The organism is Microbacterium sp. NPDC089188, assembly GCF_040685155.1.
GTDB classification, from domain to species: Bacteria; Actinomycetota; Actinomycetes; order Actinomycetales; family Microbacteriaceae; genus Microbacterium; species Microbacterium galbum.
The window spans coordinates 171,101-398,700 of the sequence record NZ_JBFBHH010000004.1; the positions used below are offsets into that span (position 1 = coordinate 171,101).

At 69.8% G+C, this 227,600-nt stretch carries 214 protein-coding genes, 9 tRNA genes and 1 other RNA gene (2 of these 224 running past the window's edge); 86 read left to right on the forward strand and 138 right to left on the reverse strand.

All coding sequences use genetic code 11. The annotated features are described in order from the left end of the window. From aroB to AB0N80_RS13935, 10 genes are all read right to left on the reverse strand, one after another. On the reverse strand, positions 1-1,024 hold the 5' portion of the coding sequence (aroB, locus tag AB0N80_RS13890; protein ID WP_315995751.1) for a 3-dehydroquinate synthase. 53 nt of this gene lie to the left of the window's left edge; only the first 1,024 of its 1,077 coding nucleotides appear in the window; the start codon lies at positions 1,022-1,024; its stop codon lies beyond the left edge, outside the window. Further along, complete coding sequence (locus AB0N80_RS13895; RefSeq protein ID WP_315995904.1) at positions 1,021-1,509, reverse strand: shikimate kinase; 489 nt, start codon at positions 1,507-1,509, stop codon at positions 1,021-1,023. Before AB0N80_RS13895 ends, aroB begins: the two co-directional genes overlap by 4 nt. A gap of 73 nt (positions 1,510-1,582) precedes the next feature. Continuing rightward, positions 1,583-2,809: a chorismate synthase gene (gene aroC / locus AB0N80_RS13900; protein ID WP_363579024.1), complete on the reverse strand. Its 1,227-nt coding sequence runs from the start codon at positions 2,807-2,809 to the stop codon at positions 1,583-1,585. A 4-nt stretch (positions 2,810-2,813) separates the two neighbouring features. Further along, on the reverse strand, positions 2,814-3,650 hold the full coding sequence (locus tag AB0N80_RS13905; RefSeq protein ID WP_363579025.1) for a shikimate dehydrogenase: 837 nt from the start codon (positions 3,648-3,650) through the stop codon (positions 2,814-2,816). Beyond that, complete coding sequence (gene mltG / locus AB0N80_RS13910; protein WP_363579026.1) at positions 3,644-5,380, reverse strand: endolytic transglycosylase MltG; 1,737 nt, start codon at positions 5,378-5,380, stop codon at positions 3,644-3,646. The genes AB0N80_RS13905 and mltG overlap by 7 nt, the downstream gene beginning before the upstream one ends. Position 5,381: 1 nt before the next feature. Continuing rightward, positions 5,382-5,855: a Holliday junction resolvase RuvX gene (gene ruvX / locus AB0N80_RS13915; protein ID WP_363579027.1), complete on the reverse strand. Its 474-nt coding sequence runs from the start codon at positions 5,853-5,855 to the stop codon at positions 5,382-5,384. Then, a complete protein-coding gene (alaS, locus tag AB0N80_RS13920) occupies positions 5,852-8,521 on the reverse strand; it encodes an alanine--tRNA ligase (RefSeq protein WP_363579028.1) in 2,670 nt (889 codons plus the stop codon). The genes ruvX and alaS overlap by 4 nt, the downstream gene beginning before the upstream one ends. A gap of 65 nt (positions 8,522-8,586) precedes the next feature. Continuing rightward, positions 8,587-8,874 carry an ATPase gene (locus AB0N80_RS13925; protein WP_315995745.1) on the reverse strand — a complete coding sequence of 96 codons (288 nt, stop codon included), beginning with the start codon at positions 8,872-8,874 and terminating at the stop codon, positions 8,587-8,589. A 693-nt stretch (positions 8,875-9,567) separates the two neighbouring features. After that, the gene (rpsD, locus tag AB0N80_RS13930; protein ID WP_076675537.1) at positions 9,568-10,197 is read right to left on the reverse strand and encodes a 30S ribosomal protein S4; all 630 of its coding nucleotides are present in this window, start codon (positions 10,195-10,197) and stop codon (positions 9,568-9,570) included. Between the two features lie 185 nt (positions 10,198-10,382). Further along, positions 10,383-11,792 carry a replication-associated recombination protein A gene (locus AB0N80_RS13935; protein ID WP_363579029.1) on the reverse strand — a complete coding sequence of 470 codons (1,410 nt, stop codon included), beginning with the start codon at positions 11,790-11,792 and terminating at the stop codon, positions 10,383-10,385. A gap of 114 nt (positions 11,793-11,906) precedes the next feature. Here AB0N80_RS13935 and AB0N80_RS13940 point away from each other — a divergent pair, with 114 nt between their 5' ends. From AB0N80_RS13940 to AB0N80_RS13950, 3 genes are all read left to right on the forward strand, one after another. Beyond that, positions 11,907-12,185 (forward strand): dioxygenase, encoded by a 279-nt coding sequence (locus tag AB0N80_RS13940; protein ID WP_363579030.1) that lies wholly within the window; start codon positions 11,907-11,909, stop codon positions 12,183-12,185. A gap of 135 nt (positions 12,186-12,320) precedes the next feature. Continuing rightward, positions 12,321-13,958, forward strand: coding sequence for a DUF349 domain-containing protein (locus tag AB0N80_RS13945; protein WP_363579031.1), 1,638 nt, complete (start codon positions 12,321-12,323; stop codon positions 13,956-13,958). A 63-nt stretch (positions 13,959-14,021) separates the two neighbouring features. Further along, positions 14,022-14,603 carry a type IV toxin-antitoxin system AbiEi family antitoxin gene (locus AB0N80_RS13950; RefSeq protein WP_315995741.1) on the forward strand — a complete coding sequence of 194 codons (582 nt, stop codon included), beginning with the start codon at positions 14,022-14,024 and terminating at the stop codon, positions 14,601-14,603. Positions 14,604-14,633: 30 nt separating this feature from the next. Here AB0N80_RS13950 and AB0N80_RS13955 read toward each other — a convergent pair whose 3' ends face one another. The 10 genes from AB0N80_RS13955 to pdxS form a co-directional block, all read right to left on the reverse strand. Further along, positions 14,634-16,883, reverse strand: coding sequence for a bifunctional (p)ppGpp synthetase/guanosine-3',5'-bis(diphosphate) 3'-pyrophosphohydrolase (locus tag AB0N80_RS13955; protein WP_315995740.1), 2,250 nt, complete (start codon positions 16,881-16,883; stop codon positions 14,634-14,636). A gap of 116 nt (positions 16,884-16,999) precedes the next feature. Then, positions 17,000-17,986, reverse strand: coding sequence for a protein translocase subunit SecF (gene secF, locus AB0N80_RS13960; RefSeq protein ID WP_315995739.1), 987 nt, complete (start codon positions 17,984-17,986; stop codon positions 17,000-17,002). Then, positions 17,986-19,695 carry a protein translocase subunit SecD gene (secD, locus tag AB0N80_RS13965; RefSeq protein ID WP_363579032.1) on the reverse strand — a complete coding sequence of 570 codons (1,710 nt, stop codon included), beginning with the start codon at positions 19,693-19,695 and terminating at the stop codon, positions 17,986-17,988. The genes secF and secD overlap by 1 nt, the downstream gene beginning before the upstream one ends. A gap of 44 nt (positions 19,696-19,739) precedes the next feature. Beyond that, entirely contained in the window at positions 19,740-20,198 is a 459-nt protein-coding gene (locus AB0N80_RS13970; RefSeq protein ID WP_298872885.1) for a preprotein translocase subunit YajC, read from the reverse strand. Between the two features lie 91 nt (positions 20,199-20,289). Next, on the reverse strand, positions 20,290-21,336 hold the full coding sequence (ruvB, locus tag AB0N80_RS13975; protein ID WP_315995737.1) for a Holliday junction branch migration DNA helicase RuvB: 1,047 nt from the start codon (positions 21,334-21,336) through the stop codon (positions 20,290-20,292). Beyond that, complete coding sequence (gene ruvA / locus AB0N80_RS13980; protein ID WP_363579033.1) at positions 21,329-21,949, reverse strand: Holliday junction branch migration protein RuvA; 621 nt, start codon at positions 21,947-21,949, stop codon at positions 21,329-21,331. The genes ruvB and ruvA overlap by 8 nt, the downstream gene beginning before the upstream one ends. Before the next feature lie 4 nt (positions 21,950-21,953). Then, positions 21,954-22,562 carry a crossover junction endodeoxyribonuclease RuvC gene (gene ruvC / locus AB0N80_RS13985; RefSeq protein ID WP_363579034.1) on the reverse strand — a complete coding sequence of 203 codons (609 nt, stop codon included), beginning with the start codon at positions 22,560-22,562 and terminating at the stop codon, positions 21,954-21,956. Between the two features lie 48 nt (positions 22,563-22,610). Beyond that, on the reverse strand, positions 22,611-23,369 hold the full coding sequence (locus AB0N80_RS13990) for a YebC/PmpR family DNA-binding transcriptional regulator (protein WP_315995734.1): 759 nt from the start codon (positions 23,367-23,369) through the stop codon (positions 22,611-22,613). A 9-nt stretch (positions 23,370-23,378) separates the two neighbouring features. Beyond that, positions 23,379-23,999: a pyridoxal 5'-phosphate synthase glutaminase subunit PdxT gene (gene pdxT, locus AB0N80_RS13995; protein WP_315995733.1), complete on the reverse strand. Its 621-nt coding sequence runs from the start codon at positions 23,997-23,999 to the stop codon at positions 23,379-23,381. Further along, positions 23,989-24,873: a pyridoxal 5'-phosphate synthase lyase subunit PdxS gene (pdxS, locus tag AB0N80_RS14000; RefSeq protein ID WP_174799665.1), complete on the reverse strand. Its 885-nt coding sequence runs from the start codon at positions 24,871-24,873 to the stop codon at positions 23,989-23,991. Before pdxS ends, pdxT begins: the two co-directional genes overlap by 11 nt. Positions 24,874-24,970: 97 nt before the next feature. Between pdxS and AB0N80_RS14005 the strand changes: the two genes are divergently transcribed. Beyond that, entirely contained in the window at positions 24,971-26,311 is a 1,341-nt protein-coding gene (locus AB0N80_RS14005; RefSeq protein WP_315995731.1) for an aminotransferase class I/II-fold pyridoxal phosphate-dependent enzyme, read from the forward strand. Beyond that, positions 26,308-27,159 carry a pyridoxal kinase PdxY gene (pdxY, locus tag AB0N80_RS14010; RefSeq protein WP_363391577.1) on the forward strand — a complete coding sequence of 284 codons (852 nt, stop codon included), beginning with the start codon at positions 26,308-26,310 and terminating at the stop codon, positions 27,157-27,159. The genes AB0N80_RS14005 and pdxY overlap by 4 nt, the downstream gene beginning before the upstream one ends. A 233-nt stretch (positions 27,160-27,392) precedes the next feature. On the opposite strand, the gene AB0N80_RS14015 is transcribed toward pdxY, so the two are convergent. From AB0N80_RS14015 to thrS, 3 genes are all read right to left on the reverse strand, one after another. Continuing rightward, a complete protein-coding gene (locus AB0N80_RS14015) occupies positions 27,393-27,998 on the reverse strand; it encodes a hypothetical protein (RefSeq protein ID WP_363579035.1) in 606 nt (201 codons plus the stop codon). Positions 27,999-28,055: 57 nt separating this feature from the next. Further along, positions 28,056-28,568, reverse strand: a complete 513-nt coding sequence (locus AB0N80_RS14020) for an HIT domain-containing protein (protein ID WP_363579394.1) — start codon at positions 28,566-28,568, stop codon at positions 28,056-28,058. 107 nt (positions 28,569-28,675) lie between these two features. After that, entirely contained in the window at positions 28,676-30,661 is a 1,986-nt protein-coding gene (gene thrS / locus AB0N80_RS14025) for a threonine--tRNA ligase (RefSeq protein WP_363579036.1), read from the reverse strand. An 82-nt stretch (positions 30,662-30,743) separates the two neighbouring features. Between thrS and AB0N80_RS14030 the strand changes: the two genes are divergently transcribed. Then, positions 30,744-31,895: an SLC13 family permease gene (locus tag AB0N80_RS14030; RefSeq protein ID WP_363579037.1), complete on the forward strand. Its 1,152-nt coding sequence runs from the start codon at positions 30,744-30,746 to the stop codon at positions 31,893-31,895. 3 nt (positions 31,896-31,898) lie between these two features. On the opposite strand, the gene AB0N80_RS14035 is transcribed toward AB0N80_RS14030, so the two are convergent. From AB0N80_RS14035 to AB0N80_RS14045, 3 genes are all read right to left on the reverse strand, one after another. Next, a complete protein-coding gene (locus AB0N80_RS14035) occupies positions 31,899-32,291 on the reverse strand; it encodes a TIGR03618 family F420-dependent PPOX class oxidoreductase (protein ID WP_363579038.1) in 393 nt (130 codons plus the stop codon). A gap of 41 nt (positions 32,292-32,332) precedes the next feature. Beyond that, complete coding sequence (locus AB0N80_RS14040) at positions 32,333-32,716, reverse strand: ATP-dependent DNA ligase (protein ID WP_315995725.1); 384 nt, start codon at positions 32,714-32,716, stop codon at positions 32,333-32,335. A gap of 193 nt (positions 32,717-32,909) precedes the next feature. Then, the gene (locus tag AB0N80_RS14045; RefSeq protein WP_363579039.1) at positions 32,910-33,323 is read right to left on the reverse strand and encodes a PPOX class F420-dependent oxidoreductase; all 414 of its coding nucleotides are present in this window, start codon (positions 33,321-33,323) and stop codon (positions 32,910-32,912) included. A gap of 129 nt (positions 33,324-33,452) precedes the next feature. Here AB0N80_RS14045 and AB0N80_RS14050 point away from each other — a divergent pair, with 129 nt between their 5' ends. Together AB0N80_RS14050 and AB0N80_RS14055 are read left to right on the forward strand one after the other, a co-directional pair. Further along, a complete protein-coding gene (locus AB0N80_RS14050; protein WP_315995723.1) occupies positions 33,453-33,635 on the forward strand; it encodes a hypothetical protein in 183 nt (60 codons plus the stop codon). A 780-nt stretch (positions 33,636-34,415) separates the two neighbouring features. After that, entirely contained in the window at positions 34,416-34,775 is a 360-nt protein-coding gene (locus AB0N80_RS14055) for a MarR family transcriptional regulator (RefSeq protein ID WP_363579040.1), read from the forward strand. A gap of 96 nt (positions 34,776-34,871) precedes the next feature. Here AB0N80_RS14055 and AB0N80_RS14060 read toward each other — a convergent pair whose 3' ends face one another. Beyond that, positions 34,872-36,113, reverse strand: a complete 1,242-nt coding sequence (locus AB0N80_RS14060; RefSeq protein WP_363579041.1) for a hypothetical protein — start codon at positions 36,111-36,113, stop codon at positions 34,872-34,874. Between the two features lie 287 nt (positions 36,114-36,400). Between AB0N80_RS14060 and AB0N80_RS14065 the strand changes: the two genes are divergently transcribed. Both AB0N80_RS14065 and AB0N80_RS14070 read left to right on the forward strand, forming a co-directional pair. Further along, positions 36,401-37,132 carry a hypothetical protein gene (locus AB0N80_RS14065; RefSeq protein ID WP_363579042.1) on the forward strand — a complete coding sequence of 244 codons (732 nt, stop codon included), beginning with the start codon at positions 36,401-36,403 and terminating at the stop codon, positions 37,130-37,132. Positions 37,133-37,195: 63 nt separating this feature from the next. Further along, positions 37,196-37,456 carry a hypothetical protein gene (locus tag AB0N80_RS14070; protein ID WP_363579043.1) on the forward strand — a complete coding sequence of 87 codons (261 nt, stop codon included), beginning with the start codon at positions 37,196-37,198 and terminating at the stop codon, positions 37,454-37,456. A 338-nt stretch (positions 37,457-37,794) separates the two neighbouring features. On the opposite strand, the gene AB0N80_RS14075 is transcribed toward AB0N80_RS14070, so the two are convergent. The 8 genes from AB0N80_RS14075 to AB0N80_RS14110 form a co-directional block, all read right to left on the reverse strand. After that, positions 37,795-38,652 carry a GIY-YIG nuclease family protein gene (locus AB0N80_RS14075; RefSeq protein WP_363579044.1) on the reverse strand — a complete coding sequence of 286 codons (858 nt, stop codon included), beginning with the start codon at positions 38,650-38,652 and terminating at the stop codon, positions 37,795-37,797. 34 nt (positions 38,653-38,686) lie between these two features. After that, a complete protein-coding gene (locus AB0N80_RS14080; protein WP_363579045.1) occupies positions 38,687-39,703 on the reverse strand; it encodes a DUF2971 domain-containing protein in 1,017 nt (338 codons plus the stop codon). A 49-nt stretch (positions 39,704-39,752) separates the two neighbouring features. Beyond that, positions 39,753-40,886 (reverse strand): XRE family transcriptional regulator, encoded by a 1,134-nt coding sequence (locus AB0N80_RS14085; RefSeq protein ID WP_363579046.1) that lies wholly within the window; start codon positions 40,884-40,886, stop codon positions 39,753-39,755. Continuing rightward, positions 40,879-41,562, reverse strand: coding sequence for a hypothetical protein (locus AB0N80_RS14090; protein WP_363579047.1), 684 nt, complete (start codon positions 41,560-41,562; stop codon positions 40,879-40,881). The genes AB0N80_RS14085 and AB0N80_RS14090 overlap by 8 nt, the downstream gene beginning before the upstream one ends. A gap of 252 nt (positions 41,563-41,814) precedes the next feature. Continuing rightward, on the reverse strand, positions 41,815-42,228 hold the full coding sequence (locus AB0N80_RS14095; RefSeq protein ID WP_363579048.1) for a hypothetical protein: 414 nt from the start codon (positions 42,226-42,228) through the stop codon (positions 41,815-41,817). 473 nt (positions 42,229-42,701) lie between these two features. Beyond that, on the reverse strand, positions 42,702-43,538 hold the full coding sequence (locus AB0N80_RS14100) for a hypothetical protein (protein ID WP_363579049.1): 837 nt from the start codon (positions 43,536-43,538) through the stop codon (positions 42,702-42,704). Next, complete coding sequence (locus tag AB0N80_RS14105; protein WP_363579407.1) at positions 43,535-44,092, reverse strand: hypothetical protein; 558 nt, start codon at positions 44,090-44,092, stop codon at positions 43,535-43,537. The genes AB0N80_RS14100 and AB0N80_RS14105 overlap by 4 nt, the downstream gene beginning before the upstream one ends. Further along, a complete protein-coding gene (locus AB0N80_RS14110) occupies positions 44,064-44,915 on the reverse strand; it encodes a PIN domain-containing protein (protein ID WP_363579050.1) in 852 nt (283 codons plus the stop codon). Before AB0N80_RS14110 ends, AB0N80_RS14105 begins: the two co-directional genes overlap by 29 nt. Before the next feature lie 178 nt (positions 44,916-45,093). Here AB0N80_RS14110 and AB0N80_RS14115 point away from each other — a divergent pair, with 178 nt between their 5' ends. Together AB0N80_RS14115 and AB0N80_RS14120 are read left to right on the forward strand one after the other, a co-directional pair. Next, positions 45,094-45,474, forward strand: a complete 381-nt coding sequence (locus AB0N80_RS14115) for a hypothetical protein (protein WP_363579051.1) — start codon at positions 45,094-45,096, stop codon at positions 45,472-45,474. Next, positions 45,464-46,288: a DUF6036 family nucleotidyltransferase gene (locus AB0N80_RS14120; protein WP_363579052.1), complete on the forward strand. Its 825-nt coding sequence runs from the start codon at positions 45,464-45,466 to the stop codon at positions 46,286-46,288. The genes AB0N80_RS14115 and AB0N80_RS14120 overlap by 11 nt, the downstream gene beginning before the upstream one ends. Positions 46,289-46,438: 150 nt before the next feature. Here the strand turns inward: AB0N80_RS14120 and AB0N80_RS14125 are convergent, their stop codons facing one another. Next, positions 46,439-46,765, reverse strand: coding sequence for a hypothetical protein (locus AB0N80_RS14125; protein ID WP_363579053.1), 327 nt, complete (start codon positions 46,763-46,765; stop codon positions 46,439-46,441). 368 nt (positions 46,766-47,133) lie between these two features. Between AB0N80_RS14125 and AB0N80_RS14130 the strand changes: the two genes are divergently transcribed. From AB0N80_RS14130 to AB0N80_RS14165, 8 genes are all read left to right on the forward strand, one after another. Then, positions 47,134-48,288: a tyrosine-type recombinase/integrase gene (locus tag AB0N80_RS14130; RefSeq protein ID WP_363579054.1), complete on the forward strand. Its 1,155-nt coding sequence runs from the start codon at positions 47,134-47,136 to the stop codon at positions 48,286-48,288. A 166-nt stretch (positions 48,289-48,454) separates the two neighbouring features. Beyond that, on the forward strand, positions 48,455-48,775 hold the full coding sequence (locus AB0N80_RS14135) for a hypothetical protein (protein WP_363579055.1): 321 nt from the start codon (positions 48,455-48,457) through the stop codon (positions 48,773-48,775). Then, complete coding sequence (locus tag AB0N80_RS14140; protein WP_363579056.1) at positions 48,772-49,164, forward strand: hypothetical protein; 393 nt, start codon at positions 48,772-48,774, stop codon at positions 49,162-49,164. Before AB0N80_RS14135 ends, AB0N80_RS14140 begins: the two co-directional genes overlap by 4 nt. A 45-nt stretch (positions 49,165-49,209) precedes the next feature. Beyond that, positions 49,210-49,281: transfer RNA gene (locus AB0N80_RS14145), tRNA-Arg, on the forward strand. 1,366 nt (positions 49,282-50,647) lie between these two features. Beyond that, positions 50,648-50,920, forward strand: a complete 273-nt coding sequence (locus AB0N80_RS14150) for a hypothetical protein (RefSeq protein ID WP_363579057.1) — start codon at positions 50,648-50,650, stop codon at positions 50,918-50,920. Further along, positions 50,917-51,288, forward strand: coding sequence for a helix-turn-helix domain-containing protein (locus tag AB0N80_RS14155; RefSeq protein ID WP_363390694.1), 372 nt, complete (start codon positions 50,917-50,919; stop codon positions 51,286-51,288). Before AB0N80_RS14150 ends, AB0N80_RS14155 begins: the two co-directional genes overlap by 4 nt. A 12-nt stretch (positions 51,289-51,300) precedes the next feature. Continuing rightward, positions 51,301-51,843 carry a hypothetical protein gene (locus AB0N80_RS14160; protein ID WP_363579058.1) on the forward strand — a complete coding sequence of 181 codons (543 nt, stop codon included), beginning with the start codon at positions 51,301-51,303 and terminating at the stop codon, positions 51,841-51,843. Then, complete coding sequence (locus AB0N80_RS14165; protein WP_363579059.1) at positions 51,840-52,145, forward strand: hypothetical protein; 306 nt, start codon at positions 51,840-51,842, stop codon at positions 52,143-52,145. The genes AB0N80_RS14160 and AB0N80_RS14165 overlap by 4 nt, the downstream gene beginning before the upstream one ends. 379 nt (positions 52,146-52,524) lie before the next feature. On the opposite strand, the gene AB0N80_RS14170 is transcribed toward AB0N80_RS14165, so the two are convergent. Then, a complete protein-coding gene (locus AB0N80_RS14170) occupies positions 52,525-53,370 on the reverse strand; it encodes a hypothetical protein (RefSeq protein WP_363579060.1) in 846 nt (281 codons plus the stop codon). Between the two features lie 176 nt (positions 53,371-53,546). Between AB0N80_RS14170 and AB0N80_RS14175 the strand changes: the two genes are divergently transcribed. The 8 genes from AB0N80_RS14175 (at position 53,547) to AB0N80_RS14210 (ending at position 60,855) form a co-directional block, all read left to right on the forward strand. Continuing rightward, a complete protein-coding gene (locus AB0N80_RS14175; protein ID WP_363579061.1) occupies positions 53,547-54,404 on the forward strand; it encodes a hypothetical protein in 858 nt (285 codons plus the stop codon). Between the two features lie 86 nt (positions 54,405-54,490). Beyond that, positions 54,491-55,174, forward strand: a complete 684-nt coding sequence (locus AB0N80_RS14180; RefSeq protein WP_363579062.1) for a DUF4145 domain-containing protein — start codon at positions 54,491-54,493, stop codon at positions 55,172-55,174. Between the two features lie 106 nt (positions 55,175-55,280). Beyond that, positions 55,281-55,721, forward strand: a complete 441-nt coding sequence (locus AB0N80_RS14185; protein ID WP_363579063.1) for a hypothetical protein — start codon at positions 55,281-55,283, stop codon at positions 55,719-55,721. Between the two features lie 250 nt (positions 55,722-55,971). Continuing rightward, positions 55,972-58,521 carry a phage tail tape measure protein gene (locus tag AB0N80_RS14190; protein WP_363579064.1) on the forward strand — a complete coding sequence of 850 codons (2,550 nt, stop codon included), beginning with the start codon at positions 55,972-55,974 and terminating at the stop codon, positions 58,519-58,521. Further along, positions 58,518-59,156: a hypothetical protein gene (locus AB0N80_RS14195; RefSeq protein ID WP_363579065.1), complete on the forward strand. Its 639-nt coding sequence runs from the start codon at positions 58,518-58,520 to the stop codon at positions 59,154-59,156. The genes AB0N80_RS14190 and AB0N80_RS14195 overlap by 4 nt, the downstream gene beginning before the upstream one ends. Further along, positions 59,153-59,650, forward strand: coding sequence for a hypothetical protein (locus tag AB0N80_RS14200; protein ID WP_363579066.1), 498 nt, complete (start codon positions 59,153-59,155; stop codon positions 59,648-59,650). The genes AB0N80_RS14195 and AB0N80_RS14200 overlap by 4 nt, the downstream gene beginning before the upstream one ends. A gap of 510 nt (positions 59,651-60,160) precedes the next feature. Beyond that, positions 60,161-60,325, forward strand: a complete 165-nt coding sequence (locus AB0N80_RS14205; protein WP_363579067.1) for a hypothetical protein — start codon at positions 60,161-60,163, stop codon at positions 60,323-60,325. A gap of 53 nt (positions 60,326-60,378) precedes the next feature. Further along, positions 60,379-60,855: a hypothetical protein gene (locus tag AB0N80_RS14210; protein ID WP_363579068.1), complete on the forward strand. Its 477-nt coding sequence runs from the start codon at positions 60,379-60,381 to the stop codon at positions 60,853-60,855. 113 nt (positions 60,856-60,968) lie between these two features. Here the strand turns inward: AB0N80_RS14210 and AB0N80_RS14215 are convergent, their stop codons facing one another. Then, the gene (locus tag AB0N80_RS14215) at positions 60,969-61,232 is read right to left on the reverse strand and encodes a hypothetical protein (RefSeq protein ID WP_363579069.1); all 264 of its coding nucleotides are present in this window, start codon (positions 61,230-61,232) and stop codon (positions 60,969-60,971) included. Between the two features lie 103 nt (positions 61,233-61,335). Between AB0N80_RS14215 and AB0N80_RS14220 the strand changes: the two genes are divergently transcribed. Further along, complete coding sequence (locus tag AB0N80_RS14220) at positions 61,336-62,355, forward strand: hypothetical protein (protein ID WP_363579070.1); 1,020 nt, start codon at positions 61,336-61,338, stop codon at positions 62,353-62,355. An 82-nt stretch (positions 62,356-62,437) separates the two neighbouring features. Here the strand turns inward: AB0N80_RS14220 and AB0N80_RS14225 are convergent, their stop codons facing one another. The 4 genes from AB0N80_RS14225 to AB0N80_RS14240 all read right to left on the reverse strand — a co-directional run bounded on the left by AB0N80_RS14225 (position 62,438) and on the right by AB0N80_RS14240 (position 63,792). Beyond that, entirely contained in the window at positions 62,438-63,355 is a 918-nt protein-coding gene (locus tag AB0N80_RS14225; RefSeq protein ID WP_363579071.1) for a hypothetical protein, read from the reverse strand. A 123-nt stretch (positions 63,356-63,478) separates the two neighbouring features. Continuing rightward, a tRNA-Val gene (locus tag AB0N80_RS14230) sits at positions 63,479-63,553 on the reverse strand. A gap of 27 nt (positions 63,554-63,580) precedes the next feature. Then, positions 63,581-63,651: transfer RNA gene (locus AB0N80_RS14235), tRNA-Cys, on the reverse strand. 68 nt (positions 63,652-63,719) lie between these two features. Then, positions 63,720-63,792, reverse strand: a tRNA-Gly gene (locus AB0N80_RS14240). 151 nt (positions 63,793-63,943) lie between these two features. Here AB0N80_RS14240 and AB0N80_RS14245 point away from each other — a divergent pair. Beyond that, positions 63,944-64,016, forward strand: a tRNA-Val gene (locus tag AB0N80_RS14245). 16 nt (positions 64,017-64,032) lie between these two features. Here the strand turns inward: AB0N80_RS14245 and AB0N80_RS14250 are convergent. The 4 genes from AB0N80_RS14250 to zapE all read right to left on the reverse strand — a co-directional run bounded on the left by AB0N80_RS14250 (position 64,033) and on the right by zapE (position 68,208). Continuing rightward, entirely contained in the window at positions 64,033-65,100 is a 1,068-nt protein-coding gene (locus AB0N80_RS14250; RefSeq protein WP_363579072.1) for a hypothetical protein, read from the reverse strand. Then, positions 65,097-65,657 carry a type II toxin-antitoxin system PemK/MazF family toxin gene (locus AB0N80_RS14255; protein WP_363579073.1) on the reverse strand — a complete coding sequence of 187 codons (561 nt, stop codon included), beginning with the start codon at positions 65,655-65,657 and terminating at the stop codon, positions 65,097-65,099. Before AB0N80_RS14255 ends, AB0N80_RS14250 begins: the two co-directional genes overlap by 4 nt. A 72-nt stretch (positions 65,658-65,729) precedes the next feature. Next, complete coding sequence (locus AB0N80_RS14260) at positions 65,730-67,004, reverse strand: ammonium transporter (RefSeq protein WP_315995720.1); 1,275 nt, start codon at positions 67,002-67,004, stop codon at positions 65,730-65,732. A 166-nt stretch (positions 67,005-67,170) separates the two neighbouring features. Beyond that, positions 67,171-68,208 (reverse strand): cell division protein ZapE, encoded by a 1,038-nt coding sequence (zapE, locus tag AB0N80_RS14265; protein ID WP_363391601.1) that lies wholly within the window; start codon positions 68,206-68,208, stop codon positions 67,171-67,173. A 120-nt stretch (positions 68,209-68,328) separates the two neighbouring features. Here zapE and AB0N80_RS14270 point away from each other — a divergent pair, with 120 nt between their 5' ends. Continuing rightward, positions 68,329-69,231, forward strand: a complete 903-nt coding sequence (locus tag AB0N80_RS14270; RefSeq protein WP_315995718.1) for a sulfurtransferase — start codon at positions 68,329-68,331, stop codon at positions 69,229-69,231. A 34-nt stretch (positions 69,232-69,265) separates the two neighbouring features. After that, complete coding sequence (locus tag AB0N80_RS14275; protein ID WP_315995717.1) at positions 69,266-69,706, forward strand: SufE family protein; 441 nt, start codon at positions 69,266-69,268, stop codon at positions 69,704-69,706. 61 nt (positions 69,707-69,767) lie between these two features. On the opposite strand, the gene AB0N80_RS14280 is transcribed toward AB0N80_RS14275, so the two are convergent. Then, positions 69,768-70,976, reverse strand: a complete 1,209-nt coding sequence (locus AB0N80_RS14280) for an alpha/beta fold hydrolase (protein WP_363579074.1) — start codon at positions 70,974-70,976, stop codon at positions 69,768-69,770. A 25-nt stretch (positions 70,977-71,001) separates the two neighbouring features. Between AB0N80_RS14280 and AB0N80_RS14285 the strand changes: the two genes are divergently transcribed. From AB0N80_RS14285 to AB0N80_RS14300, 4 genes are all read left to right on the forward strand, one after another. Continuing rightward, complete coding sequence (locus tag AB0N80_RS14285) at positions 71,002-71,592, forward strand: DUF3000 domain-containing protein (RefSeq protein WP_315995715.1); 591 nt, start codon at positions 71,002-71,004, stop codon at positions 71,590-71,592. Then, entirely contained in the window at positions 71,585-72,781 is a 1,197-nt protein-coding gene (locus tag AB0N80_RS14290; RefSeq protein ID WP_363579075.1) for an HRDC domain-containing protein, read from the forward strand. Before AB0N80_RS14285 ends, AB0N80_RS14290 begins: the two co-directional genes overlap by 8 nt. Positions 72,782-72,852: 71 nt before the next feature. Beyond that, a complete protein-coding gene (locus AB0N80_RS14295; protein ID WP_363579076.1) occupies positions 72,853-74,061 on the forward strand; it encodes a thiolase family protein in 1,209 nt (402 codons plus the stop codon). Beyond that, entirely contained in the window at positions 74,058-76,196 is a 2,139-nt protein-coding gene (locus AB0N80_RS14300; protein WP_363579077.1) for a 3-hydroxyacyl-CoA dehydrogenase NAD-binding domain-containing protein, read from the forward strand. Before AB0N80_RS14295 ends, AB0N80_RS14300 begins: the two co-directional genes overlap by 4 nt. 340 nt (positions 76,197-76,536) lie before the next feature. On the opposite strand, the gene dxs is transcribed toward AB0N80_RS14300, so the two are convergent. The 6 genes from dxs to dut all read right to left on the reverse strand — a co-directional run bounded on the left by dxs (position 76,537) and on the right by dut (position 83,785). After that, positions 76,537-78,486, reverse strand: coding sequence for a 1-deoxy-D-xylulose-5-phosphate synthase (gene dxs, locus AB0N80_RS14305; RefSeq protein WP_363579078.1), 1,950 nt, complete (start codon positions 78,484-78,486; stop codon positions 76,537-76,539). Positions 78,487-78,648: 162 nt separating this feature from the next. Further along, positions 78,649-78,828, reverse strand: a complete 180-nt coding sequence (locus AB0N80_RS14310) for a hypothetical protein (RefSeq protein WP_315995710.1) — start codon at positions 78,826-78,828, stop codon at positions 78,649-78,651. A 134-nt stretch (positions 78,829-78,962) separates the two neighbouring features. Further along, positions 78,963-81,803 carry an aconitate hydratase AcnA gene (gene acnA / locus AB0N80_RS14315; protein ID WP_363391619.1) on the reverse strand — a complete coding sequence of 947 codons (2,841 nt, stop codon included), beginning with the start codon at positions 81,801-81,803 and terminating at the stop codon, positions 78,963-78,965. Positions 81,804-81,936: 133 nt separating this feature from the next. Next, on the reverse strand, positions 81,937-82,692 hold the full coding sequence (locus AB0N80_RS14320) for a DUF3159 domain-containing protein (RefSeq protein WP_315995708.1): 756 nt from the start codon (positions 82,690-82,692) through the stop codon (positions 81,937-81,939). Further along, positions 82,689-83,333 (reverse strand): DUF3710 domain-containing protein, encoded by a 645-nt coding sequence (locus AB0N80_RS14325; RefSeq protein ID WP_315995707.1) that lies wholly within the window; start codon positions 83,331-83,333, stop codon positions 82,689-82,691. Before AB0N80_RS14325 ends, AB0N80_RS14320 begins: the two co-directional genes overlap by 4 nt. Continuing rightward, positions 83,330-83,785, reverse strand: a complete 456-nt coding sequence (gene dut / locus AB0N80_RS14330; RefSeq protein WP_363579079.1) for a dUTP diphosphatase — start codon at positions 83,783-83,785, stop codon at positions 83,330-83,332. Before dut ends, AB0N80_RS14325 begins: the two co-directional genes overlap by 4 nt. Positions 83,786-83,797: 12 nt before the next feature. On the opposite strand from dut, the gene AB0N80_RS14335 reads away from it, so the two are divergent. After that, complete coding sequence (locus AB0N80_RS14335) at positions 83,798-84,289, forward strand: DUF3093 domain-containing protein (RefSeq protein ID WP_363579080.1); 492 nt, start codon at positions 83,798-83,800, stop codon at positions 84,287-84,289. On the opposite strand, the gene AB0N80_RS14340 is transcribed toward AB0N80_RS14335, so the two are convergent. Continuing rightward, positions 84,264-84,557 carry a DUF4193 domain-containing protein gene (locus AB0N80_RS14340; protein ID WP_056231545.1) on the reverse strand — a complete coding sequence of 98 codons (294 nt, stop codon included), beginning with the start codon at positions 84,555-84,557 and terminating at the stop codon, positions 84,264-84,266. The genes AB0N80_RS14335 and AB0N80_RS14340 overlap by 26 nt on opposite strands. 221 nt (positions 84,558-84,778) lie before the next feature. Here AB0N80_RS14340 and sepH point away from each other — a divergent pair, with 221 nt between their 5' ends. After that, a complete protein-coding gene (gene sepH, locus AB0N80_RS14345) occupies positions 84,779-85,804 on the forward strand; it encodes a septation protein SepH (RefSeq protein WP_315995704.1) in 1,026 nt (341 codons plus the stop codon). Positions 85,805-85,816: 12 nt separating this feature from the next. Here sepH and AB0N80_RS14350 read toward each other — a convergent pair whose 3' ends face one another. Further along, positions 85,817-86,944: a nucleotide pyrophosphatase/phosphodiesterase family protein gene (locus AB0N80_RS14350; RefSeq protein ID WP_363579081.1), complete on the reverse strand. Its 1,128-nt coding sequence runs from the start codon at positions 86,942-86,944 to the stop codon at positions 85,817-85,819. A 70-nt stretch (positions 86,945-87,014) separates the two neighbouring features. Between AB0N80_RS14350 and AB0N80_RS14355 the strand changes: the two genes are divergently transcribed. Further along, on the forward strand, positions 87,015-89,483 hold the full coding sequence (locus AB0N80_RS14355; RefSeq protein ID WP_363579082.1) for a DNA topoisomerase IV subunit A: 2,469 nt from the start codon (positions 87,015-87,017) through the stop codon (positions 89,481-89,483). 285 nt (positions 89,484-89,768) lie between these two features. On the opposite strand, the gene AB0N80_RS14360 is transcribed toward AB0N80_RS14355, so the two are convergent. Continuing rightward, positions 89,769-91,868 carry a DNA topoisomerase IV subunit B gene (locus AB0N80_RS14360; RefSeq protein ID WP_363391637.1) on the reverse strand — a complete coding sequence of 700 codons (2,100 nt, stop codon included), beginning with the start codon at positions 91,866-91,868 and terminating at the stop codon, positions 89,769-89,771. 134 nt (positions 91,869-92,002) lie between these two features. Here AB0N80_RS14360 and AB0N80_RS14365 point away from each other — a divergent pair, with 134 nt between their 5' ends. Beyond that, positions 92,003-92,221: a hypothetical protein gene (locus AB0N80_RS14365; RefSeq protein ID WP_076675603.1), complete on the forward strand. Its 219-nt coding sequence runs from the start codon at positions 92,003-92,005 to the stop codon at positions 92,219-92,221. 156 nt (positions 92,222-92,377) lie between these two features. On the opposite strand, the gene AB0N80_RS14370 is transcribed toward AB0N80_RS14365, so the two are convergent. Both AB0N80_RS14370 and AB0N80_RS14375 read right to left on the reverse strand, forming a co-directional pair. Next, entirely contained in the window at positions 92,378-93,415 is a 1,038-nt protein-coding gene (locus AB0N80_RS14370; RefSeq protein WP_363579083.1) for an alanine racemase, read from the reverse strand. After that, the gene (locus AB0N80_RS14375; protein WP_315995699.1) at positions 93,412-94,050 is read right to left on the reverse strand and encodes an alanine racemase C-terminal domain-containing protein; all 639 of its coding nucleotides are present in this window, start codon (positions 94,048-94,050) and stop codon (positions 93,412-93,414) included. The genes AB0N80_RS14370 and AB0N80_RS14375 overlap by 4 nt, the downstream gene beginning before the upstream one ends. A gap of 45 nt (positions 94,051-94,095) precedes the next feature. Between AB0N80_RS14375 and AB0N80_RS14380 the strand changes: the two genes are divergently transcribed. Further along, positions 94,096-95,118 carry a sugar-transfer associated ATP-grasp domain-containing protein gene (locus AB0N80_RS14380; RefSeq protein WP_315995698.1) on the forward strand — a complete coding sequence of 341 codons (1,023 nt, stop codon included), beginning with the start codon at positions 94,096-94,098 and terminating at the stop codon, positions 95,116-95,118. A gap of 233 nt (positions 95,119-95,351) precedes the next feature. Here the strand turns inward: AB0N80_RS14380 and AB0N80_RS14385 are convergent, their stop codons facing one another. The 3 genes from AB0N80_RS14385 to AB0N80_RS14395 all read right to left on the reverse strand — a co-directional run bounded on the left by AB0N80_RS14385 (position 95,352) and on the right by AB0N80_RS14395 (position 98,598). Then, positions 95,352-96,050, reverse strand: coding sequence for a coenzyme F420-0:L-glutamate ligase (locus AB0N80_RS14385; protein ID WP_363579084.1), 699 nt, complete (start codon positions 96,048-96,050; stop codon positions 95,352-95,354). Continuing rightward, entirely contained in the window at positions 96,047-97,375 is a 1,329-nt protein-coding gene (locus tag AB0N80_RS14390) for an RNA polymerase sigma factor (RefSeq protein WP_315995696.1), read from the reverse strand. Before AB0N80_RS14390 ends, AB0N80_RS14385 begins: the two co-directional genes overlap by 4 nt. Before the next feature lie 296 nt (positions 97,376-97,671). After that, positions 97,672-98,598: a PAC2 family protein gene (locus tag AB0N80_RS14395; protein WP_363579085.1), complete on the reverse strand. Its 927-nt coding sequence runs from the start codon at positions 98,596-98,598 to the stop codon at positions 97,672-97,674. A gap of 84 nt (positions 98,599-98,682) precedes the next feature. On the opposite strand from AB0N80_RS14395, the gene AB0N80_RS14400 reads away from it, so the two are divergent. From AB0N80_RS14400 to sucB, 3 genes are read left to right on the forward strand one after another with little or no spacing between them, the layout of a single operon-like run. After that, positions 98,683-100,149, forward strand: a complete 1,467-nt coding sequence (locus tag AB0N80_RS14400; protein ID WP_363579086.1) for a leucyl aminopeptidase — start codon at positions 98,683-98,685, stop codon at positions 100,147-100,149. Beyond that, complete coding sequence (lpdA, locus tag AB0N80_RS14405; RefSeq protein WP_363391654.1) at positions 100,146-101,519, forward strand: dihydrolipoyl dehydrogenase; 1,374 nt, start codon at positions 100,146-100,148, stop codon at positions 101,517-101,519. The genes AB0N80_RS14400 and lpdA overlap by 4 nt, the downstream gene beginning before the upstream one ends. Before the next feature lie 54 nt (positions 101,520-101,573). After that, positions 101,574-103,325 (forward strand): 2-oxoglutarate dehydrogenase, E2 component, dihydrolipoamide succinyltransferase, encoded by a 1,752-nt coding sequence (sucB, locus tag AB0N80_RS14410; protein ID WP_363579087.1) that lies wholly within the window; start codon positions 101,574-101,576, stop codon positions 103,323-103,325. Positions 103,326-103,342: 17 nt separating this feature from the next. On the opposite strand, the gene AB0N80_RS14415 is transcribed toward sucB, so the two are convergent. Beyond that, entirely contained in the window at positions 103,343-104,368 is a 1,026-nt protein-coding gene (locus AB0N80_RS14415; protein ID WP_363579088.1) for a hypothetical protein, read from the reverse strand. 118 nt (positions 104,369-104,486) lie between these two features. Here AB0N80_RS14415 and AB0N80_RS14420 point away from each other — a divergent pair, with 118 nt between their 5' ends. Further along, the gene (locus tag AB0N80_RS14420) at positions 104,487-105,197 is read left to right on the forward strand and encodes a DUF4191 domain-containing protein (RefSeq protein ID WP_315995690.1); all 711 of its coding nucleotides are present in this window, start codon (positions 104,487-104,489) and stop codon (positions 105,195-105,197) included. A gap of 56 nt (positions 105,198-105,253) precedes the next feature. On the opposite strand, the gene AB0N80_RS14425 is transcribed toward AB0N80_RS14420, so the two are convergent. Beyond that, positions 105,254-105,682 carry an RDD family protein gene (locus AB0N80_RS14425; protein ID WP_315995689.1) on the reverse strand — a complete coding sequence of 143 codons (429 nt, stop codon included), beginning with the start codon at positions 105,680-105,682 and terminating at the stop codon, positions 105,254-105,256. Positions 105,683-105,815: 133 nt separating this feature from the next. Here AB0N80_RS14425 and glnA (AB0N80_RS14430) point away from each other — a divergent pair, with 133 nt between their 5' ends. Beyond that, positions 105,816-107,240, forward strand: a complete 1,425-nt coding sequence (glnA, locus tag AB0N80_RS14430) for a type I glutamate--ammonia ligase (protein WP_094734498.1) — start codon at positions 105,816-105,818, stop codon at positions 107,238-107,240. Between the two features lie 98 nt (positions 107,241-107,338). Here the strand turns inward: glnA (AB0N80_RS14430) and AB0N80_RS14435 are convergent, their stop codons facing one another. Beyond that, positions 107,339-107,653 (reverse strand): DUF2277 domain-containing protein, encoded by a 315-nt coding sequence (locus AB0N80_RS14435; RefSeq protein WP_363579089.1) that lies wholly within the window; start codon positions 107,651-107,653, stop codon positions 107,339-107,341. A gap of 38 nt (positions 107,654-107,691) precedes the next feature. Then, complete coding sequence (locus tag AB0N80_RS14440; RefSeq protein WP_363579090.1) at positions 107,692-108,015, reverse strand: hypothetical protein; 324 nt, start codon at positions 108,013-108,015, stop codon at positions 107,692-107,694. A gap of 223 nt (positions 108,016-108,238) precedes the next feature. Here AB0N80_RS14440 and AB0N80_RS14445 point away from each other — a divergent pair, with 223 nt between their 5' ends. Beyond that, positions 108,239-109,933: a long-chain-fatty-acid--CoA ligase gene (locus AB0N80_RS14445; protein ID WP_363579091.1), complete on the forward strand. Its 1,695-nt coding sequence runs from the start codon at positions 108,239-108,241 to the stop codon at positions 109,931-109,933. Between the two features lie 148 nt (positions 109,934-110,081). Here the strand turns inward: AB0N80_RS14445 and AB0N80_RS14450 are convergent, their stop codons facing one another. Genes AB0N80_RS14450 through AB0N80_RS14460 form a run of 3 tightly spaced genes read right to left on the reverse strand, consistent with a single transcriptional unit; the run spans position 110,082 to position 114,651 of the window. Further along, positions 110,082-113,072 carry a bifunctional [glutamine synthetase] adenylyltransferase/[glutamine synthetase]-adenylyl-L-tyrosine phosphorylase gene (locus tag AB0N80_RS14450; RefSeq protein ID WP_363579092.1) on the reverse strand — a complete coding sequence of 997 codons (2,991 nt, stop codon included), beginning with the start codon at positions 113,070-113,072 and terminating at the stop codon, positions 110,082-110,084. Between the two features lie 10 nt (positions 113,073-113,082). Next, positions 113,083-114,423 (reverse strand): type I glutamate--ammonia ligase, encoded by a 1,341-nt coding sequence (gene glnA / locus AB0N80_RS14455; RefSeq protein WP_076675636.1) that lies wholly within the window; start codon positions 114,421-114,423, stop codon positions 113,083-113,085. Positions 114,424-114,468: 45 nt separating this feature from the next. Further along, positions 114,469-114,651, reverse strand: coding sequence for an SPOR domain-containing protein (locus AB0N80_RS14460; protein WP_315995684.1), 183 nt, complete (start codon positions 114,649-114,651; stop codon positions 114,469-114,471). Positions 114,652-114,748: 97 nt separating this feature from the next. Here AB0N80_RS14460 and ppgK point away from each other — a divergent pair, with 97 nt between their 5' ends. The 3 genes from ppgK to AB0N80_RS14475 all read left to right on the forward strand — a co-directional run bounded on the left by ppgK (position 114,749) and on the right by AB0N80_RS14475 (position 116,446). Then, positions 114,749-115,534: a polyphosphate--glucose phosphotransferase gene (ppgK, locus tag AB0N80_RS14465; RefSeq protein ID WP_315995683.1), complete on the forward strand. Its 786-nt coding sequence runs from the start codon at positions 114,749-114,751 to the stop codon at positions 115,532-115,534. A gap of 103 nt (positions 115,535-115,637) precedes the next feature. Further along, entirely contained in the window at positions 115,638-115,946 is a 309-nt protein-coding gene (locus AB0N80_RS14470; RefSeq protein ID WP_363579093.1) for a hypothetical protein, read from the forward strand. Positions 115,947-116,104: 158 nt separating this feature from the next. Further along, a complete protein-coding gene (locus tag AB0N80_RS14475) occupies positions 116,105-116,446 on the forward strand; it encodes a hypothetical protein (RefSeq protein ID WP_363579094.1) in 342 nt (113 codons plus the stop codon). Positions 116,447-116,452: 6 nt separating this feature from the next. Here AB0N80_RS14475 and AB0N80_RS14480 read toward each other — a convergent pair whose 3' ends face one another. From AB0N80_RS14480 to AB0N80_RS14500, 5 genes are all read right to left on the reverse strand, one after another. Continuing rightward, positions 116,453-116,740 carry a hypothetical protein gene (locus AB0N80_RS14480; protein ID WP_315995680.1) on the reverse strand — a complete coding sequence of 96 codons (288 nt, stop codon included), beginning with the start codon at positions 116,738-116,740 and terminating at the stop codon, positions 116,453-116,455. 78 nt (positions 116,741-116,818) lie between these two features. Then, the gene (locus AB0N80_RS14485) at positions 116,819-117,133 is read right to left on the reverse strand and encodes a hypothetical protein (protein ID WP_315995679.1); all 315 of its coding nucleotides are present in this window, start codon (positions 117,131-117,133) and stop codon (positions 116,819-116,821) included. Between the two features lie 119 nt (positions 117,134-117,252). Then, an RNA gene (gene rnpB / locus AB0N80_RS14490) (RNase P RNA component class A) lies at positions 117,253-117,623 on the reverse strand. A gap of 28 nt (positions 117,624-117,651) precedes the next feature. Continuing rightward, the gene (locus AB0N80_RS14495; protein WP_363579095.1) at positions 117,652-119,349 is read right to left on the reverse strand and encodes a bifunctional 3'-5' exonuclease/DNA polymerase; all 1,698 of its coding nucleotides are present in this window, start codon (positions 119,347-119,349) and stop codon (positions 117,652-117,654) included. Positions 119,350-119,364: 15 nt separating this feature from the next. Next, entirely contained in the window at positions 119,365-120,093 is a 729-nt protein-coding gene (locus tag AB0N80_RS14500) for a C4-type zinc ribbon domain-containing protein (protein WP_363579096.1), read from the reverse strand. A gap of 223 nt (positions 120,094-120,316) precedes the next feature. On the opposite strand from AB0N80_RS14500, the gene AB0N80_RS14505 reads away from it, so the two are divergent. Continuing rightward, positions 120,317-120,392: transfer RNA gene (locus AB0N80_RS14505), tRNA-Val, on the forward strand. A 48-nt stretch (positions 120,393-120,440) separates the two neighbouring features. Continuing rightward, positions 120,441-121,115 (forward strand): CatA-like O-acetyltransferase, encoded by a 675-nt coding sequence (locus AB0N80_RS14510; protein ID WP_363579097.1) that lies wholly within the window; start codon positions 120,441-120,443, stop codon positions 121,113-121,115. Here AB0N80_RS14510 and AB0N80_RS14515 read toward each other — a convergent pair. Next, complete coding sequence (locus tag AB0N80_RS14515; protein WP_315995676.1) at positions 121,112-121,807, reverse strand: DUF1345 domain-containing protein; 696 nt, start codon at positions 121,805-121,807, stop codon at positions 121,112-121,114. The two genes, AB0N80_RS14510 and AB0N80_RS14515, sit on opposite strands and share 4 nt — an antisense overlap. 251 nt (positions 121,808-122,058) lie before the next feature. On the opposite strand from AB0N80_RS14515, the gene aceE reads away from it, so the two are divergent. The 6 genes from aceE (at position 122,059) to AB0N80_RS14545 (ending at position 129,814) form a co-directional block, all read left to right on the forward strand. Then, positions 122,059-124,785, forward strand: a complete 2,727-nt coding sequence (gene aceE, locus AB0N80_RS14520; protein ID WP_315995675.1) for a pyruvate dehydrogenase (acetyl-transferring), homodimeric type — start codon at positions 122,059-122,061, stop codon at positions 124,783-124,785. Between the two features lie 116 nt (positions 124,786-124,901). After that, positions 124,902-126,083: a helix-turn-helix domain-containing protein gene (locus AB0N80_RS14525; RefSeq protein WP_363579396.1), complete on the forward strand. Its 1,182-nt coding sequence runs from the start codon at positions 124,902-124,904 to the stop codon at positions 126,081-126,083. 186 nt (positions 126,084-126,269) lie between these two features. Further along, entirely contained in the window at positions 126,270-127,190 is a 921-nt protein-coding gene (locus AB0N80_RS14530; protein WP_363579098.1) for an ACP S-malonyltransferase, read from the forward strand. Next, complete coding sequence (locus AB0N80_RS14535) at positions 127,187-128,191, forward strand: beta-ketoacyl-ACP synthase III (protein ID WP_315995673.1); 1,005 nt, start codon at positions 127,187-127,189, stop codon at positions 128,189-128,191. Before AB0N80_RS14530 ends, AB0N80_RS14535 begins: the two co-directional genes overlap by 4 nt. A 67-nt stretch (positions 128,192-128,258) precedes the next feature. Continuing rightward, positions 128,259-128,507, forward strand: a complete 249-nt coding sequence (locus AB0N80_RS14540) for an acyl carrier protein (RefSeq protein WP_363579099.1) — start codon at positions 128,259-128,261, stop codon at positions 128,505-128,507. 68 nt (positions 128,508-128,575) lie between these two features. Continuing rightward, positions 128,576-129,814: a beta-ketoacyl-[acyl-carrier-protein] synthase family protein gene (locus AB0N80_RS14545; protein WP_315995672.1), complete on the forward strand. Its 1,239-nt coding sequence runs from the start codon at positions 128,576-128,578 to the stop codon at positions 129,812-129,814. Between the two features lie 144 nt (positions 129,815-129,958). Here the strand turns inward: AB0N80_RS14545 and AB0N80_RS14550 are convergent, their stop codons facing one another. The 3 genes from AB0N80_RS14550 to AB0N80_RS14560 all read right to left on the reverse strand — a co-directional run bounded on the left by AB0N80_RS14550 (position 129,959) and on the right by AB0N80_RS14560 (position 132,157). Next, entirely contained in the window at positions 129,959-130,462 is a 504-nt protein-coding gene (locus AB0N80_RS14550) for a DUF3145 domain-containing protein (protein WP_363579100.1), read from the reverse strand. A 137-nt stretch (positions 130,463-130,599) separates the two neighbouring features. Beyond that, positions 130,600-131,481 (reverse strand): hypothetical protein, encoded by an 882-nt coding sequence (locus tag AB0N80_RS14555; RefSeq protein ID WP_363579101.1) that lies wholly within the window; start codon positions 131,479-131,481, stop codon positions 130,600-130,602. Positions 131,482-131,578: 97 nt separating this feature from the next. After that, complete coding sequence (locus tag AB0N80_RS14560; RefSeq protein WP_363579102.1) at positions 131,579-132,157, reverse strand: hypothetical protein; 579 nt, start codon at positions 132,155-132,157, stop codon at positions 131,579-131,581. A 145-nt stretch (positions 132,158-132,302) separates the two neighbouring features. On the opposite strand from AB0N80_RS14560, the gene AB0N80_RS14565 reads away from it, so the two are divergent. Then, a complete protein-coding gene (locus AB0N80_RS14565; protein ID WP_363579103.1) occupies positions 132,303-132,977 on the forward strand; it encodes a response regulator transcription factor in 675 nt (224 codons plus the stop codon). Further along, complete coding sequence (locus AB0N80_RS14570; RefSeq protein ID WP_363579104.1) at positions 132,974-134,401, forward strand: HAMP domain-containing sensor histidine kinase; 1,428 nt, start codon at positions 132,974-132,976, stop codon at positions 134,399-134,401. The genes AB0N80_RS14565 and AB0N80_RS14570 overlap by 4 nt, the downstream gene beginning before the upstream one ends. A gap of 124 nt (positions 134,402-134,525) precedes the next feature. On the opposite strand, the gene AB0N80_RS14575 is transcribed toward AB0N80_RS14570, so the two are convergent. Continuing rightward, a complete protein-coding gene (locus tag AB0N80_RS14575; RefSeq protein WP_298872682.1) occupies positions 134,526-134,864 on the reverse strand; it encodes an ATP-dependent DNA ligase in 339 nt (112 codons plus the stop codon). 334 nt (positions 134,865-135,198) lie between these two features. On the opposite strand from AB0N80_RS14575, the gene AB0N80_RS14580 reads away from it, so the two are divergent. The 3 genes from AB0N80_RS14580 to AB0N80_RS14590 all read left to right on the forward strand — a co-directional run bounded on the left by AB0N80_RS14580 (position 135,199) and on the right by AB0N80_RS14590 (position 138,627). Then, entirely contained in the window at positions 135,199-136,599 is a 1,401-nt protein-coding gene (locus AB0N80_RS14580; protein ID WP_315995667.1) for a hemolysin family protein, read from the forward strand. Continuing rightward, the gene (locus AB0N80_RS14585; RefSeq protein ID WP_315995666.1) at positions 136,596-137,621 is read left to right on the forward strand and encodes a CNNM domain-containing protein; all 1,026 of its coding nucleotides are present in this window, start codon (positions 136,596-136,598) and stop codon (positions 137,619-137,621) included. The genes AB0N80_RS14580 and AB0N80_RS14585 overlap by 4 nt, the downstream gene beginning before the upstream one ends. Positions 137,622-137,808: 187 nt before the next feature. Then, positions 137,809-138,627 (forward strand): SDR family oxidoreductase, encoded by an 819-nt coding sequence (locus tag AB0N80_RS14590; RefSeq protein WP_315995665.1) that lies wholly within the window; start codon positions 137,809-137,811, stop codon positions 138,625-138,627. Between the two features lie 140 nt (positions 138,628-138,767). Here AB0N80_RS14590 and AB0N80_RS14595 read toward each other — a convergent pair whose 3' ends face one another. Then, positions 138,768-144,128 carry a chitinase N-terminal domain-containing protein gene (locus AB0N80_RS14595; protein ID WP_363579106.1) on the reverse strand — a complete coding sequence of 1,787 codons (5,361 nt, stop codon included), beginning with the start codon at positions 144,126-144,128 and terminating at the stop codon, positions 138,768-138,770. Between the two features lie 254 nt (positions 144,129-144,382). Between AB0N80_RS14595 and AB0N80_RS14600 the strand changes: the two genes are divergently transcribed. Continuing rightward, a complete protein-coding gene (locus AB0N80_RS14600; RefSeq protein ID WP_315995663.1) occupies positions 144,383-145,471 on the forward strand; it encodes a substrate-binding domain-containing protein in 1,089 nt (362 codons plus the stop codon). Between the two features lie 71 nt (positions 145,472-145,542). On the opposite strand, the gene AB0N80_RS14605 is transcribed toward AB0N80_RS14600, so the two are convergent. Then, positions 145,543-146,409: a zinc-ribbon domain-containing protein gene (locus AB0N80_RS14605; RefSeq protein ID WP_363391719.1), complete on the reverse strand. Its 867-nt coding sequence runs from the start codon at positions 146,407-146,409 to the stop codon at positions 145,543-145,545. A 119-nt stretch (positions 146,410-146,528) separates the two neighbouring features. Here AB0N80_RS14605 and AB0N80_RS14610 point away from each other — a divergent pair, with 119 nt between their 5' ends. After that, positions 146,529-146,759 (forward strand): hypothetical protein, encoded by a 231-nt coding sequence (locus AB0N80_RS14610; RefSeq protein ID WP_363579108.1) that lies wholly within the window; start codon positions 146,529-146,531, stop codon positions 146,757-146,759. On the opposite strand, the gene AB0N80_RS14615 is transcribed toward AB0N80_RS14610, so the two are convergent. The 3 genes from AB0N80_RS14615 to AB0N80_RS14625 form a co-directional block, all read right to left on the reverse strand. Further along, a tRNA-Ile gene (locus AB0N80_RS14615) sits at positions 146,757-146,830 on the reverse strand. The genes AB0N80_RS14610 and AB0N80_RS14615 overlap by 3 nt on opposite strands. A gap of 78 nt (positions 146,831-146,908) precedes the next feature. Beyond that, on the reverse strand, positions 146,909-147,853 hold the full coding sequence (locus AB0N80_RS14620) for a methyltransferase (RefSeq protein ID WP_363579110.1): 945 nt from the start codon (positions 147,851-147,853) through the stop codon (positions 146,909-146,911). Between the two features lie 20 nt (positions 147,854-147,873). Next, positions 147,874-148,836 carry a DMT family transporter gene (locus AB0N80_RS14625; protein WP_363391754.1) on the reverse strand — a complete coding sequence of 321 codons (963 nt, stop codon included), beginning with the start codon at positions 148,834-148,836 and terminating at the stop codon, positions 147,874-147,876. 41 nt (positions 148,837-148,877) lie between these two features. On the opposite strand from AB0N80_RS14625, the gene def reads away from it, so the two are divergent. Continuing rightward, positions 148,878-149,444, forward strand: a complete 567-nt coding sequence (gene def / locus AB0N80_RS14630) for a peptide deformylase (RefSeq protein WP_363579112.1) — start codon at positions 148,878-148,880, stop codon at positions 149,442-149,444. 105 nt (positions 149,445-149,549) lie between these two features. On the opposite strand, the gene glsA is transcribed toward def, so the two are convergent. Both glsA and AB0N80_RS14640 read right to left on the reverse strand, forming a co-directional pair. Next, complete coding sequence (gene glsA, locus AB0N80_RS14635; RefSeq protein ID WP_315995657.1) at positions 149,550-150,494, reverse strand: glutaminase A; 945 nt, start codon at positions 150,492-150,494, stop codon at positions 149,550-149,552. A gap of 57 nt (positions 150,495-150,551) precedes the next feature. Beyond that, the gene (locus AB0N80_RS14640) at positions 150,552-153,023 is read right to left on the reverse strand and encodes an acyltransferase family protein (protein WP_363579114.1); all 2,472 of its coding nucleotides are present in this window, start codon (positions 153,021-153,023) and stop codon (positions 150,552-150,554) included. A gap of 105 nt (positions 153,024-153,128) precedes the next feature. Between AB0N80_RS14640 and AB0N80_RS14645 the strand changes: the two genes are divergently transcribed. From AB0N80_RS14645 to AB0N80_RS14660, 4 genes are all read left to right on the forward strand, one after another. Beyond that, positions 153,129-153,665 carry a DUF2231 domain-containing protein gene (locus AB0N80_RS14645; RefSeq protein WP_363579116.1) on the forward strand — a complete coding sequence of 179 codons (537 nt, stop codon included), beginning with the start codon at positions 153,129-153,131 and terminating at the stop codon, positions 153,663-153,665. Positions 153,666-153,750: 85 nt separating this feature from the next. After that, the gene (locus AB0N80_RS14650; protein ID WP_363579118.1) at positions 153,751-155,436 is read left to right on the forward strand and encodes a protein kinase; all 1,686 of its coding nucleotides are present in this window, start codon (positions 153,751-153,753) and stop codon (positions 155,434-155,436) included. An 83-nt stretch (positions 155,437-155,519) separates the two neighbouring features. Continuing rightward, positions 155,520-155,663, forward strand: coding sequence for a hypothetical protein (locus AB0N80_RS14655; protein ID WP_363391761.1), 144 nt, complete (start codon positions 155,520-155,522; stop codon positions 155,661-155,663). 143 nt (positions 155,664-155,806) lie between these two features. Then, entirely contained in the window at positions 155,807-156,859 is a 1,053-nt protein-coding gene (locus AB0N80_RS14660) for a hypothetical protein (protein ID WP_363579120.1), read from the forward strand. Between the two features lie 39 nt (positions 156,860-156,898). Here AB0N80_RS14660 and AB0N80_RS14665 read toward each other — a convergent pair. From AB0N80_RS14665 to AB0N80_RS14715, 11 genes are all read right to left on the reverse strand, one after another. After that, positions 156,899-156,971 (reverse strand) — tRNA-Asn (locus tag AB0N80_RS14665). A gap of 62 nt (positions 156,972-157,033) precedes the next feature. Beyond that, the gene (locus AB0N80_RS14670; protein WP_363579122.1) at positions 157,034-157,807 is read right to left on the reverse strand and encodes an ATP-binding cassette domain-containing protein; all 774 of its coding nucleotides are present in this window, start codon (positions 157,805-157,807) and stop codon (positions 157,034-157,036) included. An 80-nt stretch (positions 157,808-157,887) separates the two neighbouring features. Further along, a complete protein-coding gene (gene dnaG / locus AB0N80_RS14675; RefSeq protein ID WP_363579124.1) occupies positions 157,888-159,729 on the reverse strand; it encodes a DNA primase in 1,842 nt (613 codons plus the stop codon). Further along, positions 159,729-161,081 carry a deoxyguanosinetriphosphate triphosphohydrolase gene (locus AB0N80_RS14680; protein WP_363579126.1) on the reverse strand — a complete coding sequence of 451 codons (1,353 nt, stop codon included), beginning with the start codon at positions 161,079-161,081 and terminating at the stop codon, positions 159,729-159,731. The genes dnaG and AB0N80_RS14680 overlap by 1 nt, the downstream gene beginning before the upstream one ends. Then, entirely contained in the window at positions 161,053-162,222 is a 1,170-nt protein-coding gene (dusB, locus tag AB0N80_RS14685; protein WP_363579128.1) for a tRNA dihydrouridine synthase DusB, read from the reverse strand. Before dusB ends, AB0N80_RS14680 begins: the two co-directional genes overlap by 29 nt. Before the next feature lie 78 nt (positions 162,223-162,300). Next, on the reverse strand, positions 162,301-162,984 hold the full coding sequence (locus tag AB0N80_RS14690; RefSeq protein ID WP_363391769.1) for a DsbA family oxidoreductase: 684 nt from the start codon (positions 162,982-162,984) through the stop codon (positions 162,301-162,303). Between the two features lie 83 nt (positions 162,985-163,067). Next, positions 163,068-163,874 carry a citryl-CoA lyase gene (locus tag AB0N80_RS14695; protein ID WP_363579130.1) on the reverse strand — a complete coding sequence of 269 codons (807 nt, stop codon included), beginning with the start codon at positions 163,872-163,874 and terminating at the stop codon, positions 163,068-163,070. Then, positions 163,871-165,094, reverse strand: coding sequence for a CoA transferase (locus AB0N80_RS14700; RefSeq protein WP_315995645.1), 1,224 nt, complete (start codon positions 165,092-165,094; stop codon positions 163,871-163,873). The genes AB0N80_RS14695 and AB0N80_RS14700 overlap by 4 nt, the downstream gene beginning before the upstream one ends. Next, positions 165,091-166,602, reverse strand: a complete 1,512-nt coding sequence (locus AB0N80_RS14705) for a tripartite tricarboxylate transporter permease (RefSeq protein ID WP_363579132.1) — start codon at positions 166,600-166,602, stop codon at positions 165,091-165,093. The genes AB0N80_RS14700 and AB0N80_RS14705 overlap by 4 nt, the downstream gene beginning before the upstream one ends. Then, positions 166,602-167,213, reverse strand: coding sequence for a tripartite tricarboxylate transporter TctB family protein (locus AB0N80_RS14710; protein WP_363579134.1), 612 nt, complete (start codon positions 167,211-167,213; stop codon positions 166,602-166,604). The genes AB0N80_RS14705 and AB0N80_RS14710 overlap by 1 nt, the downstream gene beginning before the upstream one ends. After that, entirely contained in the window at positions 167,210-168,196 is a 987-nt protein-coding gene (locus AB0N80_RS14715; protein ID WP_315995642.1) for a tripartite tricarboxylate transporter substrate-binding protein, read from the reverse strand. The genes AB0N80_RS14710 and AB0N80_RS14715 overlap by 4 nt, the downstream gene beginning before the upstream one ends. A 114-nt stretch (positions 168,197-168,310) precedes the next feature. Between AB0N80_RS14715 and AB0N80_RS14720 the strand changes: the two genes are divergently transcribed. Genes AB0N80_RS14720 through AB0N80_RS14730 form a run of 3 tightly spaced genes read left to right on the forward strand, consistent with a single transcriptional unit; the run spans position 168,311 to position 170,655 of the window. Further along, positions 168,311-169,108: an IclR family transcriptional regulator gene (locus tag AB0N80_RS14720; RefSeq protein WP_363579136.1), complete on the forward strand. Its 798-nt coding sequence runs from the start codon at positions 168,311-168,313 to the stop codon at positions 169,106-169,108. A 28-nt stretch (positions 169,109-169,136) separates the two neighbouring features. Continuing rightward, the gene (locus AB0N80_RS14725; protein WP_363391776.1) at positions 169,137-169,739 is read left to right on the forward strand and encodes a methyltransferase; all 603 of its coding nucleotides are present in this window, start codon (positions 169,137-169,139) and stop codon (positions 169,737-169,739) included. Then, positions 169,732-170,655 carry an NAD(P)-dependent oxidoreductase gene (locus tag AB0N80_RS14730; protein WP_363579138.1) on the forward strand — a complete coding sequence of 308 codons (924 nt, stop codon included), beginning with the start codon at positions 169,732-169,734 and terminating at the stop codon, positions 170,653-170,655. The genes AB0N80_RS14725 and AB0N80_RS14730 overlap by 8 nt, the downstream gene beginning before the upstream one ends. Positions 170,656-170,659: 4 nt before the next feature. Here AB0N80_RS14730 and AB0N80_RS14735 read toward each other — a convergent pair whose 3' ends face one another. Together AB0N80_RS14735 and recO are read right to left on the reverse strand one after the other, a co-directional pair. Continuing rightward, a complete protein-coding gene (locus AB0N80_RS14735) occupies positions 170,660-171,463 on the reverse strand; it encodes an isoprenyl transferase (protein ID WP_315995638.1) in 804 nt (267 codons plus the stop codon). Next, entirely contained in the window at positions 171,460-172,188 is a 729-nt protein-coding gene (gene recO, locus AB0N80_RS14740) for a DNA repair protein RecO (RefSeq protein ID WP_315995637.1), read from the reverse strand. The genes AB0N80_RS14735 and recO overlap by 4 nt, the downstream gene beginning before the upstream one ends. Positions 172,189-172,274: 86 nt before the next feature. On the opposite strand from recO, the gene AB0N80_RS14745 reads away from it, so the two are divergent. Then, positions 172,275-172,967: a TRIC cation channel family protein gene (locus AB0N80_RS14745; RefSeq protein ID WP_363391780.1), complete on the forward strand. Its 693-nt coding sequence runs from the start codon at positions 172,275-172,277 to the stop codon at positions 172,965-172,967. Positions 172,968-173,025: 58 nt separating this feature from the next. On the opposite strand, the gene AB0N80_RS14750 is transcribed toward AB0N80_RS14745, so the two are convergent. The 16 genes from AB0N80_RS14750 to lepA all read right to left on the reverse strand — a co-directional run bounded on the left by AB0N80_RS14750 (position 173,026) and on the right by lepA (position 189,440). Further along, entirely contained in the window at positions 173,026-173,817 is a 792-nt protein-coding gene (locus tag AB0N80_RS14750) for an MOSC domain-containing protein (RefSeq protein WP_315995635.1), read from the reverse strand. A gap of 26 nt (positions 173,818-173,843) precedes the next feature. After that, complete coding sequence (locus tag AB0N80_RS14755; protein ID WP_363391784.1) at positions 173,844-174,632, reverse strand: methyltransferase domain-containing protein; 789 nt, start codon at positions 174,630-174,632, stop codon at positions 173,844-173,846. Positions 174,633-174,652: 20 nt separating this feature from the next. Further along, entirely contained in the window at positions 174,653-176,413 is a 1,761-nt protein-coding gene (gene leuA, locus AB0N80_RS14760; RefSeq protein WP_363579140.1) for a 2-isopropylmalate synthase, read from the reverse strand. Between the two features lie 180 nt (positions 176,414-176,593). Continuing rightward, positions 176,594-177,178: a GNAT family protein gene (locus AB0N80_RS14765; RefSeq protein ID WP_315995632.1), complete on the reverse strand. Its 585-nt coding sequence runs from the start codon at positions 177,176-177,178 to the stop codon at positions 176,594-176,596. Next, positions 177,175-178,122 (reverse strand): NADP-dependent oxidoreductase, encoded by a 948-nt coding sequence (locus AB0N80_RS14770; protein ID WP_363579143.1) that lies wholly within the window; start codon positions 178,120-178,122, stop codon positions 177,175-177,177. Before AB0N80_RS14770 ends, AB0N80_RS14765 begins: the two co-directional genes overlap by 4 nt. 87 nt (positions 178,123-178,209) lie before the next feature. Then, entirely contained in the window at positions 178,210-179,103 is an 894-nt protein-coding gene (era, locus tag AB0N80_RS14775) for a GTPase Era (RefSeq protein WP_315995630.1), read from the reverse strand. Next, positions 179,100-180,410 (reverse strand): hemolysin family protein, encoded by a 1,311-nt coding sequence (locus AB0N80_RS14780; RefSeq protein WP_315995629.1) that lies wholly within the window; start codon positions 180,408-180,410, stop codon positions 179,100-179,102. The genes era and AB0N80_RS14780 overlap by 4 nt, the downstream gene beginning before the upstream one ends. Continuing rightward, positions 180,407-180,874, reverse strand: coding sequence for an rRNA maturation RNase YbeY (ybeY, locus tag AB0N80_RS14785; RefSeq protein ID WP_076675771.1), 468 nt, complete (start codon positions 180,872-180,874; stop codon positions 180,407-180,409). Before ybeY ends, AB0N80_RS14780 begins: the two co-directional genes overlap by 4 nt. Next, positions 180,871-181,896, reverse strand: a complete 1,026-nt coding sequence (locus AB0N80_RS14790) for a PhoH family protein (RefSeq protein ID WP_315995901.1) — start codon at positions 181,894-181,896, stop codon at positions 180,871-180,873. The genes ybeY and AB0N80_RS14790 overlap by 4 nt, the downstream gene beginning before the upstream one ends. Before the next feature lie 49 nt (positions 181,897-181,945). Continuing rightward, complete coding sequence (locus AB0N80_RS14795; RefSeq protein ID WP_363391793.1) at positions 181,946-182,293, reverse strand: HIT domain-containing protein; 348 nt, start codon at positions 182,291-182,293, stop codon at positions 181,946-181,948. Between the two features lie 170 nt (positions 182,294-182,463). Next, positions 182,464-183,198 (reverse strand): 16S rRNA (uracil(1498)-N(3))-methyltransferase, encoded by a 735-nt coding sequence (locus AB0N80_RS14800; RefSeq protein ID WP_363579145.1) that lies wholly within the window; start codon positions 183,196-183,198, stop codon positions 182,464-182,466. 2 nt (positions 183,199-183,200) lie between these two features. Next, positions 183,201-184,325: a molecular chaperone DnaJ gene (gene dnaJ, locus AB0N80_RS14805; RefSeq protein ID WP_363579147.1), complete on the reverse strand. Its 1,125-nt coding sequence runs from the start codon at positions 184,323-184,325 to the stop codon at positions 183,201-183,203. A 62-nt stretch (positions 184,326-184,387) separates the two neighbouring features. Beyond that, positions 184,388-185,428 (reverse strand): heat-inducible transcriptional repressor HrcA, encoded by a 1,041-nt coding sequence (hrcA, locus tag AB0N80_RS14810; protein WP_363391799.1) that lies wholly within the window; start codon positions 185,426-185,428, stop codon positions 184,388-184,390. A 278-nt stretch (positions 185,429-185,706) separates the two neighbouring features. Further along, the gene (gene hemW, locus AB0N80_RS14815) at positions 185,707-186,924 is read right to left on the reverse strand and encodes a radical SAM family heme chaperone HemW (RefSeq protein ID WP_363579149.1); all 1,218 of its coding nucleotides are present in this window, start codon (positions 186,922-186,924) and stop codon (positions 185,707-185,709) included. Further along, positions 186,924-187,568 (reverse strand): DUF1990 family protein, encoded by a 645-nt coding sequence (locus AB0N80_RS14820; protein ID WP_315995623.1) that lies wholly within the window; start codon positions 187,566-187,568, stop codon positions 186,924-186,926. The genes hemW and AB0N80_RS14820 overlap by 1 nt, the downstream gene beginning before the upstream one ends. Before the next feature lie 27 nt (positions 187,569-187,595). Then, entirely contained in the window at positions 187,596-189,440 is a 1,845-nt protein-coding gene (gene lepA, locus AB0N80_RS14825) for a translation elongation factor 4 (RefSeq protein ID WP_315995622.1), read from the reverse strand. A gap of 86 nt (positions 189,441-189,526) precedes the next feature. Here lepA and AB0N80_RS14830 point away from each other — a divergent pair, with 86 nt between their 5' ends. The 3 genes from AB0N80_RS14830 (at position 189,527) to AB0N80_RS14840 (ending at position 191,079) form a co-directional block, all read left to right on the forward strand. After that, positions 189,527-190,252 carry an alpha/beta hydrolase gene (locus AB0N80_RS14830; RefSeq protein ID WP_315995621.1) on the forward strand — a complete coding sequence of 242 codons (726 nt, stop codon included), beginning with the start codon at positions 189,527-189,529 and terminating at the stop codon, positions 190,250-190,252. A gap of 115 nt (positions 190,253-190,367) precedes the next feature. Then, positions 190,368-190,628 carry a 30S ribosomal protein S20 gene (gene rpsT, locus AB0N80_RS14835; RefSeq protein WP_136585549.1) on the forward strand — a complete coding sequence of 87 codons (261 nt, stop codon included), beginning with the start codon at positions 190,368-190,370 and terminating at the stop codon, positions 190,626-190,628. A gap of 205 nt (positions 190,629-190,833) precedes the next feature. Continuing rightward, complete coding sequence (locus AB0N80_RS14840) at positions 190,834-191,079, forward strand: hypothetical protein (RefSeq protein WP_363543288.1); 246 nt, start codon at positions 190,834-190,836, stop codon at positions 191,077-191,079. Between the two features lie 149 nt (positions 191,080-191,228). Here AB0N80_RS14840 and holA read toward each other — a convergent pair whose 3' ends face one another. The 5 genes from holA to AB0N80_RS14865 all read right to left on the reverse strand — a co-directional run bounded on the left by holA (position 191,229) and on the right by AB0N80_RS14865 (position 199,416). Continuing rightward, positions 191,229-192,266, reverse strand: a complete 1,038-nt coding sequence (holA, locus tag AB0N80_RS14845) for a DNA polymerase III subunit delta (protein WP_363391806.1) — start codon at positions 192,264-192,266, stop codon at positions 191,229-191,231. A 93-nt stretch (positions 192,267-192,359) separates the two neighbouring features. After that, on the reverse strand, positions 192,360-194,660 hold the full coding sequence (locus tag AB0N80_RS14850) for a ComEC/Rec2 family competence protein (RefSeq protein WP_363579152.1): 2,301 nt from the start codon (positions 194,658-194,660) through the stop codon (positions 192,360-192,362). A 2-nt stretch (positions 194,661-194,662) separates the two neighbouring features. Then, positions 194,663-195,283 carry a ComEA family DNA-binding protein gene (locus tag AB0N80_RS14855; protein ID WP_363579154.1) on the reverse strand — a complete coding sequence of 207 codons (621 nt, stop codon included), beginning with the start codon at positions 195,281-195,283 and terminating at the stop codon, positions 194,663-194,665. Between the two features lie 252 nt (positions 195,284-195,535). Beyond that, positions 195,536-198,109 carry a leucine--tRNA ligase gene (gene leuS, locus AB0N80_RS14860; protein WP_363391810.1) on the reverse strand — a complete coding sequence of 858 codons (2,574 nt, stop codon included), beginning with the start codon at positions 198,107-198,109 and terminating at the stop codon, positions 195,536-195,538. A gap of 65 nt (positions 198,110-198,174) precedes the next feature. Continuing rightward, positions 198,175-199,416: an anthranilate synthase component I family protein gene (locus tag AB0N80_RS14865; protein ID WP_363579156.1), complete on the reverse strand. Its 1,242-nt coding sequence runs from the start codon at positions 199,414-199,416 to the stop codon at positions 198,175-198,177. Between the two features lie 42 nt (positions 199,417-199,458). Here AB0N80_RS14865 and AB0N80_RS14870 point away from each other — a divergent pair, with 42 nt between their 5' ends. From AB0N80_RS14870 to AB0N80_RS14890, 5 genes are all read left to right on the forward strand, one after another. After that, a complete protein-coding gene (locus AB0N80_RS14870) occupies positions 199,459-200,139 on the forward strand; it encodes a DedA family protein (protein WP_315995615.1) in 681 nt (226 codons plus the stop codon). A 5-nt stretch (positions 200,140-200,144) separates the two neighbouring features. Next, entirely contained in the window at positions 200,145-201,176 is a 1,032-nt protein-coding gene (locus AB0N80_RS14875) for a phosphatase domain-containing protein (RefSeq protein ID WP_363391814.1), read from the forward strand. Between the two features lie 206 nt (positions 201,177-201,382). Beyond that, positions 201,383-202,093, forward strand: a complete 711-nt coding sequence (locus AB0N80_RS14880) for an SOS response-associated peptidase (protein WP_315995613.1) — start codon at positions 201,383-201,385, stop codon at positions 202,091-202,093. A gap of 83 nt (positions 202,094-202,176) precedes the next feature. Then, positions 202,177-203,001, forward strand: a complete 825-nt coding sequence (locus tag AB0N80_RS14885; RefSeq protein WP_363579398.1) for a 3-methyladenine DNA glycosylase — start codon at positions 202,177-202,179, stop codon at positions 202,999-203,001. Positions 203,002-203,042: 41 nt separating this feature from the next. Continuing rightward, positions 203,043-203,115, forward strand: a tRNA-Ala gene (locus tag AB0N80_RS14890). Between the two features lie 250 nt (positions 203,116-203,365). Here AB0N80_RS14890 and rsfS read toward each other — a convergent pair. The 9 genes from rsfS to rplU form a co-directional block, all read right to left on the reverse strand. After that, a complete protein-coding gene (gene rsfS / locus AB0N80_RS14895; RefSeq protein WP_315995612.1) occupies positions 203,366-203,746 on the reverse strand; it encodes a ribosome silencing factor in 381 nt (126 codons plus the stop codon). Further along, positions 203,743-204,876 carry a hypothetical protein gene (locus tag AB0N80_RS14900; protein ID WP_363579159.1) on the reverse strand — a complete coding sequence of 378 codons (1,134 nt, stop codon included), beginning with the start codon at positions 204,874-204,876 and terminating at the stop codon, positions 203,743-203,745. Before AB0N80_RS14900 ends, rsfS begins: the two co-directional genes overlap by 4 nt. Further along, positions 204,873-205,469 carry a nicotinate-nucleotide adenylyltransferase gene (nadD, locus tag AB0N80_RS14905; RefSeq protein ID WP_136585537.1) on the reverse strand — a complete coding sequence of 199 codons (597 nt, stop codon included), beginning with the start codon at positions 205,467-205,469 and terminating at the stop codon, positions 204,873-204,875. Before nadD ends, AB0N80_RS14900 begins: the two co-directional genes overlap by 4 nt. A 10-nt stretch (positions 205,470-205,479) precedes the next feature. After that, the gene (locus AB0N80_RS14910) at positions 205,480-205,704 is read right to left on the reverse strand and encodes a hypothetical protein (protein WP_315995610.1); all 225 of its coding nucleotides are present in this window, start codon (positions 205,702-205,704) and stop codon (positions 205,480-205,482) included. Between the two features lie 55 nt (positions 205,705-205,759). Further along, positions 205,760-207,019 (reverse strand): glutamate-5-semialdehyde dehydrogenase, encoded by a 1,260-nt coding sequence (locus AB0N80_RS14915; protein WP_315995609.1) that lies wholly within the window; start codon positions 207,017-207,019, stop codon positions 205,760-205,762. Between the two features lie 4 nt (positions 207,020-207,023). Continuing rightward, the gene (gene proB, locus AB0N80_RS14920; RefSeq protein ID WP_315995608.1) at positions 207,024-207,860 is read right to left on the reverse strand and encodes a glutamate 5-kinase; all 837 of its coding nucleotides are present in this window, start codon (positions 207,858-207,860) and stop codon (positions 207,024-207,026) included. Continuing rightward, entirely contained in the window at positions 207,857-209,401 is a 1,545-nt protein-coding gene (obgE, locus tag AB0N80_RS14925; RefSeq protein ID WP_363579161.1) for a GTPase ObgE, read from the reverse strand. Before obgE ends, proB begins: the two co-directional genes overlap by 4 nt. Positions 209,402-209,552: 151 nt before the next feature. Beyond that, positions 209,553-209,810, reverse strand: a complete 258-nt coding sequence (gene rpmA / locus AB0N80_RS14930; protein ID WP_058596273.1) for a 50S ribosomal protein L27 — start codon at positions 209,808-209,810, stop codon at positions 209,553-209,555. Between the two features lie 18 nt (positions 209,811-209,828). Continuing rightward, positions 209,829-210,137 carry a 50S ribosomal protein L21 gene (gene rplU / locus AB0N80_RS14935; RefSeq protein ID WP_076675829.1) on the reverse strand — a complete coding sequence of 103 codons (309 nt, stop codon included), beginning with the start codon at positions 210,135-210,137 and terminating at the stop codon, positions 209,829-209,831. 213 nt (positions 210,138-210,350) lie between these two features. On the opposite strand from rplU, the gene AB0N80_RS14940 reads away from it, so the two are divergent. Beyond that, positions 210,351-210,629 (forward strand): DUF4031 domain-containing protein, encoded by a 279-nt coding sequence (locus tag AB0N80_RS14940; RefSeq protein WP_315995606.1) that lies wholly within the window; start codon positions 210,351-210,353, stop codon positions 210,627-210,629. Positions 210,630-210,700: 71 nt separating this feature from the next. Here AB0N80_RS14940 and AB0N80_RS14945 read toward each other — a convergent pair whose 3' ends face one another. Then, positions 210,701-213,406, reverse strand: coding sequence for an Rne/Rng family ribonuclease (locus AB0N80_RS14945; protein ID WP_363579163.1), 2,706 nt, complete (start codon positions 213,404-213,406; stop codon positions 210,701-210,703). A gap of 360 nt (positions 213,407-213,766) precedes the next feature. On the opposite strand from AB0N80_RS14945, the gene AB0N80_RS14950 reads away from it, so the two are divergent. Together AB0N80_RS14950 and AB0N80_RS14955 are read left to right on the forward strand one after the other, a co-directional pair. After that, positions 213,767-214,366, forward strand: coding sequence for a vitamin K epoxide reductase family protein (locus AB0N80_RS14950; protein WP_363579165.1), 600 nt, complete (start codon positions 213,767-213,769; stop codon positions 214,364-214,366). 24 nt (positions 214,367-214,390) lie between these two features. Continuing rightward, positions 214,391-214,627: a PLDc N-terminal domain-containing protein gene (locus AB0N80_RS14955; RefSeq protein ID WP_363579167.1), complete on the forward strand. Its 237-nt coding sequence runs from the start codon at positions 214,391-214,393 to the stop codon at positions 214,625-214,627. Between the two features lie 247 nt (positions 214,628-214,874). Here AB0N80_RS14955 and ndk read toward each other — a convergent pair whose 3' ends face one another. The 9 genes from ndk to AB0N80_RS15000 all read right to left on the reverse strand — a co-directional run bounded on the left by ndk (position 214,875) and on the right by AB0N80_RS15000 (position 227,091). Further along, complete coding sequence (ndk, locus tag AB0N80_RS14960; RefSeq protein WP_103209139.1) at positions 214,875-215,291, reverse strand: nucleoside-diphosphate kinase; 417 nt, start codon at positions 215,289-215,291, stop codon at positions 214,875-214,877. A 3-nt stretch (positions 215,292-215,294) separates the two neighbouring features. Beyond that, positions 215,295-215,708, reverse strand: a complete 414-nt coding sequence (locus tag AB0N80_RS14965; protein WP_315995602.1) for a DUF4233 domain-containing protein — start codon at positions 215,706-215,708, stop codon at positions 215,295-215,297. Further along, positions 215,705-217,057 (reverse strand): folylpolyglutamate synthase/dihydrofolate synthase family protein, encoded by a 1,353-nt coding sequence (locus AB0N80_RS14970; protein ID WP_363579170.1) that lies wholly within the window; start codon positions 217,055-217,057, stop codon positions 215,705-215,707. The genes AB0N80_RS14965 and AB0N80_RS14970 overlap by 4 nt, the downstream gene beginning before the upstream one ends. Beyond that, positions 217,054-220,449, reverse strand: a complete 3,396-nt coding sequence (gene ileS, locus AB0N80_RS14975; RefSeq protein WP_363579172.1) for an isoleucine--tRNA ligase — start codon at positions 220,447-220,449, stop codon at positions 217,054-217,056. Before ileS ends, AB0N80_RS14970 begins: the two co-directional genes overlap by 4 nt. 428 nt (positions 220,450-220,877) lie before the next feature. Then, positions 220,878-222,425 (reverse strand): ABC transporter ATP-binding protein, encoded by a 1,548-nt coding sequence (locus AB0N80_RS14980; protein ID WP_363579174.1) that lies wholly within the window; start codon positions 222,423-222,425, stop codon positions 220,878-220,880. Then, on the reverse strand, positions 222,422-223,252 hold the full coding sequence (locus tag AB0N80_RS14985; RefSeq protein WP_363579176.1) for an ABC transporter permease: 831 nt from the start codon (positions 223,250-223,252) through the stop codon (positions 222,422-222,424). Before AB0N80_RS14985 ends, AB0N80_RS14980 begins: the two co-directional genes overlap by 4 nt. Then, positions 223,249-224,226, reverse strand: coding sequence for an ABC transporter permease (locus AB0N80_RS14990; protein WP_363579178.1), 978 nt, complete (start codon positions 224,224-224,226; stop codon positions 223,249-223,251). The genes AB0N80_RS14985 and AB0N80_RS14990 overlap by 4 nt, the downstream gene beginning before the upstream one ends. A 25-nt stretch (positions 224,227-224,251) precedes the next feature. Further along, positions 224,252-225,865 (reverse strand): ABC transporter substrate-binding protein, encoded by a 1,614-nt coding sequence (locus AB0N80_RS14995; protein WP_363579180.1) that lies wholly within the window; start codon positions 225,863-225,865, stop codon positions 224,252-224,254. A 386-nt stretch (positions 225,866-226,251) separates the two neighbouring features. After that, complete coding sequence (locus AB0N80_RS15000; protein ID WP_363579182.1) at positions 226,252-227,091, reverse strand: DUF559 domain-containing protein; 840 nt, start codon at positions 227,089-227,091, stop codon at positions 226,252-226,254. 390 nt (positions 227,092-227,481) lie between these two features. Between AB0N80_RS15000 and valS the strand changes: the two genes are divergently transcribed. Continuing rightward, positions 227,482-227,600 carry the beginning of a valine--tRNA ligase gene (gene valS / locus AB0N80_RS15005; protein WP_363579184.1) on the forward strand. It continues 2,452 nt past the right edge of the window, so the window shows 119 of its 2,571 coding nt (coding positions 1-119); its start codon is at positions 227,482-227,484; its stop codon lies off the right edge, out of view.

Consider the following 227,600-nt stretch of genomic DNA (forward strand, 5'->3'; position numbering starts at 1 on the left):
GCAGCACGGTGGGCCGCGCCAGGTCGTCGAGCACGATGAAGCGCAGCATGCTCCCGCGGCTCTTCTTGTCGCGCTGCATCGTCGCCTTCAGCGTCTGGAACGCCCCGGCGCGGTAGGTCGTCGGCAGCCCCAGCGACTCGAGCACGGTGCGGTGCCGCTGCGCGACGTCGTCCGACAGGCGCCCGGCGAGGCGCGACAGCTCGGCGGCGAACACCATGCCCACCGAGATCGCCGCCCCGTGACGCCAGCGGTAGCGCTCGGCATGCTCGATGGCGTGGCCGAGGGTGTGCCCGTAGTTCAACACCTCGCGAAGGCCCGCCTCGCGCAGGTCTTCACCGACGACGCGCGCCTTCATGTCGATCGCGAGCTCGACGCAGCGGCGGAACGCGTCGCCCTTCGGATCGACGATGCCCGTCGGGTCGGCCTCGATGAGATCGAGGATCTCGGGATGCCAGATGAAGCCCGCCTTGACCACTTCGGCGAAGCCGGCGGTCGCCTCGTTCTTCGAGAGGGTGTCGAGCAGGTCGAGGTCGCAGACCACGGCCACGGGCGGCCAGAACGCACCGACCAGGTTCTTGCCTTCGGCGGTGTTGATGCCGGTCTTCCCGCCCACGGCGGCGTCGACCATGCCCAGAACGGTGGTCGGGACCTGCACGAGGGCGACCCCGCGCAACCAGGTCGCCGCGACGAAGCCCGCGAGGTCGGTCACGGCTCCCCCGCCGAAACCGACCACGACGTCGGTGCGCGTGAAGTCGGCTTGGCCCATGACCTGCCAGCAGAACGCGGCGACCTCGACGCGCTTGCCCTGCTCGGCATCGGGGATCTCGGCCAGCAGTACCTGGCGATCGCCCACCAGCTGCGCGCGCAGAGCCTCGGCCTGCGCAGCAAGGGTGGGTGGGTGCACCACGAGCACCTTCCGGGCGGCGGCGGGCAGCTTCTCGCCCAGCGCGGCCAACAGGCCCCGGCCGATCGTGATGTCGTAGCCGGGGTCGCCGGCGACGCTGATCGTGGTGGTGTCGCTCATGATGTCTCCTGGGCCGGGACGCTCTGCGCCCAGGCCACGATGTCGTCGACGACGCGGGACAGGGGCCCCGACGACGTGTCGATGGTGATGTCGGCCGTGGCCTCGTAGACGGGGCGCCGCTCGTCGTAGATGCGCCGCCAGCGTTCGACGGGGTCTTCGCCCCCGAGGAGGGGCCGATCGTCGCCGTGGATACGGGATGCCACCACGTGCGGCGCCACGGTGAGCAGGACGACGCGATGCGCGGTGAGGCGTTCCCGCGTCGCGGGGTCGAGCACCGCTCCCCCGCCGAGCGCGACGACGCCCCCGCGGCCCAGCGCCTCGACGACCGCGTCGCGTTCGAGCGCGCGGAAGTGCGCTTCGCCGTGGACGAGGAACAGGTCTCGGATCGGCCCGTGCTCGCGCACGACGAGCTTGTCGGTGTCGGTGAAGGGGGTGCCCAGGGCGCGGGCGACGCGGCGCCCCACGCTGGTTTTCCCGGCGCCCATCGGACCGATGAGCACGACGGCCGAACCGGTCCCGGTCACCGGCGTACGGTCGTCGGCTCCGGCGGGAGCCTGCTCAGGCGAGGTCATGCGCGAGAAGCGCGGCGTCCGACGCGTCGGTCGTGCGCAGGGTCTCGGGCAGGTTCGCGAGGTACAACTCGAGGTTGCGGCGGGTCTCGGCGACGTTGTCGCCCCCGAACTTCTCGAGGACGGCATCCGCGAGGGTCACCGCGACCATGGCTTCCGCGACGACGCCCGACGCGGGCACCGCGCAGACGTCTGAGCGCTGGTGGTGCGCGGCGGCGGTGTCGCCGGTGGCGACGTCGACCGTACGCAGGGCCTTGGGGATCGTCGCGATCGGCTTCATGCCGGCGCGTACGCGCAGCACGGTGCCGGTCGACATGCCGCCCTCGGTGCCGCCGGCACGGTCGGACGATCGGGTGATGCCGTCTTCGGTGGCGAACAGCTCGTCGTGCGCCTGAGAACCGCGGCGCGTCGTGGTGAGGAAGCCGTCGCCGACCTCGACGCCCTTGATGGCCTGGATGCTCATGAGCGCCTGGGCGAGGCGGGCGTCCAGACGGCGGTCCCACTGCACGTGCGAGCCGAGCCCCGGGGGCAGGCCGTACGCGAGCACCTCGACGATGCCGCCGAGCGTGTCGCCCGCCTTCTTCGCGTCGTCGACCTCGGCGACCATCGCCGCACTGGTGTCGGCGTGGAAGCACCGCAACGGATCGGCGTCGAGCCGGTCGACGTCGTCGGGCGTGGGCAGTGCGGCGTCGTCGGGCACGCGCACGGGACCGATTGAGAGCGTGTGGCTGACCAGGCGGATGCCGAGCTCGCTGAGGAACGAACGGGCCACGGCGCCCAGGGCGACGCGTGCTGCGGTCTCGCGGGCGGAAGCGCGCTCGAGGATGGGGCGGGCCTCGTCGAAGCCGTACTTCTGCATACCGACGAGGTCGGCGTGGCCGGGGCGGGGGCGCGTGAGCGCGGCTCCGCGTCCGCGGGAGCGGTCGGACAGCTCGACGGGCTCGGGGCTCATGACCTCGGTCCACTTCGGCCACTCGGTGTTGCCGATGCGCAGGGCGATCGGGCTGCCGATCGTGAAGCCGTGCACGATGCCCGTCGACAGCGTCAGCTCGTCTTCTTCGAACTTCATGCGCGAGCCGCGACCGTACCCGAGTCGACGGCGCGCCAGTTCGGCGCGGATCTGGGCCGAGGAGACCGGGACACCGGCCGGCATCCCCTCCATGAGGGCGATCAGTTCGGGGCCGTGGGACTCGCCGGCGGTGAAGACGCGAAGCATTCGTCTAGTCTCCCACGAGCGCGATGCGCATTGCGGCCAGCACCTCGTCCTCGTGGACGAGTGGCTGCGCAGGGTCACCGGCGACGAAGACGCGCACCTGCAGCAGTGCCTGGTGCAGCAGCATCGTGAGCCCGTCGTGCGCGGCCACCCCGGCGCTCTCCCAGGCCCGCGCCAGAGGTGTGGGCCAGCCGCCGTAGACGACGTCGACGAGGGGCCCGGACGTGGACGCCAGCGCCCCCGCGAGGGCGCCGAGGTCGGTGCCGCCGGGCAGGGCGGCGATGGTGGTGTCGACCTGGACGTGATCCGGCGCGTCGAGAGGCGCGGTCCGCACCGCGACGCCCAGGAGCGCCCCCAGTTCGGCGAGGACCGCTGCCGCTTCGGGGCGTCGAGCCCGTACCTCCACCTCGACCGCTCCGGCGCGGGCCGCCGAGACGAGGGCCGAGGTCGCCGTCGCTCCCGCGCCCAGCACGCGCACGCGCTCGGGTCGGCGCACGCCGACCTCGTCGAGGGCGCGGGCGAGTCCGCCCACGTCCGTGTTGAAGCCGTGGGCTCCCCCGTCGGTCAGCAGGTAGGTGTTGACGGCGCCGGTTAATCGCGCGTCATCGTCGAGGGTGGTGGCCCGGGCGGCCGCGACGTGCTTCAACGGCATCGTCAACGACAGGCCGCGCCAGGTGGCGTCCAACCCGTCGACCTCCGTGGCGAAGGTCGCCTCGTCGACGCGTCGCCGTCCATACTCCCAGTCGAGTCCGAGCACGCCGTACGCGGCGGCGTGCAGCCGGGGCGACCGCGAATGCGCGATCGGGTCGCCCCAGACGGCCAACCGGGTGGCGTCGGTCAGCATCCGCCGTCGGGGTTCTCGCGACACCACGCACGGAACTGGTCCACGGCCTTCAACTGGTCGGCGTAGGTCGTCGAGAACACCGTCTCGCCGGTGGCGAGGTTGACGGTGGTGAAGTAGTACCACGAGCCGTCCACCGGCTTCATCGCCGCGTCGATCGCGAGATCGCCGGGGTTGGCGATGGGCCCGATCGGCAGACCCGGGCGCACGTAGGTGTTCCACGGGTTGTCGCTGGTGAGCGCGTTCTCGGACGACGACGACGACCCGGCATCCAGTTCTCCCGCGCCGTACTGGGCGGTCGAGTCCATCTGCAGCAGGCCGTGGGTCTCGGTGTTGTCGGGCTGGAGGCGGTTCTCGATCACTCGCGAGACCTTGTAGAAGTCCTCGCTGCTGCGCGCCTCGCGTTCGATGATCGACGCGACGATGAGGATGCGCTCCCGGTCGGACTCCGGGACCCCCGCGGCGTCGAGCGACTGGATGGTGCGCTGCACCATGCGTTCGATGACCTGCTGGGCGGTGACGCCCTCGTCGAAGTCGTAGGTCGCCGGGAAGATCCACCCCTCGAGCGTCGAGGCGGGCACGCCGTACACCGACGGGTCGGCGGCGGCGGCGTCGAGATCGGCGCGCGGGATGCTCAGCTGCTCGGAGATGACGTCGAGCGACTGCGTCAGGGTGAGCCCCTCGCGCAGCTGCACGGAGTAGTCCAGACGGCTCGCGGGGTCGCGGAGAGCGGCGAGGACCGCCTCCGACGTCATCTGCTGCTGCAGCTTGTAGACGCCCGGCTGGAAGGTGAAGGCGACGGAGTTGTCGACCATGTACTTGTAGAGCGAATTCGAGGCCTTCGTGATGCCGGCCTCGAACAGCTTCGGTGAGACGGACTCCCCCGTGTCGCCCGAGACGATGGTGACGCGGGCCTCGCCCGTGGCCTGCCCCGCCTCGTAGTCGAGGGGCTCGCCGTTGCCCAAGAACGCCTGGATGCGATCGCCGTAGGTGTTCCAGACGACCATGCCGCCCGCGGCGATGCCGCCGAGCAGCACCAGGACCACGGCGAGGGCGATCCAGCCGCCGACGCGACGGCGCTTCTTGGGGGCGCGGGGCGCGGCGTGGCCGATCTCGTGGGTCGTGGTCTGGCCGGTGAAGAGGTCTTCGAGCGACCCGGAGGCCATGCCGGCGGCACCCGGAGCGGGGCGTCCGGCCGTCGCGGAACCGATCAGCGCCGGCTGCGCCTCGCGGGAGACGTCATCGATCGTCGCCGGCGCGCTCGTCCGGCGGGGTCCGGGCGCGGATGCTCCGCCGTCACGTGCGACGTCCGAGGATGAGGCGGATGCCGTGGCTGCGGCCGCGTCGGTGGCTCGCGGCGCGGACGCGGGCTCGGTGGCGCGGGGCGCCGGGGTGGGTGCGGCGGTGCGCGGCGCGGGCTCGGCGGCACGCGGCGCGGGCATGCGCTCCGCGGCGCGGGTGGGCTCCGGCGCGGAGGTCTCCTCCGGCGCGCGTCGCGCCGCGTCGAACCGGGGCGCCGGGGCGGCGGCACCGTCCGGGGCGGGGGCCGCGGCGACGGCGGGTGTCGTGTCGGTCGGGCCGGTCTGCGCGCGGCGCGCCTCACGAGCAGCGCGACGCGAGGGCGGAGCGGCGTCGGCCGAATCGTCGGCCGCGCGCGCGCCGCTGCGCGGGTCGGGCAGGCGACCGTACAGGTCGGCGAACGGATCGCTCTCGGGGGGCTGGTTCTCGGGCATGTCAGGCGGGCTCCTGTCCCGGTGATACGGCGGGTCCGGCCGGCTCGCCGGACTGTCGCTCCACGTCGAGCGCCTGCTGCAGCAGCACCACAGCGGCGACTTGATCCACAATGCTACGAGAGTCGCGCTGGGAACGACCTGCCTCCCGCAGCACGCCGTGCGCCGACACGGTGCTCAGTCGCTCGTCGACCAGCCGCACCGGTATGGGCACAGCGGATGCGAGCTGCTCGGCGAATCTCCGTGCATCGGTGGTCGACGGGGTGTCCTCCCCGCGGAGGTTGAGCGGCAGACCCACCAGCACCTCGAACGCCTCGTACTCGGCCGCCAGTGCGGCGATCCGGCGCACCGGCTCGCCTTTGCGCGGCACCGTCTCGACGGGCACGGCCAGCACGCCGTCCGGGTCCGAGCGGGCGACGCCCACGCGGGCGCGCCCGACGTCGATCCCCAGACGGATGCCGCGTCGGAACTCCGTCACGCGGTCGTCGCCCGCACGTCGGCGACGATGCCGTCGAGCGCCTGCGGCAGGGCCGCGGCATCCGTTCCGCCTCCCTGCGCGACGTCGGGACGACCGCCGCCGCCGCCGCCGAGCACGGCGGCTGCGGCCTTCGCGAGGGCACCGGCGGCGAGACCGCGCTCGCGTGCCGCGTCGTTCGTGACGACGACGACCGTCGCGCGGCCGCCGGCGACCGAACCGAGGGCGACGACCGCGGGGTCGCTGCCGAGGCGGTCGCGCACCTGCAGGGCCAGGGAGCGCACGTCGTCGGCCGAGGCGCCCTCGCCGAGACTCTGCGCCACGACCTTGACGGTGCCGACGGCCACCGCCGACTCCACCAGCTGCGGCAGGCGGCCGGTGAGGGCCTGTGCCTCGAAGGCGGCGATCTTCTTCTCGGCGGCCTTGAGGCTCGCGGCGAGCTCGGCGATGCGGTTGGTCAACTGCTCGCGCGGTGTCTTGAGCGACGTCGACAGCTGCGAGACGATCGCGCGCTCCGCGGCGAGGTCACGGAAGGCGTCGAGGCCGACGAGCGCCTCCACGCGTCGGTTCGAGGCGCCGACCGACTGCTCGCCCACGAGGTTCACGAGGCCGATCTCGGCGCTGCGCGCGACGTGCGTCCCGCCGCAGAGCTCGCGCGACCACGGGCCGCCGATGTCGACCATGCGCACGGTGTCGCCGTACTTCTCGCCGAACAGGGCCATGGCGCCCGCGGCCTTCGCCTCGTCGAGCGACATCACGCGCGTGGTGACCTCGAGGTTGTCGCGGACGGCGTTGTTGGCGATGTCCTCGATCTCGGTGCGGGTCTCGGCAGAGAGCGCCGAGCCCCAGCTGAAGTCGAAGCGCATGTAGCCGGCACGGTTGAGCGACCCGGTCTGCGTCGCGGTCTTGCCGAGAGTGTCGCGAATCGCCGCGTGCACGAGGTGCGTGGCGGTGTGCGCCTGCTGCGCCGCGTGGCGGTTGAGTCCGTCGACGACGGTGGTGGCGGGTGCGCCCACGGCGACCTCACCGGTGGTCACCTCGACCGTGTGGCTGACCAGACCCGGCACGGGACGCTGCACGTCGAGCACCTCGAGCTCGTAACCCGGGCCCACGATGACGCCCTTGTCGGCGACCTGGCCGCCGGATTCTGCGTAGAGGGCGGTCTCGGCCAGGATGACCTCGGCGATCTGACCCTCCGAGGCGCGGTCGGTCCCCTGCCCCTGGACCAGGATGCCGAGGACTTTCGACTCGGTCTGCAGCTCGGTGTATCCGGTGAACACGGTCTCGCCGAGCGCGCGGAACTCGCGGTACGCGCTCTGGTCGGCGATGGCACCCTTGCGGGCACGCGCATCGGCCTTGGCACGCGTGCGCTGCTCCAGCATGAGCTGGTCGAACGCGCCGCGGTCGACCGACAGCCCGGCCTCTTCGGCGATCTCGAGCGTGAGGTCGATCGGGAAGCCGTACGTGTCGTGCAGCAGGAACGCCTCGGAGCCCGACAGCGTCGTGCCGCCGCCGGTCTTGGCCTCGGCGACCGACTGGTCGAGGATCGCGGAGCCGGCCGCGAGGGTGCGGAGGAACGTCTGCTCCTCGGCGATCGCGTAGGCCGAGAGACGGGCGTAGTCGGTCTCGACCTCGGGGTACGACTCCTTCATCGCGTCGCGCGAGGCCGCGAACAGCTCGGGGAAGGTCGCGCCCTCGACGCCGAGCAGGCGCATCGAGCGGATCGCCCGACGCATGATGCGCCGCAGGATGTAGCCGCGGCCCTCGTTCGAGGGGGTCACTCCGTCGGCGAGCAGCATGAGCGACGAACGCACGTGGTCGGCGACGATGCGCAGGCGCACGTCGTCCTCGTGCGACTCGGCGCCGTACGCCTTGCCGGCCAGCTTCGCCGCCAGGTCGAGCACGGGGCGCACCTGGTCGGTCTCGTACATGTTGTCGACGCCCTGCTTGATGAACGCGATGCGTTCGAGGCCCATGCCGGTGTCGATGTTCTTCGCGGGGAGCTCTCCGACGATGTCGAAGTCGTACTTCGAGCGCACGTTCGTGATCTCGTACTGCATGAACACGAGGTTCCAGATCTCCACGTACCGGTCGTCGTCGGTCGCGGGACCGCCGTCGATGCCGTAGTCCGGACCGCGGTCGAAGAAGATCTCCGAGCAGGGGCCCGCGGGGCCGGGAAGGCCCGTCGACCAGTAGTTCGTGTCCTTCCCGAGGCGCTGGATGCGCTCGTCGGGCAGGGTGCTGAGCTTCAGCCAGAGGTCGCGAGCCTCGTCGTCCTCCTCGTAGACGGTGACCCAGAGGTCCTTCGGGTCGAAGGCCAGGCCGCCCTCGGACTCGGGCGCGGTCAACAGTTCCCAGGCGAAGCGGATCGCGTCTTCCTTGAAGTAGTCGCCGAACGACCAGTTGCCGAGCATCTGGAAGAACGTGCCGTGCCGCGGGGTCTTGCCGACCTCTTCGATGTCGTTGGTGCGGATGCACTTCTGCACGTCCGCCGCACGCGGGTAGGGCGGCGGCACGACGCCGCTGAGATACGGGATGAAGGGCACCATGCCCGCCACGGTGAACAGCAGGGCCGGGTCGTCGGTGACGAGCGAGGCCGAGGGGACGATCGTGTGGTTCTTCTTCTCGAAGAAGTCGAGGAAGCGCTGGGCGATCTCGGCGGTTTTCATGGCGGGTCTTTCCGTGCGCGTGCGGTGGCCGACCCCGGGTCATCGGGGGCCGGATGCCGGGGAGGTCAGTCGGTCGAGGATGCCGCGGTCTTCGCGGAGGCGGCGGCGTCGCCGATCGCCTCGGAGGCCCGGTCGACCGCGGAGGCGGCGACGCCCTTGGCGTCGTCGATGATCTCCGACAGGCGGGTCTCCTGCTGGTGGTAGGCGTCGCTCATGTGGTCGGTGAACTCCCCGATCCGCGAATCGAGCTGGGCGAGCAACTCCTGACCGCGGGGGTCCTTGTTGACGAGATGCGCGGCGACGAATCCGCCGGCGATCCCCAGCGCGAACCAGAAGAGGCTTTTCACGATCACGACTTCTTCCTCGAGGCGACGCCGCGGTCGCGGCATCCTTCATCGTAGGCGACGGCCCCCGTGCCTCGTGCAAGAGACCTGTGGATGCCGACTCCCCGGAGTCCACCGCGTACCGGACGCGACCGCACACTCGCGTGGGTGCCGACCGGGGCAGCAGGACCGGCACCTCTGCGTGCGATTGCCGCGGGTGGTCGGTGGCTCGGTGAGGGGCGGCATTCTGGGGCGAGCTAGCGCGTGGCGTCTTCGTTCGTTTGGCGCGGGTGGTCGGTGGCTCAGCGGGAGCCGGCGATCCGGGGCGAACGAGCGCGCGGCGTCTTCGTTCGGGTTGCCGCGGGTGGTCGGTGGCTCGGTGAGGGGCGGCGTTCTGGGGCGGTCGAGCGCGCGGCGTCTTCGTTCGTTTGCCGCAGATGGGCGGTGGGGCCGGGCATGATCCGCCCTCGGGCAATCGAACGGCGGCGATCGATGTTCGCCGCACACTGCAGCGTCAGCTCCGCAGGCCGCCAACGGCCCCAGAAGCGACAAGGGGCCGCGCGTGAGCGCGACCCGGACGGCAGAGAGTCGCGCGAGAGCGCATCCCAGACGACAGAGGGCCGCGCGAGAGCGCGACCCGGACGACGGAGGGCAGCGCGAGAGCGCGTCCTGAAACCGCGAAGGGCGCCGGGAGAACCCGACGCCCTTCTCTGCTCGCTGGGATCAGCGGGCGGCGTAGTACTCGACGACGAGCTGCACGTCACACGTGACGGGCACCTCGGCGCGCTTGGGGCGACGCACGAGCTTCGCCTGCAGCGTCGAGAGGTCGACCTCGAGGTAGCCCGGGACGGGGGGCAGCACTTCGGCGTGCCCGCCGGCGGCGGCGACCTGGAAGGGCTCGAGACCCTCGCTCTTGGGCTTGACGTGGATCTGCTGACCCGGCTTCACGCGGAACGACGGGCGGTCCACGAGCTGGCCGTCGACCATGATGTGGCGGTGCACGACGAGCTGACGGGCCTGCGCGGTGGTGCGGGCGAAGCCCGAACGCACGACGAGGGCGTCCAGACGCATCTCGAGCAGCTCGACCAGGTTCTCACCGGTCAGGCCGTCGGTGCGGCGGGCCTCGTTGAACGCGATGCGCAGCTGCTTCTCGCGGATGCCGTACTGCTCGCGCAGACGCTGCTTCTCGCGCAGACGGACGGCGTAGTCGCTGTCGGCCTTGCGCTTGGTGCGACCGTGCTCGCCGGGAGCGTAGGGACGCTTCTCGAGGTAGCGGGCGGCCTTGGGGGTGAGTGCGACGCCGAGGGCGCGCGACAGACGCACCTTGCGGCGGTCCTGAGACTTCGTGGTCACGAAGTTCTCCTTCCGGTGACGTGGCCGCGCCTTTCACGGCTCACGGGCGTATCGCCCCCTTCCGCCCGATCCGACGCGCACGCCGGGGCGCGTCGGAAGGTGATCACAGAAAGGAGGGGATGCCCGAAAACCCTGTTTCGAGCCGGTTCATGCTATCAGAGCGCCCCGGGGAACCCCTGCACGCGTCACTTCCCCTCGAGGATGCGTCTGATCTTCTCCAACCGCGCCGATACGTCGCGTTCGGTGCCGTGGGTGGTCGGCTCGTAATACCGGCGCCCGCGGAGTTCGTCGGGAAGGTACTGCTGGGCGACGATGCCGATCTCGCTGTCGTGGGCGTACTTGTATCCCTTGCCGTGTCCGAGCCGCTTGGCGCCCGGGTAGTGGGCGTCGCGCAGGTGCATCGGCACGCGCCCGAACCCGCCGGCTCGCACATCGGCGATCGCGGCGTTGATGGCGTTGTACGCGGCGTTCGACTTGGCCGTGGTCGCGAGGTAGATCGTCGCCTCGGCGAGCGGGATGCGCCCTTCGGGCATACCGATGAAGGCGACGGCGTCTGCGGCGGCCACGGCGATCTGCAACGCCTGCGGGTCGGCCATGCCGATGTCCTCCGCGGCGGAGATGATCAGTCGGCGCGCGATGAACCGGGGGTCTTCGCCTGCCTCGATCATTCGCGCGAGGTAGTGGATCGCGGCATCCGGGTCGGAGCCGCGCACCGACTTGATGAAGGCGCTGATGACGTCGTAGTGCTCGTCGCCCTGGCGGTCGTAACGGAGCAGAGCGCGATCGACGGCCTGCGCGATGTGGTCGGCCGTGATGACGGGTGGCTCCGTCTCCGTCAGCTCGAACGGGGCCCCGTCGTCGTCCTCGTCGTCCTCGTCCCCTCCCGAGCGGGTGACGTCGCTCGGGGATCCCCCGTCGTCGCCCGCGACCGACGCAGCGGCCTCGAGCGCGGTGAGCGCGCGGCGCGCGTCGCCGGATGCCAGTCGCACGAGTGCGGCTCGGGCGTCGTCGTCGAGCACGACGCGTCCGGCGAGACCGCGCGGGTCGGTGACCGCGCGATCGACGAGCGCGCCCAGGTCGTCGTCGCCGAGCGGGCGCAGGGTCAGCAGCAGCGACCGCGACAGCAGGGGCGAGATGACCGAGAACGACGGGTTCTCGGTGGTCGCCGCGATCAGCACCACCCACCCGTTCTCGACGCCGGGGAGGAGGGCGTCCTGCTGCGCCTTGGTGAAGCGGTGGATCTCGTCGAGGAACAGGATGGTGGACTGTCCGTACAGATCGCGCTGCGTCAGCGCCTCCTGCATGACCTCCCGCACGTCTTTCACCCCTGCGGTGATGGCCGAGAGCTCCACGAACCGTCGCCCCGACGAGCGCGCGATGGCCTGAGCCAGGGTCGTCTTGCCGGTGCCGGGCGGACCCCAGAGGATGACGGACACCGCAGCCCCGGATGCCGAGGAATCGGTGGTGGCGAGGGTGACGAGCGGCGACCCGGGGCGCAGCAGATGCCCCTGACCCGCCACCTCGTCGAGGCTCACCGGGCGCATCCGGACCGCGAGCGGCGTCTGGCCCTGGAACAGCGCGGAGGAGGGTGTCACCCCTCCAGGCTAACCGCGGCCTCCGACACCGGTCCCGAGCGCGGCGGCCCCGCGGACGCCTGCTCGCGGGCTTTGTAGGATCGAGGAGCCCGGTGGCGGGCGGAGGAGGTCGATGTGGCGACGCGCGGGAAAGACCGGCAGACGCGGGAACAACGCGAGCGAGCCCGCGCCTATCAGGTCCGCGTCGCCCTTCACGAGCGTCAGCGCCGCCGTCGCACCCGCGACGACGTGCTCGGCGTCGTGATCGGTCTCGTCGTCATCGCCGGGGCGGTCGGTGCGCAGACGGCGTACTTCGTCGCCGGCCCGGGCGCGCCCGCACCGGCGCAGAGCCCGTCTGCACCCGTGACCGAGTCGCCCGCGTCGCCGACCACAGCTCCGACGACGGCTCCCTGACCCGCCGCCTCGTCGGCGGCGAGAAGGTCGACGCCTATCCCCCGCGGTCCACGCACCTGTGGCGGCGCGGCCGCTCGTACTAGGCTCGGAGGGTCCTTCTCCCCCAGGCGGTTCTGCCGCGATGAGGTGCTACCCGTGACTTCCGTTCCCTCCCCCGAGACCTCCGACCCGCGCGACGACGCGAGCACCCCCGAGGTCGATCCCGCCGCGACCGAGATCGCGGCCGACATCACGGATGCCGAGGCGCCCGCGCCTTCGGCCTCCTCCGCGACCGACGAGTCGGCGGATGCCGCGACCCCCGCCGACGAGTCGACGGACGCCGTCGACGCGGCCGAGGCTGCGCCCGAGCCGACTGATGACGCGGCGGGCTCCTCCTCGGATGAGCCCGGCACCGCCGAGGCCGAGACCGCCGACGCCGAGTCCGCCGAACCGGCAGCCGATGCGCCCGAGGCTGCGGACACCCCCGCCGCGCCGCAGCCCGCCGCGCGCCCCGTACCGGGCGCACGCATCCCCGGTCCCCCGCCCGGCGCCACGGCGTCGAAGACGGCGAGCCAGCCCTGGGGTCGCGTCGACGACGAGGGCACGGTCTCGGTCCGAGAGGGCGACGGCTGGCGCGTCGTGGGTCAGTACCCCGACGGCACCCCCGCGGAGGCCCTCGCCTACTTCCAGCGCAAGTTCGCCGACCTGGCCGGCGAGGTGACGCTGCTCGAGACCCGTCATCGTCGCGGCGGAGCCTCGGCATCCGATCTCCGATCGACCGCGAAGACGCTGCGTGCGAAGCTCGACGGGGCCGCCGCGGTCGGCGACCTCGGCGCCCTCCTCGGCCGCGTCGACGCCCTCACGGCCGAGCTCGCCGAGGCGAGCGAGACCGAGGCCGTCGCCAACAAGCAGGCATCCGAGGAGGCGGTGCGCGAGCGCACCGCGATCGTCGAAGAGGCCGAGGCCCTGGCCGCCCGCGATCCGCAGTCGGTGCAGTGGAAGCAGATGACCGCCGACATGGCGGCCCTGTTCGACCGGTGGCAGGCCCATCAGCAGAACGGCCCGCGTCTGTCGAAGTCCACGGCGCAGCAGCTGTGGCGTCGTTTCCGCGACGCCCGTGCGACGGTCGACCGCCACCGGCGGGAGTTCTTCTCGTCGCTCGATGAGACGCACAAGGCCGCCCGCGAGGCGAAGACCCGCCTCGTCGAGCGCGCTGAGGCGCTCGCTCCCCGCGGGGAGGACGGCATCGGGGCGTACCGCGATCTGCTCGATGCCTGGAAGGCTTCGGGCCGCGCGGGCCGCAAGGTCGACGACGCCCTGTGGGCGCGGTTCAAGGCGGCCGGTGACGCGCTGTACGGTGCTCGCATCGAGCGCGAGACGGCTGACGCCGAAGCGTCCAAGGAGAAGATCGAGCAGAAGCGCGCCCTGCTCGAGCAGGCGGCGCCCATCGTCGACGAGAAGAACCTCGCGACGGCCCGTCAGAAGCTCACGGCGATCCAGCGGCAGTGGGACGAGATCGGTCGTATCTTCCCGCGCGACAAGGAACGTACCCTCGACGACGAGCTCCGCAAGATCGAGCAGTCCGTGCGCACGCGCGAAGACGCTGACTGGAAGCGCAACGATCCGGAGCAGAAGGCGCGTGCGAACGACATGACGCGTCAGCTCACCGACGCGATCGACAAGCTCGAGGCCGAGGTCGCCGAGGCCGAGGCACGCGGCGACAAGCGTGCCGCCGCGCAGGCCTCGGAGGCGCTCGAGGCGCGTCGTACCTGGCTGCGCGCCCTGGGCGGCTGACCAGCTCTCCACAGATCCGACGGTTCGCCGTCAGGGGCGACACCGCTCCGCCACACTGGCGGGATGGTGTCGCCCTTTCTCTTCTTCGCCGACGAAAGACTCTCGCTCGCCGAGCTCACGGCGGCGTGCCTCGACGGGGCGCTCGTTCCTCTGGGCGAGGGCTACATGCCCGCTGACGCGGCGGAGACGAAGTGGATGCGCGCGCGCAGTGTGGCGCCCCTGCTCGGCGATCGGTGGGCAGCCATCCGTCTGACCGCGGCATGGGTGCACGGTGGCATCGCCCAGGAGCCGGCGATCCATCACCTGCAACGCGTCCGCGCCGCCCGTGTCCGCGCGGGATGCGACCTTCGCGCCGTGTTCCACGACGTGCGCCTCCCGGCCGACGACATCATGTCGGTCGCCGGGGTTCCCGTCAGCACCCCCGCGCGGACGCTCGTCGATCTGGCCCGATCCGACGCCCGCGAGGAGATCGCCGCGGCGCGGGCATGGGCGTACCGCGACCCGCTGCTTCGAAGGGATGCCGAGGTCTGGTTCGAGCGGCATCCGCGGTTTCCGCATGTCCACCGCGCCACACGTCTGCTCCGTGCCGTCGCTGACGCGGGTGCCGTCCCTGCGGAAGGGGTCGGGGCGGATGCCGACGACTGACGCGAGGTCGTCGGGTGGCGGATCCCCGGCCTACGACGAAGTGACGCGGTACACGTCGTACACGGCGTCGATGCGCCGCACGGCATTGAGCACGCGGTCGAGGTGGACGGTGTCGCCCATCTCGAAGACGAACTTGCTCAGCGCGAGTCGATCGTTCGTCGTGGACACCGTCGCGGACAGGATGTTGACGTGATGCTCGCTGAGCACGCGCGTCACATCGCTCAGCAGGCCGGAGCGGTCGAGAGCCTCGACCTGGATCTGCACCAGGAACACGCTCTTCGTCGTGGGGGCCCACTCGACATCGATGAGACGGTCGGGCTCCTCCTTCAGCGACCGCACGTTGGTGCAGTCGCCCCGGTGCACCGAGACGCCGCTGCCCCGTGTCACGAAGCCGACGATCTCGTCGCCCGGAACCGGCGTGCAGCACTTGGCGAGCTTGACCAGGATGTCGGGCGCTCCACGGACGAGCACACCCGAATCGCCACCGCGCGGTGCGCGGCTGCGGCCCACCGGGATGTCGATCGGTCCGGTGTTGGTCTCCTCGGCGCTGACCAGCGCGGTGACCTTCTCGATCACCGACTGGGTGGAGACGTGCCCCTCGCCCACGGCCGCGTACAGCGCCGAGACGTCCTCGTAGTGGAAACCGCGGGCGACCTCGGTGAAGGAATCCTGGTTCATCAGGCGCTGGAGCGGCAGGTTCTGCCGCCGCATCGCGCGGGCGATGGAGTCCTTACCCTGCTCGATCGCCTCTTCGCGGCGTTCCTTCGTGAACCAGCCGCGGATCTTGTTGCGCGCGCGGGTGCTCTTGACGAATCCGAGCCAGTCCTGGCTGGGGCCGGCGTCGGGGTTCTTCGAGGTGAACACCTCGACGACGTCGCCGCTCTGCAGGGTCGACTCGAGCGGCACGAGGCGGCCGTTGACCTTGGCGCCCATCGTGCGGTGACCGATCTCGGTGTGCACGGCGTAGGCGAAGTCGACCGGAGTCGCCCCGGTCGGAAGGCCGACCACCCGGCCCTTCGGCGTGAAGACGTAGACCTCTTTCGCGCCGATCTCGAAGCGCAGCGAGTCGAGGAACTCCCCCGGGTCGGCGGTTTCGGCCTGCCAGTCGGAGATGTGCGCGATCCACGCCATGTCGGCGTCGACGGCCTTGGCATCCGCCTTGCCGCCCGCCATGCGCTCTTTGTACTTCCAGTGCGCGGCGACACCGAACTCGGCCTGCTGGTGCATCTCGTTCGTGCGGATCTGGATCTCGACGGTACGACCGCCGGGACCGATCACCGTCGTGTGCAGCGACTGATAGAGATTGAATTTGGGCGTGGCGATGTAGTCCTTGAACCGCCCGGGAAGGGGCGTCCATCGCGCGTGGATGGCGCCGAGCACGGCGTAGCAGTCGCGAACCGTGCCGACCAGGATGCGGATGCCGATGAGGTCGTAGATGTCGTCGAACTCGCGGCCGCGTACGACCATCTTCTGGTACACGGAGTACAACTGCTTCGGGCGGCCCATGACCCGACCGCGCACGCGGAGTTCGCGCAGATCGGCGTCGACCGCGTCGATCACGTTCTGCACGTACTGCTCGCGCTGCGGGGTGCGCTGCTTCACCAGGCTGTCGATCTCGGCGTACAGCTTGGGATGCATGACCGCGAACGAGAGGTCCTCGAGCTCGCTCTTGATGGCCTGGATGCCGAGACGGTGCGCCAGGGGCGCATAGATCTCCAGCGTCTCGGTGGCCTTCTTCGCGGCCTTGTGCGGGGGCACGAAGCCCCACGTGCGCGCGTTGTGAAGACGGTCGGCGAGTTTGATGAGCAGGACGCGGATGTCTTTCGACATCGCCACGATCATCTTGCGCACCGTCTCGGCCTGAGCGCTGTCGCCGTACTTGACCTTGTCGAGCTTGGTGACCCCGTCGACGAGCATGGCGACCTCGTCGCCGAAGTCGGCCGCGAGCTCATCGAGCGGGTAGCCCGTGTCCTCTACCGTGTCGTGCAGGAGGGCGGCGGCGATCGCCTTCGGTCCGAGCCCCAGCTCGGCGAGGATCTGCGCGACCGCGAGCGGGTGCGTGATGTAGGGCTCGCCGCTCTGGCGCTTCTGACCGTCGTGCGCCTTGTCGGCAACGGCGTATGCGCGCTCGATGATCGCGAGGTCGCCCTTGGGGTGATGCGTACGGACAGTTCGCAGCAGTTTGTCGACGTCGTCGCGGCGGGCGGCGCGCGAGAAGATGCGCGGAACCAGGCGTCGCAGCGATGACGGCGGCGGCGCAGAAGAGGCGGTCTCTGTCATCGTCACCCCTTCCTCACGGCCAGTCGATCAAGTCTACGCTCCCCCGACGTGCCGAAGAGGGCACGTCGGGGGAGCTCACGCGCGCACGATGGGCGTACGCGGGGGTGCTGCGGTGATCAGGCCGGAATGCCGGCTTTCTCCCGGGCGGCGCGCACGCGCTGATCGCGCTGGGCGATCGGCTTCTCGCCTTCGCGCAGCAGGGCGTACATCGGGACGGCGACGAACAGGGTCGAGTAGGCCGCGACGATGGTGCCGACGAAGATCGACAGCGAGATGTCGCTGAGCGTCCGCGCTCCCAGCGGTACACCGATGAACAGGATCGCGCCGACGGGCAGGATCGCGACCACGGTCGTGTTGATGGAGCGGATCAGCGTCTGGTTCGCCGCGAGGTTGACCGACTCGGCGAACGTGCGGCCGGAGATCTCCCCGTCTTCTCTCGTGTTCTCCCGCACCTTGTCGAAGACGACGGTGGTGTCGTAGAGCGCGTAGGAGAGGATCGTGAGGAAGCCGATCACGGCAGCGGGCGAGATCTCGAAACCGAAGACCGCGTAGACGCCGATCGTGATGACGAGAACATCGACGAGGCCGATGATCGCGGCGACCGACATCTTCCACGTGCGGAAGTACAGGGCGAGGATGAGGAATGTCAGCGCGAGGAAGATCGACAGACCCCACAACGACTGACGCGTGACGTCGGCACCCCAGGTGGGACCGATGAAGGAGTCGGTGACCTCCGACGCAGGAACGTCGTACGCGCTGGCCAGGGCGGCCGAGACGGCCTGCGTCTCGTCGCTGCCGAGCTGGTCGGTCTGCACGCGAACGGCCTGGTCGCTGATCGTCGTGACGCGGGTCGTCGCTCCCGGAACGACCGAGGTGACCGCGTCGGTTGCGAGGGCCTGATCGAAGGAGGTCGGGTTCGACACGGTGAACTGCGACCCGCCGGTGAACTCGATCGAGAACTGCACGGGCCGGAACAGCGGCACGAGAGCGGCGCCGATCACGAGGACCGCCGCGATGATGAACCACAGGCGACGACGCTGCACGAACGGGAAGGAGGTCTTCCCGGAGTAGAGGTCGTTACCGAGCTGCGACATGGAGCGCATCAGTCGCTTCCCTCCTTCGTGGAGCCGCTATCGCCGCGCGCGGCGGCCGCGAGTTCCGCCTGCTTGCGCTCAGCGATCGTCTGGCGGCGCTGAGCTTCGCCGCGCGACCGCTTGGCGCGACCGGCATCGGCCACTGGGGCGCGGAACTGCGCACGGCCCCGGTACACCGCGCCGAGCGCGTTCGGGTCCATACCCGAGAGCGGGTGGCCGGAGCCGAAGAAACGCGTGCGCGCGAGCAGCTGCATGACCGGGTGCGTGAAGAGGATGAAGATGAGGACGTCGATCGCGGTCGTGAGTCCGAGCGTGAACGCGAAGCCCTTCACCGTGGCATCCGCCAGGATGTACAGCACGACGGCGGCGAGGACGTTGATCGACTTCGAGATGTAGATCGTGCGCTTGGCGCGCGACCATCCGTCTTCGACGGCCGCGGTGATCGACTTGCCGTCGCGCAGCTCGTCGCGGATGCGTTCGAAGTAGACGATGAACGAGTCTGCCGTGAAGCCGATCGTCACGATCAGGCCCGCGACGCCGGCGAGGGACAGTCGGAAGCCCGCGCGCCAGGCCAGGATGCACAGGGCGAGATACGTCAACACCGCCATCACGGCGAGAGACGCGATGATCACGGTGCCCAGGGCGCGGTACACGATCAGCGAGTAGATCGCCACGAGACCGAGGCCGATGAGCCCGGCGATGAAGCCGACCTGGAGCTGCTGGGAGCCGAGGGTGGCCGAGACGGTGTCGGAGCTGACGACGGTGAAGCTCAACGGCAGGGCACCGTACTTCAGCTGGTCGGCGAGGGCCTTCGACGACTCCTGCGTGAAGCTTCCGGTGATGCTGGGTCGACCGTCGACGATGATGCCGTTCATCGACGGGGCCGACAGCACGCTGCCGTCGAGGACGAAGGCGAACTGGTTGAACGGGGCCTGCGCTCCGTACAGACGCTGGCTCACGTCGGCGAACTTCTGGGTGCCCTGGTCGTTGAAGACGAGGTTGACGGCCCACTGGCCCGTGTTCTGCTCCTGGCCGTTGGTGGCGTCGGAGATGTCGTTTCCGTCGAGCTCGACCGGGCCGAGGATGTACTTCGCCTGCCCGTTGACGTCGCAGGTGATCATCGGCTGATCGGCCGGGGCCTGCGCGGGGTTGGACGGCGGGTTGGCGCATTCGTAGGAGAGGAACTCGGCCTGGAGGGCGGGAGTGATGTACGCGGGGTCGCTCGCGTTGGTCGGCGACGCGGTGGGCGTCGCCGGCAGGCTCGGGTCGGGCGTCGGGTACGGAGTGTTGTTGCCGTCCTCGCCCACGAACGACGTCGCCGGCGAACCCGTGAACAGCACGGGCCGCAGCTGGAGCTGTGCGGAGCTCTGGATGCGCTGACGCGTGGCGTCGTCGGCCTGACCGGGGATCTGCACGACGATGTTGCGCCCGCCCTCGGTGGCGACGTCGGCCTCACCGACGCCCGAGGCGTCGACGCGCTGACGGATGATCGTGACGGCCTGGGCCAGCTGTTCGCTGTCGGGGGCCGCCCCGTCGGTCGTCTGGGCCTGCAGGATGATCTGCGTCCCGCCCTGGAGGTCGAGCGCGAGCTCGGGCGTCCAGGAACTTGCGTTGAAGACGTACACGCCCAGCGCGTTGATGCCGAAGAGCACGCCGACGATGGCGAGCAATCCGGTCAGTACGCGCCAGGCATGACGGACAGGGGTCGAGGGCGCCACGGAGTCGGCTTTCTGTGCGGCGGGCGGGAACGGCGGAGCGGGCGTCAGGCCTGCGGGCGGTCCTTGTCGGTCTGGTCGGGGTCGGCCGCGTGCTGGCGGGCGGCGCGCTGGTCGTCGCTGATCGAGGTGATGTCACCGTCGGCGACCCCGGCGACGTACTCGGCCTCGGTCTCCTCCGCCTCGATGAACTCGTCTTCGGTGACGGCGCCCTGAGCGGGGTCGACGATGCGCAGCACGGCCTGGCTGTGCACCTTGATGACCACACCGGGGGCGATCTCGACCAGGGCGGGCTTGTCGAGGTCGACGCCGTCGTACTCGACGACGGTGCCGTAGAGGCCGCCCTGCAGGAGCACCTCAGCGCCGGGAACGGTCTCGCGCGACTTCTTCTCGAGCTCCGCCTTCTGCTTCTGCATGCGGCGCCGCGAGCTGTAGAACATGAAGATCAGCAGGGCGATGAGCAGGATGACGATGCCGTAATCAGCGAAGAACCGGGCGATATCCATCGAGGCGGTGCACCTTTCGAGTCAGGCGCGCCGTGCGGCACTGCCTAGCGTGAGTCAAGCGGGGGTCGGGGAATCCCTCGCCGAGTATAGGTCATGACCCCTGGCTGAACCGGAGCAGGCCGTCGGGGTGAGGGGCGCCGAGGTGGTCGTATGCCTCGGGGGTGGCGACGCGTCCGCGCGGCGTGCGTCCCATGAAACCGATACGGACGAGGTAGGGCTCCACGACCGACTCGATGGTCTCGGGTTCTTCGCCGACGGCCACCGCGAGCGTGCTGAGACCCACCGGTCCGCCGCGGAATCGACGCACGACGGCGTCGAGGACCGCTCGGTCGAGGCGATCGAGCCCGATGGCATCCACGTCGTAGAGATCGAGGGCGGCGCCGACCGTGCGCACGTCCGCATCGCCGTCCTCGGCGCCCGCCGAGGGGCCGTGGACCACCAGGTAGTCGCGCACGCGCCGGAGCAGGCGGTTGGCGATGCGCGGCGTGCCCCGCGAACGTCGGGCGATCTCGGAGCGCGCGGTACCCGGCAGGCCGACGTCGAGCATGGCCGCTGACCGCGAGACCACCTGCTCGAGTTCTTCGGGTTCGTAGTACTCCAGGTGCGCGGTGAAGCCGAAACGGTCCCGCAGGGGGTTGGGGAGCAGGCCCGCGCGCGTGGTCGCTCCGACCAGGGTGAACGGAGACAGGTCGAGGGGAATGCTCGTGGCACCCGCCCCCTTGCCGACCATGATGTCGATGCGGAAATCCTCCATCGCCAGGTACAGCATCTCTTCGGCGGAGCGCGCCATCCGGTGGATCTCGTCGATGAACAGCACTTCTCCCGGCGTGAGCGACGACAGCAGCGCCGCGAGGTCACCCGCGTGCTGGATCGCCGGCCCGCTGGAGAGGCGCAGAGGACGTCCGCTCTCATGCGCCACGATCATGGCCAGGGTGGTCTTGCCGAGCCCAGGAGGGCCGGACAGCAAGATGTGGTCGGGCGAGCGCTGCTGGATGCGCGCGGCATCGAGCAGGAGTTGCAGCTGCCCGCGCACCTTCTGCTGACCGACGAACTCTGCGAGCGAGGTGGGGCGGAGGGCTCCTTCGATCGCGAGTTCGGTCTCGTCGTCGGGGGTGCCGGCGTCGCGGACGTCAGCCACCCACGCTCTCCTTCCGTGCCGGACCGAGCAGCGCCAGCGTCAGGCGCAGCAGGGCCTGGACGGAGGCGCGGTCGGCCTCGGAGGCGTTCTCGGCGACGGATGCCACGGCCTCGGCCGCGGTGCGCTCGGTCCACCCGAGGCCGATGAGCGCCTGGGTGACCTGGACGGGGATCTGGCCGTGCGGCGCGACGGCGGCGGGCGCGGACGCGGGCGTGACGGCGAGCTTCCCGGCGAGTTGCACGACGATGAGCTTGGCGGTCTTGGGGCCGATCCCCGACACGCGACGGAAGGGAGCGTCGTCGTCGTCGGCGACGGCCTGCGCGATCTGCGGCACGGTCAGGGAGGACAACACCCCGAGGGCCGATTTCGGTCCGACGCCGGTCACGCTGATGAGCTGGGTGAAGACCGTGAGCTCTTCCCGCGTCTCGAAGCCGTAGAGGGACAGGGCGTCTTCTCGCACGATGAGGTTCGTGTGCAGGTGCACATCGTCGCCGAGGTGAACCGTCCGCGCGAACTGCGCGGTCACGGCGACCGAGAAGCCCACGCCTCCGACGACGACCACGAGCGAATCGTCGGCGACGTGCGCCGCCGACCCATGCAGCGAAGAGATCATGCGATCAGCCTACGCCGGGCGTTCGTACATGTGTTCGAGCGACACGGGGCTGTGGAGAACGTCGCTTCTCGGCATCCCGCCAGGCCCGCTGAGCAGGCGTGAGGGCGGCCTCCGCCGAGGGGGTCGCCGGGCCGCCGCGCCAGGCGTGGCAGAGGGCGATCGCGAGCGCGTCGGCGGCGTCGGCCGGCTGGGGCAGCGTGTCGAGGCGCAGCACGCGCGCGACCATGGTCTGCACCTGCACCTTGTCGGCGGCGCCGTACCCCGTGATCGCCGCCTTCACCTCGCTGGGGGTGTGCGTCGCCGCGGTCAGTCCGTGCTCGGCGGCCAGGAGCAGCGCGATGCCGCTCGCCTGGGCGGTTCCCATCACCGAGTGCCGGTTGTTCTGTGCGAAGACGCGCTCGACGGCGACCACGTGCGGCTGGTGGGCGACGAGCACCTCCCGGATGCCGACGGCGATGGCCGCGAGACGTTTCTCGATCGGGTCGCCGGGCGCCGACCGCGCGACGCCGACATGCACGAGCGACGCGGTGCGGTTCGGCGAGACGTCCACGATCCCGATACCGCAGCGCGTGAGGCCGGGATCGATGCCGAGGACGCGCAGAGAACGGGACACGGCCCCCACGCTAAGCGCAGGGGCCGTGTCGCGGAGAAGGGCGCGCCCTTACTCGTCGTTCTCGAGCTCGGCCTGCACCTCGGGCGTCATGTCGAAGTTCGTGTAGACGTTCTGCACGTCGTCGCTGTCTTCGAGCGCGTCGATGAGGCGGAACACCTTGCGGGCGGTGTCGGCGTCGACCTCCACCTTGAGCGAGGGGACGAACTCGACGTCGGCGGAGTCGTACTCGATCCCGGCGTCCTGCAGGGCGCTGCGCACGGACACGAGGTCGCTCGCCTCGGTGATCACGCCGAAGCCCTCGCCGTGGGGCTCGACCTCCTCGGCGCCGGCCTCGAGGACCGCGAGCATGACGTCGTCCTCGCTGGTGCCCTCGGCGGGGACCACGATGACGCCCTTACGGCTGAAGTTGTACGCGACGCTGCCCGGATCGGCGAGGGTGCCGCCGTTGCGGCTGAGAGCTGTGCGCACCTCGGCGGCCGCACGGTTCTTGTTGTCGGTCAGACACTCGATGAGGAACGCGACGCCGTTGGGACCGTAGCCCTCGTACATGATGGAGGCGTACTCGACGGCCTCGCCGCCGATGCCCGCGCCGCGCTTGATCGCGCGATCGATGTTGTCTTTGGGGACCGAGGTCTTCTTGGCCTTCAGAACGGCGTCGAAGAGGGTCGGGTTGCCCTGCAGGTCGGCACCGCCGAGCTTGGCCGCGACCTCGATGTTCTTGATGAGCTTGGCCCACGACTTCGCGCGGCGGGCGTCGACGACCGCCTTCTTGTGCTTGGTCGTGGCCCATTTGGAATGTCCGGACATTGCTCCAGTTTACGGTGCGACACGGCCTGCGCCGCGTCGGTTGCGCACGCGGTGCAGGAACCGTTCGTGGAAGCGGGTCTCCCCCGTCGACTCCGGATGGAAAGCCGTTCCGAGCAGCGCTCCCTGCTCGATCGCCACGACGCGCCCATCGGGGAGGGATGCCAGGGGCTCGGCATCCGGGCCCCACTCCACGACCGCGGGCGCGCGGATGAACACCGCGTGCACCGGCGGACTGCCGAGCGCGGGCACCTCCAGGTCGGTCTCGAAGGACTGCGTCTGGGAGCCGAAGGCGTTGCGGGTCACCCGCGCGTCGATTCCGCCGAAGGTGCGCTGGCCGGCGATGGCGCCGTCGATGCGATCGGCGAGGAGGATGAGCCCGGCGCAGGTGCCGTACATCGGCATCCCGTCGGTGATCGCCTGGCGGATCGGGTCGAACAGGCCGAAGGCGCGCGCGAGCTTGTCGATGACGCTCGACTCGCCGCCGGGGAGCACGAGGCCCTCCACGGCGGCGAGCTCCTCGGGCCGACGCACGGGCTGCGCGTCGGCTCCGAGGGTGGTCAGCACGGCGAGGTGCTCGCGCACATCGCCCTGCAGGGCGAGGACGCCGACGCGGGGACCGTTACCAGCCACGCTCGGCCAGGCGGTGGGGGGCGGGGAGGTCGGCGACGTTGATGCCGACCATCGCCTCGCCGAGTCCCCGCGACGCCTCCGCCACGATCTTCGGGTCGTCGTGGAACGTGGTCGCCTTGACGATCGCCGCGGCGCGCTGGGCGGGGTTGCCCGACTTGAAGATGCCCGAGCCCACGAACACGCCGTCGGCGCCGAGCTGCATCATCATGGCGGCGTCGGCGGGAGTCGCCACTCCCCCGGCGGTGAAGAGCACGACGGGCAGCTCGCCGGTCTCCGCGATCTCGGCGACGAGGTCGTACGGGGCCTGCAGCTCCTTCGCCGCGACGTAGAGCTCGTCCTTGGTCTTCGCGCGCAGGGCGTTGATCTCCGAGCGGATCGTGCGGATGTGCTTCGTCGCCTCCGACACGTCTCCCGTGCCGGCCTCGCCCTTGGACCGGATCATCGCCGCGCCCTCGGTGATGCGCCGGAGCGCCTCGCCGAGGTTGGTCGCGCCGCACACGAACGGCACGGTGAAGTTCCACTTGTCGATGTGGTTGACGTAGTCGGCGGGCGAGAGCACCTCGGACTCGTCGATGTAGTCGACGCCGAGCTCCTGCAGGATCTGCGCCTCGACGAAGTGGCCGATGCGCGCCTTGGCCATGACGGGGATCGACACCGAAGCGATGATGTCGTCGATCAGGTCGGGGTCGCTCATGCGCGCCACGCCGCCCTGGGCGCGGATGTCGGCGGGCACGCGCTCGAGCGCCATCACGGCGACCGCGCCCGCGTCTTCGGCGATGCGGGCCTGCTCGGCGGTGACGACGTCCATGATGACGCCGCCCTTGAGCATCTCGGCGAGTCCCCGCTTGACGCGGGAGGTTCCGGTGTCGGTCATGACTGCTCCGTTCCGCGCTTCGGGGCGCGATCTATTGGCTTAGGCCAAACCGTAGCATGGCTCAGGACATAGGCTGGACGTCGACTCCGGGGGGCACATGACCATCGACATCACCGGGCGCTCGGCATCCGAGATCGCCGCCGGGCTCCGCACGCGCATCGAACGCGGCGAGCTGCCCCCGGGCACCCTTTTGCCTCCCGTCCGCACGCTCGCGGCCGAGCTGGGCGTGAACCGCAACACCGTCGTGGCGGCGTATCGCCAGCTCGCGCAGGCGGGGCTCGTCGAGGCGCGCGGTCGAGGCGGCACCCGGGTGGCCGACCGCGCCGCCGTGGCCCAGGAGGGCTACGCGCCCGACACCGTGCTGCGCGACGTCGGCACGGGCAATCCCGATCCCGCCCTCATCCCCGACCCGACCGCGGCCCTCGCCCGCTCCGCGCGTCCCGTGCTCTACGGCGAGCCGGTCATCGACCCCGGACTCGAGGCGTGGGCGCGTCAGTGGATGACCGATCAGCTCCCCCACGACGACACGCGCATCACCGTCACCAGCGGCGCGAGTGATGCGATCGAGCGGCTGCTCGCGCAGGCGCTGCAACGCGACGACGCGGTGGCGCTCGAGGACCCGTGCTTCCTCTCGGCGCTGCACACCGTGCGCACCGGCGGTTATCGCGCGGTACCCGTCCCGGTGGATGCCGAGGGCATGACCGTCGAGGGACTCCGCGCGGCGCTGGCCGCCGGCATCCGCGCGGTCGTCGTCACCCCGCGCGCGCACAACCCCACCGGGGCGAGCCTGACCGCCGACCGGGCCGCGGCGCTGCGTGCGGTGCTCGCCGAGCATCCGTACGTGCTCGTCATCGAAGACGACCACTTCTCCCTGCTGTCGCGCGCGCCGCTGCACACGGTGATCGGCCCCGCGCAGCGGCGGTGGGCGCGCATCCGCTCGATGTCGAAGTTCCTCGGACCCGACACGTGCCTGGCCGTCACGGCATCCGATGCCGACACCGCCGACGGCCTCGCGGTGCGGCTCACCCCCGGCACGACGTGGGTGAGCCACATCCTCCAGCGACTGACCCTGGCGCTCGTCACCGATGAGGGGGTGCGCGCCGGGATCGAACGTGCCGCCGTGCACTATGCCGAGCGCAACGCCGCTTTCGCCCGCGCGCTCACCGAGAGAGGGGTCCCCGTCTCCCCCGGCGACGGTCTCAACCTGTGGGTGCCGCTCCCGGTCGCCGCTGCCCGCGTCCGCGAGGACCTCATGCGCCGCGGGTGGCTGGTGCGCGAGGGCGACCCGTTCTTCCTCGGCGACGGCGACCACGGCGCGTTCCTGCGGTTGACCGTGCACGACCTCGACGAGGCCTCGGCGCGCACCCTGGCCGACGATCTCGCGCGTGCGTGCCGGGTGCTCCGCGCGGACGCGGGAAGTGGAAGGATCGAGGCATGAAGGTTCTCTCGATCCAGTCCGCCGTCGCGTACGGGCACGTCGGCAACTCCGCCGCCGTCTTCCCTCTCCAGCGCATCGGCGTCGAGGTGCTGCCCGTGTACACGGTGAACTTCTCGAACCACACCGGTTACGGCGCGTGGCGCGGACCGCTCATCTCGCCCGACGACGTCGCCGCCGTGATCGCCGGCATCGAGGACCGCGGTGTCTTCCCCGAGATCGACGTGGTGCTCTCGGGCTACCAGGGCGGAGAGGGCATCGGAGACGTCATCATCGACGCCGTCTCGCGCGTGAAGAAGGCCAACCCGGATGCCGTCTACGCCTGCGACCCCGTGATGGGCAACGCCAAGTCGGGGTGCTTCGTCGCTCCGGCCATCCCCGAGCTGCTGCGCGAGCGCGTGGTGCCCGTGGCCGACATCATCACGCCCAATCAGTTCGAGCTCGGCTTCCTCACCGGCACCGAGCCCGGGAGCATCGATTCGACCCTGGCATCCGCCGATCTCGTGCGCGAGCGCGGCCCGCGCACGGTCCTGGTCACGAGCGTCGAGCGCCCCGACCGGGAGGCCGACACCATCGAGATGATGGTGATCGACGATGCCGGCGCCTGGATCGTGCAGACCCCCCTCATCCCCATGAAGGCGAACGGCTCGGGCGACGTGACCGCGGCGCTCTTCACCGCGCACTACCGCCGCTCCGGCGATGCGGCCGACGCGTTGGCCCGCACCGCGTCGAGCGTCTTCGACCTGCTGTCGAACACGTACGAGTCGGGCTCGCGCGAGCTGCGTCTCGTCGAGTCGCAAGAGGCCTACGCCCACCCGCGCCTGCAGTTCGCCGTGCGCCAGGTGCGCTAGCACCCCGGCGACGGCCCTGCCGCTTCGACGGGCTCGGCCACCGGTTCTGCTCTCGTCGGCCCGTCGAGTCCTCTGAGCCCGTCGAAGGCGCCGACCCGCGTGCGCGACCCGCGCGAGCGGAGCCCCTGAGCCTGTCGAAGGCGCCGACCCGCGTGCGTGACCTGCGCAAGCGGATGCCGCTGAGCCTGTCGAAGGGACCGAGCCCGACCTGCGAGCCGCGGGGCGGCGAGGCCTCAGCCCCCGTACACCTCGCGGTACGCGGCCACCCACTGCGTACCGTCGTCGGGACAGAGGAACGTCGTCCCGAAGACCATCACGCTCGCGATCGGGGCCTCCGCCTGCGTGCGGGCGTCGCCGTCGAGCTCGGCGGGGATGAGCTGAGCGAACAGCGGCGACGTGGTCACGTGGGCGATGAGCGTCGACGAGTCCACCTGATGACGGCTCAGGATCGCGGTTTCGCACGCGTCGCCCGCGAGGGCGAGGGCGAGATTCTCATCGGATGCCGTCCACTCGAGCCCCTGCTGTTCGACGTACGCGCGCTGCTGCGCGATGAAGTCTTGCTGAGCCGGTGTCACCGCGACCAGCGGCGTGCCATCCATCGGCAGCTGCTGCGCGCGGAAGAACTCGTCCCGTTCGGCGAAGACGTCGGCGAAGTCGTCAGGATCGGCGGTCGCTTCGTCGCCGGGCGTGGACGGCTGCGCCGCGGTGGGGGTCGCCGCGGACACCTCACCGGCTTCTCCGCGGTCGAGCGGGCTCGGAAGCGGAAGACACGCGGTTGTCGCCACGACGACGGCGGTCAGTGTCAGCGTGAGCACGAAGGGGCGATTCCGAGCGTTCATCGGAACACCATAACCAGGCGGCCGCCCGCGCCGAGCGGGGTTGTGGATGACGCCGGTTCAGGCGTTCCAGGCCTCCGACACCGTCCGACGCACGTCGCCGAGCAACTGCGGCAGCGCCTTCGTCTTGGCGATGATGGGGAAGAAATTGGCATCCGACGCCCACCGCGGAACGATGTGCTGGTGCAGGTGAGCGTCCACCCCGGCCCCCGCGATCGCGCCCTGATTCATCCCCAGGTTGAAACCGTCGCAGTTCGACACCGCCCGCAGGACCCGCATTCCGCGCTGGGTGAGGGCACCGATCTCGGCCACCTCTTCGTCGGTCGCCTGATCGTACGTGGCGATGTGACGGTACGGGCACACGAGCAGATGCCCCGAGTTGTAGGGGAAGAGGTTCAGAAGCACGTACGCGGTCTTCCCGCGCGCGACGATCAGCCCGTCTTCATCGCTCTTGTCCGGCGCCGCGCAGAACGGACAGTTCCGCTCCATCGGTTCCCGCCCCGCGGAGATGTACGCCATGCGGTGCGGAGTCCACAGGCGCTGGAACTCGTCGGGAACGCCGGGCAGGGTCATCGCGTCGACGAGCTCAGCGTCGGTCGTCGGAGATCCGGACCCGCCGACGGGGGCCGTCGCGCCGGTCACCGGCGACGGGCCCGCCGCGGCGGCATCCGGATCGTCCGTCATGCCAGGTCCTCGGCGGTGTTGACGAGCGTGCGGTCGGAGATCGCGCCGGTGATCCGCGCCACGGCCTCGTCGACCGGGATGCCGTTGAGCTGCGTGCCGTCACGGAACCGGAACGACACCGTGCCGTTGGAGCGGTCCTGCTCGCCGGCGATCAGCATGAGCGGCACCTTCTGCGTGGTGTGGGTGCGGATCTTCTTCTGCATGCGGTCGTCGCTGTGGTCGGCCTCGGCGCGCACGCCCTTGGTCTTGAGGTCGGCGACGATGCCCTGCAGGTAGTCGCCGTACTCGGCGGCGACGGGCACGGCCACGACCTGCACCGGCGCGAGCCACACGGGGAAGGCCCCGGCGTAGTGCTCGAGCAGGATGGCGAAGAAGCGCTCGACCGACCCGAACAGCGCGCGGTGGATCATGACAGGACGGTGCTTCTCGCCGTCGGGGCCCGTGTACTCGAGCTCGAAGCGCTCCGGCTGGTTGAAGTCGAGCTGGATCGTCGACATCTGCCACGTGCGGCCGATCGCGTCTCGAGCCTGCACCGAGATCTTCGGTCCGTAGAACGCCGCCCCGCCCGGGTCGGGAACGAGCTCGAGTCCGGAGGCCTCGGCGACCTCGCGGAGGGTCTCGGTCGCCTCGGTCCAGAGGGCGTCGTCGCCGATGAACTTCGGGTTGCCGTCCTCCTTGGTCGACAGCTCGAGGTAGAAGTCGTTGAGACCGTAGTCGCGGAGCGTCTGCAGCACGAAGTCGAGGCTGTGGGTCAGCTCGTCCTTCACCTGATCGGCCGTGACGTAAATGTGCGTGTCGTCCTGGGTCATGCCGCGCACACGCGTGAGGCCCGACAGGGTCCCGCTCTTCTCGTAGCGGTAGACCGACCCGAACTCGCTGAGGCGCAGGGGGAGCTCGCGGTAGCTGCGTCCGCGCGAGCGGAAGATCAGATTGTGGAACGGGCAGTTCATGGGCTTGAGGTAGTACTCCTGGCCCTCCCGCGAGACGTGCCCGTCGGCATCCACGACCTCGTCGAGGACCATCGGGGGGTACATGCCGTCCGCGTACCACTGCAGGTGCCCGCTCGTCATGAACAGGTCGCCCTTGGTGATGTGCGGGGTGTTGACGACCTCGTACCCGCTCGCGAGCAGGCGCTCGCGCATGTAGCGCTCGATCTCGTAGCGGATGATGCCGCCCTTGGGGTGGAACACCGAGAGTCCCGGACCGATCTCGTCGGGGAACGAGAAGAGGTCGAGCTCCTTGCCGAGCTTGCGGTGGTCGCGCTTCGCGGCTTCCTCGAGGCGATGCTGGTACGCGCGCAGCTCGTCTTTCGTGGGCCACGCGGTGCCGTAGATGCGCTGCAGCTGGGGGTTCTTCTCACTACCGCGCCAGTAGGCGCCGGCGATACGCGTGAGGTCCCAGCCGTTGCCGATCAGACGGGTGCCGGGCACGTGGGGTCCGCGGCACAGGTCTTTCCACGCGGTCTCGCCGTCGCGTGTGACGTTGTCGTAGATCGTCAGTTCGCCGGCGCCGACCTCGACGGACGCGCCCTCGGCGGCCTCGGCGGACCCGCCCTTCAGCCCGATCAGCTCGAGCTTGAACGGCTCGTCGGCGAGCTCGGCGCGAGCCTCGTCGTCGGAGACGACGCGGCGCACGAACCGCTGGTTCTCGCGGACGATGCGCTCCATCTCCTTCTTGATGACCTTCAGGTCCTCGGGGGTGAAGGGCTCGTCGACCTGGAAGTCGTAGTAGAAGCCGTCGGTGACCGGCGGCCCGATGCCGAGGTTGGCCTGGGGCTTGACACGCTGGACGGCCTGCGCGAGCACGTGCGCCGTCGAGTGGCGCAGGATCGAGAGACCGTCGGCGCTGTCGATGGTGACCGGCTCGACCTGATCGTCGGCCGTCACGGTCGTGGCCAGGTCTTTCAGCTCCCCGTTCACGCGCAGGGCGACGACCGAACGGTCGGGGAAGAGGGCGAAGCCATCGGCGGGGAAATCAGTCACAGAACATCTCCTGAAGGGGTCTGTTCCAGGCTACCGGGCGGGCGTGGCCTCGATCGCACCGGACGTGCCCCATAGTGGAGCGGTGACTCTGGCCATCATCGGCGGCGTGCTCTGGATCCTCGGGATCATCGCGCTGCTCACCGGCGCCTTCCCCGCCGCCGACGCCCTCGCCGTCGCCGATCGCGTGTGGCCGATCCTGCTCTTCGTCGTCGCCGTGACGATCGTGGCGGAACTGGCGTCCAAAGCGGGGCTCTTCGACGTGGTCGCGGCGCGTCTGGCGAAGATCGCGCGAGGACGTACCGCCCTGTTGTGGGCTCTCGTCGTGCTGCTCGCGACCGTGGCGACCGCCTTCCTCTCCCTCGACACGACCGCGGTGCTGCTGACACCCGTCGTGGTGGCCATGGCGGTCGCACGCAGGATGGATCCTCTGCCGTTCGCCTTCGTGACCGTGGTACTCGCGAACACCGCTTCGCTCGTGCTGCCCGTGTCGAACCTCACCAACCTGTTGGCATCCGAGGCCCTCGGCGGGGGACACGATCCGGTGGCGTTCCTGGCCCTGCTCGGTCCCTCCGCGGTCATCGCGATCGCGGTGTCGGTGGTGGTTCTGACGGTCGTCTTCCTCCGTCGTCTCCCCCGGACCTACCCGGATGCCGCCGCCCCCACCATCTCGGACCCCGTTCTCCTGCGCGTGGCGGGTATCGTCACGCTCGCGCTGCTGCCGTTGCTCGTGGTCGGTCTCGAACCGTGGATGCCGGCGGTCGCCGCTGCCGTCGTGCTGGTCGTCGCGTTCGCCCTGCGCGCGCCGAAGAGCCTCGGCATCCGGCTGGTGCCCTGGTCGTTGCTCGTGTTCGCCGGCGGGCTGTTCCTCGCGGTCGGAGCCCTCGAGGCCCTCGGCATCGGACGGGTCACCTCGGTGCTCGCGGGCACGGGCGACGACCTGGGGTCGCTCTGGCAGCTCGCCGGAGTCGGGGCGCTCGTGGCCAACGGCATCAACAACCTGCCCGCGTACCTCGCGCTGGAATTCGTCGCGGGCTCCCCCGTGCGTCTGGCGGCGCTGCTGATCGGCGTCAACGCCGGGCCGATCGTCACGCCATGGGCGTCGCTCGCGACGCTGCTGTGGCACGACCGGCTCGTGGCGGCGGGTGTCGAGGTGCGCTGGAGTCGCTTCATCGTGCTCGGCGCCGTGATCGCCCCCCTGATCCTGCTGCTCGGGGTCCTGCCGCTCGCGCTCTGAGGGTCAGTCCTCGTAAATGCGCGACCACGCCTTGCGCGGCTCGATGAACCACACGGCGAGGCCGTCGCGAAGGCCGTACGGTTCACCCGTATAAAGGGTCGAGATGCGGTCGACGTACGGCAGTGTGTCCTCGCCCTCGATGCGTTCGACCGCCTCGCCGCGCACGAACGCCATGGCGTAGGGGTTGTCCGCGCCGGTCACCGAGATGGCGACGCGGGGATCACGCCGGATGTTGCGGTCTTTGAGCGTGTCCACCTCGGTGAAGATCATGAGACGCTCCCCGTCGACACCCACCCACAGCGGGATCCCGTGAGGAGAGCCGTCCGCCATGAGAGTGGACAGGTGGGCGACGGCGTTCGTCTCGAAGAAGGGCTTCGCATCGGTCCAGGAGGTCATGCGAGTCGTAACCGCCGCGCGACCGCCGAGCATTCCCGTTCTCAGGACTGCGCGGGGGCGGGGGCCTGCTCGTTCGGCACCTCGCGGAAGACCATCTCCTCCCGCTGCAGGCTCTCGCGCGGCGAGAACTCGTCGGGTTCGGGGATGACGTAGAGGCCCCGCCCGGAGTTGGCGTTGTAGGTGAGCGCGTGCAGCCATGCCGGGCTCAGCTGCGGCGTCCGGCTGCCGTGGTACTTGAACACCAGGGAGACGTTGGGGTGGATGTACACCGTCGTCCGTCCTCCGCCCGTGCTGATGTCGTCCTTCCAGGTGAAGGGGAAGGACTCCCCGCGACGCACCTTGGCCATGATCACCGCCTGGAGGTGCGCAAGGAGACGGTCCTCGAAATCGACTTTGACGTCGCCGTCGTAGATGAACTTGCCCATGATGACCCCCCGGCGATCGTCGCCCCGGAGTGCGCATCTCTCGGCGAGAAGTCGAACGCTGATGGCCGGGGTTCCATCGCCGTCTCTTCGTGCACTGTCCCCCATCCAGCCCCCTGGCGTAAACCCCTTGTTCCTCCGTCGCTACGGGGGTAGTGGTTCGCGCGATGCGTCCATCCCGGACGGATGCCGAACGTCAGCCGGCGCGCGAGATGCGCAGGATCACCCGATCACCGGGCTTGCGCTGGATGCGCCGGACCAGCGCCTCGACGCCGAGGATGATGCGGAACTGCAGGCCGTACTTCCGGCGTAGGGCGCGATCGGCCCGGTCATCGTCGGTCGCGGGCGCCGCGATGCGCGCGTGCGCCTCGACGGTGATGGCATCCGGGTCGATGGACCCCATGCGGCTGCAGGGGCGCAGAACGACCCGCGGATCGTTGCGCAGGCGCTTGACCTTCCCCGTGGAACGCTCGCTGGTGACGACGAGTTCGTCGCCGTCGCGGGCGATCCACACCGGAACCGCGACGAGTGCGCCGTTCTTGCGAAAGGTGCCGAGCGAAACGAAGGGCGACGAGGCGATCTCACGCCAGTGGGTGTCGGGGACCGTCATGGTTCCACGCTAGCGAGGTACGAACAGCCCACTCGGGGGTTGCGCGAGACGCCGGAGGGCGGCCGGATTGCGAAGACTGTTCATGGGAGCGCTTCCATGTGGTGTTCCCGCGCCCCTACGCTCGCGGTCATGGGGAGCTATGACGTCCCGCAGGTGGGGCCTGTGGTCGTGTCACTGAAGACGTACCGGTTCGGATTGACGAACGAGTCGATGACGACCTTGGCATCCGTCCGCCGGGTGAACGGCCAGCCGCTGGACGTCGTCGACGAGGAGCGAGTGGCGCAGTATCTCGAGAGCCTCGACGTGATCTGATCGACCCGCCTGTGCGGCGACTATGCCGAACCTCAACGCCGGCGCAAGGAATGCGCAACGGTGCCGCAAGACCGGTGGATTCGTGTCCCCCTTTCGGTGGACATGGGTTAGCGTCGTCTCGTTCCCGCCGCCAGGCACTCCGCAGCCCCCCTTACTGGCGGCGGGAACGACCACTCCCCCGGTCGGTCGACTCCCGGCGGCGATCAGTCGGCGAGGCGCCGTCGAAGCCCCGCGGTCGTCATGTCGAAACCGGTCGGCGGCAAGGATCCCACCCGGCCGGTGAAAGCCACGGTGCGTCTCTGCCCCGCGGTTCGCCGCCCGGCGGGTGAAAGCCACGGTGCGTCTCTGCCCCGCGGTTCGCGACCGGCGATCACGACAGGACGCCCCCGTCGACCGCACGACTGCACGTGCGGCCCTCGTCGGTCCGACCGGTGGGTACGACGTGAACGACCGTCGCCGGACGGCCGCCCGCTGGTGGGTCGACTCATCTGCGCCCTCGGCTATCGATGCCGCGGTGAGCGCTGTGCGGCCGCCTCCCCGGCTCGGGGTGCCAGTACGGCGAGATGCTGGTGGCCGGATCGCCCGCGCGCGAGGAGCGCTGCGGACGACCTGGCCGCGGATCGCGAGTGGAACCGAAGCGCTTCGCCCCAGTGCTGTTGGCAGTCCTGTTCGAGTCAACTGTTCGCTCGTAACATTCACCCCATGGGCGTCACACGCGATGTAGCTAGGGCCGATCGGACTCGCCGCGTGCGCACACTTCTTGCGCGACTCTCGAAAGACTTGACCGATCAGATCCGGGTGGCGGTGAGTGACATCGACCTCACGGAGACGCAGGCAGCCGTTCTGCGCGAGCTCGAAACCCCGCTGACGCAGCGGCAGATCGCGGATGCGCTCTCGTGCGAGCCGTCGAACGTCACCTTCGTCATCAACAAGCTGGAGAACCACGACCTCGTCGTACGGACGCCGCACCCGCGCGATCGGCGCGTCAACGTCGTTGCGCTCACCGACGCCGGGCGCAAGGCTCGAACGGAGACGATCGATCGCGTCGAGAACAGCTCACCGCTGGCCGGTCTCCGCGACAGCGAACTCGACCAGCTCGAGGCTCTGTTGGCGAAGGCAACCGGACCAGAGAGAGCATGAGCCCGCGATGATCCCCGACTGAACCTAGGACAGAGAACCCCGTTGCCACTGCTGGCAACGGGGTCCTCTATTTGAATCACGGTCGGCGGAAAGGCCTCACGCAGCAGCCGGCGCGGCGACAGGGCGGACCCGCCACTGCCTGACGGCGAGATCGGGCACGAATTCCCACGCACCGTCGCACTTCCCGCAGACGATCCGCACATCGTGCTCACGGAACCCCGGGATGTTCTCGTGCTCCTCGTCGATGGTTCCGGCACCGCACGGGCAACGGAACTCGTAGTGCTCGATCGTGCCACCCCCGGCGCCCCAGCCCGGATGTCCGCGGCGCTTGCCGGCGATCAGCTCGGTGCGGATGCCCGTGGAGAGGGGTGAAGTCATCGCCCAATCCAGCACGGCCTCGCGAGCCGCGTCGACGAAGTTCTCGTCGGCGCCCAGGGCGCGCATGAGCGTGACGAGCTGTTCCGGCTGCAGGACAACTCCGTGCTCGCTGATGCGCACACCCTCGGCGTAGTCCCCAGCGAGGGCCTCTCGTGTGCCGGGAACACCGCGGTCTCCGGGAAGCGCCTGCGCCAGGAGCCATTCGTGGAACGGGCTCGTCTTCGGCTCCGCCTGCTCGTCGACGCCGTTCCAGCGGCCGGGTGCGGCGCCGGTGTCGCGATACTCCTGCAGCGCCCGTATCAGAAAGAGATACCCCGGCGGACGGTGATGGTGAGCGCGGATCGTGTCACGGTCAGGCTCCGAGCTCCGACGCATCGAGCGTGCGTATTCGACCTGCTCCGTGACGAGACCGAGATCAGCGTTCAGGCCCCACTTCCCCGGTGACGACTCCGCGATCGGGATGCCGAGCGCCGCGGCGGCCCAAATCACGTCGCCGTTGGCGATGTCGGAGAACTGCCCGAGGTGCTCACTGAGGAACTCTTCGGCGGTGTGTTTCAGGTTGTAGCCGTAGGTGTCCTCGTTGGGCTCGCCCGCTAGGTCGAATGATCGCAGCACCTCAGCGGTCAACACGAGCCGGAGGTAATCGTCCTCGTGCGCGACGGAGAACGGATGCTCTTCGCCGGAATAGAGCCCGTTGCGGCCCAGGTGGGTGACGCGTTCGCCTGTGTCGACGAGCTCACCGTCGGTGGACTCTTCCCAGACGGGCTCGGTCAGCACCGGGTGCTCGCCCAGCGCCCGGATCACGTCGCGTGCACAGATGCGCTCCCCCAGGATGCCCTGAGCGAGCGGATGCTCCATGAGGCGGAGCGCACGGGTGTACTTCATCCCGGAGAACGTGCTCCAGGCGCGGGCGTCTTGTTGGATGGCCCGCAGGCGAGCAGGAACAACGCTGTCGTTCATCTCGATCTTCTTCCTTGCCGTCGCTCGCGCCCCACGTCCGCAGAGCTGGCATCGGTGAAGAGAGGTCTCGACAAGATGGGCACTGCATGTCCTGCATCTGGATCCGCACCGGTTACCTTCGCGGCCGGGATCACGTGGGGATCCCGACTCGGAAATGAGCAGTCCAGACTGCTCGTGACGGAGAATCTACACCCGCCCGAGGGAGAGCAGCCCGGCACTCACGTCCGAAGTCCACTCGGTCAGCTGTTTCACGCGGGTGCTCTACGGTGACTCGTGAGGGGAGCGGAATGGTGGTCAAGCGGGGACACATGGTGTCCGGGGGGTACATCAGCGCGTGGGGCGATGAACGAAACCGCGTCGATGTGATCGACGTTCAGCACAAGCGGGGGTTCACGACGTCATATCTGAACGCCACGGTCGTCAGCTACGTCTACGACCCGAAGGTTCTCACCCACGATCTGGAACGCGCCTACTGGGCGATCGAGGACGCCGGTACGCCCGTTATCGTCAAGCTCCGCGAGGGCGCGAAAGCGCTCAGCGACGCGGAGCGTGACGCGATGATCGCGTTTCTCGACATGCACCTCGCGCGAGGGCGCTACGCCGATCAGGCGAACCTGCGCGTGCCCGCCGTACTGGTCATGACGGATGGCACCACGAAGGATACCGAGCTTGCGCTCGGCGACGTGCTGACGCTGTCCCAATCGCGGCAAGACGTATTCCGCCTATCCAGCCTGCCGCTCGAAGAGTGGGACTGGAAAGTGCTCGACGCAGTGGGTCTCGCTACCGGAGATGGGGCGGTGCTGTTGTGGCGTCCGACGAAGAACGACGAAGTCTGCACCATCTCGTTTCCACTATCGCCGACGAAGCTGCTCGTCATCGGCGAGGATTTGCCCGACGGGATCCCGTTGAATGTGCGCATCGCGGAGAACAGCAGGCGGTGGATCGTCGGGGTGAAGGGATCACTCAATCTCGCGTGGGGTAAGCAGCCCACGACCCAGGAGTCGGGCCCGCGCGGTTGACGCCGAACGGGGGCTCTGGGGCACGAAGCTGCTCCGGCAGTACGCATATTCGATACTTGCGTGATGCGAGACGATGTCGGCCCCCGCTGGCATCCTCAGTTGCTCGCGCATGAGTCCCCTCCGGGACACTGGGCGATGCTGGATTCTCGGCACGCCGTCGCAGGTGAGATCGAACTGCGCCGAACAGAAGACGGGCTGCGCTATCGAGTCGAGCATCGCGGGGAAGTGATCGGCTGGGCGGTGTCCCTCAGAATCGCCACCGAGCGTCTGCATCGGCGCATCATCTCCGAGGGGGTCCCCGGCGGCGGGATCAACGGTCGATGAACGCGCCCGAGGACTAGCCACGCCCACCACGAGACTTCACCCTGTGGACAAGCGTGCGTGACTCATCTCCTCCGCTAGACAGGCCTACATGACGAATTTCGCCACCTCGACCGCCGTTCAGTTCCCGAGCGTCATTCTGGCAAAAGGAGAGCCCAGCGTTGCAACCTTGGTTTCTCGAAGTCGTGCGGGAACGCTCCGAATATTGGGCGGCAGTGGTCCCTGCTGAATCAGGGGAGGGTCCCTCGCTCACGCTGGACGTCGCGTCCATGCGTCGTCTAGTCGCCGCGTGGCAAAGCATCGACCGCTGATCGGGCAGAGCAGGACGAGCCCACGACCGCTTAGTTCGCATTCAGGCCGTGCGGGCGCCGCGTATGGAGAGCCTGCTTCCAGAAGCTCTCGCGAGCGAGGATTGTCTCAGCCTTGGTCTTCGGGTCGAAGATCTCGAGGATCGAATACTGGAAGTTCCCGACAATGTGCGCGTCGCCCAGCTCGCGGCGGATGCTCTCCAGCTCACGATTGCCGCCGGTGAGGTTGCTGAGCTGGGCGTAGCCTGACCAGCGCTGCCAGAGACCGTTCGCTTCCCCGGATGCCGAGCCGACATACAGCCGGCCGTCGCTCAGATCGGTGATCACGTAGACGCCCTTCACGCTCGAGAGGGCGTCTTTCCAGGAGGGTTCGTCGTTCGCGACGATCCGCTGCAGCTCGTGATGTCGGAGCCGGGTGTTCTGATAACCGGGGAACGTGCCGAGCTTGGTGTCGGGCGCGAGCTCGTACACCTCGGGAGCGAGCTGCTCCTGCACGGTCTCATACCTTCGCAGGTAGACCTGCCGGCCGAGAGGTTTGTCGAGCTTGATGATCAAACGCTTGATGTACTCGGCGTGGAGATTCTGCAGCTTCAAGTCGTAGCCAAGACCGTCGATGACCGCCGGCATCACCGGTGTCACCCGGAAGAACCCGCCGAAGATGAAGTAGTTCGGCCCGTACGGGTAGTACTGCGCCCACGCCAGCAGATACCGGGCGTCGCCCATGTTGTTGTTCGCGTTGACCGCGCGCCAGCGGCTCATGTTTAGCCACTCGGGATCGTCGTCGACGAGAAGGTCCCACGCCTCGCCGCCGCCGTTGCCGGCACGCATATGGAACTTCAGCTTCGTTGAGCTGGGCTCAGGAACAGGCAGGAAGTCCGTGAGCCGGATCACCGGAGAACCTGGCACTCAGGCGTGACGCGACTGCTCATCGCGACCGGTAGGGGTGCTCAGAGCGATCGAAGATGATCGTGTTCTCCCACGTCTGCTGCATATGTGGTGGACGGGTGCCGTCATCGATGTAGCCGGGGTCGATCTCGTAGTCGTTCGCGATGAGCAGCCACTGCACGGCCGCTGTCGCACTCTGTGGCGCGTCGGGACCTAACCGGACCGCGCGGATCGGCAGCTTCGGTGCCGCCACAGCGCTATCGACCGCGGCACCCCATTTACCTGTCGGGCTAGTCACGAGCCGGACGTGAGGTCGTGGCCCCATGCTGCTGGGAGTCGTGAGTAGAGCCTTTCGGGAGAACATCTCCACGGTCACGCGTTGTTCGTGCTCGTCCGAAAACGCAGGGTCTTTGGCTCTGGACCGCACATCGGCACGGGCATCCGCGAGATCCGCGACGATCAACCCGAATGCCTCGCTGCGGCCTTCTTCGGCGGCTGTGTCGCGCGCGTGTGCGGCGTTCCACCGATCGCCGAGCCGCTTCAGCGGGCGCTCCGCAGCTTGCCGCACCCTTCCGGGCTGGTACACGACCGGACGCCAGTGTCGGATCGAACGTGGCGAAGGATTGCTGTCCTGGTCGACGACACCCAGCGCTACCTTCGGGTCCAGTCCGATGGCACAGCCGATGCCCCCGCTTGAGTAGGTGCGCCATGCATAAAGCGAATCAGGGTCGTCCGACGCGCAGAGGATGAAACGGGCGTCGTGCACGAGCTGTCTGGACGGCAGGTCAGACCACGGATCCCAATGGGGCTCCTCTCCGAGGAATCGCAGTGCTTGGCGAGCAAAGAGTTCGTAGGTGGGGTCTGCCTGCAACGCTTCCAGCGCCTCTGTGAAGGCAGCGTCCGCAGTGAGCGTCTCGCGAATGTCGTTCTGGAAGCTCACCTCGGTCGCGAGAAACGAGTTTCCCTGAAGGATCAGAGCGAGAGTGTCCAGCGTCGTGTAGTGCCAGACGAGCTCGCCTCCGGTGCGGGCGCGCTCGACCGCTGCGGCGTAGTCCATCTGCTTATACAAGCGGCTGTGTGCAGTGCGCGCCAGTCACACGGTGGGCCTAGCCTGCTTCGCTGAGGCCGCCGTCGAGCAGTCGCAGGACCGGCCGTGTGTCCGTCTCCCCCAGCAGATCCCTGACCTGCGCCGTCGGAAGTCTGAGCAGCTCAGCAAGAGCGGGCACGTTCGTCCCGTGCGAAGCAGCCAGCTCAGCTGCTTTGCGAAGCAGAGTCGGCACCTCCCCCGGATACGAACCCGCGGGGTCCGCGTCCGGGTCATAGCTTGCTGCGAGCCGCTGGTAGGCCCGACGAGCAGAGGACTCCGTCACTCTGTTTCGTTCGACCATGCGGCGAACTAACGAGTGCGGTGAAACTCCCCACGTTCGCCCCACGCGGTCCAGCGCGGCGAGATCCAGCCGCTGCGGCAGCACGGCGTCCATCGCCGCGGCCGGCGTGAGAAACGCCGCGGCGAACTCGTCGGCTTCTCGCTCGATCGCGGCGCTCTGCTCGTCGGAATCCGCGTGCAGGAGCAGATGCCCAATCTCGTGGGCGATGGAGAACCTGTGTCGGAAGACGTTGTCGGTCCGACGCGGCGTTGTGACCACGATGGGTCGCTCGACGATCACCGCTGAGAACGCGTCCACGCGCTCGACTTCGCTGAGAGGTCTCACCGCAACGACGATGCCGTGAGACTCGGCCGTTGCGACGAGGTGCTTCACCGGACCGTCCGGGAGATCCCAGTGCGTGCGCAGAATCTGCGCGGCATCCACGGGGGACGTCCTCGCAGGCAGCTTCGGCAGATCCGCGTCGGGGAGCTTGATGTAGCGCTCAAGCGCAAAGGTGAGCTCCCAGATCAGAGTCGTCGTCGCCAGAGCGCGCTGGCGATCACTGACCCGGGTAGAACGCAGACTCCGGAAGTGTGCGTTCAGGGTCTCGATTCGAGCCATCGGTCGGCCGACGTTGAAGAAGTCGGGCTGCACCTTGAGGACACGGGCGAGCCGTTCGACGACCTCGGGCCGCGGCGCGTTCACATCGGCTTCGTACTGACCGATGGCCGCCGAGGAGACCTCGATCGCAGCGGCTAGTTCCGACTTGCTGAGTCCCTGTCGAACGCGGGCCTGTGTGAGCCGCGCCGGCTCGAACCTGCCGGAAGACCTCGTGCTCGGGAGGTCGAACAAGGTTGGCGGAAGTTCACTCATCAGGAGTCACGTCCCGAGTCTGCAGCGCGACGACGGGAGCCGCGGGCACGCCACTGTCGAACGACTCGACCTCGACGTCCAGACCCTCGCCGGCGAAGTCGTCGGACCAAATTGGCTCTTCGCCGAGCAGGTGCACCTGGCCCGAACGGTATTCCGCGACCGCCCAGGTGATGGATGAGAGCTGACGCGGCGTGGAGTGCACCATGACAAGCACCACAGGCATTACCGCGCCGGCCGCCTCGACCAGCCTCTCGAATCGCTCGAGCTCGTCGGCGTCCCGCGCCTCCTCTCCACCGTCCATCAAGCTGTTGCCAAAAAGCTCCGGTTCGCGCCGAGCGAAGAAGCTGCTCATACGCGTCCTGCTCGAGGCGAACTCCCGAACGACATCGACGCCCTCGGGAATCCGCGTGACAAACAGCAGCGCGTCGTTGACGATCGGCACGCGATAGCCGGCCGGAGTGAGCTTGTGGGAGCCGAAACCGCGCTCCTTGAACGCGTCGCGGGCATCGCACAGCAGGTCGCGCCACTGGCTGCCGAAGAAGTTCAGGAACCGCGTCTTCGCGGCATCGTGACCGTCGACGGTGCTTTCGTGGCGAGTCCGGACGACGTCGACCATGAGCTCACGAGCCATATCCGCGTGCTCGCCGAGGGCGTCGGCAGGTGAGTTGTAGGCCATGAGCGTGTCCCGTCTAGGAGCTTGTGGCCCTCGCAACGATGGCCGAGACTTCAATATAGCGCACGATTCGCGCGTCTACGCTTCATTCCCTGCTGCGTGTCACGGGGCGGGCTGTCGGTGAGCACTGAGACGAGAATCTCACAGCGCGGACGGGTGGTGAGCGGGGACGTGCCTGCAGGGTCGGAGGTGGGCATGGGTCTGCACTACCGCTCTCAGCCGAACAGCGATCGGACCAAGGCGGACGGGCGGGGATCACCCGAATTCACTGTGCATGTGCTCCGGCAGTTTCCCCGTAGCAACCTCGATCTGTTTGGCCGCAGCCTCCACGACCATCGACTGCTCGAGATCTCTGATCCTCAAGAAGAACCTCTCCACCAAGGAGGAGGGGTCTTCATCCGAGCCCGCATCATCTGCAATGGCGACTGGCTCCTGGAGCGCGCCCAAGCTGACGGAGTAGGTGAACGCATGGACGACAGCGAGTCGCAGGTCGATGGCGGCGCCGAACAGTGTCTGTAGCGCCAGGGCCGTCTGGGTGGGTGGCTGGCTAGTAATCGCGTGACGTGCCCCTTCTAGGGAGCCCAGCGCACGGGCCATCTCCTCGTCGAAGGTGTCACCCGCGGAGAGAAGCCGGACCCGCTCGACGCCGATTTTCAGGAGCGTGCTCACCCGAGTGCCCGCCGTGACAGCCGCGTCTAGATCGCTGATCGCTCGTGTCAGAGAAATGAAGACAAGGGTACGAGAGGACGACCGCTTGGACATCGTGAGTACGCGCTCTAGCCGAACAAGCGCCAGGACCTGTAATCCAAGGATCGCGACTATCGGGGCAGCCAGCCAAACTTCCGCTCGCCGATGTTAGTGCGAGACGCGACCCGGCACGGCTGAGACGTGCCCGAAGCGATCACCGCGAGCCGCGCCGTGTCGAACGCGAGCGGCTGATTCGCCTCCCGTGTGCGTACGCGTAGTCCGCTCTATCCCCCGCCGGCGTCAGTTCGTCAGGTCGCGGTTCGCCCGTGCGGGCGCCTCTCGCTCGCTATCGTCAGTGCAGATGAGGCGAGATATCTCTCCCGTCTTCCGTTGTCGGACAGGACCCGTCACTCGCGCAGCGGACGCATGTCAACGATCCCGGGTGGAAGATAGATCTACTCCTCACCGCCGACATCGTCTGTCGACGCATTCACCACCGACCACACCTCGCCGTTCCACAGCCAGCCTCGCATCGACCGCGCATGGACCACCCAGAGGTGCGTGATCGCAGGACCCAGGTCCGGCACCACGTCGGGCAGTCGCCATCCGTCACTCTGACCCGGGAGTGCTGCGCCACGCACCGGGCGGGCGATACTCCACTCAGTGTCGTCGTTGACCCACACGAAGAGATGCCGGCTCCCAGCGCCACTGTCCCGGAGCTTCTTCGGATTGTCGACTTTGGGTCGCAGCTCGTCCATCAACTGCGACACGGCTTCGTTGCTGGAGGTGGCGACACCACCGCTTCCGGCCATGATGAAGACCTGGTGCTTGTGGTCGGGGTCGTCTGCTCGCGCGGCGTGCGGCGCGTTACCAGCGACCTCTACGCCGGCCCCCAACAGCCTCCTGTACACAGCGGAGAGGGGTCCGCCCATCAGGACGTGCACAGCGGCTTCCTGGTCTGAAAAGCGGGACTCCCCCGCGGCCTCGAGCTCCGCGATCACGGGCGAGACGCGCTGTACGAAGGTGCGCAGCGTCGACTGGTCGAGCGACGTCGACACGATCCAGCAGTTCCGCAGAGACACATCGGGGGTGCCCTTGCGCTCTGATCTCCTCAGGGCGTCACTAGCGCCCCTCTTCCAGCCGTCGGTGACCGCGGTCACCTCCAGCGCAACGGTCCCGTCCGCGCTGAGGTAGTCGACGCCTCCGTGAGTGTCATGGTGCTCGAGCTGAATGCCCAGCGAATGCTCGACGATCTCTTTCGCCGCGCGCTCGTTCGGACGCTCCGCGTTCACGACCCGGCTCCTGGGTCTGTGTCCAAGAGCCGATACGCCTCGCGCATCTCGTCGGTGACGTCGGCGCCCCGGGTGAGCACCTTCGCGCCCGTGAGCGTCGTCGCGTTGACCCATTCGCTGCGGGCGCCGGCACTCGTGACCTCGCCTGCCGTCAGCTCTCGCGCGAACAGAAGATCGACCGTGACCGGCGCGAACACCAGGAACACGGCCGTGTCGAAGCCGAACGAGCGGAACTGCGAGAACATTCCGGACGGGGTCTTCATGATGCGGGCCTTGACCTGAATCTTCTGGCCCGCTTCGGTCGTGACGTCGTGGGACTTCATGGACTGCGGCTCCAGCGTCCCTCCTCGCGCGATCCAGACGAGGCGCTCGGAGACGTCAGCCAGAGGAGCGTTTCTGCTGCGCACGATGCCGCGTCGCCGGAGTTCTTCGAGGGAGAGCTCCATCCGGGTCAGCAGCTCACGCGCGCTGAGACCACGGAGTTCATGCGCGATGCGGGCGTCCTCGGTCTGCTGCTCCACGGCGTCAGGGCTTCCGATCTGGGATCTGATCATGCGTGAGTCGGACCGCCTCCAGCCCGAGAGCTCGCGCCCGAAAGGTCATGGCGGAGTCCATCGTGACAAGAATGACTCTGTCTGTGTAGGGCTTCAGCTGTAGCGCCCGGTCGATGATGTCGCGGTCCCCGTCGACCAGCGCGACGCGGGACAGGTCATCGACGAGAACGCGGATCTTCGCCTCGCCGGCGGGTGTGTCTCGTTCGGAGTCGGACGTCTCGATCTCGGGAGGGAACGGCACCGGCTCTGCGCGCCCACGCAGGGTGTCGTTCAGCCACTTCAGGGCGTGCCGCGCGTTGCTCTTCTGATCGGCGCTACCGCGGTCCTTCAGACTGTCGAGTTCCTCGACGACACGGATCGGAACTACGAACGAGGCTCGACGTGTGATCTTGTTCACGACGTCGTCCCATTCGATCGCGGCGACGCGCGGCCCTGCGTTCATCATGACGCTCGTATCGATCACGATGATGACATCGCTCAGGGATCCCTGGAGCCTCTCGATCTCGGAGATGGTCGCGTTCAGCGTATCGATGCGCAGCTGCAGCTCAGCGTCGATCAGTGAAGCGATCGTTGGGGCCTGATCCCGCAATGAGAGCAGGTGCAGCAGCTCGAACCGATCGCCGAGCAGGACGCGCGATGCGCTCGCTCCCGTCAGGATGCTCGCGCCCTGCAGGAGCGCCTGAGCGCTCCATTCCCGCCATCGGTTGAGCAGCTCCTGCGGAGAGGCTTCGGAACCGCGGATGCCCTCGAGCATGCTCCTGAGGTCACGAAGCTGTGCGAGCGCCGCCGACGCCTTCGCATCCGGATGGAGCTCGATCATCATCGGCGGTGGCTCCCTCTTTCTGTCTCGACGTACGGCGGCGTTCATTTGGACTCATACTCACACCGTGGTGACGCGATCATCTTGATGGCCGCGACAAGAACAAGATTCCACACCCACAGAGCAGACCGTTGCTGTGACAATAGACACGACGACCCCATGTCGAACGAGCTCCGGAGAGGTGAACACCATGGCAGTCATGGCACGTGCTGCACGCGCTCTGCCTATCGATACCGACTCACGTCCCGTCGATCGGACCGTCGTGCTCAGCCGCGCTCTTCACCGTGCCGTCGAGCCGTTCATCCTTCAGGACTGGGAACGTGCGTGCGAGGTCATGATCAAGAACATCGCCATGCAGCGGGCCCGGGCTCGAAGCGCGTACGTCAACAGCTGGATCGACACCTGGGAGTCTGCGCTCAACGCCGGCGCGGAAGCAGTGATCGTGCTGTCGCGTACCCCGGGTGAACGCGGAGATGATCTGCGGCAGATGACGCCTCTGGCCGGAATTCTCCCGTTCGAGATCCAGCAGCGGATCGCCCGGGAGCTCCCGCGTGTTCCGTAGCGACCTCGAGCACATCATTCGAGCGTCGTGCGAGGTGGTCCAGCAAGACCGGGTCATCATTCTCGGATCCCAAGCGATCCTGGGCACCTACGGCGAGTACGAGCTACCCGACTACAGCACGCGGTCGATGGAGGCCGACGTCCGTCCGGTCGAAGACAGCCCTGACGAACACCTTGCCAACGTCATCGACGGCGCGATCGGTGAGTTCTCGCTGTTCCACAGCTCGTACGGCATCTACGCCCAGGGGGTCGGCGAGCGGACCGCGATTCTCCCCGAAGGCTGGGTCGACCGACTCGTTCCGGTGAACAACGAGAACACCGGCTACTTCACCGGGTGGTGCCTCGACGCGCATGACCTGTGTGCCTCGAAGCTCATGGCCAACAGACCGAAGGACCGTCAGTTCGTCAGAGAACTCGTCGACAGCTCCCTCATCAACACCGAGACCTTGCTCGAGCGGGTGCAGTCCACTCACACCGATCCGGAGCGCATCGCCGCGGCGACCAGCTTCATCCGAGGCTTCTCGTCGACGGCGTCGCGCTACGTGGCGCCGGAGCTTCCGCTGGTAGATCTCGACGACCCGCGCCATCCTCGCCACACATCAGCATCCTCAAGTGGCACCGATTCTCCGAATGGCGCGACGTCGCCGGATGTCGCGGCGCGCGAACCTAACCCCGACAGCGCTGCGGAGATCTACCAGCGGCACCCGGAAACTGGACCCGAAGAACCGTCCGGATACTCCCGACCAGGCCCCGCTCGGGAACAGCGAGCTGCAACGGTAGGTCCTCAGAAAAGGACACGAAACCCCGGTCGGTAAGCCGAAGCTACGGCCGAGCGGGCGCTGCGAGCGAACTTGGGTGCACCATTCTTGCCCCGACGAGGCTCGCAGTCGAGTGCACGGGGACCGAATACATCAGGCACACAGGGCCGTCGACCAGCAACCGTCGATGAGCTACAGGTCTAGGTTTCAGCGCGCGCGCACGTTCAAAAGAATCGAGCCCTCGGGAACAGCCGTACGCAGAGCGCTGATATCGGCCGCTTTGATCTCGGTGAGGCCGTCGCGACGCGCAAACCGGCCGACGGCACTGAGCTCCGTCGTCCCGTTGGACATCCTCACGCCTGCCTGGACGAGGTCGAAGCCGTCGGGTCGTTCGGCCTCGAAAGCCTTGTACGCCTCCGCCAGAGAATGGACGGTCACCTCGGCGGCGAGGACTTCGCGAGGTCGAACGGTTGCGATGAGCCCCCTCCCAGTCTCCTTCATCTCGACGCAGAGGCCGTGCGCGGTTCTCTGCATAACGGGCCCGGGGGCTCCCGCAGCAGAGCTGCGGACGGGTGCGTGGGCGGATCGCAACATTCAGTCGACGCAGGTCCGTGTTCGCCCCGCCGCTAAACCCACCCGAGACAATGCCCCGCACGCAACGGATGAAGTCCGCTGGAAACCAGAAAGCCCCCGGAATTCCGGGGGCTTTCTGGTGGTGCGCGATACTGGGATCGAAACTGTATCTGTGAAACTGGGAGATAGCCCCCCAGTGGCCTGTACTCCCGCCCTTTTGGCCCGCAATCTTGCGGGTGGAAGAGATCCAGTGTTAAGGTCACTGGAACCCGTGAGTGGACAGGACAACCCACGAGATATTGCACGGTATTGCACGAAGTGGGGCCGGGATGGCGAAGCGCAAGCGGCGCGAAGCGTTCGGTTCCGTGCGCAAGCTCCCGAGCGGCCGCGTACAGGCGTCGTACGTCGGCCCCGACGGCGTGCGCCACAACGCACCCCAAACCTTCGACGGCCTCACGGATGCCCGAGGGTGGCTCGTCACTCAACAAGCGCAGATTCTCTCGGGAGAGTGGTCACGCACTGCGACCGACCTCGCGGAGTCAGCCAAGCGCGGCAAGACCGCCACCTTTGCTGATTACGCGTCGCAATGGATCAATACGCGGACAAATCGCCACGGTGAGCACCTGCGCCCTCGAACAGCGACGGAGTACCGCCGACTAGTGAGCGGACCACTGAACCCCTTCGGTGAACTGCGACTGTCGGCAATTTCTCCCGAGGCGGTTCGCACTTGGTATTCGGGGCTACTCGTGGCCGGCACGAAGACGCAGGCCGCGCGGGCCTACGAGCTCCTCAAGTCCATCCTTGCGACGGCTGTTGCTGACGGCCGCATTAAGGCCAACCCTTGCCAGATTCGCGGTGCGGCCGCGGCGTCTACGGGCAGGAAGGTCACTCCCCCGACCGCGGCCGAGTTGCAGCGCATCGTTGACCACATCATGCCGCGATTCAAAGCTGCCGTCATTCTTGCCGCCTGGACGGGTGTGCGGTACGGAGAACTCACCGAGCTGCGTCGTAAAGACATCGACGTCGTCGAGTCTGACAACGGGACCGCGATCGTCGTCAACGTGTCACGCGGTGTCACCCACGTCACGGGACAAGGGTTCGTCGTGGGCCCGACAAAGTCTGAGGCCGGTGTGCGAAGTATCGTGCTTCCGCCGCACGTGAACGACGTTGTGCTGTCGCATATGAGAGAGCATGTGGGTCAGTTCCCCGACTCGCTCCTGTTCCCGGGCGCGGACGGCGCGGGGCACCTGGGGCAGTCGGCTTTCTATCGGCACTGGAACCCGGCAAGGGTGGCGGCGAAGCGTCCTGACCTCCCCTGGCACGGGCTACGCCACTACGGTGCCACGCGTGCTGCGGTGGCCGGCGCAACGCTCAAAGAGCTTCAGGCACGTCTCGGACACTCGACGGTGGCTGCTGCGATGCGCTACCAGCACACCGCTGGACGTGACGAAGAACTTGCGAGGCGGATGTCCGATCTCGCATGACGTGGCGGCACCCGCCGTCACGAAGATGCCCCCGCTCGAGGTGCAACTCGAACAGGGGCGAGGTCAAGAACTGGAGAGTCCTGATGACCATCACCAATGATACCGCCGCGATTCGGAAAACCGACTCCGGGGCGCTCGACCTCTCGACGCTCGAGGAGGTCGGATCATGAGCACGCTGAGTATCAAACGGGCCGCGAAGTTGGTCGCCGCCCCGACGTGGGCCGATCGCCCCGACTACGAGCGAGAAGCTGAGGAGCGCGAGGGCGGGGTGTTCATCATGGACACCGCGACAATCATCGAAGACCCGATGGTGACCGTCGCCGTGGAGTGGCAGACGGACGTGCGGCCAGATGGCACTGTTGGTCCCACACTCGAATCCATCAAGCTCACGACCGGTGACGACTCGACCTTCATTGAGAGCGCGCAGCTCGCGCATGTCGTGTTTAGCCTCTGCCACGCGGCGGTTCTCGCGGGGGTGATCCGATGAGCACCGAGGCCGAGATCCGCCGCGGCCCCTATGCCGGCCACACTGTGAAGATTGACACTCGCGAGTCGACGACAAGCGTGCATTACGACACCGCGACGAATGGTGCTCTCGCGAGATTTACCTACCGACTGTTCCGGATCCCCTCGGAACGCCTCCTCATCGTTCGGTATTTCCACGACGCCACGATGGAGGATCGGCAGCACGCCGAGCAGGCGCTACACATCCAGGGCGCGCTGTTCTACCAGAACCGCTCCGAAGCCCAGCGTCGCAAAAGGCCGGACGGGACATTCGTGTTTCGCATAATCGGGGGGCGCATCGTCGACGACCCCCTGGTTCAGCTCGAGCTCGAGATGATGATCGAACTGTCGTCCGGTGTGAGCCCGTCGTAGAACTGGCCGGTAGCCCAGGGGTGCTCACTTTGTGAGCACCCTCCCCCCTCTGTAGCTCAATGGAAAGAGCGGGCGCCCTCTAAGCGCCGTGTGCAGGTTCGAGTCCTGCCAGGGGGACGCTGAGGTGCGGTGCGTTGGCTGAGTTCGGGTTCGCGACACGCCGAAGACCCAGCGCCATGCTGCTAGATGTATTAGCTGCCAGTATGCTTAGCAACACTCCATGCGGAGGGGATCGCCGTCAAGGCGAACCGGCGGAAAAAGTGTCTGGACGCCACGGACGAATACCTCAAAGGGGTAATCGCCGTGGCGTCTTTGATTTTCGCCTCCCGAGGCCGTGTGGCCGCTTACTCGCGCTCTCGAAACGAGAACGACCCTGAACTGATTCAGGCGCGCCGTTCTCTCGCTGTAGCCAAGCTGCATCAATACATCGATCAAACGCTGAAAGAAGCTCCGCCGCTCCTGCCTGAGCAGCGTGACGCGTTGATCTCCGTCATCGCAAACTCTCACGAAGGGCATCAGCGATGACCCGCAGGTGGGGCTCGATCGACCAAGCCGCGGGGGAAAGTGGAGTCAGCGGCAAGACCATAAGGCGAATGATTTCGCGCGGCGATGTTTACGCTGAGCGAATCGGACCGCGGCGCATACGGGTCGACCTAAACAGCATCCAGGGGACACCTTTGCAGTACGTCGGAGGTGACGCCGAGTGAGCGCAAACGAAAGCCGCCCGGAGGCGGCTGTCGAAGATCTGGCTGGCAGGCTGATCGGTTCCAATTCTACCGTCGGGCTCACCCGCAACACTGCCGCGCCGAACGGCGGGTCGCGATGACCTGGACTCGGCTCAGTGACGACTTCTACGACAATGACGCCATCAACGACCTCAGCCATGAGGCGTTCCGTCTGCACATATATGGACTCAGTTGGTGCAACAAGCAGCTCACGGACGGACGCATCACACGCTCTCGAGCGCGGCGACTGTTACCAGACATCGACACCGACCAAGTGGTGAGCGAACTCGTCCTTTCTGGCCTGTGGTCAGCATCCGACTCCCCCGATGATCTCTTCCTCGACTGGTCGGGCCAGGAGACCGCCGAACAGGTGAAGCGCCGGCAGAAGCGTAACGCTGAGTCTCAAGCGGCGTATCGCGATCGTGGGGATCGCCATGCCGCGGGCGACCACAGCGCCTGCACCTCGAGGTGCCCCCAGGTCGAAAGTAAGCAATCGCGTAAGCCGCTTACTGAGCCACTCAGTAAGAGTGCCCCGTCCCGTCCCGTCCTCTCCCTAAGAGAGGAAGAAGGACAGGGCAGAGCCGGCAGACCGGAGGCCGCCTCTGCCGGTGATGCGGGGACCGGTAAGTGCGGTCACAAGATGATCACCGATCGTCACTGCGTCATGGGCTGTGAGCCGGAGGTTGTCAAGTGAACACATACGCCCCCAGGCCCGACAACTCCAATGAACTCAGTGACGTCGATCGACGGTAACAGTCATGACCGAACCTCAAACCGTAGAAGCACTCATCAGCTACGCCGGCCACGCGTTCTACAACGCAGGGATCCCATACCGAGGCGGACGCATGGCCCGCCTCATCCGCAGCATCGGCAGCACCCAACGAGCCCGCCACATCATCGACACCTACCTAGCCGACCAGATCGAAGCGAAAAGCTGGCAGGGATTCGAGCTCTACGCACACAGCGGCTACGCAGACCCCACCGGAGCAACAGCCGCGCGAAACGTCGACCTCAGGAGGAACAACCGATGAGCGCATTCGTCAAATCCGGGATCTTCCTCAGCGTCGAAGAAGCACAGATCCTCTATCAAGGTGCGCAATTTCGGAACCTCATGTCGAATCGCCGCGACGACACAGCGCTTTATCGGATCCTCCACGCCGTAGCCCTCACCGCTTTCAGCAAACCTGCCGCTGACGGCAGCGAACGGCGGCAATTGACGGCATCCGACGAGTATGGATATACGACGGTTGGACAAGTCGCACGAAGAGCCGGAATCTCCGAACGCACCGTGCGACTGCACATCGCCCAACAATCCCTCCCCGCCACAAAGAACGGCCGCGAATGGGTGATCGCAACCAGCGAAGCCGAGACCTATATTGCCGCGCACAGAAAGAACTAGGAGAAATACCTCATGGGACTCAACACCCTCCACGAGACCATCAGCAGCATTCGCGACGCAGCCGGGCGCGAGCACGACGGCTACAGCCGAGCCACCCGCGACATTGACAACGACACCTCGCTCAGCGACGCCGGCAAGACCGACTACAAGAACGCCGAACGCACACAGGCCAAGGAGCGTCTCCGCGCCCTCCGCGCCAAGGAGGAAGCAGCGATCGACACCGAAATGCGCCGCCTCGAAGCACGCATCGAAGCGGCGGGACGTGGCGTCGGCGCAAACGACATCATTGCGTTCCGCGACGCGCACGACCGGGCCGACAACCTCAAGGACGCGGAGGAGGCAATCCCCGTGCTCAAGCGCGCCTTCCGCAACAACGACACCTCCCTTGCTCACGCCGTCTTCCGACGCGCGATCGACGCCGGCTGGACCACCGTTATCAACGCGTTCATCGCGGAGAAGCCCGAGCTGAGCGACGTCGTCCGCGACCTCCACAACCTCAAGGAGATCAAGGAGAACTCACTCGGCCGCACGATGACGTACGGCCTCCTGGGATGACCGACACCACACCGGTCGAAGTCGCACGCGTCGCCTACGCAGGGGGCGACGTGGCAGCACAGATCGCCCACCTCGAGCGCGAGCTAGCCGCAGCACGACACGACGCCCTCATCGCAAGAGTCATGGCCGACTACGGACTCACCAGCGACGACGCTCTCCTCCTCACCGGGGACGACGAAGCCACCCTCACCGCACAGGCACAACGCCTCAAGGAGCGAACAGGTGACAGCGAACGCCGCGCACCCACAGCCCGACAGATCGAGCGCATGACGTACGAAGACGACACAGACGGTTGGCCGTGACCGCAGACACCACACTCACCATCGGGCCGCACACACTCACCGTCGAGTACGAAACAGCGCGACGCATCGTGCAAACCTGCGCCGCAACAGGACGACGCGGCGGACTCGTACCTGTCACCGCAGACCTCATCGTATGGGTCACACAGGCAACACCCCTGAGCGTCCACCGAACAGGTCAGTACGCGAATGAGTACACGGACATGCTCAACAGCGAACCGCCACGACGCGAATCACAGCGCGGGTTCGTCGTCGACTGACCCATTCGAACATTTGTTCGAGGGGTGGGGAGGGGCCCCCGAGGCCCTCTCAGCGAAGGTCTCCGGGTAATGCCGAGCCCCCTCCCCGGTCTTTTTTTCCACAGGGGCGTCGCGAGGCAGGGCTAGGGCGTCACCCATCCGAGGTACACACCGGAGTCGACTTTGGTCGCGTCCACAACGTTCGCGTGTCGGTTGGATTTAGGTCCGGGCGTGCGCTTCCCCTGCGCGATGAAGACTTTTCCGCCGCCGACGCTAATCCCGACGAGTCCTTGGTTTCCGTTTCCCTGGGCGGCGCTCCAGAACATGAGTGCACCAATGGGTGCGGTACCCGAAGTGCTGGCCGCGGAGGAGTAGTTTTGGTTGAAGATGTCGATCGGCTTACCTGACCCCGGGATGTCTTTGCCGATTGCGCGGTAGCCCCAGTACGTGAGTTTCGCACTGTTGCCGGAAAGTTGTCCTACGAGCGACCGAGTGCCGTCGTATCCCCACTCCTCCGCGGGGAATAACGAGAGCGCGAAGGTCTTCGGCATCTTCCCTCTGTCAATGAATTGCATCGCGTAGTTGGGGGCCAGGATGTCCGCCCGCGTAGCTCTACAACTTGAAAGTTCCTCCGGGCCGCCGCTGACTTGCACGTGCAGCCCACTGTTTGCAACCCAAGATGAGTGCACCCAACCCTTCACCATCCCGTAGGCGACAAAGATCCAGTGGTTTGTCTTGTACGCCCCCGTGACATTGGCGCCTTTGGTCCAGCAGACCGCATTGACGGTCGTGCCGGTTGGGACTACAGCATCCAGGCGGGGGTAGCAGCGCCCTCCGCTTCCCCATGTGCACCACCTGAGCGCAACGTCTGCGGTCATTGTTGGCCCGGAGGCCGGAGTCGGGTTGGTCGACGCGACCGCTGCCGGCGCGGCGATTGTTGTGACCATGAGAACGACCGCCAGTGCGATCGCGGACATCGTTTTGCGCATTTGGCCCCCACCTAGCGAAACATCCCAGCGACGTAATTTTGCGTCAGCTTAGCGGCTGCGGTGAACGCGTTCAGTTCATACAACGAGAACGATAGGACTAATCGATGGCAACTACCTCAGTCGGCACTGGCTACAAGGCGACGGCAGCGACTCTCCCATCGGGTCAGGTGGTGTGGGTGGGCGCACCCATCGACGGCGCAGACAAGTTCGTCTTATACACACACGGTGCGGACGGAGCCGCCAACCAGTTCACAGACAACGCCGGTCCCTGGCCGCTCTCGTTCCGCGAGTGGCTCATCGACAACGGGTTCGGGTGGGTAGAGGGCACGGGCGGCGGCCTGCAGTCGTGGGGCAACCGCGCATCGGAAACGGCTTATAACGAGCTCATCGACTACGTCGACAAGCGATACACCGTCGATCAATGGCTCGTGCTCGGACGATCGATGGGCGGCGTCGTCGCAACCCGCATCTACCAGGCGCGCCGAAACGCCGAGGCACGGAACGGCACCCCCTACCGCAACCCGTCACGCGAAAACACGCGATGGATCGGCCTCATCATCAACAGCGGCACTCAGAACCTTCTAGGCCAGTACGACTACCAGAACGGCGCACGTCGCCCCCAGATGAACGCTGCGTGGGGAGTAGACAACCGAGACGCGTTCGTCGCCGCGATCGCCGGCCTAAACCCGATCGACGGTCCCCCGTCAGCGTGGCAGGCGTCCCGCGTACTCCAAATGTGGGGAACCGCAGACGACGTCGTGGTACCAGCAACGAACGGCGAAGCGATGCGCGCCATGTACGCAGGAGTTCCTGAGCTCGACCTCGTCGACATCCGTGTGGGCGGCGATCACTCGAGCGCAAACGGCTCCTACGCACGGGTGGGCGTGATGACTAGTTTCATCGCAAATGTCAGTGCCCGGAAGTACATGTACAGGACGCAGCTATTCCAGGACGGGGAGCTTCGAGAAACGACCCCAAACCGCGACCCACGACTGCGGCTACTTGCACCATTCCCAGGACAGATCGTCACTTAGCGGAGGAAAACGGGGCCCCGATGCCAGGTTTGATCTCAGAGCTTGCCGCAGTTTATGCACGCGTAGGGCGCGTGTACCGTCGAGTCATGGTGGAAGGACTGCGGCGCTGCCCGTATTGCAACCTGCAAGCGCACATGATCTACGTGGACGGCAGCGTTCGTTGGATAGACGACCGGGCGCATCGGGTCGAAGCAGCGTTCCAGTGCGCGGCTTGCGGGCGCTTCGTCATCGGCGGCTCGGATCGGATGGGCTTCCAGGATGGGATCGATGGCTTCGAGTCGCGTCTGGCGTTCGTAAGTCACTCAATGCCTCAGGCGGAGATGGCGAAGATCCTGCAGCGAGGTATCCAGTATTGGATACCGACTGAACCTGTCGGAAAGGACTATCCAGACCTCCCCTCGCACATCTCGGGACCGGCGGACGAGGCACACCGATGTCAAAGCATTGGGGCCCACCGCGCGTCAATCTTGATGGCTCGCGGAGTCATCGAAGCTGCAGCCAAGGATCAGGGTGTCACGAAGGGCCGGCTTTACGAGAAGATCGAGGCACTGGTGGCCAAGAACGTGCTGAGACCTCTCGTGGGTGAGGCGGCTCATGCGGTTCGACATATTGCTAATGATCAGGCCCACGGTGACTTTTCGGTGAGCATCGTCGATAACGAGGATTCTGCGGGCGCACTCGCACTTATGGACGAGGTGATCGACGAGGTGTACGGCCGCTCAGCAAGACTCTCGCGCTTTTTGAATCGGGAAGCCGCATCGAGCGACTGAGTTCAGTCTCGCAACACCCGAGCCTCATCAGGCCCTTGCTCTTTTTGAGCAGGGGCCTGTTGTGTTCGCAAATGAAAGACATCGGCAGCGGCGTGAAGGGATGGAAATGGCAAGCGAGTTGTACCGGTTCGAGTTTGGAGGCGCTCCCTTCTCCACGCAGATGGACGAAGACGTATCCAGCTACAGCACGACGACAGACCCACCCAACGTGCGGACGGTCGAGGGGAAGTGGAAGACGTGGCACCTCAGCATCCCGGATCCCAAAGTGGGTGGGCTGGCCGGTGTTCGCCTGGTCCGATCCGTTGGCTCAGACGGCGGCCCACATCCGCGCGGCAACCTGACGGCTGAGGAGAGCGAAGCTCACGGCTCGATGCTCATGGTCGCCGGCCCAACCGGGAATCCAGTTCATGTCCCCGGAATCGGTGACGTCGACGGAGGCGAGACCTACGGCGTGCCCGGAGGCTGGGGCATCATCTCCCGCTTCTACACCGACGAGGAATGGGATGAGATCAGGGCAACGTGGGAGGCATGGGTTCGATCGCAGTGAATCGGCCCGTGACTCCTGGCACCCCCTCCCCTCGCATCGACTAGGACCGCCGGGGATAGCAACTCGGATTCTGCGTGCGGCTCGACCTCGTTTTTTCCGGTTGCGCCCTCGCTCTGCATATTGATCAAGCCATCGGCCCTCACCTCACCTTCGAGGCGGGGGCCTTCGCCATCTACGGAAGGGGCTTACTGTGCCCGACAGAGTTGTAAAGGTCGTCTTGTCCGCTGCGGTGGCGGACTACAAAACGAAAATGCTCGAGGCCGCTCAGGCGACCCGCACGGTCGGAACTGAAGGCGAGAAGCTTCGGCAGACCCGGGAGGCGTTCGAAGCTGTCGGAAAGACCGCGATGGTCGCAGGCGGTCTCATTGCCGCCGGCCTGACTGTCGCGGTTACGAAATTCGCTGAGTTTGACGCTCAGATGAGCAACGTGCAGGCGGCGACCGGCGAAACCCGGGAGAACATGGGGCTCCTCCGCGACGCCGCGATCGACGCGGGAGCGTCTACCGTGTTCTCCGCCACCGAGGCCGCGCAGGCTATCGAGGAACTAGCGAAAGCCGGTGTATCAACGGCTGACATTCTCGGGGGCGCGCTGAATGGCTCCCTGGATCTTGCCGCCGCGGGGCAGCTCAGCGTCGCCCGAGCCGCGGAGATCACGTCGACCGCGCTCAACCAGTTCGGACTGCAGGGGCAGGATGCGGCGCACGTCGCGGACGTTCTCGCAGCGGGCGCGGGTAAGGCAATGGGATCCGTCGATGATCTGGCGCAGGGCCTCAAGTTTGTTGGCCCGGTCGCAGCGTCGATGGGTGTATCTCTCGAGGAGACGACAGGGGCGCTTGCACTGTTTGCTCAGCAGGGCATCATCGGCGAGCAGGCGGGCACGTCCCTGCGCGGCGTGCTGTCGTCGCTTACGTCGCCGTCGTCCCAGGCTCGCGCCGAGATCGAACGCCTCGGAGTCACCCTCTACGACAGCCAGGGCAATTTCTTGGGGCTCGAGAACGCCGCAGGGCAGCTCGCGAAGGCGTACGGGACCATGGATGGCGCTTCCCGTGACGCGTCGCTAGGCATCATTTTCGGTCGTGAGACGGTTACCGCCGCCACAGCGCTGTACCAGGCCGGCGCAGAGGGCGTCGATGAATGGACGAAAGCGGTAGACGATTCCGGGTACGCGGCGGAACAGGCTCGCACCCGACTCGACAACCTCAAGGGCGACCTGGAAGCACTGAGCGGCGCGATGGACTCCGCGCTCATCGAAACCGGCAGCGCCGCGAACGACACTCTCCGGGCAATGGTGCAGGCCCTTACCGGTCTCGTGGACATGTACAACGGCCTTCCTGAGCCGGTGAAGGACGCAACCCTGTTGATTGGTGGGGCGACGGCGGCCGTCGCTCTCTCAAGCGGCACGGCCCTTCTCGCTGTTCCGAAGTTCCTAGAGATGTCGGCCACGGTCCGCGCTGCAGGCCTGAGCATGGGTGGCCTGTCACTCGCCGCGGGCGGTGTTGGCCTTGCTCTGGGCGGTCTGCTCGCCGTAATCGGCGAGGTAGCTCGCGTGCAGGCTGAGGCCCGATCGAATGCCCGTGCCTACGCAGAAACGCTCGAAGATGGCACGAACCAGATCACGGCAGCGAGCCGGAAGCTGGCACAGGAAAACCTCGCCACTGAGAAGTCCTTCCTCTGGATGCAACGAGGGTCCGTCTACGACGCCGCAGAGAAGCTGGGCCTTTCGCTCGATACCGTCACTGACGCCGCGACAGGCAACATTGATGCCCTCCGCCAGCTCGAAGACGTCATCCGGGCTGGTGGAGGCGAAATGGACGCCGCCCAGCGAGTCGCCGATGACCTCGGCGTCTCGCTGACGGATGTATCGGCCGCGTCCACGCTGGTGCGGGAAGGAGTTCTCGGGGAGAACCAGTCCATCGAAGAGGCGATCAAGGTCAACCAGCAGAAAGCTGACGCGTCCCGCGGGATGGGAGACGCCACGGAGAAAGCCGGTAACCAGGCTCAGACCGCGGCGGGTCAGTACCTCGACGAGGTGAGCGCAGTCTCCTCGATGAACGATGAGCTCTCGCAGCTCATCGGGACCATCAATGAGGCTAATGGCGTCGGTCAGGATGCGGTTTCCGCGAACGTCGATTATCAGAACGCGCTCGCGAAGGTCGACGAGTACCTTCAGGAGGCCCGTGACGGGGCGGATGGGTACGTCGCCACACTGGACACGAGCACGCAGGCTGGGCGCGACAACACGGACATGCTGAATGAGCTCGCCAAACAGGCTCAGGACGCCGCTGACAAGCAATTCGCGCTGGACGGGAACACGGACGCCTACCGAGCCACTCTCGAGAACGGCCGCCAGGCCCTCATTGACCGTGCCGAGCAGCTCGGCATGAACGCCGACCAGGCGGGTGCTCTTGCCGACCAGATTTTCCGCATCCCATCGGAGACGGAGTGGAAGGTCATCGCGGAGACGCAGCGAGCAAGAACTCAAATTGATGGCTTCATTCGGGACTACTCTGGCCGCACCATTCCCGTGTACGTGCAGCAGATGAAAACCGAATCGGGTCGGCCGGTGAACGTCGGTCAGTTCGCGGGAGGTGGGCCAATCTTCGGCCCTGGTGGACCCCGCGATGACAAAGTGCCGGCCTTGCTCTCGAACGGTGAGCACGTTCTCACCGCCGAAGAGGTGGCCGCGGCCGGTGGTCACACCGGTGTGATGCGGCTACGACAGCAGCTTCTCCACTCGCGCACGGCCGAGAACAGCAAGCCCGAGCACTTCATCAGCATCTACACCAAGGAGGACGCATGAGCTACTTCATGTTCGACCAGTCCGACACCGAGGCACTCATCGTCACAGATACGCTCGCAACGGATGCAGTCGATCGTCCCGCGATGTTCGCTCACAAAGTGTGGGCGCTTCCGACGATGAATCTCGCCATCGCTCTCACCGGGACCTCCACTGTTGGGGACGAGCTCTATCGGTATCTCTCGACCATCCACGGCCCCCGGGACGTCACCGAGCTTGACGAGATCGCCCCCGACCTCCTGCGCACCATCCATGCCTACGTTCGGGCGGCGCATGGAGAAATCGGAAGCTCTACCGTCTACGTCTTCGGGTTCCCCACCGGCTCGACACAAATCACCCGCTACACCTACCGATCCGTCCTGGACTACGCCTCAACGTCCGACACCGGGCCGGCAGTCGCAGTCCGCCCAGCACCGGAGACATTCGAGCCCGAATATCCCAACACGCGTGATGAGTTCATTCAGCTTGCCGTCCGCGTGCGTGAAGAGAACGACTCGGGAGCGTCACCTGAGCCGGTGAAGATCGGCGGCGACCTCTTCCTGACGACCGTCCAGGACGGGCTCATCGGCACGGAACACCTCTACCGATTCCCCGATTACGAAGAACACCTCGCCGCGATGAACGGCGGCAACGCATGACCGGCATTCATGAGCTCATCGACCGGCAACGGCAGTTCGACGCGCCCCCCGCGGAACCAGAACCGCCCGCAGCCACAACCCCCGTCAACGAGGGCCTTGAGTTCTTGATCGCCGAAGCAAGACGGATGAGAGACGCCAACTGGGTAGACCTCGAAATCATCCTCGGCGGCGAGATCGTCGCCGTCGCATTCGGCGAGACCAGCGGCGACACGTGGATGCACCTGTGCGGCTCGAACCCCCCTAAGCGCGACTCTGACCGCCCGTACGGGTACGACTGCGCCGCCGTATCCCGAGCATTTCCCGCCGAGCGGATCAAGCTCCAGGGCAAGCCCACTGACGCCAGCACGTGGGCCTCGGTGTGGGACCTTCTCGCCGAGGAGGACTGCGCCAACGTGCAGGCCGTGCTGTGGGGCATCCACATCGGAGACCACCTAGAAGCACGCAAGCGCCTCATGGCGCAGAGAGATGCGCCGAGTGAGGCGGCTGCCGACTAGGCGGTCACTGCTAGTCGCCTACGGACGGGCGCGGGTTGACCATTGTGGCGAGGTGGCCGCGCGGAGCGTAAGGCTCGGCGTGACGTAGAAGTGGATCGGGAGCAGAGGGAGTAGGCGCGAACCTACTGTTAGTCAAGTCCCGACCCGGTTCGCAGCGATGGAGAATAGATTCATGCGCGAAGGTCCCCGCCGCCAGTAAGAGGGGCATCAAAGGTTGCCTGACGACGGGGACTTTCGCACGCTATCGGCCCTGTCCCCCAAATGGGGGGGCGTATCTTTCGCTGCGGTATTACTGGTAGACACTTCGACGTGCGTTGTTTCCCGCCGATCGAGGGGCGGCAGGCGACGAGTTCACGTTCGAGAGCCGATCGATCCGGCGCGGGCCAGTAGGCCACCAGCGGAGGGCCTTGACGAGACACTGCGAAAGTGCAATCAACCGAAATGCGGCCACTTTCTCGCTGCAAATAGTGCCCCCTATCTATTCGACGAGAACAGCGTATGGTCACGAATATGTGGATAACTCTTCTCGTCTTACTGGTCGCTTGGGCGGTGCTGACGATCGTGGGTTTCACGTTCCAGGGGCTGCTGTGGCTCGCCATCATCGGCATCATCCTTTTCGTCGCCACCATCATCTTCGGCATCATCCGCACACGCGCGGGCCGTCAAACCTCCTAATCGGTACACCCGCAGCACGCTCTACGCGCTGACCCTGAAAGGGTTCCAAACCCATGTCCACTCCGAACCACGCAACGCACGGGGCTCCGACCCCGACCGCTTACCCCAACCCCCTCGGGCTGACTTCCGTTCTTCCCGGCTCGCTGCCGCCCAGTCTTGGGACGCTCAACGCCCCCGAGACCTACCAAGTGGACGCTGTGTTCAGCCGACGCCCAGAGCCCCAGGAAGTCTCCGCGATCCATTCGCCGGACAGCCTCACAGCGCTCAGCGCGGCCGGGTACCCCGAGGTCACGCTGCGCGTGTCGGACAGGCGTCTCGAAATCAAGAACACGAACCTCGACCAACTTCAGGACGGTCTGGCAACCTTCATCGCCGACCACCTTGCCGCGATCACAGCGAGCCTGCAGAAGGAACGTCTCGCTCAGCAGTCACGGCTGGCAGCAGCGGCAGAAGCCGAAGGATCCCGAGCCGAAGCCATCGGCGCGAAAGCCGCCCGGATTGCCTTCATTCGCACGCCCGCGACGCCCTAGCCGCAGGTCCACCACCACGGCCCCGGCCTTCAACGAAGCAGGCAGGGGCCGTGCTTGTCGTCTTCGGCGAAGGTGTCGCAGATGAGACATTTGGAGTCGCGCCGACGGGAGCACTACCGTTGGCGTCCGTTTCCCGTCTTCTCGCCCCAGTCAGCGGCCGGCGGACCGGGGTTGCCCATCGTGGCGAGGTAGGCGACATGCACCTTATGGCAGGCGAGACGGAGCGTGTGCGCCCAGCCGATGACCTCACCGCGCATGATGACCCTGTAAGCGACCTGTTCACCGTTCATCACGCGCCGTATCTCGATCACCCCGTACTCGCGGTCCTGCGGGTCGATCATCCGCCAAGTGCCGGTGGGGCCCTCGACGGCCGCCATGATGGGATGCCACTCACTCACGGGTGCGCCGGATCCTTCCTCCGGCCGAGAGAACACCAGGCTAAGACGAACCACCGACGTTTGTAATGGATAGGTTCGGACGGTGGACATCAGCGAACGAGTGAGCGCAGCCCTAGATGGCGGCCTGGCGGCCGCTTCCGGCGATGCCCCGGCTAGCGCGATAGTGAGAGCTGCTCTCCGCGTGGCGACTCTCCGACAAGACGCGCTCGGTGAGTTTTGGCTACGCATCGAGGCAGAAGGTCTCGACGTGGGGACGGACAAGACGCAGGGTGTGATGCTGCTAAATCGGTTGGTGGCTCTTGTGGGACGCACTGAGGCGGACAAACAGCGTGAGGCGGCGTTCGAGCGTCTGATGGCCCGCCGGAAAGTCGAGCGGGACGGCAAAGACTCTGTCATGAGCGGCGGAGTTGCGTCGGTCGAGGCGCACTTACAGGAACTCACGAAGGCCCATGACGAACCCGTGACGCCCGGCATGACACAGATCGATACAGGCCTGGCTTCGATCGACAGGAACAAGGTCCGCCTTGTGCTGGCCCCCGTTATTGCCCAGGAACGTTTCGTCTTGGAACGCATTCGGGACGCCGCTTATGGTTACCTCATCGACGCCGAATCACAGATCCTCGCGGGCCAGATTGCTCCAGACGTCGTTGCGAGGGGGCACGCATTTGTCGAGCTCGAACTAGCCAGGCGAGCGCCCGATGCACTCACTGCTCTAACGTCAGCGCAGGAGCGGGTAGCGCAGGGCGATGACGAGGCCTTGAGCCATGCGACAGCGTCGTGTCGCCGTGCGATCAAAGCCCTCGCGGACGCGCTGTTTCCCCCGACCGCGCCGGTTATTGACGAGGACGGCGCGAGAAGAGTGCTGGATGACGAGCGTTACCGGAACCGTCTGGTCGAATACGTACGTCAGCACCGAGGGCGTTCTACGCACGCCGACCTAGTGATCTCGAATTTGAGTTCCTTTACGACTCGGCTCAAGTCGCTCGACGATCTTGCGAGCAAGGGGGTTCATGCTCGCATTACCCTTTCCGAGGCGGAATCCTGCATCTCATGGACGTACATGCTCGCCGCCGACCTGCTTCGGGTGGACAGGGAAGAATGAGGCGGCTCGACGAGCTAGAGACCATCGTGATTCTTCCCCTTCGTCGGTCCTGCACAACTCAGCCGGTGCGGGTTCTCACACGTCACCTCGGAGTCGGGACGGGCGTGAAACCGGCCTGCGGCGAACCAACCTGGAGCTTGATGAGTGATTCGTCGCTTCGGTACGCGTTCCAGGTGCGGAACAGATAGAAAAGTGCTTGGCCAGGCAGGATGCGACGTGAGGCACCTGCCTGCAGATCGTTGACAACACGCCGCGCGAGCGTCAGGAACGGGTCGCCGGGGCCGTTCTGGATGCCGTCGCGGATGCGGTTGAAAAACTCGGCGGTGTCGTCGACGTCGAGCGCGGAGAACTCGAGGAACGCGACACCGAGCGCGCTAACCGGCAGGCGCAGGTAGCGGTACATCAGGCGTGCGTGACGGGCGGCGAACTCGATGTTTGCGATGCCCATCACTGCCTCCGCCATTTCTGTCTTCGTGAGCTGCGAGCTTCCGCCGAGGTTCGACGCTGCGTGCCTCACGTCGCCGCTCTTCCATGCAACCCACAGACGCGCGATCGCGCCTACATCTTTGGCGTCTGCCTTCTCGGCAAGTCCGGTGACGATGAGCATGTCTCCCGTGTTTCGGGCAGACCCGGAGTCCAGCACCACCAGCGCCTCTTCGCTGATCCCCCGGACGACGAGCGCCCAGGCTCCCTTGCCGGCGCCTACGATCGCGTGGCAGCGGTTCTGGCCGTCGATGAGGCGCCCGTTGACGTCGAACTTGATGGCCTCCCCCGTGAGAATCCAGTTGTCAGTCTGTATGTCGCGTACGTACCCGCTGATGCGACTCTTTTTGATGTTCCGGTTGCGGTCGATGTTCACTGAGAGGAACTCGGCAGCCATGTCGGGCGTCACGAAGACGTACTGAGCGGTCTCCCCACCCGGCCCGAATGCGATCGAGTTGACGGAACCGGCCGGATTCTGTGTTGTTGCGCCGGACTCGGCGTCTTTATCCCTGGTCATAGGGCTTTAGTACTGGGACAGCGGAGCGCATGCACTATTGCACGGCGTCTCAGAGCGGTATCGCACGGGTGTTGCACGCACGTCCAGGAACAACAAAAAACCCCCGGAAATCCGGGGGTTTCATGGTGCGCGATACTGGGATCGAACCAGTGACCTCTTCCGTGTCAGGGAAGCGCGCTACCGCTGCGCCAATCGCGCCTATACAGGCTGTTCTCTTGTGAGTTGAGGTGGCGACGGGATTCGAACCCGTGTAAACGGCTTTGCAGGCCGGTGCCTAGCCGCTCGGCCACGCCACCGTGATGTGGTTCGACCCACGTGTCGTGATCTGTTCATCAGCCGTGCTGATGACAGTTCCCTCCACTCGAGCGGATGACGAGACTCGAACTCGCGACCCCAACCTTGGCAAGGTTGTGCGCTACCAACTGCGCTACATCCGCATTTTGTTCCCGGGGCTTGCCCCGAGCACTCGTAAGACATTACCCGATCTGAGCGCGCGCGCAAAACGAGGTGCGCCCCGCGCGTGTCTCCCGGAATGGTCGGGAGCACCTCTCGGCATCCGGTACGATCGATGAGTCCCGTTCGGGATGCGGGCGATTGGCGCAGTTGGTAGCGCGCTTCCTTCACACGGAAGAGGTCATCAGTTCGAGTCTGGTATCGCCCACCGAAAAGGCCCCCGGTCATCCGGGGGCCTTCGTTGTTCCCGGGGTGTCGACTCGCGCGACCCGCCTCCACGCGGCATCCGGATGATCGCGTCTCCACTCCTGTCGATCACCGCTCTCGACCACCGCATCAGCGAGCCAGATCGTCGAATCCGGTTCCCATCCCGCGATGACGCTCGCGTACTCGTCGTCGACGGTGATGACTCGTGTGGCGCCGGCGAGGTAGCCGAGGGTGGTCAGGTGCACGGCCTCCCACTCGTGGGCGACGCGGCCCCAGTCGGGTACAAGCCAGCGCCCGTCGCGCCCCGTCGTGCGGAACCAGTCGTGCCGGCGCGAGGCCGTCACCTCGACGGGGTACCGCCGGCAGAGCGCCGCCCAGTCCGCGGCGCCGCGGATCTCGAGCGTGCGCCCCGATCCCACGACCGGGACGACCGTCGCGACCTCCTCGCCGAGGGAGTCCTCGACGAGGTCGAGCGCCGCGTCGACGCTCCCTCGCGTCGACAGCAGCCGCACGGGCACCGACCACCACTCGCCCGACAGGCGGGCCGTCGGATCGCTCGGCCACTCCTCACGCGCGCTCTCCTCCAGAGCGCGCATCTCGGCGTCCCACGCCGCGAGCGCGCCGGCGGCGTCGTGGGCGAGAGGCCCGGTCGCCTCGGGCCGCCGCCACTGCACGGCCCATTGCTCTTCGTTCCGCTCGCGGTTCCACCGGCCCCCCGCGTGGCGGAGGAGGTCGCGGGCGAGCGGGCTCAGCGCTCCGATGACGCGTGGATCGGAGCAGAGCTCGTCGAGGGTGTCGGGCTCCTGCCAGTACCGCGCGACATCGACCGTCGCGCGCAGCGCGGCCGCGAGGGCGACGTCGTCGAGCGGAGCCGCGGATGCCGCGGCCAGCACGTCGGCGATGTCGCCCACGCCGGGGTCGGGGATCGGTGCCGGCTCCCCATCGTCGAACGCGATGACCGTGGACCGCTCGTCCCGATGGTGGAAGGCGTAGGAGCTCACGAGGTCGGCGAGCCGCGGATCGCGACACGCGTACTCGAGACACAGCCGTCGTCCCCTCGGTCCATCGAGGAGCATCTCGCTCACGCCCGCGACCACCCGTACCGCTTCTGCAGGGCTGCCGCGACGGCGTCGAAGCGCTTCCGGTCGAGGGCGGCCGCCTCGCGGCGCATGCCCGCGTCGTGTACGAGGTACACCTGCTCCACGTCGACCCACGACGGTCGGCGCTGCGGGTCCCACTCCCCCGTGCCGAGCGACAGGTACTGGCGGTCGCCGTCGTGCGGCTTGCTCGTCAGGCGCACGGCGTAGGACCGGGTGGCATCCGCTCTGCCGAGGACGAGCACGGGGCGGTCTTTTCCGCGGCCGTCCCGCTCCTCGTAGGGCACCCACGTCCAGATGATCTCTCCCCCGTCGGGTGCGTCGTCGCGCTCGGGGGCGTACGACAGCGTCAGGCGCCGCGGAGGATCGATCTCGACGGTCTCGGTGCCTGCGGGCGCGGTCGAGGCGGTGGCGGGCCGTGAGGGGCTCGCTGGGCGCCGTGTAGGGGCCGTGGCGGGGCGCGGGGGGCGGGCGGGGGTGGCGGGCGCGGATCCGGACCGGAAGAGGCCGAGCAGCGCCGACAGCACGCGAGAAGTCGTTCCCATGGGCCCACCCTAGACACGCGGAACGGGGCGCCGCCGACGAATCGGTGGCGCCCCGCTCGGGGTGAAGCGGACTCAGCCGCGCACGTCGGAGAGCACGTAGCCCTCTTCTCCGTGGACGACGGTGTCGATACCGGCGATCTCGTCCTCGTTCTTCACGCGGAAGCCGATCGTCTTCTCGATCGCGAAGCCGATGACGAAGGCGAGCACGAACGAGTACACGAGCACCGCGAGGGCCGCGATCGCCTGGACGATCAGCTGGTTGAACGAACCGCTGTTGATGAGGCCCGTGCCCGTGGCGAAGATGCCCAGGTACAGGGTTCCGATCAGACCGCCGACGAGGTGGATGCCGACCACGTCGAGCGAGTCGTCGAAGCCGAGCTTGAACTTCAGCTCGATGGCCAGGGCGCAGACCGCACCGGCGAGCAGACCCAGGACGATGGCCCAGAACGGCGTGAGGGCGGCGCAGGCGGGCGTGATGGCGACCAGACCCGCAACGGCACCGGAGGCGGCGCCGACCGAGGTGGGCTTGCCGTCCTTGATCTTCTCGACGATCAGCCAGGCCAGCAGCGCGGCGGCCGGTGCGGCGATGGTGTTGACGAAGGCCAGCGCGGCGGTGCCGTCGGCGGCGAGCTCGGAGCCGGCGTTGAAGCCGAACCAACCGAACCACAGCAGACCGGCGCCCAGCAGCACGAACGGCGGGTTGTGGGGGACGTGGGCGCCCTTCTGGAAGCCGACGCGCTTGCCGAGCACCAGAGCGAGGGCCAGGGCGGCGGCACCGGCGTTGATGTGCACAGCGGTTCCACCGGCGAAGTCGATCGCGCCGACGCCGAAGACGTCCTGCAGACCGTGCGTGATCCAGCCGCCGTACGAGAACGACGCGTCGTCGGCGAGGCCGAAGTTGAACACCCAGCTGGCGACCGGGAAGTACACCACGGTGGCCCAGATGCCGGCGAAGATCATCCACGCGCCGAACTTGGCGCGGTCGGCGATGGCACCCGAGACCAGGGCGACGGTGATGATGGCGAAGGTGGCCTGGAACGCGACGAAGGCGAGCGGCGGGTAGGCCGCGCCCTCGGGCGTCTCGAGGACGCCGGCGAGGCTGAAGTTGCTGGGGTCGATCGCCCACGGGAACTGGGTGGTGCCCTCAGCCGTGGTCGGGAACGCGATCGAGTAGCCGTAGAGCACCCAGAGGACCCCCATGAGGCCCATGGCGCCGAAGCTCATCATCATCATGCTGATGACGCTCTTGGCCTTGACCAGGCCGCCGTAGAAGAACGCGAGTCCTGGCGTCATGAGCAGCACGAGTGCCGCTGCTATCAGGATGAATGCGGTGTTGCCTTGATCCATCTCGGAGGAAACCTCTCTGCAGGGACGCAGGTAAAGCGTCGGGTCCCCTCAGTGTTCCCAGTCGCGGTTACCACCGCCGTCCGCCCCGTGTTTCGCGAAGGTTACAGGCGCGGCCCTCCGGTAAACATCGCGTTTCGCGCCGATGGGAGGCACTGATGAACCGGGTTCAGGAGTGCGTCAGCGCGACCAGGCGCGACACCGCGCGGAGGTACTTCTTCCGGTATCCCCCGGCGAGCATCTCGTCGCCGAACACCGAGTTGAGCGCGACCCCCGTGGCGCGGATCGGGATCTGGGCGTCGTAGGCGCGGTCGACGAAGGCCACCAGGCGAAGGGCGGCCGACTGGTCGTGCAGCACCTCGACATCGCGCAGACCGATGACGTCGACGCCGTCGATCAGGCGGATGAAGCGCGACGGGTGCACCCGAGCCAGATGCCCGACGAGGTCGGTGAACGCGTCGTCGGAGGCCACCGAGCCGGAGGCCGCGGCATCCAGCGCTGTCCGGTACTCGTCGCCGGAGAGCGCTTTCGCCTCACCGTCGATGGCGCGCTGGCGGAAGTCGGTGCCGTCGATGCGGATCGTGCGGAAGCTGTCGGACATCGACTGGATCTCGCGCAGGAAGTCCTGCGCCGCGAAGCGACCTTCGCCCAACGCGTTCGGCGGGGTGTTCGAGGTCGCGGCGAGTCGGGTTCCGGATGCGACCAGCTCGCCGAGGAGCCGCGTCATGACCATCGTGTCGCCCGGGTCATCGAGCTCGAACTCGTCGATGCACAGCAGGTCGGAACCGCGGAACAGCTCCACCGCCTTCGCGTAGCCGAGCACGCCCACGAGGGCGGTGTACTCGATGAAGGAGCCGAAGTACTTCCGGCGGGCGGGCATCGCGTGGTAGATCGACGCGAGGAGGTGCGTCTTGCCGACGCCGAACCCGCCGTCGAGGTAGACCCCGGGCTTGATGGGCGGCGTCTTCTCGGCGCGGCGGAAGAACCCGCCCTTCTTGGCCGGGGCCGACTGCTTGCCCGCGAAGGCCTGAAGCAGCTCCTTGGCCTCCTGCTGCGAGGGGTACGCGTCGTCCGCTCGGTACGACTCGAACGTCGCCCCGTCGAACTGCGGCGGCGGCACCAGTGCACTCACCATCTCGGCGCCCGTGACCGCGGGCTCGCGATCGGTGAGGTGGATGAGGCCGGTCGTCGCGGGCGTAGAGGTCATGGCCGTCCTGTGTCGCAGTCTTACGGGAGGGGTGCGTGCCCCCTGCCGCGGATCTAGGGTCGATGGTGCGGTGTCCACCCTATGCCGCCGTTCCTGCCGCCCCGACAAGAGGAGTTCTCCGTGACCGTCGAGATCGACACCACCTCCCCCAAATTCGCCGAGTACTCCGAGCCCGGCCGACTCGTCACCGGTGAATGGCTGCAGGAGCGTCTCGGGGCGCCGGGGCTCGTCGTGGTGGAGTCCGACGAGGACGTGCTGCTGTACGAGACGGGTCACATCCCCGGGGCGGTGAAGGTCGACTGGCACACCGAGCTCAACGACCCCGTCGTGCGCGACTACGTCGACGGCGAGGGCTTCGCGAAGCTGCTGAGCGGCAAGGGCATCTCCCGCGACGACACCGTCGTGATCTACGGCGACAAGAACAACTGGTGGGCCGCGTACGCCCTCTGGGTGTTCTCGCTGTTCGGCCACGAGGACGTGCGGCTGCTGGACGGCGGCCGCGACAAGTGGATCGCCGAGGGACGCCCCCTCACCACCGAAAAGACCGTCGTCGAGCCCACCGACTACCCGGTCGTCGAGCGCGACGACTCCCTGCTGCGTGCCTACAAGGACGACGTGCTCGCCCACCTCGGCAACCCCCTCATCGATGTGCGCTCCCCCGAGGAGTACTCCGGCGAGCGCACCACGGCCCCCGCCTACCCCGAGGAGGGCGCGCTGCGCGCCGGTCACATCCCGAGCGCGCAGAGCGTGCCGTGGGGCAAGGCGGTCGCCGAGGACGGCGGCTTCAAGTCGCGTGCCGAACTGGATGCCATCTACCGCGACGGTGCGGGCCTGGCCGACGGCGACAAGATCGTGGCGTACTGCCGCATCGGCGAGCGCTCGAGCCACACCTGGTTCGTACTCAAGCACCTGCTCGGCTTCGACGACGTGCGCAACTACGACGGCTCGTGGACCGAGTGGGGCAGCGCCGTGCGCGTGCCGATCGTCGCCGGCGCCGAGCCGGGTGAGGTCCCGGGTCGCTGAGCCCGGCCGCGGTGGGCGTGGGAGGATGACGGTGATGTCCGAAATCGCCCTCCCCGCCCGCCTCGCCGAGATCCGCGAGGAGTTCCTCGAGCTCGACGAGCCCGACCGCCTGCAGCTGCTGCTGGAGTTCTCCCAGGAGCTGCCCGAGGTGCCCGCGGAGTACGCGGATCACCCGGAGCTCGCTGAACGGGTGGCGGAATGCCAGTCGCCGGTGTTCATCATCGTCACCGTCGACGATGACGACCGCGTCGCGATGCACGCGACGGCGCCCGCCGAGGCGCCGACCACGCGCGGGTTCGCCAGCATCCTCGCGCAGGGGCTGACCGGGTTGAGCGCCGACGAGATGCTCGCCGTGCCCGATGACTTCCCGCAGAGCATCGGTCTCACCCGCGCCGTGAGCCCGCTCCGCATCGCCGGCATGACCGGCATGCTCATGCGTGCCAAGCGCCAGGTGCGCGCCAAGCGCGCCGCCTGAAGCGCTCCGCCCTCGGGGGCGAGCCGATCTCGGTGATCCCGCCGGGTTCCGGCATCCGGGATCAGCTCTCTCGGGAAAGACCCCGTTCGCGCAGCCATCGCGCGATGGCGTCGGACCAGCGCGTCTCGTCGAAGTTCCACAGTTTGGTGTGGCGGGCGGTCGTGAACGTCTCCATCGTGACGAGGTCGGGCCGGGCCGTCGCGAGCGCGTGCGAGGCGTCCGACGGGACGAAGCCGTCGTCGTCGCTGTGGAGGATGAGCAGGGGATGCCGAAGGCTCCGCGCGCGGGCGACCACGTCGAGCCGATCGAGGGGAATGGGTTCGTCAGCGCCCAGCATCGCCGCGCCCCAGCCGGAGCGGATCGTGGTCTGGGCCAGCGCGATGACCGGCGCGGGCAGACGCATCATGCGTCCCTGGAACGCGAGGACCGTGCGCCAGTCCACGACGGGCGAGTCGAGCACGAGACCGGCGATCACGTCGCCGTGCGGCGACTCGAGGGCCGCCTGCAGGGCGAGCGCACCGCCCATCGACCATCCCATGAGGATGACGCGGCGCGCCCCCTGCCGTCGGGCGTACCCGATCGCGGCATCCAGGTCGCGCCACTCGGTCGCGCCGAGGCCGTAGGTGCCCGAGGGGCTCGTCGGGGCGTCGCCGTCGTTGCGATACGACACGACGAGGCTCGTGATGCCGAGCGCGTGGAAGACCGGGACGGCGCGGAGGGTCTCGGCGCGGGTGGTGCCGCGACCGTGCACCTGGATCACCCAGACGTCGGTGGGGTCGGAGGCGGGGAACTCCCACGCGGGGCACGGGCCCACTCCGGTCTCGATGTCGACATCATGGAACGGCAGATGCAGCTGACCGGGTTGGTCGTAGTACCAGCCGCTGAATGCGGCCTCGGCAGCGAGATCACCGCCGGCGGCGACGTGGGTGAGCAGCTTGCGGGTGACGCTCGTCTCTTCGCTGCCGACGATGGCGCCGAGGCGCAGGTACTCGGCCGAACCGACGGTGAAGAGTCCGTATCGGCCGGGAAGCGCGGTGTCGGGCGTTCGCGCCAGGGTGATGGTCTGCGCGGCGGCGTCCAGGCGCAGGATGCGGGTGTCGGGGCGACGGCCGGCCGGGCGCACGACGGTGCGGGCGACGCGCAGCGAGACGGCGCTGAGTGCGCCCGCCGAGGCGGCCAGGGCGAGACCCAGGGAGGAGAGGGCGATGCGGAAACCGGTGATGCGGCGCCGCGATGCGCGGGGACCCGCGGCGCGCCTGGGAGCGTTCATCGAGGCCTCACTCTAGTCTGCTGCCGTGAGTGACCATCGCCCGGCGGAGGCCGCCGGACCGTTCGCGCGTGCCGCCGAGGAGGTGCGTGCCACGACGTTCCGTGACGACCTCGTCGTGCGGGAGATCCCCTCCCCGGCGGGTCTGGCGCCCTTCTCGCTCGCCCTCGCCGGTGATGTGCGCCCCGAGGAGCACGCCACCGACTCGCCCTTCGGCACCGGTCGCTTCATCCTCCTGCACGACCCCGAAGAGCCCGAGCCCTGGGGAGGGGCGTGGCGCATCGTCTGCTTCGCCCAGGCGCCGCTCGAGCCGGAGATCGGGGTCGACCCTCTGTTGGCCGACGTCGCCTGGTCGTGGCTCATCGACGCGCTGGACTCGCGCGGAGCCGACCGTCATTCCGAGTCGGGCACCGCCACCAAGACCCTCTCGACCGGGTTCGGCGCTCTCGCCGCCCAGGGTGAGGGGTCGCAGATCGAACTTCGCGCGTCATGGTCGCCGCGCGGTCCCTTCCGCCCGCACCTCGAGGCGTGGGCGGAGCTCGTGTGCATGCTCGCCGGCCTCCCCCCGGGGTCGGAGGGCGTTGCCGTGTTCGGAGCCCGGAGGCCCACGCGTGGTTGAGTACATCGTCATCGAGGATGCTGCGGGCTTCCTTGCCGCGTGCGAGGCGCTGGCCGCCGGAACGGGGCCGGTCGCGGTCGACGTCGAGCGGGCCTCGGGCTTCCGCTATTCGCAGCGCGCCTATCTCATCCAGGTGTTCCGCCGGGATGCCGGCGTGTTCCTCTTCGATCCCACGACGATCGACGACTTCTCCCCCCTGCAGGACGCGATCGGCGAGGCGGAGTGGGTCTTCCACGCGGCCAGCCAGGATCTGCCGTCGCTGCGCGAGCGCGGTCTCGAGCCGCCGGTGATCTTCGACACCGAGCTCGGTTCGCGCCTGCTCGGCCACGAGCGGGTGGGTCTCGGCGCCGTCGTCGAGCAGACCCTCGGCATCACGCTCGCCAAGGCGCACTCTGCCGCGGACTGGTCGACGCGCCCCTTGCCGGCATCCTGGCTCGAGTACGCCGGTCTCGACGTCGAGCACCTCATCGACGTGCGGGACGTGCTCGTCGCCGAGCTGGCGGAGCAGGGGAAGACGGAATTCGCGCGGCAGGAGTTCCAGGCCGTGCTCGATCGCGAGCCCAAGCCTCCGCGCGATGACCCGTGGCGCCGGTTGAGCGGCCTGCACACCGTGCGGGGGCGCCGCTCCCTCGCGATCGCCCGGGCACTGTGGCAGGCGCGCGAGGATTACGCCCGCGAGCAGGACGTCGCTCCCGGTCGGCTCGTGCCCGATCGCGCCCTGGTGGCGGCCGTCCTGGCGGATCCCTCGAGCAAGCAGGCGCTCGCGGCGGTCAAGGAGTTCAACGGTCGGGCGAGCCGTACGCAGCTGGACCGCTGGTGGAACGCCATCGTGGCGGGACGCGAGACCACGGACCTCCCCGCCGACCGGGTACCCAGCGACACCCTTCCGCCGCCGCGCGCGTGGGCCGACCGCAACCCCGAGGCCGACCGTCGCCTCAAGGCCGCGCGTCCCGCGGTCGAGGCGCGGGCGGAGGAGCTGCGGATGCCGACCGAGAACCTGCTCACCCCCGAGTCGCTGCGCCGTCTGGCATGGGCGCCCCCGGCCGACCTCACGGTCGAGAACGTCGGGGCCGCTCTCGCGGAACTCGGCGCACGCCCGTGGCAGATTGACCAGACTGCACAGGTGATCGTCGATAGCTTTGTAGCTTCCCTCAAACCGGCCGACGAGGCCCCTGGCACGGATTCGTAGGTTCGGACAACCGATTCGGCGCGGTCGAGTGCTCTTCCTAGGCTGGGGTCATCCCAAACTATGGAGGCAGAGTGGCCGAGATGACGGACGTCTTCTTCGTCGACGGAATGCGCACCCCTTTCGGGCGCGCCGGCGAGAAGGGCATGTACTGGAACACCCGCGCCGACGACCTGGTCGTCAAAGCGATCATCGGGTTGATGGAGCGCAACGGCGACGTGCCGAAGGACCGGATCGACGACGTGGCGATCGCCGCGACGTCGCAGACCGGTGACCAGGGGCTGACCCTCGGGCGCACGGCGGCGATCCTCGCGGGTCTGCCCATGACCGTGCCGGGGCTGGCGATCGAGCGCATGTGCGCCGGCGCCATGACGAGCGTGACGACCATGGGCGCCTCGATCGGCGTCGGCATGTACGACCTCGCCCTCGCGGGCGGTGTCGAGCACATGGGACGCCACCCCATCGGCGGCAACGTCGACCCCAACCCCCGCTTCGTGACCGAGAAGCTCGTCGACCCGGGCGCCCTCAACATGGGCGTAACGGCCGAGCGCATCCACGACCGCTTCCCGCACCTGACCAAGGAGCGTGCCGACCGCTTCGGCGCCGCGAGTCAGCACAAGGTCCAGGCGGCATACGAGGCCGGGAAGATCCAGCCCGATCTCGTGCCGGTGGCGGTGAAGGATGCCGACGGTGCCTGGGGCCTCGCGACCGAGGACGAGGGGCGGCGTCCCGAGACCACGGTCGAGGGTCTCGCGACGCTGAAGACACCGTTCCGCCCCCACGGTCGGGTGACCGCCGGCACGTCGTCGCCCCTGACCGACGGGGCGACCATCAGCCTCCTCGCCGGCGCCGACGCGGTGAAGGAGTTCGGTCTCGCGCCCAAGATGCGCATGGTGTCGTTCGCGTTCGCGGGCGTCGAGCCCGAGATCATGGGCATCGGTCCGATCCCCTCGACCGAGAAGGCGCTGAAGAAGGCCGGACTCACGATCGACGACATCGGGCTCTTCGAGCTGAACGAGGCGTTCGCGATCCAGGTGATCTCGCTGCTCGATCACTTCGGCATCGCCGACGACGACCCGCGCGTGAACCCGTGGGGCGGCGCGATCGCCGTCGGGCACCCGCTCGCGGCATCCGGAGTCCGCCTCATGATCCAGCTCGCGGCGCAGTTCGCCGAGCGACCCGACGTGCGCTACGGCCTCACCGCGATGTGCGTGGGTCTGGGCCAGGGCGGCTCGGTCATCTGGGAGAACCCGTTCTTCGACGGAAAGAAGAAGCGCAAGTGACCGATTACACCTCGATCGACTTCTCGCCTCTCGACGCCTTGACCGGGGACGAGGTCGTGACCCACTCCCCCGTCCGCGACGTGCGTCTGCCCTCGGGCAACGTGCTGGCGCTGATCACGCTCGACAACGGGCGCGACCACACCCGGCCCAACACCCTGGGGCCCGCGACCCTGGCCGAACTCGGGCAGACGCTCGAGACGCTCAAGAGGCGCGCCGCCGCGGGCGAGATCCACGCCGTCGCGATCACCGGCAAGCAGTACATCCTCGCCGCCGGTGCCGACCTGTCCGATGTCGCGAAGCTGCCCTCCACGGAGGTCGCCCGCCTCATCGCGCAGCGCGGACACCAGGTGATCGGCTCGCTGTCGGAGCTGGGCGTGCCCTCGTTCGCGTTCGTCAACGGCCTCGCCCTCGGCGGCGGCCTCGAGATCGCGCTGAACTCGACCTACCGCACGGTCGACTCCTCGGCGGCGGCGATCGCGCTGCCCGAGGTGTTCCTCGGGATCATCCCCGGCTGGGGCGGCGCCTACCTGCTGCCGAACCTCATCGGCATCGAGAACGCGCTCGAGGTCGTCATCTCGAACCCGCTCAAGCAGAACCGGATGCTGAAGCCCCAGCAGGCCTTCGACCTCGGGATCATGGATGCCATCTTCCCGGCGGCCAGCTACCTCGAGGACTCGCTGCGATGGGCCGACGGCGTGCTCACCGGGCGTGTGAAGGTCGAGCGCAAGAACGAGCCGGGCAAGCTCGAGCGCCTCACCAAATGGCCCATCGCGATCAAGATGGCCCGCGGAATGCTCGAGTCGAAGATCGGCACCGTGCCCCGCTCCCCCTACGTCGCGCTCGACCTGCTCGACAAGGCGAAGAGCGGTACGAAGGCCGAGGGCTTCGCGCGCGAGGACGAGGCGCTGGCCGAGCTCATCACGGGCGACCAGTTCGCGGCATCCATGTATGCCTTCGACCTCGTCCAGAAGCGCGCGAAGCGTCCGGTCGGGGCCCCCGACAAGGCGCTGGCGAAGAAGGTCACGAAGGTCGGCGTCATCGGCGCGGGTCTCATGGCCTCGCAGTTCGCGCTGCTGTTCGTGCGCAAGCTCCGGGTTCCGGTGATCATCACCGACCTCGACCAGGGACGCGTCGACAAGGGCGTGGCATCCATTCGAGACGAGATCGGCAAGCTCGAGGCCAAGGGGCGCCTCGACGGCGACACCGCCAACCAGCTGCGCGCGCTCGTGCACGGCACGACCGACCGCAGCGAGTTCGCGGACTGCGACTTCGTGATCGAGGCCGTCTTCGAAGAGGTCGGCGTGAAGCAGGAGGTGTTCTCTGCGATCGAGAAGATCGTCGCCGACGACGCCATCCTGGCCACGAACACCTCGTCGCTCTCCGTGGCTGAAATCGGCTCGGTGCTGCAGAACCCGGAGCGTCTCGTGGGCTTCCACTTCTTCAATCCCGTCGCGGTCATGCCGCTCATCGAGGTCGTGAAGACGGATGCCACCTCCGACGCCGCTCTGTCGACGGCGTTCGTCGTCGCAAAGGGCCTGGGCAAGAACGCGGTGCTCACCGCCGACGCCCCGGGCTTCGTCGTGAACCGTCTGCTGGCCAAGGTCATGGGCGAGGCGGCCCGGGCGGTCTACGAGGGAACGCCGATCACGGTCGTCGAGAAGGCGTTCGCGCCGCTCGGCCTGCCGATGGGTCCGTTCCAGCTGATCGACCTCGTCGGCTGGAAGGTCGCCGCGCACGTGCAGGACACCATGGCGCACGCGTTCCCCGACCGATTCTTCTCGTCGGAGAACTTCCACGAGCTCGCCGCTCTCCCCGAGGTCGTCGAGAAGGACAAGGGCGGCCGTGTCACCGGCTGGACCAAGGCCGCGCAGAAGGTGCTCGTCGCCGGCAAGACGCCCGTCGCGCCCGAGACGATCCTCGCCCGCGTGCAGGACGGCCTCGCGCAGGAGATCAAGATCATGCTCGACGAGGGCGTGGTCCCCGAGGTGCAGGACATCGACCTGTGCCTCATCCTCGGCGCCGGCTGGCCCTTCATCGACGGTGGGGCCTCGCCCTACCTCGACCGCGAGGGGGCGTCGGAGCGCGCCTTCGGCGACACGTTCCACCACCCGCCCATCCGCGGCATCGGAGGCTGAGACTCTCCCTCGCGACGGCGTCGTCCCCTCGGGGGCGGCGCCGTCGTCGTTCGCGCAAGTCGAGCGCCGTCACCAGAACAGGGTGCGCGACGAGGACAGGGCGATTCCGGCCGTTTCGGCCTGTTCTCGGTGCAGCGCCCTGTTTTCGTGACGGCGAGGGTGCGCGAGGCGCGCCCGCGGCATGATCACGAGAACAGGCTGTGCGACGAGGACAGGCCGTTTGCTGCGATCTCAGCCTGTTCTCGTCGCCTCCCCTGTACTGGTGACGGCGGATCGGCGCCGAACATGCAGAACGGGCCGGGATATCGGCATCCCGGCCCGTTCGCGCTTGCTCACGCGCCTACGGGCGCGACTTCTCCCACTCCTCGATCGTCGGGATCGAGCCGGTGGGCGTCTGGCGGGCCATGGGGATGCGGGTGCCGAGCACCTGGGCCACCACGTCGTGGGCGATCTTCGACGCCGTGAGACCGGCATCCTCGAGGATCTGCTCACGCGTGGCGTGATCGATGAATTCATCGGGGATGCCGAGCTCGTCGACCGCCGTGTCGACTCCGGCCTCGCGCAGCACCTGACGGACCCGCGTGCCGACACCGCCCACGCGAATGCCGTCCTCGATGGTGATGACCAGACGGTGCTCCCGCGCCAGGTCGACGATCGAGGGCTGCACGGGGATGGCCCAGCGCGGGTCGATCACGGTGGCGCCGATGCCCTGCGCCTTGAGCCGTTCCGCGACCTCGAGGGCCAGGTGCACCATCGGGCCGATGCCGACCAGGAGGACGTCCTCACCCGAACCGCGACTGAGGACGTCGACTCCGTCATGCAGGCGCTCGATCGCCTCGACGTCGTCGTTGACCTTGCCCTTGGGGTAACGCACGACAGTGGGGGCATCCTCGACCGCGGTGGCCTCGCGGAACACCTCGCGCAGACGGGCGGCGTCGCGCGGGGCCGCGATCCGGATACCGGGAACCAGCTGCAGCATCGCCAGGTCCCAGATGCCGTGATGGCTGGGGCCGTCGGGGCCGGTCACACCGGCGCGGTCCAGGACGAAGGTGACGCCGGCCTTGTGCAGCGCGACATCCATCATCACCTGGTCGAACGCGCGGTTCATGAAGGTGGCGTAGATGGCGACGACGGGGTGCAGCCCGCCGAAGGCGAGGCCGGCGGCGGATGCCACGGCGTGCTGTTCGGCGATGCCGACGTCGTACACCCGCTCGGGGAAGCGCTCGGCGAACTTCTGCAGGCCGGTGGGGCGCAGCATCGCCGCCGTCATCGCGATCACGTCATCGCGTTCGGCGCCGACCGTGACGAGCTCCTCCGCGAAGACATCGGTCCACTGCACCCCGCCACCGGAACCGAGTGCTTCGCCCGTGATCGGATCGATCTTGCCCACCGCGTGGAACTGGTCGGCCTCGTCGCTCATAGCCGGCGCGTAGCCGCTGCCCTTGTCGGTGATGGCGTGGACGATGACGGGGGCACCGTACGACTTCGCCAGTTCGAGCGTCTCGATGAGCGACTCGAAGTCGTGCCCGTCGATCGGGCCGAGGTATTTGATGTCGAGGTTGCTGTAGAGCGCTTCGTTGTTGGTGAAGCGCGAGAGGAAGCCGTGGGTGCCTCCACGGACGCCGCGATAGACGGCGCGGGCCGCCGGACCCAGTCGGCGGAAGAGCGTGTCGGAGCCGCGGTGCAGGGTGCGGTACGCCTCGTTCGTGCGGACACGGTTGAGGTAGCGCGCCATGCCGCCGATGGTGGGGGCGTACGAGCGTCCGTTGTCATTGACGACGATGACGAGGTTGCGGTCGTTGTCGTCGCTGATGTTGTTCAGCGCCTCCCACGTCATGCCGCCGGTGAGGGCACCGTCGCCCACGACGGCGATGACGTGGCGATCGCGGCGGCCGGTGCGGCTGAACGCCCGGGAGACGCCGTCAGCCCAGCTGAGCGAACTGGAGGCGTGCGATGACTCCACCACGTCGTGCACGCTCTCGGAGCGCTGGGGGTAGCCGGCGAGTCCACCGCGCGAGCGGAGGTTCTCGAAGTCCTGGCGCCCGGTGAGGATCTTGTGCACATAGGACTGGTGTCCGGTGTCGAAGATGATGGGATCCGCGGGCGAGTCGAACACCTTGTGCAGGGCGATCGTGAGCTCGACGACGCCGAGGTTCGGACCCAGGTGCCCGCCGGTGCGGGCGACGTTCTCGACGAGGAAGGATCGGACCTCGGCGGCGAGCTGACGCAGCTCGTCGGGGTTCAGGCTGTCGAGGTCACGGGGGCCGTGGATGCCGGGTAGGAGAGCCATGTGACTCCTCTCGTGCGGGGCGCGCAGGGGTCTGCGCGTCTGTCGATTCTAGTCTCGGGGGGTGCGGAGGGCCCGGCAACGGCTTGCCGATCGCGCTCCGGTAGTGTCCGCCTTCGCGGGCGCAGGGACGACACCGCGAGAGCCGCGGTGTCGCCCCGCTGGTCAGTCCATCCACCCCCGCAGCGTGGTCTGAAGGCGCCAGATCACGTTGTAGAGATTCAGCGGGGCTTCGTCGATGGGCCGCCAGGGCTGACCGACGTGGGCGGCCCACTCCGGGATGCGGCCGCAGCAGAGACGGTGACCCGTCAGGCGGAAGACGGCATTGGCGAATGATCTGCGCACAGAGGTGTCCCCTCGTTCGTCGCCGGCCTTGGGCGGGGCTGGCGTGGGCAGATCGTCATCCGTCGAATCTACCCGAGGGGAAAACGAAGGTGCCCCGGGAGCGCGAGGCTCCCGGGGCACCTGACGGGTGTCGCTCAGACGAGCGAGCGCAGCACGTACTGCAGGATGCCGCCGTTGCGGTAGTAGTCGGCCTCACCGGGGGTGTCGATGCGGACCACGGCGTCGAACGTGACGGTCTGCTTGCCCTCGGGCGAGAACTCGCTCGGTTCGGCGGTGACCTTCACCGTCTTGGGCGTGACGCCCTCGTTGAGCTGCTCGATGCCCTCGATCGAGACGATCTCGGTGCCGTCGAGGCCCAGCGACTTCCAGCTCTCGCCCGCGGGGAACTGCAGCGGCACGACGCCCATGCCGATGAGGTTCGAACGGTGGATCCGCTCGAAGCTCTCGGTGATGACGGCCTTGACGCCGAGCAGGTTCGTGCCCTTGGCCGCCCAGTCGCGCGACGAGCCCGAGCCGTACTCCTTGCCGCCGAAGATCACCAGCGGGGTGCCCTGCGCCTGGTAGTTCTGGCTCGCGTCGTAGATGAACGACTGCGGGCCGCCGGGCTGCGTGAAGTCACGGGTGTAGCCGCCCTCGACGACCGCGCCGTCGTTGACCGCCGCCGTCAGCTCGTTCTTCAAGCGGATGTTCGCGAACGTGCCGCGGATCATGACCTCGTGGTTCCCGCGGCGCGAGCCGTAGGAGTTGAAGTCCTTCTGCGCGACGCCGTGCTCGGTCAGGTACTGCGCGGCGGGCGTGCCCGCCTTGATGTTGCCGGCCGGGCTGATGTGGTCGGTCGTCACCGAGTCACCGAGGGTCGCCATGACCCGCGCACCGGTGATGTCGGCGACCGGCGAGGGCTCCATCGACATGCCGTCGAAGTACGGGGCCTTGCGGACGTAGGTGGAGTCGGCATCCCATTCGAAGACGGGGCCGGTGGGCGTGGGCAGGTTCTTCCAGCGCTCGTCGCCCTCGAAGACGGTGGCGTACTGCTGGATGAACTGTTCGCGCGAGATCGACGCGTCGATGATGGTCTGCACCTGGTCGGGCGCGGGCCAGATGTCCTTCAGGAAGACGTCGTCGCCGTTCTGGTCCTTGCCGAGGGCGTCGGTCTCGAAGTCGAAGTTCATCGAGCCGGCGAGGGCGTAGGCCACGACCAGAGGCGGAGAGGCCAGGTAGTTCATCTTCACGTCGGGGCTGATGCGACCCTCGAAGTTGCGGTTACCCGAGAGGACGGCCGTGACGGCGAGGTCGTTCTCGTTGATCGCCTCGGAGACCTCCTCGATGAGGGGGCCCGAGTTGCCGATGCAGATCGTGCAGCCGTAGCCGACGGTGTAGAAGTCGAGACCCTCGAGCGCCTTGTCGAGACCGGACTTCTCGTAGTAGTCGGTGACGACCTTCGAGCCGGGGCCGAGCGTCGTCTTGACCCACGGCTTGCGCTTCAGACCCTTGTCGACGGCGTTCTTGGCGAGCAGACCCGCCGCGATCATGACCGAGGGGTTCGAGGTGTTCGTGCACGAGGTGATGGCCGCGAGTGTGACGGCACCGTTGTCGAGCAGGTACGACTGTCCGTCGGGCGTGGTGACCTTGACGGGGTTCGACGCGTTCGCGGGGTGACCCGACGAGATGAGCACCTCGCTCTCGGTGACCTCCTCGTGCTCCTCACCGGGGACCGAGCCCGGGTCGGATGCCGGGAACGTGCCGTCGACCTCGAGGTCGACGATCGAGTCGGAGACCGACGTGCCGGCGTAGTTGAGGATGTCCTTCTCGAACTGGTTCTTGGCCTCGGAGAGCAGGATGCGGTCCTGGGGACGCTTGGGTCCGGCGATCGAGGGGACGACGGTCCCGAGGTCGAGCTCCATGTACTCGCTGAAGACGAGCTCGCGGGCCGGGTCGTGCCAGAGCTTCTGCTCCTTGGCGTACGCCTCGACGAGGGCGACGGTCTGCTCGTCGCGACCGGTGAGGCGCAGGTAGTCGAGCGTGACGTCGTCGATGGGGAACATCGCCGCGGTCGAGCCGAACTCGGGGCTCATGTTGCCGATGGTGGCGCGGTTGGCGAGCGGCACCGAAGCGACGCCCTCGCCGTAGAACTCGACGAACTTGCCGACCACGCCGTGCTGGCGCAGCATGTCGGTGATCGTCAGCACGACGTCGGTCGCGGTGACGCCCGCGGGGATCTCGCCGCTGAGCTTGAAGCCGACGACGCGTGGGATGAGCATGGAGACGGGCTGGCCGAGCATGGCCGCCTCGGCCTCGATGCCGCCGACGCCCCAGCCGAGCACGCCCAGGCCGTTGACCATCGTGGTGTGCGAGTCGGTGCCGACGCAGGTGTCGGGGTAGGCGCGCAGCACGCCGTCGACCGAGCGGTCGTAGATGACCTTGGCCAGGTGCTCGATGTTGACCTGGTGGACGATGCCCGTTCCCGGGGGGACGACCTTGAAGTCGTCGAAGGCCGTCTGGCCCCAGCGGAGGAATTGGTACCGCTCGCCGTTGCGCTCGTACTCGATCTCGACGTTGCGCTCGAGGGCGTTCTCGCTGCCGAAGAGGTCGGCGATGACCGAGTGGTCGATGACCATCTCGGCGGGCGAGAGCGGGTTGATCTTGTTCGGGTCGCCGCCGAGAGCGGTGACGGCCTCGCGCATGGTGGCGAGGTCGACGATGCACGGGACGCCGGTGAAGTCCTGCATCACGACGCGGGCGGGCGTGAACTGGATCTCGGTGTCGGGGTCGGCCGTGGGCACCCACGAGCCGAGCGCCTCGATCTGCTCCTTGGTGACGTTGGCGCCGTCCTCCGTGCGGAGCAGGTTCTCCAGCAGCACCTTCAAGCTGAAGGGGAGCTTCTCGTGACCGGCGACCGTGTCGATCCGGAAGATCTCGTAGTCGGTGCTGCCGACCGTCAGGGTGCTCTTTGCACCGAAGCTGTCAACCGTGGACACGATCGTCTCCTTCGTCGGCGAATGCGCAGGCGTCGGCCCGCATTTCTCCATCTTCCCCGCGCTGCGCAGCCGATTCCAGGAAGGTCGGCCTAACCGATCGGGGGGACGGATTTATCTTGATGTCAAGATAATATCAGGACTCGCGGCGTGGCGAGAGAGATCGGACCACGAGCCACGTCACGGCCAGCATCGGCGCGAAGAGCGGCAGGCCCATGACGATCTTCAGCGTCCCGAGCGCGGTCACGTCGCCCGCAAAGTAGAGCGGGAGCTGAACCGCGAGGCGCGCTGCGAAGAGGGCCGCCCACGCCAACGAGAGCCACGTGTAGGCGCGCTTCTTGCGCCGGTCGGAGCGCCAGCGCGTCCCCTCGCCCAGCAGGTATCCCGCGGCGAGGCCGATGAGCGGCCATCCGACCAGCGCCGAGACGAGGAACGCCGTGCCGTAGGCGCCGTTGGTGAAGAAGCCCAGCACGAAGTTGTCCTGCCCGCGACCGGTGACGAGGGCCAGGACGGCGGCTCCGACGGTGGCGAGCAGTCCGCCGATCGCGGCGCTCGGGGGCGACTTCGCGATCAGCCGGGCGAGGGTGAAGACCACGGCGAGCCCGACGGAGACGCCGAGGCTCAGCCACAGGTTGCCCTGTCGCGTCTCGGGGTCGATCGTGACGGTGAAGAGGACGACGAACGCCAGCGACGGCAGCACCGACTCCAGGATGCCGCGCCACCCGCCCATCGCGGACCACACCGCCGCTCCCGTACTGGCGTGCGCCGCGGGGTCGAGGCCGGCGCGCCGCGCGGCGTTGCCGAGGGCTGCTCCCATGCTGTCGGCGGCGGACGGTGGCTGCAACGGCACGCGGTCGGAGTCCGACGTCGAGCGCGAGGACTCCTCGCTCATGCGGTCGCGGGGCTCGACGGCATCCGCAGGGGGATCAGGTCGCGCGGCGGCATCGGCGACGTTCCCCGGACGACGACGATCGAGCGGAAGAGGTCTTCGACCGCGGCGGCGGCCTCGACGTCGCTCGTCGCTGCTCCCCCGACCACTCCGCGCAGGAACCAGCGCGGGCCGTCGACGCCGACGAAGCGCGCGAGACGCTTCCCCGCGCCGTCCGCTCCCGCCATGACCGGTACCTCGGCGAGCAGTTCGGGACCCAGGGGGCCTTCGCGCTCCTCGACGCGTCCGCCCTGCTGCTTGACCTGCTGGCGGATCTGCTCGCGCGTCTCCTCCCACAGGCCGCTCGAGCGCGGAGCGGCGAAGGGCTGCACCTGCAGGGTCGAGTCGGCGTAGTCGAGCCCCACGGCGACGATGCGCTTGGTCTGCTCCTCCACCTCGAGACGCAGGTTCAGGCCCTCGCGCGGAAGGATCTTGATACCGCCGAGGTCGATGTAGGGGCGGACGGGGTTCGCTTCGGCTTCGTCGAAGGGTCCCGCGCTGTCGCGGTCGACCGGGGCGCTCTTCGCGGGCGGAGCCAGCTCGGTGCCGGGCTCCGTGGTCTCGGACCCTTCGGGCGTGGGGGTGGTCTGCGACTCGTCGGTCATCGGGTGCTCCCTTGCAGGCTCTGGTATCCGCTCGATCCGAAACCGCCTTCGCCGCGCACGCTCTCGGGGAGTTCGTCGACGGGGACGAAGCGCACGGGCGGGACGGGCATCACGATGAGCTGGGCGATGCGGTCTCCGACCGCGATGTCGTAGGCCTCGTCGAGGTCGGTGTTCAGCAGCGCGACCTTGATCTCGCCGCGGTATCCGGCGTCGATCGTTCCGGGCGCGTTGACGATGGTGATGCCGTGCTTGGCGGCCAGACCGCTGCGCGGAACCACGAAGGCGGCGTAGCCCTCGGGAAGGGCTACGCGAACACCGGTGCCCACGAGGGCGCGGCGTCCGGGCTCGAGACGAACCGCCTCGGCGGCGGTCAGGTCGGCGCCGGCGTCGCCGGGGTGGGCGAAGACCGGGGGCTCGGATGCGACAATTGGGACGTCCACCGTTTCGGTCACCCCACGAGGGTAATGCAGAAGAGGGGGTGCGGCATCCGCACCGCAGCCGAGTATCGAGAGCGTCTGAGCCCGTCGCTGTGGGCGCTCGTCGCCGCCGCCGTGTGCGGTCCCATGGCCGCCGTCGTCTTTTCGCCGCTCGATACGACTCTGGCGCTGTTCATCGGCCTCATCGTGTCGGTGGCGATCGTGGTCGGTCTCCTCGCGATCTCACCCGTCGTCGAGGTGCGCGACGGCGAGTTGCGCGCCGGTCGCGCGCACATCCCGGTGGAGTTCCTGGGCGTTCCCGCCGGCGTCGTCGCCGAGGAGGCCCGCATGGCCCGTGGGAGTGGTCTCGACCATCGGGCTTGGCATGTCATCCGGGGCGGGATCGACGGCATCGTCACGGTTCCCGTGACCGATCCCGACGACCCGACCCCGTCGTGGGTGGTGTCCACCCGCACGCCGGATCGCCTCGTCGCGGCGATCCAGCGTGCTCAGCTCAGGCTGCGCACTCCAGGCAGATGAAGCCGGGGCCGCTCTCCTCTGCGATCTGAGAGCGGTGCTTCACGAGGAAGCAGTTCATGCAGGTGAACTCGTCCTCCTGCGGGGGCAGGACGACGACATCGAGTTCGATGTCGGAGAGGTCGGCGCCGGGCAGTTCGAAGCCCGAGGGGTTGTCGGCATCCTCGTTGTCGATCGACCCCGACGCCTTGTCGGGCACGCGCTCCTTGAGGGCCTCGATCGACTCGCTGTCGTCCTCGGTCTTGCGCGGTGCGTCGTAATCGGTTGCCATGCGTGCGGGTCTCTACTTCCGGTTTTCGTGGTGCTGTGCCCCATCGGGTGCCCGATCGGGCGGCCATAGTTTGCATGACACGTCTGCGATTAGCAAATGCTCGCGGGCGCGCCTGCGTGTCGGGCGAGACGGGAAACTCGCGGCGCGCCCCGGATATTCCCGGAACCGGGCGACGCGCATGTCAGCATGGGCGCTGACCGCAGATCGGAGGGGTGTTTCGCATGGAACAGCTCAAAGTCATCGGAACCGAAGATGACGTCCTCGTCGTGGCGACGCAATCGGGTGAACGCTTCGCTTTGGCGCTCGACGAGGTGCTGCGCGCCGAGGCTCGCCGCGCGCGCCGGGACCGTGAAGACGACGACCGCGCCCCGCGTCCCAGCCCCCGCGAGATCCAGGCGCACATCCGGGCGGGTCTGTCGGCGCGCGAGGTGGCGACGCTTCTGAACGCCCGCGTCGAGGACGTGGAGCGCTTCGAGGGGCCGGTGCTCGCCGAGCGCGAGCATGTCGTGGCGCAGGCCCTCGCGGTCCCCGTCCTGCTGGGCGGCACCCTCGAGCACGACGCCCCCATCACCTTCGGAGCAGCGGTGCGGGCCAAGCTCGCCGAGGCCGGGGCTTCGGCCGAGCGATGGACCAGCTGGAAGGAGGGCTCCGGCTGGATGGTCAAGCTGGAGTTCACCGCCAACGGGATCGAGCACGACGCGCGGTGGGGCTTCGAGCCGCGCCGCAGCAGCCTCTCCCCGCAGAACGCCGATGCGATCCAGCTGTCCCGCCAGGGATCGCTGCCGGAAGGCCTCATCCCGCGTCTGCGCGCCCTCGACAACGTGGCGAAGGACGACTCCCGCTTCGACAGCGGCGCATTCGGTCCCCGGCGTCTCGACATCGACGACGAACCCGGCGTCGAAGCGACCGGACCGGTGGCCCCGGCGGTTCAGGCGGCCGCCATCAAACGCGCCCCCGACGCCCCGGTGGCCTCGTCCGAGACCGCCGATCTGCTCGAGGCCCTCCGTCGACGCCGCGGACAGCGCGAGCCTCTGCCCGGGACGTCGGATGTCGAGCCCGAGCCGCGGCCCGCGTCGCCGCCGGTCGCCCTCTTCGACGCCGTCGAGCCGGGCTACGTCGAGGACTCCGTCGACGACACCGTCGAACCGGAACGCCCGCAGCCCGACACGGTACGACGCGCCAAGGGTCGCCCGTCGATGCCGTCGTGGGACGAGATCGTCTTCGGCGCACGCACCGACGAGAGCTGAGGGCGCCGGGCCTCAGGCGAAAGCGCCCAGGCGGAGCAGCGGCACCGTGCGCTCCTCGTCGGTGAGGGAGCCGTGCTGGCCGATCATGCGCTGCGGTCGCTTGTCGACCTCGCGGTCGTCGTAATACGCGAAGCGCCCGCGCGCCGCCACGACGACGTCGCCGATGCGCTCGCGCACCTCGTCGTCGACGGGGCCGAAGAGACCGGCCGCGATCGCCTCGTCGCGCGTCAGCACCCACGCCCGCGCGGCCTCGTCGCTCTTCCAGCGCGAGGCCATGGCATCCGCCCGTCCATCGTGGGAGTAGAGATGGAGCATTCGCGGCTCGCCGCCGAGCAGGGCGACGTCGTCGAGGAGGGGATCTCCGTCGCGCAGCAGGACGTGCTTGTGAGCGGGCACGTCGACCATGCCGTGATCCGCCGTGACGATGACACCGGTGCGGGGGCCGATCGACTCCGCGAGGCGGCGGGCCGCCGCGTCGACGCGTTCGAGCGCGTCGGTCCACCGGTCGGACTCCCAGCCGTCGCGGTGACCGGCGGTGTCGAGCTCGGGCGCGTACAGGTACGTGATGGATCCCGGATGCCGCGCGGCCAGATCGGCCGCCAGCCGCACGCGCTCGTCGAGGTCGTCGGAGGGGAAGAAGGACGCGCCGCGGAGGGTGGCTTCGGTGAAGCCGGTACCCGTGTAGCTCGTGCGCGACACGACGAAGGCCTCCCGGCCGGCCGCCGCGTGCGTCTCGAACAACGGCGTCCGACGCTGCCACAGACGCGGGTCGAGGCCGTCGGTCTCCCAGCCGTGCAATTGATTCGGCGCCAGGTCGGTCCCGGGGATGCGGACGCGATAGCCCACGATCCCGTGGGCGCCGGGGGCGGTTCCGGTCAGCAGGCTCGTCAGCGCGGCGGCGGTGGTCGACGGGAAGACGGTGCGGGCGACGTCGCGGCGCCCGCCCACCGAACCGAGGAACCGCGCGTGACCGCGTCGCGCCGCGAGGTTGTGGGCGCCGAGGCCGTCGATCACGAAGACGATCGCGCTCTGGGCGGGCGCGAACCACTCCGACGAGCCGGACAGTGCGGCGATCGACTGCTCCACCACACCGGTGAGGCTCCGGGAGCGCGGCGGGTCCGCCGGTAGGCTGAGTGACATCGGAGCAAGTCTTCCACACGGCTCCCGACCCCGTCCCGACCGGACGCCCGCCCGACCCGAGGCTGTTGATATGCCCGTTTCCCGTTCTTCCTCGCCCGCGACGGGCTCCCCCGTGACCGAGCGCATCGAGGACGTCGATGTCTCGACCGAGATGCAGGGCTCGTTCCTCGAGTACGCCTACTCGGTCATCTACTCGCGCGCGCTGCCCGACGCCCGCGACGGGCTCAAGCCCGTGCAGCGTCGCATCCTCTACCAGATGGCCGAGATGGGGCTGCGCCCCGACCGCGGCCACGTCAAGAGCGCGCGCGTCGTCGGCGAGGTGATGGGAAAGCTCCACCCGCACGGTGACGCGCCCATCTACGACGCCCTCGTGCGCCTCGCGCAGTACTTCTCGCTGCGCGTCCCCCTGGTCGACGGGCACGGCAACTTCGGCTCGCTCGACGACGGCCCGGCGGCACCCCGCTACACCGAGGCGCGCCTCGCTCCCCCGGCCCTCGCCCTCACCGAGAATCTCGACGAAGACGTCGTCGATTTCATCCCCAACTACGACGGACAGTTCCAGCAGCCCGAGGTGCTCCCGGCGGCCTTCCCCAATCTGCTCGTGAACGGCGCGACGGGCATCGCGGTCGGCATGGCGACCAACATGGCGCCGCACAACCTCATCGAGGTGGTCGCCGCGGCGACCCACCTGCTGCAGAATCCGGATGCCACGGTCGAGGAGCTCATGGAGTTCGTCCCGGGACCCGATCTCCCGTCGGGCGGCATCATCGTCGGTCTCGACGGGATCAAGGACGCCTACACGAACGGCCGCGGCACGTTCCGCACGCGGGCGAAAGCGTCGATCGAGTCGCTGGGGCCGCGCCGCACGGGAATCGTCATCACCGAGCTGCCGTACCTCGTCGGCCCCGAGCGCGTGATCGAGAAGATCAAAGACGCCGTGCAGGCGAAGAAGCTCGCCGGCATCGCCGACGTCACCGACCTGACCGACCGCAACAACGGACTCCGGCTCGTCATCGGCATCAAGACCGGCTTCGACCCCAAGGCCGTTCTCGAGCAGCTCTACCGGCTCACCCCCCTCGAGGACTCGTTCGGCATCAACAACGTCGCGCTCGTCGACGGGCAACCGCAGACGCTCGGCCTGCGCGACATGCTGCGCGTCTACATCGACCACCGCATCCGCGTCGTCACGCGTCGCAGCGAGTACCGCCTCGCGCGCAAGCGCGAACGCCTGCACCTCGTCGAGGGACTGCTCATCGCGATCCTCGACATCGACGAGGTCATCCAGGTCATCCGCTCCTCCGACGACGGCGAGCAGGCCCGTACCAAGCTGCAGGAGGTCTTCGACCTCTCGCATCCGCAGGCCGAGTACATCCTCGAGCTGCGCCTGCGGCGCCTCACGAAGTTCTCGCGCATCGAACTCGAGGCGGAGCGCGACCAGTTGCACGCCGAGATCGCCCAGCTCGTCGAACTGCTCGGAAGCGAGACGCTCCTGCGCCAGCAGGTCGCGAAGGAACTGGATGCCGCGGCCGAGGCGTACGGAACCCCTCGCCGCACCATGCTGCTCAACGGTGGACCGGTGCAGCCCCGATCCGCGCGGGCCGCGGCCGCCGCCGACCTGCAGATCGCCGACGCCCCCTGCCGGGTGTACCTGTCGGCCACCGGGCGCATGGTGCGCGCCGAGCTCGTCGCCGACGCGCCGGGCGGAGGGGTGATCGCCCCGACGCGACGGTCGAAGCACGACGCCGTCCGCTCGGCCGTCGACACCACGACACGCGGTGACGTCGGCGCCGTCACCTCGGCCGGGCGCCTCGTGCGGTTCTCCCCCGTCGATCTGCCCTCCGTTCCGGCCAATTCGGTGCACCTGAGCGCGGGCACGAAGGTCGAGCAGTACCTCGCCCTCGCCAAGGGCGAGACCCTCGTCGCCCTCGTCCCCCTCGTCGACGCACCGACGATCGCGCTCGGCACCGTGCAGGGCGTGGTCAAGCGCGTCGCCGCGACCGAGCTCGGCACCAAGGACGAGATCGAGATCATCTCGCTGCGCGACGGCGACCGGGTGGTGGGGGCCGCACCGGCGGGTGACAACGCCGAGCTGGTGTTCGTCGCCAGCGATGCGCAGCTCCTGCGCTTCGATGCCTCCTCCGTGAGACCGCAGGGGCGATCCGCCGGCGGGATGGCCGGCATCCGTCTCTCCGACGGCGCGCGCGTGATCGCGTTCGCGGTCGTCGGCGCCTCGGCCTTCGACGCGGTCGTCGTGACGGTCGCAGGGTCGTCGGCGGCCCTGCCCGGGACGGACGCCGGCACGGCCAAGGTGTCGGCATTCACGGAGTTCCCCGCGAAGGGTCGGGCCACGGGCGGCGTGCGCGCGCAACGCCTGCTGCGCGGAGAAGACGCCCTCACCCTGGCCTGGGTCGGGACAGACCCCCGGGCCGTGGGCTCGGACGGCTCCGTCCGGGCGTTGCCGGAGTCCGGAGCCAAGCGCGACGCGTCGGGTCAGCCTCTCGAGGCCGCCGTCGGCGCGATCGGCACCGTGGTCCGCTGAGTCGGGCCGGGCGGGGGTCGCCCGTGCCGGCACCGGCGTGCACGATCGCGAGGGTCTTCGGGGAAACGCCGGGTGCGCCGTCGGATCCCCGGCGCGGCGTCCCGGGTGCTCGCCGTTGTGCACGCCTCGCGGGCCGGCGCCCGCTGGTGTGCACACCTCGCGCGTCCGCGCCGTCCCGCGTCGAGAGCCGCGGCCGGCCTCTCACCGGAGGTACCGGCACCGCGGGCTCAGCTCCGCGAGTCGGTCTCGACGCTGGCCGGTACAGCGGGTCGACCCGCCACGGACTCAGACGTCGATGCGTTCCCGCGCCAACCGGTCGCTGGAGTCGATGATGAACTCGCGACGCGGCGCGACGTCGCTGCCCATGAGCAGGTCGAACACGGAGGCCGCGGCCTCCATGTCCTGCACGCGCACGCGACGGAGGGTGCGCCCGCCGCGGTCCATGGTGGTCGTGGCGAGCTGGTCGGCATCCATCTCGCCAAGACCCTTGTAGCGCTGCACGGGCTCTTGCCAGCGCTTGTTGGAGCGCTTGAGCTTCGTGAGCAGGGCGTGCAGCTCTTGCTCGCTGTAGGTGTAGATGGTCTCGTTGGGCTTGGTCCCGGGATTCATCACCACGACCCGGTGCAGCGGCGGGACGGCGGCGAAGACCCGCCCCTCTTCGACGAGCGGTCGCATGTAGCGGAAGAACAGCGTCAGCAGCAGGGTGCGGATGTGGGCCCCGTCGACGTCGGCGTCGCTCATCAGGATGATCTTGCCGTAGCGGGCGGCGTCGAGGTCGAAGGAACGGCCGGAGCCCGCACCGATCACCTGGATGATCGAGGCGCACTCGGCGTTGGACAGCATGTCGCTGATCGAGGCCTTCTGCGTGTTGAGGATCTTGCCGCGGATCGGCAGCAGCGCCTGGTATTCGCTGTTGCGGGCGAGCTTGGCGGTCCCGAGCGCGGAATCGCCCTCGACGATGAACAGTTCCGAATCGGTGACGTCATTGGAACGGCAGTCCACCAGTTTGGCCGGCAGCGACGAGGACTCGAGGGCGTTCTTGCGCCGCTGGGTCTCTTTGTGGGTGCGCGCCGAGATGCGCGCCTTCATCTCGGAGACGATCTTCTCGAGCAGCTGCGCGGTCTGCGCCTTGTCGTCGCGCTTGGTCGAGGCGAACAACGCCGCCAGCTCCTTCTGCACGACGGATGCCACGATCTGGCGCACGGCAGGAGTGCCGAGGACCTCTTTGGTCTGGCCTTCGAATTGCGGCTCCGGCAGGCGAACGGTGAGGACCGCGGAGAGTCCGGCGAGGATGTCGTCCTTCTCGATCTTGTCGTTTCCGACCTTGAGCTTGCGCGCGTTCTGTTCGACCTGCGAGCGCAGGACCTTCATCAGACCCTGCTCGAAGCCCTGCTGATGCGTGCCGCCCTTGGGCGTGGCGATGATGTTGACGAACGACCGGACCGTCGTGTCGTACCCGGTCCCCCACCGCACGGCGATGTCGACCTCGCACTCGCGCTGCACCTCGGTGGGGATCATCGACCCGCCCGGCTGCAGAACGGGTACGGTCTCGGTGAACGTCCCCGTTCCCGTGAGGCGCCAGGTGTCGGTCACGGCCGCGTCGGGGGCGAGGAAGTCGGCGAACTCGGAGATGCCGCCGTCGAAGCGGTAGCTCGTCTCGACGCGCTCCTCGCCGCGGTCGTCGAGGACGACGATCTCGAGCCCCGGCACGAGGAACGCCGTCTGACGCACGCGCTGGACGAGCTCGTCGTGGCCGAAGGCGGCATCCTTCGTGAAGATCTGCCGATCCGCCCAGTAGCGGATGCGCGTGCCGGTGACGCCCCGGGCGGCCTTGCCGACCACACGCAGCTCGCTGCTGCGCTCGAAGGGCGTGAAGGGCGCGTCGGGTCCGTCGCCCGCGAACAGGCCGGGCTCGCCGCGATGGAACGACATGGCGTAGGTCTTGCCCGAGCGGTCGACCTCGACGTCGAGGCGCTCGGAGAGGGCGTTGACGACCGACGCGCCCACGCCGTGCAGACCACCGGATGCCGCGTACGAACCGCCGCCGAACTTGCCACCCGCGTGCAGCTTCGTGAAGACGACCTCGACACCGGTGAGTCCCGTGCGCGGTTCGACGTCGACGGGGATGCCGCGCGCGCGGTCGCGCACCTCGACACTGCCGTCCGCGTGCAGCACGATGTCGATGCGCGTCCCGTGGCCGGCGAGGGCCTCGTCGACGGAGTTGTCGATGATCTCCCACAGGCAGTGCATGAGGCCGCGGGAGTCGGTCGAGCCGATGTACATTCCGGGGCGCTTGCGCACGGCTTCGAGGCCCTCGAGGACCTGCAGGTGGTGGGCGGAGTACTCGGACGTCACGGTTTTCAGCGTAATCGGGGCCACCGACATCGCCTGCCAGACACACAGCGGGGTCGGGTCACCGTACGCGCACAGCGAAATGTGATCAAGCCGCGGCATAGGGGAAACATCCGCGTGGTTATATGTGTGGACTCGCCCACGATCACCTGAGGAGGGCACCCGAGATGACCACCACGACCGCACCCGACGCGTCTGTTCTCGACCACCGCCTGACGGCGGCGGATCGCTGCGACTCCTGCGGCGCTCAGGCCTACATCGCCGCCGAGGTGAACGGCAGCGAACTGTTGTTCTGCGCGCACCACGGCCGCAAGTACGAAGAGAAGCTCCGCAGCGTCGCCACCTCCTGGCACGACGAGACGGCGCGCCTCAACGCCGCCGACTGACACACCGTCCGAACGGGCCTCGTGCCGTCTCCCCCGGGAGCCGGTCCGGGGCCCGTTCCGCGTTCCGGCACGGCGATCTCACGCGCACCGGCGGCCGGCCGTCCGACCCCCGCGCGACGGCATGCCTGTCCGACTCGCGCCCGCTCGACCGTCCGGTCAGCTCGAGACGTAGCGGCGCGATACGGCGGGAGACACGCGGAGGGCGATCTCCTCGCCGATCGTGTCGATGAGTTCGGCGAGATCGGTGGCGCTGTTGCGTGATCCCCGTCCGAACACGATGACCTCGTCTCCCGGGGCCGCCCCGGGCCAGGGCGCGACGGACACGGAGACGGGGGTAATCGCCTCGACCCGCCGGGGACCCGCCGGGGTGTCGACGTCGAAGCGCCCCGCGAGGGTACTCGGCAGCCCGTGCAGACTGCCGACATCGAGGCGGACCCCCGCGGCGTCCACGTCGGTCACCGTCGCCACGAGAGCCGCGATCGGTTCGATCCCCAGTGAGGCCTCGTCGGGGCCGCCGGCGGGGCGGATGCCGTACGAGAACGCCCCCACGCGCACGAGGTCTTCTCGGAACTCCCCGCGGGCGAACCCGGCCGCGCTGGCGGCGAGGTGCGAGAAGCGAGGATCGAGACCGGCGACGCGGGCGGACTCGCGCGCGGCGAGGAACACCGCTCGGGCCTCATCGTCGTCGGCGTCGGATGCCTCGGAGATGTGCGACCAGATGCCCTCGAGCTCCGCGCGCCCCCGCGCGACGAGCGCGGCGGTGTGATCGAGCGCCTCGCCCCACCGTTCGGGACGGATGCCGTTGCGGTGCAGGCCCGTGTCGATCTTGAGGTGGATGCGCGCCACGCCGTCCACGGTCAGGCCGGCGAGGTCGTCGAGCAGGGCCTCGTCGCCGACGCCGAGGTCGAGATCGGCCGCGATGCCGGCGGCGAGGTCATCGGCCCCGCCGATGAGCCAGACGAAGATGCGGGCCTCGGGACCGACCACCGCCCGGACGGCCGCGCCGGTGACGACGTCGAACGCGCCGAACCAGCGCACGCCCTGCGCGAACGCGTGGGCGACGAGGCGTTCGAGTCCATGCGCGTAGGCGTCGTCCTTGACCACCAGCATGTGGGCGGCGGGGGCGACGGCCTCGCGCACGCGGTGGAGGTTGCGGGAGAAGGCGTCGAGGTCGATGCGGTACGAGGCGGTCACGCGATCACTTCCCGTTCGGCACGCGCGCCGACCATGGCGACGATCTCGGCTGCGGTGAGGCCCGTGGCATCCGCCCACTCCTCGAGGGAGGGGTGCCCGTCGGCGGGATCGCCGAAGAACACGACCTCTGCTCCGCGGGTGATCGCCGTGTCGCCGACATCGACGACGCTGACGTCCATCGCCACGCGCCCGACGATCCGATGACGCCGCCCGTCGATCGACACCGTCGCGGCATTGCCGAGGGCGCGCACGACGCCCTGTGCATAGCCCCCGGTGACCAGGGCGACGGTCGTGTCGTGCGGGGCACGGTGCGTGTAGCCGTACGACACCCCCTCCCCGCGCAGCAGCGGCTTGGTGCCGAGAGCGCGCCCGCGCAGCGACATCACCGGGCGCGTGTGCGCCCCCGGGAGGCCGTACAGCGCCACCGGGTCGAGGGCCGCGGCATCCATTCCGAGGTCGGCGAGGACGGATGCCACCCATGCGGCACCGTGGCCCCAGGCGTCGGCGGCGAGGGCGTCGGCGCCGTTCGGCGCCAGGGAGAGCGGGGCGTTGGCGCGCAGAGCAGCGGTGGACAGAGCCGCGACGGGAGCGACTCCCCCGGCCCCGGGCGTGCGGGCAGGGAGCGTGGAGGTCACCCCTTTAGACTAACGGGGTCCTTCGTCCCCGACCCCGGAGCGTGCATGCCTAGCCAGGGCTTCTCCCCCGTCACCCGTCTGCGCTACCTCGCCGGACGCGCCCGTCGCATCGACGTCGGATCCGTCGTGGAGCGCGCCAAGGAGGCCTCCGCCCAGCACGGCAAGTCCCTGCCGCTGGTCGTCGCCGACATGCTCTTCCAGGCCGGCGTGAAGAACGTCGGCTTCCAGGACTACATCGACTACGACTTCGCGATCCTCACGCCCGCCGAGCGCGCGACGTACATGACGCACCCGGTCTCGAACCAGATCTCGCAGAAGTACGACCATCCCGACTACCGCGGTCTGTTCCAGGACAAGGTGGAGTTCGACCGGAAGTTCAGCGACTTCCTCCGCCGCGACTGGATGGTGGTGGATGCCGGCAACGCCGACGAGTTGCGCGCCTTCACCGAGCGGCTGGGCACCATCGTCACGAAGGAGCCGGTGGGCCAGGCCGGAACCGGTGTGCACCGCTACCACGCGGCCGAGGTCGAGGACTGGACGCAGTTCCACCGCGGGCTCCTCGAGCGCGGAGAGATCCTCGTCGAAGAGGTCATCCGCCAGCACGACGACCTCGCGGCGGTCTGCCCCGGAACCGTCAACACCACGCGCGTCACGGCGTTCTTCGACGGGGAGAAGACCCACATCCTGGCGATGGCGCAGAAGTTCGGCCGCGGCGCGGTGAGCGACCAGATGACGTTCGGCGGTTTCTACACGATGCTCGACGAGAACGGCCACGCCCTCGGCGCCGGGTACGACTCGCACGGCCACGTGCACGAGCTGCACCCCGACTCGCGCGTGCGCATCGCCGACTTCCAGCTGCCGATGATCGACGAGGTCAAGGCGTTCGTCGACCAGGTCGCCCGTGTCGTGCCGCAGGTGCAGTACGTCGGCTGGGACATCGTCGTCGGTCCCGAGGGTCCCGTGCTCGTCGAGGGCAACTGGGGCGCGGGCGTCTACGAGAACAAGCCGAGCGTGACGGGGATCCGTACCGGGCACAAGCCGCGCTACCAGGCAGCCATCGGGTTCTGATCCCGGATGCCGAGAGGCCCGTTCCCCGCGCGGGGGCGGGCCTCACGCGTGCCCGGAGGGCGCTGGGGTCGTCAGGGGTTCCGGTGGCTTCGGTGGCTTCGACGGGCTCAGCCACCTGGGTGGGGAGGACCCTGAGCTCGACGAAGGGTCAATGCACGGCACGACGCCCCTCGGCATCCGGACACAGCAAAGGCCCGCCCCGCGAACGGGACGGGCCTTCCGTGCAACACGTGTCAGCTGTGGCGGACGATACCCAGCGGAGTCGACTCGTGACCCTGACCGAGCGGGTTGTCCTTCAGGATCGCGACGAGTCGCTTCTCACCGGCCTTGTCCATGGTGGAGCCGAGGATGTTACCGCCCAGATCGTTGATGTCGACGACGGCGACGTCGAGGTCGATGCCGAGCAGCGACTTCAGACGGGCCGCAACCTCTCGGGGGCGCTCCGGGCCGAGGACGACGGCCTGGTTGTACGGCGGGATCGTGCCCTTGGTCGGACCGTCGATCGCGCGGGCCTTGTCGCCGGCGATGCGGTAGAAGTCGCCCTTGCGCCCGAACGCCTTGGTCACGGCGGAGACCGCCGCGGCGAACAGGATGCGGGGCGTGCCGCACTCGCGCAGCGCCATCTCCATGGTCTCGGGCATCCCGAGACCGATGCCGTAGGGAGTGCGCGTGACGTACTTCGACAGGAACAGAGCGAGCTTGCGCGGCGTGATCGAGTCGAGCTTGAACGAGCGTCCCTGCGTGATCGCGACGATCTTCTCGGTGACGAACAGCAGGTCGCCCGGCTGCACCGCATCCTTCGCGTACTCGAGGATGAAGGCGTCGAGGTCGTCGCCCGGCATGACGACCCGCGTGCGGATCGGGATGCGGGCGTACGATGTGCCGTCGACGGTACGGGTGAGCGCCTTGCCGGCGTTGGCCTCCGCACTCATTCGAGGTAGTCCCGGAGCGACTGCGAGCGGCTGGGGTGACGCAGCTTCGCCATGGTCTTCGACTCGATCTGGCGGATGCGCTCGCGCGTGACGCCGAACGTGTCGCCGATCTGGTCGAGGGTCTTGGGCTGACCGTCGCCCAGGCCGAAGCGCATGCGGATCACGCCCGCCTCGCGCTCGCTCAGCGAGTCGAGGAGCGACTCCAGCTGACGCTGCAGCATGGTGAAGCCGACCGCGTCGGCGGGGACCACGGCCTCGGTGTCCTCGATGAGGTCACCGAATTCGCTGTCGCCGTCTTCACCGAGGGGCGTGTGCAGCGAGATGGGCTCGCGGCCGTACTTCTGCACCTCGATGACCTTCTCGGGGGTCATGTCGAGCTCGCGGCTGAGCTCTTCCGGGGTGGGTTCGCGACCGAGGTCCTGCAGCATCTGACGCTGGACACGTGCAAGCTTGTTGATGACCTCGACCATGTGCACCGGGATGCGGATGGTGCGGGCCTGGTCGGCCATGGCGCGGGTGATCGCCTGACGGATCCACCAGGTGGCGTACGTCGAGAACTTGAAGCCCTTGGTGTAGTCGAACTTCTCGACCGCACGAATCAGACCCAGGTTGCCCTCCTGGATGAGATCCAGGAACTGCATGCCGCGACCTGTGTAGCGCTTGGCGAGCGAGACGACGAGGCGGAGGTTGGCGCCGAGCAGGTGGCTCTTCGCGCGCTGGCCGTCGCGGGCGACCCACTGCAGGTCGAGACCCAGCTGACCGGTCTTCTCGGCGGCCGACATGTTCGACAGCTTCTCTTCGGCGAACAGGCCCGCCTCGATGCGCATCGCGAGCTCGACCTCTTCGGCGGCGTTCAGCAGCGGGACTTTACCGATCTGCTTGAGGTAGTCCTTGACCGGGTCGGCGGTCGCGCCGGTGATCTGCGCCGAGTAGACGGGGACGTCGTCCTCATCGCTCGACGAGATGACGATCGCGCCGGACGGCAGGGCCTCGGCGGGCGCGGCCGGGGTCTCGTCGTCCTCATCGTCGTCGGACTTCTTGGCGCCGGGCTTGGCCGCGTCGTCGGACTCCTCCGCGTCGTCGCTGTCTTCGACGTCGATCTCGACGTCGCCCTCGTCCTCGACGTCCTCTTCGTCTTCGAGGTCGTCGTCCTTCTTCGCCTTGGTCTTGGCCTTGGCGGGCGTCGCCTTGGCTTTGGCGGGGGCCTTCTTGGCGGGAGCCTTCTTCGCGGTCGTCGTCGTCGACGCCGTCACGGTCTCCTCGGAGTTCTCGAGCTCGGTGTCCTTCGCACCCCGGGAGCGGGTCTTGGTTGTCGTGCCTGCCACGTTTCGCCTTTCACCGGGAACGTACGTTGCACGGCCACCGGTCGTTCTCGGACACTAGTAAGACCCTTGTCAAGTACCGAGCCGAGGAGCGTGGCTCCTTGACCGGATGACAACGGGTCAGGTTCTTCATTGTCTCACATCCCCCGACCGGGACTTGACGCGGACCGGGGATCTATGCGTAGACAACGCCCTTCCGGCCATCCGCATTCCCTCCGGACGCCGTACCTTGCGGCATCCGGTGACGGGGTCGCCGCGCGGTCGCCGCGTCTTGGGCGCGTCGCCGTACTCCGCCGGACTCAGCCGAGCTTGCCGCGCCGGTCGTCGTCGCCGGGGCGGGTGGCGAGGAACCGCTCGAGTTCCGCCGCGAGCTCGTCGGCGCTGGGCAGGTCGCCCGTGTGGATGATGGGGGTCGCGTGCGTGGAGCCGGCCATATAGGAGTCGTAGCGCTCCTCCAGCCCCTCGAGCATGCGGGTGAGCTCTTCGCTTCCCTCGACCTGCTCGGCGACCTTGCCGATGAACTCGCGGTTCTCCTCGCGCAGCACCTCTCCGGAGAACACGAGTCCCGTCGCGACGGTGAGGCTGTCAAGAGCGGCCAGGGCGGCGGCCGGGTATTCCGTGTCGCCGAGGTAGTGCGGAACGAGCAGCGCGAAGCCGGCCACTTTGGCGCCGGCCTCCGCGAAGCGGTATTCGAGCAGATGACCCGCCGTGGAGGGGACCTGCGTGTGCGGGCGCCAGACCGAGTGCGCTTCGGCGAGGTCGGGTCGCGTGCCGCTGACCGTGGTGCCGATGGGCCGCGTGTGCGGCACCGGCATGGGGATCGCGTGCACCCACGTGACCGACGACACCTGCATGCCGGCGGAGAGCTCGAGAATGGTCTCGGCGAAGGCCTCCCACAGGAAGTCGGGCTCGTAGCCGGCCAGCAGCAGGAACGGGTGCCCGAGCGAGTCGTGCGCGAGCGAGAGTTCGAGCCGAGCCGGTCGGTAGTCGGTGAGGTGGTCCTCGACGAAGGTGATGACCGGACGCCGCGCGCGGTAGTCGAGCAGCACGTCGTTGTCGAACACGACGACGGGGTTCGGCTCCAGGTCGTCGCGAAAGTACTCGACCAGTCGGGTGACGGCCCCGCCGGCGTCGGTGAACCCCGTGAGGGCGATCACGAGCGGCAGGCCCGACGGCACGGGCGGCGCCGCGGGGGCGCGGTCGTACAGCGGGGCGGAGGAGGGCATGCATCCACTCTACGAGCGCTCCCGGATGCCCGGTCGCGGTGCGTCCCGCTGCTAGCGAACACGCACGAACCTAGGATGGATGTCATGCCGTTCCCCTCCGTGGCGTACACCGACGCCCCCGTCCTCGAATCCGATGCCGACGCGATCCTGCTGATCGTCCCCACCACTGCGGAGGGAACGTCCGACCCCGATGGCTGGGACGGACTGGGGGCGGCGCTGTCCGCGGTCGGATTCACCGGGGCCGTCGGGTCCTACCAGCGCGTGCACGTGCCCGGTGTCGACAAGCCCGTCGCCGTGGTCGGTGCGGGCTCCGACGCGACCGACGCGTCCGTCCGGGATGCCGCCGGCGTCGGCCTGCGCCAACTCACCGGTTTCGCGCATGTCGCGATCCAGTCGCTGGTGGCGGCGCCGTGGCGTCCGATCGCCGAGGGTGCCGCACTCGGCGGATACCGCTTCGCCGACTACAAGAAGAAGGCCGCGAAGGCGCGAGCCGAGCGCGTGAGTGTGTCGACGAGCGAAGCGCCGGCCGAGACCGACGTCACCGCGGTCGCCGCGATCTCGGGAGCCGTCGCGCTCGTCAAGGACCTCGTGACCACGCCCGCCGAGTGGCTCGGACCCGCGCACTTCGCCGATGCCGCCGTCGCGGCCGTGAAGGATCTGCCTGTCGAGGTCGAGGTGCTCGACGAGGCTGCGCTGCGCCAGGGTGGCTACGGCGGAATCCTCGGCGTCGGCCAGGGTTCGGATCGCCCGCCCCGCATGGTCCGCCTCGAGTACTCGCCCGCCGGGGCCGAGCGCCACGTGGCCCTCGTCGGTAAGGGCATCACCTTCGACACCGGTGGTCTGTCGCTGAAGCCGCCGGCATCCATGGTCGGGATGAAGTACGACATGTGCGGCGCCGCCACGGTCCTCGCCGTGCTGAAGGCCGCCGCCGAGATGGCCCTGCCCGTCAAGGTCAGCGCGTGGCTCTGCATCGCGGACAACATGCCGTCGGGTCGGGCCACCCGCCCCGGAGACGTGCTGCGCACCCTCGACGGCACGACCGTCGAGGTGCTGAACACCGACGCCGAGGGTCGCCTCGTGCTCGCCGACGGTCTCGCCGCGGCGAGCCGCGAGAACCCCGACCTGATCGTCGACGTCGCCACTCTCACCGGAGCGATCACCGTCGCCCTCGGCAACCGCCACACCGGGGTCATGGGAGACGACGCCGCGGTCGCGTCGTACCTCGAAGCGGCGGGTCGCGTCGCGGAGCTGGCGTGGCAGCTGCCGCTGCCCGACCACATGGTCGACGACCTCGACTCCCCCATCGCCGACCTGCAGAACGCGAAGATCGGCGACCCCGCAGGCGGTTCGCTCTTCGCCGGCCTGTTCCTGCGCCACTTCGTCGGCAGGGTGTCCGACGAGGCCGACGCGCCTCGCATCCCGTGGGTGCACCTCGACATCGCGGGGGTCGGTATGAATAAGTCCGCCCCGTTCGGATACACCGACAAGGGCGTGACCGGTGCGACCGTCCGTTCGCTGGTGGAACTGCTCGTCTCGGACGGCGCGCGGTGACCGAGTACACCGCGGACGTCGTCGTCCTCGGTGGCGGCAGCGGCGGATACGCCGCCGCGCTGCGCCTCGCCGAGCTCGGCAAGGATGTCGTCCTGATCGAGAAGGACAAGCTCGGCGGCACCTGCCTGCACCGAGGTTGCATCCCGACGAAGGCCCTGCTGCACGCCGGTGAGGTCGCCGATGCCGCCCGCGGTGCGTCGGACATCGGTGTGGACGTGACGTTCAGCGGAATCGACCCGGCCCGGGTGCGCGCGTATCGCGAGGGGATCGTCGCCAAGAAGTACAAGGGTCTCGAGGGTCTCATCTCGGCCCGCGGCATCCGCGTCGTCTCGGGCGAGGGGACGCTCGAGGCAGGGCCTGCTGTGCGCGTCGGAGACGACCTGTACCGCGGAACGGACGTCATCCTCGCGACGGGTTCGTACAGTCGCAGCCTTCCGGGCCTGGAGATCGGCGGGCGCGTCCTGACCAGCGAGCAGGCTCTCGATCTCGACGTCATCCCCGAGCGCGTCGTCGTGCTCGGCGGCGGGGTCATCGGCGTCGAGTTCGCCAGCGTGTGGCGCTCGTTCGGCGTCGAGGTCACGATCGTCGAAGCCCTCCCCCACCTCCTCCCCGCCGAGGACGTCTCGTCGAGCAAGGCTCTCGAGCGCGCCTTCCGCAAACGCGGCATCGCCTTCCAGCTGGGCCGGCGATTCACGTCGCTCACCTCGGACGACCGCGGCGTCACGGTGTCCCTCGACGACGGCAGCGAGCTGGTCGCCGACTACGTCCTGGTGGCCGTGGGCCGCGGTCCCGCAACCTCCGGTCTCGGCTTCGAGGAGGCCGGGGTGGTGCTCGAGCGCGGCTTCGTGCAGACCGACTCCCGCCTGCGCACCGCTGCGGCGCACGTGTGGGCCGTGGGCGACATCGTGCCCGGTCTGCAGCTCGCGCATCGCGGCTTCCAGCAGGGCATCTTCGTCGCCGAGGAGATCGCGGGGCTCTCGCCCGTGCTCGTCCCCGACGTCGACGTGCCGCGGGTCGCCTACTCGCACCCCGAGGTGGCGTCGGTCGGACTCACCGAGGCCCAGGCTCAGGATCGTTACGGATCCGAGGCCGTCCGCGCATACGAGTACAACCTGGCCGGTAACGGCCGTAGCGAGATCATCGGGACCTCGGGGATCGTCAAGATCGTGCGTCGTGTCGACGGACCCGTCGTCGGGGCCCACCTCGTGGGCGATCGCGTGGGAGAGCTGATCTCCGAAGCCCAGCTCGCCGTCGGCTGGGAAGCGCATCCCGAAGACATCGCGCCGTTCGTCCACGCGCACCCCACCCAGAGCGAGGCGCTCGGCGAGGCCTTCCTGGCGCTCGCGGGCAAGCCGCTGCACGCACTCTGACCGACAACCGGTCACTAAGCTAGATACCGCATCCGGTACGAAGGAGACATATCCATGAGCACATCCGTCGTCCTCCCCGCTCTCGGCGAGAGCGTCACCGAGGGAACGGTCACCCGCTGGCTGAAGCAGGTCGGTGACACCGTCCAGGAGGACGAGGGGCTGTTGGAGATCTCGACCGACAAGGTCGATACCGAGATCCCCTCCCCCGTCGCGGGCGTGATCGAAGAGATCCTCGTCCAGGAGGACGAGACCGTCGAGGTCGGTGCCGTCCTCGCCAAGATCGGTGATGGCTCCGGCGCCTCGTCCAGCGACGACGCCCCTCAGGCCGCCCCTGCCGAGCAGGAGTCCGCTCCCGCCGAGCAGCAGTCCGCTCCCGCCGCTCCGGCCGCGTCGGCCCCCGCCGAGCAGCCCGCTCCGGCCGCGTCGGCTCCCGCTGCCTCCGGCGACTCCACCGAGGTCGTCCTTCCCGAGCTCGGCGAGAGCGTGACCGAGGGAACCGTCACGCGCTGGCTGAAGGCCGTCGGCGACGACGTCGCGGTCGACGAGCCGCTGCTCGAGATCTCCACCGACAAGGTCGACACCGAGATCCCCTCGCCGGTCGCCGGCACGCTGCAGGAGATCCTCGTCCAGGAGGACGAGACGGTCAACGTCGGAGCCGCCCTCGCCCGCATCGGCAGCGGTGCGGCCGCCCCCGCGCAGGAGGAGGCCCCCGCCGCTCCCGCCGCCGAGGAGAAGCCGGCCGAGCAGCCCGCGCCCGCTGCGGAGGAGAAGCCGGCCGAGCAGCACGCGCCCGCCGCGGAGGAGAAGCCCGCAGAGCAGCCCGCCGCGGAGAAGCCCGCCGCTCCGGCACCCGCCGCTCCGGCACCCGCCGCTTCGTCGAACGACGACGTCACCTACGTCACCCCCCTGGTGCGTCGCCTGGCGCAGCAGCAGGGCGTCGACCTGACGACGGTCAAGGGCAGCGGCGTCGGCGGTCGCATCCGCAAGGAAGACGTGCTCAAGGCGGCCGAGGCCGCGAAGTCCGCCTCCGCAGCCCCCGCCGCGCAGGCAGCCCCGGCCGCAGCGCCCTCCGCCCCGGTCGAGGTCTCGCCGCTGCGCGGAACGACGCAGAAGATGTCGCGTCTGCGCAAGGTCATCGCCGAGCGTGCCGTCGCGTCGATGCAGGCGACCGCTCAGCTGACCACCGTGGTCGAGGTCGACGTGACCAAGGTCGCGGCGCTGCGCGACCGCTTCAAGGGCGAGTTCCAGCAGAAGACGGGCGACAAGCTGTCGTTCCTCCCCTTCTTCGCGATCGCCGCCATCGAAGCCCTCAAGACGTACCCGATCATCAACTCCACGGTCGAGGGCGACGAGATCGTCTACCCGGCCCAGGAGAACGTCGCGATCGCGGTCGACACCGAGCGTGGCCTCCTCACCCCCGTCGTCAAGGACGCGGGCGAGAAGAACATCGCTCAGCTGGCGCGCGAGATCGCCGACCTGGCCGCTCGCACGCGTGACAACAAGCTGAAGCCGGACGAGCTCGCGGGGGGCACGTTCACGCTGACCAACACCGGTTCGCGCGGCGCGCTCTTCGACACGCCGATCGTGTTCCTGCCCCAGTCCGCGATCCTCGGACTCGGTGCCGTGGTGAAGAAGCCGGGCGTCGTGTCGGTCGACGGTAAGGATGCCATCTCGGTGCGCTCCTACGTCTACCTGGCCCTGTCGTACGATCACCGCATCATCGACGGTGCCGACGCGGCCCGCTTCCTCGGTGCCGTCAAGGCCCGCCTCGAGGCGGCGCAGTTCGAGGGCGACCTCGGCATCTGACACCGCCGACCGCCGGCTCATGATGGCTGGTCCGCGACCGTTTCGACGGCGCGGACCAGCCATTTGTCGTCGTGCCGGACGAGCGTGACGTACTGCGCCCTGTCCGCATCCGCGACGCTAACAACGGCGACACCCCCGAAGTCCTCGAGGAGCGCGATATCGGCGTGCTCGGCATCGGGAAGCAGCGGCTCCCGTGTGAACGTCGACCCCTCGTCGAATGCGCTGCGGCACTCGGGATCGTCTCCGCACCGGGAGATCTCGCCGAAGACGCGTCGTGCGACCTCGACGATGTCGTCGGAGAGCGGAACGCGATCGTCCGCCGGCCAGGGCGACGTGGCCGAGGGTCGGGGAGTGATCGACATGGTCGGCGGCGCGATACGGGACACGTGGGGCGTCGAGGATGCCACCGGCGCGGGTTCCCGCACCTCGGGGAGGAAGACGGATGACACGACGGCGGCGACCGCGAGGACGCCCACCCCGATGACGGCCGCGCGGAAACGAGGCGATGATGCCCATCGCTCGCGGAGGCCCGCCGTGCCGTTCCGTATCGTGCGGAACAAGTCGTCGTCGAGGAGTCCGAGCGGACCGCCCGTCAGCGCGTCGTCGCGATCTTCCGCCCGTTCCTCGATGACCACCGGTGTCAGGGGTCCCAGCACGAGCGGTGCCGGGTCGGCGTGTGCGAAGAGCCGCCTCTCGACGGCATCCCACTCCCGCGGCGGGCGGGTCGCCACCACCTCTCCCGCTCGGTCGATCAGGCCGCGCGTCGTCGGATCGGGGACGAGCACGGCGAGCCGTCGAAGGCCGTCGGCGGTCGACGCGACGACGTCCGGAGCGCCGTGATCTTCGACGACGACGGGTCGCCCCTCCGCCGTCAACCACCACGCGGCTCCCCCGCCTCGGACGGCCGCGCTCCGGCATCCGCGCAGGAGACCGACGGCGGCGGTGACGACCTCGCCGGGGGTCAACGCGGTCGCGCTGGCGCCCCGGCGACGCAGGTAGACGATGAACGGCTCGACGGGGGTCGATGAGAGGGAGGTGCTCATTCCCCGATCGTGCGCCGGCGAGGGAGGTGCGCGCGGGACGGCCGGGGCCGGATGGGGATGACCGCTGCGACGGCGCCCCTGGGGAGGAACCGTTCGCGGCGAAGATAGAATCGTCTTCATGGCCGCTCGCACCACCACGCCCGAGAAGCGTCCGGGCTTCTTCTCGCAGCTCAAAACGCTCTACACCTTCACGCAGAAGGAGTACCGCTGGCTGCCCTTCCTGCTCGCGGGCATCGTCCTGGTGGGCATCGCCCTCGGTGTGCTCGTCGGCTTCCTCATCCCGCCGCTGGCGGTGTGGAGCATCATCCTGTGGGGTGTCACGGGTCTTCTCGCCGGCATCCTGGCCGGGATGATCACGATGACGCGGCTGTCGACCACGGCGATGTACAAGAAGATCGACGGCATGCCCGGCGCCACCGGCCACGTGCTCTCGTCGTCGCTCGGCCGCAACTGGCAGGCCTCCGAGGCCCCGGTCGGCGTGAACCCGCGCACCCAGGAGGCGCTGTACCGCGCGATCGGTCGCGGAGGCGTCGTGCTGATCGGCGAGGGCAACCGCAGCCGCCTCACCCGTCTGGTCGGCGAGGAGCGCTCCCGTGTGCTCCGCGTCGCGGCGGGCGTGCCGGTCACCGTCCTCTACGTCGGTCACGGCGACGACGAGGTGCCGATCGCCAAGCTCGCCTCGACCATCAAGGCGCTGCCCAAGAAGGTCGATCGCGCCACGATGGCCGCCGTCATCAAGCGCGTCTCGTCGGTCTCGCAGGGCCTGTCGTCGCTGCCCATCCCGAAGGGCGTCGACCCGACGAAGATGCGCGCTCCGCGCCCGCGCTGATCACACGAGGAAGGCCCCCGCTCAGCGGGGGCCTTCCTCGTCGGCGCGGGGTTGCGTCAGCTGCGGACCAGGACCGTCCCGACTGCCTTGTCGTGCAGACCGCGCTGATCGGCGTCCCACACGACCGCGGGGATGATGACGGCGAGCAGGAGCGTCCGCACGATGGGGCGCCAGAGCCCCACCCAGCCCCCGGATGCCAATTCGAGGCGCATGCCCATCAGCCGGTGCCCGGGACTTCCGCCGATGAGCGGGATGAAGAGGATCTGCACCGCGAAGAAGATGAGGTTCGTCGCGATGGGGTTGGCGAACGGCACCCCCGTCACCGGGTCGGGGGTGGAGAAGAATGCGAAGCCGATCAATCCGGCGCTCGCGACGTCGATCAGGAGGGCCGCGATGCGGCGTCCCGGACGGGCGATGGAGCCGCGACCCTCGCGGGGAAGGCCGAGCCGCTGGCCCGGGTATTCGTTCTCGGCGGGGACGCTCACGGCATCCAGCGTAATCGGGCCGTCGTAACATCCCGGAAACATGCGAGATATGACCGGGACACCGGTTCTGGGTAGGGTCGAGGAGGCTGGCCGAGGCCGGCATGATCCCGAATGTTCTACCTCTGGAGTCTTCATGTTCAAAGATTCGTCCGAGGTGCTGAAGTTCATCCAGGACGAGGACGTCAAGTTCCTCGACATCCGTTTCACGGACCTTCCTGGTGTGCAGCAGCACTTCAACATCCCCGCCTCGACCGTCGACGAGGAGTTCTTCACCGTCGGACAGCTGTTCGATGGCTCGTCGATCCGCGGGTTCGCGAACATCCACGAGTCGGACATGCAGCTGATCCCCGACGTGACGACCGCGTACGTCGACCAGTTCCGCGAGGCGAAGACCCTCGTCATGGTCTTCGACATCTACAACCCGCGCAACGGTGAGATCTACGGCAAGGACCCGCGCCAGGTTGCCAAGAAGGCCGAGAAGTACCTCGCCTCCACCGGCATCGCCGACACCGCGTTCTTCGCCCCCGAGGCCGAGTTCTACATCTTCGACGACGTGCGTTACGAAGTGAAGCAGAACTCGAGCTTCTACTCGGTCGACTCCGAGGAAGGCGCCTGGAACACCGGCCGCGAGGAAGAGGGCGGGAACCTCGCCAACAAGACCCCCTACAAGGGCGGCTACTTCCCCGTCTCCCCCGTCGACAAGACGGCGGACCTCCGCGACGACATCACCCTCAAGCTGATCGAGGCGGGCTTCGCGCTCGAGCGCTCGCACCACGAGGTCGGCACCGGTGGTCAGCAGGAGATCAACTACCGCTTCGACACGATGCTGCACGCGGCCGACGACATCCTGAAGTTCAAGTACATCGTCAAGAACACCTGCGAGCAGTGGGGCAAGGTCGCGACCTTCATGCCCAAGCCGCTCTTCGGTGACAACGGCTCGGGTATGCACACCCACCAGTCGCTGTGGAACGACGGCAAGCCGCTCTTCTACGACGAGACCGGCTACGGCGGACTCTCCGACATCGCCCGCTGGTACATCGGCGGTCTGCTGGCGCACGCGCCCGCCGTGCTCGCCTTCACCAACCCGACCCTCAACAGCTACCACCGCCTGGTGAAGGGCTTCGAGGCGCCGGTCAACCTGGTGTACTCGGCCGGCAACCGCTCCGCCGCTATCCGCATCCCGATCACGGGCACGAACCCCAAGGCCAAGCGCATCGAGTTCCGTGCGCCCGACGCCTCGGGCAACCCGTACCTCGCGTTCGCGGCTCAGCTGATGGCCGGCATCGACGGCATCAAGAACCGCATCGAGCCGCACGAGCCCGTCGACAAGGACCTCTACGAGCTCCCCGCCGAAGAGGCCAAGAACATCCCGCAGGTTCCCAACTCGCTGCTCGACTCGCTCGAGGCCCTGCGCGCCGACCACGAGTTCCTGCTCGCCGGTGGCGTGTTCACGCAGGAGCTCATCGACACCTGGATCGAGTACAAGATCGAGAACGAGATCCAGCCGATCGCCCAGCGTCCGCACCCCTTCGAGTACGAGCTGTACTTCGGGGTCTGATCGCCCGATCCTCACGACGACGCCCGTCCCCGCCGTTTCGCGGGGGCGGGCGTCGTCATTCCTCCCCGGGGACGAGATGGATGCGGTGGCCCGGCACGTCAGCCGGTGGTTCGCGCCGCGCGTTTCTGCTCCTGGAACACCCGGATCGCCTCGTATCGCTCGGCGGAGCGGGCCTGCCGCTTGGCAGCCTCTACCTCGCGCACCTTCGGTGGTGCGCTCGTGACGAGGTCGTCGAGGAGATGCCGGACGGATGCCGTGATCTCGGCGACCGCGCGATCGAAGACGTCCTGATTGGCCCGCGACGGCGTCGTCGTGCCCACGATCTTGCGGACGAACTGCAGCGCGGCGTCGTGGCACTCGGCATCCGTCGCCGGGGGCGTGAAGTTGTGCAGGGGAACGATGTTGCGGCACATGCCCGACAGGCTAGGCCCCTCGCGCGCGACGCGCGAGGTCACCGCGTGCGGCGAGCGGGGATGTCGGGCCACCGGCGAACGAGACGCCCCGCCAGGCCGACGCCGTAGACGACGAACAGCACGGCCACGGGGCCGCCGATGCCGACCACGAGCATCGCGGGCATGCGGCGTCGGCCGGATCCCACGGCGTCGGTCCACTGCAGGTCACCGGCGGCGATCTGGGCGAGAGTGGAGAGGGCGAACGCGGCGATGATCGCACCCATCACGAGAGCCGTGGCGACCAGGAGCAGCGCCCGCCCGCGCCCGAGGCGCAGCAGGCTCGCGTCGAGCCCGTCGGTCCAGCGCTTCCGAAACGGTGTCACGACGACTCCCTCGCGGCCCGTCGCATCCGCTCGTCGGGGACGTACAGGGTCCGGTCGGGGCGGGTGAGGCACGGAGGCGGCGGCACCGCTCCATCGAAGCACGCCTTCGGCGGTCTCCGGCACAGGCCCGTCCCCGAGGCGTCGGCTTGCCGGCATCCGCTTCCCGGCATCCGCACAGGTGCCCTTCCGCCGCGATGTCACGGGGGCACGCCAGGATGGAGGGATGCCGGACTCCCCTTACGCCTCGCGTCCGTGGTCGACCTCGTATGCCGAGGCCGTTCCCTTGGAGATAGACGAGCCCTCGCAGACGCTTCCCGAGATGCTGTCCGCCTCGGTGGCCCGCTACGGGAAGAAGACGGCGCTCGAGTTCTTCGGCGCATCGACCTCCTACGCGGAGCTCGGCCAGCAGGTCGCCCGTGCGGCTGAGGGACTGCGCCGGCTCGGCGTGCGAGCGGGCGACCGAGTGGCCCTCGTGCTGCCGAACTCGCCGCAGCACGTCGTCGCCTTCTACGCCGCGCTGCGGCTCGGGGCCATCGTCATCGAGCACAACCCGCTCTACACGCCCCGCGAGCTGCGGCACCAATTCGAAGACCACGGCGCGCGCTTCGCAATCGTGTGGGACAAGCTGGCCGACACCGTCGCGGAGTTCCCCTCCGACCTGGCGCTCGAGCACGTGGTGAGCGTCGACATCACCGAGGCGCTCCCCCTCGGCAAGAGGCTCGCGCTGCGTCTGCCGGTGGCGAAGGCGCGGGCGGCCCGCGCCCAGCTCACATCCGCGCCCACGTCGAAGCGGCCGGTCGCGTGGAAGAAGCTCCTGACCCACGGCTCGCTCTCGCGCCGGCACGGCGGTCCCGCGCTCGACGACATCGCGCTCCTGCAGTACACCAGCGGCACCACCGGGAGTCCGAAGGGTGCGGTGCTCACGCACGCGAACCTGCGCGCCAACGCGATGCAAGGCCGCGCCTGGGTGCCCGGGCTGCACGACGGCGAGGAGACCTTCTACGGGGTCCTCCCGCTCTTCCACGCCTACGGCCTGACCCTGTGCCTGACGTTCGCGATGAGCATCGGCGCGAAGCTCGTGCTGTTCCCGAAGTACGACCTCGACCTCGTCGCGTCCGCCGCGAAGAAGAGCCCTCCGACCTTCCTCCCGGCCGTGCCGCCCATCTACGACCAGCTCGCCCGCGCGGCGGCACGCGGCACGATCGATCTGAAGAGCGTGCGCTTCGCGATCTCGGGCGCCATGAGTCTGCCCGTGGCCACGGTCGACCGCTGGGAGGCTGCCACCGGCGGGCTGCTCGTCGAGGGCTACGGGATGACCGAGTCGTCGCCGGTCGCGCTCGGCAACCCGATCGGCCCCTCCCGACGCCCCGGCACGGTGGGCGTGCCGTTCCCGAGCACGGAGATCCGGGTGGTCGATCCCGACGACCCGACCGTCGATCTTCCCCTCGGCGAACCCGGCGAGCTCCTCCTCCGCGGTCCGCAGGTGTTCCAGGGCTATTGGAACCGGCCGTCCGACACCGCGGCCACCCTCCTCGACGGCGGGTGGCTGCGAACCGGAGACATCGCGTCGGTATCCCCCGACGGGTTCGTCACCATCGTCGACCGCTTGAAGGAGATCATCATCACCGGTGGCTTCAACGTCTCGCCGAGCGAGGTCGAAGACGTTCTCACCTCCCACCCCGACATCGCCGGGGCGGCTGTGGTCGCGCTGCCGAAGTCGAGCGGGGGCGAAGACGTTGCCGCGGCGATCGTGCTGCGCGAGGGCGTCCAGGTCGAACCCGACGCGATCCGCGACTTCTGCAAGCAGAGGCTCGCGGCGTACAAGGTGCCGCGGCGCGTCGTCGTCGTCGACGACCTCCCGCGTTCGCTCATCGGCAAGGTCCAGCGGCGCGAGGTGCGCGAGCGTCTCATGTCCTGAGCACGACGGCAGCAACGGATGCCGACCGCCCGGCCGGAACGGCATCCATCGCTGCTGCGCCGGGGGCGGGGCGCTCGATGCCTCGAGCGTTCGGGTGAAGGGACGCCCCGGTCGGGCCGGCCGCCCCGCCGCTGCCGCCGACGGGTGATCAGCCGTAGAAGAGCTTGTCGAAGACCCGCCGGGCCCGTCGCGTCGCGCCGAGGTAATCCTCCTCGACCTGCGTCGCGGAGCGGGGCGCGTACTCGAGGATGCGTCCGATGCCGTCGAGGCGGCCACGGTCCACCGGGAGGATGTCACTGGTCTGACCCGACAGCAGGGTGTTGGCGGATCGCAGGCGGGATGCCAGGTGCCAGGCGGCGGCGAGCTTGTCGCTCGCGTCGCGCTCGACCAGTCCGGCGACGGTCGCCGCCTCGAGGGCTCCGAGCGTCGAGGTCGTGCGCATGTCGGGCACGGCACGCGCATGCTGCAGCTGCAACAACTGCACGAGCCACTCGACGTCGCTCAGCGAGCCCGGACCGAGCTTCAGGTGCCGCGCGGGGTCGGCGCCCTGCGGGAGGCGTTCGTTCTCGACGCGCGCCTTGATGCGGCGGATCTCGCGCAGACCGTTCTGATCGGCTGAGACCGGGTACCGCACCTCGTCGGCGAGCTCCATGAACGCCGCGATCAGCTTGACGCTGCCGGCGACGCCGCGCGCCCGCAGCAGCGCTTGCGCCTCCCACGACAGCGACCACCGACGGTAATACTCCGTGTAGGCCTCGATCGAGCGGGCCAGCGGGCCGCTGCGTCCCTCCGGGCGCAGCTCCGCGTCGAGGTCGAGCGGGAGACGGTGGTCCTCCGACTGCTCGCGCAGCCCCGCGACGATCTTCAGCGCCAGCTGACTCGCTCGTTGCGGATCGACGCCGTTCGCGCGGTAGACGTACATCACGTCGGCATCCGACCCGAAACCGAGCTCGCGTCCGCCGAAGCGCCCCATGGCGATGACGGCGAAGTCGAGGTCGTCGTCCTCGGGCGGCACCACGACGCGACGCACCGCACGCAGGGTCGCCTGGATCGTCACCTCGGTGATCGTGGTGAGGGCGTCGGAGAGCTCCTCGAGCGAAACGGTGCCCAGGACCGCGGCCATCGCCACACGCAGCATCTCCCGACGGCGCAGCGCGCGCACCGAGCGCATCGCATCGTCGATGTTCTGCCAGCGGGTCTGGATGGCGCGCGCCTCGTCTTCGAGGGCTTTGCCCGAGCGCGGGCGCAGGAGAGCGTCGTCGTCGAGCCACGCCACCGACTCCGGGATCCACTCCATCAATTCGCCGATGTATCGCGAACCCGAGAGCACGCGTGTGAGGCTCTCGGCGGCGCCGGCGGAATCGCGGAGCATCCGCAGGAACCACGGCGTGTTGCCCAGCCGCTCGCTGATGCGACGGAAGACCAGCAGGCCGTAGTCGGGGTCGACGCCGTCGGCGAACCACCGGATCATGATCGGCATGAGGTGCCGCTGGATGGTCGCCTTCCGGCTCAGGCCGCTCGTGAGCGCGGCGATGTGCCGGAGTGCTCCGGCGGGGTCGCGAAATCCGATGGCCGCCAAGCGATCGCGCGCCTGTTCGGTCGACAGCGTGCGCTCGCCCTCGGGCAGCGCCGCGACGGCGGAGAGCAGCGGGCGGTAGAACAGGCGCACGTGGATGTCGCGCACCTCGCGCTTGATGCCCTCCCACACCGCCTGCACCCCGGATGCCGACTCGGCCAGCCGCGACGCGCGCGCGAGCACCCGCAGATCGTCGTCCTTCTCGGGCAGCAGCGCCGTGCGACGGAGCCCGCGCAACTGCAGACGGTGCTCGAGCAGACGAAGGAGCCGGTAGTCGCGACCAAAGGCCTCGGCTTCGCTCCGGCCGATGTAGCCCTCGGCCACCAGGGCGTCGAGCGCCTCGAGCGTCCCGCGCTGCCGGATGCGTTCGTCGGTGAGGCCGTGCACGAGCTGCAGCAGCTGCACGGTGAACTCCACATCGCGGATGCCGCCGGGGCCGAGCTTCAGCTGCCGGTTCACCTCCGCGGCGGGGATGTGGTCGGTCACGCGCTCGCGCATGCGCTGCACGCCCTCGACGAAGTTCTCGCGCGCCGCACTGTGCCACACCAGAGGCTGCACCGCGGCGACGTACTCCGCGCCGAGCGAGGCGTCACCCGCGATCGCGCGCGCCTTGAGCAGCGCCTGGAACTCCCAGCTCTTCGCCCAGCGCGCGTAGTACTGCTGGTGCGAGGCGAGACTGCGCACCAGCGCGCCCTGCTTGCCTTCCGGGCGCAGGTTGGGGTCGACCTCCCAGAGCGGCGGTTCGATCTCGGGCCCGGCGATGCCTCGCATCGTCTGCACCGCGAGTCGTGTGCCGATGTCGATCGCACGCGCCTCGCTCACGATCTCCTCGTCCGCCGAGCCGCCCACGAAGATGACGTCGACGTCGCTGACGTAGTTGAGCTCGCGCGCGCCGGTCTTGCCCATGGCGATGATGGCGAACCGGGTCGCCTCGACCTGCGCGCGGGGGAAAGCGCCGGGTCCGGCTCCCGAGACCCGCGAGCGTGCGACGCTCAGCGAGGCTTCGAGCGCTGCACCCGCGAGGTCGGCGAGTGACGACGAGACGACGTCGATCGCCCCCGCCGGGTCGTCCTGACCCAGGTCGTAGGCGGCGATGCGGGCGAGCAGCCGCCGATACCTGACGCGCAGGGCGACCCAGGCGGCATCCGTCGCGTCCGCCGCGAAACCCTCGTCGTCCCCCACGGATGTCAGCAGTTCACTGCGCATCGTGGGCTCGTCGGGCAGGGTGAGGCCGGCGCCCGAGAGGTGCACGAGCTCATCGGGATGCCGAAGGTAGAACTCGGCGAAGCCGTCGGACGCCCCGACGATGTCCCACAGGGCACGCCAGGCGCCGGCGTCGGCGGCCGCGGCGCGAACCGCGGCGACGTCGCGCCGCGCCACCTGGAGGATCGCCCGCAGCGCGCGGTCGGGGTCGGCCACGCGCTGCGCGAGCCGCATGGCATCCGCCCGGTCAACGCCCACCGACTCCTCGAGCTCGCCGAGCAGGGTGTCTGCTTCGGTGAGCTGCGAGAAGCCGGTGCGGGCGAGGGCGGTGAGCGCGGTGGTGCGATCGCCCGAGGTCATCGGCGGTCCGTCAGAGCGCTTCGAGGTTGCTCGCGAGCTCGAACGGCGTCACCTGCGCGCGGTACTGGTTCCACTCGCGACGCTTGTTGAGCAGGACGTACTTGAAAACGGTCTCGCCCAGCGTCTCGGCGACGAGCTCGGACTCCTCGAGGTATTCGAGGGCGTGGTCGAGACTCGACGGGAGCGGTGCGTAGCCGAGGGCACGGCGCTCGGTGTCGCTGAGCGACCACACGTTGTCCTCGGCTTCGGCGGGGAGTTCGTACTCTTCCTCGATGCCCTTGAGGCCGGCCGCGAGCATGAGCGCGTACGACAGGTAGGGGTTCGCCGCGGAGTCGAGGGCGCGGTACTCGACGCGCGTCGACTGGCCCTTGTTCGGCTTGTACAGCGGCACGCGCACGAGCGCCGAGCGGTTGTTGTGGCCCCAGCAGATGAAGCTGGGGGCCTCGTCGCCGCCCCACAGGCGCTTGTACGAGTTGACGAACTGGTTGGTGACCGCCGAGATCTCGTTCGCGTGGCGCAGCAGACCCGCGATGAAGTGACGGCCGACCTTGGACAGCTGGTACTGCGCGCCCTCTTCGTAGAACGCATTCATGTCGCCCTCGAAGAGCGACAGGTGCGTGTGCATGCCGCTGCCGGGCTGCCCGCTGATGGGCTTCGGCATGAAGGTGGCGTAGACGCCCTGTTCGATCGCGACCTCCTTCACCACCGTGCGGAACGTCATGATGTTGTCGGCGGTGGTCAGCGCGTCGGCGTACCGCAGGTCGATCTCGTTCTGACCCGGGCCGCCCTCGTGGTGGCTGAACTCGACCGAGATGCCGAGGTCTTCGAGCATGCGCACCGAGCGTCGACGGAAGTCGTGGGCCGTGCCGCCCGGGACGTTGTCGAAGTAGCCGGCCGAGTCGACCGGCTGGGGGCGTCCGTCGGCGCCGAGCTGCGACGACTTCAGCAGGTAGAACTCGATCTCGGGGTGCGTGTAGAACGTGAAGCCCGCGTCGGCCGCCTTGGCGAGGGTGCGCTTGAGCACGTGACGGGGGTCGGCGACCGCCGGCTGACCGTCGGGCGTGGTGATGTCGCAGAACATGCGCGCCGTCGGGTCGATCTCACCGCGCCACGGCAGGATCTGGAACGTCGTGGGGTCGGGGTGGGCGAGCAGGTCGGACTCGTAGGAGCGGGTGAGGCCCTCGATCGCCGATCCGTCGAAGCCCAGGCCCTCGGTGAAGGCGCCCTCGACCTCGGCGGGCGCGATCGCCACCGACTTGAGCGTGCCGACCACGTCGGTGAACCACAGGCGCACGAACTTGACGCCGCGCTCCTCGATCGTGCGCAGGACGAAATCACGCTGCTTGTCCATCGTCATCCTTCGTTTCGGGGGCGGTCGGTCCGTCGGATCCGAGCCTCAGTCGTTCTCGGCCTCTTCGTCGGCCCACTGCTTGGCGCGCTGCTTCAGCAGCTGCGGCGCGTTAGCCGCTTCTTCGGCGGTGTCGAAGGGACCGGCGCGGTCGATCGCGGGCGACTCGTACCCCTTCTCGACCTGGCCGGTCTCGAGGTTGTACCAGTACTTCTCGTTGTCGTCGCTCACGATGGCTCCTCACGTGGGTCTCGCGGATCGGCGCGGTCCCGCCGGTGCTCTCCCGATCCTACTGATGCCGACCCCGCGGCTGGATAGGCTGAGGGGCATGGCAACGAATGCGTCTCGTGCGGTCGGAGTGGACATCGGCGGAACCGGCATCAAGGCGGGGATCGTCGACCTGGATGCCGGCGAGCTCGTCAGCGACCGGGTGAAGGTCGCCACCCCCGAAGGCGCGGAGCCCGCCGACGTGCTGGCGGCGGTGAGACAGGTCCTCGAAACGCTCGAAGCTCCTGCCGACCTGCCCCTCGGCGTGGCGTTCCCGGCGATCGTGAAAGGCGGGCGCACGCTGTCGGCGGCGAACGTGTCGAAGTCGTGGATCGGATTCGAGGCCGAGAAGTTCTTCGAGCACGGGCTCTCGCGCGACATCCACTTCGCCAACGACGCCGACGTGGCGGGTATCGCCGAGGTGCGGTACGGCGCAGCGAAGGGTGTCGACGGTCTCGTCATCCTCACCACGCTCGGCACCGGCATCGGGTCGGCCATGATCTACGACGGCGTCCTCGTCCCCAACAGCGAGCTCGGTCACCTCCAGCGCGCCGGGCACAAGAAGGATGCCGAGCACTTCGCCGCCTACTCCGCGATGGAGCGCGAGGAACTGTCGTGGGACAAGTGGGCCAAGCGCCTGCAGTGGTACTACGACTACGTCGAGTTCCTCTTCAGCCCCGACCTCATCGTCGTCGGCGGCGGCGTGTCGAAGCACTCCGAGAACTTCCTGCCGCTGCTGAAGCTGCGGGCGCCGATCGTCCCGGCGAAGCACCGCAACAACGCCGGCATCATCGGTGCCGCCTCCCTCGCCGTGCCGGTTCCCGAGGCGCTGCCCGCCGTCAAGTGAGGCGCCGGGCGGGTGGCATCCTGTCGCTCGTCGGACTCGGGGTCGCGACTCTGACGGCTGCGCGTCCACCGCTAACGCCGCTCCGTCGGAGACGGGGTCGATCGTGACCGAGCACGGGTGGTGGAGCGACGCAGCCCCTCTCGTCGAGGAGCCGGAGCGGCCGAGCCCTGAGGTCGACGAGGCGCCGGGCGACTTCGTGGACGCCGTCCGCGCGGCGTTGTCGGATTCGAGTCGGTTGCGCGCGTCCTCCGATGACGCGCTCGCGGAGGCCGGGGACGATTTCTGCTTCCTCGCGGCGGAGGTCGATGACAGGCCGCCGCTTCCGGAGGTCGTCGGCGGCATGCGCGTCGAAGCCGATGACGCTGTCGTGATCGCGAGCGCAGCGCGGAGCGTCCTCTGCCCCTCCGACTGAGAGGGCACTCAGCCGGCTCACAGGTTCGGTAGGGTTGCACGCGTGAAGCGTTCCCTCGTCCCGGCCGGCATGGCGCTGAATCTCGCCGGGTCGGCCCTGCCCCGCGGCGGCGACGATGCCCTCACCATCATCGAGGCCGCGTCCGTGTCGCTGTGCGGGTGAGTCGGCGGCGGCTTCTGGTCGCCCTGGTCGTCGTCGCGGCCGTCGTCTCCGCCGGCGTCGAGTACACGGAAACGGTGGCCGCCCCTCGGTATTACCTGGCCACGCGCGCGGCCGATCCCGATGGTTTCCTCGACGCGGTGCGCGCGGCCGCCCCGCACGGAGGAGTGGTGGCGATGTCGAGAGATGAGGACGTCCTCGCCGGGGCCTGGCAGTACTGCGTGGATCACACGGACCTGAACCCGGGCGAGCCGATCGTCATCACCGTCGGAGGTCGGCTGCTGACGGACGGCGAAGAGATCGGTGCCGTCGTGCGGGCCGCCCGCACATCGCTCTGTTGAGCCCGCTCACGGAGCCGCGTCGCGGACGCTGACGGCATTGCGCCACACCACGGGCGCCCAGTGGCCGCCCTCGCAGGGCACCTCGAGCATGACGACGCGGTCGTTGCCCCCGGTCGCCCAGGCCGCCTCGCGCGTCGAAGCCCGGTTGGGCCAGGTGACCCACGCCCACACCGGGCGCTTCTGCGCGTACCACTCGATGGGACGGACGCCCCAGGTCTCGGGCTGCAGCGTGCAGGGGGCGATGGATGCCAGCACCCGCGCGACCATCTCGTCGCTGACTCTCGTCGACCCCATGCACCGGACCCCTTCCCCGGCCGTGATCGAGTCTAGAACATATGTCCGACACTCGACCGGGTGAGGATGCGCGGTGCCTCACCCGAGGAGCAGATGCACGCGGTTCCGGAGAACGTCCACCGCCTCCTCCCGCGTGCGCCCGGTGCTCGGACCCTGCAGCAGCTCGGCCGCGATCTCGACGAGGATCGCGGTGCCGAGGAAGAGGTCGGCAGCGCCGATCGTCCGCGTGTCGCCGTCGGCGGTCGCCGTTGTCTGCAGCGCTGCAGTCGGTGTTCCGAAGCGCGCGCGGACGAGCGCGCGTTCCTCCGGCGATGCGTCCCAGAACGGTCGGCCGGTCGCATCCGCACGGTCGATGAGATTGATCAGGAAGTCGCGGGCATCACGCTGGGTCACGACTCCTCTTCGGACTGTGGAGGCGAACAGATCCCCCGTGCGACTACTGGTTTCGTCCGTCGCGGGTGGTGGCATCCGGAGTCCGAGAGCGCGGCTTCGACTCGATCGGGACCGGGATGCGAATGGGCCGGCCTGTACGCCGGGTTCTGTCCGGGGGTCCCGGGGGACCCCGTGGACGGTCATCTCTCTCGGCGACACGTTGCCGTGCCGCTCCAGCGGCCTACCCGGGGACTCGGCGAGCCGCGTCGTCATCCCCTGTCTGGCCTTGCTCCGGACGAGGTTTACCTCGCGGGTCGTGTCACCACGACCCCGGTGGTCTCTTACACCACCCTTTCACCCTTACCCCGGTCCTGACGGACCGCGGCGGTCTGCTCTCTGTGGCACTGTCTCGCGGATTGCTCCGGGTGGGCGTTACCCACCGTCCTGCCCTGTGGAGCCCGGACGTTCCTCGGCACGAGCGAACCCGTGACGCGACCGTCCAGCCGACCCATTCGCAGGGTCGAGTCTACGCGGGCCGCTCAGCCCTTCTCGGCCGTCTCGCCGATCCGCAGGTCGAGGGGGAAGTCGATGGGGAACGTCCCGAACAGCAGACGGCCCGCGGATGCCGCGGACTCCCGCACCGCATCCGCGACGGCGTCGGCGTGTTCGAGCGGGGTGTGCACGACGATCTCGTCGTGCAGGAAGAACGCCAGGTGGGGCACCCGCGCGAACACCGGACCCGAGGCGGGCGCCGCGTGGGCGGCATCCACCGCGGGGAGGACGGCGAGACGCGCGCGCAGGTCGGCGAGCCACGCGAGGGCCCACTCGGCGGCCGTGCCCTGCACGATGAAGTTGCGGGTGAAGCGGCCCCGGTCGCGAGCGGATCGACGCGCGCGGCTCTCGTCGACTCCGGATGCCGCGGCGTCGCTCGCGCGCGACTGCAGGTGCTGCCACGCCTCTCCCGCGGCGGGTGAGGTGCGCCCGAGCCACGTGCGGACCACTCCCCCGTTCTCACCCGTGCGCGCGGCGTCGTCGACGAGCTGCATCGCCCGCGGGAAGGTGCGACGCAGACGCGGGAGCAGACGCCCGCTCTCCCCGGTGGTGGCGCCGTACATCGCGCCCAGCATGGCGAGCTTCGCCTCGGCGCGGCTGGCGACGGCCCCGCGTTCGACGATGCCGGCGTAGAGGTCGCGACCGGATGCCGCCTCCGCCAGCGCCGTGTCACGCGCCATCGCCGCGAGCACCCGCGGTTCGAGCTGGGCCACGTCGGCGGTCACGAGGGTCCAGCCCGGATCGGCGCGGACGGCGGTGCGGAGCGAGCGCGGGATCTGCAGCGCTCCGCCGCCCGACGACGCCCATCGGCCCGTGACGACTCCGGCGGGAACGTACACGGGGCGGAAGCGGTCGTCGTGCACCCACTCCTGCATCCAGGCCCACCCGTTGGCCGTGTACAGGCGCATGAGCTTCTTGTAGGCGATCAGAGGGGCGACGACGGGGTGGTCGTGCTCGGCGAGCTCCCACCGGCTCGTGGAGGTCACCTGGAGCCCCGCCCGGTGCAGGGAGCGCAGCAGGCGAGGCTGCGAGTCCAGGGAGGCCGTCGGATCCTCGAGAGCGGCCCGGACGATCGCCGCGGTGCGCTCGATGCGCTCCGGCAGACCTCCGCCGCGACGCGAGCCGAGCTCGCGTTCGAGCATCTCCTCGTGCGCGCGCCGGCTCCACGGCACACCGGCCGCGTGGAGTTCGACGGCGATCAATCCGCCGGCCGATTCGGCGGCGCACAGCAGGCGCAGGGCGCCGGGGGCCGCCGCCGAGTCGATGGCGGCGAGCTGCCGTCGAAACTCGGCGACAGCGTCGTCGAGCGAGTCGGGCAGGACGGTCGAGGGATCGCCGAGGTCGAAGAGCGTGTCGCCCGCCGCGGGCGCGGCGCTGCCGGCATCCCACTCCCGATGGGAACGGAGTCCGTGATCGTCGACCACGCCTTCGGCGTCGCGCAGGATGCCGTGCACCAGTCGCAGATCCCAGGCGCGGGCCAGACGCACCCCCGCCGACAGCAGAGCGGGGTACGTGCTCGCCGTATCGGCCCACACCCACCGGACGTCTCCGCGCTCTTCACGATTGGAAACGGCTTCGGCGAGCCGGTCGGCGGGGACGTCGGTGGGGGCTGCGTCGACGTCGAGCGACTGGAGGGCGAAGCGGCCGGGGCCGGTGCGCCCGACGACGACCGTGTCAGACGGCACGGGCGCCGGGAGGGGTCATCGCGATTCTTCGGTGCGGACGAGGATCGCGCCGCACTCGGGGCAGAACACGACCTCGTCGGTCTGTGCCCGGCGAACCGAGGCCAGGTCGCTCGGCGGCAGCACCATGCGGCAGGCCTCGCAGGCGCCGGCGCGCAGCAGGCCCGCACCGTTGCCGCGGGAGGCGAGACGCTCGTAGAGCCCCAGCAGGTCGGCGGGGACGGACGCGGCCACGGCGTCACGATCGCGGCGCGCACCGTCGAGGCGCGTCGTCGCGTCGGACACGGTGGTCTTGGCCTCGGCGCTGAGCTGCGCGCCCTGCGCGTTGGTGTCGGCGATCAGTGCCTCTTGCTCGGCGACCGCGGCGTCGGCGGCCTCGAGGCGCTCCATGAGCGCGATCTCCATGTCTTCGAGGTCGCCCTTGCGGCGCTTCAACGACACGAGCTCGTTCTCGAAGCCCTGCGCCTGCTTGGGGTTGGACGAGGCGGCGAGACGCTCGGTGTCGCGTGCGATGCGGGCGTCGACGACGGCGACGTCGGATTCGAGGCGCTTCAGTTCGGCGGTGATGTCGTCGCGCGCGTTGGCCCGGGTACCGAGCTCTTGAGCGAGCGTCGCCCGCTGGGCGATGAGCTCGCGCACGCGCTCGGCCTGCGGCGGGTTCGCCGCGACGCGCTCATCACGACGGATGCGGGCGTCGAGGTCGGCGAGATCGAGCAGTTTGCGCTGGTCGGCGGGATCGGCATTCACGCATGCAACGCTACCCCGGGGGTCGGACATCGGCGGTACGCGCCGACAGCGCGGCCCGCGCGCGCCCGGTGCCGAGATCACACCTTCGGCGCGAGATCACTGCGTAGGGCCGCGCTCTTCGGTGCGACCTCGCGCCGGACGTGTCATCTCGCGCGCGTCGGCCGGCGATCGAAGCGGCGGGTGCGCACGCGGCGGGGGCCCGCGGCTAGACTCGGGGCATCCCGGGCCTTTAGCTCAGCTGGTAGAGCGCCACGTTTACACCGTGGATGTCGTCGGTTCGATCCCGGCAGGGCCCACCACCTCCGCGGTGCCGTACACCGTCCGCTCACGTCGCGCATCATGGAGCGATGGAGCACCGCACCCCCATCGACCTCGACTCGTGGCCGCGTCGGCAGCACTTCGATCACTACCTGCACGCGTCGCCGTGCACGTACGCGCTGACCGTCGAGGTCGACGTCACCGACTTCGTCGCGGCCGTGCGGGCGTCGGAGCGTCGCACGTACGTCGCGCAGATCTGGGCCCTCTCGGCGATCGTCGATCGGCATCCCGAGTTCCGCCTCAGCCTCGACGAGACGGGCGCGCCGGCCGTGTGGGATCGCGTGCACCCGGCCTTCACGGTCTTCCACGCCGAGAGCGAGACCTTCTCGTGCCTCTGGGTTCCCTTCGACCCGGACTTCGCCGCGTTCCACGATGCCGCCGTGCGCACGATCGCCGAGCACGCGGCATCCGAGGAGTTCTTCCCGCAGGGCGAACCGCCGCGCAACACCTTCGACGTCTCGAGCCTGCCGTGGACGGACTTCACCGGCTTGACGCTGAACATCCAGAAGGGCTGGGCGCATCTCGCGCCGATCGTCACGCTCGGCCGGTACGTCGACCGCGACGGCCGCGTGCTGCTGCCCGTCGCCCTGCAGATCCACCACGCCGCGGCCGACGGCTTCCACGCCGCCCGCTTCGTGAACGAACTGCGCGAGCTTCTGGCCGACGGTTCGTGGCTGACGGCCCCCGCGGCCGCCGAGCGCTAGTTCAGGATGTTCACGCTCCGCGCGATCACCAGTGCCAGCAGGATGAACCCCGAGACCGCCTGCACCATCATAAACAGCTTCGCCCGACTCGACAGCGGCATGACGTCGGTGGGGCTGAAGGCCATGGCGTTGGATGCCGAGAAGTACAGGTAGTCGACGTACCCGGGCGCCCAGTCCTCCACGTCGGACGAGCGTCGGCGCACTTCGCTGACGGCGTCGCGGTCGCTGTCCTGCGGGAACTGGAAATCGGCGGCCGGGAGCTCGTCTCGGGGGTCCCGGCGGCGGGCGATCGGCCCGCCCCGGTCCATCTCCCAGTAGACGACGGCGTAGCCGATCACGTTGATCGCCCACACCTGTGCGGCGCCGAGCAGCGTTCCGGCCCCGTCGCCCTGTCCTTGCAACAGCTGGTGGACGAGCAGCACCAGCGCCACCTGGTTCGCGAGCAGCAGCACGGCGGTGAACGCCAGCGCGAAGCCGCGCCCCCATCGCGACTCGCGCGTGAGTCGCGATGGATTCGTCACCACCATGGGGACGGCGCACAGCACGCCGGCGCCCACGACGACGTACCTCAGGATGCCGGCGGCCTCCGTGGGCAGGAAGGCGTACAGTCCCGCCCCCACGGCGAGGGCGATCAGCACCGGCCAGCGGTGCTCGGGCCGCGTGCGGAACGCGGAGGGATCCTGCGGGCTCACGCGCTCAGGCTAGACCCGTCCCGCCCTCGGGCCCGGGCTCCGGCGTCCTTCATCGCTCCTCCACAGCCGGGACGGGACTCCTCGACGTCGAAGGGTCGTGACGGTCGGAGCAGGACCGCGGGCTCCCCGCGCACCCGATGGCGCGCCGACTCGCTAGGCTGGACGCTGGTTGATTGTGCGGAGCGAACAAGGGTTGCCGCACTCGTATGGCGATTCTCTGGCATGACCTGCCAGACGACGAAAGGTCTTCCGTGACTGTTCACGACCAGGATCCGTATTCGCAGGGGCCGCAGGACAGCGACCCGGAAGAGACCGGGGAGTGGCAGGAATCCCTGCGACAGCTGGTCCAGGCGAAGGGTCCGGCTCGCGCTCGCGAGATCATGCTGAGCCTGCTCAAGGGCTCGAAGGAACTGCACCTCAACGTGCCGATGGTTCCGACCACCGATTACATCAACACGATCGCTCAGAAGAACGAGCCCGAGTTCCCGGGCGACGAAGAGCTCGAGCGTCGTTACCGCAAGTGGATCCGCTGGAACGCGGCGGTCACCGTGCACCGCGCGCAGCGTCCCGGCATCGGCGTCGGCGGCCACATCTCGACCTACGCGTCGTCGGCGGCCCTGTACGAAGTGGGCTTCAACCACTTCTTCCGCGGCCTCGACGACCCGTCCGGTGGCGACCAGATCTTCATCCAGGGCCACGCCTCGCCCGGCGCGTACGCGCGTGCCTTCCTCGAGGGTCGCCTCACGGAGGCGCAGCTCGACGGCTTCCGTCAGGAGAAGTCGGCGGCGCCGAACGGCATCCCCTCCTACCCCCACCCCCGTCTCATGCCGGAGTTCTGGCAGTTCCCGACGGTGTCGATGGGGCTCGGTCCGATCAACGCCATCTACCAGGCGATGTCGAACAAGTACCTCGCCAACCGCGGCATCAAGGACGTCGGCGGCTCGCAGGTGTGGGCCTACCTCGGCGACGGCGAGATGGACGAGGTCGAGAGCCGCGGCCAGCTGCAGGTCGCGGCGAACGAGGGCCTCGACAACCTCAACTTCATCATCAACTGCAACCTGCAGCGCCTCGACGGCCCCGTCCGCGGCAACGGCAAGATCATCCAGGAGCTCGAGAGCTTCTTCCGCGGCGCCGGCTGGAACGTCATCAAGGTCGTCTGGGGTCGCGAGTGGGACGACCTGCTCGCCCGCGACACCGAGGGCGCCCTGCTCAACCTCATGAACACCACGCCCGACGGCGACTACCAGACCTACAAGGCCGAGAACGGCGCGTACGTCCGCGAGAACTTCTTCGGTCGCGACCCCCGTGCGCTCGAACTCGTCAAGGACTACACCGACGAGCAGGTCTGGGGCCTCAAGCGCGGCGGCCACGACTACCGCAAGGTCTACGCGGCGTTCAAGGCGGCGGCCGAGCACAAGGGACAGCCCACCGTCATCCTCGCCAAGACCATCAAGGGCTACGGCCTCGGTCCCCACTTCGAGGGCCGCAACGCCACGCACCAGATGAAGAAGCTGACGCTGGACGACCTCAAGTCGTTCCGCGACGCGATGGACATCCCCGTCACCGACGCGCAGCTCGAAGAGAACCCCTACCAGCCGCCGTACTACAACCCCGGTGAGAAGGACGAGACGATCCAGTACATGCTGGAGCGTCGTCGCTCGCTCGGCGGCTTCCTGCCCGAGCGTCGCACGACCCACGTGGGTCTGGAACTGCCCGGGGATGCCGCGTACGCGCTGCCCAAGAAGGGCTCCGGCACCCAGGACGTGGCGACCACGATGGCGTTCGTGCGTCTGCTGAAGGACCTGCTTCGCGTCAAGGGCTTCGGCCACCGCATCGTGCCGATCATCCCCGACGAGGCGCGCACGTTCGGTATGGACGCGTACTTCCCGACGGCGAAGATCTACAACCCCAAGGGCCAGCACTACACCTCCGTCGACCGCGAGCTGCTGCTGGCGTACAAGGAGAGCCCCGAGGGCCAGATCATCCACGTCGGCATCAACGAGGCGGGCGCCCTCGCGGCGTTCACTGCGGCCGGCACGGCGTACGCGACCCACGGCGAGCCGCTCATCCCGGTCTACGTCTTCTACTCGATGTTCGGCTTCCAGCGCACGGGCGACGCCCAGTGGGCCGCGGGCGACCAGATGGCGCGCGGCTTCATCATCGGCGCCACCGCCGGCCGCACCACGCTGACGGGTGAGGGTCTGCAGCACGCCGACGGTCACTCGCAGCTGCTGGCCTCGACCAACCCCGCCACCGTGTCGTACGACCCGGCCTACGGCTACGAGATCGCCCACATCGTGCGCAGCGGTATCGAGCGCATGTACGGCGGCGAGCACTCCGACCCGAACGTCATGTACTACATGACGGTCTACAACGAGCCGTACGTGCAGCCCGCCGAGCCCGAGGGCGTCGACGTGGACGGCATCGTCCGCGGCATCCACCACATCTCCACCGGTGAGGGCGACGGTCCCCGCACCCAGCTGCTCGCGTCGGGCGTCGGTGTGCCGTGGGCCCTCGAGGCGCAGCGTCTGCTGAAGGACGACTGGGGTGTGAAAGCCGATGTGTGGTCGGTGACCTCGTGGTCGGAGCTGCGGCGCGACGGTCTCGCCGCGGACGAGCACAACTTCCTGCACCCCGATGAGGAGCCCCGCGTGGCCTACCTCACCGACAAGCTGAAGGAGGCCGAGGGTCCCGTCGTGGCCGTCAGCGACTGGATGCACGCGGTGCAGGACCAGATCCGCCAGTGGGTCCCGCAGAACTACTGGACGCTCGGCGCCGACGGTTTCGGCTTCTCCGACACGCGTGCCGCGGCCCGTCGCTTCTTCAAGATCGACGGCCCCTCGCTCGCCGTGCGCGCCCTGCAGGCCCTGGCCGAAGAGGGCAAGGTCGACCGCGCCGTCGTCGGTCAGGCGATCGAGAAGTACCGCCTGCACGACGTCAACGCCGGCACCAGCGGCAACGCGGGCGGCGAGGCCTGAGTCCGGTGACGGGCTCCACCGTCGGACCCGGTTCCCCCCGCACCGCGGGCGGGGCCGGGTCCGACCGGTCTTCGGCGGGCGACGCCGCGGTCGAGAAGGCCGAGACCCTCACGTGGCTGCGGCGCATCTCCGGCGATCTCGCCACCGCGACGATCCAGCGCCTCGAAGAGACGCTCCCGTGGTACGCCGAGATGCCCCCCGCGCGGCGATCGGCGGTGGGGCTGGTCGCGCAGGCCGGCATCACCTCGTTCCTGCAGTGGTTCGAGGAACCGGCATCCACCCCCGCGATCGCGGCCGACATCTTCGCCGCGGCCCCGCGCGAACTGCTGCGCAGTGTGAGCCTGACGCAGACGCTGCAGCTTGTGCGCGTGACCGTCGAGGTCATGGAGGAACGCGTCGCCGGGCGGAGCGAGAAGGTGCGCGAGGCGATGCTGTCGTACTCGCGCGAGGTCGCCTTCGCCGCCGCCGACGTCTATGCCCGGGCGGCCGAGGCCCGGGGCCTGTGGGACGCGCGTCTCGAGGCGCTCGTGGTGGACTCGATCCTCACGGGCGAGGCCGACGACGAACTCCCCAGTCGCATCGCCGCCCTCGGGTGGCACGGTCATGGCGAGGTCGCGGTGCTCGTGGGCACCACTCCCCCGCAGCTCGACGTCGATCAGGTGCGGCGAACGGCGCGCAAGCTCGGCGTGGATGTGCTCATCGGCGTGCAGGGGTCGAGGCTCGTGCTGGTGGTCGGCCGTGCGGATCTGCCCGCACGCTCGAGCGGAGAGGACACCGCTGAACTGCCCTTCCCCGAGATCGCGAAGCGCCTCGAGCCCGGCTTCGGGTCGGGGCACCTCGTGCTGGGCCCGGCCGTTCCGGCTCTGGTCGACGCAGGACAGAGCGCCCGCGCCGCGCTGGCGGGTTTCGCCGTCGCCCGGGCATGGCGCCACGCCCCGCGTCCGGTCGAGGCCGACGACCTGCTCCCGGAGCGAGCCCTCGCGGGAGACGCAGTGGCCAAGCAGACCCTCGTCGACCGCGTCTACCGCCCCCTGCAGGCGCACAGCGCCGATCTCGTCGCGACCCTGTGGAGCTACCTCGACAACGGCCGGTCGCTCGAGGCGACAGCCCGCGAGCTCTACGTGCACCCCAACACGGTGCGCTATCGCTTGAAGCGCGTCTCCGAGGTGATCGGCTGGGATGCCACGGGCCCCCGCGAGGCGCTGATCCTGCAGACGGCGCTGATCCTGGGCTCGATCGGCACGGATGCCACCCGCCGGCGCGGTCTCGCCGGTCGGCGACCGCTCGCGTCCCGTTGACGCGCCCCTCGGCTTCCTCCCGTCGAGTGTCCCCGACACGCCGTTCCGCGCACGGGCGGGCGGCGTGTCGTGGACACTCGACGGAGGGGTGGCGGCCGTGCTGATGCACGGCGCGCACAAAGACACGCCGCATATCTGTGCCGATATCTCCATAAGCACCGGCCCGATCCTTGGCAGGATGGGACGGTGATCATCGCCGTCTTCCCCGGACAGGGCTCGCAGACCCCTGGGTTCCTCTCGCCGTGGCTCGAGATCGACGGGGCGCGTGAGCGCCTCGCCGCCTTCTCCGATCAGGCCGGAGTCGACCTCATCGCCGCCGGTACCGAATGGGATGCCGACCGGATCCGCGACACCGCGGTCGCCCAGCCGCTCATCGTCGCCGCGTCCCTGCTGTCGTGGGCGGCACTGAACGAGCGCACGGGCACACCCGTCGCCGGTGTCGCGGGGCACTCCGTCGGTGAGATCGCCGCTCTGGCGGCATCCGGGGTCCTGAGCGACGCGGACGCGCTGCGCCTGGTCGGTCTGCGCGGCCGCGCGATGGCCGAGGCGGCCTCGGCGGTCGACACCGGAATGAGCGCCGTCGTCGGCGGAGACGAACAGGCCGTTCTCGAACGCCTCGCGGCGCTGGACCTCACCCCCGCCAACTACAACGGCGGCGGGCAGATCGTCGCCGCCGGGGAGCTGCCGGCCCTGGCCGAGCTCACCGCGGAGGCTCCCCGCGGTGCGCGGGTCATCCCCCTGCAGGTCGCCGGTGCCTTCCACACCCGCTTCATGGAGCCCGCGGTCGAGACGCTGCGATCCGCCGCGGCCGACGTCGAGGTCGCCGACCCGAACCTGACGCTGTGGACCAACTCCGATGGCTCCGTCGTCTCCGACGGCCGCCGCGCGCTCGACCTCGTCGTCGCGCAGGTGGCCTCGCCCGTCCGCTGGGATCGCTGCATGGCCTCGTTCGCGGAGCGCGGCGTCACCGGCATCATCGAACTCTCGCCCGCGGGGGCGCTCACCGGGCTCGCGAAGCGCGCCCTGCGCGGCACCCCGACCGTGGCGGTCAAGACCCCCGACGACCTCGACGCGGCCGTCTCACTGCTGAAGGAAGACCAGGCATGAGCACCCCCACCCTCCGCCAGACCCAGGGCGCGGCCCACACCCGCATCTACTCGTACGGCGCGGCCCGCGGCGAGAACTTCGTCCCCAACGACGACCTCGTGGGTCCCATCGACTCGAGCGACGAGTGGATCCGCCAGCGCACCGGCATCGTCACGCGCGTCCGCGCCAACAAAGAGACGGATGCCATCGACCTGGCCGCCGAGGCCGCACGCGAAGCCGTGGAGAAGTCCGGCGTCTCCCCCGCCGACATCGACGCCGTGATCGTCGCCACCATCAGCAACCCGAAGCAGACGCCCTCGGCCTCCGCGATCGTCGCCGACCGGATCGGCGCGAACCCCGCCGCCGCCTACGACGTCAACGCCGCGTGCGCGGGCTTCGCCTACGGCGTCGGCCAGGCCGACGCTCTCGTGCGCGCGGGTCTCGCAACGCACGTCGTCGTCGTGGGAGCCGAGAAGCTCAGCGACATCGTCGACCCCACCGACCGCAGCATCTCGTTCCTCCTCGGCGACGGCGCGGGCGCCGTGGTCGTCGGACCGAGCGACACCCCCGGCATCGGCCCGACCGTCTGGGGGTCCGACGGCTCGAAGGCGGATGCCGTGGGCATGAACGCCACGCTCAACGAGTTCCGCGACGGCACGGCGCCGTGGCCCACCCTCCGCCAGGAGGGCCCCACGGTCTTCCGCTGGGCCGTGTGGGAGATGGTGAAGGTCGCGCGTCAGGCGATCGAGGCCGCGGGCATCGAGCCCGGCGACCTCGCGGCGTTCGTGCCGCACCAGGCCAACATGCGCATCATCGACGAGTTCGCCAAGCAGCTGGGCCTGCCCGAGACCGTCGTCATCGGCCGCGACATCGAGACCACGGGCAACACCTCCGCGGCATCCATCCCGCTCGCCACCCACCGTCTGCTCGAGGAGCACCCCGAGCTCAGCGGCGGTCTCGCGCTGCAGATCGGCTTCGGCGCCGGGCTCGTGTTCGGCGCGCAGGTCGTCGTGCTTCCCTGACGCGAGAGCGTCGAACCCTAGACTGATCGGGGCCTGTCAGGCCCGCCCCCAAGAAACAGGAGACATCATGGCATTCACCAACGACGAGGTTCTCGCCGGCCTTGCCGAGCTCATCACCGACGAGACCGGTATCTCGGCCGACGAGGTCGCCTTCGAGAAGTCGTTCACCGACGACCTCGACATCGACTCCATCTCGATGATGACGATCGTCGTCAACGCCGAGGAGAAGTTCGGCGTCACCATCCCCGACGACGAGGTCAAGAACCTCAAGACCGTCGGCGACGCCGTGACGTTCATCACGTCGAACCAGTCCTGACACCTCCCGGTGGGGGCTTCGGCCCCCACCGGTCACGACCTGTCGGCCGCACCAAGGATCTCTCGCTCATGAGCACACCCCGCATCGTCGTCACCGGCATCGGAGCCACCTCGCCCATCGGCGGAACGGCACCCGAGAGCTGGTCCGCCCTGCTCGCCGGAACCTCCGGCGCCCGATCCCTCGAGCACGAATGGGTCGAGCAGTACAACCTGCCCGTCACCTTCGCCGCCGAGGCGCTCGTGCGTCCCGAGACCGTGCTCGAGCGACCCGTCGCCAAGCGGCTCGACCCCTCGTCGCAGCTCGCCATGGTCGCGGCCAAGGAAGCATGGGAAGACGCCGGCAGCCCCGACATCGACCCCGACCGTCTCGGCGTCGACTTCGCCACCGGCATCGGCGGTGTCTGGACGCTGCTCGATGCCTGGGACACCCTGCGCGAGAAGGGCCCGCGTCGCGTCATGCCGATGACGGTACCCATGCTCATGCCCAACGCCGCGGCGGGCAACCTTTCGCTGCACTTCAACGCGCGCGCCTTCGCACGCACGGTCGCGTCCGCCTGCGCCTCGAGCACGGAGTCGATCGTCAACGCCGTGCAGCACATCCGCGACGGCCTCGCCGATGTGGTGATCGCGGGCGGGACCGAATCGGCCATCCACCCGATCACGATCGCCTCGTTCGCGTCGATGCAGGCGCTGTCCAAGCGCAACGACTCCCCCGAGACCGCCTCGCGCCCGGCGAGCATCGACCGCGACGGCTTCGTCATGGGCGAGGGCGCCGGCGTCCTCATCCTCGAGACAGAGGAGCACGCCAAGGCCCGCGGCGCCAAGATCTACGCCTCGATCGTGGGCGGCGGCGTGACCGCGGACTCGTACCACATCACCGCCAACGACCCCGAGGGCCACGGAGCCGCCCGCGCGGTGCACATGGCGCTGGAGATGGCCGGAGCTTCGGTCGACGACGTGACCCACATCAACGCGCACGCCACCTCGACGCCCGTCGGCGACCCGAACGAGTACAAGGCACTGCGCTCCGTCTTCGGCGACCGCGTCGACGAGATCCCCGTCTCGGCGACCAAGGCCTCCACCGGCCACCTGCTCGGTGGCACGGGTGCCCTCGAGGCGATCTTCACCGTGCTGGCTCTGCAGAACCGCGTCGCGCCGCCGACGATCAACCTCACCGAGCAGGACCCCGAGGTCCCGTTCGCCCTCTCCGGCTCTCCCGTCGAGCTGGGGGCGGGCGACCAGCTCGCCATCAGCAACTCGTTCGGCTTCGGCGGGCACAACGCCGTCGTCGCGATCGCCTCGGTCTGACCGCAGAAGAACGCCCCCTGGCATCCCCCCGACTGCGATCGGGGATGCCAGGGGGCGTTCTCTTTCATCCGGGTGGGGATACGCGGTCCCGGTGCCGGGTATGGACACCGGCCTCCGGTAGTGGCGCCTCCCCGCCCGGGGGTCTCAGCCGACCTTGTGCAGCCAGACGATCTGCTGATCGTCGCCCGCGTGGCGGAACGGCTCGAGCTCTTCGTCCCACGCGGAGCCGAGGGCGACGTCGAGTTCGCGCTGCAACTCGAAGGGATCGCCCGCGGCGACCTCCATGGCGTAGCGCACGCGGTCCTCGCCGATGACGACGTTGCCCGAGGCGTCGGTCTGCGCGTAGTGGATGCCGAGCCCCGGCGTGTGCATCCAGCGACCGCCGTCGCTGCGCGGCGTGGGGTCTTCACTCACCTCGAAGCGCAGGTGCTCCCATCCGCGGATCGCGCTCGCGAGCGCGGCGCCGGAGCCGACCGCGCCCTCCCAGTAGAACTCCGCGCGGCGGCTGCCCATCAGCACGGGCTGGTCGGCCCAGTCGAAGTTGACGGCACGGCCGAGCGCGCGTCCTACCGCCCACTCGAGGTGGGGGCACAACGCGCGGGGCGCGGAGTGGATCAGGATCACTCCGCGCGAAGACGTGATCGCCATGGTCTCTCCTTCGTCAGGTACGTCTTCCCCTACGACCTGTGATGGAGCACGGCGGCTGTTCGTTTGTCCCGGCAATTATCGCCCGTGCATAACGAAATCACAACACTGTGATTCAGCCGCCCGTCACGGAGGCGCTGTCAGGCGAACCAGAGTGCCCAGTACAACGCGAAGTTGCGGTTGCCGTAGGCCGAGCAGGCGTCGCCCGTGCCCCACCGGGCGGCGAGGGCCGCCGGGTTCGGCTGGTAGGGCGTGTAGTTGTACAGCGCCGCGGTGGCGCGGTTCGTGATCGTCACGTCGGTGCCGCCGCAGGCCGGGTCGGGCGAGTAGGCGATGTAGTGCGTTCCGGGCTGGCGCATGAAGCCCGAGGCGCTGTACGACTTCAGATCGGTCGTTCCCTGGGCGACCTGCTCGGCGAAGCCGGCCGCGCCCGGGTCGCACGCGGCGTCGTCGGGGCAGCGCGCCCCCATCGCGGCCCCCAGCTGCTCGGCGCGGGGGGCGCGGGCCGAGCGACCGGCGACGAGGCTCTGCTCCTTCTGCAGGGTCACCAGGATGACCTTCGCCGAGATGCCGCACGCGCGCTGCACGCGGTCGATCACCTGCGCGGCGGATAGCTCTCCCCCGTCCCACCCGTCGCAAACCGTCTCGCCCGTGGCATCCGAGACGATCGGTTCACGCGCGGGGAAGTCCACGCGCAGATCGGCGAGGCACGTGTCGCCCGTGCACGCGCCCACCTGGTCGTCGAGGAACGCCTGGATCTGATCGGCGGTCAGTGCGTCACCGTCGTAGAAGTCGTCGTCGCCGATCAGGGTGCCGGGGTCGAAGGACGCCAGGTCGACCGCGTCGCGTCGGGTCTCGGCGTTCCACGCGGCGTTCCACGCCCGCGTGAGCGACACCAGCGGCACGAGGGCGACCACGATCAGAGCGACGAGCACGACGGCCGTGACGCCGACGGTGATCCGGCGACGGCGGAGCACGCGCGCGCGGGCCGCGGAAGGCCGTCGCCTGCGTCTCTTCGCCACCCCTCGATCGTGCCGCACCGCGCTGACCGCTCGCTGCACGCACGGGGATGGCGTGGCGAGGCGGTCAGCGCGGTGAGGGGGGCGGAGCGATCCCGACTCAGCTGCCGGACGGAGCCGACGGCGTGGGAGCCGAGCCCTCTGCGGGCGGTGCGGGCGGGGTGGGCGCGCTGCCGTCGGTGGGAGGGGTGGGAGCGGATCCCTCGGCGGGAGGAGCGGGCGGCGTCGGGGCGGAGCCGTCGGTCGGCGGGGCGGGCTTCTCTCCGCCGGCCTCGGGGCCGTGGGCTCCGGGAACGTTCGCGCCCGAGCCGTCGCCGGGGCCGCATTCACCGGGGCCGGTGCCGTCGGGAGCGGCGGGGCCGGCGGGCGCGGTACCGTCGGTCGGAGCCGGTGCGGGCGTGGGCGCGGTGCCCTCGGCGGGGGCTCCGCTCGGCGTGGAGCCCGGCGTGGGAGCGGTGCCGGGGCCGGTCGCGCCCCCGTCGGCGCTCGGAGCCGAGGTCGCCGCGGTGAGCGTCGCTCCCCCGGTTTGCGCGGCCAGGGCGGCGCTGCCGCCGGTGAGCCCCGCCGCCACGATCACGGCCCCCGCGATGAGGGCGGGTCGCCGCCAGGAGCGGCGGCGCTGCTCGGTGGTCTCCTCCAGACGCGGGAGCGGCTGGGTGGGGTATTCGTCGTCGTTCATGATGTCCTCCTGCGCCGGTGGCTGTCACCGGCTCTGAGACCAGACTTCGAGCCGGGACTGAAGCGAACCTGAAGCCGGTGCTCGAGAGGCGAGCGCATACGCAAGCCATATCTCGCGTTCAGGGGGCGGCCCTATCGTCACTCGGATGTCCGCTCCCGCCCGTGTGCTCGTCCTCGACGACGACGAGACGATCCGCGTGTCCGTGCAGACCGCGCTGCGGGCGGAGGGCTTCGTCACCGAGGCCGCCCCCGACGGGAGCGACCTGAGCGCCCGCCTCGATCGATTCCGTCCCGACCTCGTCATCCTGGACTGGATGATGCCGGGACCGAGCGGCATCCGGTTGCTGCCCCTCGTCCGCGCGACGGGCGACATCCCGGTGATCATGCTGACCGCGCGCGACGAGGTCGACGACCGTCTGCGCGGCTTCGCGGAGGGCGCCGACGACTACGTCGTCAAGCCGTTCACGATGGCCGAGCTCGTCGCGCGCGCCGGGGTCGTGCTCCGTCGGCGCGGGCGCCTTCCGCAGACCATCGCGGTCGGCGACCTGCTGGTGGATCCCGATGCCGCGACCGCCCACCGCGCGGGAGCGCCGCTCGAACTGACGGCGACGGAGTTCCGCCTGCTGCAGCTGTTCGCGGAGAGTCGCGGACGCACGCTGTCGAAAGCGCAGATCCTCACCCAGGTGTGGGGCTACGACGATTACGACCCCAACCTCGTCGAGGTTCACCTCAGCGCCCTGCGTCGCAAGATGGAGCAGCACGGGCCCCGGCTGATCCACACCGTGCGCGGGTTGGGCTACCGCTTGAGCGCGGTCGCGTGAGTTCCGCGGTCCTACGCTCCGGGTCGCTGCGACGCCGCACGATCGTCGCCGTCGTGGCTCTCGTTGCGCTGCTGCTCGTGGTGCTGGCGGTCGTGGTGGACCTGGCGCTCGGCGCGCGACTGCGCGGACAGATCGAGGAGCGCTTGCGTGATCGCGCCGCCGCCACAGCGTCGCTGGTCGGCATCGTCGACGACTCCGACCTGGCGGAGCGTCTGTCGGACCAGGGCCTCGCCGTCCGCATCGACTCCGCCGGGGGCGGGTCGGTGGTGGCGGGCCCGAGCCCCGAGCAGCTGCGCGAGGCGCCGGGCGGGCCGGGAGGACCGGGGGGCGGGGCGCCCGGGGAGCGTTCGGTACCGCAGCCCACGCCCTCCAGCGGCGTGGATGTCGTGGCATCCGAGGTGTCGGGCGACGATCAACTGATCACCCTGCGCTCGACGCTCAGCGACGGATCGACTTTAACGCTCACCGCTTCGGCCGTCGGTGTCGGCGAGACCCTGGGGCAAGTGCGATGGATCATGGCCGTGTCGTCGATCGGGGTGCTCGTCCTCGCGGCGGGCGCCGTGACACTCGTCGTCCGGCGGAGCCTGCGCCCCCTCGACCGGGTCTCGGAGGTTGCCCGAGCGATCGGCGCGGGCGAACGGGAGCGGAGACTGCACCCGACGCGCACTGACACCGAGATCGGTCGAGTGGCGACGGCGCTCGACGACATGCTCGACGATGTCGTGGGCGCGGAGAAGACGGCCCGCGAGGCCGAGCAGCGGCTGCGGGCGTTCCTCTCGGATGCCGCTCACGAGCTGCGCACGCCCGTCGCCGGCATCCGGGCGGCCGCCGACACCCTCGTGCGTGCCGACCTGGACGGGCCCGAACGCGAGATGCTCGCCGCGCACGTGGCACGGGAGGCCACGCGCGCGTCGCGCCTCGTCGACGACCTGCTGACGATGGCGCGAGTGGATCGTGGACTCGATCTGCAACTCGTCGACATCGATCTGCGCACGCTCGTGGATGCCGAAGCGCGTCGCATGCCGCTGGTGCACCCCTCGGTGCGGCTGCGAACGGCCGTCCCCGACCAGCCGGTCCGGACGACCGTGGATGTCGATCGCATCGCCCAGGTCGTGGCGAACCTGATCGAGAACGCCGCCCGTGCGACGGGCGGGACCGGGGAGATCGAACTCGCCCTGCGGATGGACGACCGACGCGCCGTGATCTCGGTGACCGACGACGGCCCGGGGGTGCCCGCCGCCGACCGGGAGCGGATCTTCGACCGGCTGGTGCGCCTGGATGCCGCGCGGGCCTCGGCCGCGGGCGTCGGACTGGGATTGCCGATCGCCCGCGGGATCGCCCGCGCGCACGGCGGCGACGTCCAGTACGTCGCGTTGCCGACGGGGGCGCGTTTCGAAGTCGAGCTGCCGTTCACCGTCGCCTGAACGCGGCGCGATCAGCGCGCCGCGCGTGAGGCGAGACGATGAGCGCGCGCCGGGCGCGGGCGCCGTCCGCCCGGCGGGCGGAGCGTGAACGGCGCCCGCGCCGTCAGCCCGGGGCGGGGATGCGTCAGTTCGCCGTGCGACCCACCGGGCGGCGGGGCGGGGCGGGCGGCGGGGCGATTCCCGCGGCCGTGAGTGTGAGACCGTCGGCGCCGCTGGCGTCGTGCATCATCTGATCGATGAGCTCGCGGTCGATCGCGGGCTCCCGACCGCCGTAGAACTGCATGACCAACGCGTTCGAGGCGTGGATCCACAGGCTCGCCTGGCGCACGCCCTCGTTGACGGGCAGCTGGAGCATGAACCCCTCATTGCGTCGCAACTTGTTCATGACGACGATGCGGAGGTGAGCGAGGATGCGGTCGTCGATGTCGAACGATGCGCGGTCTCGGTAGATAAGTCTTCCCACGACAGGTCCTTTTCTGGCGCGCCGAAACGTACCGGTAGAGCAAGGGCGGGACCACGCCGGGAAGCGAGGCAATGCGGGAGTTCCAGTATTCCACTCCGCACGCCGTGGGGATACTCCGCGAGCGATATATCGCTCACCGGGTGTGTCGCGCCTCGGGGGCCGTTCTAGAGGTCGCGGCGAATGCCCAGGCTGTCCGACGACAGGGTCGCTAAGTTGGGTCACGATCTGCGATCATCCGACCCACGAGAGAGAAACCCGTGAGCCATCACCGCACCTCCCCCGACCAGGAGGGCCGATCTTCGAGCCCCCTCTTCTCGAGAGGGGGTGAGATCTGATGCTGGCTGCGGCCCTGACGCTTCTGTTGGGGATCATCGTGACCCTGGCGATCATCGTCGCCTGCGGATTCTTCGTCGCGCAGGAATTCGCCTACATGTCCGTCGACCGGGCGCGGCTGACCGCGCGGGCCGAGAAGGGCGACGCGCAAGCGAAACGTGTTCTCGCGATCACCAAGCGCACGTCGTTCATGCTGTCGGGTGCCCAGCTCGGCATCACGGTGACCGGACTGCTCATCGGGTACGTCGCCGAGCCGCTGATCGGCGAGTCGATCGGCACGCTGCTGGGCGGCGTCGGCGTCGACCCGGCCGTGTCCGTGCTGATCGGAACCGTCGGCGCGCTGCTGCTCGCGACCGTGGTCACCATGATCTTCGGCGAGCTCTACCCGAAGAACCTGGCGATCGCGAACCCCGAGCCGCTCGCGCGCGCCCTCGCCGTGCCGACGCGCATCTACCTGCTGCTCTTCGGCTGGCTCATCACGGTGTTCGACGTCGCGGCCAACGCGCTTCTGCGCCTCCTGCGCATCGAGCCCCTCGAGGACGTCGACGAGAGCGCCACGGCGCGAGACCTCGAAGCGATCATCGAGGAGTCGCGCCAGAGCGGCGACCTGCCCGACGACCTGTCGATGATCATCGACCGCATCCTCGACTTCCCCCAGCGCGACGTCGAGCATGCGATGGTGCCGCGATCGCAGGTGGGATCGGTGACGCCCGAGACCACCGTCGGCGAGGTGCGCGCTCTCATGGCCACCGGCCACACGCGCTACCCCGTGATCGGCGCGGAGGACTCCCCCGTCGGCGTGGTCGAGCTCATCGACATCCTCCGAGAGGATTCCGCGGATGCCGCGCCGGTGGCATCCGTCATGCGGTCGGCGGTCGTCATCCCGACATCGATGCTGCTCCCGGTGGCCCTGGAGCGCATGCGGCAGACGCGCAACGAGTTGGCGTGCGTCGTGGACGAGTACGGCAACTTCGACGGCATCCTGACCATCGAGGACCTGACCGAAGAGGTCATCGGCGAGCTCTCGGACGAGCACGACGCCGAGGTGGCCGAGGTGTCCGCTGTCGGCGACGACGCGTGGAGCGTACCGGGCGACCTGCACCTCGACGAGCTCGAGAGGCTCATCGGTCACGACCTCGCCCACAGCGACGTCGAGACCGTCGCGGGTCTCGTGATCGAAACGCACGGCGACCTCCCGCCCGTCGGCGGGGTCGTACGGATCGACCTGCCCGAGCGGGCGTCCGAGACCGTGCAGGGACTCGATTACGAGCGCTGGCTCGCGGTCGAGGTCGTCGAGGTCGACCGTCACGTGCCGTCGCAGTTGCGCGTGCAGCTGCACGAGGTGGATCGGGATGCCGCCGCCGTCGACGGCCCGGCCCACGGCGAGGAGGTGGCCCGATGAACGGCTGGACCGTCGCGCTCATCACGGCCGCGCTCATCATCGCGAGCGCCTTTTTCGTCATCGTCGAGTTCGCCCTCCTCGCGGCCCGTCGTCACCGGCTCGAGGAGGAGGCCGCCACGAGCGCGTCCGCCCGCGCGGCCCTGCGCGGGGTCAACGAGCTCACCGTCATGCTCGCGTTCGCGCAGCTCGGCATCACCGCCTGCACGTTCCTGCTCGGAGCGATCACGAAGCCCGCGATCGACTACGCGCTGGCCCCGGTGTTCGAGGCGTGGGGTCTCCCCTACGTCCTGGCCGACATCATCGCGTTCATGCTCGCGCTGATCGTGGTGACGTTCCTGCACCTGGTCATCGGCGAGATGGCGCCGAAGTCGTGGGCGATCGCGCACCCCGAGACCGCGGCGAAGGCCACCGGCATCCTGGCCCGTGCGCTCACCTGGCCGCTGCGTCCGTTCCTGCTGTGGATCAACCACATCGCGAACCGCCTGGTGAAGGCCTCGGGCGTCGAGCCCGTAGACAAGGCCGCGGCGGGTGGGCAGGACGCCGACACGATCCGCGAACTGGTCGCGCACTCGCGTCAGGCGGGCACGCTCGAGCAGCAATACTCCGAACCCATCGCCCAGGCGATCGCGCTCGGCACGCTCACCGTGGGCGACATCGTGCGCACCGACCGCTCCCCCACGGCCGTTGCGATGGACGCCACGGTCGCCGACGTCCAGGCCGTCGCGGCGTCGTCCACGCACCTGCGCATCCTGGTGGGCTCGGGTGCGGCGTCTCGCGTGATCCACGTGCGCGACACGCTTGCCATCGATCCGTCGACGCCGGCGCGCGACATCGCCCGCGATCCGCTGCTGCTCGAGCCCTCGGCATCCGCCTACGACGCCCTCGCCCGCATGCGCCGCGGACGGGTGCAGCTCGCGACCGTGGTCGAGGGCGAGAGGCTCGTCGGCGTCGTCACGCTCGACGACCTGCTGCGCGAGATCCTGCCCGGGCCGGGCGAGCCCGAGGTCGTCGCCGCGGGATGACTCGGTTCGGGGCGGATCCTTCCGTTCGGGGCGAGAATCGCGCGCCCCGAGGCGAGGATTCCGCCCCGAACCGGTCGGGTGATGCCGGAGCGCGAGAGTCAGGTCGGGCTGTCAAGCCGTCCGGAGGGATGAGGAACGCGGCGTACCGTCGCCCGCATTCACCCCCTCATCTCTTCGGAGGACATCCATGAGCAAGACCTGGTTCATCACCGGTGCATCCAAGGGCTTCGGCCGCGAATGGGCCGAGGCGGCGCTGGAGCGCGGCGACAACGTCGCCGGAACGGCCCGCAACCTCGACGACGTGCAGGAGCTCGTCGACTCCCACCCCGACACGTTCCTGCCCCTGCAGCTCGACGTCACCGACCGCTCGGCGGACATCGACGCCGTGCGGAAGGCGCACGAGAAGTTCGGCGTACTCGACGTGGTCGTCAACAACGCCGGCTTCGGGCATTTCGGCATGGTCGAGGAGCTCACCGAAGACGAGGTGCGCGCTCAGCTCGAGACGAACTTCTTCGGCGCGCTGTGGGTCACTCAAGCGGCTCTTCCGATCATGCGGGAGCAGGGCTCGGGCCACATCATCCAGGTCTCGAGCATCGGCGGCATCAGCGCGTTCCCGACCGTCGGCGCCTACCACGCGTCGAAGTGGGCGCTCGAGGGACTGTCGCAGTCGCTCTCGCAAGAGGTCGCGGGCTTCGGCATCCATGTCACCCTCATCGAGCCCGGCGGGTACTCCACGGACTGGTCGGGTCCGTCGGCCAAGCGCAGCGACGAGATCGACGCATACTCCGCCGTGCGCGAGGAGGCGGCCAAGCGTCCGTCGGCCAACGACCCCGGTAAGCCCGAAGCCACACGCTCCGCGATCCTGAAGGTGGTGGATGCCGAGAACCCGCCGCTGCGCATCTTCTTCGGCAAGGCGCCCCTCGGCATCGCCGAGCGCGACTACGAGTCGCGTCTGCAGACGTGGCGCGAATGGCAGCCGGTGTCCGAAGAGGCGCACGGCTCGTAATCGCGAGTCCGGCGTCTCCGGCGCGCCGTCCGTGCGCCGGGGCGTCCGGTGACCGCCCCGGCGCACGGGATGCGCCCCGGTACACGTGAACCGCCCCGGGGGCGCCCGAGCAGGCACCCGCGGGGCGATCTCGCGCCGCTCTACTTCGCCACCACCACCCTCAACGGAGCGCTCGTGGTCGCTCCTCCGGCGTTCGCGAACTCGATGGTGTAGGTGTACGTGCCGACCGCGCGGCCGGTGACGGGAACGACCACTTTCTGCGCGGCCGGGGTCGCCGCGGTGAGCGCGCCCGACGCGATCTCGACGTCGTTCTCGAGCAGGCGGTACGAGGTCGCGTTCGTGCCCCACCAGAGGTTCGCCGTCAGGGAGTACGCGCCGTCGCGGTCGCTGTTGTCGGAGGAGAGCACGGGCGCTCCCGGAGCGGCATCCGTCACCTTCACCGTGAGCGGTTTGGTCGCCGTCGTCCCCTTCGAGTTCACCAGCTCACCCGTGAACTGATAGGTGCCGTTGCCGAGCCCGGCGATGTCGACGACGCTCTTCTGCGCATTCGGCGTCGCCATCGTCAGGGGCATTGTCGCGACCAGTTCCCCGTCGCGGTACAGCTTGAACAGCGAGCCGTTCGAGCCCCACCACAGGTTCATCGTGAGCTGGAAGGTGCCGTCCTTCAGGCCGGTGTCCCAGCCGTCGTTCGACGAGAGCACGCCCGCGCCCGGGGCGGCGGTGGCCCCGTCGTTCGACGGGACCTCGGGCAGGGTGATCGTCGACGTCGCGGCCGAGCGGTCTCCCTCGCCGACGGCGTTGACGGCCGCCACCTCGAAGGCGTGCGCCGAACCCGGCGCGAGGTCGGACAGCGTGCAAGTGGTCTCGGCCACCTCGCACACCGGCTCGGTGGCGCCGGCCTCGTAGACCCGGTAGCCCGACAGCGCCGCGCCGATCTGCGCCGGCGCCTCCCACGCGACAGTGATCGAGGTGTCGGATGCCGCGGTGGCGGTGACCTTCTGCGGTGCCGTCGCGCGGGTGGTGTCCCTCACGGCGAGCCACGAGATGACGGGCTTCTCGCTGCCCGCGCCCTCGTTGGTGATCACGTAGTCGACCGTCGCCGCCTCGGTCAGGGTGAACGTCAGATCGCCCGTCAGCGGTCCGCTCACCCCGGTCAGTGGCACATTGCCCTTGGCGAGCTCGGTCCCGCCGAACGACACGGTGTGATTCATCGTGCGGTTCAGACCCCACCACTCGGTGAACCCGCCGGTCAGCGTGTATTGCCCCGCGGGCAGCGGGAGGCGGTAGGTGAGTCGCGTGGTGTCCTGGTACAGCCCGGTCGAGAACTTGTCGGTGATGTCGGTCGAGCCCTTCACCTTCATGCCGTCGGCGACGTATCCCCACTCGCCCGCCGAGGTCGAGACCTGATCGACTTCGTCATTGCGCAGCGTCGGTACGGCCTTCTGGACCGCGGTGAATTGCGGCGACGGCGTCGTGCCGGTTCCGGAGTCGATGTAGTAGACGAGCCCCGAGGGGATCACCTCATAGGCGGCGACCACCTTCTGACCGCCCTCGGTGAAGCGCCCGGTCAACACCAGCTTCTGCAGGTCGGTGCGCTTCTGGGCGGCCGAGTCGGCATCCCAGGTCACGGCCATGTCGGCCCCGTCGACCGGGACCGTTGCGGGCAGTTCGTCGTCGGCCTTCAGCGTGCCGACCACGCCGAGATCGCGCGGAAGCGCCTGCACGTAGACGAGGGCGAGGCGGGCGTTGTAACCCGACGTCCCCGTGGTGCCGAACTCCATGCGCACGACACCGTCCGCCGCGAGGGTGATGCGCTGGGCGACCGGCGTGGCCGCGCCGTTCGAGACCGCGGACTGCGTGGTCTCGGCTGCGCCCGGAGCCCGCACCTTGCTGTAGACGTTGGTCGTCAGCCCCGCCCGCGGAGCCTGCACGGCGACCACGTTGTAGGAGCCGGCGGGCAGGGTGAGGCTGTAGACGATCGGCTTGTTGAAGTCGGCGCCGAGGTACGACGAGCCCCAATCGGTCGGTGAACCCGCCGCGACGGTCGTCGCGGTGGTCGCGTAGCCCCAGGTCGCCGCGGAGCTGGTGCCGTCCCACTTCTGGTCGGCGCTGTCGTTGCGCAGGTCGGGGAACGCCGCTTTCGCCGTGGCGAACACCGAGCCGGCGGCCGCGCCCGACGAACCGGAGTCGATCAAGTACGTCAGATCGGCCGGCAGGGTCAGCACCGACGCGGTGATGCGCTGGTACACGCCGGCGGCGGTCTTCTCCGACGTGCGTCCGGTGGCCGTGAACGAGCTCAGCTCGGCGGCGGAGCCCGCAGCGCTCACCGAACCGGCGGTCCAGGTGATCGCGGCATCCGTGCCCTCGACCGACACCGTCGCGGGGAGGGTGCGAGCGGGGAGGGTCATCGAGAGCGTGCCGACGTCTTTCACGTCGTCGCTGACGTCGCGCGGGGTGAGCTGATCGACGGCGACGGCCAGACGCGCCTCCAGAGCGCGGGCGCCCTCGGCGTCGAGTCCGTACGCTCCCGGATCGGCGACCGCGTCGCGAGCGGCGTCGCGCGCCGACTGAAGCCGCGCCCACGAGTCGACGCTGTACTCGTCTTCGTCGAGGGCGCGTGCCGTGTCCACGCGCGCGGCCAGAGCCGAGGTGTCGACCTTGCTCGCGTCGGCGTTCGCGGTCACGACCCCCACCGCGTCGACGTTCAGCGCGTCGGCGTTCGCGGTGCGGATCTCGACCGTGTGGGTGCCGTTGCGGAGCCCCCGCAGCATGTACGCGGTGCGTTCGCTGCCCGCGGCCAGCGTCGGTGCGGCGGCGACGAGCTGCTCGCCGTCGACGATCACGTCGAGGGTCGGAGCTCCGGAGTTGGTGCCGACGATGTCGAGACCGGTCCCCGCGAACGTGTACGCCATGGTCGCACCCTGTCGGGTGCTCTTCGAGGCGGTGCGCTGCCACTCGTACATGCCCTGGCCGTTGACATGGCTCCACCCGTCGTCGAAACGCAGGACGGATGCCGAGGTGTCGCTCCAGCTGGTCTGGTGCATGCCGTCGATGATCTGGGTGTAGTACGGCGTGTACCCGGGCACCGTCTCGACGGTGAGGTTGTCGAAGCGCACAAAGCTGAAGCTCGATCCGAGCTGGATGCGTCCGGTCGCCTGGGGGGCGGCATCCGTGTACGAGGCCACTTCGACCCCATTGATCTGCGCGGTGTAGACCTCTCCCGCCACCTTCAGGGCGATGCGGTTCCACACGCCCGAGCCGGTGCGGAAGTCGACGCCCGCCGTCGTCGAGGTGTTGCCGGTGGCGATCACCGTGCCGTAGCGCTGCAGGGCCCACGCCCCGGTGGGCTCGACGCGCAGCTCGGCGGCCGAGACCGCCTGGCCGTTCGCCGTGCCGCCCTGCTCGCGCGCGCCGATGGTGGCGTACTGAGCCCCGTCGGCCTCGAACATCACGTCGGCGCCGACCACGTAGTTCGCCCACCGCGCGTCGCCGATGGTCGTCTTGGGGTCACCGCCGTTCCATGCGCCGCCGGCCATGCCCGAACCGATCTGCTGGCGCAGCACGCGCCCGTGCGCGGCGTCGGAGGTCGCGACGGATTCGAAGGCGCCGTTCGTGTCGTTGGTGTAGCGCGGGGTCGCACCCTGGTCTTCGGCCTGCACGCTCGGGCTGCCCGACGATTTGTCGGCCGCTCCCCTGCTGGAGAGGTAGCCCTCGCCGCTGTCGACGAGGGTGCGCGTGTCAGGGTCGTAGCCCTGCACGTCGCCCGTGCCGCGGTAGTCGAAGTCGTCGGCGTACAGGTAGCCGTCGTCGACCACACCGTTGACGTCGCCGGTCGAATCGGTATCGAGCACGTCGCGGCCGCCGTCGGTGGCGGTGTACTCCGTCGTCGCGGGGGCGGTGCGTCCGAAGCCCTCGCGCGGCGCGATCTCGCCATCGCGTGTCTCGGCGTGATCGAGCGTCGTGGCCGTCACCGTCGACCACGGCTTCACGGTGACGGTGTAGCTCCCGTCAGCGGCGGGCGCCATCTCGGCGAGGGGGCGGACGTAGTTGGCATCCGCCGCCTGCCCGGCGTCGGCCGCGCGCGTCTCCCACACCTCCAGCGTCCTGTCGTCGCCCAGGGGCATCCCGTCGACGGCGACGCGGTAGGTCTTGGTGAACGAGCTGTCGTTGACGATGACGGTGGAGAAGTCCGCACCGTCGGGGTCGGCGAGGGTCGTGTACGACGCCCCGCCCGAACGGGCGCCGCTCGGCGGGTTGCCCGTGCCGAGCTCACTGCCCGAGGCCTGCGGGATCGCGCGCCAGATGCCCGCGGTGTTGTCGTCGTTCTCCCACCCGAGCGTGGCGAACTGCGTGAACTGCTCGAGCACCGCAAGGCCGCCGTCGTACGAGATCCAGCCCGACCAGGGTTCACGGGCGTTCACGAGCTCCTTCGAGGAGTACTGGAAGCCGTCGTAGAACGACCCGATCGCCGGCTGGAAGATGTTGAGCGTGCGGCGCGACGCCGAGAAGCCGGTGGTGACCCAGTTGCCCATCTCGAGCGCGCTGCCGGGGCCGCCCATCGAGGTGCCCACCCCGCCCTGCTCGTTGCTGTTGGTGTTGTTCGGGCGGTCGGCGGAGTTCGAGAACGTCGACTGGCCCTCGGAGTTCCACACCTCACGATCGAGCTGCTCGGCGATCTTCTTCATGTTGCCGTTGCGGTCGTCGGCGCTGCTGTAGTGGAAGCCGACGATATCGACGGCGTCACGCAACGAGGAGTCGCTGCCGGTCATCGCATCGCCCAGGGCGACCGGCGGGGTGCCGACGGTGTCGCCGGCGATCGTACGGATCGAGGTGTACAGCTCGCGCTCGGTCGGCGAGGCGAAGCCGTTGTTCGGGTCGCCCGCGGTGGCGCCCTCGTAGCCCTTCGTGTCGTTCCGCAGCCACCCGGAGAAGTCCTTATAGAGCTGCAGGTCGGGGTTCGAGGTCTCGTTCGCGTCGGGGTTGATCGAGTCGATCATGTAGCCGAACTGCCGGTAGGCAGCCAGGGTGGTGTTCTTGAACCAGACGTACTGGTCCTGGTGGTTCGTCACCCACGTCGGGCGGTTCCAGCGGAGGATGCTGACGTGCACCGGACCGTGCGCGACGGTCTTCGCATCGGCGGCGAGCTGGAATCCGGGCTCGCGGAGCACGTTGGGGTACTCGTCGCGCGAGCGCATGGTCGAGGCGTTCGCTCCAGTCGAGGTGTTGCGGTCGTTGCCCATCTCGATTTTTACGGTGTTCATGATCGGATGGTCGCCACCGAAGAGCGTCTCGATGAGTTCCCAGTACTTCTCGGGGTGCTGCGACTTGTAGTCCAGCAGCAGGGCGCTCGTCGAGTTCGCGCTGAGCACCCCGAAGCCTTTGAAGGTCAGACCGTTGACGTTCTTCGCCGCCGCGGCGACGTCACTGCCGCGCACCGTCACGGTGACGGGATCGGCGCCGGCCGCCTGTGCCGCGGTCGGAACGAGAAGGGCGCCGATCATCGTCGCCGTGACGAGTGCGGCCGCCGCCGCAGTGCGGACCGTAGGACGGGGATGAGGTCGAACCGGGGGGATCGGTGCCGTGACCATGGGGAGTCTCCTTCGACGGGGGCGCAGCGTCGGTCCGTTCCGATCGCCGCAGGGCACGCCCGTGTGCCCGCCCACATCGTCGGTCACCAGGTATGTCGCGCGGAAGCAAAACGAACACGTTCGATCACTCTTGAATCGATACGTACATTGCCCTACGCTGGCCGATCATGAGCGCAGGTTCTCCGCCCTTCGGACTGTCGCGCCGTGAACGCATCCTCGACGAGCTTCGCCGCACCGGATCCGTGAGGGTCGCCGACCTCGCCCGCGATCTCGGCGTCGCCGAGCTGACCATCCGGCGCGACATCGGCCAACTCGCCGACCGTGGACTGCTGACCCGGGTGCACGGCGGAGCGACGCTGCGCAGCCGGCTCGACACCAGCGTTCCCGCCGAGGCTCGGACGTCGGCGCCCATCCGCTTTCGGGTCGGAATGGTCACCCCGTCGCTCACGTACTACTGGCCGCACATCATCGTCGGCGCCCGCGCCGCCGCCACCGAGCTCGGTGTGCAGCTCGTGCTGCGCGGCGCCAGCTACTCGGTCGCCGATCAGCGGCGGCAGATCGCCTCGCTCGTCGACTCGGGGAGCCTCCACGGCCTGATCGTCGCCCCCGAGACCACCGGCGCCGACGGGCGGGCTTTCCTGCACTGGCTCGAGTCGCTCCCGCTCCCCGTCGTGCTCGCCGAACGCCGGGCGGCATCCGCCCTCGCCCTCACGAAGCTCGAATGGGTCACGACGGATCACGTCTTCGGCGGGTCGCTCGCGGCCGATCACCTCGCGACGCGCGGACACACCCGCGTGGGGATCCTCACCTCGGCGGGATCGCCCACCTCGTCGCAGCTGCGGCGCGGATGGGAACGCTCGCTCGCCGAACTCGGGCTCGACTGCCCCGTCGACGTCGACGCCTCGCTCGACGCCCTCGACGGCACCGCCCGCGAGGCGGTCGTGGCCGACCTGCTCGCCCAGTGCCGCGCCACCGGCACCACAGCGCTGCTCGTGCACTCCGACCCGCAGGCGGTGCTCGTGCAGCAGTACGCGCGCGACCACGGCTGGCACGTTCCCCAAGACCTCGCGATACTCGCCTACGACGACGAGGTCGCGGAGAGCGCCGAACCGCCGATCACGGCCCTGCGCCCCTCGAAGCAGCACGTCGGACGTCTCGCTGTCGAGACCATGGTCGGACGCCTGAGCGAGGGAGCGAGCCGGCCGGTCCAGCGGACGTACGTCCTCCCCGTGCTGCACACGCGCGAGTCGACCTGAGCGATCGGCGCTCGTCTCGCCACGTGCGCCTCGACGGACGCTCCATCGAACGCCGTCGCGCCGCGGGTGGGTCAGCGCACGTAAGCGTCGACGAGAAAAGACCCCCGGATGCCGCGGAACGCCTCGACCAATCGATCGAGCGCCGCGCGGTTCCAACTCGCGAGCTGCAGATCGTGGGGGCCGAGTGGCTCGAGCCTCCCGGTGCGCAGCCGCACGACTTCCCACCCCGCCCCGCGGAGCGCGCGGTCCTTGCGCCGATCGGCGTCTTCGCGACGACCGACGTGCTCGAGGCCGTGCCGGCCGATCGAGTCGTACTCGACGGCGATGCGCAGTTCGGGGAAGACGAAGTCGGGCCACACCTCCAGGTGATCGAAGAATGGCCGCGCCACGCGGACCGCGTTCAGCTTCTCGCTCAGGTTCAGCCGCTCGCGCAGGTCAGCGCGCACCCGCCCTTCGACGGCGGAGGCGGGCTTCGGAGCGCACACCGAGACGAACGCCTCCCCCACGGTCACGTCGGGCGTCTTGCCGCACAGACGCTGCGGGCGCGGGGCGCGTCGCGCCCGCAGGACCGCGTTGGCGGACACCGCGGGCTTCGTGACGTCGTCGCGCAGGGGCAGCGCCACGGCGCGGGTGGGGTTCGCCCGCTCGCTGCAGTCGGGGCACCACGCGCTGCGACGGCGCTCCCGCCCTGGGCGCAGGCGCTGCTCGGCCGGGGTGGCGGCGAACCGGTGTCCGGCGTCGCACTGCCAGAGCAGCAGGACGTCGGCGGCGGGAGGGACCTGGCTCAGCGCGATCCCGTCGTTGAGGTCGGGATGATACTGCCGCACGAGAGCCGGGAACGTGGCCCAGGCCGCGCGGTACGCCCCCAGGGGGTAGGGCACCTCGAGCCCCTTCGACCACTGCCTGCGGGCCCACCACGCTTGCACTCTCTCTGGCACGCGCCCGACGGTAGCGCCGACCCCCGACACCGACGGAAGAGTCGCGGAATCGTCGGCGCGCGGGAGCCGGCCCCCGCGGGACGGAGGCGGGGCCGGGTGAAGGCGCCTAGTGTCGAGTGATGACGACTCCCCCGCGCCGATCCGTCCCGCTGTCGATGTGGCTGTGCACCGCCGCGGTGATCGCCTTCGCCGCGGTCGCGCTGTTCGACACCGACGGGCTGTGGCGGTGGAACATCATGGCTCTCGGGCTCGCCCTGGTGATCGCCGGTGGCGTGCGGCTCGGTGTCGAGCTCCTTCGCGCGCACGCCCCGGAGGGGCGGGACCCGCGTGAGCCCCGAGGGGAGAAGTAGGGCGGGTGGGACTTGAACCCACGATCGTCGGGTTATGAGCCCGCTGCCTTGACCAGCTTGGCCACCGCCCCCAGCGGAAACGAGCCTACCGGCATCCGGATGCCGATCTCGAAAGCGGTCGCGGCCGGCGCCCTCCGTGACGCGCGCGGCTAGCGCCGAGAGCCCACCGGCGTCAGGCGGGGGATCCAGCACCGCACGTCGCGCGCGTAGGAGAGGTAGTCGTCGCCGAAGGCCCGGACCAGGTCGGACTCCTCGTGGGGACGGATCGCGTAGTTCCAGATGAGCGAGCCCGCGAGAGCGTAGACGACCACCATCCACGATGACATCAGCAGTCCGACCCCCACGCCCTGCGCGATGCCCGCGAGCGCCATCGGGTTGCGGACGAAACGGTACGGCCCCGCCACCACCAGACGGTTCGGCATGGCGGAGGGCAGGGGCGTGCCGTCCCCCTTGACGGTCATGGCCGCCGCCGACCACAGCCCGAGGGCGCTGGCGGCGACCACGACCGCGACCCCCGTGATGACCACGCCGTGGGGCAGCGGCAGCACGAGCCGCCACCGCTCCTCGAGGAAACGGATGACGAGGGGGAACACGACCAGGAAGAGTCCCCAGAACACGACGATCTGCGCGGCCGTCGCGATGACGTGGGCCAGGGGCGTTGCGCGCGAGCGAGCCGGTCGGAAGGCGAACGGACCGACCAGCAGCAGCGAGGTCGGGATGCGGCCGAAGACGAGCAGCAGCCACGCGCCCACGGAGGCGGCGCTCGCCGCGATCATGAGGATCACCCCCACCCCGGCGAGGGTCGTCATCGTCGCGTACAGCGCGAGGAGGGCCGTCACCACCAGGGTCCAGGCGGTCGCCGCTCCCGCTGCCACCCGTGACGCCCGGCCCGGCAGCACGGCCGCCAGGGCGGACGACACGACGAACAGCGGGATGTCGACCACGGCCACGACGACCGGGTCGAGCCCGCCGAAGGTCGCTTCACGGACGAAGGGCACGGTGAACACCGACACCCACCAGGCGGCGCCGGCCACCGCCTGCAGCGCGAAGTACGTGCGACCGGCCAGGCGTGCGGTCGGCGAACGCAACGACACCGCCGGATCCCGTCGCCTCGTCAGTGCACGCGGGGTGCGGCGGGCTTGCCGTCGGCGGTGATCTGCGGGTGGTGCTTCGTCAGCTGGATGACGCCCCAGGTGGCGATCGCCCCCGCGATGACGAACCCGATGAGCGCCCAGGCGGGGGCCGTGGAGGCCTCGCCGAGGACGAGCAGGCCGATGAGCACGGCGACGATGGGGTCGATGACGGTCAGTCCCGCGATCACCAGGTCGGGCGGACCGACCGAGTAGGCCGTCTGCACGAAGTACGCGCCGACCGCGACCGCGGCGAGCAGCGCCACGAGGCAGAGAAGCGTCAGCCACTCGAAGTTGCCGGCCTGGGCGCGGCTGATGACGACCTTCGCGAGCGTCGCGACGAACCCGTAGATCACGCCCGCGGCCATGATGTAGAACAGCGCCTGCGCGCGACGACGAACGAGCACCCAGAACACGCCGAACACGATGACGACCACGGCGAGGATGCCGAGGATGATCAGCAGTTCGCGCTCGGTGATGACGTGCTCGGTGGCGAAGAACGCGGCGATCGTCACGAAGATGAAGATGCCGCCGACGCACAGCGCGATCGCGAACAGCGACTGCTTGGTCGGCTTGTGGCGCGACACGCGCGCATTCAGCACGGTCGTGATGACCAGGGCGATCGCGCCGAGGGGCTGCACGAGGATGAGCGGCGCCACCGAGAGCGCGGAGAGCTGGCAGACGATCGCGAGGCCCAGCATGAGCGTGCCCGCCACCCACGACGGGCGCGTCAGCAACGAGGCGAGCTGCGAGCGCGAGAGCCCCCCGGTGGTCTTGCCCGACAGGCGCTCCACCTTCTGCACCCCGCGGTGCTGGTACTGCGCCCCGAACGACATGAACACCGCACCCAGCAGGGCGAGCGGGATGCCGAGCAGGATGCGCGGATCGCGGAACACGCCGACGAGCTGGTCGATTCCGTCGCTGAGGGTTGCATCGAGCGGGATCACCCCTCGACGATAGCCGTCCGCTCGCTGGATAGGCTGGTGACGTGGCCGTACTCCCGATCCGCATCATGGGCGATCCCGTGTTGCACGCTCCCGCCTCCCGCGTCGACGAGATCACCGACGAGGTGCGTCAGCTCGTCGCCGACATGTTCGAGACGATGGATGCCGCCCCCGGCGTCGGCCTCGCCGCCCCCCAGGTGGGCGTGGGTCTGCGGATCTTCACGTACACGTACGAGGACGACGAGGGCCTCCCGTGGCGCGGCGTCGTGATCAACCCGGAGCTGTGGATCCGTCCGCTCGAGCCGGGCTACCCCGACCCCGACGACGAGAGCGAAGGGTGCCTGTCGTTCCCCGGCGAGCGTTTCCCGCTCCGCCGGTCGGAGGCCGCTGTGCTCACGGGCACCGACCTCGACGGCCACGCGGTGCGCATCGAGGTGTCGGGGTGGCGCGCACGCATCCTGCAGCACGAATTCGACCACCTCGACGGCATCCTGCACATCGACCGTCTCGATGACGAGGACGCGCGCGTGGTCGCCAAGATCGCGAAGAAGCGCAAGTGGGGGAAGCCGGGCGCCTCGTGGATGCCGGGCGTCGACGACATCGACGCCTGACCGTCCCCGCCGGTCCCGGCATCCGGGGGACGCGGCGATCCGGACCATACGAGCGGCCGACCGACGGCCCCGTTTGCTGTCGTGCGCCCGGGACCGCCCCGCACCTCACCCGCCGAAGGCGTGCAGCCCGAGGTCCTCACTGAGGAGCTCGCTCGCCACGTGTCCTCGCACACTCGTGCCCTGAGCGTCCAGCGGCGGGCTGATGATCGCGGCTCCCAGACCGCCGCGTGCGGCGAGGACGATCCCGCCCGACACGCTCGACTTGGCCGGGACACCGACCGCCCGCATCCATCGTCCCGATCCGTCGTACATCCCGCACGTCGCCATCACCGACACGACGTCTCGAGCGACGCGCGCGGGGATCACGCGGTCTCCCGTGCGCGGGTTGACGCCGCCTCCCGCCAGCGTCGCGCCCATGATGGCGAGGGTCTCGGCATCCACCAGCGTCGCGCACGCCCGTGCGTAGACGGCGACGGCGTCGTCGGCCGACGCGTCGAGCACGCCTTCCGCGCGCAGGAGGTGGGCGAGGGCGTGATTGCGGTCACCCCGCAGGTGCTCATCGTGGGCGACCTCGTCGTCGACGTCGAGCTCGCGGCCGGCGAATGCCGCCAGCCCGGCCGCGATCCGCTGCATCCGCCCCTCCGGGCCCGTGCCGTCGACGAGGGATGCCGTGAGCAGCGCACCCGCATTGACCATCGGGTTCGGCGGACGACCCGTGCCGGTCTCGAGCGTGATGGCGTCGAAGGACTCCCCCGTCGGTTCGATGCCGACGCGCTCCAGGGCACCGCCATCGGTGTCGAGCAGGGCGAGAGCGAACAGGAACGGCTTGACCGCCGACTGCACGCTGACGCGAACACCGGCCTCGGCACTGCCGCGGACGCTGCCGTCCGGCAGGGCCAGGGCGATGGCGCACAGGTCGGGGTCGGCGGCGGCGAGAGCCGGGATGCTGTCGTCGACCCGACCATCGCGGTGGGGGCGCAGGCGCGTGCGCAGCGCCTCGACGTCGTAACGGGAGGGGTCGGCAGGAGACGGCGATGCGGGAGGGGTCACTCCCCCACCCTCGCAGCCCTCCCCGGCGCAGGCGCGGGCGATTGCGCTTTCCGGCGGTCAGTAGAGGCCGCGCGCCGCCAGTTCGCCGCGCAGGATCGGGGTCAGGCGCTCGGCGAAAGCCGGCGTCACGTGCGTGTCGTCGTAGCGCACGGGGGTGTCGCCGGCGAAAGCGGGACAGACCCCCTGCCAGCAGGTGAAGGGCAGCGCGCTGATCGCGGCGTCGCCGGTCGACGCCGCCTGCTTCTCGCTCGCCTCCTCCATGGCGGTCCAGACGTCGTCGACGGCGGACAGGCACGATGCCGGTCCCATGATGGGCGAGAAGCACCGGCCGAGGTCGGCGCCGTGCGGCGGAGGCGCCAGATACACGGTGCGTCCCGGCGGAGCCCAGCCGGCGACCTCCCGGGCGGTGGAGGATGCCAGTTCGCCCGCGTTCAGGTCCCGACCGTCGATCGTGCGCGCGAGGGTGAACGCGTTCGACACCACGAGCAGATCCGCGGGGTCGGACGCCACCATCGCCGCCACGTCGCTCTTGCGTGCGCCGCAGCCGGCCGTGACCGCGGGGTCACGGCTCTCGATCAGGACGTCGATGAAACGGCATCCGTACATGCCGACGGTCGTCACCCGCCAGGCGCCGCCGCTCTCGTCGGCCAGACGCGCGAACGCGGGCGCGTAGGCCATCGCGCTGGAGTCGCCCACGAGGTAGAGGTGGTGCGCGGCGCCGGGATCGCCCCACGTGCAGCCGCGGAGATCGGGGGCACGATCGGGGGTGAAGCAGTCGTGCGCGCGGTTGGCGGCCGACGAGTCGCGCATGGCGTCGTCGAGCGACGGATGCAGGCTGGGCCAGGTGCTCGCCGTCGTCGCGGTCGCGAGGTCGCTCTGCAGCGTGGCGAGCACGTCTCCGGCCACGGCGTCGACCTCGGCCGGGGCCGGCGCGGCGACGGGCATGCCCGGAAGGGTGGGGGCGCCGTAGCTCGCGAAGACGGCGAGGAGGGTCGCGCCGGCGCCGATGACGAGGGTGGCGAGGGCCATTCCGACGCGCGGAGCGAAACGAGAGCGCCACGACGCCCATGCCTCGGCGGTGGACGGGACTGTGGTCGGGGCGCCGGTCGCGAGCGAGGAGGTCGCGGCGGGGGTGCGTACGGGCGAGGCGGTCGCACGATCCGGCTCGGCGGGGGCGGCCGGGGGCGCTTGCGCCGCGGGGGCGGAGCGCTCGGCGGAGGCGGTTTCCTCGGACGCGGGAAGAGCGGCCTCGACCTCGGCGCGGGCGGCGGGTCGCGCGCCCGGGTAGTACCGCTGACCGGGCACCCAGCCCGCGGGACGCGACGCGAGGGCGCCGACACGGGCCTGAGGCGCGGCGGCCGCGGGAGGCGCGGCGGTCGTGGGTCGCGCGGCGGGGGTGGTGCGCGCGGCGGGGGTGGTGCGCGCCGAGGCCGGGGCATCGACGGCGACGTGTCGACCGCGCGGCCACGGCAGGCGATGCAGTGGTTGCTCGACGCCCAGAAAGGTCGCGACCGAGAGGACGACGATCGCGAGAGCGGTGATCGCGAGGGCCGCCGGCCCCGGCGTCAGCACCACGCCGGCGAAGACGATGACCGGGAGGTGCCAGAGGTAAAGCGAGTACGACATGTCGCCGAGGGCGACGGAGAGGGGATTGGTCAACACGAAGAGATGGCGGTGACGCGGGTCGCCGGCCACTCCGCCCGCGATCACCAGAGCAGCACCGGCTACGGGCAGCGCCGCCCAGGGCGCGGGGAAGGGAGCGGCGGGGTCCACCACGAAGAACGCCGCGACGATGACCGCCACACCGATCCAGGCCCCTGCCCCGCCCATCGGGGCCGGGACGCGGGAGAGCGGGCCGGCGCTCGCGGCGAGCACCGCACCCACGGCGAGTTCCCCCACCCGCGTGACGGTCGAGAAGTACGCCAACGAGGGGTCGCCCGGCGTCAGCATCACGGCGGCGGCACCGGATGCCACCACGACCGCGAGCGCGAGGACCGCGATCGTCGCGCGGGCGATGCGTCCGCGACGGGCAGCTGCGGGCAGGAGCGCCACCGCCAGCAGCACCAGGAGGGGCCAGACGAGGGAGAACTGCTCTTCGACCGAGAGCGACCAGAAGTGCTGCAGGGGTGAGACGTCGCCGGTGGCGAAGTAGTCGCGGCCCTCGAGCCCGAAGCGCCAGTTCGACACCAGGCCCACCGCGGCCAGGGCGTCGCCGAGGGTGCGATCGACCCGGGTGGCGGAGAAGAGCGCGGATGCCACGGCCACGACCACGCCGATGACGAGCAGAGCCGCGGGGAGCAGGCGTTTCACCCGCCGCGCGAAGAAGGCTGCCAGGCGAACGGTCCCCTCGGCGCGCAGATCGGCGAGAAGGATGCCGGTCACGAGGAACCCCGACAAGACGAAGAACACGTCCACACCGACGAACCCTCCGCGCGGCCACCCCGTGAGATGCGTCGCGACGACGGCGAGAACGGCCACCGCTCGAAGCCCCTGGAGGTCGCGGCGCACGCGCGGGGCACCAGCGGTCACGGGAGTCCCTTCCGACCGGTGGGAAGCGGCCGGGAAGAGCATAGTGGAAGCGCTCCCATATGAACGCCACCGGTGTCCTCATTACGCAGCACGGAGCCTGACCACGTGCAAGCCCCAGATTCCCCCGTGCGGTGGTGCTTCGATCAGCGCATGTGGCAGATCGCCGGGCTCCCCGCCCACCCTCTCCTGGTCCACGCCGTCGTGGTGCTCATCCCCCTCGCCGCCCTCATGCTGGTCGTGGGAAGCGTGTGGCCGGCGGCGCGCCGACGGCTCGGCATCCTGACCCCGATCGTCGCGCTCGTCGCCCTCGTCTTCGTACCGTTGGCGAAGGAGGCCGGAGAGGCGCTGGAGCGGCAGGTGCCGGAATCCGCCGTGCTCGAACGGCACACCGAGCTCGGCGACCAGCTCCTGCCGTGGGCGATCGGGCTCTTCGTCGTCGCCGCCGGACAGTGGCTGTGGTTCCGACTGCAAGCACGACGCACCGACGACGCGGCGCGCACGACCAGACCCGGGGCGCGCGTGGCGACGATCGCCATCGCGGTGGTCGCGGTGCTGGTCGCCGGAGCGACCACTTACTCGGTCGTGCAAGTGGGCGACAGCGGGGCGCGAGCGGTGTGGTCGAGCGACAGCGGCGGCAACTGATCGGCCCGTCATTATGCGCGCCCCCCGCGCCCGCCGCTACCCCTGCTGTGCGAGCGGCGGAGGCCCGTAGCGTTCGGATCGGTGGATGTCGCCCGACGCCCGCCCGCTGCTCGCCCTCGCGGCACCCCCTGTGAAGGAACCGATGAGCCACGCTCCCGACCTGACGATGCCCCACGCCGGTGACATCCTCGGCGGGCGCTACGTGCTCGCCGAGCGCATCGGCGCCGGAGGGATGGGACGGGTGTTCCGCGCCCGCGACGAGGTGCTCCGCCGTGACGTCGCGGTCAAGATCTTCTTCACCGACCGCACCGACGAGGCCGAGTCCTTGCGTCGGATGGCGGAGGCGCGCGCACTGGCCGCCCTCGATCACCCGGCGCTCGTGACGCTCTACGACGCCCGCCTCGACACCGACGATCACGTCTACCTCGTGATGGAGCTCATCAACGGTCCGTCGCTCCAGCGGCGTATCGAGCAGGGGGTGCTCGCCCCCGCCGAGGTCGCCGGCATCATGGCCGACCTCGCCGCAGCCCTCGCCGTCGTCCACGAGGCGGGGATCGTGCACCGCGACGTCAAGCCCTCGAACGTCTTGTTGCGACCCCTGCGGGGAAGCGACCGCGCCGTCGAAGCCGTGCTGGCCGACTTCGGCGTCGCCCACCTCATGGATGCCACGCGGCTGACGACACCCGGGACGGTCATCGGCACCGCTGCGTACCTCGCCCCCGAGCAGGTGCGCGGTGAGGCGCCGCAGCCTGCCGCGGACGTCTACGCGCTCGGCCTTCTGGCGATCGAGGCCCTCACCCGCCTTCACCCGTTCGGCGGCGGATCCGTGCAGGAGACCCTGCTGGCGCGGCTCGCGCGGCAACCCGACGTTCCGTCGACGCTCGGCTACGAGTGGAGATCCCTGCTGTCGGCGATGACCGCCCACGATCCGTCCGCCCGCCCCCGTGCGTCCGCGGTGGCCGAGCGAGCGGCGGCGCTCGCGGTCGGCCAGCAGGCGATCGCGGCCGACACGGGTCCGCTGACCGTGGCGACGGGCACCACATGGGCCGACCTCGGCCTGCCCGATCCGACGCCGGATGACGATTCCCCCACCGCGCGGGTGACGGCACCCGTTCCGGCTGTGGCTGCCAGCCGGCCCGCCGGGCCGGTGGCAGCTCCTGCATTCCTCGACGCAGCATCCTCCACGGCGAGGTCGGCCGCGCTGGACGAAGATCACCCCTCGCCTGTGGCATCCGACCCGGCAGAGCGAGAGACGGTTCCGGCTTCGGTGCGCTCACGCCGACGCCGGTGGGCGTGGGCCGGGGTCGGGACGGCCGCCGCCGTCGTGGTCGGGGGCCACCTCGTCGCGTTCTCGTTCGCGGGAGCGGGCGGCGTCCCCGCCACCGGGGGCGTCCCCTCCCCCGCGCCCTCGCTCGTGGCCGAGACCCCGGAGTCGACTCCCTCGGCACCGGTCTCCGACACGCTCGTCGATCCGGTCGTGAACACCGACCAGCGAACGACCGAGACGTCACCCGCCGATCAGACTCCCGTCGAGGTCGTGCCGCTCGAGCCCGCGCCCGCCGACCCGCCCGTGTCGGACCCGGGAACGGACCCCGGTCCGGGGTCAGGAGCCGAGCCGGGGAGGGATGCCGGCGGGGGGCCCGGATCGGGCCGAGGCAACGCGAACGGCGCAGATAACCGGAACGGGAACGGGAACGGGAACGCCAACGGCTCAGGCAACGGAAACGGCGCGGGCGTCGGTAACGCGAACGGCGGCCCCGGGAAGCGGTGATGCGACGTCGTGCGGATCGGCGCGGCGGGTCTTGCGTGTCAACGGTCGTGACGCCGGACGCGGCAGCATGATGCGCTACCGGCATGAGTGATCCCGACCGTCTCCCCGTCCCCGACCCCGCCGCGCAGAAGACCGACCGCGACGACACCTCCATCGTCCCCGACATGGACGCCGACCCCGCCGAGGAAGAGGCCCGACGCACCGAAGGCCTCGACGACCGGGCCTGACCCGCCGATCTCGCTCTGGCGCGTATGCCTGCTCCGCGGCGCGAAGCCGCCTCCCCCGTTCACGGCCGTGGCATCCGGAGCGGGCCGACCGCAACCCCTCGCGTGCGGGCGCGGATCGCGCTTCACTGTGCGCGGGGGGAAGAATGTCGCCGAGGAGAGCCGCGATCGTCGTCGCCGTCGTCGCACTGCCTGTGGTGGTGGCATCCCTCGTCTCGCTCCCCTCGGGCGGCGTCGTCAGCCTGGTGTCGGCCCTCGGGCTCGCCGCGGGCCTGACGGGCGTCGGCGTCGCGTTGGTCTGGGCGACCCGCTCGTCGTGGGAGCCGGAGCCCGCCGCCTCCCCGCGCGCCCCCGACCGCGCCGCGGCGCACCGCCGCGCACGCCGTCTGCTGCGGGTGCAGGGGTGGGTGGGTGTGGCCGGAGGGCTCGGCATCCTGGTGCTCTCGCACGGGATGGATGACGGCGAACGCGCGACGGTGCGCCTCGGCGCTCTGGGGGTCGGCCTGCTGATCCTCGGCGCCGTGAGCATCGTCACCGAGCGCGCGACGGGGCGGGGTCGGAAAGAAGAGGATGCCGCACCCGACGACGGTCCGCTCCCCTCGGGGTGGATCCTCGTCTCGCGGCGAGATCGCGGCTCCCTGCTCCTCTTCGCCGTTCCCGCCCTCGTCGCCGGGGTGTGGGGCGTGTGGCAGTTCGTGCCGCTCGTGCTGCTGACCGTTCGCGAGGCGCCGGCGGGGATCCTCGTCGCCCTCGGGGTCGGCGTGGTGGCCGCCGTCGCGGGCGGCGTCGCGTGGGCGCGGCGCCAGGTCCCCGACGTCTGGGTCGACGTCGAGGCAGGACGCGCGCGGGTCGGGTCGCGGGTCGTCGCGGGGAGCGAGCTGACCTCGGCGCGCCTGAGCGCCACCGCGATGATCATCGGCGGGACGCGATCACTGTTCCTCATCCTGGAGGGGCCGGAGAAGCTCCGCGTCCCCCTGCTGCTGCGTCGCCACGGCGCGCTCGCGATGACTCCGATGCAGCGACGAGCCGCGCTCGCCCTGGTGGACGCCGCGGCGATCGAGCTGCCCCGCGCGAAGGAAGATCCGACGGGGAAGTTCTCGCGGACGCTGTTCCCCACGCACCTCGACGCCGCGCAGGCGCGCGACCTCGTCGCGCATCCGCCGCGTTCCGACGAAGACCTGCCCGTCGCCGTCGGGTGAGACGACGAAGGCCCGACGCGGACGTCGGGCCTTCTGCGGCTCCCCGGCTTGGACTCGAACCAAGAACCTATCGGTTAACAGCCGATTGCTCTGCCAATTGAGCTACCGAGGATCATGCTCACCTCGCGGCGGGCAACCCCACGATACTAACAGCACGCGGGGGCGGCGGAAAAATCAGCGGGCCGAAATCCGTCGCTCGGGCGTGCCGTCGGGTGTCCACTGCAGCGTCTGGTCGCCGTGTCCCAGGGCGACGGCGTGGCCGGCGTGCAGCACGAGCACGTCGGCGTCCAGATCGCGCGGGGCATCCGCGTCGTTCGTGACGATGAGCGAGGCCATCCCCCGCTCGTCGCGGCGGCGGAGGATCGACGCGCGCGCGGCGGCGCGCACCTCGACGTCGAGGTTGGCGTAGAGGTCGTCGGCCACGAAGAGGCGCGGCTCGAGAACGAGGGCGCGCGCGAGGGCGACGCGTTGGCGCATGCCGGCGCTCAGTTCGTAGGGGTACTTGGGCGCGGTGCCCAGCGGCAGTTCCATCTCATCGAGCAGCGTCGCCACGCGCACCGCCAGCGCCCGGGTGTTGACCCGGCGGTCGCGGCTGGTGATGGGCTCGGCGATGACATCCTGCACGGTGAGGCGGGAGGGCAATCCGGCACCGGCTCCCTGCGGCAGGTAGCCGGTGTGGAAGGTCCACTCACGACGGGCACGACCGGGACGCCGTGCCGAGATGCCGTGCACGCGCGCGTCTCCGCCGACGACCGTGAGGCCGTCGTCGGGGTGACCGGCCAGCAGTGACACGAGCGAGGTCTTCCCCGCCCCGGTCGCCCCGCGCACCACGAGCGTGCGCCCGGCGGGCAGGGTGAGGGTGATGCCGTCGATCACGCGCACGCCGCTGCGCGCGAGCGAGAGGTCGTCGGTGCGGAGGGCGACGTCGGTGTCGAGTGACCGGGGCATGCCCCCCATCCTCGCCGAGAATCCGCCTCCCCGTCGCGGGGCTTCCTCGCGACACGCCGGTGCGGTAGCGCGCGTCGGTCTCAGCCGGCGACGAGACGCTGGCGATCGGCATCCAGTTCGCGCAGGCGCAGGCGGAGGCGGCGCCCCTCCTCGGACTCCGCGGGAACACGCTGGATCCCGCGCAGCAGTTCGTCCTTCTCGCGCTGCAGTTCGCGCACGAGCAGGCCGCGCGCGAGGTCGTTCGCCGACGCCACCGCGCCCTCCTCGGTGCGCGCCGGGAACTCGGCCGTCAGCAGCTCGGCGGCGAGCGAACGGAACGGCTCGCGCACCGCCTCGACGGCCGTGACGGCCCAGCCCGGTTGCGACAGATCGGTGGATGCCAGGGAGCTGCGGACCGCTTCGAGAGCGGGGTGGCCGAACGGCGTCTGCAGCGCACGCAGGAACAGGTCGGGATCGATCCGGTGCCCGTACTGCAGGAACGCCATCATGGCCCCGCGTTCGAGCGCGACGTCGCGGGTGTGCGGGAGCGAAGCCATCGTGACCGACACGGCGACCGGGGCGGGCTCGGCGGTGCGCTGCGCGTCGCGCTTCTCGGCGCGGTCGGCGCCGCGGGCGGCACGTTCGACGGCGGCCTGCACCTCGGGGATGTCGAGTCCGAGTCGGCGCGCCAGCACGCGGACGTAACCCGGCCGCAGCGCGGGGTCGCGGATGTCGGCCACGATGGGCGCCGCCGCGTGGAGGGCACCGGCGCGCCCCTCGACGCTGGAGAGGTTGAAGTCCTTGAGACGCTGGTCGATAACGAACTCGAACATGGGGGCCTTGGTCTCCATGAGCGAGCGGACGGCGCCGTCGCCGCGCTGGAGGCGCAGGTCGCACGGGTCGAGGCCCTCGGGAGCCACGGCGACGTACGTCTGGGCCGCGAATCGCTTCTCGTCGGCGAAGGCGCGCAGCGCCGCCTTCTGCCCCGCGGCATCCGGATCGAAGGTGAACACGACCTCGCCGGAGCTGCTGTCATCGCCCATCACGCGGCGGAGCACGGTGATGTGCTCGCTGCCGAAGGCCGTGCCGCACGAGGCGATGGCGGTGGTCACGCCCGCGAGGTGGCAGGCCATGACGTCGGTGTAGCCCTCGACGACCACCACGCGGTGCGATCGCGAGATGTCGCGCTTGGCCAGGTCGAGCCCGTAGAGCACCTGGGTCTTCTTGTAGAGCGGGGTCTCGGGGGTATTGAGGTACTTCGGGCCCTGGTCGTCGTCGTAGAGCTTGCGCGCCCCGAAGCCGATCACCTGGCCGGTGATGTCGCGGATGGGCCACACCAGGCGCCCGCGGAACCGGTCGTAGACCCCGCGCTGCCCTTGGGAGACGAGCCCGGCCTGCAGCAGCTCGTCGCGCGTGAACTTCTGCGCATTCAGGTGGTCGAGCAGATGCGACCAGCCCTTGGGTGCGTATCCGACACCGAAGTGCGCCGCCGCCCCCGCGTCGAACCCACGATCGCCGAGGAAACGGCGGCCGGTCTCGGCCTCGGGGGTCATCAGCTGCGCGCGGAAGTACTCCGCCGCGGCCGCGTTCGCGGCGTACAGGCGCGATCGCCCCGACGTCTCGGGGGCCGCTCCCCCGTCTTCGTAGTGCAGGGTGTAGCCGACACGGGCCGCCATGCGCTCGACCGCCTCGGTGAACGAGACGTGGTCCATCGCGCGGAGGAACGAGTAGACGTCACCCGATTCGCCGCAGCCGAAGCAGTGGTAGTAGCCGACCTGCGGCCGCACGTTGAAGCTCGGACTGCGCTCGTCGTGGAAGGGGCACAGTCCCTTCATCGACCCGACGCCGGCGGGCTTGAGCGCGACCCGTTCGCCGATCACGTCGGCGATGTTCACCCGCGCTTTGACCTCGTCGACGTCGGCCTGACGGATGCGTCCGGCCATCAGGCATCCGCTCCGCGCGACGCCCGCGCGCCGGGGGCCCACACACCGAGCTCGGCGGCGTCGACCTCGCCCACGAGACGCCCATGCCACGAGATGGCGAGCTGGTCGGTGAGGCTCGCGACCTGGTCGACGACGACGCGGCGGCGCGCGGCGTCGTCGGCCGCGGCGGCGAAGTCGGGGGCGTGCAGGGCGTCGAGCGCGCCGGGGTTCTCCCACAGCGCGGAGGCCAGGCGCTTGAGCACGTGGCGCTGTTCGCGGTACAGCACCTTGCGGCCGTCGATCGAGACGACGGTCGCGCCGATGATGCCCTTCAGCACCGCCATCTCGACCTCGACCTCGGCCGGGACGATGACATGCGCGCGGTAGCGGGTGAGCTCGTCGGCGGGGTACGCCTCGCGCGTGGCCGCGGTGGCCGCGCGGGCGAACCGGCCGATCAGGTCGGAGGTGAGGTTCTTCAGCCGCGCGAGCGCGGGCCGGGTGCCGTCGAAGGAGTGGATCCACTCCGGCATGGCCATGAGCCGCTCGAGCCCTGCGGCCAGGTCGTCGCGCACGAAGTCGTACCCGACCCAGCGCTGGATGGCGTCGAGGAGCCCCTCGCGACCGACCCGTGAGGCCAGTCGCGCAGGATCGACGTAGCGGTTGACGACGGCGTCCTCGAAGTCGTGCACCGAATAGGCGATGTCGTCGGAGAGGTCCATGACCTCGGCTTCGATGCAGCGCTGTCGCGCCGGGGCGCCCCCGCGCATCCAGTGGAACACCGGCTCGTCGTCGGGGTAGACGCCGAACTTCAGCCGACCGCCCGGGTCGGGCACCGGCTCGTCGACCGTCCACGGGTACTTGCACGTGGCGTCGAGGCTGGCGCGGGTGAGGTTCAGACCGAACGGTTCGCGGTCGGCGCCGAACACCTTGGGCTCGAGGCGCGTGAGGATCCGCAGGGTCTGCGCGTTGCCCTCGAACCCGCCGATGTCGTCGGCCCATTCGTTGAGCGCCCGCTCGCCGTTGTGCCCGAAGGGCGGGTGACCGAGATCGTGGCTGAGGCACGCGGTGTCGACGACGTCGGGCGACAGCTGCAGCGCGGTCGCGAGCTCGCGGCCCACCTGAGCGACCTCGAGCGAGTGCGTGAGGCGGTTGCGGGCGAAATCGGCGGGGCTCGCGGGGCTCAGCACCTGCGTCTTGGCGGCGAGGCGGCGCAGAGCGGCCGAGTGCAGCACGCGGGCGCGATCGCGCGCGAAGTCGTCGCGCTGCGAGCGGTGCCGTTCGACGTGGAAACGGCCGGCGTCGTCATCGTCGTAGCCGGCCGGACGGGCGGCCGTGGCCGACGCCTCAACCACCACTGTGGTGCAGCTCCGCATCGGCGAGGGCGCGGCCGGCGTCGTGGCCGATCTCGCGGGAGTCGAGCCAGCCGTCGGGAAGGGCCGGGCGCTTGGGAGTGCCGGCGCGACCGCGCTGCCCCTCCGCCGCCGCGCCCGGGTAAGGCGCGTCGAGCTCCATCGTGGCCAGCAGCTCGTCGATCTCCTCTAGCGTCGACGCGGTCGCAAGGCTCGCACGAAGCTCGCCGCCGACGGGGTAGCCCTTGAAGTACCAGGCGACGTGCTTGCGGATGTCGCGGCATCCGCGGCCCTCGTCGTCGAAGAACTCCACGAGCAGCTCGGCGTGGCGGCGGAAGGCCTTCGCCACGAATCCGAGCGTGGCGTCGACGGGCTCTCCGTGCGCGGCACCGGGGCCGCCGAGGGTGCGGGCGAGGTCGCCGAACAACCACGGGCGACCGAGGCAGCCGCGACCGACGACGACGCCGTCGCAGCCGGTCTCGTCCATCATGCGCACGGCGTCGTCGGCCGACCAGATGTCGCCGTTTCCGAGGACCGGCACGCTCGAGACGGTCTCTTTCAGCTTCGTGATCGCCGCCCAGTCGGCGTGGCCCGAGTAGAACTCGCTCGCGGTGCGGGCGTGCAGGGCGATGGATGCCACCCCGGCCCCTTCGGCGATGCGACCGGCCTCGAGGTAGGTGAGGTGGTCGGCGTCGATGCCCTTGCGCATCTTCACCGTCAGCGGCTTGTCGCCCGCGGCCGCGACCGCGCGCTCGACGATCTCGCGGAACAGCGAGGTCTTCCAGGGCAGCGCGGCTCCCCCGCCGCGACGGGTGACCTTCGGGACGGGGCAGCCGAAGTTCAGGTCGATGTGATCGGCGTGGTCTTCGTCGACGATCATGCGCACCGCCGCCTCCACCGTGGCGGGGTCGACGCCGTAGAGCTGGATCGAGCGCGGCGTCTCGGACTCGTGATGCCGGATGAGCCGCATCGTGGTGTCGTTGCGCTCCACGAGGGCGCGCGTCGTGATCATCTCGCTCACATAGAGCCCGGCACCGTATTCGCGACACAGGCGACGGAACGCCGTGTTCGTGATGCCGGCCATGGGGGCGAGCACGACGGGGGCGTCGAGTTCGATGTTGCCGATGCGGAGCGTCCGCGCCGGGGCCAGTGCCGTGTTCACCATGTCATTCTCCCAGACGTGCGCTCATGACGGTGCCCGCCCCCGACGGATGCGGGGACGGGCACCGGGTGGGGAGGAGCCTCACGCGTCGGCGGTCTCCGCGACCTCACGACGCTCGCCCCACACCTGACGGGCGATCTGCGAGAACGCCTCGACCGGCTGTGCACCGCTCACGCCGTACTTGCCGTCGATCACGAAGAAGGGAACGCCCGTGATGCCGAACTGGCGGGCCTGCTCCTGGTCGGCGCGCACGGCGGCGCGGTAGCGCTGGGAGGAGAGGGCCTCGCGGGCCTCGGCCTCGTCGAGACCGACCTCGACCGCGAGGGCGACGAGGTCGTCGTCACGACCCACGTGCTTGCCCTCGAGGAAGTACGCCGACATGAGCAGTTCCGCGAGCTCCAGCTGCTTGCCGTTCTCCTTCGCGAAGTGCAGCAGCTCGTGCGCCTTCACGGTGTTGGTGTGCTGCAGGATGTCGAAGCGGTACGCGAGCCCCGCGTCGGCCGCGACACCCGTGACGCGGTCGAGCATCTCGCGGGCCTGCTCGGCGGAGATGCCCTTGTGCTGCGAGAGGTAGTCGATCTCGCCGCCGTGGAAGTCCTCGGGGGTGTCGGGCGACAGCTCGAACGAGTGGTACTCGATCTCGACGACCGGGGCGTCGTCGTCCGCGGCCGTGGCCGCCAGGCCGTTCTCGAGGTTCCGCTTGCCGATGTAGCACCAGGGGCAGGCGATGTCGCTCCACACGTCGATCTTGATGGCATCCGTCATATCGCGTGCAACGGCGCGACTCGTCGGTCTATTCCCCGCGCGGCATCCTTCTCCCGGATCCCTCGCCGTTCATCACCGGCGGGTCATCGCTCCGGCACCGCCGGCCCCGTGTAGTCCGCGAGCAGCGGAGGAGGCAGCGGACCCTTGATGCGCCGACCCGAGCGGCTCTCCTCCCACGCATGGGCCAGGATCCCGACGGAGCGCGCGAGGACGAAGAGTCCGCGCGCGAGCTCCGGCTCGACCCCGAGCTCGCCGTACACGATCGCCGAGATGCCGTCGATGTTCATCGGCACTCCGCGCGAGGCGAGCGCCCGTTCGATCGCGAGGCCGGCACGCAGATGGTCGCCGACGACGTCTCCCGACGCCGCGGCCTGCTCGACCAGCGCGAGCAGCGGATCGCGGCGCGGGTCGACGGGGTGGAAGCGATGCCCGAAGCCCGGCACGAACGCGCCGCGCGCGCGGTGCTGCGCGATCTCGTCGGCGGCGAGGTCGTCCCAGTTCCCGGCGCCCTCGCGGTGCGCGTCCACCATGCGGCCGAGCATCGCGACGCACTGCTGGCCGGCGCCGCCGTGGGTGTCGCCGAGCACGTTGATGCCGTTCGCCATCGCCGAGTTGATGCCGACGCCGCACGTGGCCGCCATGCGTGCGCTCGCGATCGACGGCGCCTGCGGTCCGTGATCGACACTGGCGACCAGGGTCGCCTCGAGGAGGTGCCGGCGCGCCGGCGCGAGGTCGCCACCGGTCACGAGCAGCCAGATCGTGTCGACGAAGCCCGTCGTGCCGATGAGGTCCTGCACCGGGCGACCGCGGAAGGCGATCTCCCCGGGCTGGATGCGGGTGATGGCGGTCGCCCACCAGGCGGTGACGGGGGCGAGCTGGTCGTCGGTCATACGGCGCCTTCCTCGTGCAGGGCGGCGATGTCGTCGGCGGAGTAGCCGAGCGCCGCCAGGATCTCGTCGGTGTGCTCGCCGAGCACGGGGGGCGGGGTGCGCGGGGTGGAGGGAGCGCCGTCGATGCGGATGCCGTTGCCGAGCACCCGCAACGGATCACCACCGCCGCCCGGGAACGGCAGTTCGTGCACGAGCCCGCGATCGCGGATCTGCGGGCTCGCGAGCATCTGGTCCACGCGCAGGACCGCCGCGGCCGGGACCCCGGCCGAGCTCAGGAGGTCCTCCCACTCGGCCGCGGGCCTGGCCGCGAGGGCGCGTTCCAGCTCGGCCGTGAGGGCCGCCCGGTGGGTCTTGCGACTCTCGCGTTCGGCGAACCGCGGGTCGGTGCTGAGCTCCGCCCGATCGACGAGCGCGCACAGCGTCTCGAACTGCTCCTGCTTGTTCGCGGCGATGTTGAGCAGCCCGTCGCCGGTGGCGAAGGCGCCCGAGGGAGCCGCGGTGCCGTTGTCGTTGCCGAGCGGCCGCGGCTCGTGACCGTCGACGAGCAGGTTCGACACCACCCAGCCCATCGCGGTCACGGCGGTCTCGAGCATCGACACGTCGATGACGCTGCCGACCCCCGTTCGGGCCCGGCCCGCGAGGGCGCTCGACACGGCGAAGGCCGCGGCGAGCCCGCCGATGGTGTCGGCGAGGGGGAAGCCGGCGCGCAGCGGGCCGGTCTCCTCGGTCCCCGTGACGCTCATCATCCCCGAGTAGCCCTGGATGATCTGGTCGTAGGCCGGCTTCGTCCGCATCGGTCCGGTCTGGCCGAATCCGGAGATCTGGCACAGGATGAGGCGGGAGTTGAGGGCCTGCAGCTGCTCCCAGCCGAACCCGAGCCGCTCGAGCACCCCCGGCCGGAAGTTCTCCACGAGCACGTCGGCGGTCGCGACCAGCCGGCGCAGCGCCTGCGCGCCGCCCTCGGTCTTGAGATCGAGCGTGATCGACCGTTTCTGCGCGTTCTGGGCGAGGAAGGAGATGCCCAGGTGGCGTGCGTTCAGCTCGGCCGAGGTGCCGAGCCGTCGGGCCAGGTCGCCGCCGTGCGGGGTCTCGACCTTGATGACGTCGGCGCCCATCAGCGCGAGCTGGTACGCGGCATAGGGGCCCGCGAGCACGTTCGTCAGATCGAGGACCGTCACTCCGGCCAGCGGCCCGGGCGTCCCGGCATCCGTGTCGGTCATACCGCGGCCTTCGAACGGCGGGCCGAGCGGACGCGGGTGAAGACGACCCCGACGATCGCGATCGCGAGCACCGCGTAGAGGGTGATCGAGATGGGGCTCGACACCAGGATGCCGACATCCCCCTCGCTGACGGCCATCGCACGGCGGTACTCGGTTTCGGCGAGCGGTCCGAGGATGATCGCGATCAGCATCGGCGCGACGGGCAGCCCGTACCGGCGCATGAGGAAGCCGAGCAGGCCCACCACGAGCACGAGCACGAGGTCGAGGATCTTGCTGCTGGTGGCGTAGACGCCCAGCATCGCGAAGACCGTGATGCCGGCGTAGAGGTAGTGACGCGGCACCTTCAGCAGCTTCGCCCACAACGGCGCGAACGGGAGGTTGAGGATGAGCAGCACGACCATGCCGACGAAGAAGCTCGCCAGCAGAGCCCACACGAGGTCGGGCGCGCGGTCGAACAGCAGGGGCCCCGGCTGCAGTCCGTACTGCCGGAAGGCCGCGAGCAGGATCGCCGCGGTGGCCGAGGTCGGAAGGCCCAGCGCGAGCAGGGCGCCCATCGCCGTTCCGGCGGTGGCGTTGCCGGCCGCCTCGGGACCGGCGACACCCTGGATCGCTCCGCGTCCGAACATCGGCTTCTTGCGGCGACCGTCGAGCTTGCGCTCGGCGCCGTACGACAGGAACGTGGGCACCTCGGAGCCGCCGACGGGGATGATGCCGAACGGGATGCCGATCGCCGTGCCGCGCAGCCACGCGGGAAGCGCCTGCCGCAGCTCGCGGAACGACAGCCAGAGCCGGCCGGTCGAGGGCAGCAGCTTCGTCTCGTCGGGCGTGCCGCGTCGTGCGGCGACGCTGAACACCTCGCCCAGCGCCAGGAGCCCGACCGTGATCACGACGATGTCGATGCCGTCGAACAGTTCCGGCAGGCCGAAGGTGAAGCGCGAGGTGCCGGAGGCGCCGTCGATGCCGACGACCGAGATCGCCAGGCCGATCACCAGGGCCGCGAGACCGCGCACCACCGACTCGGTCACCACGGCGGAGATCGCCACGAACGCGAACACGGCGAGCGCGAGGTACTCGGCGGGGCCGAAGAGGGTCGCCAGCTCCGCCAGTCGCGGCGCGAAGAACACCACGAGGATGGATGCCACGATCCCACCGATGAAGGCGCCGATCGCCGAGGTGGCGAGCGCCTGCGCGGCGCGGCCGCTCTTGGCCATGCGGTGACCCTCGATCGAGCCCGCGATCGCGGTGCTGTTGCCGGGGGTGTTCATGAGGATGCCGGCGATCGAGTCGCCGAAGAGGCCGCCGAAGAGCACGCCGGCGAACATGATGAACGCGCCGATGGGGTCGAGCGAGAAGGTGACGGGCAGCAGCAGGGCGACGGCCATCGCCGAGCCGAGGCCCGGCAGCACACCGACCGCGGTCCCCAGAACGGCGCCGATGAGCACCCACAGCATGTTGATGGGGGTGAGGACGACGGCGAAGCCCTCCCCCAGGTTGACGAGCGCATCCATCAGAAGAGTCCCTCCAGGATTCCGGGCGGAAGATTGAGTCCGAGGCCGCCCGAGAAGGCGATCTGCACGAGGGCGGAGATCGCCAGCGACAGGAAGATGTCGAAGACCGGCCGGCGGCTGCCGAGCGCGCGCGCGATCCCCCAGAACAGGAACGCTCCCGAGAGCAGCCACCCCAGCGGGGTGAGCGCCGCGATGAAGACGACGACCGTCCCGACGGCGCCGAGCATGGCCCAGAGGTTGCTGCGGGGCCGCACGGCGGGCGCTTCGGGTTCGCGGCCCTCCACGGCGGCGAGGAGCGCCTCGTCGTCGACGTCGGCGTCATCGTCGGTGGCGCCGGCGTCGGCCACGTCGACCGGTTCGGGCCGGCGCAGGATGTCGACCGCGAGCAGCACCGCGAGCACGATCACGGCGACCGCGATGATCGCCGGGAACAGCTGCGGGCCCGGGGGTGCGGTGTTGGCCGGCACGGTCATCGTGATCGTTCCGATGATGAGCGCGACGCCGATGGCGAGCATCACCGCCGGGACGACGAGTCCGGAGCGGCGGCGCCAGAACCCGTCGGAGGTGCGGACGCGGTGGGTCCGCGGGATGGTGGGGATGACGCCGCTCACAGGCCCAGCTCCTCGATGATGGCGTTCACACGCGCTTGGTCCTGCTCGATGAAGTCGGCGAATTCGGAGCCGGTCAGCAGTGCGTCGCGCCAGCGGTTGCGCTCCATCACCTCGGTCCACTCGGGGGTCGCGGCCATCTCCTCGACGATCGCGACGAGCTCGTCGCGCTGCGCGTCGGTGATGCCGGGGGGTGCCACGAGTCCTCGCCAGTTCGGCAGGTTCACGTCGACGCCCTGCTCGATGAAGGTGGGGATGTCGATGCCGGGCACCGGCTCCTCGGCCGAGACGGCGAGGGCCCGGAGGCGTCCGGCCTCGATCTGATCGCTGAAGTCGTTGTAGCCGCTGACGCCGACCGCCACCGTGTTCGACAGCAGGGCGGTCAGCACTTCGCCTCCGCCGGCGTACGAGACGTAGTTGATCGCTCCGGGGTCGATGCCGGCGGCCTGCGCCGTCAGACCGGTGAGCAGATGGTCGGTGCCGCCGATGCCGCCGCCGCCGACGGCCTGGCCGTGCGGGTCGGCACGCCAGGCCCGGATGAAGTCGTCGAGGTTCTGGAAGGGCGAGTTCGCGGGCACGATGAAGACGATGTAGTCCTCGGCGAGCCGGGCGATGGGGGTCGTGTCGCCCAGGGTCGCCTCCGATCCGTTGACCGTGATCGCGCCTTCCATCACCGTGCCGGTCATCATGAGGTTCGTCGGATCGTCGCCGAGCTGAGTGAATTGGCCGAGACCGATCGTGCCGCCGGCTCCGGGGACGTTCACCACCTGCACGTTGTTCACGACCGAGGTCGAGCGCAGGACCTGCTGCGACTCGCGGGAGGCGAGGTCCCACCCCCCGCCGGGTGCGGCCGGGGCCATGATGGTCAGTTTGGCGCGGGGGTCCACTCCGGCGGTCGAGCCGCTGGCATTCACTGCGGCCACGCCGACGAGCGCCGCGGTGGCGGCGATCCCGAGGGCGTTCCACAGGACGCGTCTGGTTCTCACGTCGTCACTCCTTCGTGAAGATGTCAGGTGTCCATCTAGTGGACTCCGGTGTCCACCAGACGGTACACTCGGGACCGAGCAGGTGCAACCGGCGCACCGCGGAGGGGAGCGACCGTGTCCACCGTGACCGAGGCATCCGAGCGTTCTGCTTCCGAGGGAGGGGGCGTGCGCGCCGTCACCCGCGCGTTCGAGGTGCTGCAGTGCTTCACCGCGGCCCGGCCCGTGCTCTCGCTCGCCGAGATCGTCCGCGAGAGCGGGCTCCCGCGCACTACGGTGCTGCGCCTGATCGACACCCTCGTCGGCGAGCGGATGCTGCGGCACGCCGCCGACGGACGCATCACGGTGGGGGCGCGCCTGATCCGTCTGGCGGCGTTCGCCGAGGCCGCGTGGGCCGTCCCCGACGAGACCGCCGACCGCATGACGCGGCTCGCACAGGAGACCGGCGAGACCGCGAGCCTCTACGCGCGCAGCGGCCTGCGGCGCGTAGCCGTCGGGCAGTCGCCCAGCCCCTACTCGCTCCGCCACGTCGTCCAGGTCGGCGACGAGATGCCGCTCGTGCTCGGAGCCGCCTCGACGCTCCTCGTGGCGGCGAGCGGGCCGGACGCCGCCGACCACGTCCTCGAGGCGCTTCCCGCGGCCGAGCGGTCCGCCGTCGACGTCGCCTCCTTCCGCGCCGCGGTCCACGAAGCCCGTCGCGACGGGTACGCCGTCTCGCACGGCGCACGGGAGCCGGGGAACAGCGGCGTCGCGGTCATCGTGCGCGAGGGCGACGAGCGCCGACCGGCGGTCGTGCTCGGGCTCGGCGGACCCACCGCGCGCTTCACCGAGGAACGGGTGCCCGTGTTCCTCGACGCGTTGACGGCGGCGGCCGCCGACATCCGGCGCACCGGCCTGCCCGCCGCCCTGGACTGACCCCCTTCCCGATCGAGAGGACCGCCCGATGACGAGCACGATCCCCGACAGCACCGTCTACCCGCCTCCGGGCGCCTACGCCGCCGCGACCGTCGGCGATGCGATGGAGCGCTTCGGGGTCGCCCGCGGCGTCTCCCCCCTGTGGGAGGGGGCGGTCGTGTCCGGACCTGCGGCCACGCTCCTCACCCGCCCCGGTGACAACAAGGGCGTGCACGCGGCGTTCGAGCAGATCCGCGCGGGCGAGGTCCTCGTCGTCGACGGCGGGGCGGATGAGACGCGCGCGCTCATCGGCGAACTCGTCGCCGAGAAGGCCAAGGCGCTGGGCGTCGCCGGCATCGTGCTCGACGGGGCCGCCCGCGATGCGGTCGAGCTCCGCGAGGTGGGGGTGCCGGTCTTCGCCCGCGCGGTGACGCCCGCGGGGCCGTGGAAGACCGGCCCCTACCGCCTCGGCGGCGTCGTCACCGTGGGCGGGGTTCCCGTGGCGCCGGGCGATTGGGTCGTCGGCGATGCCGACGGGATCACGATCGTCCCTCGCGAGCGCATCGCCGAGGTCATGTCCGCCGCCGACGCCCTGGTGCGCGCAGAGGCCGACCGCCGCAGCGCCAACCGCGCCCTGGTGCCGCGTGTCTGAGGTGGCAACCGCCCGCCCGCTCATCTGGATCCCCCGCGAGGTGCACCCCGACGCGATCGGCGAGCTCGAGACGTGGGCGGAGGTCCGCCGAGGCTGGGGGGAGGATGCCGCGACCGAGGCCGACATCGCGCCGCTTGCACAGGGCGTGCTCCTGCGCACCGCCCGGATGGATGCCGGACAGCTGAGCCGGATGCCACGGCTGCGCATCGTCGCGCGGCACGGCGTCGGCACCGACACCGTGGACACCGCCTTCGCCCGGGAGCACGGCATCCGGGTCACGACGACACCCGAAGCGAACGTGCTCTCGGTCGCCGAGCACGCGATCGCCCTGCTCATGGCGGTGCGGCGCGGCATCGGGGCCGCGGCCGCAGGCACCGCCGACCGTGACGCCCTGGTCGGGGGCGAACTGAGCGGCTCGACGCTCGGGCTCATCGGCTACGGCCGGATCGCACGCCGCGTCGCGCGGATCGCCCAGGGAGGCTTCGACATGCGCATCCTCGCGTTCGATCCCGCCGTGCCCGACGACGTCGTCCGCGCCGACGGCTCCGACCCGCGTGCCCTCGACGAACTGCTCGCCGAGTCCGACGCGGTCAGCGTGCACGTCCCCCTCGTCCCCGCGACGCGAGGGCTGCTCGGCGCCGCGCAGTTCCGGCGCATGCGCTCTCACGCGGTCGTGGTGAACACTTCTCGCGGCGGGGTCGTCGACGAGCACGCCCTCGCCACCGCGCTCGACGCCGGGGAGGTGGGCGGAGCGGGCCTCGACGTCTCCGAAGTCGAGCCGATGCCCGCCGACCACCCGCTGCGCGATCGGGCGAACGTGGTGGTCACCCCTCACATCGGCGGGCAGACGCGCGAGGCGATGCGTCGCGTGGCCATGGAGGCCGCCGCCTCCCTCCGGGCCGAGCTGGCGCCGTAGGCGGTCACGCCGTCGGCGCGTCGACCGCACCGCCGAAGCGGCGATCGCGCGAGAGGTAGAGCCCGATGGCATCCCACAGGTGCGTGCGGCGGAAGTCGGGCCAGAGCGTGTCGAGGAACACCATCTCGGCGTACGCGGACTCCCACAGCAGGAAGTTCGAGGTGCGCTGCTCGCCACTGGAGCGCACGAACAGATCCACGTCGGGCATGTCGGGCTGGTAGAGGTTCTTGCGGATGAGCTTCTCGGTCACGGCCGACGGCTTGAGCTTCCCGGCCGCGATGTCGTCGCCGATCCGGCGCATGGCATCCACGATCTCCACACGCCCGCCGTAGTTGACGCACATGGTCAGCGTCAGAGTCGAGTTGCCCTCGGTGAGTCGTTCGGCGTGCTGCAATTCCTTGATGACCGAGCCCCACAGGCGCGGCTTACGACCCGACCAGCGGATGCGCACGCCCCACTCGTTCAGCTGATCGCGACGACGGTGCAGGACCTCGCGGTTGAAGCCCATGAGGAAGCGCACCTCATCGGGAGAACGCGACCAGTTCTCGGTCGAGAAGGCGTACACCGACAGGTGTTTCACCCCGGCCTGGATGGCTCCCGCGACCACGTCGAGCAGCGCGGCCTCTCCCGCGCGGTGACCCTCGACGCGCGTGAGCCCCTGGCGGTTGGCCCAGCGGCCGTTGCCGTCCATGACGATCGCGACATGCTCGGGCACGGCCCCCTTGGGATAGCTGGGCGGGTACTCGCCCGTCCAGTCGAGGGGGCGGTACGGCACGGCGTCGCGGTGCGTGAACGGCTTCGGTGTCATCGATGCGACTCCAGGTGCGAGAGGGAACGAATGCCGCGCTCCAGGTGGAACTGCGCGTACGCGGCCACGAGGCCCGAGGCGGCGGCCACCGTGCGGCCGGGGGCGGTGTCGATGGTCTCCCACTCCCCCGCCATGAGCGCGCGGAGCATGTCGACGGTGTCGCGCGCGACGCGCGGCGAGCCCGCGGGCGCGCACGTCGAGCAGACGACGCCGCCGAGCTGGGCGAGGAAGTAATCGTGGTCGCCGATCGTGCCGCAGCGCGCGCACTCCGTGAGCCCCGGCGCCCAGCCCGAGAGGGCCATGGCGCGCAGGAGGTACGAGTCGAGCACGCTCCGCTCGGAATGCTCACCGCGCGCCAGGGAACGCAGTCCACCGACCAGCAGCAGATACTGCTGGGGCGTCGCCTCGGCCTCATTGAGACGATCGGCGGTCTCGACCATGGCGCTGGCCGTGGTGTACACGTCGTAGTTCGCCACGATCTCGGCTCCGTACGAGCCGAGCGACTCGGCCTGCTGCACGATGTCGAGGTTGCGGCCCTTGAACAGCTGCACGTCGGCGACCATGAAGGGCTCGAGGCGCGAGCCGAACTTCGACGACGTCCGCCGCACGCCCTTCGCGACCGCGCGGATCTTTCCGTTGCGGCGGCTGAGGAGGGTGAGGATGCGGTCCGCCTCCCCGAGCTTGTGGGTACGCAGGACCACGACTTCGTCGCGGTAGGTGGGCACAGTCCATTATCCGTCCGCGCACCCGTGAGCGGCCTGCGCGACGCGCCTCCCCCACCCGCCCAGGCACGGGCCGGAGAATGGATGCCGTGGACTCCCCGACCTTCGTCATCCCCCTGTGGGCCGACCTGACCGCCGTCGCGCTCGGCGGCGTCCAGGGAGCCCTCTTCGCCTCGGGGTTCCAGGGCCAGCGCCGGCTCGATCTGCTCGGGGTGGCGATCATCGGCATCCTGCTCGGGATGGGCGGGGGTCTCATCCGCGACCTGCTGCTGGGTCTCACGCCGGCCACGCTGCAGAGCAACTGGTACCTCATCACCGCGACGCTCGCCTCGATCGTGGGCATGCTGCTGTCGGGGATCTTCCAGCGACTCAACCGCGCGATCGTGATGCTCGACGCCGTCGTGATCGGCCTCTTCGGCGCCTTCGGCACCTCGAAGGCGCTGGCCCTGGGGATGCCCGCGGTACCCGCCATCTTCGTGGGGGTGCTGGCCGCGGCCGGCGGCAGCGTGCTCCGCGACGTGCTGATGGGCCTGCCGGTGGCGATCATGCACGTGGGCTCGCTCTACGCCGTGGCTGCGGGCGGCGGATGCGTCGTGTTGGCGACGACCGCCGCCTTCGGCGTGCCGCTGCCGATCGCCGCGGTGATCGGTGTGGTGGTGACGACCGTCATCCGCGTGCTCGCCGTGCTGTTCGACCTCTCGCTGCCCGAGCAGCGCAAGCTCTACCGCCGCAAGGTCGCGGTCGAGACCACCGGCATCCCCATCATCCGCACCGACGAGTGACCGCGCGAGTCGCCGCGATTCGTCGCCTCGGGCGCGCGCGGCGACGAATCCCGGCGACTCACGCGTCGAGGACGACCTCGTCGCCGACGCGGATCGTTCCGCCCGCCGCGACGGGGAGCAACAGGATGCCGAGGGTCGGCTCGTCCTGGCCGAACTCGCCGGTCAGCACGCGGAGCAGGCGCGCGTCGCGCACGCCGGTGTCGGGGTTCGCGGTGATCGCCGCGCACCGCTCGATCGGCTTCTGCACCTCGAACTCCACCTCGCCGATCCGCACGCGACCGCGCCACGCGAGCTCTTCCCACGGGGCAGCGCCCGAGACGACGATGTTCGAGCGGAACCGGCGGTCGTCGACGGGCGCCGGCACCGCGGCATCCAGGTCGGACACCGAGGGCGCTCCATGCAGCGAGACGTATCCGCGGGGCCGGTCCTGGAAGCGTGCCGTCACCCCGTCTCCGAGCAGTCCCAGGGGCAGGATGCCGTCGGCCTCGAGCAGCTTCGCATCGCTCGTCGAACGCAGGTAGGCCGTGACCGCCTCGCTGAGCCGCGCACGGCCCTCGTCGCTCAGATCGGCGGTCACGTCGATGTCGTCGACGCGCAGTCGCAGCGTCCGCGCCTCATCGTCGAAGGTGAGCTCCACGCGCGCCAGCGTGGGGAACGACATGAGCGCGAGTCCGCGGCTCTTCGGGAAGGTGGCATCCGCCGGCTCGAGGGCATCGGCGAAGCGGAACACGAGCGATCGATCGCCCTGCACGCGACCGTCGTCCTGGACGACGAGACTGTCGCGCTTCTCGGGCGTGAAGCCCTTGACGGGGTAGCGGTAGAGGGCGTCGACGCGGATCACATCGCTCATCCTCGCATCCACGCCCTCCACCGCCGTCACCACCGGGCGAGCACCTCGCCGTGCGGCAGCAGGATCCACCCGTCGGGGTGCGCGGCCCACTCCCGCCACGCGTCGGAGATGCGCTGCAGCGTCGCCCCATCCGCGAGGCCCAGTCGCCTGGCGTGCCCCGCGAACGCCGAGGCGAGTACACGGTCGGCCCACATACCGCCCCACCAGGCGCGCTTCTCCGGCGTGTCGAACACCCACACGCTCGCGCTCGCCTCGACGCGCGAGAACCCGGCTTCGCGCGCCCACGCCTTCAGCACGCGCCCCGCGTCGGGTTCTCCCGACGACCCGCGGTGCACGCCGTGGTAGATCTCGAGCCATTCGTCGAGGGCGGGGATGAGCGGATGCCAGATCACCCCGCCGTAGTCGACGTCGCGCACCGCCACCAGGCCGTCGGGTCCCGCGACGCGGCGGAACTCCCGCAGGGCGTCGACGGGCCGCTCGAGATGCTGGAGCACCTGATGGGCGTGGACGATGTCGAACGAGGCGTCGGGCACGTCGAGGGCGTAGGCGTCGCCGGTGCGGAAGGTCACGTTCGTGCGCTCGCCGGCGGCGGCGCGGGCGATCTCGACGACGTCGGAGGCGGCATCCACCCCGACGACCTCTCCCGGGAAGACCCGGTCGGCGAGGTCGACGGTGATGGTGCCGGGACCGGCGCCCACATCGAGGATGCGGGTGCCGGCCGACAGCGAAGACACCAGGTACGCCGCCGAGTCGGCGACGGTGCGCGCGGCGTGGGAACGCAGCACGCTCTCGTGGTGTCCGTGGGCGTAGGCCACGGCCGGAGGCTCCGGTCGGGTCAGACGCCCGCGAGGGCGCCGGTGGCCTGACGCGTGCGGATCGCGCGGTTGACGCCCGACACGATCGCCTTCAGCGACGCCGTCGAGATGTCGCCGTCGATCCCCACGCCCCACAGGCGCTGATCGTCGACCTGCAGCTCGACGTAGGCCGCGGCCTGCGCGTCGCCGCCGGAGCTGAGGGCGTGCTCGACGTAGTCGTACAGGGTCACGTCGAACCCCTGCGAACGGACGATCTCGAGGAACGCGGCGACCGGACCGTTGCCCACGGCCGAGGCCGGGTGCGTGGTGTCGCCGTCGCGCAGCGAGACGTCGAGGTGCACATCGCCCGACATGTCGCTCGAGGAGCGGGTCGAGAGCAGCTCGAAGCGGCCCCAGCGCTGGTCGTCGTCGGTCGCGGGCAGGTACTCGTCGGTGAAGATGTCCCAGATCTGGGCGCTCGAGACCTCGCCGCCCTCGGCGTCGGTGCGCGCCTGCACGACCCCCGAGAACTCGATCTGGAGCTTGCGCGGCAGGTCGATCGCGTGGTCGGCCTTCAGCAGGTAGGCGACGCCGCCCTTGCCCGACTGCGAGTTGACGCGGATGACGGCCTCGTAGGAGCGGCCCAGGTCCTTCGGGTCGATCGGCAGGTACGGCACCGCCCACTCGATCTCGTCGATCGTCTTGCCCTCGGCCGTCGCGCGAGCCTCCATCGCCTCGAAGCCCTTCTTGATGGCATCCTGATGCGAACCGCTGAACGCGGTGAAGACCAGGTCGCCGGCCCAGGGGCTGCGCTCGGGGACGGGCAGCTGGTTGCAGTACTCGACGGTGCGCTTGACCTGGTCGATGTCGCTGAAGTCGATCTGCGGGTCGATGCCCTGCGTCAGCAGGTTGATGCCCAGGGCCACCAGGTCGACGTTGCCGGTGCGCTCGCCGTTGCCGAACAGGCACCCCTCGATGCGGTCGGCGCCGGCCATGTAGCCCAGCTCGGCGGCGGCCACCGCCGTGCCGCGGTCGTTGTGCGGGTGCAGCGACAGGATGACGTTCTCGCGGTGGTCGAGGTTCCGCGACATCCACTCGATGGAATCGGCGTAGACGTTGGGCGTGGCCATCTCGACGGTGGCGGGGAGGTTCAGGATGACCTTGCGCTCGGCCGTCGGCTGGAAGACCTCGAGCACCTCGTTGCAGATGCGCAGCGCGAAGGCGAGCTCGGTGCCCGTGTAGCTCTCGGGCGAGTACTCGTAATAGACCTCGGTCTGCGGGATCGTCGCCTCGTACTTCTTGCACAGGCGCGCGCCCTCGAGCGCGATGTCGACGATGCCCTGCTCATCGGTGCGGAACACGACCTCGCGCTGCAGCACGCTCGTGGAGTTGTACAGGTGCACGATGGCCTGCTTCGCGCCGGCGATCGCCTCGTACGTGCGGGCGATGAGGTGCTCGCGCGCCTGCGTCAGCACCTGGATCGTGACGTCGTCGGGGATGAGTTCTTCTTCGATCAGCTGGCGGACGAAGTCGAAGTCGGTCTGGCTGGCGCTGGGGAAACCGACCTCGATCTCCTTGAAGCCCATCTTCACCAGCAGGTCGAACATGACCCGCTTGCGCTCGGGGCTCATCGGATCGATCAGGGCCTGGTTGCCGTCGCGCAGATCCACGGCGCACCAGCGCGGTGCGACCTCGATGCGCTTGCTCGGCCACGTGCGGTCGGGCAGGTCGACCCAGATCTGCTCGTGGAAGGGACGGTACTTGTGCACCGGAGCGGACGTGGGCTTCTGGGTGTTCTTCATGATGTGTCGCTTCTTTAGATTCGTTCGGTGGGGCCGACGACGATCTCCGCGACGAGGAAGGCCCTTAGAACGAGGACTCGTCGCGGCAGCTAAGAAGAAGAAGGCCACCGAAGCGCATGGAGCGATCGTAGCAGCCCCGCACCGCGGCCTCCGCCGCGTCCGCGTCGCGAGCCGCCGACGTCAGGCCGCGGGCGCTGCCCACTCGCGCGCCAGCACGGCGTACACGAGCAGGTCGCCCCAGCGCCCCTTGAACCATTCCTTCTCGACGAAATGCGCCTCCCGGCGCATGCCGAGGCGTTCGGCGAGTGCGACCGAGCGGGCGTTGTCGGGATCGATCCGGGCCTCCACCCGCCGCAGACCGTAGACGACGAAGGCGGTGTCGATGAGAGCGCGCACCGCGGCGGTGGCGAGCCCCCGGCCGGATGCCCCCGGGCTCACGACCCAGCCGATCTCGGCGGATCCCGCGTCCGTGTCGAGGTGGAACAGCACGAGGTCGCCGATGACGGCGCCCTCGCTCTCGATGACCAGGACGACACCGCCGCGCTCGCCCTCCAGGCTCGTCCCGCCGAACAGATGCCCGATGCGGCGACGGATGTCGTCGGGCGACTGGGGGTCGAACGGGAGGAACCGGCACACCTCGGCGTCGCCGCGGTAGCCGGCCATGGCCTCGAGATCGCGCTCCTCGAAAGGGCGCAGGCGCACGCGCTCCCCCGTCACCTCGAGGGTCTCGGGCGCGGGCGGCAGGGCGAACGGCGACGTGCTCACGGCAGGAGGGCGACCTTGCCGCCGGGGTGCCCGGTCATGACGAAGCGCACGGCCTCGACCGCCTCGGCGAGCGGGTACGTGCGGGCGAGGGGAACCTCCAGGGCCCCGGATGCCGCGAGCTCCAACACCCGAGCGCGGGCGATGTCGCGGAAACGGGCGCTCTCCGGGCGGGCTCCGGCGATCCACAGGAAGCCGTCGGCCTTCGCGCGATCGGGCGAGACGATGGTGACGATGCGGTCGCGGTCCAAGACCAGCTCGAGCGAGACGTCGATGGCCTCGTCGGTCCCCGCCGCGTCCCAGGCGGCGACGATCGCCGCTCCGTCGGCCGCGGCTTCGACGCGCTCGCGCAGCCCGTCGCCGTAGGCCACCGGGATCCCGCCGTAGCGACGAACGCGCTCGGCCGAGTCGTCGGCATCCGCCCCGACCGTGCCGATCACGCGGACGCCGAGTTCGCGCGCCTGCTGGAGCAGGCTCACCCCGACGGCGCCGGAGGCGGCGTGCAGCAGCACCGTCTCGCCCTCGACGACCCGGGTGACCTGGATCATCTCGGCCGCCGTGGTTCCGGCGAGCAGCAGGTTGGCCGCCTCGGGATGCGAGAGGGCCGCAGGCTTCGCGAAGACGTCGCGGGCGGGCACGGTGAGGTCGGTCGCGTAGGCGCCCTGCACCCGGAACGCCACGACCTCGTCGCCGACCGCGAGCTCTCCCGAGCCGCCGACCGCGCCATCGCCGACCGCGGTGATCTCACCCGACAGCTCGTACCCGATCGGCACCGGGAACGTCGCGCCGGGGCGCTGCGTCGCGACGTGCTTCGCGTCGGCGGGGTTGATGCCGGCCGCGCGCACGCGGATCGTCACCTCGCCCGGTCCGGGGGCGGCGACGTCGACCTCGTCGAAGCTCCACGTCTCGATGGGCCCCGGAGCCGGAGCCGTCCACCTCTTCGCCATGCCTGCACCTTTCGTTGCGACCGCGCGTTCGGCACGGTCGGGGTCACGCGGTCGGGGGCCGAGCGGGTGTCGCGCGGTCTCCGGGGCTCAGAAGCCGAGGCGTCCGAGTTGCTTCGGGTCGCGCTGCCATTCTTTCGCCACCCGCACGTGCAGCGACAGATAGACGCGGCCGCCCACGAGCGGCTCGATGCCCGCGCGTGCTCGCGCGCCCACATCGGCCAGGCGCGAGCCCTTCTTGCCGATGATGATGGCCTTCTGACTGTCGCGCTCGACGACGATGTTCGCGTACACGTCGGTCAGGTCGCTGTCCTCGCGCGGCGCGACGTCGTCGACCGTCACGGCGATCGAGTGCGGGAGCTCGTCGCGCACGCCGTGCAGGGCCGCCTCGCGGATGATCTCGGCGATGCGGTCTTCGAGCGTCTCGTCGGTCACCACGTCGTCGGCGTACAGCGCGGGGCCCTCGGGCATGAGGGCGAGCAGCTCGTCGCTCAGCACGTCGAGCTGATCGTTGGTCACCGCCGACAGCGGGATGACCGCCGCCCAGTCCTCGCGAAGTGCATCGACCTCGACGAGACGCTCGGTGATCTGATCGCGGGTCGCGGCGTCGGTCTTGGTCACGAGGGCGACCTTCTTCGCGCGCGGGTAGCCCGACAGCGACTCCGCGATGCGGCGATCGCCGGGACCGACCTTCTCGGTCGCCGGTGCGCAGAAGGCGATGACGTCGACATCGCCGAGCACCTGCTCGACGAGGTCGTTCAGGCGCTGACCGAGCAGGGTGCGCGGGCGGTGGATGCCGGGGGTGTCCACGACCACGAGCTGACCGCCGGGGCGGTTGACGATGCCGCGGATCGCGCGGCGCGTCGTCTGCGGCTTCTCGCTGGTGATGGCGACCTTCTCGCCCACGAGCGCATTGGTCAGAGTGGATTTGCCGACGTTGGGTCGCCCCACGAAGGTCACGAACCCGGAGCGGGTGTCGGTCATCTGTCGTTCCTTTCACGCGCCGACAGCTCTGCGTCGGCGTCGTCGTCGGCGGAGACCTCGCTGCGCTCGACGATCACGGTGGCGATGCCCCGGTTCCGGCCGCGCGACGCGCCTCCGGTCATCACGAGGCCGGAGTGCTCGGCGGTGGCGCCGGGCTGAGGGATGCGGCCGAGCGCCTTGCCGAGCAGGCCGCCGATCGAGTCGACGTCCTCGTCGTCGAGCTCGAGACCGAACAGGTCGCCGACCTCGTCGAGCCCGAGGCGGGCGTTGATGCGGTAGCGGCCCTCGCCGAGCTCGACGATCTCAGTGTTGGGAGCGTCGTATTCGTCGGCGATCTCGCCCACCAGCTCCTCGATGAGGTCTTCGAGGGTCACGAGACCCGCGACGCCGCCGTACTCGTCGACGACCAGGCAGACGTGGACGGCATCTTTCTTCATCTGCTGCAGCAGCGTCTCGGCCTTCATCGACTCGGGGACGAAGACGGCCGGCCGGGCGATGCGGCGGATGGGGGCGTCGCGCCAGCCGGCCTCGTCGCGGAAGCCGAACTGCACGAGATCCTTCAGATACAGCACGCCCACGACGTCGTCGGCGTCGTCATCGGCGAGGGGCACCCGGGAGACGCCCTTCTCGAGGAACAGCGCGAGGGCCTCGCGGGAGGTGGCCGCGGCATCCACACTGACCATGTCGGTGCGCGGCACCATGACCTCGCGGACGTAGCGATCGGTGAAGTCGAAGACCGAGTGGATCAGCTCGCGATCGTCTTCCTCGATCAACTCGTTCTCGGCCGCCTCGTCGATGATGCTGAGCAGCTGCTCCTCCGACGCGAACGAGGTGGAGTGCGACACCCCCGGCGTCACGCGGTTGCCGACGGCGACGAGACCATGCGCGAGCGGGCCGAGCAGGATGCGCATGCCCCGGATGACGGGGGCGACGCCGCGCAGCAGACCGCGCGCGTGCTGGCGACCGACGGTACGCGGACTCGCCCCCACCGCGACGAACGAGATGCCCGTCATGAGCACGGCCGCGGCGATCACGGCCCACCAGATGTCGTCGAAGATCAGCATGAATGCGGCGGCGACGAGCACGGCGGCGGTCGTCTCGGCGAGCACGCGGATGAACACCACCGCGGTGTTGTGCGCGCTCGTGTCGTCGGCGATCCGCCGGAGCGATCGGGCGTTGCGGCCTGAGGCGCCGAGCTCGAGGAGGTCGGTGCGCGAGGTCACGCCGAGCGCCGCCTCGGAGGCCGCCATCAGGCCGCCGAACGCGACGAGGAGGAAGGCGGCGACGAGGAGGAGCGCTTCGGTCATGCCCGACGCTGGCGCTCGACGGCCTGGAACCCGGTGATCAGCTCCCGCTGGAGCCCGAACATCTCGCGCTCCTCGTCGGGTTCGGCGTGATCGAATCCGAGGAGGTGCAGCAACCCGTGCGTGGTGAGGAGGATGAGTTCGTCCTGCGTCGAGTGCTTCGCGGCGACCGCCTGCGTCTCGGCCACGGCGGGGCACAGCACGATGTCGCCCAGCAGCCCCGCGGGGGTGGGGGCGTCTTCGGAGCCGGGACGCAGCTCGTCCATCGGGAAGCTCAGCACATCGGTGGGGCCGGGCTCGTCCATCCACTGCACGTGGAGCGACTCCATGGCCCCCTCGTCGACGAGCACGATCGCCACGTCGGCGTCGGCGCTGACGTGCAGCTCCGCCAGGTTGTACTCCATCAGGCGCAGCAGGACCTGCTCGTCGACCTCGTGGCCGGATTCGTTGTTGATCTCGATCGTCATGAGCGGTTTCGTCTCGGGAGGTGATCGCGGGGACCGGCGGCACCGGGGCCGCGTCGCTCCGCACGGTTGGCGAACTCGGAGGCCTCGTCGCGTTCGCGACGCGCGGCCAGGCGCTTCTCGTCGTACTCGCTGTACGCGTCGACGATACGGCCGACCAGGGAGTGACGCACGACGTCGTCGCTGGTCAGGCGCGAGAAGTGGATGTCGTCGATGTCGCCGAGCACGCGGGTGACCAGACGCAGACCCGAGGCGCCCTGCGGGAGGTCGACCTGCGTGATGTCGCCGGTGACCACCATGCGGGTGCCGAAGCCGAGGCGCGTGAGGAACATCTTCATCTGCTCGGGCGTGGTGTTCTGCGCCTCGTCGAGCACGACGAACGAGTCGTTCAGCGTGCGACCGCGCATGTAGGCCAGCGGGGCGACCTCGATCGTGCCCGTCGCCATGAGCTTGGGCACGATGTCGGGGTCCATCATCTCGTTGAGCGCGTCGTACAGCGGGCGCAGGTACGGGTCGATCTTGTCGGTCAGTGTTCCGGGGAGGAACCCGAGTCGCTCGCCCGCCTCGACGGCGGGTCGGGTCAGGATGATGCGGTTGACCTCTTTGCGCTGGAGTGCCTGCACGGCCTTGGCCATCGCGAGGTAGGTCTTGCCCGTACCGGCGGGGCCGATGCCGAACACGATCGTGTTCTCGTCGATCGCGTCGACGTACTCCTTCTGGCCGGCCGTCTTGGGGCGGATCACCTTTCCGCGCGACGACAGGATCGCCTCGCCCATCACCTCGGACGGGCGAGGCCCGCCGTCGGTGCGGAGCATGCGGTTGGAACTCGTCACGTCGGCCGGGTCGAGGCCGTGGCCGGAGCGGGTCATGGCGACCAGCTCGTCGACCAGGCCGCGAGCGGCCCGCACCGCCGCGGGAGAGCCCGACAGCGTGATCTCGTTGCCGCGCACGTGCACGTCGACGTCGGGATGCTCCTTCTCGACGACGCGCAGGAGACGGTCCTGCGGACCGAGCAGCTGCACCATGGCCACGCCGTCGACGGCGATCTGCTCGGAGACGGTCTCTTCGGGGGAATCAGCCACCCAGGCTCTTTTCGTTCAGGCCGCCCGCGAGAACGTGGGCGTGCACATGGAAGACGGTCTGTCCGGCACCCTCGCCGGTGTTGAAGATCAGACGGAAATCGCCGTCGGCGTGCTCGGCGGCGACGCTGTTCGCGAGACCGATCACCTCGGTCAGCAGCTCCGGGTCGCCGGCCGCGAGCTCGACGACGTTGCGATACTGCTGCGTCTTGGGGATGACGAGCAGGTGCACCGGCGCCTGAGGGGCGATGTCGCGGATCGCGAAGGCGTTCTCGGTCTCGGCCACGATCTCGGCAGGGATCTCGCCCTGCAGGATGCGCGTGAAGATCGACGGTTCGCTCATGGCATCCAGTCTAGTGAGGGCCTCCGACACCGGGGCTCGGCCGTTTCGCCGACGCCCTCTCGGCGCTCACCGACCCGGATCGGGGCGGATCCCGCCGCTCGGGGCGGAGAATCGACGCCCCGATCTGCCGTATCCGCGCCGGATGCGAGAAGCGCCCGGCACGGCCCGGCTCACCAGCGCCCGTGCGCCGCCGACAGCACCGAGATGGCCGCGGCCCCGGCGGTGGAGGTCCGCAGCACGGTGTCGCCCAGCCGCACGAGGCGGGCGCCGGCGTCTTCGAGCGCCGACAGCTCCTCCGGGGCGATCCCGCCCTCCGGGCCCACCACGAGCACCACGTCGCGACCGTCCGATGCCTCCGCGGCCACCTCGGTGAGGCGGACGGATGCCGTCGGCTCGAGCACGAGGACGACATAGGCACCGGCACGGGCGACGAGGTCGGCCGTCCGGGCCACGCCCTCGACCTCGGGCACCCACGCGCGGTGCGCCTGCTTCGCAGCCTCGCGGACGATCGTCCGCCAGCGCGCGAGCCCCTTGTCGGCCTTGGCATCCCAGCGCGAGACGCTGCGCGCCGCCTGCCACGGGACGATCTCATCGACGCCGAGCTCGGTCGCCGCCTGGACGGCCAGCTCGTCGCGGTCGCCTTTCGCCAATGCCTGCACGAGCACGAACCGCGGGACCGACGCCGCGACCTCCTCGCGGCCCGTGACGCGCACGTCGACCTGCTTGGGGCCGAGAGCGGTCACGACTCCCGAGAGCCACACGCCGCGTCCGTCGCCGAGCGTGACCGCCTCGTCGACCCGCACGCGCCGCACGCTCGCGGCGTGATGCGCCTCCGGCCCGGTGAGGGTCACGGCATCCCCCGGCTGTGCGTCGGTGGCGTCGTCGGTGACGAAGTGCAGCGCCATGCTCAGTGGCGGAAGCGATCGCGGAATTTGCTGAACATGCCCTGTTGGTGCTCGGCCAGGCGGGGCCCGGGAGCCTTGGTGCGCTTGGCGAACTCCTCGATGAGAGCCCGCTCCTTGTGGTCGAGGCGCGTGGGGGTCACCACGTGCACACCGACCTTCAGGTCGCCGCGCTGGCTGCCCCGCAGGGGCGTGATGCCGCGGCCCTTGATCGTCAGCACGTCGCCCGACTGCACGCCCGGGCGCACCTCGAGGTCGACGGAGCCGTCGAGCGACTCGATCGTCGTGGTGGCGCCGAGGATGGCGTCGGGCATCGACACCTCGAGGGTGGCGACGAGGTCGTCACCCTCGCGACTGAATGCGTCGTGCGCCTCCACGGTGATCTCCAGGTACAGGTCGCCGTTGGGGCCTCCGGCCGGGCCCACCTCGCCCGAGCCGGGGAGCTGCAGGCGCAGGCCCGACTCGACGCCCGCGGGGATGTCGACCGACACCGTGCGGCGCGCGCGCACCCGGCCCTGACCCTGGCAGGTGCCGCAGGGGTAGGGGATGGTCGTGCCGTGACCGTGGCACACGGTGCAGGGCTGGCCGGTGACGACGTTGCCGAGGAGGCTCCGCACGGTGCGCTGCACGTGACCGGAACCGTGGCAGATGTCGCAGGTGACCTCGCTGGTACCGGGCTGCGTGCACGCTCCCTGGCACGTCTCGCAGAGGACCGCCGTGTCGACCTCGAGGTCGCGGTGCGTACCGAAGACGACGTCGCCGAGCTGCAGCGTGACGCGGACGAGGGCGTCCTGGCCGCGCTCCCGGCGTGACCGCGGTCGCGGGCCGCGGCCTCCGCCGCCGCCCTGCGCGCCGCCGAAGAACGTCTCGAAGATGTCGCTGAAACCGCCGAACCCGGCCGCTCCCCCGCCCCCGAACGGGCTCTGGTCGCCGCCCATGTCGTAGCGGCGGCGCTGCTCGGGATCGCTCAGCACGTCGTAGGCGTGTGTCACGAGTTTGAACTTCTCGGACGCGTCCTCGCCGGGATTCACATCGGGGTGCAGCTGGCGCGCGAGACGCCGGTAGGCCTTCTTGATGTCTTCCGGGCTGGCGTCGCGTTCGACGCCCAGGACCTCGTAGTGGTCAGCCACAATCGCCTTCCTGCCCGCTCGCGCGGGGTCGTTCTCGTGGGGAGTGCTCGCGGCGCGAGACGTCAGCGCGAGCTGTCGTCGTCTTCGAGCATCCGGGTCAGATAGTGCGCGACGGCGCGGACCGCCGCGAGGTTGGAGGAGTAGTCCATGCGGGTCGGCCCGAGCAGACCCACGCGGGCCCCGCCGGTGGAGCCGTCGTAACGGCTCGCGAGCACGGAGGCCTCGACGAGGCCGAAAGGCTCGTTCTCGCGCCCGATACTCGCCGACAGCCCCTTCTCGTCGGCGACCATCTCGCTCATCAGGCGCAGCAGGGTCACCTGCTCCTCGATCGCTTCGAGGAGCGGGTAGATACTGCCGCGGAAGTCCTGCTCGCGCTTGGCGAGGGTCGCGGCGCCGGCCATGACGAGACGGTCCTGACGGAAGGCCTCGAGCTCCTCCCCGACCACGCGCAGGACCGCGTCGGCGATCGCGTCGAGCACGACCCCGGGGCGCGGGCCGGCAGTGAGGGCCTCGGAGACGCGCTGGGAGCTCTCGGCGACGCTGTGTCCGACGAGCACCGCGCCCACGCGCGCGCGCAGCAGGGCGATGTCGCTCTCGCCGGGCTCGGCGGGCACGAGCGCGATGCGCTGCGACACCCGACCGGTGTCGGTGACCAGGATGACGAGAACCCGGGGCCCGCCGAGGGCGACGAGTTCGACGTGCGTGACGTTGGCGCGAGCGAACGAGGGGTACTGCACGATCGCGACCTGGCCGGTCAGCTGCGTCAGCGCCCGTACCGTGCGTGCGAGGAGGTCGTCGAGGTCGCCCGCCTCATCGAGGAAGGAGGTGATGGCGCTGCGCTGGGCGCTCGACAGCGGGCGGAGCTCGGCGAGGTGGTCGACGAAGACGCGGTAGCCCTTGTCGGTCGGGACGCGTCCCGACGACGTGTGCGGCGCGACGATGAGGTCTTCGTCCTCGAGAAGGGCCATGTCGTTGCGGATGGTCGCCGCCGACACCCCGAAGGCATGGCGGTCGACGATGGCCTTGCTGCCGACGGGCTCGCGCGTGTCGACGTAGTCCTGGACGATCGCGCGCAAGACCTGGAGGCCGCGTTCCGACACCATGGCTGCTCCTCCCGTTTGGCACTCGACTCGACTGAGTGCCAATTCTACGACGATCGCCCCGCCCGTGCGTCGAGCGGCTCGCGGAGGTCGGCGGCGTCGCGGTCAGGCGGCGCGGTCGGACGGCGCGGCATGCGTGTGAACGCCGCTCCGAGCGGCAAACCCCCGGACAGGGCGTTTACGCCTCGCCGGGCGTTTGCACGAAGCACCGACGCGCCAACGGGCCGCGGGCATCGTCACGCCCGACGATTCAGCCCGTGGGCAGCAGAGGCGTCCCCGGGTCAGGCCGTCAGCGCGCGCACCACGGCATCCGCCAGCAGGCGTCCGCGACGGGTCAGCACGATGCGCCCGCGAACGGCATCCGGGCCCTCGATGAGCCCGTCGGCGATGAGGGATGCCACGGCCTTGCGCCCCTCGCCGAGGATCTCCGACACCGCGAGCCCTTCGCGGATGCGGCTGCGCAGGAGCACCGATTCGAGCCGACGCGCCGTCTCGTCGGGACGCTCTCGCGCCGCGGCGGGCGATTCGGCGGCGGCGAGCCGCTGGGCGTACGCGGCGGGATGCTTCACGTTCCACCAGCGCAGCCCCGCGACATGGCTGTGCGCGCCCGGACCGAAGCCCCACCAGTCGGTGCCGCGCCAGTACGCGAGGTTGTGGCGCGAACGGTGCGCGACGCCCCGCGACCAGTTCGACACCTCGTACCAGTCGTAGCCCGCGGCGGCGAGCAGATCGTCGGCGAGCTCGTACATGTCGGCCTGCAGGTCGTCGTCCGGCGTCGCGACGGCGCCGGAGCGGATCTGCCGCGCGAGCTTCGTCCCGTCCTCGACGATGAGCGCGTACGCCGACACGTGGTCGGGTTCGAGAGCGGTCGCCGCCTCGAGCGAGGCGCGCCAGTCGTCGAGCGACTCCCCCGGCGCGCCGTAGATCAGGTCGACGGAGACGTCGAGACCCGCGCGGCGCGCGGCCGCGACCGCGGTGGCGACGTTCAGCGGATCGTGGGTGCGGTCGAGCGCCGCGAGCACGTGGGGCCGGGCCGACTGCATGCCGATCGACAGGCGCGTCACCCCGGCGGCGGCGAGGGTGTCGGCGACCGCGTCGTCCACGGTGTCGGGGTTCGCCTCCACGGTCACCTCGGCGCCCGGCGCGATGCCGAACTCGTCGCGGACCGCGTCGAGCATGCGGGCGAGGTCGCCCGGCGGCAGCAGCGTCGGCGTCCCTCCCCCGAAGAACACCGTGGATGCCGCGCGCCGACCGCCCGCGGCATCCATCACTGCGCCCGCCAGGCGCACCTCGGTGGCCAGGGTGTCGGCGAAGTCGTCCTGCCGCGCTCCGCGGAGCTCGCTCGCCGTGTAGGTGTTGAAGTCGCAGTAGCCGCAGCGCACGCGGCAGAACGGCACGTGCAGGTAGACGCCGAAATCGGCGCCGGGATCGATGACGAGGTCGTCGGGGAGGCGTCCGTCGACCGGCGCGGGGTCTCCGAGCGGGAGGGGCCCGCCCATCAGGAGGAGTACAGCGGCGAGATCGCGCGCAGGTAGCGCGCGAACAACGCCTTGCGCCGACGCCGGACGCGGCTGGTGAAGAGGCGGTACGACGGGGCGGTGGGCCGATCGAAGGCGCGTACGACGAACCAGACCTCGTCGTTCTCGCGCCACTCGAGGCTGAAGAGCTCCTCGCCGCTCACGATCGAGTGCCCCACGGTGCCCAGGATGAAGCCGACACGACGAGGCTCCTCGAAGACCGAGATGACGCGCAGCTCGGCGTCGGCGCGGTGTCCGTCGACCTTGCCGTGCAGGCGCACGCCGGTGCCGGGGCGGACGAACGGCGTGCCGTCGGCGGCGAAGCGCTGCTCTGCTTCGAGCCGGCTCGGCGCGACGGGCGCGCCCTCGGCGTCGAAGCCGACGCCCGCGTAGCCCTCCCCGGATGCCGGGCGCACGTCGGTGATGCTGAGTTCCTCGCCGCGCAACGGCGCCCACGACAGCAGCAGCTCGCTCGCGGCGGCGAAACGCTCCTCGCCGCTGCCGATGCGCCAGGCGTCTTCGGCGGGCACGGAGTGCTCCGGCGGATACTGCATGAGGTCGGGCGCCTGGGTGGCACCGACCGCCGCGTAGTCGACCGTGTCATCGGTGAAGTTCTGCCTGCGCATGATCCACCCCTCTCGGTTGCGTGCGTTCTACTTCTTGGCCTCGACGTCGCCGGAGAGCGCGGCGATGAACGCCTCCTGGGGGACCTCGACGCGACCGACCATCTTCATGCGCTTCTTGCCCTCCTTCTGCTTCTCGAGGAGCTTGCGCTTACGGGTGATGTCACCGCCGTAGCACTTGGCGAGGACGTCCTTGCGGATCGCGCGGATCGTCTCGCGCGCGATGATGCGCGCACCGATCGCGGCCTGGATGGGCACTTCGAACTGCTGGCGCGGGATGAGCTTGCGCAGCCGCTCGGCCATCATCGTGCCGTAGCTGTAGGCCTTCTCGCGGTGCACGATCGAACTGAACGCGTCGACCTTGTCGCCCTGCAGCAGGATGTCGACCTTCACCAGGTCGGCGGTCTGCTGTCCGGCCGGTTCGTAGTCGAGGCTCGCGTAGCCCTGCGTCCGCGACTTCAGGTGGTCGAAGAAGTCGAAGACGATCTCGCCGAGCGGCATGTTGTAGCGCAGCTCGACCCGGTCTTCGCTGAGGTAGTCCATGCCGAGAAGCGTGCCGCGGCGTGACTGGCACAGCTCCATGACGGTACCGACGTAGTCCTTCGGGAGCAGGATGCCGACCTTGACGATCGGCTCCGAGACCGAGGCCACGCGGCCGTCGGGGTATTCGCTCGGGTTCGTGACCGACACGGTCTCGCCGGTGTCGGTGGTGACCTCGTAGGTCACCGACGGAGCGGTGGTGATCAGATCGAGACCGAACTCGCGTGAGAGGCGCTCGGTGATGATCTCGAGGTGCAGCAGGCCGAGGAAGCCGCAACGGAACCCGAAGCCGAGCGCGACGGAGGTCTCGGGCTCGTACTGCAGCGAGGCGTCGGAGAGCTTGAGCTTGTCGAGGGCCTCGCGCAGCTCGGCGTAATCGCTGCCGTCGATCGGGTAGATACCCGAGAAGACCATGGGCTTCGGGTCGGTGTACCCCGCGAGAGCCTCGGTGGCGGGTTTGCGGTGCGTCGTGATCGTGTCGCCGACCTTCGACTGGCGCACGTCCTTCACGCCGGTGATGAGGTAGCCGACCTCGCCGACGCCGAGCCCCTGGGTGGGGATCGGCTCGGGGCTGGAGACGCCGATCTCGAGCGCCTCGTGGGTCGCGCCGGTCGACATCATCTGCAGACGCTCGCGCGGCTGCAGTGCCCCGTCGATCATGCGGACGTAGGTCACCACGCCGCGGTAGGCGTCGTAGACCGAGTCGAAGATCATCGCGCGCGCGGGCGCGTCCGCCACGCCGACGGGAGCGGGGATCTTCTCGACGATGAGGTCGAGCAGCTCCTCGACGCCCATCCCCGTCTTGCCGCTGACGCGCAGCACGTCGGCGGGGTCGCCGCCGATGAGACCCGCCAGCTCGGCCGCGTACTTGTCGGGGTCGGCGGCGGGGAGGTCGATCTTGTTCAGCACCGGGATGATCGTCAGATCGTTCTCGAGCGCCAGGTAGAGGTTGGCGAGGGTCTGCGCCTCGATGCCTTGAGCGGCGTCGACGAGCAGGATCGCGCCCTCGCACGCGGCCAGCGAACGGCTCACCTCGTAGGTGAAGTCGACGTGACCGGGGGTGTCGATCATGTTGAGGGCGAACGTGCCGTCGGCCGTGGACCACGGCATCCGGACCGCTTGCGACTTGATGGTGATGCCGCGCTCGCGCTCGATGTCCATGCGGTCGAGGTACTGCGCGCGCATGTCGCGGTCGGCGACGACGCCGGTGATCTGCAGCATGCGGTCGGCCAACGTCGACTTGCCGTGGTCGATGTGGGCGATGATGCAGAAGTTGCGAATCTGCGCCGGCGGGGTGGCGGACGGCTCGAGGGGCTTCAGGGCGCGCGGTGACATGTTCCGTCGATTCTACGGTGGCGCGCCGACATCGCCGTCCGCGGACGCTCAGGCTGCGCCTCGACGGCGCTTCTAAGGTGGATGCCATGGCGGTCCAGGTCGTGCTCGTGCACGGCATCCGCACGTCGGCGACCATGTGGCGCGCGCAGGTCGCCCACCTCGAGCAGCGCGGCACCCCGGTGACCGCCGTCGACCTGCCCGGGCACGGCACGCGTCGGGGCGAGGAGTTCACCCTCGACGAAGCCTTCGCGACCATTGATCGGGCGGTCCGGGATGCCGCGACCCGCGGTCCCGTGCTGCTCGTGGGCCATTCGATGGGCGGTCTGCTCTCGATCGAATACGTCGGGCGCGAAGACCCGCCGCCGGTCGCGGCGTTCATCGCGGCGTCCTGCACCTCGATCCCGCGCGGGGTGGGGCTCGCCGCGTATCGGTTCCTCGCGCGTCGATTCGACAGCCTGCCCGACCGCGGCCTGGGTCTGACCAACCGGGTGCTCGACCGCACGCTCCCGCCCGAGACGCGGCCGGACTTCGGTGCCGGCGGCTACGCGTTCGACGCGCAGGACTCCGCTCTCGCGTCGCTGTCGGTGCTCGACCTGCTCGCGGCGCTGCGGCGCATCGAGGTGCCGCTGTGGTTCGTGAACGGGCAGTGGGACCAACTCCGCGTGAACGAGAAGCTCTTCACGTCGATCGCGAAGGATGCCGAGTTGATCGTGGTCCCGCGCACGACCCACCTCGTCACGGCGATGCGGCCCCGCGTGTTCAACGCGTTGCTCGAGGTGGCGCTCACCACGGTCGAGACCTCGACCTGTTAGACTCGTCTCTTGGCTTGCGTGTGGGGTTTTTCCCGACCTCCACGACCGCCGGTACAGCGCCCCTCTACCGCTCGACCGGCACTTCCAACACTCACTCAAACGAAAGACCGTCGACGTGGCGAACATCAAGTCGCAGATCAAGCGCAACAAGACCAACGAGAAGGCGCGCGAGCGCAACAAGGCCGTCAAGAGCGAGCTGAAGACGCACGTGCGTCGCACCCGCGAGGCCGTTCTGGCCGGTGACAAGGAAGCCGCCGAGAAGGCGCTCGTCCTCGCCGGCAAGAAGCTCGACAAGGCCGTGAGCAAGGGTGTCATCCACCAGAACCAGGCCGCGAACCGCAAGTCGGCCATCGCGAAGCAGGTCAACGCTCTCTGAGCCGCAGCCGTTTCGACAGCCCGTCCCGCTTCAGCGGGGCGGGCTTCGTCGTTCCCGGAGCGAGAGGTTCGGTCCAGCGCATTCGGGGGTCTCGTCGCGTCCGGGATGTCCGCGGCATGTTCAGGCCTGGGCGTACGCGATCTCCTCCTCGCGGCGGAGGCACCCGCGCACCGGCGTTCGTAGCGTGGATGCCGGGAGGTGCAGCATGCAGAGCGAACGAGCGGCGAAGGTCTTCGGCGACCGGGAGGATCCACGGTCCCGGCTGGTGCAGTTGTTCAGCGGTGAGATGCCGGCGGGTGGGCAGCCTCCGGAACCGGCGCTCCGGTGGGCGCGGGCGGTGTCCTCACCGGATGACGATGAGGTGGTCGTGGTTCGCGACCTGCGGCGAGCGGAGCCGCGACTCACGCTCCGGGCGGCGACGTTCCTGGCGCGCCACATCGCGCGGGCGTGATCGGGTGCCGACGCGGCTCGCACTCGAGGACAGGGGATCGTTCCGTGACAGGGGCATCCCGGCCGGATCGGACCTGTCTCCGAACGATGCGCTGTCGTCGCCCGTACCTGAGGCGCTTGCTCACGGGGGCCCCGACGCCGGGCGCCGCCTCAGTCGCCGTACGGCGCGCGCGTGGCGATGACGGTGATCATCCGCTCGAGCGCGAACACGGGGTCGCGCGAGGCGCCCTTGACCTCGGCATCGGCGCGCGCCGTGGCGTGGATCGCCATGCCGAGGGTGTTGCCGGTCCAGCCGACGAGGTCGCGGCGCGCGCGGTCGACCTGCCAGTCCTTCATGCCGAGGCGCTGCGCGGTGGCCGACGACGACTCGCGCGTCCCCGCGACCCGCGCCATGGTGCGCAGCTTCATCGCAACAGCGGCGACGAGCGGCACGGGGTCGGCTCCGGATGCCAGGGCGTGCCGCAGCGCGAGCAGCGCCGGGCCGTACTGCCCGGCGATGGCCGTGTCGGCGACGGTGAACGCCGAGGTCTCGACGCGCCCGCCGTAGTAGCGCTCGACGATGCGCTCGTCGATGTCGCCCGGCACATCGGCGATGAGCTGCTGGCATGCGGCGGCGAGCTCGGTGAGGTCATCGGCGAAAGCGGACACGAGCGAGCGGAGCGCGACGGGGGCGATACGCTTCTGGGCCGCCTTGAACTCGCCGACCGCGAAGTCGAAGCGATCGGAGTCGCGCTTGACGGCGGGGCAGGCGATCTCGATGCCGCTCCCCTGACCCGCGCGGATGCCGTCGAGGAGCTTCTTCCCGCGGACGCTCGCGCCGGTGTGGCGCAGGACGACCGTGGCGCCCTCCTGCGTCTGCGACAGGTACGACACGGCCTCGGTGAGGAACGTGTCGCTGCACTTCTCGACCCCGCTGACGCGGACGAGGCGCGGCTCGCCGAAGAGCGACGGTGACGTGACGGAGAGCAGGGTGCCGGCGGCGTAGTCGTCGGCACGGATGTCGGTGACCTCGAGGCTGGGGTCTTCGCTCTTCAGGAGGGAGCGGATGCCGGCGATGGCACGCTCGGCGCAGACCTCTTCGGGGCCGGAGACCAGCACGATGGGCGCCGGCTGCGGGGCACGCCAGGACACCTGCGGGATGGCCGATTTGGCCTTGGCGGGCGCTGCGCGTCGAGGGGCCGGGGTCACTCCCCCAGCCTACCGATGCCCTCGGACACCGTGGTCGGTCGGCGTCTCAGCGCGTGGCGGCCCGGGTCGAGCGCCGAACGGGCGCCGGTCCGGTCATGCCTCGCGCTGGCGCCACAGCGCGAGTCGTCCTTCATCGTCATGCCAGACGGCGAGGATCCCGCCGGTGTCCGTCCGTGCCGCGATCGTGCCCTCCTTCTGCAGGATGTCGAGCAGACGCGCGGTCGGGTGTCCGTAGGTGTTGTGGGCTCCGACGCCGATGAGCCCGACGGCGGCGTGCAACCGGTGGTAGAGCTCGGCGTCCTGGTCGGCACTACCGTGGTGGGACACCTTCACGATCTCCACCCGCGGCAGCTCGATGCGGCGCAGCAACGCCGCCTGCGGCTCGGCGCCGAGGTCGCCGAGCAGAACGGTACGCGGGAAGTTCTCGCCGGCGACGTCGATCGCGACGCTCGCGGCGTTTCCCGGCTCCATTCCGGGCAGGGGCCCGAGCGCCTGCCACCGCGTGTCGCCCACCTCGCCCGTCATCCCCATCGTGGCGGCGAGGAGCCGCGCCCCACCGGCAGAGAAGCGGTCGAGCAGCTTCTGATCGGTCGACTCTCCCAGGGGGCCGTGGAGCACCAGCGAGGTTCGGCCCACGACCGCTGCCGACCCGCCCACGTGGTCCTCGTCGAAATGCGTCAGCACGACCAGGTCGAGGCGCGCGATGCCGAGGGTCTGCAGGCAGTCCGCGAGCGGTTGCGGGTCCGGCCCCGTGTCGACGAGGGCGACCGCTGCACCGGACCGCCACAGCGTGGCATCGCCCTGCCCGACGTCGCACATAGCCACCTGCCAGGCCACCGGGACGGTGAGCGGCCCGGCCACGGAGCGCACGGTTCCCGTGGCGCCGGACACCCCCACCAGGACCGCGACCATCGCCGTCGCAACGGCGGTCAGGCGCGGCAGCCGCTGAGGGCGGACGATCGCCACGATGATCGCGGCACCGACGACGGCCAGAAGCGCAGCACCCGTGGTCCCGTCCGGCCACGGCAGGTTCTGCGCGGGCACACCGGCGGTCGTGTGCGCGACCGCGGCGATCCAGGCGGCGGGGATCCACGCCAGCACCGTCAGACCATCGCGCAACCAGGGGATGGGGGCGATGCATGCGAGCGCCCCCGCGATCGTCGCCGGCGCCGCGGCCGGATCGGCGAGTGTGTTCGCCACCACCCCGAGCAGCGGAACGTGGGGGTCGATCAGCACGATCAGCGGGCCGCACACGACCTGAGCCGACGAGGGCACCGCCAGCGCCAGAGCGAGGGGTGCCGGCATCCATCGCCCGAGACCGTCGGCGAGCGGGCGCGCCAACACGAGCAGGGCCGCGGTCGCCGCGGCCGACAGGGCGAAGCCGAGCGATCGGCACAGCCACGGGTCGGCGATCAGCAGCGCGGTCGTCGCCCCCGCCAGCACGGCGATGCCGACGGCCGGTCGCCCCAGGGCGACCGCCAGCAGCGCGATCGCACTCATCACCGCGGCTCGGACGACGCTGGGCTCGGGTGTGACCAGGATGACGAACGCGGCCAGGACGGTGAGCGCGCCGACCACCCGGATGCCGCGGCCGACCCCGCACAGGGAGAGGAGACCGAACGCGGACCCCACGACCAAGGCGCAGTTCGCACCCGACACCGCCGTCAGGTGGGACAGGGAGGCGGCGTTCATGGCGGTCTCGGTGGCGCTGTCGAGGCTGGAGGTGTCTCCGACGGCCAGTCCCGGGATGAGGCCCGCCCCCGGTTGCGGCAGGCCGCGAGTCGAGTCGACCAGCCCGTCTCGCAGCTGTTCGAATGTCGCCCAGAGACCTTCGGGCGCAGCCGCCCGCTCGACCTCGGTCACCCGCAGCGCCAGGATCGCGCGGTCGGCGGGATCAGTGGGGATACCCGTTCCCGCGACGACGAGCTCGCTGCCGGGCCCGAGTGCAGCGGCGTCGTCCAGTGTCTCGTAGTCGAGGCCGATCCGGGCCGGGATCAGCCCGCGCACCGCGGTGTCGCCCGCAGCGACGAGGGAGACCGTCGCATCCGCCCACGCCCCGCCCTGGGAACTGCGGGGGAGATGTCCCGTCACGGTCGCCGTGACGCGCAGATGCCGCCCGCCCTCCACCTGCAGATGCGCGACGGCCTCGCGCGTGGGGACGAGGGACGCCACCGTGCTGGCCGAGGCGCCCGCGCAGCCGAGCGCGACAGCGGCGACGACCAGGATCGGATGCCGCACCCGGGTGAGGAGCGCCACCGCTCCGGCCGCGGCCGCCGCAAGGCCCGCCGCGAGAAGGCCGGGATCGGTCAGGACGGTCGCCGCGGCGGCCGCCGCCCACGTGCCCCCCGCCACAGCGACCGGCCGCAGGGACCGCCGCAGCAGTGCCCGCCTCACGTTCACACGTGCACCAGGTCGCGGATGGCGGCCAGCATCTTGTCGCCGATGCCCGGCACCGACAGAAGGTCGTCGACGCTGGTGAACCGTCCGTTCTCCGTCCGCCAGGCGATGATGCGGTCGGCTATCGCGGGCCCCACCCGCGGCAGGGTGTCGAGCTGCTCGGCCGTCGCCGTGTTGAGGTCGATGAGGATGTTCGCGCCTCCCGCGGTCGCCGGCGCGCCCGTCTCCGGAGCGGCACCCGCCACCGGAACGACGATCTGCTCCCCGTCGGTCACCGTGCGGGCGAGATTGACGCCGTCGCGGTCCGCGTCGTCGGCGAACCCGCCGGCCAGCGCGACGGCGTCAGCTACCCGGCCACCGGCATCGAGCCGATAGAGCCCCGCCCGGCGGACGGCACCGGCGACATGGACGTACATGCCGGACGGGACGGGCACGATCGCGCTGCGCGACGGCGACGGGCCGGGCGTGACGGTCTCGGCCCCGGTCGCTGCGCGGAACATCCCGATCCCGATGGTGATGGCGAAGGCCGCCAACACGAGCACGATGACCGCACCGACGCCGAGCTTCCGGCGCGCACCGGACGAGTCGGCATCCGGGGTCTGCACGGGACGGGCGGTCATGCGCTCACGGTAGGCAGGAGCACCGTTCCCGAGTGGGCACGCCGACGGCATCCGTGGACGAGCCCGCCATCTCGCCCCGTGGGGAGGAACCGCCTGAGGCGGAGTTCCCCGACGGCGTCGCCGCTACCGCATCGACGCCGGCCCGCTCACCCGCTCACGAGGCGCCACGGCTCATGCCCCCACCCCGAGAACACCGGATGCCACGCCCCAACGCTCCGGGGAGCGTCAGGACGTGGCATCCGGAGGCGACGATCACTTCGTCGAGAAGCTGACCACCTTCGGCGGGCGCACGACCGCGCGAACAATCTCGCGGTCGCCCAGGGCGCGCAGCACCTTCTCGTCGGCGCGGGCGAGCTTCTCCAGCTCGTCGGCGCCGATCTTGGCCGAGACCTGCAGCGTGCCGCGCACCTTGCCGTCGATCTGCACGACGGCGGTGACGGTGTCTTCGACCAGCAGCGTCGGGTCGGCCTGGCGCCAGGTGACGAGGCCGACGAATCCCTCGTAGCCGAGCGTCTGCCACATCTCCTCCGCGGTGTGCGGGGCGAACAGGTCGAGGGTCATGGCGATGACCTCGGCGGCCTCGCGCACGGCGGGGTCGCTCGCCCCGGCGGACCCGTCGATCGCCTTGCGGGTGGCGTTGACCAGTTCCATGAGACGTGCGACGACGACGTTGAACTTCGTCTGCTCGATGAGGTTCGGCGCCTCGGCCAGCAGGCGGTGGGTCACGCGGCGCAGCGACGCGTCTCCCTCGGCCCAGACGACGTCCGTCTCGCTGTCGACGTCGTGCGCGATGCGCAGGGCGCGGGCGAGGAATTTCGCCGCACCGGTGGTCGAGACGTCGTTCCAGTCCTTGTCGTCCTCGACCGGGCCGGCGAAGGCGAGCGCGACGCGCAGCGCGTCGGCGCCGTGGGCGTCGAGCTCTTCCTGGAACAGCACCAGGTTGCCCTTGCTCTTGGACATCTTCGCGCCGTCGAGGATGACCATGCCCTGGTTGATGAGGCTCGAGAAGGGCTCGGTGAACTCCACCAGGCCCATGTCGAACAGCGCCTTGGTGATGAAACGCGCGTACAGCAGGTGCAGGATCGCGTGCTCGACGCCACCGATGTAGAAGTCGACCGGACCCCACTTCGACGCCTCGCGGGTCGGGAACGCCTCGGTCTCGTTGTTCGGCGACAGGAAGCGCAGGTAGTACCAGGAGCTGTCGACGAAGGTGTCCATCGTGTCGGGGTCGCGCAGCAGCGTCTGCCCCGTCTCGGGGTCGGTGACCTGCACCCACTCGGTCGCCGCCCCCAGGGGCGAGGTGCCCTTGGGCTTGAGGTCGAGACCCTCGACCGAGGGCAGGCGCACCGGCAGCTGGTCGGCGGGCACCGGGGTGATCGAGCCGTCCTCGCCGTGCAGCATCGGGATCGGCGTGCCCCAGTAGCGCTGGCGCGAGATCAGCCAGTCGCGCAGGCGGTACGTCTTGGCCGCGCGGCCGACGCCCTTCGCCTCGAGCTCCTCGATCATGCGGGCGATCGCGTTGCGCTTGCTCAGCCCGTTCAGCGAACCCGAGTTCATCATGCGACCGTCACCGGTCAGCGCGACCCCGGTCTTGACCGGATCGAGGTCATCGACGTCGCCGAGCGGATCGATCGGCACGCCGTCGGCATCCAGCTCGATGACCGGGATCGCCCCGGTGACGGGCGCGTTGGTGTCGACGACCACCTTGACGGGCAGGTCGAAGGCGCGCGCGAAGTCGAGGTCGCGCTGGTCGTGCGCGGGCACGGCCATGACCGCTCCGTGGCCGTAGTCGGCCAGCACGTAGTCGGCGGCCCAGATCGGCAGCTTCTCGCCGTTGACCGGGTTGACGGCGTAGTGCCCCAGGAACACGCCCGTCTTGGGCCGGTCGGTCGACTGACGCTCGATGTCGGTCGCGCGCTGCACCTGCTCCAGATAGGCGCGGAACGTCTCCTGCACCCCCTGATCAGCGGATGCCGCGAGCTCGGCCGCGAGATCGGACTCCGGCGCCACGACGAAGAACGTCGCGCCGTGCAGCGTGTCGGGGCGCGTGGAGAAGACCGTGATCTTGTCGGCGCGCCCCTCGATCTCGAACTCGATGTCGGCACCGACCGAGCGACCGATCCAGTTGCGCTGCATCTGGATGACCTTGCTCGGCCAGAAGCCCTCGAGCTGGTTCAGGTCGTCGAGCAGACGGTCGGCGTAGTCGGTGATGCGCAGGAACCACTGCGTCAGCTTCTTCTTCACCACGACGGCGCCGCTGCGCTCGCTCGTGCCGTCGGGCAGCACCTGCTCGTTGGCGAGCACGGTCTGATCCACCGGGTCCCAGTTGACCAGGGCGTCCTTGCGGTAGGCCAGGCCCTTCTCGTACAACTTCTGGAACAGCCACTGGTTCCAGCGGTAGTACTCGGGGTCGCTCGTGTGCAGCACCCGGCTCCAGTCGAACGAGACGCCGTAGTCCTTCAGGCTCGCCTTCTGCTGGTCGATGTTCGCGTACGTCCACTCGACGGGGTCGGCGCCGCGCTTGATCGCGGCGTTCTCGGCCGGCAGGCCGAAGGAGTCCCACCCGATGGGGTTGAGCACGTTGTAGCCGCGGTGGCGCCAGAAGCGCGCCACGATGTCGGAGTAGAGGTAGTTCTCGGCGTGACCCATGTGCAGGTCGCCCGAGGGGTAGGGGAACATCGCGAGCACGTACTTGCGCGGGCGCGTGTCGTCGTCGCCACCGGCGCGGAAGGGGTCTTTCTCGGCCCAAGCCTGCTGCCACTTCGCCTGGATGGCGTGGGTGTCGAAGCCCCCCTCGCGGGGGTCTGCTGCGGAATTCTGAGACACGGGTGAAGCCAATCGTGAAGGTCGGGAGGCCACGAGGGCCGGCTCCCAGGCTATCGGAGTCCCGGTCACCACCCGGGCGGGACGTCGGCCCCGAGAGCGGCGAGCGGACTGCGGGCCTTGAGCCCCACTTCGGCCACCTCGGATGCCGCGACCGAACGCCACGTGATGCCGCCGCCGGCGCCGACCCAGGCGGCATCCGGTTCCACGACGACGCTGCGGATGACCATGGCGAGGTCGGCGGAGCCGTCGTCGCCGACCCAGCCGAACGCGCCGGAGTACACGCCGCGGGGCGCTCCCTCGAGCCCGGCCAGGATGTCCATCGCCGACTGCTTGGGGGCGCCCGTCATGCTCCCGGCCGGGAAGGTCGCGGACAGGAGCTCCCCGATCGTCGTTCCGGGCAGCAATCTCCCCGACACTTCGCTCACGAGCTGGTGCACGCTCGGGTAGGTCTCCACCTCGAGGAGGCGATCGACGCCGACCGTCGACGGCTCGCACACGCGCGACAGGTCGTTGCGCATCAGGTCGACGATCATGACGTTCTCGGCGCGCTCCTTGGCATCCGTCCGCAGCTCCTCGGCCAGCGCCCGGTCGGTCTCGGCATCGGCGGCGCGGCGCCGCGTGCCCTTGATCGGGTGCGTGTGCACGTCTCCGTCGCGCACGGTGAGGAAGCGCTCGGGTGACACGCTGGCGAGGGCGGTCCCGCCCTGCCGCAGGAATCCCGCGTGATGCGACCCCGACGCCCGGCGCAGACGGCGGAACACGTCGAGCGCATCGACCACTCCCGGCACGGTGAACCGGGTGGTGAGGCACAGCTGGTACGCGTCGCCCTCGCGGATCCGCTCGCGGCACGCGTGGATGAGTTCGGCGTACCGGTCGGGCGAGACACGCGCGGATGCCACGCCCCGGGCCGGCGCGTCCGGAACGGGGTCGGCGGGGGGAACGGAGACGAGGCGCTCCGCCGCCGCCGCGTCGCCGAAGACGAAGAGGCGGCGGGAAGCGTGGTCGAACGCGAGGAACGCGTCCACGCGCAGCCACGCCCCGGCGCCCTCGTACGTGCGCCAGCCGACCCATCCCCCGCGGAAGGCGCCGGCCCCGTCATCGTCGGGTGCGCTCGCCCGCGCCGCATCGACGCCGGAGGGGCCGACCTCCCCCGCCGGGCTCCCCGCCCCCATCCAGCTCCATCCCGTCTCGGCATCGACTCCGGCGTCGAGCCAGAACGCGTGAGCGGCCGTGGCAAAGACGTGGAGGAACACCGCCTCGGGGTCGATCCATGCGTGCCGGGTGAATGGAGAGGCGGAGTGGGGCACGCTCCCAGGCTAGGCGTGCCCGGCGGCTCTAGGCTGAGGGAGGTGAACGAGATCCTCACGTGGCTGCTCGACGTCGTCCAGAACGTCGACCCCGTGTTGCGCACGGTCATCGCCGGTCTGGCGGTCATGCTCGAGACGAGCGTGCTGGTCGGCCTCATCGTCCCCGGCGACACGATGGTCATCGTCGCCGGCACGGCTGTCGCCTCTCCGCTGGAGGGCGTCGTGCTGGCCGCCGCGATCGTGGTGGGGGCGCTCATCGGCGAGAGCTTCGGTTTCTGGCTCGGGCGGTACTTCGGCCCGCGCATCCGTGCGTCGCGCCTGGGGCAGAAACTGGGCGAGCGCAACTGGGACCGCGCCGACCGCTACCTGCGCAGGCGCGGGGGGCCGGCCATCTTCCTCTCGAGATTCCTCCCCGTGCTGCACTCCCTCGTCCCCCTCACGGTGGGGATGAGCGGGTACAGCTACCGCCGGTTCCTCGCGTGGACCACGCCCGCGTGCGTCGTCTGGGCGAGCCTCTACGTCACGGTCGCCGCGGGGGCGGCGGGCACCTACCGCGAGCTCAGCGACCGCATCCATTACGCCGGTTACGTCTTCGTCGGCATCCTCGTCGTCTTCCTCGTGCTGGTCTTCGTGGGCAAGAAGGTCATCGAACGGATGGAACGTCGTCACCTGACCGATGACGGGCACGTCCTGGAATCCGCGGACGGCGACGTGAAAGACTGAGGCGGATGCCTCGCAATCCTCGCGCCAAAGTGCTCTGGTTCGCCCGACTGGAGCGTCGCTTCCACCGCTGGCGCGAACGACGCGCACGCGCCCGCGGCCTCCGTCCCGCCGTCACCGGCTTCCCCGGCTACGGCACCGAGGAATGGGTGCGCGTCCTGGGCCGCGTCCTGATCGCCCCGCCGACCAAGCGCACCTCCACGGGTGAACTCGAGAGCCTCCGCGGGTGGCGCAGCTTCGCGGCCGTTCCGGTGGGCTTCGCGCACGTCACCGTCGTGATCGACGGGGTGACGCACCAGGTCGCCGCCGATCGCGGGGGTGTCATCGACGCGAAGCTCCCCGCCGCGCTCAAGCCCGGCTGGCAGACGGTCACGATGTCGGTCGAGGGCAGCACCCCGGCGGAGGTCCGCGTCTTCATCGTGGGCTCCGACGTGCGCTTCGGCGTGGTCAGCGACATCGACGACACCGTCATGGTGACGGCTCTCCCCCGCCCCCTCCTGGCGGCGTGGAACTCCTTCGTCGTCGACGAGCACGCGCGACAGCCCGTCCCCGGCATGGCGGTCATGCTCGAGCGTCTCACCCGCGAGCACCCGGGTACGCCCGTGGTATACCTCTCGACGGGCGCGTGGAACGTCGCCCCGACGCTCACCCGGTTCATGCGCCGTCACCTGTTCCCGGCGGGTTCGTTCCTGCTGACGGACTGGGGTCCGACGCACGATCGCTGGTTCCGCAGCGGCCGCGACCACAAGGAGCTCAACCTGCGCCGCCTCGCCGCCGAGTTCCCGCACGTGAAGTGGCTGCTGGTCGGAGACGACGGCCAGCACGACGACGCCATCTACACCGGCTTCGCCATCGAGCACCCGCAGAACGTCGAGGCCGTCGCGATCCGCCGCCTCCTGCCCGCCGAGGCCGTGCTCGCCGGTGGTCGCACCGTCGTCGACGATCACTCCGCGGCCGAGGTGCCGTGGGTCACCGGCTCCGACGGGGCCGCCCTGCTCGACCGCCTGGAGGACGTCGGCGTCATCTCCCGCGACGCCTGATCCCGGATGCCGCGGCGCCCCGCGCCGTGCGGAACCTCGAGGAGTCGCGCAGCCTCGGCGGGTCTCGGAGGTAATCGGCGATCCGGTGGTGTGCCGAGAACCCGCACGTCGCGAGACCGTCGGATGCGCGCGGCTCTGCGCTTCGCCGAGAGCGCGGGAAGGGTGACGGTCGCGCCGATGTCGGAGGGTCCGCGTACGGTGGAGGTATGTGCGGTCGATTCGTCGTGGCCAATGTCGCCAGTGAACTCGTGGGGGTGCTGCGCGTCGACGTCGAGGCCGATGACCTGCCTCAGCCGTCGTACAACATCGCTCCCACCTCGCCGGTGGCCATCGTGCTCGACTCGCTCAAGAGCGAGCCGCCGGTGCGCCGCCTCGAAGTGGCCCGCTGGGGTCTCGTGCCGGGCTGGGCGAAAGACCTGAAAATCGGCGCGCGGGCCTTCAACGCCCGCAGCGAAGAGGTCGAAGACAAGCCGATGTTCCGCAACGCGCTCATCAAGCGGCGCGCGATCATCCCGGCATCCGGGTACTACGAGTGGAAGACCACCGAGGCGGGCAAGACGCCGCACTACATCCACCCCGCCGACGGGTCGCCGCTGTTCTTCGCGGGACTCTACGAGTGGTGGAAAGACCCTGCCCGCGCCGAGGACGATCCGGCGCGATGGGTGCTGAGCTGCACGATCCTCACGCGCGACTCCATCGGCCGCCTCGGCTCGATCCACGACCGCATGCCGCTGTTCATGGACCCCGATGTCGCCGATGCGTGGCTCGACCCGACCACCGAGAACGTCGGCGACATCCTCGACGCCGCGATCGATGCGGCCCCCGACGTGGCCGAGACGCTCGACGACCACGTCGTGTCGTCGGCGGTCGGCAACGTGCGCAACGACTCCCCCGAGCTCATCGCCCCCGTCGAATGACCGTGACCATCGACACCGACGCGGTCCTCGCCCGCGACGAATGGACGCCGCTGGCCTCCGCCCACGCTGAGCGCGCGGACGCGATGACCGCCGCGCACCGCGCGCGCGCGAGCCGCGGCGAGAAGCACCCCGTCGAGGACTTCCTGTTCACGTACTACTCGTACAAGCCCGCGATCCTGCGGCGGTGGCATCCGGGACCGGACGTGATCCTGCGAGACGCGGCCGAACGCACCTCCTGGCGCTGGTACCGCGCCGACGGCGACGACGTGCGCGTGGATGCCGCCGGCTTCCGCGCCGACAGGGGCTCGATGTACCGCGGGATCGTGAACCTCCTGCGCGCGACGCGCGATCGCGCCCCGCAGTTCGGGTGCTTCGGTCTGCACGAGTGGGCGATGGCCTACCGTGCCGACGAGGTGCGCCACGCCGTTCCGCTGCGGTTGGGCCGTGCCGGCACCGACGCGGTGGTCGACGCGCATGACCTCACGTGCACCCACTTCGACGCGTTCCGATTCTTCACCCCCGACGCCGTGCCGCTCAACCGCCGTACGCTGCGGCGCGACGATCAGGTGGAGTGGGAGCAGCCGGGCTGCCTGCACGCCGGCATGGACGTCTACAAGTGGGCGGTCAAGCTCGGCCCTCTCGTCCCCGGCTCCGTGCTCCTCGACGCGTTCGCACTCGCCCGCGACATCCGCACCCTCGACATGGAAGCGTCGCCGTACGACCTCACCGACTGGGGCTACGACGCGGTGGCCATCGAAACGCCGAAGGGCAAAGCCGCGTACGTCGCGCGACAGCGCGCGCTCAGCGCCCGTGGTCAGGAGCTTCGACAGCGACTGCTGGCTGCCGTGACGTCGTCCGACGACACGCCCGGCGGCGTCGATTTTCCTCGTCTGCGATCCGTGTTGTAAGCTCATGGAGTTGCCTCAAACGGGGCGGAAAACAAAAATACGGGCCTGTGGCGCAGCTGGTAGCGCACCTGCATGGCATGCAGGGGGTCAGGGGTTCGAGTCCCCTCAGGTCCACCCGGTAGAGAAAGCCCCCGCTTCGGCGGGGGCTTTCCTGGTTGCGGCGGCGTTCCCGCCAGTCGCCCTCTCCCTGCCGCCTAGCTTCCCGGGACGCCTCGGGAATCGGGGCGATCCGGATCCCGGCATCCGATCTCGATGCCTGAACGGATGCCGATCCGGGGCCTTTCGAAGGGCACGTCGGCTCGCCCGCTCCGGCCACACGAAAACGCCCCCTGCCGATCGGCAGAGGGCGATGTTCGCGGCGTGGTCACTCGGACGCGGTCGCGGGGGTGGGCAGCTCGATCGGGATGACCGGGCAGTCCTTCCACAGACGCTCGAGACCGTAGTAGACGCGCTCCTCCTCGTGGAACACGTGCACGACCAGATCACCGAAGTCGAGGAGGACCCAGCGGGACTCCTGGCGGCCCTCGCGGCGCAGGCGCTTGTGGCCGGCCTCGAGCAGCTTCTCTTCGATTTCGTCGGCGATCGCCGCGACGTTGCGCTCGTTGCGGCCGGTGACGAGCAGGAACACGTCGACCAGCGGAAGAGGCTCAGACACGTCGAGGGCGACGATGTCGTCGCCGCTCTTGGAGTCGGCGGCGAGAGCGGCGATCTGCGCCATCTCCCGCCCGTTGTCGGTGGCTGTCATCGGAAGACTCCTGTCGTGAAGGCGAGCACGAGAGTGACGGCCACCGCCAGCGCGAGGGCGCCGGTCGTGATGATGAGGCCGACGAGGAGCTTGCTCCCCTTCTCGGGCGCCGGGGGGCGAATGATCTCGCCGGGTTGCTTGACGGTGCTGATCGCGGCGCTGGCGGCGATCGGCGTGGGGGACGAGGCGGGCGGGAGCTCGCCGTCGAGGAGCACCGCGTCGGCGTCACGGCCGTCGGTGGTGCCGGGTGCGTGGCCGACGGATCCGAGCCCCTCGGGGAGCGCGAAGGTGCCGGTGATCATGATCTCGCCCGTGCCGTTGATGGGGCCGACCAGCGGCACGCCGGTCGGGGTCTGCGACAGGATCAGTGCGTTCGGGGTGGAGACGGCGCCCGTGGCGCCGGTGTTGCGCGAGATGAGCTGATCGAACGACGCCGGCAGGCTGATGTCGGGCGTCTGCCCGTCGAGCAGGTCGGAGCCCAGTGCCGGATTGACCACCGACGGCGCGGGCGCTTCCTCGGTGGTCGCGACCGGGCTCTCGTCCGTCTCGGAGGCGGCGGGACGGAAGATCGCGGGAGGCGCGGTCTCCTCGGCGACCGGGGCCTGCGGGGCGGCCTGGCGGGGCTGCGCGGGCTCGAGGTCGGAACTGATGATCGGAACGGCCGCCGTGCGGATCTTCTCCTGCGCGCGCGCCTGGCGTCGGGTCAGACCCGACACACCGAACTCGGCGCCCGCGTCGGCGAAGGGCGAGTCGAATACTGCGGGCCGCAGGGCGGGGGTGGCCGGTTCTTCGGCGGGTGCCGGGACGGAGGCCTCCTCCTCGGCGGGGGCCTCCTCGACCGGCGTGTTCTCGACGGAGGGCTCCTGGGCGGGCGTGCCCACGGCGCCGTCGTCCACGACGTCACCCGCGGAATCGGCGGTCGACTCGTCACCCGCGGAGCCGTTGGCCGCCTCGTCGCCCGCGGCGGCGGGCACTGCGTCGATGACCTCAGCGGGTGCGGAGGTCGCGGCATCCGGAGCCTGTTCGCCCTCGGGCTGCGGCGGGATGATCGGGGTCGCGCCGGTTTGACGCAGCTCGCGCAGCTGACGACGGGTCAGGGCGGGCGTCTCTGGGGTCTCGGAAGAGCTCATGCCTTACTCCGGTAGAGGTGATGCTTCGCGATGTACTGCACGACGCCGTCGGGCACGAGGTACCACACCGGGTGTCCTCGGCGCACACGCGCGCGGCAGTCTGTGGACGAGATCGACAACGCCGGGATCTCCAGCTGGCTCACGTTCTCGGAGGGGAGTCCCTCCGTGGTGAGCACATGACCCGGACGCGAGACGGCGACGAAATGCGCCAGGTCCCACAGCTCCTGGTGATTGCGCCAGCTGAGGATCTGCGCGACCGCGTCGGCTCCGGTGATGAAGAAGAGCTCGGCGCCGGGGCGTTGCTCCTGCAGGTCGCGCAACGTGTCGATCGTATAGGTGGGGCCCGCGCGATCGATGTCGACGCGGCTCACGGTGAACTGCGGATTGGATGCCGTCGCGATCACCGTCATGAGATAGCGATGCTCGCTCTCGGTGACGTCGTCTTTCTGCCAGGGACGACCCGTGGGCACGAAGACGACCTCGTCGAGATCGAACGATTGCGCGACCTCACTGGCCGCGACGAGGTGACCGTGATGGATGGGATCGAACGTCCCACCCATGACCCCGATACGAGGGGCGCGCGTCACCGACATACGGTGGCCCTCAGTGGCCGTGGGCCTCGGGCGTGGGCGTGCCGTGCTTCTGCGTGTAGGCCGCGGCCTTGTGCGCGTGACGGTTGGACACGTTGCGGTACGACAGCGTGACCAGGCTCAGCGAGACGAAGACGACGAAGGCCACCACGCCGTACCAGAAGGTCGAGGCCTGGACGTTGCCCCCGTGGTGGGCGCCCTCTTCAGCGGCCTGGGCGAGAAGTGACACGAAAGTCATCAGTGCTCCGTTCGAAAGATCCGCGCATCGCAACGCGCGTTGCCATTTTAGGCGGTCAGGCGCGCACCTGGCCGTCGCCGCGCCCGAGCCACTTGGTGCTCGTCAGCTCGGCGAGACCCATGGGTCCGCGGGCGTGCAGTTTCTGGGTGGAGATGCCGACCTCGGCGCCGAAGCCGAACTCGCCTCCGTCGGTGAAACGCGTGGATGCGTTCACGAGCACCACGGCGGAGTCGACCTCCGCCAGGAACCGGTCGGCGGCGGCCTGGTCGGCCGTGACGATGGACTCCGTGTGCTGGGTCGAATAGCGACGGATGTGCGCGAGAGCCTCGTCGAGGTCGTCGACCACGCGCACCGCGAGGTCGAGCGTCCCGTACTCGCGCGCCCAGTCGTCGTCGGTGGCGGCCACGACTCGGTCGTCGTGCGCGCGGGTGGCGTCGTCGCCGTGCACGGTCACCCCGGCGTCGGAGAGGGATGCCAGCAGCTCGGGCAGCAGACGGTCGGCGGCGTCGCGATGAACGAGGACCGTCTCGACGGCGTTGCACACGCTCGGCCGCTGCACCTTGGCGTTCAGGACGATGTCGCGCGCCCAGTCGTCACGCGCCGTGGCGTCGAGGAAGACGTGCACCACGCCCGCGCCGGTCTCGATCACGGGGACGGTGGACTCGGTCACCACGGTCTCGATGAGCGAAGCGCTCCCCCGCGGCACGAGGACGTCGACGAGACCGCGAGCATTCATGAGCGCGCGCGCACCGTCTCGCCCGAAGTCGTCGACACTCTGGATCGCCTCGGGGTCGACGCCCTGGGCGCTCAGTGCATCGCGCATGACCCGGACGAGCGTGGCGTTGCTGCTCTGCGCCGCTGAACCGCCCCGCAGGACGACGGCGTTGCCTGAGCGCAGCGCGAGCGACGCGATGTCGACGGTCACGTTCGGGCGCGCCTCGTAGATCGAGCCGACGACGCCGAACGGCACGGCGACCTTCTGCAGCGCGAGACCGTTGGGGAGCGTGCGCGTGTCGAGCACGCGACCCACCGGGTCGGGGAGCTCGGCGACCGCGCGGACGGCGGCGGCCAGCGCCGCGACGCGCCCCGCGTCGAGGCGCAGACGGTCGAGCAGCGACTCGCCGATGGCATCCGTCCGACCGCGCTCGAGATCGTCGGCGTTGGCCGCGACGATCTCGGCGGAGGCCTCGTCGATGGCGTCCGCGACGGCGACGAGCAGCGCGCTCTTGCGCGCCGAGTCGAGCAGCGCGATCTCGCGCGCGGCGTCTTTGGCCAGACGCAGGCGCTCGTCGACGGAGGCGGCGATCACGGTCATGGGCTCAGTGTACCGGCGCGCTCACGGCGCCCACGGGGCCCGTGGCCAGGGTGACGGGATCGGGGTTCGGAGCGAACCAGGTGCCCACCGCGTCTCCCGCGAGGGCGGATGCCACGAGGTCGGCGCTCGTGACGAGCACACCGACGCCGGCGGTCGACGCGAGCTTCGCCGCGGACGCCTTCGTGGCCGCTCCCCCGGTGCCGACACCGTTGACGACCCCGGCACCGAACTCGAAGTCGGAGAGATCGTCGCCCCAGGCCACATCGGTGATCGGGCGGGCGCCCGGCTCGCTCGGCGGGCGGGTGAAGAGGGTTTCGATGTCGCTCAGCAGCACCAGGGCGTCGGCACCGATGAGCTGGGCCACGAGGGCTGCGAGCCGATCGTTGTCGCCGAAGCGGATCTCGTGGGTGGCGACGGTGTCGTTCTCGTTGACGATGGGCAGGATGCCGAGACCGAGCAGCCGCTCCATGGCACGCCGAGCGTTGGAGCGGTGCGTGGCGTTCTCGAGGTCGCCGGCGGTCAGCAGCACCTGCCCGGCCAGCAGTCCGAACCGGTCGAGCGAGGTCTGGTAGCGCCACATGAGCACGTTCTGGCCCACGGCGGCGGCCGCCTGCTGCGTCGCGAGGTCGTTCGGCCGCCCCTCCAGGTCGAGCAGGGGCAGGGCGGTGGCGATCGCGCCCGACGACACGAGGACCACCTCGGTGCCGCTTCCGTGGGCGCGGGACAGCGCGTCGACGATCGTGTCGATGCGGTGAGCGCCGTCGCCGCTGATCGACGACGACCCGACCTTGACCACGACGCGGGATGCGCCGGGGATATCGGCGCGGGTCGTCGCGGTCACCGCTCCTCGTCCTCGGACGTCAGGGCGGACGAGTCGCCGTCGGGCGAGATCCCCGCGGCACGCGCCGCACGGCGCTCGGCCTCGAGCTCGGCGCGGGCGTCGGCCTTGGCATCCATTCGCTCGTGATACTGCTCGCGACGCTCCGAGGAGGTGCGGCGGTTGTTCTGCACCAGGCGGGGGTCGGTTCCGCGCGGCGCGGTCATGAGCTCCGCGGCGGAGGTGAGCGTGGGCTCCCAGTCGAAGACGATGCCGTCGCCGGGCCCGATGACGACCGTCGCACCGGCGACCGCGCCGGCGCGGAAGAGACCGTCTTCGACGCCCAGACGGGCGAGGCGGTCGGCGAGATAACCCACCGCCTCCTCGTTCTGGAAGTCGGTCTGCTGCACCCACTTGACCGGCTTGTCGCCGAGGATGCGGTAAAGGGGGCCGTACGTGCCGCCCTCCACCTTGATCTCGAAGTCCTTCTCCGCGCCCTTGGGACGGATGACGACCCGCTCGGCGGGAGCGTCGTCGATGGTGGCGAGGCGGTGCTGCTCCACGATGTCGCCGAGGGCGAACGTGAGCTCGCGCAGACCCGCGCGGCTGACGGTGGAGATCTCGAAGACCCGGAAGCCGCGCGCCTCGATGTCGGGACGGACGAAGTCCGCGAGCTCGTGCGCCTCGGGCACGTCGATCTTGTTGAGCACGACGATCTGCGGGCGCTCGAGCAGCGGCACCTGACCCTCGGGCACCGGGTAGGCAGCGAGCTCCGCGAGGATGATGTCGAGGTCGCTCAGCGGATCGCGGCCCGGGTCGAGCGTCGCGCAGTCGAGCACGTGGACCAGCGCCGTGCACCTCTCGACGTGACGCAGGAACTCGAGCCCCAGACCCTTGCCCTCGCTCGCGCCCTCGATGAGGCCGGGTACGTCGGCGATCGTGTACCGCGCATCGCCCGCCTGCACCACGCCCAGGTTGGGGTGGAGGGTGGTGAAGGGATAGTCGGCGATCTTGGGCCGCGCGGCGGAGACCGCGGCGATGAGGCTCGACTTGCCGGCGGACGGGAAGCCGACCAGCGCCACGTCGGCCACGGTCTTCAGCTCGAGGACGACATCGCCCTCCCAGCCGGGGGTGCCGAGCAGGGCGAAGCCGGGGGCCTTTCGCTTCGGCGAGGCCAGGGCCGCATTGCCGAGACCGCCCAGGCCGCCGGGCGCGGCGACGAAGCGCATGCCGGGGCTGAGCATGTCGACCAGCACGTTGCCGTCGGGGTCTTTCACCACGGTGCCGAGCGGGACGGGGAGTTCCTGGTCCTCGCCCAAGGCGCCCGAGCGGTGATCGCCCATACCGAAACCGCCGTTGCCCGCGGAGCGGTGCGGCGAGTGGTGGTACGACAGCAGGGTCGTCACCTGCGGGTCGGCGACGAGCACGACGTCGCCGCCGCTGCCGCCGTTCCCGCCGTCGGGACCGGCCAGCGGCTTGAACTTCTCACGGCGCACCGAGACGCAGCCGTTGCCGCCCTTGCCCGCACGCAGGTGCAGGGTCACGCGGTCGACGAAGGTGACCATGGCGGGTCCTTCCGGGTGGGCGGCGGCGGGGCCGACGCGGCGGAGACGGGGATGCCGTCGGTGCAGGCGGGGTTCGGGTCAGCCGTGCACGGGAAAAAAGACGAGGGGGCGGGCAGTGCCCACCCCCTCGGAAGCGCCGGAGCGCTGAGGATTACTCCGCAGCAGCGACGATGTTGACGACCTTGCGGCCGCCCTTGTTGCCGAACTCGACCGCACCGGCGGCCAGAGCGAACAGCGTGTCGTCGCCACCACGACCGACGTTGGCGCCGGGGTGGAAGTGCGTGCCGCGCTGGCGGACGAGGATCTCGCCGGCGTTGACGGCCTGGCCGCCGAAGCGCTTCACGCCGAGGCGCTGTGCGTTGGAGTCACGACCGTTGCGGGTGGAGCTTGCGCCCTTTTTGTGTGCCATCTCTGCGTCTCCTGGCTCTTACTTGATGCCGGTGATCTTGACGCGCGTGAGGTCCTGACGGTGGCCCTGGCGCTTCTTGTAGCCGGTCTTGTTCTTGAACTTCTGGATCACGATCTTCGGACCGCGCTCCTCGCCGAGCACCTCGGCCGTGACCGAGACCTTCGCGAGCTTGTCGGCGTCGGTCGTGACCGCGTCGCCGTCGACGAACAGGACGGCGGGCAGCTGGATGCTCTCGCCGACCTTCGCCTTCTGGCGGTCGAGCACGACGACCGTGCCGACCTGGACCTTCTCCTGGCGGCCGCCGGCGCGCACAACTGCGTAAACCACTTCACACCTGTTTTCGTTCGGGAGCGCACGGCTCCGGTTGTCTGATGACGTCGGAGGGTCTGACGACCCAAGTCTCGGTGCGATCCGGCCGACGAAAGTCAGCGGGGTCACGCTCCGATGAGAGCGGACGCGACGCACCAAGGGTCAAGTTTAGCTCACCCGGGAGGATCCGGCAAAAGCATCCGCCCCGCGTGTCGACCGTAGGATCGCGGGATGGCGATCCTCATCGACGACCCGCAGTGGCCCGCGCACGGACGGCTGTGGGCACACCTGGTGAGCGACAGCGACCTCGACGAGCTGCACGCCTTCGCCGCCGCCGCCGGCATCCCTCCGCGCGCCTTCGATCTCGACCACTACGACGTGCCCGATGAGCGGCACGCCGACCTCGTCGCCGCGGGTGCCCAGCACGTGGGCGGCAAGGAGCTCGTGCGCCGCCTGCGCGCCTCGGGGCTGCGCATCACCGCGCGCGAGCGGCGTCGCCCCCACGAGTGAGGTGCCGGACGCGCCCTCCGCAGACGAGCGGGAGTGACACGTCCGACACCTCGATGACGGATGCCGGGAGCTCAGGCGTCGGCGGGCGGCTGCGCGTTCACCGGGGTGCCGGTGAGGGCGGCCGTGGTCACGCGCCGACGTGAACGACCCTGTCCCGGGGCCTTGGGCTCGGGAAGCGCCTCGAGCACGGACTCGAGGAGAGCGTCCTTCTCGGTGCGGGGGGCCTTGGGCTCGCGCTTCTTGCGCGGACGCTTCTCGCGCGCCGGTGCCGCGGGGGCCTCGGACTCCGACTTGGCCTCGAGAACGGCCTCCACCGAGGCGACGACCGCGGCTTCGACGACCGCCGGGTCGTCGATGGTGGGCTTCACGGTGGATGCCGCGATCTGCGCGAGCGCGGACTTCACCCCCTCGGTGATGACGTGCGTTCCGCCCGCCTGCGCGGCGGCTGCCCCGGTGTTGCCGCCGTTGCCGCCGTTCTGCGGCGAGCCGTTTCCGTTGCCGCCGTTCTGGCCGTTGCCGTTCTGTCCGTTTCCGCCGCGACCGCGTCGGTTCGACGAACCGCCGTTGCCGTTACCGCCGCCGTTGCCGCCCGCCGATCCCGTGGCGCGATGGCGCACCACGGGATCGTGGTGCACGATGACGCCACGGCCGGCGCACACTTCGCACGCCTCGCTGAAGGTCTCGAGCAGGCCGAGGCCGAGCTTCTTGCGCGTCATCTGCACCAGGCCGAGCGAGGTGACCTCGGCGACCTGGTGCTTCGTGCGGTCACGGCTCAGGCACTCGATGAGGCGTCGGAGCACGAGGTCGCGGTTGGACTCCAGGACCATGTCGATGAAGTCGACGACGATGATGCCGCCGATGTCGCGCAGGCGGAGCTGACGGACGATCTCCTCGGCGGCCTCGAGGTTGTTCTTCGTGACGGTCTCTTCGAGATTGCCGCCCGAACCGACGAACTTGCCGGTGTTGACGTCGACGACCGTCATCGCCTCCGTGCGGTCGATGACGAGCGAACCGCCCGAGGGCAGCCACACCTTGCGGTCGAGAGCCTTCTCGATCTGCTCCGTGACGCGGAACGCGTCGAACGGGTCCTGCTCGCCCTCGTACTTCTCGACCCGCTCGAGCAGGTCGGGGGCGACGCCCTGGAGGTACGACGAGATCGTCTGCAGCGCCTCGTCGCCCTGGATGAGCATGCGCGTGAAGTCCTCGTTGAAGACGTCGCGCACGATCTTGACGAGCAGATCGGGCTCGGAGTGCAGCAGGGCCGGGGCCTGGATCGTCTTGACCTGGCTCGACACGTGCTCCCACTGCGAGGTGAGGCGCTGCACGTCGAGGGTGAGCTGCTCCTCGGTGGCGCCTTCGGCGGCGGTGCGCACGATCACGCCCGAGGACTCGGGGAGCACCTCCTTCAGGATCTTCTTCAGACGGGCGCGCTCGGTGTCGGGGAGCTTCCGCGAGATGCCGTTCATCGTGCCGTTCGGCACGTAGACCAGGTAGCGGCCGGGCAGCGAGATTTGGCTCGTCAGGCGTGCACCCTTGTGGCCCACGGGATCCTTCGTGACCTGCACGAGCACGCGGTCGCCCGACTTGAGCGCCAGCTCGATGCGGCGGGGCTGGTTGTTGGTCTCGACGCCATCCCAGTCGACCTCGCCGGAGTACAGCACCGCGTTGCGGCCACGGCCGATGTCGACGAACGCCGCCTCCATGCTCGGGAGCACGTTCTGCACGCGACCGAGGTAGACGTTGCCGATGAGCGAGGCGTCCTGGTTGCGGGCGACGTAGTGCTCGACGAGCACGTTGTCCTCGAGCACGGCGATCTGGATGCGACCCGCCTTCGAGCGCACGACCATGACGCGGTCGACGGCCTCGCGGCGGGCGAGGAACTCCGCCTCGGTCACCACGGGCCGGCGGCGGCCGGCCTCGCGTCCGTCGCGGCGACGCTGCTTCTTGGCCTCGAGACGCGTGGAGCCCTTGATGCGCTGCGGCTCGGTGATGACCTCGACCGCGCGCTGGCGGACGGGGGCGGCGGGAGCCTCAGGGGCGTCATCGGCGGCGCCGGTGCCCGCTCCCCCACGGCGGCGGTTGCGTCGACGGGCGTTGGACGAACCGCGCTCGGCGGGACCCTCATCGTCGCGGTCGTCGCGATCCCACGACTCCTCGCGGACGGGCAGCGGCGGGAGCGCGGGAGCGTAGAAGTGCAGAGCGGTCGAGACGGCCGACACGAAGTTCTCGGGCAGAAGGCCGAGCGACACCGCCGTCGGGCGCGCGGGTTTCTCGGTCTCGGCGGACTTCTCCGGCTCCACCGCGACGGCCTCTTCGGCCTTCGCGAGCTTCTCGGGGGCGGGCTCCGCGGAGGCGGGCTCCTCGAGGGCGGCAGTCGCCTCGGCGGTCGAAGAGGTGCCGCTCCGCTCGACGAGCGCGTCGGCGGGGGCGTCGGAGTCGCCGCCGATGGCGACATCGTCTGCCGAGACGGCGGACGGGTCGACCGGAGCCTCCGCGTCGGCCTCGCCCTCGGGCTGCTCGCCCGTGGCGGCGTCGCCCGTGGCGGTGTCGCCCGTGGCGGTGTCGCCCTCGAGCACGGCCGGCGCCCGGGTGTCCTCGGCGGCGGCATGCGCGGCATCCTGGACCGCAGCCTCTTCCTCGTCGACACCGGAGGTCGCGGCAGGCGTGGTATCGGCGGGGTCGGACGTGGCGACCGCCTCGGTCTCGCGGGTCTCGGTCTCGGGGTTCTCGATCGGCGCCTGCTCGGCGGGGGTCTGATCGTCGGTCACTTCGGCCATTCGGGGTTCTCCCTGGCGGGCGACACCGCGCGTCGCCCGACGAAATCTCATGCAGCGCCGCACCCGGCGGGGCTGCGAACTCACTCGGTCTGCAGCAGGCCTGCGGCTCGTGCTGCGAAGGGCGGTCATCGCCCGAAGTCTTCTGGGTGATGTTCCTGCGGCGCGGCCGCGGTCACATCAGCTTTCATTATCGCACGGACCGGCGAAACAGCCAGCGGACGGGCCCGTCGAGCGGCCCGATCGACGGCGACGGGCGACACGCGGCGGCATCCGCCCCCTCCCGTGGCGCGTCTCCCGGCGTTCGCTCGACGCCGAGAGGCCCACAGCGGGCCGATATGCCGACGGTGGCAGAATCGCCCCATGAGCGAAAGTGTCACCCCCCGTCGTCCGATCGGCGTCGCGATCTGGTTGATCCTCGCGGGCGCGGTCGGATGGTGGGCGGCGTTCTCGCTCACCATGGAACGCTTCCATCAGCTCATGAACCCGGGGGCCGCCGCCTCGTGCGACTTCAGCGTCCTCGTGCAGTGCTCGACCAATCTGCAATCGTCGCAGGGCAGCGTCTTCGGTTTCCCCAACCCGATCATCGGCCTCGCCGCGTGGATCGCGCCGATCGTGGTCGGAATGGCGCTGCTGGCGGGTGCCCGGTTCGCCCGGTGGTTCTGGGTGCTGTTCTGGCTCGGGTTCGTCTTCGCCATCGGCTTCGTCGTCTGGCTCATCGCGCAGAGCCTGTTCGTCCTCGCGACCCTCTGCCCGTGGTGCATGGTCACGTGGTCGGTGGTCATCCCGTCGTTCTTCGTGGTGACGTTGCACGTGCTGCGCGAGGGCGTGATCCCGGGCGCGCCGAAGGTGCGGGAGATCGCCGACCGACTGATGGTGTGGGTGCCCCTCATGAGCTTCGCGTGCTACGTCGTCGTCGCCGTGCTGGCGCAGGTGCGCCTGGACGTGCTGTCGCAGCTCTGACGCGAGCGCGGTAGCGTTCGGGACATGGATGCCGCGAACCCCCTGGTGCCCGCGACGAGCGACCTCGTGTGGTCGGGTGGCGCCGTCGTCGCGCTGGGGCTCGCGATCTGGGGGCTGGTCAGTCTCTCGCGCACGGCCGGCTCGGCGTCGTCACTGGCGGTGGCACTGTGGGCGGCGCTCATTGTGCTGGTGCCCGTGCTGGGTCCGGTGGCCTGGCTCACGGCGGGTCGCCGGAGCGCGGTGAGTCGTCCGCGCGTCTGAAACGCGGGGCCCGAGCGCACCCGGCGGCACAGAGTCCCGGGGGGGGCGGTGGCGTCGACAGGCTCAGCCACCCGGGTCGCGAGCGGAGGTCCCTGACCCCGTCGAAGGGGCCGGGAACCGCCGAGGCGGTGGCGTCGACAGGCTCAGCCACCTCACGCCGCGAAAGGCCAGCGGTGCGTCACGACAGGCCCGCGGGAGCGACGAAGGCCGCCACCCTCTCGGGCGGCGGCCTTCTCGGCATTCAGGCTCAGGCGAACCAGATCGCGAGCTCGCGCTCCGCGGATTCGACGCTGTCGCTGCCGTGCACGAGGTTCTGCTGCACCTTGAGGCCCCAGTCGCGGCCGAAGTCGCCGCGGATGGTGCCGGGGGCGGCGGTGGTGGGGTCGGTCGTGCCGGCGAGGGAGCGGAATCCCTCGATGACGCGGTTGCCCGCGAGGCGGATCGCGACCGAGGGGCCCGACATCATGAACTCGAGCAGCGGCTCGTAGAAGGGCTTGCCCTCGTGCTCGGCGTAGTGCCGGGCGAGGGTCTCACGGTCGGGCTCGACCAGGCGGATGTCGACGAGGGCGTAGCCCTTCGCCTCGATGCGGGCGAGGATCGCGCCGGTCAGGCCGCGAGCCACGCCATCGGGCTTGACCAGGACGAGGGTCTCTTCGGTGGCCATGGGTCATTCTCCGTTCGAGAGGTCGGGGTCGGCGGCCCGCCGCGCGTTCGCACGATCGAGGGCCGCTCCCTTGATCGTCGCATACGCCCACATGCCGCCGAAAATGAGAGCGACCACGGCGAGGGCCGGAACCAGGAACCCCCCGAGCAGGAGGAGCACCTGCAGCCCCCACCCGGCGAACAGCGCCCAGCGGTGCCGCAACGAGCCCGAGACCGCGACCATGGCGACGGCGAGGACGACACCGCCGACGATCCCCCACCACGGCTCGATGCCGAACGGAAGCACCTTGAGGCCGTAGACCACGAGACCGCCGAGGAAGACGATGATCGACTCGAAGCCGAGGACCACCGCGCCGAGGGACTCCTGCGCGCCGCGCTGACGACGGGGCCGCGGGGCACGCGGTTCGCGCGGGCTCATCCCTGCCACCCGGCCTTCCAGTCCTCGAGTTCCGACAGGCGCAGAGCCTCTCCCGCGAGAACGACGGACCCGGCGATCACGACAGCCCGTCGGTCCGACTCGACGGCCCAGGAGCGCGCCGCGTCGGCGGCGTCCTCGAGCGTCGGGTGCACCGTCACCGGCAGGCCGGCGGCCTCGGCGACATCGGCGATCGCATCGGGATCGGTCGCGCGGTCGCTGTCGGGCGCGGTGGCGAAGACCCGGGCGACGGCCGGGGCGAGCGTCGTCATGATGCCCGCGGCATCCTTCCCCTCCAGGATGCCGACCACGGCGCCCCACTCGTCGATGTCGAACGACTCTTTCAACGCCGCGACCAGGGCGCGGGCGCCGTGCGGGTTGTGGGCGGCGTCGACGAACACGGTCGGCGCGGTACCGAGGAGCTGCAGGCGGCCCGGCGAGGTCGCGTTGCCGAGGCCGTCGGCCACGACGTCGGCGTTGAGCGGTTGCTCTCCCCCGCCGATGAGCGACTCGACCGCGGCGACGGCGAGGGCGGCGTTGGCGCCCTGGTGGGCCCCGTAGAGCGGGAGGTACACCTCGCGGTAGCTCCCGGCCACGCCGCGAATCGACACCTGCTGCCCGCCGACGGCCAGGGTCTGGTCTTCGAGGGCGAAGCCGTCGCCCGCCACGGAGACGGTGGCGCCCTCCTTCTCGGCGCGCGCGCGGACGGCCCGCAGCGCCTCGGGCGGTTGGGCGGCCGTGACGACCGCCGCACCGGGCTTGATGATCCCGGCCTTGACGGTCGCGATCTCGGCGATCGTCGACCCGAGGCGGTCCGCGTGGTCGATGTCGATCGGGGTGAACACCGCCACGTCTCCGTCGGCGGTGTTGGTGGAATCCCACTCGCCGCCCATGCCGACCTCGAGCACGAGCACATCGATCGGGGCGTCCGCCGCCACGACGAAGGCGAGCACGGTGAGGAGCTCGAAGAAGGTCAGCGGAGCGTCGTCGGATGCCGAGAGCTCGGCATCCACCATGTCGACGAACGGCTGGATCTCGTCCCACGCGTCGGCGATCGCGGCATCCGCCACGGGTTCGCCGTCGATGAGGATGCGCTCGGTGAAGCGCTCGAGGTGGGGGCTGGTGAACAGGCCGGTGCGCAGGCCCATCGCGCGCAGCAGGCTCTCGATCATGCGGCTGGTCGAGGTCTTGCCGTTCGTGCCGGTCACGTGGATGACGCGGTAGGTGCGCTGGGGGTCGGCGAGCAGCTCGAGCACGCGGCGCGTGCGCTCGACACGCGGCTGCACCCACTGCTCGCCCTGTCGCTGCAGGAGGGCGCTGTAGACGGCGTCGGCCCGGGTGCGGTCGCTCATGCGGACGCTCCGATCCGCGCGACGGCGACCGTGACGGCACCGACGTTCGCGTAGGTCTTCGCGGCGATCTGCGTCTCGTACTCGGCGGGCAGGGCGGAGCCGTGCTCGATGAGCCGGCCCTCGGGTCCCGCCAGCACGACGGCCTCGGCGAGCGTCTCGGATGCCACGCCCGCGGCGTCGAACGCCTGTGCCACCGCCTGCGCGTCGGCGTCCTCGACGAACGTCAGCGACAGGAAGATGCGGTCGCTCACGTCGAAGCCGGCGGCCTTGCGGGTGTCCTGGATGCCCCGGATCATGTCGCGCGCCAGGCCCTCGGCCTCGAGCTCGGGGGTGGTGACGGTGTCGAGCAGCACGAAACCACCGCCGGCGAGGACCGCGAGCGCCTCGCCCTCCGGCCGGCCCGCCGTCTCGACGACCAGGTCGTACTCGGCGGGCTCGAGCGGGATGCCGCCGGCGACGACCTGTCCGTCGACCTCCCTCCAGTCGCCCTCGCGGGCGGCCTTGATCGCCTGCTGCACCTGCTTGCCCAGGCGCGGCCCCGCGGCGCGCGCGTTGACCGACAGGCGGTGCGTGATCCCGTACTCGGCGGCGGTGCCGTCCTGCAGCGCGACCTGCTCGACGCTCTTCACGTTGAGCTCCTCGCGCAGGATGTCGTCGAATTGCGCGAGGCCCGCGGCATCCGGGGTCACCACCGTCAGACGCGGAAGCGGCAGGCGCACGCGCTTGCCCTCCTTCTTGCGCAGGGCGTTGGCGACGCTGGAGACCTCGCGGACGGTGTCCATCGCGGTGCGGATGTCTTCCGCCGCGGGGAACGCCGAGGCGTCGGGCCAGTCGGTCAGGTGCACGCTGCGCCCGCCGGTGAGCCCCTGCCACACGCGCTCCGACACGAGCGGGATGAGCGGGGCGGCGACGCGGGTGAGCGTCTCGAGCACGGTGTAGAGCGTGTCGAAGGCCTCGCGGCTCGTCGGGTCGTCGGTCACGCCGACCCAGAAGCGGTCGCGCGAGCGGCGGATGTACCAGTTCGTCAGCACCTCGGCGAAGTCGCGCAGGCGCTCGGCCGCGGTCGTGGAGTCGAGGCCCTCGAGATCGGCCGCGACGTTCGTCACGAGGTCGCCGGTGAGCGCGAGGATGTACCGGTCGAGCACGTCGGTCGAGTCGGTGCGCCACTCGGCGGTGTACCCCTCAGTGCCTGACGCATTCGCGTAGGTCGCGAAGAAGTACCACGCATTCCACAGCGGCAGCAGGAACTCGCGCACGCCCGAGCGGATGCCCTCCTCGGTTACGACGAGGTTCCCCCCGCGCAGCACGCTCGACGACATGAGGAACCACCGCATGGCATCCGAGCCGTCGCGGTCGAAGACCTCGCGGACGTCGGGGTAGTTGCGCAGCGACTTCGACATCTTCTGCCCGTCGTTGCCGAGCACGATGCCGTGGCACGACACGCCCGTGTAGGCCGGGCGGTCGAAGAGCGCGGTCGACAGGACGTGCATGACGTAGAACCAGCCGCGGGTCTGTCCGATGTACTCGACGATGAAGTCGGCGGGGGCATGCTCGTCGAACCACTCGTGGTTCTCGAACGGGTAGTGCACCTGCGCGAACGGCATCGAACCCGAGTCGAACCAGACGTCGAGGACGTCTTCGATGCGGCGCATCGTCGACTCACCCGTCGGGTCGTCGGGGTTCGGGCGCGTCAGATCGTCGATGTAGGGACGGTGAAGATCCACCTCGCCGTCGGCGTTGCGCGGGAGGCGGCCGAAGTCGGCCTCCATGTCGGCGAGCGAGCCGTACACGTCGACGCGCGGGTGGTTCGGGTCGTCGCTCTTCCAGACCGGGATCGGCGAACCCCAGTAGCGGTTGCGGCTGATCGACCAGTCGCGCGCGCCCTCGAGCCACTTGCCGAACTGGCCCTCCTTGACGTTCTCGGGCACCCAGGTGATCTGCTGGTTGTTCGCCAGCAGATCGTCCTTGATGTCGGTCACGCGCACGAACCAGCTCGACACGGCCTTGTAGATCAAGGGGTTCCGGCAGCGCCAGCAGTGCGGGTACGAGTGCTCGTACGACGCTTCGCGCAGCAGGCGGCCGGCCTGCGTGAGCAAGCGGATGAGGGGCCGGTTGGCCTCCATCCAGAGCTCCCCCGCGACGTCGGTGACCGCCGACAGGAACCGGCCGCCGTCGTCGAGCGAGATGATGGTCGGCAGGCCCGCGGCATCCGCGAGACGCTTGTCGTCCTCACCGTAGGCAGGAGCCTGGTGCACGATGCCGGTGCCGTCGGAGACGGTGACGTAGTCGTCGACGAGGATCTTCCACGCGTTCTGCGTGCCCCACGTCTCGGCGTCGGCGTAGTAGTCGAAGAGGCGGTCGTACGACACGCCCTCGAGCTCCGCGCCCAGGACCGTGGTCTGCACGGCCGCGCGAGCGGCATCCGGGCTCTCGTAGCCCAGGTCTTTGGCGTAGTTCGGCAGCAGGTCCTCGGCCAGCAGGTAGCGGTGCGCGACCGCTTCGAAAGCTTCGTCGGCCGTGCCGTCGGGAGCCCGGTGCACGTCGGCGGCGCCGTGGGGTCCGCCCTCGACGACCGCGTACCGGATGCCGGGACCCACCGCGAGCGCGAGGTTCGTCGGCAGCGTCCACGGCGTCGTCGTCCACGCCAGGGCGCACACACCCGTGAGGCCCAGGGCCTCGGCCTTGGCACCGACGAGCGGGAACGTCACGGTGACCGACGGGTCCTGGCGCATCTTGTACACGTCGTCGTCCATGCGCAGCTCGTGCGTCGACAGCGGCGTCTCGTCGCGCCAGCAGTACGGCAGCACGCGGTAGCCCTCGTACGCGAGGCCCTTGTCGTGCAGGGTCTTGAAGGCCCAGAGGACGCTCTCCATGTAGGTCGTGTCGAGCGTCTTGTAGCCGCGCTCGAAGTCGACCCAGCGGGCCTGGCGGGTGACGTAGTCCTGCCATTCGCGCGTGTACTCGAGCACCGAGTCGCGGGCCTTGGCGTTGAAGGTCGCCACGCCCATCGCCTCGATCTCGTCCTTCTCGGTGATGCCGAGCTGCTTCATCGCCTCGAGCTCGGCGGGCAGGCCGTGGGTGTCCCACCCGAAGACGCGGTCGACCTTCTTGCCGCGCATGGTCTGGAAGCGCGGGAAGACGTCCTTCGCGTAGCCGGTGAGCAGGTGACCGTAGTGCGGCAGGCCGTTCGCGAACGGCGGGCCGTCGTAGAACACCCACTCCTCGGCGCCCTCGCGGTTCGCGATCGACGCACGGAAGGTGTCGTCGCTCCGCCAGAACGCGAGCGTGTCCTGCTCGATGGTCGGGAAGCGGGGGCTGGGGACGACGGATGCCGTCTCCGCGGCGCTGAGGTCAGCGGCGGGGCCGAAGGATGAGGGGCGAGGGTAGGTCATGTCTCTCCGCGGGTCGAGGTCTGCTCGCCGGGACGATCCTGTGGGGACCGCGGTACCACCCTGCATTGCGCCCCGCGACGGAGCGCCACTCTCACTGCGGCTGTGACGGGCCTGCCCCGCGCGGTTCTAGTCCGGGCCTGGACCCGTTTCTTCCACGAGCTCCCCGGTGATGGCCGGATCGACGCCGTTCCCCCCATTCTACGCGAGCCGGGCGTCTTAAGCGGCGGTTGTCAGGACGTACCGGACGCCCTCCAGGTCGAGTGTCCACGACACGCCGCACGGCACGGAGCGAAGCGGCGTGTCGTGGACGCTCGACGCTCGACGGGGGCGGGCCCGGGCGCCGGGCGCGGCGTGCGGGAGGGCGTGCGGCCGCGGGGCGGGCGCGCGGGAAGGGAAGCGGCTGCGGGGGCCGGCGACCCGGAGCGGGCTCAGGATGCCGCGGGGCCCAGGCCGGCGGCGGCGAGCAGCTCGCGCGTGAAGGAGTGCCCGGGGTCGGCGAAGACGCACGAGACGGCGCCCGAGTCGACCACTCGACCGTCCTTCATCACGATGACGTCGTCGGCGATCGCGGCGACCACGTCGAGGTCGTGCGTGATGAACACCATCGCGAGGTCGCGCTCGGCCTGCAGCGCGAGGAGGCGGTCGAGGATGCGCGCCCGCACCGAGGCGTCGAGGGCCGACACGGGCTCGTCGAGCACGAGAAGATCGGGCGACACCGCCAGGGCGCGAGCGATCGCCACGCGCTGCCGCTGCCCGCCGGAAAGCTGCGCGGGACGACGGCGCACGAACCCCGGGGAGAGCCCGACCTCGTCCAGCAGCGCGGCGACGGCGGCGCGGCGCCCCCTGCGCGGCACCCCTCCGGCGGCGACGGCCTCGGTCAGGGTTCGTCCGACCGTCCATCGCGGGTCGAGCGCGCCCCACGGATTCTGCTGCACCAGCTGCACGCGCGTGCGCGCGGCGCCGACGGCGACCCGCGATGACCAGGGACGGGCGTCGAAGCGCAGCGACCCGGCATCCGGATCCGTCACCCCCACGATCATGCGGGCGAGGGTCGTCTTGCCCGAGCCCGACTCCCCCACCACCGCGAGGGTGCGCCCGCGGCGCACCGCGAGCGAGACGCCGTCGACCGCCACGCGATCGTCGAAACGCTTGACGAGGCCCTCGGCGCTCACCAGGGGCTCGTCGGTGCGCGGGGCCCGGCCGAGCGGCTCGTGCGAGACCGCCGCCACGAGCGCTCGCGTGTGCGGATCGCGAGGGGATGCCAGCACCTCGGCCGTCGCACCGGTCTCGATGACGCGTCCCTCGTGCATGACGACGATGCGATCGGCGACCCGGGCGACCGCACCGAGATCGTGGCTGATGAACACGACCGCCACGCCGTCGTCGGCGATGCGGCGGAGCAGGCCCAGCACGCGGGCCTGCACGGTGGCATCCAGTGCCGTCGTGGGTTCGTCGGCGACCAGCACCGCGGGGTGCGCCGCCAGCGCGGAGGCGATGAGCGCGCGCTGACGAAGGCCCCCTGACAGCTCGTGCGGGTAGTGCCGCGCACGCTCGTCGGGCTCCGGCATCGCCACGCGCTCGAGGCTGTCGCGCACCCGGGTGGCGAGAGCGGCACCGCGCACCGCGGGCTCGTGGATGCGGACCGGCTCGGCGACCTCGGCACCGATGCGGCGCAGAGGATCGAGCGAGACGATGGCGTCCTGCGACACCAGTGCGATGCGACGACCGCGGAGCCCTCTCCACTGCCTCTCGCCTAAGCCGCGCGCGTCGACGCCGTCGATCTCGAGCTCGTCGGCCGTGCTTCGCAGGTTCGTCGGTGTGAGCCCCAGCAGCGCCCGGGCGCTCACCGATTTGCCGGTGCCCGACTCGCCGACGATCGCGACGCATTCCCCCGGCGCGACGTCGAGGTCGAGACCGCTGACGATCGCGCCCGACGGACCGTCGATGCGCAAGCCCCGCACCCGCACGCCGCTCATGCGCCCCGCTCCTCGACCCGTGCGCGGAGGATGCGGCCGATGACGCTGACGCTCACCACGGTCGCGGTGATCGCCACCCCCGGGAACAGCGCCACCCACGGGGCCTGCAGCAGGAGGTTGCGCCCCGCGGAGAGCATGAGGCCCCACTCCGGCGTCGGCTCGGTGGGACCGAGTCCCAGGAAGCTGAGCCCCGCGGCGGCGAGGATGCTCGTCCCGATCCCGATGGTCGCGAGCACGCTGACGGCACCGAGCACCCCCGGCAGCACGTGGCGCACGTGCACCACCGCGGCGGGAACGCCGATGAGGCGCGCCGCTTCGACGTGCTCCGCCGCCGCGAGCGAGCGCGTCTGCGCGCGCGCGAGTCGCACGTACACCGGAACCGCCGCGATCGTCACCGCGATCGCGACGTTGACCGCGCCGGGACCGAGTACCGCCACCACGAGCAGCGCCACGAGGAACTCGGGGAAGGCCAGCAGCACGTCGACCACACGCATCGTGGCCGCGTCGACGAAGCGCGGCGCCACGGCCGACAGCGAGCCCGCCACGACGCCGACCGCGAGCGCCAGGGTGGTGGCGAGCAGGCCGATGCCGACCGAGCGCCCCGCCCCGTGCACGACGCGCGAGTAGACGTCGCGGCCGCTCTGATCGGTGCCGAACCAGTGCGCCGCGCTGGGCGGCTGCAACGCGGAGCGCACGTCGGTGAGCAGCGGGTCATGGGTCGCCAGCAGCGTCGGCGCGACGGCGGCGAGGGCGATGGCCGCGAGCACGACGCCCGCTGCGCCCAGCGCCGCCGTTCGTCCGGCGCGGCTCGTCGCGCGACCGCTCACGACGGCACCGCCGTCCGCGTGCGCAGAGCAGGTCCCGCGGAACGCAGCCGCGGGTCGATGAGGGGCACGACGAGGTCGACGATCGTGTTGACCACGACGAAGACAAGCGCGCTGAGCAGGATCACCCCGGTGATCACGGGCAGGTCGCGGTCGGTGATGGCGGTGAGCGTCACGCGGCCGATGCCCGGTCGGGCGAATACGGTCTCGACCAGCACCGCCCCGCCCAGCAGGGATCCGACGAGGTAGGCGGCGAGGGTGAGTCCCCCGACGCCCGCGTGCCGCAGCGTGTGGTGCACGCTCTCGCGCACCGCCCCGGCGCCGCGGGCCCGCACGGTCAGCAGGAACGGTTCGCGCTCGGCCGCCTCGACGCCGTCGCGCAGCACCTGCGACAGCAGGGCCGCGACGGGCAGGGCCAGCGTCACCGCGGGGAGCACGATCGCGGCGCCGTCCCGCGCCCCCGACACCGGGAACCACCGCAGCTGGAACGAGAACACGCTGAGCAGCACGAGCCCCGTCCAGAACACCGGCGACGACAGCACCACGAGCTCGATTCCGGATGCCACGGCCCGGCCCGTCCGCCCGCGCACGAGCAGAGCGGATGCCAGGGCCAGCACCAGCGCGATCACCAGGGCGAGCGCCGAGAGCTGCAGCGTCGGCCCGAGCTGCCGGCCGATCACCTCGGTCACGGGCAGGCGCAGCTGGTACGACTCGCCCAGGTCGCCGCGGGCGAGGCGACCGAGGAACGCCGCATATTGCTCGAGCACCGGGCGGTCGAGGCCGAGATCGCTGCGCATCGCCGCCTTGACCGCATCGCTCACCTGCGCCTGCGGCCCGAGCATCACCTCGACGGGATCGCCCGGGATGACGCGGAAGGCCACGAACGCCAGGGTCGCCGCCCCCCACAGGACCAGGACGACGGATGCCACGAGCCCGCCGACGCGCGTGAGGATCGCGCGCGGGCGAGAGCGTGGCATCCGGTATCCGTCGTCGCAGGGGCGCTCAGCCGAGCGTGGCGGTGGCGAAGAGCGGACGACCGTAGAGGTCGAAGCTCAGCCCGGTGACGTCGGGGCGCACGGCGCTGATCAGCGTGGGGCTGTACAGGGGCACGATCGCGGCGTGCTCGGCGTTCCACTGTTGCACCTGGGCGTACACGTCGTTGCGCGCGGCCGTGTCGGTGGTCGAGGCGCCCTGCTCGAGGAGGGCGTCGATCGCCGGGTCGCTCACCTGCGAGGCGTTCTGGAACCCGTCGGTCGCGAGGTGGCTGCGCAGCAGGTCGGGGTCGACGCCGGAGAAGCCCCAGTCGGTGACGTCGTAGGTCTTCGGGCCGTACTGCTCGTTGTACGCGCCCGGCTCGAGCACCTCGCGCTGCAGGTCGAAGCCCACGGCCTTCAGGTCGCTCTGCACGGCGTTGGCCAGCGCGGCGCGGTCATCGGGCACGGGGGTCCAGGCGATCCAGCGGGCCGTGAGGCGCTGGCCGTCCTTGGTGCGGATGCCGTCGGCATCCCGTCCGGTCCAGCCGGCCTCGTCGAGCAGGGCGTTCGCGGCGGCCGGATCGAAGGGCCACGAGTTCTCAAGGCTCGCGTCGTAGCCGGGGGTGGTGGCGCCGAGGATGCTCCACGCGCGAGGGTACTGGCCGAAGAAGATCTCGCTCACGGCGGTGTCGACGTCGATCGCACGGGTGAACGCCTGGCGCACCTTCTGATCGGCGAAGACACCGTACTTCTCGTTGAGGAAGAGCGAGTAGGGCAGGCCCGGGTAGGCGATCGACTGGACGGTGTCGTCGGCCGGCACCTGCGACACGAGGTTCGGCGGCAGGTTGGTCACGACGTCCGCCTGGCCGCTGGAGAGCGCCCCCACCCGCACCGAGGCCTCGGGGAGGATGTCGACGCGAAGCGTCTTGAAGGTCGGCGCGCCGGCGCCGTCGGGACCCCAGGTGTAGTCGTCGTTGCGGGTGTAGACGATGTCCTGGTCGGGCGTGTACTCGGTCAGCTCGAAGGGGCCCGTGCCGACGGTGACGTCGGGACCGCCCGCGGCGAGCTGGTCGGCCTGGGTCTCGAGCACCTTCGGGGAGTAGAAGCCGAGGAGCGCCGTGCTCGCGGCCTGCAGGAACGGCGCGTACGGCTGCGTGAACCGCACGCGCACGGTGTGCTCGTCGACGACGTCGGTGCCCGCGTACAGCTCGCCGCCGAGCATGCTCGCGGCCTGGGCGGAGGCGGTGTCGGGGTCGACGATGCGGTCGAAGTTCGCCTTGACCGCGGCCGCGTCGAAGGGCGTGCCGTCGTGGAAGGTCACGTCGTCGCGCAGGCGGAAGAGGTAGCTCGCGCCGCCGTCCTCGATGTCCCATGACTCGGCGAGCCAGGGCGAGAACGATCCGTCGGCCTCTTGGAACACGAGCGAGTCGAGCACGGCCCGCTGCACCATCGCGGTGACGTCGAGCTGGCTGGTCTGCGGGTCCATCTTGCCGGCCGAGAGGTTCGCGCCCTCGATGGCCCAGACGATCTCGCCGTCACCGGATGCCGCCGGGTCGGACCCGGCGCAGGCGGAGAGGGACAGAGCGGCGACCGCGCCGACGGCCACGGCCGAGAGGACGCGGCGGGAAAGCTGAGAGGGCATGACGAAACCTCGAGGTATCGGGTGGGGAACCCCCAGCCTACCGGTGTTCCTGGACCGGGTGCGGAAAGTGGCGGCTGCGGCGCCGCGCGATCTGCCCGTGCGGGGCGATCGGCCGTTGTGCGGTCGTCTGCCCTGGGTCAGTGATCGGCCTCCGATCAGTCGCCTCCCCGCCACCGCACTTACCCGGAGCAGATCACTGAGCCTGCAGAGGCACCGAGCTTCGACCCCGGCCCACGTCAGCGATCCGGCCGGGGTCAGTGATCGGCGCCCGATCAGTCGCCTCCTTGCCACGGCACTCGCCTCAGGGCAGATAACTGACCCTGCGACGGCACCGGGCCTCGACCCTCGCCAGGACGGCGCCCACCACTCTCCCGGTCGGCCGTGCGTCAGGCCTTGTGCAGACCTTGCGCGATGGCGTGCATGATCCGCTCCTGCACGTCCTCCCACTGGTGCATGACCTGGGCGTACCCGACTCGGATGACGTGATAGCCCATCAGCATGAGCTGCGCGTCGTGATCGATGTCGGAAGTCCGTTGTGCGCCGACGTGATGCGCGCCATCGATCTGAACCACGAGACGCTCGCCGATCAGCACATCGACGCGGTGACCCGCGATCCAGATCTGCAGGCGGACGGGGAGATGCAACCACCGCAGCCGAACGATGAAGATGGTCTCGAGCCCGGAGTCGGCCCACGGTGACGACTCGTGAGCGAGGCGCCGCGCCGCTCCCGTCCACGGCAGCCGCCGCAAAACCTCCACGTCGATGAGTCGCTGGTTGAGCGCCGAGTCCCACACCGTTCGCGCCCGTTCGTAGGGCTGACACGCTGCGACCGTCATGAGCACGTTCTCCACCCCGTCTTCGAGGGCGTCAGGATGCCTCGGGACGACCGGTCGCTGCCAATGGACGACGGCTGCGGGCCCACGCACCCGACCCGACCCGCGGTACGCGACATGCGGGAGCTCGGGCGACTCTGCGATCCAGAGCTTCAGACGCCGAGCCGCGGTGACGCAAGACAGCACGACGCCCGTACGGGCCGCTGCGACGAGAAGCGGATCCGCACCCGGAACGGCCACCCAGTTGCGTTGCACGCGGAAGAGCAGTCCCTTCTCCACCGCGCGGGCCAGGTGATGCTTGCTGTGTCCCTCGTCGAGGAGCCGTGTCGAGCGGGCGACGCCGCCGAGCAGCGCCACACGATCGGCGATTCGAAGAATCGGCGGAGGGTGCATACCGTCCATCGTGTCCGCTCGCGGAGAGCCACCGGGGCCGATGGGACGATCCGTGGAACCACGAAGCCCTGGGGAGGAAGGGTCGCCGAGCGACTGTCGAACCCGATCTCCCGTCCACTCCGCAGGCATTGACACTGTCCGCCCTCTCCTATCACCGCTCCCCGTTCGCAATCCGCCTCCGCTCAGTCACCGAACCTCGAACACGACTGACGCTGGGCAGATCGCGAACGCTAGGGCGGCGGCGGGAGCGCCCTGGCCCTGTCTCGTTCACGGCCAGCTCCCGCCACACCCTCCGCAGACCCACGTGCCGCCCGCGATCCCGGTATCCTGGACCCCACACCCATCAGGCACGCTCACACAGTGCCGCCCATATCGCTCGAGGAGTACCCCATGGCTGCCACCATTCCCGACAAGCCCGCGCTGGAAGGCCTCGAGCAGAAGTGGGACGCCGCGTGGAACGAGCGCGGCACGTACGTCTTCGACCGCCTGCGCGCCGCAGAGGCCGGCCG

Coding starts and splice junctions, on each gene's coding strand:
- AB0N80_RS13895 (WP_315995904.1), bottom strand. CDS start 1,509: ATGGGCGCCGGGAAAACCAGCGTGGGGCGCCGCGTCGCCCGCGCCCTG.
- aroC (WP_363579024.1), bottom strand. CDS start 2,809: ATGCTTCGCGTCTTCACCGCCGGCGAGTCCCACGGCCCCGAACTGATC.
- AB0N80_RS13905 (WP_363579025.1), bottom strand. CDS start 3,650: ATGCTGACCGACGCCACCCGGTTGGCCGTCTGGGGCGACCCGATCGCG.
- mltG (WP_363579026.1), bottom strand. CDS start 5,380: ATGCCCGAGAACCAGCCCCCCGAGAGCGATCCGTTCGCCGACCTGTAC.
- alaS (WP_363579028.1), bottom strand. CDS start 8,521: ATGAAAACCGCCGAGATCGCCCAGCGCTTCCTCGACTTCTTCGAGAAG.
- AB0N80_RS13950 (WP_315995741.1), top strand. CDS start 14,022: ATGGTGTCGCCCTTTCTCTTCTTCGCCGACGAAAGACTCTCGCTCGCC.
- AB0N80_RS13955 (WP_315995740.1), bottom strand. CDS start 16,883: ATGACAGAGACCGCCTCTTCTGCGCCGCCGCCGTCATCGCTGCGACGC.
- secF (WP_315995739.1), bottom strand. CDS start 17,986: ATGCGCTCCATGTCGCAGCTCGGTAACGACCTCTACTCCGGGAAGACC.
- AB0N80_RS13970 (WP_298872885.1), bottom strand. CDS start 20,198: ATGGATATCGCCCGGTTCTTCGCTGATTACGGCATCGTCATCCTGCTC.
- ruvA (WP_363579033.1), bottom strand. CDS start 21,949: ATGATCTCTTCGCTGCATGGGTCGGCGGCGCACGTCGCCGACGATTCG.
- AB0N80_RS13990 (WP_315995734.1), bottom strand. CDS start 23,369: ATGTCCGGACATTCCAAATGGGCCACGACCAAGCACAAGAAGGCGGTC.
- pdxS (WP_174799665.1), bottom strand. CDS start 24,873: ATGACCGACACCGGAACCTCCCGCGTCAAGCGGGGACTCGCCGAGATG.
- AB0N80_RS14005 (WP_315995731.1), top strand. CDS start 24,971: ATGACCATCGACATCACCGGGCGCTCGGCATCCGAGATCGCCGCCGGG.
- pdxY (WP_363391577.1), top strand. CDS start 26,308: ATGAAGGTTCTCTCGATCCAGTCCGCCGTCGCGTACGGGCACGTCGGC.
- AB0N80_RS14015 (WP_363579035.1), bottom strand. CDS start 27,998: ATGAACGCTCGGAATCGCCCCTTCGTGCTCACGCTGACACTGACCGCC.
- AB0N80_RS14020 (WP_363579394.1), bottom strand. CDS start 28,568: ATGACCCTGCCCGGCGTTCCCGACGAGTTCCAGCGCCTGTGGACTCCG.
- AB0N80_RS14035 (WP_363579038.1), bottom strand. CDS start 32,291: ATGACCTCCTGGACCGATGCGAAGCCCTTCTTCGAGACGAACGCCGTC.
- AB0N80_RS14040 (WP_315995725.1), bottom strand. CDS start 32,716: ATGGGCAAGTTCATCTACGACGGCGACGTCAAAGTCGATTTCGAGGAC.
- AB0N80_RS14045 (WP_363579039.1), bottom strand. CDS start 33,323: ATGACGGTCCCCGACACCCACTGGCGTGAGATCGCCTCGTCGCCCTTC.
- AB0N80_RS14050 (WP_315995723.1), top strand. CDS start 33,453: ATGGGGAGCTATGACGTCCCGCAGGTGGGGCCTGTGGTCGTGTCACTG.
- AB0N80_RS14060 (WP_363579041.1), bottom strand. CDS start 36,113: ATGAACGACAGCGTTGTTCCTGCTCGCCTGCGGGCCATCCAACAAGAC.
- AB0N80_RS14065 (WP_363579042.1), top strand. CDS start 36,401: ATGGTGGTCAAGCGGGGACACATGGTGTCCGGGGGGTACATCAGCGCG.
- AB0N80_RS14070 (WP_363579043.1), top strand. CDS start 37,196: ATGCGAGACGATGTCGGCCCCCGCTGGCATCCTCAGTTGCTCGCGCAT.
- AB0N80_RS14080 (WP_363579045.1), bottom strand. CDS start 39,703: ATGGACTACGCCGCAGCGGTCGAGCGCGCCCGCACCGGAGGCGAGCTC.
- AB0N80_RS14085 (WP_363579046.1), bottom strand. CDS start 40,886: ATGAGTGAACTTCCGCCAACCTTGTTCGACCTCCCGAGCACGAGGTCT.
- AB0N80_RS14090 (WP_363579047.1), bottom strand. CDS start 41,562: ATGGCCTACAACTCACCTGCCGACGCCCTCGGCGAGCACGCGGATATG.
- AB0N80_RS14105 (WP_363579407.1), bottom strand. CDS start 44,092: ATGATCAGATCCCAGATCGGAAGCCCTGACGCCGTGGAGCAGCAGACC.
- AB0N80_RS14110 (WP_363579050.1), bottom strand. CDS start 44,915: ATGATGATCGAGCTCCATCCGGATGCGAAGGCGTCGGCGGCGCTCGCA.
- AB0N80_RS14125 (WP_363579053.1), bottom strand. CDS start 46,765: ATGCAGAGAACCGCGCACGGCCTCTGCGTCGAGATGAAGGAGACTGGG.
- AB0N80_RS14130 (WP_363579054.1), top strand. CDS start 47,134: ATGGCGAAGCGCAAGCGGCGCGAAGCGTTCGGTTCCGTGCGCAAGCTC.
- AB0N80_RS14135 (WP_363579055.1), top strand. CDS start 48,455: ATGAGCACGCTGAGTATCAAACGGGCCGCGAAGTTGGTCGCCGCCCCG.
- AB0N80_RS14140 (WP_363579056.1), top strand. CDS start 48,772: ATGAGCACCGAGGCCGAGATCCGCCGCGGCCCCTATGCCGGCCACACT.
- AB0N80_RS14150 (WP_363579057.1), top strand. CDS start 50,648: ATGACCGAACCTCAAACCGTAGAAGCACTCATCAGCTACGCCGGCCAC.
- AB0N80_RS14155 (WP_363390694.1), top strand. CDS start 50,917: ATGAGCGCATTCGTCAAATCCGGGATCTTCCTCAGCGTCGAAGAAGCA.
- AB0N80_RS14160 (WP_363579058.1), top strand. CDS start 51,301: ATGGGACTCAACACCCTCCACGAGACCATCAGCAGCATTCGCGACGCA.
- AB0N80_RS14165 (WP_363579059.1), top strand. CDS start 51,840: ATGACCGACACCACACCGGTCGAAGTCGCACGCGTCGCCTACGCAGGG.
- AB0N80_RS14170 (WP_363579060.1), bottom strand. CDS start 53,370: ATGCGCAAAACGATGTCCGCGATCGCACTGGCGGTCGTTCTCATGGTC.
- AB0N80_RS14180 (WP_363579062.1), top strand. CDS start 54,491: ATGGTGGAAGGACTGCGGCGCTGCCCGTATTGCAACCTGCAAGCGCAC.
- AB0N80_RS14185 (WP_363579063.1), top strand. CDS start 55,281: ATGGCAAGCGAGTTGTACCGGTTCGAGTTTGGAGGCGCTCCCTTCTCC.
- AB0N80_RS14190 (WP_363579064.1), top strand. CDS start 55,972: ATGCTCGAGGCCGCTCAGGCGACCCGCACGGTCGGAACTGAAGGCGAG.
- AB0N80_RS14195 (WP_363579065.1), top strand. CDS start 58,518: ATGAGCTACTTCATGTTCGACCAGTCCGACACCGAGGCACTCATCGTC.
- AB0N80_RS14200 (WP_363579066.1), top strand. CDS start 59,153: ATGACCGGCATTCATGAGCTCATCGACCGGCAACGGCAGTTCGACGCG.
- AB0N80_RS14205 (WP_363579067.1), top strand. CDS start 60,161: ATGTGGATAACTCTTCTCGTCTTACTGGTCGCTTGGGCGGTGCTGACG.
- AB0N80_RS14210 (WP_363579068.1), top strand. CDS start 60,379: ATGTCCACTCCGAACCACGCAACGCACGGGGCTCCGACCCCGACCGCT.
- AB0N80_RS14215 (WP_363579069.1), bottom strand. CDS start 61,232: ATGGCGGCCGTCGAGGGCCCCACCGGCACTTGGCGGATGATCGACCCG.
- AB0N80_RS14225 (WP_363579071.1), bottom strand. CDS start 63,355: ATGACCAGGGATAAAGACGCCGAGTCCGGCGCAACAACACAGAATCCG.
- AB0N80_RS14255 (WP_363579073.1), bottom strand. CDS start 65,657: ATGGGAACGACTTCTCGCGTGCTGTCGGCGCTGCTCGGCCTCTTCCGG.
- AB0N80_RS14260 (WP_315995720.1), bottom strand. CDS start 67,004: ATGGATCAAGGCAACACCGCATTCATCCTGATAGCAGCGGCACTCGTG.
- zapE (WP_363391601.1), bottom strand. CDS start 68,208: ATGACCTCTACGCCCGCGACGACCGGCCTCATCCACCTCACCGATCGC.
- AB0N80_RS14275 (WP_315995717.1), top strand. CDS start 69,266: ATGTCCGAAATCGCCCTCCCCGCCCGCCTCGCCGAGATCCGCGAGGAG.
- AB0N80_RS14280 (WP_363579074.1), bottom strand. CDS start 70,976: ATGAACGCTCCCAGGCGCGCCGCGGGTCCCCGCGCATCGCGGCGCCGC.
- dxs (WP_363579078.1), bottom strand. CDS start 78,486: ATGGCTCTCCTACCCGGCATCCACGGCCCCCGTGACCTCGACAGCCTG.
- AB0N80_RS14320 (WP_315995708.1), bottom strand. CDS start 82,692: ATGAGCGAGGAGTCCTCGCGCTCGACGTCGGACTCCGACCGCGTGCCG.
- AB0N80_RS14325 (WP_315995707.1), bottom strand. CDS start 83,333: ATGACCGACGAGTCGCAGACCACCCCCACGCCCGAAGGGTCCGAGACC.
- AB0N80_RS14335 (WP_363579080.1), top strand. CDS start 83,798: ATGCAGAAGAGGGGGTGCGGCATCCGCACCGCAGCCGAGTATCGAGAG.
- AB0N80_RS14340 (WP_056231545.1), bottom strand. CDS start 84,557: ATGGCAACCGATTACGACGCACCGCGCAAGACCGAGGACGACAGCGAG.
- sepH (WP_315995704.1), top strand. CDS start 84,779: ATGGAACAGCTCAAAGTCATCGGAACCGAAGATGACGTCCTCGTCGTG.
- AB0N80_RS14350 (WP_363579081.1), bottom strand. CDS start 86,944: ATGTCACTCAGCCTACCGGCGGACCCGCCGCGCTCCCGGAGCCTCACC.
- AB0N80_RS14355 (WP_363579082.1), top strand. CDS start 87,015: ATGCCCGTTTCCCGTTCTTCCTCGCCCGCGACGGGCTCCCCCGTGACC.
- AB0N80_RS14360 (WP_363391637.1), bottom strand. CDS start 91,868: ATGTCGGTGGCCCCGATTACGCTGAAAACCGTGACGTCCGAGTACTCC.
- AB0N80_RS14365 (WP_076675603.1), top strand. CDS start 92,003: ATGACCACCACGACCGCACCCGACGCGTCTGTTCTCGACCACCGCCTG.
- AB0N80_RS14380 (WP_315995698.1), top strand. CDS start 94,096: ATGCCTAGCCAGGGCTTCTCCCCCGTCACCCGTCTGCGCTACCTCGCC.
- AB0N80_RS14385 (WP_363579084.1), bottom strand. CDS start 96,050: ATGAGTGCGGAGGCCAACGCCGGCAAGGCGCTCACCCGTACCGTCGAC.
- AB0N80_RS14395 (WP_363579085.1), bottom strand. CDS start 98,598: ATGCCCTCCTCCGCCCCGCTGTACGACCGCGCCCCCGCGGCGCCGCCC.
- AB0N80_RS14400 (WP_363579086.1), top strand. CDS start 98,683: ATGCCGTTCCCCTCCGTGGCGTACACCGACGCCCCCGTCCTCGAATCC.
- sucB (WP_363579087.1), top strand. CDS start 101,574: ATGAGCACATCCGTCGTCCTCCCCGCTCTCGGCGAGAGCGTCACCGAG.
- AB0N80_RS14415 (WP_363579088.1), bottom strand. CDS start 104,368: ATGAGCACCTCCCTCTCATCGACCCCCGTCGAGCCGTTCATCGTCTAC.
- AB0N80_RS14420 (WP_315995690.1), top strand. CDS start 104,487: ATGGCCGCTCGCACCACCACGCCCGAGAAGCGTCCGGGCTTCTTCTCG.
- glnA (WP_094734498.1), top strand. CDS start 105,816: ATGTTCAAAGATTCGTCCGAGGTGCTGAAGTTCATCCAGGACGAGGAC.
- AB0N80_RS14435 (WP_363579089.1), bottom strand. CDS start 107,653: ATGTGCCGCAACATCGTTCCCCTGCACAACTTCACGCCCCCGGCGACG.
- AB0N80_RS14445 (WP_363579091.1), top strand. CDS start 108,239: ATGCCGGACTCCCCTTACGCCTCGCGTCCGTGGTCGACCTCGTATGCC.
- AB0N80_RS14450 (WP_363579092.1), bottom strand. CDS start 113,072: ATGACCTCGGGCGATCGCACCACCGCGCTCACCGCCCTCGCCCGCACC.
- glnA (WP_076675636.1), bottom strand. CDS start 114,423: ATGGACAAGCAGCGTGATTTCGTCCTGCGCACGATCGAGGAGCGCGGC.
- ppgK (WP_315995683.1), top strand. CDS start 114,749: ATGGCAACGAATGCGTCTCGTGCGGTCGGAGTGGACATCGGCGGAACC.
- AB0N80_RS14480 (WP_315995680.1), bottom strand. CDS start 116,740: ATGGGGTCGACGAGAGTCAGCGACGAGATGGTCGCGCGGGTGCTGGCA.
- AB0N80_RS14510 (WP_363579097.1), top strand. CDS start 120,441: ATGGAGCACCGCACCCCCATCGACCTCGACTCGTGGCCGCGTCGGCAG.
- AB0N80_RS14535 (WP_315995673.1), top strand. CDS start 127,187: ATGAGCACCCCCACCCTCCGCCAGACCCAGGGCGCGGCCCACACCCGC.
- AB0N80_RS14540 (WP_363579099.1), top strand. CDS start 128,259: ATGGCATTCACCAACGACGAGGTTCTCGCCGGCCTTGCCGAGCTCATC.
- AB0N80_RS14545 (WP_315995672.1), top strand. CDS start 128,576: ATGAGCACACCCCGCATCGTCGTCACCGGCATCGGAGCCACCTCGCCC.
- AB0N80_RS14550 (WP_363579100.1), bottom strand. CDS start 130,462: ATGGCGATCACGTCTTCGCGCGGAGTGATCCTGATCCACTCCGCGCCC.
- AB0N80_RS14560 (WP_363579102.1), bottom strand. CDS start 132,157: ATGAACGACGACGAATACCCCACCCAGCCGCTCCCGCGTCTGGAGGAG.
- AB0N80_RS14565 (WP_363579103.1), top strand. CDS start 132,303: ATGTCCGCTCCCGCCCGTGTGCTCGTCCTCGACGACGACGAGACGATC.
- AB0N80_RS14580 (WP_315995667.1), top strand. CDS start 135,199: ATGCTGGCTGCGGCCCTGACGCTTCTGTTGGGGATCATCGTGACCCTG.
- AB0N80_RS14585 (WP_315995666.1), top strand. CDS start 136,596: ATGAACGGCTGGACCGTCGCGCTCATCACGGCCGCGCTCATCATCGCG.
- AB0N80_RS14590 (WP_315995665.1), top strand. CDS start 137,809: ATGAGCAAGACCTGGTTCATCACCGGTGCATCCAAGGGCTTCGGCCGC.
- AB0N80_RS14595 (WP_363579106.1), bottom strand. CDS start 144,128: ATGATCGGCGCCCTTCTCGTTCCGACCGCGGCACAGGCGGCCGGCGCC.
- AB0N80_RS14600 (WP_315995663.1), top strand. CDS start 144,383: ATGAGCGCAGGTTCTCCGCCCTTCGGACTGTCGCGCCGTGAACGCATC.
- AB0N80_RS14610 (WP_363579108.1), top strand. CDS start 146,529: ATGACGACTCCCCCGCGCCGATCCGTCCCGCTGTCGATGTGGCTGTGC.
- AB0N80_RS14650 (WP_363579118.1), top strand. CDS start 153,751: ATGTCGCCCGACGCCCGCCCGCTGCTCGCCCTCGCGGCACCCCCTGTG.
- AB0N80_RS14655 (WP_363391761.1), top strand. CDS start 155,520: ATGAGTGATCCCGACCGTCTCCCCGTCCCCGACCCCGCCGCGCAGAAG.
- AB0N80_RS14660 (WP_363579120.1), top strand. CDS start 155,807: ATGTCGCCGAGGAGAGCCGCGATCGTCGTCGCCGTCGTCGCACTGCCT.
- AB0N80_RS14670 (WP_363579122.1), bottom strand. CDS start 157,807: ATGCCCCGGTCACTCGACACCGACGTCGCCCTCCGCACCGACGACCTC.
- dnaG (WP_363579124.1), bottom strand. CDS start 159,729: ATGGCCGGACGCATCCGTCAGGCCGACGTCGACGAGGTCAAAGCGCGG.
- AB0N80_RS14680 (WP_363579126.1), bottom strand. CDS start 161,081: ATGCGGAGCTGCACCACAGTGGTGGTTGAGGCGTCGGCCACGGCCGCC.
- dusB (WP_363579128.1), bottom strand. CDS start 162,222: ATGGTGAACACGGCACTGGCCCCGGCGCGGACGCTCCGCATCGGCAAC.
- AB0N80_RS14690 (WP_363391769.1), bottom strand. CDS start 162,984: ATGACGGATGCCATCAAGATCGACGTGTGGAGCGACATCGCCTGCCCC.
- AB0N80_RS14695 (WP_363579130.1), bottom strand. CDS start 163,874: ATGACCGACGACCAGCTCGCCCCCGTCACCGCCTGGTGGGCGACCGCC.
- AB0N80_RS14700 (WP_315995645.1), bottom strand. CDS start 165,094: ATGACCGACACGGATGCCGGGACGCCCGGGCCGCTGGCCGGAGTGACG.
- AB0N80_RS14705 (WP_363579132.1), bottom strand. CDS start 166,602: ATGGATGCGCTCGTCAACCTGGGGGAGGGCTTCGCCGTCGTCCTCACC.
- AB0N80_RS14725 (WP_363391776.1), top strand. CDS start 169,137: ATGACGAGCACGATCCCCGACAGCACCGTCTACCCGCCTCCGGGCGCC.
- AB0N80_RS14735 (WP_315995638.1), bottom strand. CDS start 171,463: ATGACACCGAAGCCGTTCACGCACCGCGACGCCGTGCCGTACCGCCCC.
- AB0N80_RS14750 (WP_315995635.1), bottom strand. CDS start 173,817: ATGAGCGATGTGATCCGCGTCGACGCCCTCTACCGCTACCCCGTCAAG.
- leuA (WP_363579140.1), bottom strand. CDS start 176,413: ATGAAGAACACCCAGAAGCCCACGTCCGCTCCGGTGCACAAGTACCGT.
- AB0N80_RS14770 (WP_363579143.1), bottom strand. CDS start 178,122: ATGGCGAAGAGGTGGACGGCTCCGGCTCCGGGGCCCATCGAGACGTGG.
- era (WP_315995630.1), bottom strand. CDS start 179,103: ATGACCGACACCCGCTCCGGGTTCGTGACCTTCGTGGGGCGACCCAAC.
- AB0N80_RS14780 (WP_315995629.1), bottom strand. CDS start 180,410: ATGACCGAAGCGCTCCTCCTCGTCGCCGCCTTCCTCCTCGTCGCGTTC.
- ybeY (WP_076675771.1), bottom strand. CDS start 180,874: ATGACGATCGAGATCAACAACGAATCCGGCCACGAGGTCGACGAGCAG.
- AB0N80_RS14790 (WP_315995901.1), bottom strand. CDS start 181,896: ATGGTGCAGCTGCTCGGTCCGCAGGACCGTCTCCTGCGCGTCGTCGAG.
- AB0N80_RS14795 (WP_363391793.1), bottom strand. CDS start 182,293: ATGAGCGAACCGTCGATCTTCACGCGCATCCTGCAGGGCGAGATCCCT.
- AB0N80_RS14800 (WP_363579145.1), bottom strand. CDS start 183,198: ATGGCGCTGCACTTCGTCACCGACGACGCCACCGACGCACAGCCGGGG.
- hrcA (WP_363391799.1), bottom strand. CDS start 185,428: ATGGTGTCGGAACGCGGCCTCCAGGTCTTGCGCGCGATCGTCCAGGAC.
- hemW (WP_363579149.1), bottom strand. CDS start 186,924: ATGGGCGGGCCCCTCCCGCTCGGAGACCCCGCGCCGGTCGACGGACGC.
- AB0N80_RS14820 (WP_315995623.1), bottom strand. CDS start 187,568: ATGCGCAGGCAGAACTTCACCGATGACACGGTCGACTACGCGGCGGTC.
- lepA (WP_315995622.1), bottom strand. CDS start 189,440: ATGTCACCGCGCGCCCTGAAGCCCCTCGAGCCGTCCGCCACCCCGCCG.
- AB0N80_RS14830 (WP_315995621.1), top strand. CDS start 189,527: ATGGCGGTCCAGGTCGTGCTCGTGCACGGCATCCGCACGTCGGCGACC.
- AB0N80_RS14840 (WP_363543288.1), top strand. CDS start 190,834: ATGCAGAGCGAACGAGCGGCGAAGGTCTTCGGCGACCGGGAGGATCCA.
- AB0N80_RS14855 (WP_363579154.1), bottom strand. CDS start 195,283: ATGACCGCCCGTCCCGTGCAGACCCCGGATGCCGACTCGTCCGGTGCG.
- AB0N80_RS14875 (WP_363391814.1), top strand. CDS start 200,145: ATGCCTCGCAATCCTCGCGCCAAAGTGCTCTGGTTCGCCCGACTGGAG.
- AB0N80_RS14880 (WP_315995613.1), top strand. CDS start 201,383: ATGTGCGGTCGATTCGTCGTGGCCAATGTCGCCAGTGAACTCGTGGGG.
- AB0N80_RS14885 (WP_363579398.1), top strand. CDS start 202,177: ATGACCGCCGCGCACCGCGCGCGCGCGAGCCGCGGCGAGAAGCACCCC.
- rsfS (WP_315995612.1), bottom strand. CDS start 203,746: ATGACAGCCACCGACAACGGGCGGGAGATGGCGCAGATCGCCGCTCTC.
- AB0N80_RS14900 (WP_363579159.1), bottom strand. CDS start 204,876: ATGAGCTCTTCCGAGACCCCAGAGACGCCCGCCCTGACCCGTCGTCAG.
- nadD (WP_136585537.1), bottom strand. CDS start 205,469: ATGTCGGTGACGCGCGCCCCTCGTATCGGGGTCATGGGTGGGACGTTC.
- AB0N80_RS14910 (WP_315995610.1), bottom strand. CDS start 205,704: ATGACTTTCGTGTCACTTCTCGCCCAGGCCGCTGAAGAGGGCGCCCAC.
- AB0N80_RS14915 (WP_315995609.1), bottom strand. CDS start 207,019: ATGACCGTGATCGCCGCCTCCGTCGACGAGCGCCTGCGTCTGGCCAAA.
- obgE (WP_363579161.1), bottom strand. CDS start 209,401: ATGGTCACCTTCGTCGACCGCGTGACCCTGCACCTGCGTGCGGGCAAG.
- rpmA (WP_058596273.1), bottom strand. CDS start 209,810: ATGGCACACAAAAAGGGCGCAAGCTCCACCCGCAACGGTCGTGACTCC.
- AB0N80_RS14940 (WP_315995606.1), top strand. CDS start 210,351: ATGGCGATCCTCATCGACGACCCGCAGTGGCCCGCGCACGGACGGCTG.
- AB0N80_RS14945 (WP_363579163.1), bottom strand. CDS start 213,406: ATGGCCGAAGTGACCGACGATCAGACCCCCGCCGAGCAGGCGCCGATC.
- AB0N80_RS14950 (WP_363579165.1), top strand. CDS start 213,767: ATGAGCGAAAGTGTCACCCCCCGTCGTCCGATCGGCGTCGCGATCTGG.
- AB0N80_RS14955 (WP_363579167.1), top strand. CDS start 214,391: ATGGATGCCGCGAACCCCCTGGTGCCCGCGACGAGCGACCTCGTGTGG.
- ndk (WP_103209139.1), bottom strand. CDS start 215,291: ATGGCCACCGAAGAGACCCTCGTCCTGGTCAAGCCCGATGGCGTGGCT.
- AB0N80_RS14965 (WP_315995602.1), bottom strand. CDS start 215,708: ATGAGCCCGCGCGAACCGCGTGCCCCGCGGCCCCGTCGTCAGCGCGGC.
- AB0N80_RS14970 (WP_363579170.1), bottom strand. CDS start 217,057: ATGAGCGACCGCACCCGGGCCGACGCCGTCTACAGCGCCCTCCTGCAG.
- ileS (WP_363579172.1), bottom strand. CDS start 220,449: ATGACCTACCCTCGCCCCTCATCCTTCGGCCCCGCCGCTGACCTCAGC.
- AB0N80_RS14980 (WP_363579174.1), bottom strand. CDS start 222,425: ATGAGCGGCGTGCGGGTGCGGGGCTTGCGCATCGACGGTCCGTCGGGC.
- AB0N80_RS14990 (WP_363579178.1), bottom strand. CDS start 224,226: ATGCCACGCTCTCGCCCGCGCGCGATCCTCACGCGCGTCGGCGGGCTC.
- AB0N80_RS14995 (WP_363579180.1), bottom strand. CDS start 225,865: ATGCCCTCTCAGCTTTCCCGCCGCGTCCTCTCGGCCGTGGCCGTCGGC.
- AB0N80_RS15000 (WP_363579182.1), bottom strand. CDS start 227,091: ATGCACCCTCCGCCGATTCTTCGAATCGCCGATCGTGTGGCGCTGCTC.